This window comes from Nocardia sp. bgisy118 (genome assembly GCF_057708605.1).
Genome location: NZ_JBYISM010000006.1, coordinates 1 through 230,686, shown reverse-complemented (window position 1 = coordinate 230,686; position 230,686 = coordinate 1). Strand labels below are relative to the sequence as shown.

General features: G+C 69.6%; 197 protein-coding genes and 3 pseudogenes (1 of these 200 cut by a window edge). 98 read left to right on the top strand and 102 right to left on the bottom strand.

Features of this window, described 5'->3' with window-relative positions; genetic code table 11:
• Window positions 1-801, bottom strand: the 5' portion of a protein-coding gene (locus tag AC3EO7_RS10280) for an SDR family NAD(P)-dependent oxidoreductase (RefSeq protein WP_431967623.1). Its footprint begins 30 nt before the window's first position; 801 of the gene's 831 nt are visible here — the first part of the coding sequence; the start codon lies at window positions 799-801; its stop codon lies beyond the left edge, outside the window.
• A 5-nt stretch (window positions 802-806) separates the two neighbouring features.
• Window positions 807-2,330 (bottom strand): flavin-containing monooxygenase, encoded by a 1,524-nt coding sequence (locus AC3EO7_RS10275; RefSeq protein WP_431967625.1) that lies wholly within the window; start codon window positions 2,328-2,330, stop codon window positions 807-809.
• Between the two features lie 61 nt (window positions 2,331-2,391).
• Between AC3EO7_RS10275 and AC3EO7_RS10270 the strand changes: the two genes are divergently transcribed.
• Window positions 2,392-3,036 carry a TetR/AcrR family transcriptional regulator gene (locus AC3EO7_RS10270; RefSeq protein WP_431967627.1) on the top strand — a complete coding sequence of 215 codons (645 nt, stop codon included), beginning with the start codon at window positions 2,392-2,394 and terminating at the stop codon, window positions 3,034-3,036.
• Here AC3EO7_RS10270 and AC3EO7_RS10265 read toward each other — a convergent pair.
• The 4 genes from AC3EO7_RS10265 to AC3EO7_RS10250 all read right to left on the bottom strand — a co-directional run bounded on the left by AC3EO7_RS10265 (window position 2,984) and on the right by AC3EO7_RS10250 (window position 12,436).
• A complete protein-coding gene (locus AC3EO7_RS10265; RefSeq protein WP_431967629.1) occupies window positions 2,984-3,943 on the bottom strand; it encodes an NAD-dependent epimerase/dehydratase family protein in 960 nt (319 codons plus the stop codon). The genes AC3EO7_RS10270 and AC3EO7_RS10265 overlap by 53 nt on opposite strands.
• A 9-nt stretch (window positions 3,944-3,952) precedes the next feature.
• Window positions 3,953-4,495 carry a TerD family protein gene (locus tag AC3EO7_RS10260; RefSeq protein ID WP_435591063.1) on the bottom strand — a complete coding sequence of 181 codons (543 nt, stop codon included), beginning with the start codon at window positions 4,493-4,495 and terminating at the stop codon, window positions 3,953-3,955.
• Between the two features lie 290 nt (window positions 4,496-4,785).
• Window positions 4,786-8,595 carry a multifunctional oxoglutarate decarboxylase/oxoglutarate dehydrogenase thiamine pyrophosphate-binding subunit/dihydrolipoyllysine-residue succinyltransferase subunit gene (locus AC3EO7_RS10255; RefSeq protein ID WP_431967633.1) on the bottom strand — a complete coding sequence of 1,270 codons (3,810 nt, stop codon included), beginning with the start codon at window positions 8,593-8,595 and terminating at the stop codon, window positions 4,786-4,788.
• 106 nt (window positions 8,596-8,701) lie between these two features.
• Window positions 8,702-12,436, bottom strand: coding sequence for an ABC transporter ATP-binding protein (locus AC3EO7_RS10250; RefSeq protein ID WP_435591062.1), 3,735 nt, complete (start codon window positions 12,434-12,436; stop codon window positions 8,702-8,704).
• A gap of 159 nt (window positions 12,437-12,595) precedes the next feature.
• Here AC3EO7_RS10250 and AC3EO7_RS10245 point away from each other — a divergent pair, with 159 nt between their 5' ends.
• Window positions 12,596-13,063, top strand: a complete 468-nt coding sequence (locus tag AC3EO7_RS10245; protein WP_435591061.1) for a hypothetical protein — start codon at window positions 12,596-12,598, stop codon at window positions 13,061-13,063.
• On the opposite strand, the gene AC3EO7_RS10240 is transcribed toward AC3EO7_RS10245, so the two are convergent.
• From AC3EO7_RS10240 to AC3EO7_RS10225, 4 genes are all read right to left on the bottom strand, one after another.
• Window positions 12,998-13,777, bottom strand: coding sequence for an ABC transporter permease (locus AC3EO7_RS10240; protein WP_431967639.1), 780 nt, complete (start codon window positions 13,775-13,777; stop codon window positions 12,998-13,000). The genes AC3EO7_RS10245 and AC3EO7_RS10240 overlap by 66 nt on opposite strands.
• On the bottom strand, window positions 13,774-14,724 hold the full coding sequence (locus tag AC3EO7_RS10235; protein WP_431967641.1) for an ABC transporter ATP-binding protein: 951 nt from the start codon (window positions 14,722-14,724) through the stop codon (window positions 13,774-13,776). The genes AC3EO7_RS10240 and AC3EO7_RS10235 overlap by 4 nt, the downstream gene beginning before the upstream one ends.
• Window positions 14,721-15,452: a hypothetical protein gene (locus AC3EO7_RS10230; RefSeq protein WP_431967643.1), complete on the bottom strand. Its 732-nt coding sequence runs from the start codon at window positions 15,450-15,452 to the stop codon at window positions 14,721-14,723. Before AC3EO7_RS10230 ends, AC3EO7_RS10235 begins: the two co-directional genes overlap by 4 nt.
• 129 nt (window positions 15,453-15,581) lie before the next feature.
• Window positions 15,582-16,607 carry a glutathione S-transferase family protein gene (locus AC3EO7_RS10225; protein ID WP_435591060.1) on the bottom strand — a complete coding sequence of 342 codons (1,026 nt, stop codon included), beginning with the start codon at window positions 16,605-16,607 and terminating at the stop codon, window positions 15,582-15,584.
• A 38-nt stretch (window positions 16,608-16,645) separates the two neighbouring features.
• On the opposite strand from AC3EO7_RS10225, the gene AC3EO7_RS10220 reads away from it, so the two are divergent.
• Both AC3EO7_RS10220 and AC3EO7_RS10215 read left to right on the top strand, forming a co-directional pair.
• Window positions 16,646-17,449 (top strand): enoyl-CoA hydratase/isomerase family protein, encoded by an 804-nt coding sequence (locus AC3EO7_RS10220; protein ID WP_435591059.1) that lies wholly within the window; start codon window positions 16,646-16,648, stop codon window positions 17,447-17,449.
• A 98-nt stretch (window positions 17,450-17,547) separates the two neighbouring features.
• Window positions 17,548-18,768: a class I adenylate-forming enzyme family protein gene (locus tag AC3EO7_RS10215; RefSeq protein ID WP_431967649.1), complete on the top strand. Its 1,221-nt coding sequence runs from the start codon at window positions 17,548-17,550 to the stop codon at window positions 18,766-18,768.
• A gap of 9 nt (window positions 18,769-18,777) precedes the next feature.
• On the opposite strand, the gene AC3EO7_RS10210 is transcribed toward AC3EO7_RS10215, so the two are convergent.
• Window positions 18,778-19,524, bottom strand: a complete 747-nt coding sequence (locus AC3EO7_RS10210; RefSeq protein WP_431967651.1) for a tyrosine-protein phosphatase — start codon at window positions 19,522-19,524, stop codon at window positions 18,778-18,780.
• Between the two features lie 408 nt (window positions 19,525-19,932).
• On the opposite strand from AC3EO7_RS10210, the gene AC3EO7_RS10205 reads away from it, so the two are divergent.
• On the top strand, window positions 19,933-20,415 hold the full coding sequence (locus AC3EO7_RS10205; RefSeq protein WP_488186264.1) for a TetR family transcriptional regulator: 483 nt from the start codon (window positions 19,933-19,935) through the stop codon (window positions 20,413-20,415).
• A gap of 48 nt (window positions 20,416-20,463) precedes the next feature.
• A complete protein-coding gene (locus AC3EO7_RS10200) occupies window positions 20,464-21,642 on the top strand; it encodes an amino acid deaminase/aldolase (RefSeq protein WP_431967655.1) in 1,179 nt (392 codons plus the stop codon).
• Between the two features lie 8 nt (window positions 21,643-21,650).
• On the opposite strand, the gene AC3EO7_RS10195 is transcribed toward AC3EO7_RS10200, so the two are convergent.
• Complete coding sequence (locus AC3EO7_RS10195; protein ID WP_435591058.1) at window positions 21,651-24,980, bottom strand: AAA domain-containing protein; 3,330 nt, start codon at window positions 24,978-24,980, stop codon at window positions 21,651-21,653.
• A 116-nt stretch (window positions 24,981-25,096) separates the two neighbouring features.
• Window positions 25,097-26,905, bottom strand: coding sequence for a DEAD/DEAH box helicase (locus tag AC3EO7_RS10190; RefSeq protein WP_435591057.1), 1,809 nt, complete (start codon window positions 26,903-26,905; stop codon window positions 25,097-25,099).
• 62 nt (window positions 26,906-26,967) lie between these two features.
• Here AC3EO7_RS10190 and AC3EO7_RS10185 point away from each other — a divergent pair, with 62 nt between their 5' ends.
• Window positions 26,968-27,822 carry a carbon-nitrogen hydrolase family protein gene (locus AC3EO7_RS10185; RefSeq protein WP_435591056.1) on the top strand — a complete coding sequence of 285 codons (855 nt, stop codon included), beginning with the start codon at window positions 26,968-26,970 and terminating at the stop codon, window positions 27,820-27,822.
• A gap of 11 nt (window positions 27,823-27,833) precedes the next feature.
• Complete coding sequence (locus AC3EO7_RS10180; protein WP_431967663.1) at window positions 27,834-28,457, top strand: phosphoribosyltransferase; 624 nt, start codon at window positions 27,834-27,836, stop codon at window positions 28,455-28,457.
• On the opposite strand, the gene AC3EO7_RS10175 is transcribed toward AC3EO7_RS10180, so the two are convergent.
• The 5 genes from AC3EO7_RS10175 to AC3EO7_RS10155 are packed head-to-tail and all read right to left on the bottom strand — an operon-like array spanning window position 28,458 to window position 32,487.
• Window positions 28,458-28,985, bottom strand: coding sequence for a gamma carbonic anhydrase family protein (locus tag AC3EO7_RS10175; protein WP_435591055.1), 528 nt, complete (start codon window positions 28,983-28,985; stop codon window positions 28,458-28,460).
• Between the two features lie 27 nt (window positions 28,986-29,012).
• Entirely contained in the window at window positions 29,013-29,954 is a 942-nt protein-coding gene (locus tag AC3EO7_RS10170; RefSeq protein WP_431967667.1) for an ESX secretion-associated protein EspG, read from the bottom strand.
• Complete coding sequence (locus AC3EO7_RS10165; protein ID WP_431967669.1) at window positions 29,951-31,234, bottom strand: WXG100 family type VII secretion target; 1,284 nt, start codon at window positions 31,232-31,234, stop codon at window positions 29,951-29,953. The genes AC3EO7_RS10170 and AC3EO7_RS10165 overlap by 4 nt, the downstream gene beginning before the upstream one ends.
• Entirely contained in the window at window positions 31,227-31,736 is a 510-nt protein-coding gene (locus AC3EO7_RS10160; protein WP_435591054.1) for a hypothetical protein, read from the bottom strand. The genes AC3EO7_RS10165 and AC3EO7_RS10160 overlap by 8 nt, the downstream gene beginning before the upstream one ends.
• A gap of 28 nt (window positions 31,737-31,764) precedes the next feature.
• Window positions 31,765-32,487 (bottom strand): alpha/beta hydrolase, encoded by a 723-nt coding sequence (locus AC3EO7_RS10155; RefSeq protein WP_431967673.1) that lies wholly within the window; start codon window positions 32,485-32,487, stop codon window positions 31,765-31,767.
• A gap of 102 nt (window positions 32,488-32,589) precedes the next feature.
• Here AC3EO7_RS10155 and AC3EO7_RS10150 point away from each other — a divergent pair, with 102 nt between their 5' ends.
• Window positions 32,590-33,504, top strand: a complete 915-nt coding sequence (locus AC3EO7_RS10150) for an SMP-30/gluconolactonase/LRE family protein (RefSeq protein WP_431967675.1) — start codon at window positions 32,590-32,592, stop codon at window positions 33,502-33,504.
• Between the two features lie 268 nt (window positions 33,505-33,772).
• Here the strand turns inward: AC3EO7_RS10150 and AC3EO7_RS10145 are convergent, their stop codons facing one another.
• Window positions 33,773-34,753: a helix-turn-helix transcriptional regulator gene (locus AC3EO7_RS10145; RefSeq protein WP_431967977.1), complete on the bottom strand. Its 981-nt coding sequence runs from the start codon at window positions 34,751-34,753 to the stop codon at window positions 33,773-33,775.
• Between the two features lie 63 nt (window positions 34,754-34,816).
• Here AC3EO7_RS10145 and AC3EO7_RS10140 point away from each other — a divergent pair, with 63 nt between their 5' ends.
• The 3 genes from AC3EO7_RS10140 to AC3EO7_RS10130 all read left to right on the top strand — a co-directional run bounded on the left by AC3EO7_RS10140 (window position 34,817) and on the right by AC3EO7_RS10130 (window position 37,012).
• Window positions 34,817-35,959: an epoxide hydrolase family protein gene (locus tag AC3EO7_RS10140; protein WP_435591053.1), complete on the top strand. Its 1,143-nt coding sequence runs from the start codon at window positions 34,817-34,819 to the stop codon at window positions 35,957-35,959.
• 124 nt (window positions 35,960-36,083) lie between these two features.
• Entirely contained in the window at window positions 36,084-36,446 is a 363-nt protein-coding gene (locus AC3EO7_RS10135) for a DUF1304 domain-containing protein (RefSeq protein WP_431967678.1), read from the top strand.
• A 5-nt stretch (window positions 36,447-36,451) separates the two neighbouring features.
• Window positions 36,452-37,012: a TetR/AcrR family transcriptional regulator gene (locus tag AC3EO7_RS10130; protein ID WP_431967680.1), complete on the top strand. Its 561-nt coding sequence runs from the start codon at window positions 36,452-36,454 to the stop codon at window positions 37,010-37,012.
• Between the two features lie 500 nt (window positions 37,013-37,512).
• Here AC3EO7_RS10130 and AC3EO7_RS10125 read toward each other — a convergent pair whose 3' ends face one another.
• On the bottom strand, window positions 37,513-38,226 hold the full coding sequence (locus AC3EO7_RS10125; protein ID WP_435591052.1) for a hypothetical protein: 714 nt from the start codon (window positions 38,224-38,226) through the stop codon (window positions 37,513-37,515).
• Window positions 38,227-38,473: 247 nt separating this feature from the next.
• Between AC3EO7_RS10125 and AC3EO7_RS10120 the strand changes: the two genes are divergently transcribed.
• Window positions 38,474-39,646 (top strand): acyl-CoA dehydrogenase family protein, encoded by a 1,173-nt coding sequence (locus AC3EO7_RS10120; RefSeq protein ID WP_431967684.1) that lies wholly within the window; start codon window positions 38,474-38,476, stop codon window positions 39,644-39,646.
• A 9-nt stretch (window positions 39,647-39,655) separates the two neighbouring features.
• On the top strand, window positions 39,656-40,783 hold the full coding sequence (locus tag AC3EO7_RS10115) for an acyl-CoA dehydrogenase family protein (RefSeq protein WP_431967686.1): 1,128 nt from the start codon (window positions 39,656-39,658) through the stop codon (window positions 40,781-40,783).
• A gap of 50 nt (window positions 40,784-40,833) precedes the next feature.
• On the opposite strand, the gene AC3EO7_RS10110 is transcribed toward AC3EO7_RS10115, so the two are convergent.
• Complete coding sequence (locus AC3EO7_RS10110) at window positions 40,834-41,325, bottom strand: hypothetical protein (RefSeq protein ID WP_431967688.1); 492 nt, start codon at window positions 41,323-41,325, stop codon at window positions 40,834-40,836.
• 293 nt (window positions 41,326-41,618) lie between these two features.
• On the opposite strand from AC3EO7_RS10110, the gene AC3EO7_RS10105 reads away from it, so the two are divergent.
• Window positions 41,619-41,918 (top strand): hypothetical protein, encoded by a 300-nt coding sequence (locus tag AC3EO7_RS10105; protein WP_431967690.1) that lies wholly within the window; start codon window positions 41,619-41,621, stop codon window positions 41,916-41,918.
• 207 nt (window positions 41,919-42,125) lie between these two features.
• Window positions 42,126-42,983: a GNAT family N-acetyltransferase gene (locus AC3EO7_RS10100; protein ID WP_435591051.1), complete on the top strand. Its 858-nt coding sequence runs from the start codon at window positions 42,126-42,128 to the stop codon at window positions 42,981-42,983.
• On the opposite strand, the gene AC3EO7_RS10095 is transcribed toward AC3EO7_RS10100, so the two are convergent.
• The 5 genes from AC3EO7_RS10095 to AC3EO7_RS10075 all read right to left on the bottom strand — a co-directional run bounded on the left by AC3EO7_RS10095 (window position 42,973) and on the right by AC3EO7_RS10075 (window position 48,222).
• Window positions 42,973-43,899, bottom strand: coding sequence for a hydroxymethylglutaryl-CoA lyase (locus AC3EO7_RS10095; protein ID WP_435591050.1), 927 nt, complete (start codon window positions 43,897-43,899; stop codon window positions 42,973-42,975). The genes AC3EO7_RS10100 and AC3EO7_RS10095 overlap by 11 nt on opposite strands.
• Window positions 43,893-44,063, bottom strand: a complete 171-nt coding sequence (locus AC3EO7_RS10090; RefSeq protein WP_435591049.1) for a hypothetical protein — start codon at window positions 44,061-44,063, stop codon at window positions 43,893-43,895. The genes AC3EO7_RS10095 and AC3EO7_RS10090 overlap by 7 nt, the downstream gene beginning before the upstream one ends.
• A 73-nt stretch (window positions 44,064-44,136) precedes the next feature.
• Complete coding sequence (locus AC3EO7_RS10085) at window positions 44,137-45,363, bottom strand: CaiB/BaiF CoA transferase family protein (RefSeq protein ID WP_431967696.1); 1,227 nt, start codon at window positions 45,361-45,363, stop codon at window positions 44,137-44,139.
• A 286-nt stretch (window positions 45,364-45,649) separates the two neighbouring features.
• On the bottom strand, window positions 45,650-46,573 hold the full coding sequence (locus AC3EO7_RS10080) for a TauD/TfdA dioxygenase family protein (protein WP_431967698.1): 924 nt from the start codon (window positions 46,571-46,573) through the stop codon (window positions 45,650-45,652).
• Window positions 46,574-47,451: 878 nt separating this feature from the next.
• Window positions 47,452-48,222, bottom strand: a complete 771-nt coding sequence (locus AC3EO7_RS10075; protein ID WP_431967700.1) for a deoxyribonuclease IV — start codon at window positions 48,220-48,222, stop codon at window positions 47,452-47,454.
• 156 nt (window positions 48,223-48,378) lie between these two features.
• Here AC3EO7_RS10075 and AC3EO7_RS10070 point away from each other — a divergent pair, with 156 nt between their 5' ends.
• From AC3EO7_RS10070 to AC3EO7_RS10055, 4 genes are all read left to right on the top strand, one after another.
• On the top strand, window positions 48,379-51,294 hold the full coding sequence (locus AC3EO7_RS10070; protein WP_435591048.1) for a serine/threonine-protein kinase: 2,916 nt from the start codon (window positions 48,379-48,381) through the stop codon (window positions 51,292-51,294).
• A gap of 172 nt (window positions 51,295-51,466) precedes the next feature.
• Window positions 51,467-53,248: a serine/threonine-protein kinase gene (locus AC3EO7_RS10065; RefSeq protein WP_435591047.1), complete on the top strand. Its 1,782-nt coding sequence runs from the start codon at window positions 51,467-51,469 to the stop codon at window positions 53,246-53,248.
• Between the two features lie 3 nt (window positions 53,249-53,251).
• Entirely contained in the window at window positions 53,252-55,186 is a 1,935-nt protein-coding gene (locus AC3EO7_RS10060) for a serine/threonine protein kinase (protein WP_431967705.1), read from the top strand.
• A 56-nt stretch (window positions 55,187-55,242) separates the two neighbouring features.
• Window positions 55,243-56,187 (top strand): MerR family transcriptional regulator, encoded by a 945-nt coding sequence (locus tag AC3EO7_RS10055; protein ID WP_435591046.1) that lies wholly within the window; start codon window positions 55,243-55,245, stop codon window positions 56,185-56,187.
• Window positions 56,188-56,332: 145 nt separating this feature from the next.
• Here AC3EO7_RS10055 and AC3EO7_RS10050 read toward each other — a convergent pair whose 3' ends face one another.
• From AC3EO7_RS10050 to AC3EO7_RS10035, 4 genes are all read right to left on the bottom strand, one after another.
• The gene (locus AC3EO7_RS10050) at window positions 56,333-56,818 is read right to left on the bottom strand and encodes a glutathione peroxidase (RefSeq protein ID WP_435591045.1); all 486 of its coding nucleotides are present in this window, start codon (window positions 56,816-56,818) and stop codon (window positions 56,333-56,335) included.
• Between the two features lie 116 nt (window positions 56,819-56,934).
• Window positions 56,935-58,539, bottom strand: coding sequence for a succinic semialdehyde dehydrogenase (locus AC3EO7_RS10045; protein WP_435591044.1), 1,605 nt, complete (start codon window positions 58,537-58,539; stop codon window positions 56,935-56,937).
• A 266-nt stretch (window positions 58,540-58,805) separates the two neighbouring features.
• Entirely contained in the window at window positions 58,806-59,609 is an 804-nt protein-coding gene (locus tag AC3EO7_RS10040; protein WP_435591043.1) for an SDR family oxidoreductase, read from the bottom strand.
• Window positions 59,610-60,812 carry a cytochrome P450 gene (locus AC3EO7_RS10035; RefSeq protein ID WP_435591042.1) on the bottom strand — a complete coding sequence of 401 codons (1,203 nt, stop codon included), beginning with the start codon at window positions 60,810-60,812 and terminating at the stop codon, window positions 59,610-59,612. It lies immediately after the preceding gene.
• Window positions 60,813-61,055: 243 nt separating this feature from the next.
• Here AC3EO7_RS10035 and AC3EO7_RS10030 point away from each other — a divergent pair, with 243 nt between their 5' ends.
• The 9 genes from AC3EO7_RS10030 to AC3EO7_RS09990 all read left to right on the top strand — a co-directional run bounded on the left by AC3EO7_RS10030 (window position 61,056) and on the right by AC3EO7_RS09990 (window position 71,160).
• Entirely contained in the window at window positions 61,056-62,525 is a 1,470-nt protein-coding gene (locus tag AC3EO7_RS10030; RefSeq protein ID WP_435591041.1) for an aldehyde dehydrogenase, read from the top strand.
• A gap of 50 nt (window positions 62,526-62,575) precedes the next feature.
• The gene (locus tag AC3EO7_RS10025) at window positions 62,576-63,328 is read left to right on the top strand and encodes an SDR family oxidoreductase (RefSeq protein WP_431967719.1); all 753 of its coding nucleotides are present in this window, start codon (window positions 62,576-62,578) and stop codon (window positions 63,326-63,328) included.
• The gene (locus tag AC3EO7_RS10020) at window positions 63,325-64,194 is read left to right on the top strand and encodes an NAD(P)-dependent oxidoreductase (RefSeq protein ID WP_431967721.1); all 870 of its coding nucleotides are present in this window, start codon (window positions 63,325-63,327) and stop codon (window positions 64,192-64,194) included. Before AC3EO7_RS10025 ends, AC3EO7_RS10020 begins: the two co-directional genes overlap by 4 nt.
• A gap of 227 nt (window positions 64,195-64,421) precedes the next feature.
• Window positions 64,422-64,835 carry a carboxymuconolactone decarboxylase family protein gene (locus AC3EO7_RS10015; protein WP_431967723.1) on the top strand — a complete coding sequence of 138 codons (414 nt, stop codon included), beginning with the start codon at window positions 64,422-64,424 and terminating at the stop codon, window positions 64,833-64,835.
• 20 nt (window positions 64,836-64,855) lie between these two features.
• Window positions 64,856-66,325 (top strand): FAD-dependent oxidoreductase, encoded by a 1,470-nt coding sequence (locus AC3EO7_RS10010; RefSeq protein ID WP_435591040.1) that lies wholly within the window; start codon window positions 64,856-64,858, stop codon window positions 66,323-66,325.
• A 25-nt stretch (window positions 66,326-66,350) separates the two neighbouring features.
• Complete coding sequence (locus AC3EO7_RS10005; protein ID WP_431967727.1) at window positions 66,351-66,929, top strand: TetR/AcrR family transcriptional regulator; 579 nt, start codon at window positions 66,351-66,353, stop codon at window positions 66,927-66,929.
• Between the two features lie 153 nt (window positions 66,930-67,082).
• Window positions 67,083-67,745, top strand: coding sequence for a hypothetical protein (locus AC3EO7_RS10000; RefSeq protein WP_435591039.1), 663 nt, complete (start codon window positions 67,083-67,085; stop codon window positions 67,743-67,745).
• 86 nt (window positions 67,746-67,831) lie between these two features.
• Window positions 67,832-68,608: an ABC transporter ATP-binding protein gene (locus tag AC3EO7_RS09995; protein ID WP_431967731.1), complete on the top strand. Its 777-nt coding sequence runs from the start codon at window positions 67,832-67,834 to the stop codon at window positions 68,606-68,608.
• 20 nt (window positions 68,609-68,628) lie between these two features.
• Window positions 68,629-71,160 carry an ABC transporter permease gene (locus tag AC3EO7_RS09990; protein ID WP_435591097.1) on the top strand — a complete coding sequence of 844 codons (2,532 nt, stop codon included), beginning with the start codon at window positions 68,629-68,631 and terminating at the stop codon, window positions 71,158-71,160.
• A gap of 12 nt (window positions 71,161-71,172) precedes the next feature.
• Here the strand turns inward: AC3EO7_RS09990 and AC3EO7_RS09985 are convergent, their stop codons facing one another.
• Both AC3EO7_RS09985 and AC3EO7_RS09980 read right to left on the bottom strand, forming a co-directional pair.
• Window positions 71,173-73,338 (bottom strand): ADP-ribosylglycohydrolase family protein, encoded by a 2,166-nt coding sequence (locus AC3EO7_RS09985; protein ID WP_435591038.1) that lies wholly within the window; start codon window positions 73,336-73,338, stop codon window positions 71,173-71,175.
• Between the two features lie 130 nt (window positions 73,339-73,468).
• Window positions 73,469-74,632, bottom strand: coding sequence for a VWA domain-containing protein (locus tag AC3EO7_RS09980; RefSeq protein WP_435591037.1), 1,164 nt, complete (start codon window positions 74,630-74,632; stop codon window positions 73,469-73,471).
• A 36-nt stretch (window positions 74,633-74,668) separates the two neighbouring features.
• Between AC3EO7_RS09980 and AC3EO7_RS09975 the strand changes: the two genes are divergently transcribed.
• Window positions 74,669-74,875: a hypothetical protein gene (locus tag AC3EO7_RS09975; protein WP_435591036.1), complete on the top strand. Its 207-nt coding sequence runs from the start codon at window positions 74,669-74,671 to the stop codon at window positions 74,873-74,875.
• On the opposite strand, the gene AC3EO7_RS09970 is transcribed toward AC3EO7_RS09975, so the two are convergent.
• Genes AC3EO7_RS09970 through AC3EO7_RS09960 form a run of 3 tightly spaced genes read right to left on the bottom strand, consistent with a single transcriptional unit; the run spans window position 74,865 to window position 81,357 of the window.
• Window positions 74,865-77,249: a DUF5682 family protein gene (locus AC3EO7_RS09970; RefSeq protein WP_435591035.1), complete on the bottom strand. Its 2,385-nt coding sequence runs from the start codon at window positions 77,247-77,249 to the stop codon at window positions 74,865-74,867. The genes AC3EO7_RS09975 and AC3EO7_RS09970 overlap by 11 nt on opposite strands.
• Before the next feature lie 8 nt (window positions 77,250-77,257).
• Window positions 77,258-78,355 carry an ATP-binding protein gene (locus AC3EO7_RS09965; protein ID WP_431967739.1) on the bottom strand — a complete coding sequence of 366 codons (1,098 nt, stop codon included), beginning with the start codon at window positions 78,353-78,355 and terminating at the stop codon, window positions 77,258-77,260.
• On the bottom strand, window positions 78,352-81,357 hold the full coding sequence (locus AC3EO7_RS09960; RefSeq protein WP_435591034.1) for a DUF5691 domain-containing protein: 3,006 nt from the start codon (window positions 81,355-81,357) through the stop codon (window positions 78,352-78,354). Before AC3EO7_RS09960 ends, AC3EO7_RS09965 begins: the two co-directional genes overlap by 4 nt.
• Before the next feature lie 453 nt (window positions 81,358-81,810).
• On the opposite strand from AC3EO7_RS09960, the gene AC3EO7_RS09955 reads away from it, so the two are divergent.
• From AC3EO7_RS09955 to AC3EO7_RS09940, 4 genes are read left to right on the top strand one after another with little or no spacing between them, the layout of a single operon-like run.
• Complete coding sequence (locus AC3EO7_RS09955; RefSeq protein WP_488186263.1) at window positions 81,811-84,243, top strand: AAA family ATPase; 2,433 nt, start codon at window positions 81,811-81,813, stop codon at window positions 84,241-84,243.
• Window positions 84,240-84,713 (top strand): hypothetical protein, encoded by a 474-nt coding sequence (locus AC3EO7_RS09950; protein WP_431967745.1) that lies wholly within the window; start codon window positions 84,240-84,242, stop codon window positions 84,711-84,713. The genes AC3EO7_RS09955 and AC3EO7_RS09950 overlap by 4 nt, the downstream gene beginning before the upstream one ends.
• 22 nt (window positions 84,714-84,735) lie before the next feature.
• Window positions 84,736-85,125: a YchJ family protein gene (locus tag AC3EO7_RS09945; protein ID WP_435591033.1), complete on the top strand. Its 390-nt coding sequence runs from the start codon at window positions 84,736-84,738 to the stop codon at window positions 85,123-85,125.
• 44 nt (window positions 85,126-85,169) lie between these two features.
• Window positions 85,170-85,460 carry an Rdx family protein gene (locus AC3EO7_RS09940; RefSeq protein WP_431967749.1) on the top strand — a complete coding sequence of 97 codons (291 nt, stop codon included), beginning with the start codon at window positions 85,170-85,172 and terminating at the stop codon, window positions 85,458-85,460.
• Window positions 85,461-85,472: 12 nt separating this feature from the next.
• On the opposite strand, the gene AC3EO7_RS09935 is transcribed toward AC3EO7_RS09940, so the two are convergent.
• The gene (locus tag AC3EO7_RS09935; protein WP_357453088.1) at window positions 85,473-85,697 is read right to left on the bottom strand and encodes an FmdB family zinc ribbon protein; all 225 of its coding nucleotides are present in this window, start codon (window positions 85,695-85,697) and stop codon (window positions 85,473-85,475) included.
• 153 nt (window positions 85,698-85,850) lie between these two features.
• Between AC3EO7_RS09935 and AC3EO7_RS09930 the strand changes: the two genes are divergently transcribed.
• On the top strand, window positions 85,851-87,422 hold the full coding sequence (locus AC3EO7_RS09930; protein WP_435591032.1) for a carboxylesterase/lipase family protein: 1,572 nt from the start codon (window positions 85,851-85,853) through the stop codon (window positions 87,420-87,422).
• A 7-nt stretch (window positions 87,423-87,429) separates the two neighbouring features.
• Here AC3EO7_RS09930 and AC3EO7_RS09925 read toward each other — a convergent pair whose 3' ends face one another.
• The 3 genes from AC3EO7_RS09925 to AC3EO7_RS09915 form a co-directional block, all read right to left on the bottom strand.
• Window positions 87,430-88,743, bottom strand: a complete 1,314-nt coding sequence (locus AC3EO7_RS09925; RefSeq protein WP_435591031.1) for a cytochrome P450 — start codon at window positions 88,741-88,743, stop codon at window positions 87,430-87,432.
• Window positions 88,744-88,881: 138 nt separating this feature from the next.
• Window positions 88,882-89,604 carry a TIGR03089 family protein gene (locus AC3EO7_RS09920; RefSeq protein WP_431967756.1) on the bottom strand — a complete coding sequence of 241 codons (723 nt, stop codon included), beginning with the start codon at window positions 89,602-89,604 and terminating at the stop codon, window positions 88,882-88,884.
• 15 nt (window positions 89,605-89,619) lie between these two features.
• A complete protein-coding gene (locus tag AC3EO7_RS09915) occupies window positions 89,620-91,098 on the bottom strand; it encodes an LCP family protein (RefSeq protein WP_435591030.1) in 1,479 nt (492 codons plus the stop codon).
• Window positions 91,099-91,262: 164 nt separating this feature from the next.
• Between AC3EO7_RS09915 and rfbD the strand changes: the two genes are divergently transcribed.
• The 3 genes from rfbD (at window position 91,263) to manB (ending at window position 94,459) form a co-directional block, all read left to right on the top strand.
• Window positions 91,263-92,126 (top strand): dTDP-4-dehydrorhamnose reductase, encoded by an 864-nt coding sequence (rfbD, locus tag AC3EO7_RS09910; protein ID WP_431967757.1) that lies wholly within the window; start codon window positions 91,263-91,265, stop codon window positions 92,124-92,126.
• Window positions 92,127-92,348: 222 nt separating this feature from the next.
• Window positions 92,349-93,254 (top strand): glycosyltransferase family 2 protein, encoded by a 906-nt coding sequence (locus tag AC3EO7_RS09905; RefSeq protein ID WP_431967759.1) that lies wholly within the window; start codon window positions 92,349-92,351, stop codon window positions 93,252-93,254.
• Between the two features lie 125 nt (window positions 93,255-93,379).
• Window positions 93,380-94,459 carry a mannose-1-phosphate guanylyltransferase gene (gene manB / locus AC3EO7_RS09900; RefSeq protein WP_431967761.1) on the top strand — a complete coding sequence of 360 codons (1,080 nt, stop codon included), beginning with the start codon at window positions 93,380-93,382 and terminating at the stop codon, window positions 94,457-94,459.
• A gap of 193 nt (window positions 94,460-94,652) precedes the next feature.
• On the opposite strand, the gene AC3EO7_RS09895 is transcribed toward manB, so the two are convergent.
• Both AC3EO7_RS09895 and AC3EO7_RS09890 read right to left on the bottom strand, forming a co-directional pair.
• Window positions 94,653-95,351 (bottom strand): response regulator, encoded by a 699-nt coding sequence (locus tag AC3EO7_RS09895; protein WP_435591029.1) that lies wholly within the window; start codon window positions 95,349-95,351, stop codon window positions 94,653-94,655.
• Window positions 95,348-96,841, bottom strand: a complete 1,494-nt coding sequence (locus AC3EO7_RS09890) for a sensor histidine kinase (RefSeq protein WP_431967983.1) — start codon at window positions 96,839-96,841, stop codon at window positions 95,348-95,350. The genes AC3EO7_RS09895 and AC3EO7_RS09890 overlap by 4 nt, the downstream gene beginning before the upstream one ends.
• 251 nt (window positions 96,842-97,092) lie before the next feature.
• On the opposite strand from AC3EO7_RS09890, the gene AC3EO7_RS09885 reads away from it, so the two are divergent.
• Window positions 97,093-98,448 (top strand): cation:dicarboxylate symporter family transporter, encoded by a 1,356-nt coding sequence (locus AC3EO7_RS09885; protein ID WP_435591028.1) that lies wholly within the window; start codon window positions 97,093-97,095, stop codon window positions 98,446-98,448.
• 152 nt (window positions 98,449-98,600) lie between these two features.
• On the opposite strand, the gene AC3EO7_RS09880 is transcribed toward AC3EO7_RS09885, so the two are convergent.
• Together AC3EO7_RS09880 and AC3EO7_RS09875 are read right to left on the bottom strand one after the other, a co-directional pair.
• On the bottom strand, window positions 98,601-98,816 hold the full coding sequence (locus tag AC3EO7_RS09880) for a DUF4287 domain-containing protein (protein WP_431967767.1): 216 nt from the start codon (window positions 98,814-98,816) through the stop codon (window positions 98,601-98,603).
• A 90-nt stretch (window positions 98,817-98,906) separates the two neighbouring features.
• Window positions 98,907-99,323, bottom strand: coding sequence for a DUF4267 domain-containing protein (locus tag AC3EO7_RS09875; RefSeq protein ID WP_435591027.1), 417 nt, complete (start codon window positions 99,321-99,323; stop codon window positions 98,907-98,909).
• A 100-nt stretch (window positions 99,324-99,423) separates the two neighbouring features.
• Between AC3EO7_RS09875 and AC3EO7_RS09870 the strand changes: the two genes are divergently transcribed.
• Together AC3EO7_RS09870 and AC3EO7_RS09865 are read left to right on the top strand one after the other, a co-directional pair.
• Entirely contained in the window at window positions 99,424-100,017 is a 594-nt protein-coding gene (locus tag AC3EO7_RS09870; RefSeq protein WP_431967771.1) for a TetR/AcrR family transcriptional regulator, read from the top strand.
• 9 nt (window positions 100,018-100,026) lie between these two features.
• Window positions 100,027-101,496 carry a phytoene desaturase family protein gene (locus AC3EO7_RS09865; RefSeq protein WP_431967773.1) on the top strand — a complete coding sequence of 490 codons (1,470 nt, stop codon included), beginning with the start codon at window positions 100,027-100,029 and terminating at the stop codon, window positions 101,494-101,496.
• Window positions 101,497-101,580: 84 nt separating this feature from the next.
• Here AC3EO7_RS09865 and AC3EO7_RS09860 read toward each other — a convergent pair whose 3' ends face one another.
• The 7 genes from AC3EO7_RS09860 to AC3EO7_RS09830 all read right to left on the bottom strand — a co-directional run bounded on the left by AC3EO7_RS09860 (window position 101,581) and on the right by AC3EO7_RS09830 (window position 108,348).
• Window positions 101,581-102,504 carry a cation diffusion facilitator family transporter gene (locus tag AC3EO7_RS09860; protein WP_435591026.1) on the bottom strand — a complete coding sequence of 308 codons (924 nt, stop codon included), beginning with the start codon at window positions 102,502-102,504 and terminating at the stop codon, window positions 101,581-101,583.
• Between the two features lie 83 nt (window positions 102,505-102,587).
• Entirely contained in the window at window positions 102,588-103,808 is a 1,221-nt protein-coding gene (gene manA / locus AC3EO7_RS09855) for a mannose-6-phosphate isomerase, class I (RefSeq protein ID WP_435591025.1), read from the bottom strand.
• A complete protein-coding gene (locus AC3EO7_RS09850) occupies window positions 103,808-105,031 on the bottom strand; it encodes a serine/threonine-protein kinase (protein ID WP_435591024.1) in 1,224 nt (407 codons plus the stop codon). Before AC3EO7_RS09850 ends, manA begins: the two co-directional genes overlap by 1 nt.
• Before the next feature lie 169 nt (window positions 105,032-105,200).
• Window positions 105,201-106,577 carry a phosphomannomutase/phosphoglucomutase gene (locus AC3EO7_RS09845; protein ID WP_431967781.1) on the bottom strand — a complete coding sequence of 459 codons (1,377 nt, stop codon included), beginning with the start codon at window positions 106,575-106,577 and terminating at the stop codon, window positions 105,201-105,203.
• Window positions 106,578-106,936: 359 nt separating this feature from the next.
• Window positions 106,937-107,314 (bottom strand): DUF3499 domain-containing protein, encoded by a 378-nt coding sequence (locus AC3EO7_RS09840; RefSeq protein WP_431967985.1) that lies wholly within the window; start codon window positions 107,312-107,314, stop codon window positions 106,937-106,939.
• Between the two features lie 249 nt (window positions 107,315-107,563).
• On the bottom strand, window positions 107,564-108,052 hold the full coding sequence (locus AC3EO7_RS09835; protein ID WP_431967783.1) for a metallopeptidase family protein: 489 nt from the start codon (window positions 108,050-108,052) through the stop codon (window positions 107,564-107,566).
• A 62-nt stretch (window positions 108,053-108,114) separates the two neighbouring features.
• A complete protein-coding gene (locus AC3EO7_RS09830; RefSeq protein WP_029901515.1) occupies window positions 108,115-108,348 on the bottom strand; it encodes a WhiB family transcriptional regulator in 234 nt (77 codons plus the stop codon).
• Window positions 108,349-108,837: 489 nt separating this feature from the next.
• Between AC3EO7_RS09830 and cofD the strand changes: the two genes are divergently transcribed.
• From cofD to hpf, 15 genes are all read left to right on the top strand, one after another.
• Window positions 108,838-109,836 carry a 2-phospho-L-lactate transferase gene (gene cofD / locus AC3EO7_RS09825; RefSeq protein WP_431967785.1) on the top strand — a complete coding sequence of 333 codons (999 nt, stop codon included), beginning with the start codon at window positions 108,838-108,840 and terminating at the stop codon, window positions 109,834-109,836.
• A complete protein-coding gene (locus AC3EO7_RS09820) occupies window positions 109,833-111,176 on the top strand; it encodes a coenzyme F420-0:L-glutamate ligase (protein WP_431967787.1) in 1,344 nt (447 codons plus the stop codon). The genes cofD and AC3EO7_RS09820 overlap by 4 nt, the downstream gene beginning before the upstream one ends.
• A gap of 73 nt (window positions 111,177-111,249) precedes the next feature.
• Window positions 111,250-111,768: an NUDIX hydrolase gene (locus AC3EO7_RS09815; RefSeq protein WP_431967789.1), complete on the top strand. Its 519-nt coding sequence runs from the start codon at window positions 111,250-111,252 to the stop codon at window positions 111,766-111,768.
• A 215-nt stretch (window positions 111,769-111,983) separates the two neighbouring features.
• Complete coding sequence (locus AC3EO7_RS09810; RefSeq protein ID WP_435591023.1) at window positions 111,984-113,219, top strand: alkane 1-monooxygenase; 1,236 nt, start codon at window positions 111,984-111,986, stop codon at window positions 113,217-113,219.
• Window positions 113,216-113,386: a rubredoxin gene (locus tag AC3EO7_RS09805; protein ID WP_431967793.1), complete on the top strand. Its 171-nt coding sequence runs from the start codon at window positions 113,216-113,218 to the stop codon at window positions 113,384-113,386. Before AC3EO7_RS09810 ends, AC3EO7_RS09805 begins: the two co-directional genes overlap by 4 nt.
• Window positions 113,383-113,565 (top strand): rubredoxin, encoded by a 183-nt coding sequence (locus AC3EO7_RS09800; protein WP_431967795.1) that lies wholly within the window; start codon window positions 113,383-113,385, stop codon window positions 113,563-113,565. The genes AC3EO7_RS09805 and AC3EO7_RS09800 overlap by 4 nt, the downstream gene beginning before the upstream one ends.
• Window positions 113,566-113,605: 40 nt before the next feature.
• The gene (locus tag AC3EO7_RS09795) at window positions 113,606-114,226 is read left to right on the top strand and encodes a TetR/AcrR family transcriptional regulator (RefSeq protein ID WP_431967797.1); all 621 of its coding nucleotides are present in this window, start codon (window positions 113,606-113,608) and stop codon (window positions 114,224-114,226) included.
• 264 nt (window positions 114,227-114,490) lie between these two features.
• Entirely contained in the window at window positions 114,491-115,648 is a 1,158-nt protein-coding gene (locus tag AC3EO7_RS09790) for an alkane 1-monooxygenase (RefSeq protein WP_431967799.1), read from the top strand.
• 105 nt (window positions 115,649-115,753) lie between these two features.
• Window positions 115,754-117,238 (top strand): adenosylhomocysteinase, encoded by a 1,485-nt coding sequence (gene ahcY / locus AC3EO7_RS09785; protein ID WP_431967801.1) that lies wholly within the window; start codon window positions 115,754-115,756, stop codon window positions 117,236-117,238.
• Window positions 117,239-117,458: 220 nt separating this feature from the next.
• Complete coding sequence (locus AC3EO7_RS09780) at window positions 117,459-118,106, top strand: dTMP kinase (protein ID WP_431967803.1); 648 nt, start codon at window positions 117,459-117,461, stop codon at window positions 118,104-118,106.
• Between the two features lie 78 nt (window positions 118,107-118,184).
• Window positions 118,185-118,862, top strand: a complete 678-nt coding sequence (mtrA, locus tag AC3EO7_RS09775; protein WP_040781845.1) for an MtrAB system response regulator MtrA — start codon at window positions 118,185-118,187, stop codon at window positions 118,860-118,862.
• Window positions 118,863-118,960: 98 nt separating this feature from the next.
• On the top strand, window positions 118,961-120,886 hold the full coding sequence (gene mtrB, locus AC3EO7_RS09770) for an MtrAB system histidine kinase MtrB (RefSeq protein WP_435591096.1): 1,926 nt from the start codon (window positions 118,961-118,963) through the stop codon (window positions 120,884-120,886).
• A 2-nt stretch (window positions 120,887-120,888) separates the two neighbouring features.
• On the top strand, window positions 120,889-122,691 hold the full coding sequence (lpqB, locus tag AC3EO7_RS09765) for an MtrAB system accessory lipoprotein LpqB (protein WP_431967805.1): 1,803 nt from the start codon (window positions 120,889-120,891) through the stop codon (window positions 122,689-122,691).
• A gap of 254 nt (window positions 122,692-122,945) precedes the next feature.
• Window positions 122,946-123,590: a ComF family protein gene (locus AC3EO7_RS09760; protein WP_431967807.1), complete on the top strand. Its 645-nt coding sequence runs from the start codon at window positions 122,946-122,948 to the stop codon at window positions 123,588-123,590.
• Between the two features lie 310 nt (window positions 123,591-123,900).
• The gene (gene hpf, locus AC3EO7_RS09755) at window positions 123,901-124,590 is read left to right on the top strand and encodes a ribosome hibernation-promoting factor, HPF/YfiA family (RefSeq protein ID WP_431967989.1); all 690 of its coding nucleotides are present in this window, start codon (window positions 123,901-123,903) and stop codon (window positions 124,588-124,590) included.
• Here hpf and AC3EO7_RS09750 read toward each other — a convergent pair.
• From AC3EO7_RS09750 to AC3EO7_RS09735, 4 genes are all read right to left on the bottom strand, one after another.
• Window positions 124,577-125,740, bottom strand: coding sequence for an MAB_1171c family putative transporter (locus tag AC3EO7_RS09750; RefSeq protein WP_435591022.1), 1,164 nt, complete (start codon window positions 125,738-125,740; stop codon window positions 124,577-124,579). The two genes, hpf and AC3EO7_RS09750, sit on opposite strands and share 14 nt — an antisense overlap.
• A complete protein-coding gene (locus AC3EO7_RS09745) occupies window positions 125,737-126,261 on the bottom strand; it encodes a hypothetical protein (protein ID WP_431967811.1) in 525 nt (174 codons plus the stop codon). Before AC3EO7_RS09745 ends, AC3EO7_RS09750 begins: the two co-directional genes overlap by 4 nt.
• 114 nt (window positions 126,262-126,375) lie before the next feature.
• Window positions 126,376-126,810 (bottom strand): hypothetical protein, encoded by a 435-nt coding sequence (locus AC3EO7_RS09740; protein ID WP_431967813.1) that lies wholly within the window; start codon window positions 126,808-126,810, stop codon window positions 126,376-126,378.
• A 10-nt stretch (window positions 126,811-126,820) separates the two neighbouring features.
• Window positions 126,821-127,522 (bottom strand): helix-turn-helix domain-containing protein, encoded by a 702-nt coding sequence (locus AC3EO7_RS09735; protein WP_431967815.1) that lies wholly within the window; start codon window positions 127,520-127,522, stop codon window positions 126,821-126,823.
• A gap of 391 nt (window positions 127,523-127,913) precedes the next feature.
• Between AC3EO7_RS09735 and AC3EO7_RS09730 the strand changes: the two genes are divergently transcribed.
• Window positions 127,914-129,206 (top strand): acetyl-CoA C-acyltransferase, encoded by a 1,293-nt coding sequence (locus AC3EO7_RS09730; RefSeq protein WP_435591021.1) that lies wholly within the window; start codon window positions 127,914-127,916, stop codon window positions 129,204-129,206.
• Window positions 129,207-129,270: 64 nt separating this feature from the next.
• Here AC3EO7_RS09730 and bluB read toward each other — a convergent pair whose 3' ends face one another.
• From bluB to AC3EO7_RS09700, 6 genes are all read right to left on the bottom strand, one after another.
• Complete coding sequence (gene bluB, locus AC3EO7_RS09725; protein ID WP_435591095.1) at window positions 129,271-129,948, bottom strand: 5,6-dimethylbenzimidazole synthase; 678 nt, start codon at window positions 129,946-129,948, stop codon at window positions 129,271-129,273.
• Between the two features lie 132 nt (window positions 129,949-130,080).
• Entirely contained in the window at window positions 130,081-131,355 is a 1,275-nt protein-coding gene (locus AC3EO7_RS09720; RefSeq protein WP_435591020.1) for a fatty acid desaturase family protein, read from the bottom strand.
• A gap of 88 nt (window positions 131,356-131,443) precedes the next feature.
• Window positions 131,444-132,883 carry a fatty acid desaturase gene (locus AC3EO7_RS09715; RefSeq protein ID WP_431967821.1) on the bottom strand — a complete coding sequence of 480 codons (1,440 nt, stop codon included), beginning with the start codon at window positions 132,881-132,883 and terminating at the stop codon, window positions 131,444-131,446.
• A gap of 162 nt (window positions 132,884-133,045) precedes the next feature.
• Window positions 133,046-134,182 (bottom strand): ferredoxin reductase, encoded by a 1,137-nt coding sequence (locus AC3EO7_RS09710; protein WP_435591019.1) that lies wholly within the window; start codon window positions 134,180-134,182, stop codon window positions 133,046-133,048.
• A 214-nt stretch (window positions 134,183-134,396) separates the two neighbouring features.
• Window positions 134,397-134,948, bottom strand: a complete 552-nt coding sequence (locus AC3EO7_RS09705) for a DUF6912 family protein (RefSeq protein ID WP_431967994.1) — start codon at window positions 134,946-134,948, stop codon at window positions 134,397-134,399.
• Between the two features lie 10 nt (window positions 134,949-134,958).
• On the bottom strand, window positions 134,959-136,380 hold the full coding sequence (locus AC3EO7_RS09700) for a WS/DGAT/MGAT family O-acyltransferase (RefSeq protein ID WP_431967825.1): 1,422 nt from the start codon (window positions 136,378-136,380) through the stop codon (window positions 134,959-134,961).
• Window positions 136,381-137,027: 647 nt separating this feature from the next.
• Between AC3EO7_RS09700 and secA the strand changes: the two genes are divergently transcribed.
• Both secA and AC3EO7_RS09690 read left to right on the top strand, forming a co-directional pair.
• Window positions 137,028-139,871: a preprotein translocase subunit SecA gene (gene secA, locus AC3EO7_RS09695; RefSeq protein ID WP_435591018.1), complete on the top strand. Its 2,844-nt coding sequence runs from the start codon at window positions 137,028-137,030 to the stop codon at window positions 139,869-139,871.
• 201 nt (window positions 139,872-140,072) lie between these two features.
• Window positions 140,073-141,650, top strand: a complete 1,578-nt coding sequence (locus tag AC3EO7_RS09690) for an ATP-binding protein (RefSeq protein ID WP_435591017.1) — start codon at window positions 140,073-140,075, stop codon at window positions 141,648-141,650.
• A gap of 60 nt (window positions 141,651-141,710) precedes the next feature.
• Here AC3EO7_RS09690 and AC3EO7_RS09685 read toward each other — a convergent pair whose 3' ends face one another.
• On the bottom strand, window positions 141,711-141,908 hold the full coding sequence (locus AC3EO7_RS09685) for a DUF4352 domain-containing protein (RefSeq protein WP_435591016.1): 198 nt from the start codon (window positions 141,906-141,908) through the stop codon (window positions 141,711-141,713).
• Window positions 141,850-142,032, bottom strand: a pseudogene (locus AC3EO7_RS09680) (hypothetical protein); the annotation flags it as partial. The gene AC3EO7_RS09685 and the pseudogene AC3EO7_RS09680, both read right to left, overlap by 59 nt.
• Before the next feature lie 443 nt (window positions 142,033-142,475).
• On the opposite strand from AC3EO7_RS09680, the gene AC3EO7_RS09675 reads away from it, so the two are divergent.
• The gene (locus tag AC3EO7_RS09675; RefSeq protein ID WP_435591015.1) at window positions 142,476-142,853 is read left to right on the top strand and encodes a YybH family protein; all 378 of its coding nucleotides are present in this window, start codon (window positions 142,476-142,478) and stop codon (window positions 142,851-142,853) included.
• A gap of 91 nt (window positions 142,854-142,944) precedes the next feature.
• Here the strand turns inward: AC3EO7_RS09675 and AC3EO7_RS09670 are convergent, their stop codons facing one another.
• The 4 genes from AC3EO7_RS09670 to AC3EO7_RS09655 form a co-directional block, all read right to left on the bottom strand.
• Entirely contained in the window at window positions 142,945-143,700 is a 756-nt protein-coding gene (locus tag AC3EO7_RS09670; protein ID WP_435591014.1) for an aminoglycoside adenylyltransferase family protein, read from the bottom strand.
• A 43-nt stretch (window positions 143,701-143,743) separates the two neighbouring features.
• On the bottom strand, window positions 143,744-144,745 hold the full coding sequence (rsgA, locus tag AC3EO7_RS09665; RefSeq protein WP_431967996.1) for a ribosome small subunit-dependent GTPase A: 1,002 nt from the start codon (window positions 144,743-144,745) through the stop codon (window positions 143,744-143,746).
• The gene (gene aroA / locus AC3EO7_RS09660; protein WP_435591013.1) at window positions 144,742-146,037 is read right to left on the bottom strand and encodes a 3-phosphoshikimate 1-carboxyvinyltransferase; all 1,296 of its coding nucleotides are present in this window, start codon (window positions 146,035-146,037) and stop codon (window positions 144,742-144,744) included. Before aroA ends, rsgA begins: the two co-directional genes overlap by 4 nt.
• A 120-nt stretch (window positions 146,038-146,157) precedes the next feature.
• Window positions 146,158-147,666: an aldehyde dehydrogenase family protein gene (locus AC3EO7_RS09655; protein WP_435591012.1), complete on the bottom strand. Its 1,509-nt coding sequence runs from the start codon at window positions 147,664-147,666 to the stop codon at window positions 146,158-146,160.
• Window positions 147,667-147,836: 170 nt separating this feature from the next.
• Between AC3EO7_RS09655 and AC3EO7_RS09650 the strand changes: the two genes are divergently transcribed.
• Window positions 147,837-148,640, top strand: a complete 804-nt coding sequence (locus tag AC3EO7_RS09650; protein ID WP_431967841.1) for an SOS response-associated peptidase — start codon at window positions 147,837-147,839, stop codon at window positions 148,638-148,640.
• A 36-nt stretch (window positions 148,641-148,676) separates the two neighbouring features.
• On the opposite strand, the gene AC3EO7_RS09645 is transcribed toward AC3EO7_RS09650, so the two are convergent.
• Together AC3EO7_RS09645 and ybaK are read right to left on the bottom strand one after the other, a co-directional pair.
• Window positions 148,677-149,063, bottom strand: a complete 387-nt coding sequence (locus AC3EO7_RS09645; RefSeq protein ID WP_435591011.1) for a hypothetical protein — start codon at window positions 149,061-149,063, stop codon at window positions 148,677-148,679.
• A gap of 339 nt (window positions 149,064-149,402) precedes the next feature.
• Entirely contained in the window at window positions 149,403-149,894 is a 492-nt protein-coding gene (gene ybaK, locus AC3EO7_RS09640; RefSeq protein ID WP_431967845.1) for a Cys-tRNA(Pro) deacylase, read from the bottom strand.
• Window positions 149,895-150,077: 183 nt separating this feature from the next.
• Between ybaK and AC3EO7_RS09635 the strand changes: the two genes are divergently transcribed.
• Together AC3EO7_RS09635 and rsrA are read left to right on the top strand one after the other, a co-directional pair.
• Window positions 150,078-150,842, top strand: coding sequence for a sigma-70 family RNA polymerase sigma factor (locus AC3EO7_RS09635; protein WP_488186262.1), 765 nt, complete (start codon window positions 150,078-150,080; stop codon window positions 150,840-150,842).
• Between the two features lie 20 nt (window positions 150,843-150,862).
• A complete protein-coding gene (rsrA, locus tag AC3EO7_RS09630; protein ID WP_431967999.1) occupies window positions 150,863-151,126 on the top strand; it encodes a mycothiol system anti-sigma-R factor in 264 nt (87 codons plus the stop codon).
• Window positions 151,127-151,200: 74 nt separating this feature from the next.
• Here rsrA and AC3EO7_RS09625 read toward each other — a convergent pair whose 3' ends face one another.
• The gene (locus AC3EO7_RS09625) at window positions 151,201-151,275 is read right to left on the bottom strand and encodes a 50S ribosomal protein bL37 (protein WP_022597109.1); all 75 of its coding nucleotides are present in this window, start codon (window positions 151,273-151,275) and stop codon (window positions 151,201-151,203) included.
• A gap of 134 nt (window positions 151,276-151,409) precedes the next feature.
• Between AC3EO7_RS09625 and AC3EO7_RS09620 the strand changes: the two genes are divergently transcribed.
• Window positions 151,410-151,625: a biotin/lipoyl-binding carrier protein gene (locus AC3EO7_RS09620; protein ID WP_431967847.1), complete on the top strand. Its 216-nt coding sequence runs from the start codon at window positions 151,410-151,412 to the stop codon at window positions 151,623-151,625.
• Between the two features lie 20 nt (window positions 151,626-151,645).
• Window positions 151,646-153,160 carry a sensor histidine kinase gene (locus AC3EO7_RS09615; protein ID WP_431967849.1) on the top strand — a complete coding sequence of 505 codons (1,515 nt, stop codon included), beginning with the start codon at window positions 151,646-151,648 and terminating at the stop codon, window positions 153,158-153,160.
• A gap of 432 nt (window positions 153,161-153,592) precedes the next feature.
• On the opposite strand, the gene AC3EO7_RS09610 is transcribed toward AC3EO7_RS09615, so the two are convergent.
• Together AC3EO7_RS09610 and AC3EO7_RS09605 are read right to left on the bottom strand one after the other, a co-directional pair.
• Window positions 153,593-153,847, bottom strand: coding sequence for a WhiB family transcriptional regulator (locus AC3EO7_RS09610; RefSeq protein ID WP_011211115.1), 255 nt, complete (start codon window positions 153,845-153,847; stop codon window positions 153,593-153,595).
• A gap of 248 nt (window positions 153,848-154,095) precedes the next feature.
• Entirely contained in the window at window positions 154,096-155,043 is a 948-nt protein-coding gene (locus AC3EO7_RS09605; RefSeq protein ID WP_431967851.1) for a diacylglycerol/lipid kinase family protein, read from the bottom strand.
• Window positions 155,044-155,171: 128 nt separating this feature from the next.
• Here AC3EO7_RS09605 and AC3EO7_RS09600 point away from each other — a divergent pair, with 128 nt between their 5' ends.
• Window positions 155,172-155,600, top strand: coding sequence for a hypothetical protein (locus AC3EO7_RS09600; RefSeq protein ID WP_435591010.1), 429 nt, complete (start codon window positions 155,172-155,174; stop codon window positions 155,598-155,600).
• Window positions 155,601-155,621: 21 nt separating this feature from the next.
• Here the strand turns inward: AC3EO7_RS09600 and AC3EO7_RS09595 are convergent, their stop codons facing one another.
• The 5 genes and pseudogenes from AC3EO7_RS09595 to AC3EO7_RS09575 all read right to left on the bottom strand — a co-directional run.
• A complete protein-coding gene (locus AC3EO7_RS09595) occupies window positions 155,622-156,311 on the bottom strand; it encodes an endonuclease V (RefSeq protein WP_431967855.1) in 690 nt (229 codons plus the stop codon).
• Window positions 156,312-156,328: 17 nt separating this feature from the next.
• Window positions 156,329-156,805 (bottom strand): GNAT family N-acetyltransferase, encoded by a 477-nt coding sequence (locus AC3EO7_RS09590; RefSeq protein ID WP_431968001.1) that lies wholly within the window; start codon window positions 156,803-156,805, stop codon window positions 156,329-156,331.
• An 8-nt stretch (window positions 156,806-156,813) separates the two neighbouring features.
• Window positions 156,814-157,422 (bottom strand): acid phosphatase, encoded by a 609-nt coding sequence (locus AC3EO7_RS09585; protein WP_435591009.1) that lies wholly within the window; start codon window positions 157,420-157,422, stop codon window positions 156,814-156,816.
• 46 nt (window positions 157,423-157,468) lie between these two features.
• Window positions 157,469-158,704, bottom strand: coding sequence for an Rv3212 family protein (locus AC3EO7_RS09580; protein ID WP_431967859.1), 1,236 nt, complete (start codon window positions 158,702-158,704; stop codon window positions 157,469-157,471).
• 1,061 nt (window positions 158,705-159,765) lie between these two features.
• Window positions 159,766-161,181, bottom strand: a pseudogene (locus tag AC3EO7_RS09575) (DEAD/DEAH box helicase); the annotation flags it as partial.
• Between the two features lie 528 nt (window positions 161,182-161,709).
• Between AC3EO7_RS09575 and AC3EO7_RS09570 the strand changes: the two are divergent.
• Together AC3EO7_RS09570 and AC3EO7_RS09565 are read left to right on the top strand one after the other, a co-directional pair.
• Entirely contained in the window at window positions 161,710-162,756 is a 1,047-nt protein-coding gene (locus tag AC3EO7_RS09570; protein ID WP_431967861.1) for an alpha/beta fold hydrolase, read from the top strand.
• Window positions 162,757-162,811: 55 nt separating this feature from the next.
• On the top strand, window positions 162,812-163,510 hold the full coding sequence (locus AC3EO7_RS09565) for a ferritin-like fold-containing protein (RefSeq protein ID WP_431967863.1): 699 nt from the start codon (window positions 162,812-162,814) through the stop codon (window positions 163,508-163,510).
• Between the two features lie 79 nt (window positions 163,511-163,589).
• Here AC3EO7_RS09565 and AC3EO7_RS09560 read toward each other — a convergent pair whose 3' ends face one another.
• The gene (locus AC3EO7_RS09560) at window positions 163,590-164,429 is read right to left on the bottom strand and encodes a helix-turn-helix transcriptional regulator (protein ID WP_435591008.1); all 840 of its coding nucleotides are present in this window, start codon (window positions 164,427-164,429) and stop codon (window positions 163,590-163,592) included.
• A 101-nt stretch (window positions 164,430-164,530) separates the two neighbouring features.
• Here AC3EO7_RS09560 and AC3EO7_RS09555 point away from each other — a divergent pair, with 101 nt between their 5' ends.
• The gene (locus AC3EO7_RS09555) at window positions 164,531-165,082 is read left to right on the top strand and encodes a YceI family protein (protein ID WP_431967867.1); all 552 of its coding nucleotides are present in this window, start codon (window positions 164,531-164,533) and stop codon (window positions 165,080-165,082) included.
• 153 nt (window positions 165,083-165,235) lie between these two features.
• Entirely contained in the window at window positions 165,236-165,463 is a 228-nt protein-coding gene (locus AC3EO7_RS09550; protein WP_431967869.1) for a DUF3107 domain-containing protein, read from the top strand.
• A gap of 90 nt (window positions 165,464-165,553) precedes the next feature.
• Here the strand turns inward: AC3EO7_RS09550 and fasR are convergent, their stop codons facing one another.
• The gene (gene fasR / locus AC3EO7_RS09545) at window positions 165,554-166,243 is read right to left on the bottom strand and encodes an HTH-type transcriptional activator FasR (RefSeq protein WP_431967871.1); all 690 of its coding nucleotides are present in this window, start codon (window positions 166,241-166,243) and stop codon (window positions 165,554-165,556) included.
• 576 nt (window positions 166,244-166,819) lie between these two features.
• On the opposite strand from fasR, the gene AC3EO7_RS09540 reads away from it, so the two are divergent.
• The 7 genes from AC3EO7_RS09540 to AC3EO7_RS09510 all read left to right on the top strand — a co-directional run bounded on the left by AC3EO7_RS09540 (window position 166,820) and on the right by AC3EO7_RS09510 (window position 174,577).
• Window positions 166,820-167,812 (top strand): DUF3152 domain-containing protein, encoded by a 993-nt coding sequence (locus AC3EO7_RS09540; RefSeq protein ID WP_435591094.1) that lies wholly within the window; start codon window positions 166,820-166,822, stop codon window positions 167,810-167,812.
• Window positions 167,813-167,907: 95 nt separating this feature from the next.
• Window positions 167,908-169,092, top strand: coding sequence for an adenylyltransferase/sulfurtransferase MoeZ (moeZ, locus tag AC3EO7_RS09535; protein WP_431967873.1), 1,185 nt, complete (start codon window positions 167,908-167,910; stop codon window positions 169,090-169,092).
• Window positions 169,093-169,278: 186 nt separating this feature from the next.
• Window positions 169,279-170,130 carry a TIGR02569 family protein gene (locus tag AC3EO7_RS09530; RefSeq protein ID WP_431967875.1) on the top strand — a complete coding sequence of 284 codons (852 nt, stop codon included), beginning with the start codon at window positions 169,279-169,281 and terminating at the stop codon, window positions 170,128-170,130.
• Between the two features lie 190 nt (window positions 170,131-170,320).
• A complete protein-coding gene (locus AC3EO7_RS09525) occupies window positions 170,321-171,238 on the top strand; it encodes an SCO2523 family variant P-loop protein (protein ID WP_435591007.1) in 918 nt (305 codons plus the stop codon).
• Between the two features lie 28 nt (window positions 171,239-171,266).
• On the top strand, window positions 171,267-172,283 hold the full coding sequence (locus AC3EO7_RS09520) for an SCO2522 family protein (protein WP_431967879.1): 1,017 nt from the start codon (window positions 171,267-171,269) through the stop codon (window positions 172,281-172,283).
• A 57-nt stretch (window positions 172,284-172,340) separates the two neighbouring features.
• Window positions 172,341-173,570, top strand: coding sequence for a GNAT family N-acetyltransferase (locus tag AC3EO7_RS09515; protein ID WP_431967881.1), 1,230 nt, complete (start codon window positions 172,341-172,343; stop codon window positions 173,568-173,570).
• A 20-nt stretch (window positions 173,571-173,590) separates the two neighbouring features.
• Complete coding sequence (locus AC3EO7_RS09510; protein WP_435591006.1) at window positions 173,591-174,577, top strand: SCO2521 family protein; 987 nt, start codon at window positions 173,591-173,593, stop codon at window positions 174,575-174,577.
• A 10-nt stretch (window positions 174,578-174,587) separates the two neighbouring features.
• Here AC3EO7_RS09510 and AC3EO7_RS09505 read toward each other — a convergent pair whose 3' ends face one another.
• The 3 genes from AC3EO7_RS09505 to AC3EO7_RS09495 all read right to left on the bottom strand — a co-directional run bounded on the left by AC3EO7_RS09505 (window position 174,588) and on the right by AC3EO7_RS09495 (window position 178,109).
• Window positions 174,588-175,454 (bottom strand): hypothetical protein, encoded by an 867-nt coding sequence (locus AC3EO7_RS09505; protein WP_435591005.1) that lies wholly within the window; start codon window positions 175,452-175,454, stop codon window positions 174,588-174,590.
• Between the two features lie 248 nt (window positions 175,455-175,702).
• Window positions 175,703-177,181 (bottom strand): MFS transporter, encoded by a 1,479-nt coding sequence (locus AC3EO7_RS09500; protein ID WP_431967887.1) that lies wholly within the window; start codon window positions 177,179-177,181, stop codon window positions 175,703-175,705.
• Between the two features lie 256 nt (window positions 177,182-177,437).
• Complete coding sequence (locus AC3EO7_RS09495) at window positions 177,438-178,109, bottom strand: FadR/GntR family transcriptional regulator (RefSeq protein ID WP_431967889.1); 672 nt, start codon at window positions 178,107-178,109, stop codon at window positions 177,438-177,440.
• 65 nt (window positions 178,110-178,174) lie between these two features.
• On the opposite strand from AC3EO7_RS09495, the gene AC3EO7_RS09490 reads away from it, so the two are divergent.
• The 6 genes from AC3EO7_RS09490 (at window position 178,175) to AC3EO7_RS09465 (ending at window position 186,210) form a co-directional block, all read left to right on the top strand.
• A complete protein-coding gene (locus tag AC3EO7_RS09490) occupies window positions 178,175-179,434 on the top strand; it encodes a CynX/NimT family MFS transporter (protein ID WP_435591004.1) in 1,260 nt (419 codons plus the stop codon).
• Window positions 179,435-179,696: 262 nt separating this feature from the next.
• Complete coding sequence (locus tag AC3EO7_RS09485) at window positions 179,697-181,154, top strand: nitrate/nitrite transporter (protein WP_435591003.1); 1,458 nt, start codon at window positions 179,697-179,699, stop codon at window positions 181,152-181,154.
• 28 nt (window positions 181,155-181,182) lie between these two features.
• Window positions 181,183-183,723 carry a nitrite reductase large subunit NirB gene (gene nirB, locus AC3EO7_RS09480; RefSeq protein ID WP_435591002.1) on the top strand — a complete coding sequence of 847 codons (2,541 nt, stop codon included), beginning with the start codon at window positions 181,183-181,185 and terminating at the stop codon, window positions 183,721-183,723.
• Between the two features lie 64 nt (window positions 183,724-183,787).
• Window positions 183,788-184,183, top strand: a complete 396-nt coding sequence (nirD, locus tag AC3EO7_RS09475; RefSeq protein WP_431968005.1) for a nitrite reductase small subunit NirD — start codon at window positions 183,788-183,790, stop codon at window positions 184,181-184,183.
• Between the two features lie 6 nt (window positions 184,184-184,189).
• Window positions 184,190-185,434 carry a uroporphyrinogen-III synthase gene (locus AC3EO7_RS09470; RefSeq protein ID WP_431967897.1) on the top strand — a complete coding sequence of 415 codons (1,245 nt, stop codon included), beginning with the start codon at window positions 184,190-184,192 and terminating at the stop codon, window positions 185,432-185,434.
• Window positions 185,431-186,210: a sirohydrochlorin chelatase gene (locus AC3EO7_RS09465; protein ID WP_431967899.1), complete on the top strand. Its 780-nt coding sequence runs from the start codon at window positions 185,431-185,433 to the stop codon at window positions 186,208-186,210. Before AC3EO7_RS09470 ends, AC3EO7_RS09465 begins: the two co-directional genes overlap by 4 nt.
• A gap of 168 nt (window positions 186,211-186,378) precedes the next feature.
• Here AC3EO7_RS09465 and AC3EO7_RS09460 read toward each other — a convergent pair whose 3' ends face one another.
• Window positions 186,379-186,657: a hypothetical protein gene (locus AC3EO7_RS09460; RefSeq protein ID WP_431967901.1), complete on the bottom strand. Its 279-nt coding sequence runs from the start codon at window positions 186,655-186,657 to the stop codon at window positions 186,379-186,381.
• Between the two features lie 10 nt (window positions 186,658-186,667).
• Here AC3EO7_RS09460 and AC3EO7_RS09455 point away from each other — a divergent pair, with 10 nt between their 5' ends.
• From AC3EO7_RS09455 to AC3EO7_RS09445, 3 genes are all read left to right on the top strand, one after another.
• Window positions 186,668-187,003 (top strand): TfoX/Sxy family protein, encoded by a 336-nt coding sequence (locus tag AC3EO7_RS09455; RefSeq protein ID WP_431967903.1) that lies wholly within the window; start codon window positions 186,668-186,670, stop codon window positions 187,001-187,003.
• Window positions 187,004-187,139: 136 nt separating this feature from the next.
• Window positions 187,140-187,586, top strand: coding sequence for a cupin domain-containing protein (locus tag AC3EO7_RS09450; protein ID WP_435591001.1), 447 nt, complete (start codon window positions 187,140-187,142; stop codon window positions 187,584-187,586).
• A 107-nt stretch (window positions 187,587-187,693) separates the two neighbouring features.
• Window positions 187,694-188,146 (top strand): VOC family protein, encoded by a 453-nt coding sequence (locus tag AC3EO7_RS09445; RefSeq protein WP_431967907.1) that lies wholly within the window; start codon window positions 187,694-187,696, stop codon window positions 188,144-188,146.
• 73 nt (window positions 188,147-188,219) lie between these two features.
• Here AC3EO7_RS09445 and narI read toward each other — a convergent pair whose 3' ends face one another.
• The 4 genes from narI to AC3EO7_RS09425 are packed head-to-tail and all read right to left on the bottom strand — an operon-like array spanning window position 188,220 to window position 195,199.
• Window positions 188,220-188,978, bottom strand: a complete 759-nt coding sequence (gene narI, locus AC3EO7_RS09440; RefSeq protein ID WP_431967909.1) for a respiratory nitrate reductase subunit gamma — start codon at window positions 188,976-188,978, stop codon at window positions 188,220-188,222.
• A complete protein-coding gene (gene narJ / locus AC3EO7_RS09435) occupies window positions 188,975-189,655 on the bottom strand; it encodes a nitrate reductase molybdenum cofactor assembly chaperone (RefSeq protein WP_431967911.1) in 681 nt (226 codons plus the stop codon). The genes narI and narJ overlap by 4 nt, the downstream gene beginning before the upstream one ends.
• The gene (gene narH, locus AC3EO7_RS09430; RefSeq protein ID WP_435591000.1) at window positions 189,652-191,442 is read right to left on the bottom strand and encodes a nitrate reductase subunit beta; all 1,791 of its coding nucleotides are present in this window, start codon (window positions 191,440-191,442) and stop codon (window positions 189,652-189,654) included. Before narH ends, narJ begins: the two co-directional genes overlap by 4 nt.
• Before the next feature lies 1 nt (window position 191,443).
• A complete protein-coding gene (locus tag AC3EO7_RS09425) occupies window positions 191,444-195,199 on the bottom strand; it encodes a nitrate reductase subunit alpha (protein ID WP_435590999.1) in 3,756 nt (1,251 codons plus the stop codon).
• A gap of 444 nt (window positions 195,200-195,643) precedes the next feature.
• On the opposite strand from AC3EO7_RS09425, the gene AC3EO7_RS09420 reads away from it, so the two are divergent.
• The 3 genes from AC3EO7_RS09420 (at window position 195,644) to AC3EO7_RS09410 (ending at window position 198,731) form a co-directional block, all read left to right on the top strand.
• Window positions 195,644-196,072 carry a YdeI/OmpD-associated family protein gene (locus AC3EO7_RS09420; RefSeq protein WP_435591093.1) on the top strand — a complete coding sequence of 143 codons (429 nt, stop codon included), beginning with the start codon at window positions 195,644-195,646 and terminating at the stop codon, window positions 196,070-196,072.
• Window positions 196,073-196,527: 455 nt separating this feature from the next.
• Window positions 196,528-197,388 carry a helix-turn-helix transcriptional regulator gene (locus tag AC3EO7_RS09415; RefSeq protein WP_435590998.1) on the top strand — a complete coding sequence of 287 codons (861 nt, stop codon included), beginning with the start codon at window positions 196,528-196,530 and terminating at the stop codon, window positions 197,386-197,388.
• 401 nt (window positions 197,389-197,789) lie between these two features.
• Window positions 197,790-198,731, top strand: coding sequence for a hypothetical protein (locus tag AC3EO7_RS09410; protein ID WP_435590997.1), 942 nt, complete (start codon window positions 197,790-197,792; stop codon window positions 198,729-198,731).
• 51 nt (window positions 198,732-198,782) lie between these two features.
• Here the strand turns inward: AC3EO7_RS09410 and mtnC are convergent, their stop codons facing one another.
• The 10 genes and pseudogenes from mtnC to AC3EO7_RS09360 form a co-directional block, all read right to left on the bottom strand.
• Window positions 198,783-199,466, bottom strand: coding sequence for an acireductone synthase (gene mtnC / locus AC3EO7_RS09405; protein WP_431967921.1), 684 nt, complete (start codon window positions 199,464-199,466; stop codon window positions 198,783-198,785).
• Complete coding sequence (locus tag AC3EO7_RS09400) at window positions 199,463-200,038, bottom strand: 1,2-dihydroxy-3-keto-5-methylthiopentene dioxygenase (RefSeq protein WP_431967923.1); 576 nt, start codon at window positions 200,036-200,038, stop codon at window positions 199,463-199,465. Before AC3EO7_RS09400 ends, mtnC begins: the two co-directional genes overlap by 4 nt.
• The gene (gene mtnA / locus AC3EO7_RS09395; RefSeq protein WP_435590996.1) at window positions 200,035-201,699 is read right to left on the bottom strand and encodes an S-methyl-5-thioribose-1-phosphate isomerase; all 1,665 of its coding nucleotides are present in this window, start codon (window positions 201,697-201,699) and stop codon (window positions 200,035-200,037) included. The genes AC3EO7_RS09400 and mtnA overlap by 4 nt, the downstream gene beginning before the upstream one ends.
• A gap of 80 nt (window positions 201,700-201,779) precedes the next feature.
• On the bottom strand, window positions 201,780-202,127 hold the full coding sequence (locus AC3EO7_RS09390) for a DUF1330 domain-containing protein (RefSeq protein ID WP_435590995.1): 348 nt from the start codon (window positions 202,125-202,127) through the stop codon (window positions 201,780-201,782).
• Between the two features lie 369 nt (window positions 202,128-202,496).
• Window positions 202,497-203,908, bottom strand: a pseudogene (locus AC3EO7_RS09385) (sulfatase-like hydrolase/transferase); the annotation flags it as partial.
• Between the two features lie 172 nt (window positions 203,909-204,080).
• Window positions 204,081-204,245, bottom strand: coding sequence for a hypothetical protein (locus tag AC3EO7_RS09380; protein WP_431967929.1), 165 nt, complete (start codon window positions 204,243-204,245; stop codon window positions 204,081-204,083).
• Window positions 204,246-204,367: 122 nt separating this feature from the next.
• The gene (locus tag AC3EO7_RS09375; protein WP_435590994.1) at window positions 204,368-206,107 is read right to left on the bottom strand and encodes an NTP transferase domain-containing protein; all 1,740 of its coding nucleotides are present in this window, start codon (window positions 206,105-206,107) and stop codon (window positions 204,368-204,370) included.
• 96 nt (window positions 206,108-206,203) lie between these two features.
• Complete coding sequence (locus AC3EO7_RS09370; protein WP_435590993.1) at window positions 206,204-206,947, bottom strand: VOC family protein; 744 nt, start codon at window positions 206,945-206,947, stop codon at window positions 206,204-206,206.
• A 9-nt stretch (window positions 206,948-206,956) separates the two neighbouring features.
• Window positions 206,957-207,277, bottom strand: coding sequence for an MGMT family protein (locus AC3EO7_RS09365; RefSeq protein WP_435590992.1), 321 nt, complete (start codon window positions 207,275-207,277; stop codon window positions 206,957-206,959).
• Between the two features lie 57 nt (window positions 207,278-207,334).
• On the bottom strand, window positions 207,335-208,111 hold the full coding sequence (locus AC3EO7_RS09360; RefSeq protein ID WP_435590991.1) for an alpha/beta fold hydrolase: 777 nt from the start codon (window positions 208,109-208,111) through the stop codon (window positions 207,335-207,337).
• A gap of 152 nt (window positions 208,112-208,263) precedes the next feature.
• Between AC3EO7_RS09360 and AC3EO7_RS09355 the strand changes: the two genes are divergently transcribed.
• Together AC3EO7_RS09355 and AC3EO7_RS09350 are read left to right on the top strand one after the other, a co-directional pair.
• On the top strand, window positions 208,264-212,157 hold the full coding sequence (locus AC3EO7_RS09355; protein WP_435591092.1) for a PD-(D/E)XK nuclease family protein: 3,894 nt from the start codon (window positions 208,264-208,266) through the stop codon (window positions 212,155-212,157).
• Window positions 212,154-215,741, top strand: a complete 3,588-nt coding sequence (locus AC3EO7_RS09350; protein WP_435590990.1) for an ATP-dependent helicase — start codon at window positions 212,154-212,156, stop codon at window positions 215,739-215,741. The genes AC3EO7_RS09355 and AC3EO7_RS09350 overlap by 4 nt, the downstream gene beginning before the upstream one ends.
• A 13-nt stretch (window positions 215,742-215,754) precedes the next feature.
• Here the strand turns inward: AC3EO7_RS09350 and AC3EO7_RS09345 are convergent, their stop codons facing one another.
• Complete coding sequence (locus AC3EO7_RS09345; RefSeq protein ID WP_431967943.1) at window positions 215,755-216,147, bottom strand: DoxX family protein; 393 nt, start codon at window positions 216,145-216,147, stop codon at window positions 215,755-215,757.
• Window positions 216,148-216,289: 142 nt separating this feature from the next.
• Here AC3EO7_RS09345 and AC3EO7_RS09340 point away from each other — a divergent pair, with 142 nt between their 5' ends.
• Both AC3EO7_RS09340 and nudC read left to right on the top strand, forming a co-directional pair.
• Complete coding sequence (locus AC3EO7_RS09340) at window positions 216,290-217,354, top strand: potassium channel family protein (RefSeq protein WP_431967945.1); 1,065 nt, start codon at window positions 216,290-216,292, stop codon at window positions 217,352-217,354.
• A 25-nt stretch (window positions 217,355-217,379) separates the two neighbouring features.
• A complete protein-coding gene (gene nudC / locus AC3EO7_RS09335) occupies window positions 217,380-218,279 on the top strand; it encodes an NAD(+) diphosphatase (protein WP_435590989.1) in 900 nt (299 codons plus the stop codon).
• Between the two features lie 3 nt (window positions 218,280-218,282).
• On the opposite strand, the gene AC3EO7_RS09330 is transcribed toward nudC, so the two are convergent.
• Window positions 218,283-218,513, bottom strand: coding sequence for a mycoredoxin (locus tag AC3EO7_RS09330; protein ID WP_431968009.1), 231 nt, complete (start codon window positions 218,511-218,513; stop codon window positions 218,283-218,285).
• Between the two features lie 143 nt (window positions 218,514-218,656).
• Here AC3EO7_RS09330 and AC3EO7_RS09325 point away from each other — a divergent pair, with 143 nt between their 5' ends.
• The 3 genes from AC3EO7_RS09325 (at window position 218,657) to AC3EO7_RS09315 (ending at window position 221,735) form a co-directional block, all read left to right on the top strand.
• Window positions 218,657-220,810 carry an ATP-dependent DNA helicase UvrD2 gene (locus tag AC3EO7_RS09325; RefSeq protein WP_435591091.1) on the top strand — a complete coding sequence of 718 codons (2,154 nt, stop codon included), beginning with the start codon at window positions 218,657-218,659 and terminating at the stop codon, window positions 220,808-220,810.
• A 140-nt stretch (window positions 220,811-220,950) separates the two neighbouring features.
• A complete protein-coding gene (locus AC3EO7_RS09320; RefSeq protein WP_157120265.1) occupies window positions 220,951-221,304 on the top strand; it encodes a hypothetical protein in 354 nt (117 codons plus the stop codon).
• A gap of 140 nt (window positions 221,305-221,444) precedes the next feature.
• Window positions 221,445-221,735: a WhiB family transcriptional regulator gene (locus AC3EO7_RS09315; protein WP_431967949.1), complete on the top strand. Its 291-nt coding sequence runs from the start codon at window positions 221,445-221,447 to the stop codon at window positions 221,733-221,735.
• Window positions 221,736-221,882: 147 nt separating this feature from the next.
• Here the strand turns inward: AC3EO7_RS09315 and AC3EO7_RS09310 are convergent, their stop codons facing one another.
• The 3 genes from AC3EO7_RS09310 to AC3EO7_RS09300 all read right to left on the bottom strand — a co-directional run bounded on the left by AC3EO7_RS09310 (window position 221,883) and on the right by AC3EO7_RS09300 (window position 225,653).
• On the bottom strand, window positions 221,883-223,226 hold the full coding sequence (locus tag AC3EO7_RS09310; protein WP_431967951.1) for an ABC1 kinase family protein: 1,344 nt from the start codon (window positions 223,224-223,226) through the stop codon (window positions 221,883-221,885).
• A 58-nt stretch (window positions 223,227-223,284) separates the two neighbouring features.
• A complete protein-coding gene (locus AC3EO7_RS09305; protein WP_431967953.1) occupies window positions 223,285-224,148 on the bottom strand; it encodes a hypothetical protein in 864 nt (287 codons plus the stop codon).
• A gap of 89 nt (window positions 224,149-224,237) precedes the next feature.
• Window positions 224,238-225,653, bottom strand: coding sequence for a zinc-dependent metalloprotease (locus AC3EO7_RS09300; RefSeq protein ID WP_435590988.1), 1,416 nt, complete (start codon window positions 225,651-225,653; stop codon window positions 224,238-224,240).
• Between the two features lie 162 nt (window positions 225,654-225,815).
• On the opposite strand from AC3EO7_RS09300, the gene AC3EO7_RS09295 reads away from it, so the two are divergent.
• Window positions 225,816-226,841, top strand: coding sequence for a YlbL family protein (locus AC3EO7_RS09295; RefSeq protein WP_431967957.1), 1,026 nt, complete (start codon window positions 225,816-225,818; stop codon window positions 226,839-226,841).
• Here the strand turns inward: AC3EO7_RS09295 and AC3EO7_RS09290 are convergent, their stop codons facing one another.
• A complete protein-coding gene (locus tag AC3EO7_RS09290) occupies window positions 226,842-227,432 on the bottom strand; it encodes a PPA1309 family protein (RefSeq protein ID WP_431967959.1) in 591 nt (196 codons plus the stop codon). It abuts the gene before it with no gap.
• Between the two features lie 199 nt (window positions 227,433-227,631).
• Here AC3EO7_RS09290 and AC3EO7_RS09285 point away from each other — a divergent pair, with 199 nt between their 5' ends.
• Entirely contained in the window at window positions 227,632-230,613 is a 2,982-nt protein-coding gene (locus AC3EO7_RS09285; protein WP_435590987.1) for a UPF0182 family protein, read from the top strand.
• Window positions 230,614-230,686: the final 73 nt, after the last annotated feature.

Genomic DNA, 230,686 nt, shown 5'->3' with positions numbered 1-230,686 from the left:
GGCGATGCGCTGGTAGCCGGAGGCCGTGACCCGCACGAACACGTCGAGCAGCTTCGCCTCCCAGCCGATCAGCACCCGGCCGTGGCCCTTGCGCACGCCTTCGGTGATGGTCTGCGCGGCCATCTCCGGGGTGTGGATGGCCAGTTTCTTGTCGAACATGGACGCGGCCGACTTGCCGTCGATGCCCTCGGCGTAGGTGGCGTTGCGGGCCACCGCGGTCTTGATGCCGCCCGGGTGCACGCAGGTCACCTTGACCGGGTGCTTGCCGACCAGCATCTCCTGGCGCAGCGATTCGGTGAAGCCGCGCACCGCGAACTTGGCTGCGTTGTATGCGCTCTGGCCCGGCACGGCGATCAGGCCGAACAGGCTGGACACATTGACCACGTGGCCGTCGCCCGACTCGATGAGCATCGGCAGGAACGCCTTAGTTCCGTTGACGACGCCCCAGAAGTCGACATCCATGATCCGCTCGATGTCCTTGAACTCCGAGCGGATGACCTCGCCGTGGAACGCGATGCCCGCGTTGTTGTAGACCTGGTGCACCACACCGAAGTGCGCCTTCACCGCGTCGGCGTAGAGCAGCACCGCCTCGCGCTCTGCCACGTCGATCCGATCGGACTTGACCTTCGCCCCGAGCTGTTCGCAGCGACGGACGGTCTCGGCGAGGCCGTCGGTGTCGATGTCGGAGAGCGCGAGCTCGGCGCCGCGCGCGGCCAGGTTCTCGGCCAGCGCGCGGCCGATGCCGGAGCCCGCTCCGGTGATGACACAGACCTTGTTCTTGAAGTAAGCGTCGTTGCTCACGGGGATCACACCACTTTCAGTTCGCCGGGCGCGGTTGTCGTCGCGTAGGCGGAGACGTCGAAATTCTTTGTCAGCCTACGGAATTGGAAGGTGAAATCGGGCCACAGCGTCGTATTGTTGCCGTGCTTGTCCAAGTACCAGCTCGCGCAGCCGCCGGTGTTCCACACCGTCTTGCTCAGCTTGGCCTGCAGGTCCTTGTTGTAGGCGTCCTGCACTTCGCGGCGCACCTCGACGCTGCGCAGGCCGAGACGGTCGACGGTGGTGAGCGCGTCGGAGATGTAGTTGATCTGGGATTCGATCATGAACACCATCGACGTGTGGCCGAGACCGACGTTCGGGCCGAGCAGGAAGAACATATTGGGGAAGTTGGCGACCGCCGAACCCTTGTAGCCCTGCTGGCCGATCTCGTCGAAGACCTCGCTCAGCGTGCGGCCGTCGAGGCCGGTGATGGTCTCGTAGGTGGGCGAGTCGGTGACGTGGAAGCCGGTGGCCACGATCAGCGCGTCGATCTCGCGCTCGGTGCCGTCCTTGGTGACGATCGAGCCCGCGCGGATCTCGGCGATGCCGTCGGTGACCACGTCCACATTGTCGCGGCTCAGCGCGGGGTAGTACTCGTTGGAGATGAGCATGCGCTTGCAGCCGATGCGGAAGTCCGGGGTGACCTTCTTGCGTAGCTCCGGGTCACGCACCTCGTACTGCAGCTTGGCCTTGGCCAGCAGCTGGAAGCCCTGCATCAGCGCGGGGAACTTGGCCAGGCCGACGACCTGGGTCTCCCGGGCGGCGTAGATGGCCGCGCGGGACAGCCGCTGCACGCCGGGCAGGTACTTGAACGCGAGCTGCTCGGCCTTCAGGTACGGGCGGTCCATGCGGGGCAGCAGCCACGGCGCGGTCCGCTGGTAGACGTCCAGCTTGGCGACCCGCGGCGCGATGGACGGGATGATCTGGATGGCCGAGGCGCCGGTGCCGATGATGGCGACCCGCTTGCCGTTCAGGTCGGCGTCGTGGTTCCAGCGGGCCGAGTGGAAGATCTCGCCCTCGAAGGTGTTGATGCCTTTGATGTCCGGCTGGTTCGGCTCGCACAGCGCGCCGACCGCGGAGACGACCGTGTCGGCGGTGAAATCGCCCTTGCTGGAGGTGATTTCCCACCGCGCGGTGTCGTCGTTCCAGCGGGCGCCGGTCACGTCGCAGTCGAAGATGTGCTTGTCCAGCACGTTGTACTTCTTCGCCACGCCCTGGATGTAGGACTGGATCTCGCCCTGCCGGGAGAACGAGCGCGACCAATTCGGGTTGAGCGCAAAGGAATACGAGTACAGGTGCGAGGGCACGTCGCACGCGGCGCCGGGGTAGGTGTTGTCCCGCCAGGTTCCGCCGACATCGCCGCCGCGCTCCAGGACCAGGTAGTCGTTGCGACCCTGCTGACTCAGCCGGATGGCGAGACCCAGACCGGCGAAACCGCTGCCGATGATGATCGTCTTGGCATGGCGGACGGACCGGTCGCCGACAGCTTTGTCTGTAACCTTGCGACTCATGTAAGGGAGACTACGGTCTTATTGAGCAGCAGTCAACAGCAATTGAACCGCGTTCAGTAACATGAGTGCCGTGACCAGCAAAAGCTCCGGTGCAAACGGCAAGCGGACCCGGCTGAGCCCGGATGAACGCCGCCAGCAGCTGCTCGCGCTCGGCGCCAAGATGCTCGGTGAACGCACGATCGAGGAACTCTCGGTCAGCGAGATCGCGGCCCAGGCGGGGATCTCACGCGGCCTGCTGTTCCACTACTTCCCGACCAAGCAGGACTTCCAGCGCGAGGTCGTCCGGCACGCCAACGCCGAACTGCTGGAGCGGGTGGCGCCGGACCGGTCGCTGAGCATCTTCGACATGCTGCGCGATTCGATCGAGCGCTACGTCGACTACGTCAGCGAGAACCGCACGTCCTACCTGGCGCTCTTGCGTGGCCCGACCAGCGTCAGCCCCGACCTGGTGCCGCTGGTCGACCAGACCCGCGACGCCATCATCGGCATCATCCTCGCCGAGGCGCCGACTTCCGTCGACCCCGCCGCGAACCCGCGGCTCATGCTCGGCATGCGCGGGTGGGTCGCCTTCGTGGAGGAGACCACCCTCACCTGGCTGCGCACCGAGCCGATCACCCGCGAGGAACTGATCGACTTGCTGGTGGAATCCCTGCTCACGCTGGCCCTTGCCCTGAACCCGGAGCTCGCGGCGGCATTGCAGGGGTGAGTGGGGAGGCGATTCGGCCGGTCCACATCTCGCGCACTATCGCTTCGATGTCCCAGGTCGGCCGCCAGCCGAGTTCTTTTGCGGCGCGGGAACTGTCGCACACCAGTGTCGGCGGCTCCTGGGCGGCGGGGAGATGTTCGACCGGGATGGCGCGGCTGGTGATGCGGGACGTGAGAGCCACCAATTCGGCCACGCTGGTACCGATTTCGCTGCCGATGTTGTACCGGCGGCAGACGCCGAGGCCGGGCAGGTGCGCGATCGCCGCGGCGACGGCTCGGGCCGCGTCCTCGATGTGCAGGTAGTCGCGCGTCGCGCTGCCGTCGCCGTACACGCGCAGCCGATCGCTCGCCCCGGTCGCCACCGCCCGCAGCCGAGAAAGGATGCGTGTGTCGTCGGTGTCGGCGCCGCCGACCAGGTTGGACAGGCGCAGGACGGTCGCGGCCAGGCGGCCCGACGCGGCTTGCGCGGCGATGGCGGATTCCGCCGCCTGCTTGCTCGCGGCGTAGGGGTGCGGCGGCGCGTCGGGGACGTCCTCGGTCATCGGCTGGACATCGGTGGCGTAGATCGCCGCGGTCGACGCGAAGACCAGCTTCTCGATGCCCGCCTGCGCCATAGCGTCCAGCAGTGCCACGGTGCCGCCGACGTTGACCTGGAAATACGGCAGCGGGTCGGCGACGGAGTCCCTGGCGCGGGTGAGCCCGGCCAGATGACAGACGGCGTCGACGCCGCGGACCGCGACCGTAAGCGATTCGGGCTCTAGAAGATCCGCTACCCGGATTGCCGCTTCCGTTGGCGCGCGGACACTTTCGCGACGGACGAGCGCGACGACCTGATGTCCGTCCCGGCGCAGCCGCGCGGTGACGGCGCTGCCCAGGTAGCCGTTGGCGCCCGTGACCAGAATCCGCACGCCGCCCCCTCAGGCCAGGAACGGCGCCAGCTGCGGCACCGCCTCGACGGGGTGTTCGGCCTGGATCTCCTCGTCGATCGAACGGAACTCCCAACCTTGGTGCGCGCGAACGAGTTTGCCCGCGAGAAAACCGGTGTGCGCGTGGATCTTGCTGAGGTCGTAGCGGGCGATCTCGGTCTTCGTCATGCCGTCGACGACGCGGCAGAAGGCGTTCTCGATCTTCTCGAACGTCTGGCCGGTGTAGCAGGTCACCAGGAAGAACACGGTGGTGACCTGCGGGGAGATCCTGGTCAGGTCGAGCGTGATGATCTCGTCGTCGCCGTCACCCTCGCCGGTCGTGTTGTCGCCGAGGAGGCGGACCGACCCGTCCTGCGAGGTCAGCTGCTCGTGGTACACCACGTCGACGATCGCGTCCCCCGCGAAGAGCAGCGCCGACGCGTTCAAGTCGATGTCCTTCGTTTTCCCCGGCAACCACCGCCGCTTGGCCGCCGGATCCCATCCGGCAGCCATCTGTACGACAGCCAGGGAATCCCCACCCGAATTCGGAACCACTTCGCACCGATCCCTTCCACGGCGCGCCCCTCGCGCCACGCCACCACCCTAGGAGCTGACGCGTGTCTGCATCGCCACATCCGCTCCGGCGCCAGAGCGCCATTTCGTCCGACCACGTGTCCCGGTCATCCGCGGTCCTGTTCGTCGGGCCGCGCTACTGGTCCGGCACGGACGAGGCGGAGCGCAGGTGCGGAACTCCGGCCGCCGAGTGGCCGGGAAACGGCGAACGCCGGGGCGAAACCGGCTGGGGGACCAGCGGTTTCGCACCCGGCGTGCGAGGCAGCTAGAGGTTAGCTGGTGGGCGCGAACGCCTCCCCGACGATCTCCGCCTGCTCGACGGCGTGCACCTTGGACGAACCCGAGGACGGGGCCGACATGGCGCGGCGGGAGATGCGGCGGAGTTTGCCGAGACGCTCCGGGAGCAGCTCGGGGAGGTTGAGGCCGAAGAAGGGCCAGGCGCCCTGGTTGGCCGGCTCCTCCTGAACCCACGCGATGTCGGTCGCGTTCGGGTACCCCTCGAGCGCCTCGTTCAGGCGGAACTTGGGCAGCGGGTAGAGCTGCTCGATCCGCACGATGGCGATGTCCTCGCGCTTCTGCTTCGTCTTCTCGGCGACCAGCTCGTAGTAGAGCTTGCCGCTGGTCATCAGCACTCGCTTCACCTTGGCGCGATCGCCGACGCCCTGCTCGTAGGTGGGCTCGTCGAACACGGAGTGGAACTTGGACTCGGTGAAGTCCTTGAGGTCCGACACCACGGCCTTGTTGCGCAGCATCGACTTCGGGGTGAAGACGATCAGCGGACGACGGATGCCGTCGTGCGCGTGGCGGCGCAGCAGGTGGAAGTAGTTCGCCGGGGTGGACGGCACCGCGACGGTCATCGAGCCCTCCGCGCACAGCTGCAGGAAGCGCTCGATGCGGCCCGAGGTGTGGTCGGGGCCCTGGCCCTCGTGGCCGTGCGGCAGCAGCAGCACCACGTCGGAGAGCTGGCCCCACTTGGCCTCACCGGAGGAGATGAACTCGTCGATGATGGACTGCGCGCCGTTGACGAAGTCGCCGAACTGCGCCTCCCAGAGCACCAGCGCGTTCGGGTTGCCCAGCGAGTAGCCGTATTCGAAACCGACGGCGGCGAATTCGCTCAGCGCCGAGTCGTGCACCGCGAACCAGCCGGGCTTCTCGCTGCCGATGTTGTGCAGCGGGGTGTATTCCTCGGCGGTCTTGCGGTCGATGATCACCGAATGCCGCTGGGTGAAGGTGCCGCGGCGCGAGTCCTGACCGGTCAGGCGCACCGCGCGGCCCTCGTCGATCAGCGTGCCGAAGGCCATCAGCTCGGCGAAGGCCCAGTCGACCTTGCCCTCGTAGGCCATCTCGCGGCGCTTCTCCAGCACCGGCTTGACGCGCGGGTGCACGTTGAAGCCGTCGGGGACGTTGAGGAACGCGTCGCCGATGCGCTGCAGCACGGCCTTGTCGACCGCGGTCTGCACGGTCGCGGGCACCTTCTGGTCGTCCTCGACCGACTCGCTCGGCCCGGGCGGGAACTTCTCCAGTTCGCGGACCTCGTTGAACACGCGCTCCAGCTGGCCTTGGTAGTCGCGCAGCGCGTCCTCGGCCTCTTTGATGGAGATGTCGCCACGGCCGATCAGGCTCTCGGTGTAGCTCTTGCGCACCGAGCGCTTGGTGTCGATGACGTCGTACATGTACGGCTGGGTCATCGACGGGTCGTCGCCCTCGTTGTGGCCGCGACGGCGGTAGCAGATCAGGTCGATGACCACGTCCTTGCGGAACTTCTGGCGGAAGTCGACCGCCAGACGCGCCACCCAGTCGCAGGCCTCCGGGTCGTCGCCGTTCACGTGGAAGATCGGCGCGCCGATGAACTTGGCGATGTCGGTGGAGTATTCGGTGGAGCGGCTGTTCTCCGGCGAGGTGGTGAAGCCGATCTGGTTGTTCACCACGATGTGGATGGTGCCGCCGACCCGGTAGCCGCGCAGACCCGAGAGGTTCAGCGTCTCGGCGACCACGCCCTGGCCCGCGAACGCGGCGTCACCGTGCAGCATCAGCGGCATGACGGAGAAGCCCTCGGGGCCGTCGCCCTTGTCGAGCAGGTCCTGCTTGGCGCGGACCAGACCCTCGAGCACCGGGTCGACCGCCTCCAGGTGCGACGGGTTGGCGGTCAGCGAGACCTCGATCTCGTTGTCGCCGAACATCTGCAGGTAGGTGCCGCGCGCGCCGAGGTGGTACTTCACGTCGCCGGAGCCATGCGTGGCCGCCGGGTTCATGTTGCCCTCGAACTCGGTGAAGATCTTCGAGTACGGCTTGCCGACGATGTTGGCGAGCACGTTGAGGCGGCCGCGGTGCGGCATGCCGATGACGACCTCGTCGAGCGAGTGCTCGGCGCTCTGGTCGATGACCGCGTCCATCATCGAAATGACCGCTTCGGCGCCTTCCAGCGAGAAGCGCTTCTGGCCGACGTACTTGGTCTGCAGGAAGGTCTCGAAGGCCTCGGCCGCGTTCAGCCGGTTCAGGATGTACTTCTGCTGGGCGACAGTCGGCTTGACGTGCTTCTGCTCGACACGCTCCTGGATCCACTGCAGCTGGTCGGTTTCCAGGATGTGCATGTACTCCACGCCGATGTGGCGGCAGTAGGCGTCGCGCAGCACCGAGAGCACGTCGCGCAGCTTCATCCGCTCTTCGCTGTGGAAGCCCGCGACGGCGAACTCGCGGTCCAGGTCCCACAGCGTGAGGCCGTGCTGGGTGACGTCGAGGTCCGGGTGGCTGCGGAACTTGTCTTTGATCAGGCGCAGCGGGTCGGTGTCGGCCATCAGGTGGCCGCGGTTGCGGTAGGCCGCGATCAGCTCGAGCACGCGCGAGCTCTTGTCGACGCCGCGCTCCTTGATGTCCTTGCGCCAGCGCACCGGCTCGTACGGCACGCCGAGGCCGTGGAAGATCTCGTCGTAGAACTCGTCGGAGATCAGCAGTTGGTGGATGGTGCGCAGGAAGTCGCCGGACTCCGCGCCCTGGATGATGCGGTGGTCGTAGGTGGAGGTCAGCGTCATCAGCTTGCCGACGCCGAGGTCGGCGACGCGCTCGTCGCTCATGCCCTGGAACTCGGCCGGGTACTCCATGGCGCCCGCGCCGATGATCGCCCCCTGACCGTTCATCAGGCGGGGCACCGAGTGCACGGTGCCGATGGTGCCCGGGTTGGTCAGCGAGATGGTGACGCCGGAGAAGTCCTCGGCGGTCAGCTTGCCCTCGCGGGCGCGCCGCACGATGTCCTCGTAGGCGGTGTGGAACTGCCCGAAGGTCATCTCCTCGGTGCCCTTGATGGCCGCGACGACCAGCGAGCGGTTGCCGTCCTTGCCCGGCAGGTCGATGGCCAGGCCGAGGTTGGTGTGCGCGGGGGTGACCGCGTTCGGCTTGCCGTCGATCTCGGCGAAGTGCCGGTTCAGGTTCGGGAACGCCTTGACCGCCTGCACGATGGCGTAGCCGAGCAGGTGGGTGAAGGAGATCTTGCCGCCGCGGGTGCGGGCCAGGTGGTTGTTGATGACCAGACGGTTGTCGATCATCAGCTTGGCCGGGATGGCGCGCACCGAGGTCGCGGTCGGGATGGCCAGCGAGGCGGCCATGTTCTTGGCGACCGCGGCGGCGGCGCCACGCAGCACCTTCGCCTCGTCGGCCGCCTCGGCGGGCTTGGGGCCGCCGGAGGTCGGCGCCGCGTTCGAGGTCGGCGCCGGAGTGGTCTGAGGGGCGCGCGCGGTGGCCTTGGCCGGAGCCGCGGGCTTGGCGGCCGGAGCCGCGGGCTTGGCGGCCGGAGCGGGAGCCGGTGCGGGCGCGGGCTTGGCGGCGGCCGGGGCGGGCTTCGCGGCCGGGGCAGGCGCGGGAGCCGGGGCGGGCGTCGCGGGAGCCGGGGCGGCGTTCGAGGTCGGCGCGGCGGACTGCGAGTTGGTGGCTTCGCCGCTCGCTTCGGGGGTGTAGTCGGCGAGGAACTCGTGCCAACTCTCATCGACCGACGATGGATCCTCTTTGTACTTCAGATACATCTCGTCGACTAGCCACTGGTTCTGTCCGAACTGGGAAGTTGAGCTGCTCACAGCAGGTGTTCGCCTCATTTCGTTCTTCGCGCTGCGACGTTTGTGACGTGCCCGGCATGGGGATCAGCGGATGCGCGCCGATGGACCCTCTGTCGAGGATATGCCCAGCAGCAAATCGACGAAGCTACCCACCACCGGACAGACCCAAACTCTTCTGTGCAGACTCGTCCGGGTCCGAGAATATTCCTCCGGTCTCGCGGGCCGCCGTCCAGAGTCGGGTATAAGTTCGGCCGGCCGCGAGCAGGTCCGCGTGGGTGCCGAATTCCGTGATCCGGCCGCGCTCGACGACCGCGATCCGATCGGCCCGCGCGGCCGTGCCGAGACGATGCGCGACGACCACCGTGGTGCGTCCTCGGGTCAGCGATCTGCTCGCTACCAGCACGGACGCCTCGGTCTCCGGGTCAAGCGTCGCGGTGGCCTCGTCGAGCAGCAACAAGTCGGGACCGACCAGTTCGGCCCGGGCCAGCGCGATCAACTGACGCTGTCCGGCCGACAGCCCGCGCCCGCGTTCGCCGACCGGTTGCCGCAGTCCGAGGGGCAGCGCGGCGATCATGTCGGTTGCGCCGACGGCCGCGGCCGCGGCGCGGATCTCCGCCTCTGTTGCGGAAGGTTGTCCGAATGCAATGTTGCTGGCGACGTCGCCGGTGAAGAGGTGAGCTTCTTGGGGGACGATGCCGAGCCGGGAACGGTAGTCGGCGAGGCGGTATTCGCGGATGTCCACGCTGTCGACGACGATCGCCCCTCGCGATCTCTCTTCGGTGAGCCTGGCATCGCTCGGCGCGGCGGCGGAGGCGGCGGCGGATTCCGTGCCCGCGTCGAGAGTCGAACGCGGCAGGTCGTAGAGGCGGGCCAGCAGCTTGACGATCGTCGACTTGCCCGCGCCCGTCGGCCCGACCAGCGCCAGCGTGGACCCGGCCGGAATGCGCAGGTCGATATCGTGCAGCGCCGGGTTCTCGGTCCCCGGATAACGGAAGTGCATGTGATCGAGCGCGACCTCGCCGCGCAGACCGTCGGTGATCGCCACGGCGTCCGGCGGATCCGCCGCGATCGACGACGGGGTGCGCAGCAGCTCGCCGATCCGGCGCAGACCGACCCTGGCCTGCTGGTAGCCGTCGAAGACCTGGGACAGCTGCGTGATCGGCCCGAACATCAGTTCCAGGTAGAGCACGAAAGCGACCAGCGTGCCTGCCGTCGTCGCACCCACCGCGACCTCGCGTGCGCCGACGAACACCACCGCGGCCAGCGCCAGATCGGCCCAGGCGATGACGAAGGCGAAGTACAGAGCGATCGCCCGCTGCGCCCGCATCCTGGCATTGCGATAGCGCTCGGAGTATTCGGCGAACCGCCGCGCGGCGCGGGGTTCGTGCCGGTTGGCCTGCACCGCGCGCAGGCCGGTGACGTTCTCCTGGAAATCGGCGTTCACCGTGGAGACGCGTTCCCGCGACACGGTGTACGCGGTGGAGGAGACGCGCCGGAACAACACCGTCGCCACGACCAGCGGCGGCAGCGCCAGCAGCGCGACCACGGCCAGCGAGACGTCGATGACCAGCAGCGCCACCACGATGCCGAGCAGGGTGAGCGCGCCGATGAGGGTGGTGGCCACGCCCGTCTGCAGGAAGCTGGACAGCGCGTCCACGTCGGTGGTCATCCTGGTCATGATCCGGCCGGACAGTTCCCGCTCGTAGTAGTCGAGGCCGAGCCGCTGGAGATGCGCGTAGCTGCGCACGCGCAGGCCGTAGAGGACGCGCTCGCCGGTGCGCGAGGTGAGCACGATAGTCGTGGCGCCGACCGCGAAACCGGCCGCGACCAGCGCGACGCCGAGCGCCCCCGCGATCCGCAGCGCGTCGGGCTGCCCGGCGCTCACGCCGGTGTCGATGGCGTAGCGCACCAGCGCGGGGAAGGCGACGCCGACGAGCGCGTCCAGTGCGAGCAGGCTCACCACGGTCAGCACCAGGAGGCGGACCGGGCGCAGCAGTCGCGCCAAACGGAAACCGGGATCGGGCTCGCGCAACTCGCGGTCGTCCAGGCCCGGTTCTTCGGTGGCGGGCGGCAACAGCTCGATGGTCCGGCGCAACTCGGGGGTTTCGGCCAAGTCGGCCGCCGCGCCGAAGCCGCCGCCCATCCGGCCCGCGACCCGGGGTGCGCGGGCCGATTCGCCGGGTTCGTCCGTCGCGGGTGGCGGCTGGGCCGGCGCGGGCAGGCGGATCACCCGGTCGGCGTGGGCGAGCGTCGATTCGCGGTGCGCCAGGATGATCGTGGTGCGGCCGCCTCGGTCGGGCAGCGTGTCGAAGATGGCGGCTTCGGTGACCGCGTCCACCGCCGAGGTGGCGTCGTCGAGGACCAGGACGCGCGGGCGGGCGAGCAGCACCCTGGCCAGCGCGATGCGCTGGCGCTGGCCGCCGGAAAGGGTGAGGCCGCGCTCTCCGACGACGGTGTCGTATCCATCCGGCAGTTCGCCGATGAACTCGTCGGCGGCGGCCAGCTTGGCGGCCTGCCTGATCTCGGCGTCGGTGGCGTCCGTCCGGCCGAGCGCGATGTTGGCGGCGATCGTGTCGGAGAACAGGAACGGGTCGTCGAACACCACGCCGACGGCGGCGCGCAGGTCGGCGGCGGCGACGTCGGCGATGTCCACCGGTGACTCGGCGGGTCCGGCTCCGAAGAGCCGGATGCGTCCGGCGTCGGGCGCGTAGAAGCGCGGCAGCAGCAGCGACAGGGTCGTCTTGCCCGAACCCGCCGGGCCGATGATCGCGACCGTCTCGCCAGGGCGCACGGTCAGGTCGAGATCGCGCAGGATCGACAAGCCGGGGTCGAATCCGAAAGTGAGCGAGTCGATCTCGACGCCCAGTGGGCCGTCCGGCAGCGCGGCGGGTGCGGGCGGGTCGGCGATCACCGGCGCGGTGTCGATGACCTGGAAGACGCGTTCGGCGGCGGCCCGGGTGAGTTGCGCCAGGATGACCACCGAGGACATGGCGCGGGTGGCCGAGGTCATGGTGGCCACGTAGGCGGCGAAGGCGAGGAAAGTACCGAGCCCGATCGAGCCCTCGAGCGCGAGCCACCCGCCGAAAGCGATCACCCCGACCAGCCCGGCCTGCGGAATCGCGGCCACCACCGGCGCGAAGCGGGCATCCACCCGCGCGGCGCGCATGCGTTCGGCGTAGAGCTTGCGGCCGTGTCCTTCCAGCACGTCGACCATTCGGGCTTCCTGCCCGAAGCCCTTCACCACCCGCACCCCGGTGACCGTCTCCTCGACGTGCTGGGCCAGGTCGGCGGCCCGCTGCTGGGCCGACCAGGTCGCCGCGAACAGCCGCGGCCGCATCCGGTACACCACCGCGGCGATGCCGGGCACCACCAGCAGGGCGACCACCGCCAGCGGCGGCGAGAGCCACAGCATCACGCCTGCGGCGAGCAGGAACTGCAACAGCGCCATCCCGGAGAGCGGCACCATCGCGAGCAGCCCCTGAACCAACTGGAGGTCCGTGATCGACCGGGAGACCACCTGTCCCGTGCGCAGCGCGTCCTGACCCGCGCCGTCCAGTCGTTGCAGCGAACCGAGCAACCGCACCCGCAGGCCGTGCTGGACGTCGAGCGAGAGCCTGCCCGCGAGCAGCCGCCTGCCGAACGCGGCGCCGAACCGTCCGGCGGCGAGCAGCGCGAGCAGGGCCGCGATCACCCCGATCACCCCGGTGTCTCCGACGCCGGCCGCGTCGACCGCGCGCTTGGTGAGCAGCGGTGCGGTCACCTCCACCAGCGCGCCCGCCAACACCGCGGCCAGGACGCCCGCGATGGTGCCGGGATGCGACCTGCTCTCGTCCCACAGCCGCCGTATCCAACCCCGCCCCGTCGTGCTCCGCTCAGTCAATTGCGCTGTTCACCGTCCGCTCCTTGAACTCCCTCGTCAGCCTGCGCACGGCCGGAGGTACGCCTTCGAAGGTAATGACGCGCGGCGACACACCGCTTGTTCCCGGAGTCTGTCCGCGGCGCTTGGCGCGTCCTTCGCCGCGGTTCTAATCTCGCCGCCATGACAACGCAGGGGGATTTCACACGTCGCTTTCACCAACTCCGACACGACGTCGACGACGTCTACGAACAGGTCGGCGAACTGCAACGCCAGGTACGCCACGGATTCCGCAAGGTCGACAAGCGATTCTGCAAGATCGAGGCGCGGCTCGACATGGTGGATTCGCGGCTGGACGGTATGGATTCGCGGTTCGACGCGATGGACTCGCGGTTCGACGCGATGGACTCGCGGCTGGACGCGATGGATTCGCGGTTCGACGGCATGGATTCGCGGTTCGACGGCATGGATTCGCGGCTGGACGGTATGGATTCGCGGCTGAACCAGATCGAGCACGGCGTCGCGGAGGTTCTCCGGATGCTGCGGGGCGGGCGCGGGATCACGCCCGCCGGTGACGGCCGCGGATCACATGTCGCGGCTGCGCAGTTGCCACCAGCCCGCGCCGGCGATTCCGATCGTCCACAGCAGTAGCACGACGAAGGCGGCCGGGGCCGGGGCGAGGATGTCGCTGTCCGGGAAGGAGTCGGCCGCCACCGTGGCGACGGTCGCCGACCCGGGCAGCAAGGTGACCACGCCGCCGAGCCCGATGCCGTTGGCCACCAACCAGATCAGCGGCTCGATGACGAGCAGCCAGCCGAGGATCAGCGCGACAGCGCCGGTCGATTGGCGTAGCAGCAGCCCGAGTCCGGCGCCGAGCAGCGACCAGCAGACCGCCGCGAGCAGGCCGGTGCCGAACACCGTCAGCAGTCGCGTGCCGAACTCGAACTTGCCGCGGCCGAAGGCCAGCAGGCAGCCGAACGCGACGAGCTCGACCAGTACCGCGACAGCGAGCGTGTACCCACCGGTGACCAGCAGTTTGGCCGCTGCCAGCCGATCACGGTCGGCGGTGAACTGCGAGGTCACCGGCATCGTCCGATAACGGAACTCGCCGCCCGCGCCCGCCGCGCCGAAGACCGCGGCGGCCAGGATCGTCGCGGTGAGCGCCAGATACAGCCCGATCGTCGCGGCACCGGTGGCCAGCGCGGAATCCGGGTCCGCGGGCCCGGCCATCACCGAGGTCACCGTGGAGGCGACCAGCGCGATCGCGGGCAGCAGCACGCCGAGCGCCAGGCACCAGCGCAGCGTGTAGACCTTGCGCACCTCGGAGTTCACCGGCGGGACGAGGTCCGGGGGCAGAGTGATCATCGCGGAATCCCGTAGGGCGTCGGCTGCGGATGGGGTGCGTGCGTGCCCGGCGCCGGGAACATCGGCGCCGCGGTTCTGCTCGGTTTCGTCAGCGAGGCGAGCACGCGGTCGGGGTGGATCGGATCCGGCGTGACGCTGTCCAGCCGGACCCCGGCGGCCTTGGCCGCGTCGACGATCTCCGCTTCGCTCGCCTCGGCCACCGCGAGCCGCCCGTCGGGGCGGATCACCGCGTCGGTGTAGCCGCGTGCGGCGAGCATCGTGGCCAGCGCCACCGGAGTGGATGCGGCGACGACGAGCCGGTCGGGGTGATGGCGGCGCAGTTTCGCCGGAGTGCCCTGGTAGACGACCGCGCCCTCGCTCAGCACGATCAGCTGATCGGCCATCGCCACCACCGCGGCCAGGCTCGCGCTGGACAGCACCACCGTGCCGCCGCGGCGCGTGTGCCTGCGCAGGAAATCGTGCAGCCAGCCGCGTTCGGCGGCGTCGAGTCCCTCGGTGGGCTCGTCGAGGATCAGCACCCTCGGATCGGTGAGCAGCGCGGTGGCCAGCGCCAGCCGGGTCTGCTGGCCGACGGTGAGCGCACCCGTCTTGACGCGCGCGGCCGCGTCCAGCCCGACCGACTCGAGCACCGGGTCGACCCGCGCGTCCGGCACCCCGGCCGCTGCCGCGTACACCAGCAGGTGATCGCGGGCGGCGCGCGCCGGATGCAGTCCGCGCGGCGTGAGCATCCCGCCCACCGGGGACAGGCCGATCTCCGCGCTCCCCGAAGAAGGTTCGAGCAGCCCGAGCAGAATCCGCAGAATCGTGGTCTTGCCCGCGCCCGCCGGACCGACCAGCGCGGCGGTGCCGCCCACCGGGACGCTGAAGTTCACGTTCTCCACGGCCGGACCCAGCTCGTACCGCTTGCTCAGGCCGCGCACGACCAGAGCGGGCTTGGCTGCGGTCATTTCGGTCCGGCGGGGAAGTGCGGCGGGGTGGCGTCGAGCGCGGGCAGCGGATCGGCGTCGACGACCAGCTGCCGGTTGAGCGGCCAGAAGGCGGGCGCGGGCCCGAATGCCTTCTGCGCGTTGAGGACCGTGGTCTTGCCGAGGGTACGGTTACCGACGCCGCCGATCACCGCGCCGATGCCCATCGGGATCACCTTGCCCGCCATCAGCGCCAAGCGTTTGGTGAGGAACCGCACGAGGAACCGCTTCATCAGCGAGTCGTTCATGCTGGACAGGCCGGGAATTCGGTTGGCGAGCAGCGTGCCCCAGTTCTTGGCCGACTGCCCGACCGAGCGCTCCACGATCTCCATGCCGGTGTCGCCGAGCACCACCGCGAGCACCAGCGCCCTGCGCTGTTCCTTGGCCTCCGGCGCGATGCCGTGCACGGCGGCGATCGCCAGCGTGTACAGCGCCGAGGCCTCCAGGAAGAACGCCGTCTCCGCGGTGATGGTCGCCAGCGAGGCGACCGTGCCCACGCCGGGCATGGCCGCGGTCGCGCCCGCCGCTGTGCCGCTGCCGGTCACCGCGAGCAGGTACTGCCGCTCGATCCGGTCGATGATCTGGGCCGGGGTCTCATCGGGATGGGCGCGCCGGACTCGATCGATGTACTTCTCGACCGCGGGCGCCTGCAGCTTCGATCCGTTCTCGAGCAAGGCGATCACGGTCTTCTCGAACGCGCCGTGCCTCATCGGCAACACCCCTTAAGTCCTCTGCCTTCGCTGGCAGAACTCTATGGCACCGAGCCGTCGTCGGACCAACACGACAACGAACCGGATCATCTCCCGGGTTCCCGGGGCCTGCCGACTGAAACGACCGGGTTACGCCGGTCCGCGCAGCGCGGGCACCCGCTCCGAGAGCGGCGGCGGTGGCGGCGGAGTGCCGTCGCCGAACGGGCGGCCGCCCAGCTCCTCGCGTCCGTGCGCGGTCAGCCAGTTGCTCAGGTCGGGACCTTTGGGCACCACCTTCGTCGGATTGATGTCGGTGTGCACCACGTAGTAGTGGGTCTTGATCTGCTCGAAATCGATGGTGTCGCCGAAGCCTGGGGTCTGGTAGAGGTCGCGGGCGTAGGCCCACAGCACCGGCATCTCGCTCAGCTTCTGCCGGTTGCACTTGAAATGACCGTGGTAGACGGCGTCGAAGCGGACCAGCGTGGTGAACAGCCGCACATCGGCCTCGGTGATCGTGTCGCCGACCAGGAAGCGTTGTCCGGCAAGCCGATCCGAGAGCCAGTCCAGGCGGGCGAAGAGCCGGTCATAGGCGGCGTCGTAGGCGTCCTGGGCGCCCGCGAAGCCGCAGCGGTAGACGCCGTTGTTCACATCGCGGAAGACGACGTTGTTGATCTCGTCGATCTCGGCGCGCAGCGGCTCCGGGTACAACGCGGGCGCGCCCGGCCGGTGGAATTCGGTCCATTCGGTGGAGAAGTCCAGCGTCATCCTGGCGTAGTCGTTGGTCACCACCTCGCCGGTCGGAATGTCGACCACGGCGGGGACCGTGATGCCGCGCGGATAGTCGGGGAAGCGAGCCAGATAGGCGTCGCGCAGCCGCGGGATGCCGAGCACCGGGTCCACGCCGCCGGGATCGAGATCGAAAGTCCAGCTCAGCTTGTCGTGGGTGGGGCCGCACAGGCCGAGCGAGAGCACGTCCTCCAGACCGAGCAGCCTGCGCACGATGAGGGTGCGGTTGGCCCATGGGCACGCGCGGGCCGCGACCAGCCGGTATCGGCCGGGCGCCACCGGGTAGCCGTCGCGCCCGTCGGCCGTGATGCGGGTGGTGATGTAACGGGTGTCCCGCTTGAACTCGCCCGGTTCGACGTAGGAACCGCTTTCCGATGCCGCCTTGGTCACCTCGCCAGTCTGGCAGATTCAGGTCTTAGGCTGACGCAATGACCGAACGTAGTGAAACGAAGGCGACTCGGCTGGAACGCGAAACCACCGACGGCGGCGCCGAGGTAGCCGTCCTGACGCTGGCCAACCCGCCGCTGAACCTTTTCGATCAGGCCATGTTCGACGCGCTGGTCGACGACATCGCCGCACTGACCGCGAACCCGCCGCGCGCGCTGCTGCTGCGCGCCGAGGGCAAGGTGGTCTCTGGTGGCGTCGACGTGCACGTATTCGACGGATTGACCACCGAGGAGGGCGCCGAGCTGTGGCGCTCGCTGTTCGCGCAGATCATCCACCCGCTGGAGGCGCTGCCGTGTCCGGTGCTGTTCGCCGCGCACGGCCTCACCCTGACCGCCGCCTTCGAAATCGCGTTGGCCTGCGACATCATCCTGGCCGCGCCGAAGGCGAAGTTCGGTCTGGTGGAGACCGTTGTCGGACTGACCCCGTCGATGGGCGGCCCGCAGCGCCTGGCCGAGCGCGCCGGATCGGGCCGCGCCCGCGAGTTCGTCATGACGGGTGATCTCTACGACGCGAAGACCATGGCCGACTGGGGCGTGGTGAACGCCGTGCACGAGGACGTCGACAGCGCCGCAAGGGAACTCGCGCACCGGCTGGCGCAGGGGCCGACCAAAGCGCACGCGGCGACCAAGCAGATCGTCGCGGCCTGGCGTTCCGGCGGTGTGGCGCACGCCGATTCGGTGACTCCCGAGGTGTCCGGCGAGCTGTTCGCCACCGACGATCTGCGCGGCGCCGTGCGGAGCTTCCTCGAGGTCGGTCCGGGCAAGGCGACGTACACCGGCCGGTGACGGCGGGGACACGGTAAATCGACTATTCCGGCGAAATTGTGATCGGCGTCATATAGTCGCAGGTGCCTGGCAGCTAGAGGCACCCGCGCGGAGGACACATGTCGCAGCTCTTGGTCGAATACCCCCTCACTCATTCGCCTGCGTGCAGCAACCCGCTGGCCCGCGGCGCCGACGGCGTGCTGCGCTACGGCAACCTCACCCCGGCGCTCACCGAGCTACTCGATCTACAGGTGCACGCCTTCGCGTCGCGCGAGGCGGTCGTCGAGCTCGGTGGGCCCCGGCTCACCTACCGGGAGCTGTGGCACTCGGCCTCCCGTATCGCGGGCGGCCTGCAGGAACACGGTGTCGGGTACGGCGACCGGGTCGCCATCCACATGCCGGCGGGCGTCCGCTGGGTGCAGGCGTTCCTCGGCGCTCTGCTCAGCGGCGCGGTGCCGGTGCTGGTGCCCGACGGGCTGCCCGCGCGGGTGGCCGCGCAGGTGATCACCGACAGCAGTGCGGATTTCGTGCTCGGCGGCGCTCGCGGCGGCGAGGCCGAGCTGCCGGACGGCGCCGCGTTCATCGATGACGGTGCGGCGCTGAACGATCTCGCGCTGCTCTGTTACACCAGCGCCACTCGCAAGGGCGTCGAGCTGACCAACGAGAACCTGCTCTCGGCGGTCCGGTCGGTCGTCGCCGCGCTGGATCTGCCCACCGACGGCGTGCGCAATCTGGTGCTGCCGCCGCTGGCGCACGCCAGCGGGTGCGTCGACCAGTTGCTGCCCACCTTCGCGGTGGGCGGCACCGTGGTGCTCGCACCGGACGGCCGCGGACTCGCGGAAGCCCTTGTGGCCGAACGGGTCGACATGGTGTCGGGCACGCCGCGCATCTTCGCCGGACTGCTCCCCGAGCTGGCCGCGCTGCGCGCCGACGGCGTGCCCACCGAGGGCATCAGCCGGGTCAGCAGTGCGGGCCACCATGCCGAGCGGACCCCTGGTGATCTCGCCGCCGCGCTGCGCGAGGCGTTCCCCTCGGCCAGGCACTGGTCGGTGTGGGGCTCCACCGAGACCAGCGGCATCGGCCTCGCGGTGGACGACACCGAAGCGCCCGCCGACGCGGGCCGCGTACTCGGATTCGCTTTCGGCGGTACCGAATTGGCGCTGTGGGGTCCGCGGGCCGCGGCGGGTCACGGTGAATTGCTCTGTCGTGGACCGAATGTCACGCGTCGGTACTGGAACGATCCGGAGACCACCGCGCATCGGTTCACGGGCAGTTGGTTCCACACCGGTGACCAGGTCTCGATCGACGACCACGGCCTGGTCCGGAGCGAAATCGCCTGAGGCGATGGGTTATTCCAGCATCCGGTCGCGCAGACGCGCGCGCAGCCCGGATGTCAGCCCGACGACCTCGAGGTAGCGGTCGAAGTCGCCGTGCAACTGCCGGACCGATTCCAGTGCCATCGCCAGGTACTCCTCGCGCACGCCGAGCAGGTCCTCGGAGAAGCGCGCGCCCGGCGGCAGGGTGGGCTCGATCAGTGCGCGCAGCGGCTCGACGGCCTCGTTGCTGATCATGAAGTCGGCGAGCACATCCTCCTCGACCACGTCCACCGCCCGCAGCAGCGTCGCCACGGCCCAGCCGGTGCGGTCCTTGCCCGCCGCGCAGTGCACCAGCACCGCGCCGTCGCCGTCCACGATGGATTGCGCGATGGCGGTGATCGCCGTGTTCGCCTCCGGCAGCGCCGGGAACTCGCGGTAGACCTCGAGCATGTGCTCGAACGCCGACTCGGTGCGCGTTTCGTGCGGGGGCGCCTCGCCCATCCGCGAGTCGAAGGGCGTGACGCTGCGCCGCACGCCGTCGGGCAGGTTGTCGTGCCCCATGTGGTCGATCTCCCGGATACCGCGCAGATCGAAGACCTCGGCCACGCCCAGTTCGCGCAGACTGTGGTGGCCGCGCTCGTCGAGTCCGCTGAGCTGGGCCGAGCGCAGCAGCACGCCGGGGCGCACCTTGGCGCCCTCGGCGGTGCGCAGACCACCGGTGTCGCGGAAGTTGAACGTGCCGGAGAGGAAGAACTGATCGGCGGGAGGCGGGAGAGTCACCGATCCAGGCTATCGGCCGCCCATATCGCGGTGGTGTCGTTCCCGGATCGAACGCCGAACACGGGGTGAACCAGTTACATCGCGAGTTTGTGCGGTTAGTCACAGGATCTGCGAGTGCGGCATGGCGATCCGTAAAGTGGATCAACGTGTGTCTTTCGGCCGCGAGGGGCCGGTAGTCACCCCAGAACGTCGATCGGCGGGACACTGCAGCGTTGCAGAGTGATTCCGTTTGGGTAACAAAACATTCTTCCAGTCTGGAATACCCGCTGAACCCGTTCTCAAACCCCGAAAACCCTCTACCATTGATGAACGTTGGACCGGGCAGCCTGGGGATTTCTGGTCGCTCGCCAAAGTTCAGCGAGTCGCGCCATCGGAGGTGCGCGAGTTCTTTCGCCGAGGGAGTCGTCGTTGAGCGCACGTGGAGAAACAGTGGAGAGTCGGTTGCGGCCGACGATCTGCGAGGCCGTGGAGAAGGCGGCCGCCTCGCTCGATATCACCGGAGTACGGGCACTGCGGGTGCTGCTGCATGCCGGGGTCACCGCGTACTGGCCGCTGGTCAAGGCCGCGCCGACCAAGCACATCCGCGCCTATGAGGCGACTTTGCGCACGCTGCGCGAGCGCTGGGAGCTGCGGTCCGGGTCATCGTCGCCCGACCCCGCCGCCACCGAGATGTTCCGGGAAATGGACACCGAGGTCGCCAACTTCCTTCAGCTCTGTGCCGATCGCTCCGGTGCGCAGTGGCTGGAGCCGGTGGACGACATCGCCGCCTACACGGTCTCGGTCCTGCAGGGGACCGTGCTGCGCTGGCTGGCCGATAGTAACGACGAGACCACGCTGATAGTTCTGGACGACTTGGTGACCGGTCTGGCGACCCGGGCGGCCGAAGTCTGACTCGGACAATACTGGACGTATGACCAGTTTGGTGGTTGAGTTGTCCGGGTGAGCGAGACCTCGCCGATCGCCGGACTGCACGCCGCCACCGCCGACCTCGACCCGCCACTGGCGGCGCTCGATCTGACGGCGTTGCGTGCCAATGCGGCCGACTTGGTGCGTCGCGCGAGCGGCGTACCGATCCGTGTCGCCAGCAAATCCGTGCGCTGCCGCGCCGTCCTGGAAGCCCTGCTCGGCGGCGAGCTGACCGCGGCCGACGGCTTCGCGGGCATCATGTCCTACTCCTTGCGCGAGGCGCTCTGGCTGGCCGGTCTCGGCGCCCGCGACATCCTGCTCGGCTACCCGACCGTCGATCGCGCGGCGCTGGCCGAACTCGCCTCCGACGACATCCTGCTCGGCGCGATCACCCTGATGATCGATGACGTCGCCCAGCTCGACCTGATCCGCGCCGCCGTGGGCACCGACCTGGTCCGGCCCCGTGTCTGCCTCGACGTGGACGCGTCGCTGCGCATCGGTCCGCTGCACCTCGGCGTGCGACGCTCGCCGATCCGCACCCCCGACCAAGCCGCCGCCCTGGCCCGCGCCGCGCTCGATCGCGGCTTCGACGTGGTCGGCGTGATGACCTACGAGGCGCAGATCGCCGGACTGCCCGACAGCAATGCCGCGGTGCGGCTGGTCAAGCGGGCCTCGGCCGCCGAGATCGCCAAGCGCAGGGCGCGGGTGCTGGACGCGGTGCGCTCGGTGGTGGGCAAGCTGGAGATCGTCAACAGCGGCGGCAGCGGTTCGATCGAGGTCAGCATCGCCGATCCGGATGTCACCGAGGTGACGGCGGGCTCGGGTCTCTACGTGCCGACACTGTTCGATCACTACCGCGCCTTCACCCCGCGGCCCGCGTTGTTCTTCGCCACCCCCGTGCTGCGCAAGCCGACGCCCTCCATCGCGACGGTGTTCGCGGGCGGCTACATCGCCTCCGGCCCGACCGGCGCATCCCGGGTGCCGAAACCCGTGTGGCCCAGCGGCTTACGGCTCATCGGCACCGAGGGCGCCGGCGAGGTGCAGACCCCGCTCTCGGCCGCCGCCGAACTGCGCATCGGCGATCGGGTGTGGTTCCGCCACGCCAAGGCGGGCGAACTGTGCGAGCGATTCGATCAGGTCCATCTCGTCGAATCGGACGGCAGCCGCACCACCGTCCCCAGCTATCGCGGCGAAGGCAAGAACTTCGGCTGAGCGCGTCCTCAGCCGAGGTCGAGGAAACGGGCCAGGTCGGGCAGATCCTCGGGCGCGGCGGGCAGGTATTCGGTGAGCAGGGGCGACCGGATGATCACCGCCCGCCACATCGCCCGCGACACCGCGGCGCGCACCAGGTCGCGCGACAACAGGAACGACATGCCGTGCGGCGCGTCGGCCGGGCTCGACGTGGTCATCGACAGCAGCACCACGGCGGCCTCCCTGCCGCGGAAGCGGTCGACGGTGCCCACCAGCACGTCCTCGATCTTGGCGCGCGCCAGCATGGTTCGGATCCGGCCGACCTGAGCGCCGTACGGCGCGACGACGAAGATGTCGTGCGGATGCAGCCGCCGGGTGGACGCGCCGGTGGTCCAGGACAGGCCGAGCAGGGCGCGGACCTGGCGCACCACCTCGCGCGCCTCGGCGGCGGATTCGGTGGCGTCGCCGTAGTGGTCGACGAGCATGGTGCCGATGCCCGGCTCGACGCCGTCGAGTTGCCTTGCCAGCGTGACGGTTTCGTTCGAGCGCAGCCTGCCGTCGTAGAACAGCCGGGAGATCGGATCGCACACGCGAGGATGCATCCGCCAGGTGCGGTCCAGGAAGTATCCGCGCTCGGATCCGACGGTGTTGCGGCCTGCGAGCAGCCAGCCCAGCGTCGATTCGCCCACGGGTCCAGGATGGGTGCTGCGCGCGGCAGTGGGCTGTGGGTCGCCGAGCAGCAACAGATTTCGCGCGCTGCCCGCCACGGTCGCCGTCTCGGCCAGCGGGAACCGGCCCGCGTCGGCGATCACCAGCAGGTCCAGGCTGTCGGCGGGGACCATCGAATCGTCGGCGAAATCGGCGGGCAGCCCGCCGATCACACACCCGTTCACGGCGTTGTCCAGGAACCGCGGATAGCGAGCACCGTCGATCACCGCCCACTCCGGAGCCACCGCCGCGGCGTCCTTCTTCGCGACCAGCTCCGGCAGCACGCCGACCGCGACGATCGCGTCGAGCAGGCTCTCGACTGTCGAATGTGCCTGCGCCACAACCCCGATACGCCACCTGTCCTTGATGATCAGCCGCTCCAGGACCCGCGCGATGGTGGAGTTCTTCCCGGTCCCCGACGGGCTCTGCACCACCAGGTACGACTCGTCCAGGGCACGGGTGGCGGCGGTGATGGCGGCGGCGTGGTCGCCGTGCACCTCCGGCAGCGGTGCGTCACCGCGCAGCCGCGGCGCGCGCCGGGCCATGATGTCGAACAAGGCGCAGGCGGGAATCTCCGGCAGCGTCACCAGCAGTCGCTGCGCGGCCGATTCCATGGCGGCCTCGGCGTTCTCGTCCCAGTCGGGCAGTCCGGGCGCGATGGCGGCGGGTAGGTCGTCGTAGGGTTCGCAGCCCTCCGGCAGGAGCTCCTCCAGGCGGACGGTGTCGTCGAAGTCGGCGTCCACCGCGCAGCCGAGCACCGTCGCGGTCGCGGTGGCGCGCCGGCCGCCGACGGCCATGCCCGCCGCGACCGGGTGGTCGTAGTAGGTGCAGACGGTGGCGCCCGGCGTCAACGCGGCAGCGCCGCCGCCGTCGCAGCCGGTGCCGATCCGGCCGGTCAACGTCAGATACCTGCGCATGGACGGGCGATTCGGGCTGTGATGCCACTTCGTGTCCACGGTGCCCCAGTCGGCGATCAGCACGCCGGACGCGTCGGGCCATTCGTGCACGGGAAGGCTGAGGCGGTCCGCGTGCGCGTACCACAGCGGCTGCCGCTCGCGCCGGTGATAGCCGAGCGCCGCGGCCATGAGCGCCGCAGGGTGGTCCGGATCGCGCTGTGCCGCCGCGTATTCCGCGAGCGCGGCCTCCACCGAGGACGGACCGGAGACGGGCGCGAGCTGGGGCCGATCCCCTTCGGGCCCGAGGCGCCACGAGTCGTCGCGCGGCAACGCGATCGCCCGGGGATCGGCGGGCTGCTCGGCCGCGAGCTCCAGCAGCCAGTCGCGCAATCGCAGCACGGTGACGCACGCGGGTTCCGGCTCGCCGGGCATCTCCGGCAGCAGGCGCCGCAGCCGATCCAGGCGGTAGGAATCCTCGCCGACCAGCAGCGCGTTGCGCACGATCGGGTACAGGTCGACGAGCACGCCGTCGCGCAACAACTCGTCGGCGATCTCCTCACCGACGCCCGACCCGGTCCAGCGCAGCAGCGCCGAGCGCACCTCGGAGGTGTAGTGGTAGACGCGCATGTCCGGAAACGTCCGCCGCCGGTGCGCGAGCAGATCGAGCACCTTGGTCAGTGTGTCCCGCCACGCTACGTCCTCGTCCTCGTCGTCCGGCGTGCGCAAGGACAGGTGCACGGCGCCCGCCGCGGCAACCTCGATCGCCGCGAGTCGTCCGCGGTCGGTATCGAGGGTCAGCGCCAGATCGCCCGGCGAGACGGGCGGCAGGCCACGCAGCGCGGGCGCGTAGATCAGCGTGTGGGCCGGGCGACCGGAATCCTCGCGCCGCCGTTGGATTTCGGCCTGCCTGCGCAGCGTGGTCACGGCGCGTGGCGGCAGTCCGGGCACCGCGCTGTCGAGTCCGCCGAGCCGGTCGATGGTGCTCACCCCGGCCTCGCGCAGCCTGGCACGCGTGGAGGAGGACATGCCCGCCACCAGGAGCAGATCGCGGGCGGCCGTCAGCTCGGCGGTGCAGGTCGGGCAGCGGCCGCAGGCCAGGTAGCGCGGATCGCCCCACTGCACAGGGAGCAGTTCCCCCAGCTTCTCCTCCAGGATCCGCTCGACGCGCCGCCGCCGGGCTCGATACACCGGAACCAGATCGGCGAGCGGATAGTCGGCGCTCTCCGCACCGAGGTGCAGCCGGACCAGGGGCGCGGCCAGCGCGCCGCCCCTGTCCAAAGCCTCGGCGCAGGCGGCCGATTCGAGCGCCGCGCCCACCCGATCCCACGGCGTCGCCGCGGCGCCGTGCACGGTGTAGCGCACCCGGTGCCCCGCCCGGACCAGATAGTCGCAGCGGCAGGCGAATCCGCCGTCGAAGAAGATGGCATTGTGCAGCACCGGCACGCCCTCGCGCAGCGCGGCCTTCGTCTGCTCGTGCGCGTCCCGCAGCGCGGCTACGCATCCTTCCGGGTCGTCCGGATTCTGTGGCGGCTGGCGGATTTCGACCATGCCGCCGCCGTAGCGGTCGCGGAAATCGGCGAGCCTGCGCTCGCGGGAGTCGTCGACGCGGCGCGGCTCGGCCGCGAACCGCGCGAGGCCGGGCTCGTCGTCCGGGAGCGACCCCAGTTCGGTGTCGAGGGCGCGGAGCAACGCGAATTCACAGCGCGCCGCGCGCACGAGATCAGCGGCGGTGCATACGACACGATCACCGAACACGAACAAACGCGCCCCTCCTGTGTCTTCGCCGGGACACCCGCACCAGGCGCGCTGGCATGCGCGCCGGTCGGCAACACCTTAGCTAGCCCGCGTGACCTCGGGTTACCCCGCCCGGCTCAGGAGCGTGGCTTACGGCGCTCCGGGCGCTTGGCCGCATCGCGATCGCGGCGCGGACCCCGGCTGAAGGAGCGGTGCGAGGGCGGGCCCTGGTCCAGTTGCAGTTGGATGAGCTGGCCGCTGATCCTGGTGCGCCGCAGGGCTTCCAGCGTCTCGGGGGGCAGCTGCGCGGGTAGCTCGACCAGACTGTGGTCCGGCCGAATGCTGATATGCCCGAAGTCGCTGCGTCGCAAACCACCCTCGTTGGCTATGGCGCCCACGATCGCGCCGGGCGCCACGCGGTGCCGCTTGCCGACGCTGATCCGGTAGGTGGCCAGCTCCGTGCCGGTGCCACGGTGGTGCGAGGCCGCGGGGCGGTCCTCGTCGAACCGGCGGGCGGGCCGTTCCCGCGGCATCCGCTCGCGGCGTTCCGGCTCGGGTTCCGGCTCCATGAAGAAGTTGTCGCCGTCGTGGGAGCCGACCACGAGCGCCGCGGCGATGTCGACGAGCGGGATGTCGTGCTCGCGCTCGTAGTCCTCGATCAGCTTGCGGAACAGCGGCAGATTCGCCGAGGACAGGTTCTCGGTGATGGCATCGCCGAACTTGGCGACGCGCTGCGCGTTCACGTCCTCGACGCTGGGCAGCTGCATCTCCTCGAGCGGGTGGCGGGTGGCGCGCTCGATCGCCTTGAGCAGATGCCGCTCCCTCGGCGCGACGAACAGCAGCGCCTGCCCGCTGCGCCCGGCCCGGCCGGTCCGGCCGATGCGGTGCACGTAGGACTCGGTGTCGTGCGGGATGTCGTAGTTGACCACGTGCGAGATGCGGTCCACGTCCAGGCCGCGCGCGGCGACGTCGGTGGCGACCAGGATGTCCAGCGTGCCGGACTTGAGTTGACCGATGGTGCGCTCGCGCTGGTTCTGGGCGATGTCGCCGTTGATCGCCGCGGCGGAGAAGCCGCGGGCGCGCAGCTTCTCGGCGAGCTCTTCGGTGCCCTGCTTGGTGCGCACGAAGATGATCATCGCCTCGAAGGACTCGACCTCGAGGACCCTGGTCAGCGCGTCCAGTTTGCGCTGGTGCGAGACCTGCACCCAGCGCTGGGTGATGTTGGTGTTGGTCTGGGTCTTGGCCTTGACCGTGATCTCGACCGGGTCGTGCAGGTACTGCTTGGAGATCTTGCGGATCGCCGAGGGCATGGTGGCCGAGAACAGCGCGACCTGCTTGTCGGACGGCGTCTCGGCGAGAATCCGCTCGACGTCCTCCTGGAAGCCCATCTTGAGCATCTCGTCGGCCTCGTCCAGCACCAGGTACTGCAGCTGGGACAGGTCGAGCGTGCCCTTCTCCAGGTGGTCGATGACCCGGCCGGGCGTGCCCACCACGACGTGCGCGCCGCGGCGCAGGCCGGACAGCTGGACGCCGTAGCTCTGCCCGCCGTAGATCGGCAGCACGTGCAGGCCGGGCATGTGCGCGGCGTAGCGGCCGAACGCCTCGGCGACCTGAATGGCCAGCTCGCGGGTCGGCGCGAGCACCAGCGCGCGCGGCTCCTTGCCGTCGGCCTGCAGGCCCATCAGGATCGGGATCGCGAATGCGGCGGTTTTGCCGGTGCCGGTCTGCGCCAGACCGACCACGTCGGCGCCTTCGAGCAGCGGCGGAATGGTCGCCGACTGGATCGGCGAGGGAGATTCGTAACCGACATCGGCGATGGCCCGCAGGATGCGGTCATCGATACCCAAGTCGGCGAAGGACGGGCCGGCAGCCGGGGAAGCCGATTCGCTCCCAGCCGGGTCCCTGTCGTTGTCGCCAGGAACGCTGTCGACCTCATTGATGTTCATTGACCAGGAGTTTACTGCCTGGCGGTGGCCCTCCCGGTCACCGGGCCAATACGGTGAGACCTATGCAACTGAATGACGCGCCCGAACATCAGGACCAGCCCGTCTCTCCGGTGGAGGTCGCGGTCGTTCAGTTCGCGCCGGGAAAGGATCCGGCGGGCAATCTCGCGGCGCTGCGCGAGCACGTCGGGACCGCCGCGGGCCGTGGCGCCCGGGTGGTGGTCGCGCCCGAATACTCGATGTTTGCCGTGACCCGGCTCGACGAGCGCGTCGTGGCCGTGGCCGAGCCGCTGACCGGCCCGTTCGCCACCGGACTCGGTGCGATCGCCAGGGAGTTCGGGGTGTACCTCGTGGCGGGCATGGTCGAGCAGGTGGCTCCAGGAGCGGACCGGATTCGCAATACCCTGCTGGTGTTCGGGCCCGACGGCGAACTCGTCACGCGGTACCGGAAGGTGCACCTCTACGACGCGTTCGGACACCTGGAATCCGACGTGGTCGAGCCCGGCGTGATCGAGGCGCCGCCGATCTTCGCCGTCGACGGGGTGCGCTTCGGCGTGCAGACCTGTTTCGATCTGCGCTTCCCCGAGGGTTTCCGGCGCATCGCCGCCGCGGGCGCGCAGGTGCTGGTGCTGCCCGCGCAGTGGATTCCCGGCCCAGCCAAGGTCGACCAGTGGACCACGCTGCTGCGGGCGAGGGCGATCGAGAACACCACGTACGTGCTGGCCGCCGACCAGTGCGCGCCGCGCGGCGCGGGCGCGTCGATGATCGTCGACCCCACCGGCAGCGTGCTCGCCGAACTCGGCGACGAACCCGGCGTGCTCACCGCCAGCGTCGACCTCGCGCACCTGGCCACCGTGCGCACCACCAACCCGAGCCTGGCCTTGCGCCGATTCGCGATCACCGAGCGCGCACCGGAGTAGCGTTCGAATCGATGGTCTACGCCGATCGGATCGCCGCCGGCCGGGCGCTTGGCGCCGAGCTGGAGCACCTGCGCGCGTCGAAGCCGCTGGTGCTCGGGCTGCCCCGCGGCGGGGTCCCGGTCGCCGCGACGGTGCGCGAGATCATCGGGGGTGACCTGGACATTCTGCTGGTGCGCAAGCTCGGCGTTCCGTGGCAACCGGAGCTGGCGATGGGCGCCATCGGCGAGGACGGGGTGCGGGTGCTGAACACGGACGTGCTCGTCCACACCGGCGTCACCCAGCGCAGGCTCGCGGCGATCGAAGAGGCCGAGCGCGCGGAGCTGGAGCGGCGCAGGAAGGTGCTCCGCGGCGGCGCGGAACCCGTGCCGATCGCCGGGCGCACGGTGGTGATCGTCGACGACGGGATGGCCACGGGGGCCACCATGATGGTCGCCTGCCGGGTCGCGCGCCTGCACCAGCCGACGCGCATCGTGGTCGGTGTGCCGGTGTCGTCCGGCGAGGCGATCCGCCGGGTGGAGACCGAAGCCGACGAGGTGGTGTGTCCGCTGGTGCCGCGCAGCCTCGGCGGCGTCGGCGTCGCCTACCGCGACTTCCACCAACTCGCCGACCACGAGGTCACCGACCTGCTGATCTGATCAGCCGACTTCGGTGATGCCCTTGCGGTGCCGCTGCGCGAGTTCCGCGTAGACGCCGGGATTGAGCTGCACCCACAGCTGCGCCTGCGTGCCCTCGATCGGGCGCTTCACTTCGGCGGGGGAACCCGCGGCGAGCACGCCGTCGGGGATCTCGGTGCCGGGCAGCACCAGCGAATGCGCGGCGACCATGCTGCCCGCGCCGATCTTGACGAGGTCGAGCACGGTGGTTCCGTTGCCGACGATCGCCTCCGCGCCGACGGACGCGCCGTGGAACACCACGCTGTGCGCGATGGTCGCGCCGGGACCGATCTCCATCGGCACGTCCGGCGGCACGTGCAGCACGGCGTTGTCCTGGATGTTCGCGCGTTCCCGGATGGTGATCGGCGCGAGATCGGCGCGCAGCACCGCGCCGTACCAGATCGAGGCGCCCGCCTCGACCCGCACGTCACCGATCAAGGTCGCGTTCGGCGCGACGAACGCCGTCGGATCGATCTGCGGTCGCTTGCCTTCGAATTCGTAGAGTGGCACGGCTACAGGTCTACCAGCGCCGGATCGCTACCAGCGTTCGGACCGCGCGGTGGTCTTCTCGGCGGCGGTGAGCATTGGGCGCAGATGCGCGGCAAAGGTTTCCGCGGTCACCGGCGCGACGTGCACGTCCGCGCCGGTGCGGACGGCGTAGCGGCCGTCCTCGGCGACGTCGATCCAGCACAGCACCCCGAACGGCGTCAGCCCCTCGGCCCGGCGCACCGACACCACGATCTGGCCGATGCCGTCGCGCGGACGGGCGAGCAGGCGGCGGATCCGCGCGGGCGCGGACGGACCCGACACCGGAACGGTCACCAGATCGCGGCTGTCCTCCCTGACCCGCGACAGCGGCGAGCTGAGCCGGGCCGTGTTGCCGGGCGGATTCTCGGGAAGCATCGAGATCACCCGAGCGGGCAGGCTTTTCGGGCTACCGACGAACAACCTGATGTCGCCGCCGCGGTCCGGTGCCGGGCCGGGCCGTTGCGCGGCGACGACCGCGATGTTGCCCGAGGCGATGCCGAGGACGCGCACGGGCTTCGCGGCGCCGTTGGCAGGGGCTTCTGAGACGATGTCGAACCTGGCGCGGGACGCGACGCCATCGCGTCCCGCGCCGGAGACGCCGTTCCCCGCCGTCACGGAGTGGGTCGCGGCCGTCGACGGCCCCGCGGACGCGCCGATGGCGAATTCCGCGGCGTCCGTGAGTTGTTCGTCGTCGAGCACGGCGGCGCGGTTGGTCGGGCGGTGCTCGCCGAACACCTCCACTCGCACGGTCGGCCGGGCGAGCAGCCGCAGCGCCGCCTCCAGGTCGGCGTCCAGCGTCCGCTCGCACCACTGGTGCAGGGCGGGCAGCTGCGCCGCCCGCTCCATCGAGTCGCGCGCCGAGAGCCGGACGGCCAGCGGATACGGAATGCGGTCACCGTCGGTGCGCTCCCAGGCCATGGCGAACTGGTCCGGAGTCAGCGTCCAGTTCACTCCAGCTCGGTCCATTCGCCGACGACCGGTGGCGTGGTCGGATCGAGTTCGCCGATCAGTTCGCCCGTCTCGTCCGCGGGTTCGAGGAAGGTCAGGTCGTCATCGATCCAGTGCAGCTCGTCGTCCTCGTCCTCGGCGCGGGCGGCCGCGGCCTTGGACGCGACGCTGGAACCGTGCCGAGTGGTGTCGGCCGCGGCGATCGCGCCGCCCATCAGCCCGCCGACGGCGCCCGCGCCCATGCCGGTGACGGCTTCGCTGTTGGCGTCTTTGCGCCGTTCCTCGCGTTTGCGTTGGTCGTCGGTGGAGCTCGCGCTGCTGCCGGGGAAGGTCGCGCCGGGCAGCGCGGTGGAGGCCGCTCCCACCGGTGCGGAAACACCAGGGCGCGGTGTGCGATCCGGAGCGGACGGCGCGGTGGCGGCGGGGGAGTCGGCCGCGACGGGAACCGTCTTCGCAGCCGCAGGCACGGTGTCGGCGGCAGGTGGCGTCGCGAGCGGTCCGGCGGCGGAGGTCACCGTCGCCGGGGTCGTGTCGGTGGCCGGTGGTCCGTCCGGTTGGGGTTTCGTCTCCTGCGCCGTTTCGACCGTGGTCGCGGGTAGCGCGGTCAGGGCCGAAACAGGTTGGGCGCCAGGGCTTTGCGCGGCGTCTGCCGGGAGGGCGGGCGCGGTCACCAGTCCGGCGGCGCTCGGGGTGATGCCCGCCGGGATGACCGGCGTGTCGTCCGGGAAAGCCGGGACGCCGGAACCGCTCTGTAGGAAAGCGTTGGTGTAGATGCTGTCCATGGCCTGCACGACGTCCTGCCGATCGTGCTCGGTGGCCTTCTGCGCGACGATGTTTCCGGTCGCTTGGTTCGGATCGAGCAGCGCGGCCGCCAGATCCGGCTCGGCGCCGGACGGCGAACCGACCGCGGACCGCAGTGTCTCGGCGGCGTCACCGGCCTGTCCGAGCCGCTGCGCCACCGTCGCCATCACATCGGCGATCTGCTGCCCACGCTGTTCGAAATCGCGCACCGCGTCGGCGGCGGTCTGCGCGGCGCCGCCGCGCCAGCCGTCGGCGATGGTCGAGCGAATCTCGTTGTGCGCCTGCGCGACCGAGTCGGTGAGTCCGGTCGCCGAACTCTGCCAGGCCTGCCTGCCCGCGTCGATCGCCGCCGGGTCGAGCAGCTGCACCTTGCCGTGGATCTCCTGGTGGGTGAGGTTGTCGAAGACCTCGACGCTCGGCGCGTAGGCCGGATCGACGCGGGTGTGCGGTGCGCGTTCGGTCTGATACGGAATCTCACGCATGCGCCGCTCCCGTCGCGTCCACCCGGCCGACCGCGGCCGCGAGTTCGGTGTCGGCCTCGGTGTATGCCGTCGCCGCGGCGCGGAAGGTCTGGGCGAGCGCCCGCGCCGAGTCGGCGTAGTCGCGCAGCCGCGCGATCGCGCCCTCGGCCTTGTTCTCGAAACCGAGCCGCAGCGCGTCACCCGAGGCGAAGCCGCCGAAACCGGGGAGCGAGACGGCCGCGCTCAGCACCTGGATCTGCCCCTCGACCTCGTCGGCGAGCTGTTCGTAGCGCCGGGCGCAGCGCTCGTGCGCACCCTCGGCGACCAGCACGCCGTCGATCCAGAGCCTGCCCTCGTCGACCGCTTGGTTCAGTGCCGTGACCTGTGGTTGCACTGTGCTGTCTTGTGCTTGCGCTGTGCCGTCTTGTGCTTGCGCTGTGCCGTCTGGTGCTTGCGCCGCGCCGTCCTCTGGCTGCGCCGCGCCGTCTTGTGGTTGCACCCCGCCGTCCCCCTGTCTCCTCATCGTGCCGCGTTCCGCAGCCGTATTCGGTTCACGCGTGTCGTGCCAACCCCACGACGACGCCCTGCATCCAGTCCGCGATGTCTGCGCCGACCCGCGCGTGCACCGGCTCGTGCAGCAGATCGTGCCCGGAGTCGGCGTACTCGCGTAAATCTACCCATTCGTGGCGTTCAGTCCAGACCCGCATCGCGTCGACCGGGGCGCGACGGTCCTCCACGCCGTGCACGGCGAGCACGGGAAGGTCGGCAGGGAGCGGGGTGCCTGGAGCGCCGGGCAGGCCGCTGCCGAGGGCGCGGCGCGGCACGGCCGAGAGCACCAGACCGGTCAGTGTTCCGGGGACGAGGCTCGGGACGATCGGGACGTTCGCTTCCACGGCGTTCAGGTCCGTGGCCGTGCTCGCGTCCGGGATCGCGGCGCCCAGCATGCCGAGCGCGGTGACCGCGCCGAGCGAGTGCCCCATCAGCAGCAGCGGCGATGCCGGCAGTTCGGTGCGCGCCAGATCCACCAGCCTGGTCGCGTCCGCGACCAGCTCGCCGAGGGTGCCCGGGTGTTCGGGATCGCCCTCGCTGAGGCCGTGCCCCGCGGTATCCAGCCCCCACAGCTCGATATCGACCGAGCGCAGGATGCGGGCGAACCGGTGGTAGTGGCCGGTGTGCTGTCCGATACCGGGCAGTAGCACCGCCACGGCCGCGTGTTGGTCGACCGGCCAGCGCCGATAGTGCAGTCTGCCGCGTGTGCCGTCGAAGAAGAGCATGCACTGATAGTGCCAAAACTTCTGCCCCTCAGGGGACTTCACCACTCCGGCGAAATGACGGTTAAAATGCGCGCGTTCGGGGTACCGATCAGGAGGTTCCAGGTGTCCATCGTCGAGCTGCCCGCGGCCGTGCGCCGCAGCGTACCCGTGCTCGCCCTCGCCCTCGCCTGCGCTGGATTCGCCGCGCCGAGCGCGACCGCCGAACCGGGCCCCGGCTGTGCGTCCGCGACGGCGACGACCGCGGTGCCCGCCGTCGTTCCGGTGCTGGACTGGTCGGAGAACCTCGGCTACGACCGGCAGGGCAACCTGTGGGTGTCCCGGCTGTATCGCAACGAGGTGCAGCGCTACGACGGGGCCGGACAACTGACCGCGAGGGTGCCGGTGGAATTCCCCGGTGCGGTCCGGCTCGGACCGGACGGGCTCATGTACGCGGTCTACGGCGACGCGCCCACCAGCGTGGTGCGCCCCGGCGGCGTGGTCCGGTTCGACCCGGCCGCCGCCGACCCGCGCCCCGAGATCTTCGCCTCCGGGTTCACCATGCCCAACGGCGCGGCCTTCGACGCCGACGGCGCCCTCTACGTCGCGTCGGCGACCGGGGTGATCCGCATCGGCCGCGACGGCGTCGTCGATACGGGCTGGACCGAGCGCGCGAAGCTGAACGCCAACGGCATCGCGATTCACGACGGCACGGTCTACCTGACCTCCAACGGCGGCCCGTTGGGACGAGTGCTGCGCTTCCCGGTCACCGAGCCGGAACGCCGCACCGTCCTCACCGACCTGTCGTCCGCGCTGCCCGGCATCCCGGACTTCGCCGACGACCTGCTCGTGGACGAGGCGGGCGTGGTCTACGTGACGACGCTGTCCGGCCAGCTCGTCCGAATCGACCCGAACGGCCAGTCCTGTCGCGTCCTGGCGAGCGAGCCGATGACATCCGCCGTCGCCGTGCCCGACCGGCCCGGCGAATTGCTCGCGGGCACCGAACGCGGCGCGATCCTCCGCATCCAGCTCGCCCCCTGACCGTCGGCCGCGGGGCCGGGTGCGCTTCCGTCGATATCGACGCCGCCTCGAACTCGCCGCGCGGGCTGTGGTCGCAAGCGCGCCGATCTATGGCTGCGGTGCGGGCGAGGAAGCCAACAGGCTCGGATTAGAAGCGGCGCATTTGCGTGGCCGCGGCTTTCCACGGACCGCCCACACGGTTCACATAGGTGTCAGCTGTGTGAGGCGTACGGACTGTGTGTGGTGTGGCAGCTAGGGGTGAGCCGATAGGGGGAGCGTCGAGCGGGAGCTAGAGCCGCGGGCCTTCGGCCGGGGTGAGGGCGGAGGTGATCCGAGCGGCGATGGCGTGTAGTTCCTCTGTCAGTTCCGGGGATTCGTGGACGCGGAAGGCGACGCCGAGGTCGAGCAGGCGGTGGGCCAGCCAAGCCGGGGAGTCGTCGCGGGTGGCGGTGAGGCGGCAGGTGTGGTCGTCCAGTGCGGTCAAGTCGCCGGTGTCCTCGCCGAGGCGGCCCGCGACGCGGGTGATCGGGGCGGAGATCGTCACGAAGACGCGGTAAGCCGGTGCGCCCCAATCAGTTCGGCGGCCCGCGACGTAGTCGGCGGGGGAGGCGGCGGGTAGTGGGCGCGGGGTGAATCGGGCGCCGGTGGGCTGCGGACGTTGGATCCGATCGACGCGGAAGACCCGCCAGTCCGCGCGATCGAGGTCGTGCCCGAGCAGATACCAGCGGCGGCGGACCGGGACCAGGCCGACCGGTTCCACATGACGGCGAGTCTGCGCGCCGGATTCGCCGCGGTAGCCGAAACGCGCTCGCTCCCTGTTGGTTACGGCCGCAGCCAGCGTGCTCAGCACTTCCGGGTCGACGGTCGGTCCGTCGTGCGCGGGCGCGGCGGTCGCCGAACCGAGCACCCGCACGCGACGGCGCAGCTTGGCGGGCAGGATCTGCTCGAGCTTGGCGAGCGCGCGCACCGACGCCTCCTCGATGCCCGCGACCGCGGACCCGGCCGCGGCCCGCAGACCGACCGCGATGGCCACCGCCTCCTCGTCGTCGACGAGCAGCGGCGGCATGGCCGCGCCTGCCACCAGCCGATAGCCGCCTGTGGCGCCCATGGTGGCCTCGACCGGGTAGCCGAGTTCGCGCAGCCGGTCGATGTCGCGGCGCACCGTGCGGTCGGTGACGCCGAGGCGTTCGGCCAGTTCACTGCCCGAGAATTCGCGCGGGGTCTGCAACAGCGAGAGCAGGCGGAGCAGGCGGGCGGGGGTGTCGTTCACGAATTCCAGAATCCCAGAAAAGTAGGACATAGATGGTCCTATATGGCTTCTAACGTTGTGGTCGTGACGAACCGAAATGCCCTCCGCCCCTTCCACATCGACATCCCTCAGGTCGATCTCGACGACCTGACCGACCGGCTGGCCCGCACCCGCTGGTCGGCGCAGCTGCCCGGCGCGGGCTGGGAACGCGGTGTCCCGGTCGACTATCTGCGCGAGCTCGCCGAGCACTGGCGCACCCGGTTCGACTGGCGCGCGCAGGAGGCGGCGCTGAACGAGTTCCCGCAGTTCCTGACCGACATCGATGGGCTGGACGTGCATTTCGTGCACGTGCGTTCACCCGAGCCGGACGCGCTGCCGCTGCTGCTGACCCACGGCTGGCCCAATTCGTTCGTCGAGTTCACCAAGACCATCGGTCCGCTGGCCGACCCGAGGGCGCACGGCCTCGACCCCGCTCAGGCGTTCCACGTGGTGGTGCCCTCGGTGCCCGGGTTCGCCTTCTCCGCGGCCCCGACCGAGGACATGACCACCGGCCGGGTGGCGCGGATGTGGGTGGAGCTGATGGACCGCCTCGGGTACCGGCGTTACGGCGTTCAAGGCGGTGATCTCGGCGCGTATGTCGCGCCGGAGATGGCGTTGGCCGCGCCGGACCGTGTGGTCGGCGTGCACCTCGACGGCGGCATCGGCATGCCGACCGCGGCGGACGTGCCGACCATGAGCGCCGAGGAACGCGCGGAGTGGGATCTCATGCAGCAGTGGATGACCGGCGGCGTCGACCATCACACGCTGTTGCGCGCGGCGCCGCAGACCTTCGCGCACGCCTGGACCGATTCGCCGGTCGGACTGCTGGCCTGGCAGACGCAGAAGTTCCGCGAATTCACGCCGCTGGTCGACCATCTCGAGGAAGCGATCGACCGCGACCACTTGCTGACCAATGTCAGCCTGTACTGGTTCACCGCCACCGCGGGCACGTCGTCCTGGCCGATGTACAACGGCCTCGGCAAGGCGGGCTTCGCCTGGCCGACCGGACAGAAGCTGGTCCCGACGGGCGTCTACGGCGGCGGCTCCGCGCTCATGCGCCGCCTTGCCGAACAGGACAACGACATCGCCCACTGGCCGGAGGGCAACACCGGCAACCACTTCGTGGCAATGGAAGTCCCGGACATGCACGTCGCCGACATCCGCACGTTCTTCGCCGAGCTCGCCTGAGCGCCGAGGCCTCCGGGCGGTTTGGGCTGATCCTCGTCCGCCGCAGCGGATGCGGCGCCCTTGATAGACATCTGTCCATGTATTCTAGACATCTGTCTATTAAATCCTAGGGATTGGATACGCGATGGAGACGACTGCGAATGTGTTGGTCGGCCTGCTGGCCGCGCTGCACCTGTACATCCTGGTTCTGGAGATGTTCCTGTGGGAGAGGAAGCCGGGCCGCAAGCTCTCCGGCTTCGATGCGGCGATGGCCCGTGCCACCGCCCCGCTCGCCGCGAACCAGGGGCTCTACAACGGGTTCCTGGCGGCCGGGCTGGTCTGGGGTCTGATCGCCGAGAATCCGATCAGGTTCCAGGTCCAGGTCTTCTTCGTCGTCTGCGTGCTCGTCGCCGGGCTGTACGGCGGCTTCACCGCCAACCGGCGGATCCTGATCGCCCAGGCATTGCCCGGGGCGCTGGCGCTCGCCGCCGTCCTGCTGGCCAGGTGACTGTCATGCAAGCAGATCCCCGCACGGCACGGACCCGGGCCAAGCTGCGCCGGGCACTGCTGGAGGAATGCGACAGCCACCCGTTGGCAGAGGTCAGCGTCGCCGCGTTGGTGCGCCGGGCGGGGGTCGGCCGCGCCACGTTCTATCTTCACTACGCCGACTTGGAGGCGGTCGCCGTCGATGCCTGCGCCGATGTCGTCCGCGATGCCGTGGACTCCCTGCACGCCTGGCGCGGTACACCCGACCCCGCCAGCCCGCCGCCCGCCCTGCTTGCCTTCTTCGACCGTCTCACCCCGCACGCCGGGCTCTACCGGGAACTGTTGCGCCCGGGCGGCGGCGGTCCGCTCGGCCACGTACTCCATCGCGATCTGCGCGCCCGCAGCCACACCGAGCGCACCCTGGCCGGTGCGCCGGAGCCCGATCTGGTCGCCTCGGCCGTGGCAGCGACCTTCGCCGGGGTGCTCGCCGACTGGCTGCACGGCCTCATCGAGGCGACCCCCACCGAGATCGCGCAGCGGGTTTGGCGCCTGCTCGTCACTCTGCACCGCACCCCCTTGCCCCAATGATCGCCGCCTGCCGTGGTGTGCACCCGTCCTCGGTGAGTCGACCAGGACGCCTCCGGCCGGTCGGCCCATGGAGTGGTCTTCTCGCGCGTCTCCACCCTTGTCTTTTGTTCTGCCTCGGCTGATCGGGCGTCCGACAGATGTCCGTCTGTGCCGCCCGCTCGACAGCTCCGCCGAACGCGCGCGGTTCGAGGGTTGATGCCCGGTGCGGGTGCTGCCGTCGCGACCGCCGCAGCTATCGACCAGTGGCTGGGCGGCGGGGTCGGTGCGGCTGTCGCGAGATGCCGGTGCCTGAGCGGTGGGGGCGATACTGGGCAGGCTGCCACCAGGGCGTCGCCCGGCGCGCGCAGCGGACTATGCGGTGGTGGGAACCGCTGGTGGCTCGGCGGTGAGGGCGATGATGGGTACGAACTTCCCTGCGGGCGTGGGCTTGTGGTGTGCCGGGTGCGCTGCGGTGTGCGGGCGGTGCGGGTTCGAGGCGGCCGTCGCGGATCCGCCGACGATCAACTGCCAGGAACGATGGCGGGCGCGGGCTGCGGCGCGGCAGGGGCGGTCTCCGGTGCGGCGGGCGCGGGTGCCGCGGGTGCGGCGGCCGGGGTCTCCGGAACGACGAACGTGCCGACGGTCGGCGTCATCACGCAGTGCGCCCCGGGATATCCGATGACGCCCCACATCGACGCGATGACGGTCCCTGGGCCGGTGCGCACGGTCTTGGACAGGGTCGGCAGGTTGAACTCGGTCATGTCGTCGAGCGCGTCGATGCCACTGTGTCCGTTGTTGACGTTGAGCCACGCCACCACGAGTCCGGAGCTGAGCGGGGCGCCCGAGTGCGACGGGGTGGCGCTGAAACGGAGGGTTCCCGGCTCCGGGCTGGCGCCCTGGTCGCGGTTGTTGCCCTCGGTGGTGCCCGCCGCGATGATCGTGGTGATGGGGCCGTTGCTGCCGCAGCCGAAGGTGGGGGCGGCGTAGGCGAAGGGCGCCCAGGCGCCCGCGATGTCGCGTAGCTGGGCGACGTCGACGAGCTTGGTGTACGAGCTGAGCGCGTCCACGCCCGCGCGCGCGGCCTGGTCCGTTCCTGCGCGTTCGGTGAGGTGGGTGACGGCCTGATCGATCGTCGCGTCCGGCGCGGCGGAGGCGGGTCCGGTGAGGGTCAGGACCGCACCGATGCCGAGGGAAGTCACAGTCGCGGCCACGCGTGCGATGGTTCTGCCGTTCACCAAGTTCTCCTCGAATACGAACCCAGGGTTTCCCCGGCCCTGGGCTGCAACGTACCAGTTCGACGCGCCCGCCGCCGAGTCGGCCGAGCGGATTTCTCCCGGTCGCCGCAGGGTTGCGCGGCCGTGCGAAGCCCGCAGGTCGGCGCGGTGTCGTGCCTGCCAGACGCCGAATGTGATCCACTCGACAGCGTCGGATTACCCCGGGGTAGGTTGGTGCCGGAAGTACGAGACACAACGGGAGTTGCGTATGAAAATATCCCTGTCCCCCGACGAGGCGGCTTTCCGCGACGAGCTGCGGCAGTTCTACCGCACCCAGATCCCCGCGGAGATCCGTGAGCGCGTGAAGTACGGCCACGAGCTCTCTCGTGAAGACGTCGTCACGGTGCACAAGATCCTCAACGACAACGGACTCGCGGTGCCGAACTGGCCGGTGGAGTGGGGCGGCAAAGACTGGACCCCGATGCAGCGCCACATCTGGCAGGACGAGATGCAGCTGGCCTCGGTGCCCGAGCCGCTGACCTTCAACGCTCAGATGGTCGGTCCGGTCATCGCGCACTTCGGCTCACAGGAGCTCAAGGAGCGCTTCCTGCCTGCGACCGCGGCCCTCGACATCTGGTGGTGCCAAGGCTTCTCGGAGCCGGACGCCGGTTCGGACCTGGCCTCGCTGCGCACCACCGCGGTGCGCGACGGCGACTCCTACATCGTCAACGGCCAGAAGATCTGGACCACGCTGGCCCAGTACGCCGACTGGATCTTCTGCCTGGTGCGCACCGATCCGAACGCGCAGAAGAAGCAGTCCGGCATCTCCTTCCTGCTGTTCGACGTGAAGAGCCCCGGCGTCACCATCCGCCCGATCAAGCTGATCGACGGCGGGTACGAGGTGAACGAGGTCTTCTTCGAGAACGTGCGGGTGCCCGCCGATCAGCTGGTCGGCGAGGAGAACATGGGCTGGACCTACGCCAAGTTCCTGCTCGGCAACGAGCGCACCGGCATCACCGGTGTCGGCCGCACCAAGGTGAAGCTGGGCGTCGCGAAGGACTACGCGCGCCAGATCAAGTCCGGTTCGGGCACGCTGCTGGAGGACCCGGTGTTCGCCGCCCGGGTGGCCGAGCTGGAGAACGAGCTGCTCGCGCTCGAGCTCACCCAGTTGCGCGTGGTCTCGAATTCCACCGAGGGCAAGCCGAACCCCGTCTCCTCGGTGCTCAAGCTGCGCGGCTCGGAGTTGCAGCAGGCCGCCACCGAGCTGCTGCTCGACATCGCAGGACCGGACGCGCTTCCGGTCGACGCGGACGAGATCGCCTCCCCCGGCTGGGCGCAGCGCAGCGGCCCCAGCTACCTCAACTACCGCAAGACAACCATCTACGGAGGTTCGAGCGAGGTGCAGCGCACCATCATCGCCTCCACGATCCTCGGATTGTGAGGCTTCGCCATGGAATTCGAACTCACCGATGAACAGGTCATGCTGCGCGACACCGTGCGCGACGTGCTGGCCCGCAACTACGACCCGGAGTCCCGGGTGAAGGTGATCGACACCGAGCTGGGCTGGAGCCGCGACGTGTGGCGCCAGCTCGCCGAGCTCGGCGTGCTCGGCCTCGCTTTCACCGAGGAGGACGGCGGCGTCGGCGCCGGTCCGGTGGAGACCATGGTCGTGCTCGAGGAGATCGGCCGCAGGCTCGCGCCGGAGCCGCTGCTCGACGCGGTGCTGGTGCCGGGCGCATTGATCGCACAGGTCGGCAGCGCCGAACAGCGTCAGCGGATCCTGCCCGACGTGGCGGCGGGCGAGAAGCTGCTCGCCTTCGCGCACGCAGAGCCCGGCGTGCGCTGGCCGTCCGTCGACCTCGCGACCACCGCGACGGCCGAGGGCGACGGCTACCTGCTGACCGGCGTGAAGAACCCGGTGGCGCACGGCGATTGCGCCGACGATCTGGTGGTCAGCGCGGTGCTGCCGGGCGGTGGCGTCGGCCTGTTCGTGGTCGCCGCCGAGGGCGCCGGGGTGTCACGCAAGGGCTTCCGCACCGTCGACGGGCTGCGCGGCGCGCAGATCACCTTCGACAAGGCGCCCGCCGAGCTGCTCGGTGACACGCTGGACGCGGCCGAGTCGGTGCAGGTCGCGCTCGGCCACGCGCACGCCGGTCTGTGCGCCGAATCCATCGGCGCGATGGAGGAAGCGCTGCGGCTGACCACCGAGTACCTGAAGACGCGCAAGCAGTTCGGCGTCACGCTGTCGAAGTTCCAGACCCTGACCCAGCGGGCGGCGAACATGTACGTCTCGCTGGAGCTGGCCCGCAGCATGAGCCTGTACGTCACCGCGTCGCTGGCCGACGGGGCCGACGACCCGGTGGTCGCCTCGCGCGCCCGTCTCCAGGTCGGACGTTCGGCGAGGCACGTCGGGCAGGAAGCCATCCAGATGCACGGTGGCATCGGCGTCACCGCGGAGTACCCGGTCGGCCATTACGTCGCGCGGCTCACCGCGATCGGCCGGACGCTCGGCGGCGATCTCGACCATCTGAAGGTGCTCAGCGCCCAGGTCGGCAGCTACGACCTGCCGGAACTGTAGGACCACGGAGGTCGGGTGGCGGTGCGGGCGAAAACGTCCGCGCCGCCGCCCTACTCGTTTTCGCCCTGGTAGTCCGCCCGGGGTGTGGCGGCCGGTCGGCGGGATGTCGTCGATTCCTCGTCGACGGCCGACGGCGGTGTCGTAGCCGACAGCGTCCGCCGGGTCGTCGTCGGTTCCTCGGTCTCCCTTGTCGTTTCGGCCGCGGTGGTGCGCGGCTCCGTGGTGCGCTCGGGCCGGGGGGTGTTCGTCTCCGATTCCTCTTCCGGCGGAATGGTCATCGTGACGTATCCGGCGGGCCTGCGCGGGGGTCCGCCCGGCGCCATCTGCCAGGTCGGCGACGGCGGAATCACGATGCGCGACACCGTGCCCGTCGAACCGTCGTCGCGGACCACGGCCGCGGCAGCGGGACCGTCCTTGAGCGGTGGGGGCGGAACATAGGTTTCGTCGCCGCCGATCCCGCAGGAGCCGATGAGAACCAGACCGACCGAGACCGCTCCCGCTGCGATCGCTGGACCCGCGATCTTGGCCCTGCTGCTCTCCATTCGGGGACACTCCTCGTGTGTTTCGAGTGGGCTCACCATAAACCAGGTCGGTCACCCGGGCCAGGCGTACCTCCGCCGTCACTGCCGCCGGACCGGAACTTTTAAACACATATGATTCAGATATCGAATTGATCTCGTCCGCGTGTCGCGGGCACGTGTCGCGGCGGAGCCCCCTGTGCGGGCCGTAGCGTACGTGATCAAAGTTACGCATGAGACGCCTGTATCAGGATGAGAGACGCGCTGGTGGAGCTGCGCGATCGAACACTCTGATCGGCGTCACCGAGGAGAAGATGATGGGAGCATACTCGACCTCTCCGCTGCCGCCAGTAGACGCGACCTCCGACACGGCGGAGGACGCGAATCAGGAAGCGGCGAAGCAGAAAGCGTCGAATCCGCCCGCGCGTTCCGTGCCCACGATCGTGGCGCGAGCGTTGGCCTGGCTGTTCTTCCTCGGCGGTGTCGTCGGGGCCGTGCTTGGCATCGCGGGCTTGCACGTCGAGATCACCGTTGCGGGTCTGATCCTGGCGTGCACCGCGGGACTCGTCCTGCTCAAGATCCGCGCGGACAGCGGAGCGAGGAGCGGCACCGGCTGAGCAACCGTTTTCTCCCGTGATGTCGCTGCGAAAGTCATTGGTGCCCGGCGTCTTCGACGCTTATCGTGACGCCTGACAAGGGCAGCGGACGAAGTCCGTCGAAGGTCCGCGGAATCGCGGAGCGCGGCGGGATCGCGCCGGAGGGGCGCCGCGGACGGGGTACGTCCACACTTCGCACACTGCGGGAGCGAAGTGGAGGTACGCGGCATGCGGATCGAGATCACCGGCGATGCTGTCGCGTATCGCGCCGCGACAGAGGCCTTCGTGAGCCGTGATTTCCTGCGGCACACGGTGATCGCCACGGTCGTCGCCAACCACGTGGACGGGCAGCAGGCGGCGGACGGAACGTCGCGCTTCCTGTCGCTGCACGCGGCGGACGGCGCCGTCGTCGGCGTCGCCATGTGGGCCGGAGGTCGCGAGGTCTACCTGGGGCAGCTGCCCGCCGAGAGCCTGCGACCGGTCGCCGAGGCGTTCGCCGCCGCGGCGCCCGGCAACACCGGGGTCGAAGGGCTCGTCGCCGCCGCGGAGTCGTTCGCCGAGCATTGGTGCGCGCTGCGCGGCGTCGGTCTGCGGGAAGACGTCCGTACCAGGCTGTTCCGGCTCGGCGAGCTGCGTGTGCCGCGCGGGGTCGCCGGTGCGCCGCGCCGAGCCGCCGACCGCGATGTCGCGCTGTGTGTTGCCTGGTTCGAGGCCATGCGCCACGAAATCGGTCTGGCGCCGCCGCATCCGAACCCGGACGTGATCCGCAAGCGGGTGGCGGCGGGGCGCTGGTGGTTGTGGGAGGTCGGCGGCCGTCCGGTGAGCCTTGCCGCGCACCAGATTCCGGTGGGCGGCTGGACGCGCATCGGCCCGGTCTACACGCCGCCCGCCGAGCGCGGGCACGGCTACGCGTCGGCCCTTACCGCGCAGGTGTCGCGGGCCTTGCGCCGCAACGGTCTCGACGTCTGCCTGTTCACCGATCTGGCGAACCCCACATCGAACCGGATCTACCGGGCGATCGGTTACCAGCCGGTCGACGACTTCGTGAACTACGTGTTCGAGGACCGCCCCGCGGTCAGCCGATGACCCATTCGAAGGCCGCGGCCTTCGACCGCGCTCCCTCGGCGGCGCGCGAGCGGTTGGGTTCGCCGAGATCGGCGAGCAGGCCCTCGGTCAGTTCGACGAGCGTGGCCAGCGTGGGCGGCGCGAACCAGTCGGGGCGGGTGGCGAAGAGGATGTCCTCGCTGGAGGTGTTGCCGCTCGCGCCCGGCGCGAACGGGCAGCCGCCCAAGCCGCCGAGCGATCCGTCGACCATGCCCGCGCCCGCCGCGATCGCGGCCAAGGTGTTGGCCACGCCCATGCCCCAGGTGTCGTGGCCGTGGAACACGATGCGGCGCTGCGGCGTCCGGTCACGAACCGCGGAGATCAGGGCGGCGACCTGGGCAGGATGGGCCTGGCCGAGCGTATCGGCGAGCACGATGTCGCTCGCGCCCTCGGTGCGCGGATCGTTCGCGATCTCGAGCACCCGCTCCGGATCCACCGGGCCCTCGAACGGGCAGGTGAAACTGGTGGCCAAGCACAGCTGAATGGCGCCGCCCACCTCGTGGGCCAATCGCACCGCCTCCGGCATCACGGCCAAGCTGTCCTCGGTGGTGCGGCCGATATTGGCCTGGTTGTGCGAGTCGGAGACCGAGAAGCAGTACTGGAAATTGCGGACGCCCGCCTCCGCGGCCTTGGCCACGTGACGCGGGGTGGCCACCCACACCCAGCAGCGCTCGAGCTCCTCGGGGGTCAGGGCCGCGACCAGGTCCATGGTGTTGGCCATGGGCGGCACCAGGTCGGGGCGCGCCATCGAACCGATCTCCAGCGCGGGCACGCCGAGCGCGAGCAGGCGGCGCACGATCTCGACCTTGCGTTCCACCGGCAAGGTCTTGCCGGTCAGTTGCAGTCCGTCGCGCAGAGTCACATCACGCAGTAGCGCGCCGCTCGTCTCGGTCAGCACTGCCGGTCCTCCCGCGCCTGCGGCGGCACGCACATCACGCCCGCCCACGGTTTCTGGTTCGCGCCCGCCGGATTCGGGTGGATCGTCGGCCGCGCGTGTCCTGGCGCGCGCTGCTCCCACGTATTACGGCCGGCCGGCCTGCGCCGTACGCGCCTGCGGCTCATGCCTGCACCTCGCTGGCGCTCGCTTCCGGCATGCGCCGTGCGCGCTGGCACATGATTCGCTCGCTCCGCTCACTCATGCCTGCACCTCGCTGGATCCCGACGCGGCGGCGATCTCGGCCTCGCTCAGGCCGAGCAGTCCCGAGAGCACCTCGCGGGTGTGTTCGCCCAGGTCGGGGCCTACGTTGCGGATGGGAAGCGACTGTTCGCCGATCACCGGCACGATGCCGGGGAAGCCGACGGTCTTCGGTTCCGGTTCGCCGACGTCCACCGGGAACGGCTGAATCATGTTGCGCGCCTTGTACTGTTCGTCGTCGACGATGTCGGCGGCGGTGTAGATCGGCCCGCACGGGATGGCCGCGTCCTCCAGGATCTTCAGCGCTTCGTCCCTGGTGTGCCGCATCGTCCATTCGCCGATCGACGCGTCCAGTCGTTCGCGGTGGCGCCAGCGGCCCGCGTTGTCCTGGAGTTCGGGATCGGCCGCCAGATCGGGCCTGCCGATGACTCCCATGTAGCGCTGGAAGATCGCGTCGCCGTTGCCGCCGATGATGATGCTGAATCCGTCCCGGCAGGGGTAGGCGTTGCTCGGCGCGATGCCCTCCATCCGGCCGCCGACGCGCTCGCGGTTGATGCCGTAGGCCAGGTAGTCGGGGACCAGCGACTCCATCACCGAGAGAATGGCCTCGTTCAGTGCGACATCGATCACACGTTCCCGCAGGGGCACCGCGTCGTCCGTGCGCTCTCGCTGGAAGAGCGCCATCACGGTGCCGAAGGCGGCGTAGATGCCCGCGATGGAGTCACCGATCGAGACACCGACCCGCACCGGGGGACGGTCCGGATCGCCAACCAGTTCGCGCAGACCGCCCACGGCCTCGGCGACCGCGGCGAAACCGGGCCGCGCGGACATCGGCCCGGTCTGCCCGTAGGCGGAGATCCTGGTGATCACCAGATCGGGGTTGGCCTCGTTCAGCGCGTCGGGCCCGAGGCCCCACTTCTCGAGCATGCCGGGCCGGAAGTTCTCCAGCAGCACATCGCAGTGCCTGACCAGGTCGAGCACCACCGCGCGCCCCTCGTCGGTGCGCAGATCCAGGGTGATCGACTTCTTGTTCCGGTTGACGGTGCGGTACAGCATCGAGGTGTCGCCGCCGTAGAGCCGCCAGTTGCGCAACTCGTCGCCGGCCTTCGGCCGTTCCACCTTGATGACCTCGGCGCCGAAGTCGCCGAGGATGCGCCCGGCGGTGGGCGCGGCGATGTAATTACCGAGCTCGAGGACGCGAACTCCGTCCAACGGCCGAATACTCATGGCCACCAGTGTGGACTAATGGGGCTCTCGTCCTCGGCCCGCCCTCGGTCTCGGGCCGCCCCGCGTGTCTCTGAGCTTCCGGTCCGCGTGTCCAGGCGCCTTTGCTCGGCGTGTCTCGGTGCCTTCGAGGCGCCTTCAATCGGCGTGTCTCGGTGCCTACGCCCCGCGTGTCTTGGGCCTCCCGCCCGCGGTCTCTGAGCCTTCCTCCCGCGTGTTGCGGCGCCCTTGGGCGGGGTGTTTCCGGGCCTTCGGTCCTCGCGGGGCAGCCGTCGTCCGGCAGCGCCGGTCAGGCGGCGCGGGAGACCTCCTCGATGATCGAGTAGTGCTCGGCATTGCCCGCGATGACGGTGCTCGCGACGCCGTCCACGCCGACCGGGACATCGCCCGCCAGGGTGATGCGGGTCAGCTTGCGCGGCTGGTCGTCGTAGTCGTCGATGGCGTAGTGCTGGGTGGCGCGGTTGTCCCAGATCGCCACGTCACCGAGCTGCCAGTTCCACCGGACGGTGTTCTCCAGGCGCGTCACCCGGTCCTGGAACAGGCGGAACAGTGCCTGGGATTCGGCGCCGGACAGGCCGACGAAGTGCTTCACGAAGTGACCGACCAGCAGCGCCTTCTCGCCGGTCTCCGGGTGCACGCGCACCACCGGGTGCTCGGTCTCGAAGTAGGTCGACTCGAACTCGGCACGGTACTCGGCGGCGTTGGGGCGGGCCTTGGCGCCGTGCGCCGCGGCGTAGTCGTACACGTTGGTGTGCACCGCGCGCAGGTTCTCGGCGAGCAGCTTCAGTGGCTCGGGTAGCGATTCGTAGGCGGCCACTGTGGAGGCCCATGTGGTGGAGCCGCCGTAGGTCGGCAGGGTGACCGCGCGAAGGATCGACGCCTTCGGGATGCGGTCGACGAAGGTGACGTCGGTGTGCCAGCTGTTGGCGCGGCCGTACTCGGAGTCGATGGCCAGGCTCTTCAGCCCGTGCGAGGTGACGGTCGGGTGCGGGGTGGTCGGGCTACCGAGCAACTCGGCGAACTCGTACTGCCCATCCTCGGTGAGGTGGTCCTGGCCGCGGAAGAAGACGACCTTGTGTTCGAGCAGAGCGCGGCGGATCACGTCGACCGGCGCCGCGTCCAGGTCGCCGCCGAGCCGGACATTGTCGACCTGAGCGCCGATGCGGGCGCCGAGCTTGGTCACCGAAACAGTGGGGGCGGTTGCGATCGTCATGGTGATCACCTTCGCTGTCGAGAACGGTTAGTGCGCGCTAGAGCACACCACCCGTAAACCCTCCGCGACCAGGGTTTTCGTCGGCATGATCGCAACACGTGCCACTCGCGCCCCACAATTGGCGAACCGGTCCCGGCCCGTCAACCCCCGAACCACCATTTGACTCCCGTCGATTTTCAGCACCCCAGCACGCACACCGGGGACAGGTAGACCCGCCCCCATCAGCACCGCACCTACCACGCAACAGCACCCACCCTGTTACTCCCCAAGAACGCAACCACAGCCGGTCGACCACGCTGGAACCTGCGCCAGCGTCCACCAACGGCGGGAGGTAGGTCGGGTACGGCACTCGGCGTGCCCAGCACCGTTCGGGGAAGCCTGGGTGGGTGAGCGTGATTTGCAGGCAAGCCCCCGAAACCACGTCTGCGAACGCGCCCACCCGCTGAACTGACGAGAGAACGCCCTCCACCCACTCAAAGGAACGCAACCACAGCCGGATGACCACGCTGGAAGTTGCACCCATGCTTACCAACGGCGGGAGGTAAGCCGGGCACGGCACCCGACGTGCCCGGCACTGCTCGGGGAAACCTGGGTGGGCGAGCGTGATTTGCAGGTATGCGGCCGGAACCACGTCCGCGCCCACCCGCTGACCTGACGAGAGAGCGTCGAAGGAGGTGCTGGGCACATGCCGACCCTGGCTCTGCTGGTTCGCGGCATCCGCGAGCGGCAGGAGGAGATGACGGCCCCTGGCCTACTAAGTGCTGGGCCGACCACGCCTCGGCGTCGGGCAGCGGCTAGGAGCGGCCGACCCCTGATCGCGGGAGCCCTGCGATGAGGCACCCCCGACCGTTCAGCCCCACCGCTCGATGAGTCGCAGCTCAGCCCACGTGCTCGCGCAGATAGGCGAGATCCTCGGCGACGCCCTCGGCCGGGGTCTCCAGCACCACCGGCGCGCCCGCATTACGGCACACCTCGGCCAGCAGCTGCGGGTCGATGGTGCCGTCGGCGAAGTTGGCGTGCCGGTCGGCGCCGGAGTTGAACTCGTCGCGCGAGGAGTTCAGGTGCACCAGGTCGATGCGGCCGGTGATGGCCTTGATCCGGTCGACGACGCCGAGCAGTTCCTCGCCGCCCGCCCACGCGTGGCAGGTGTCGAGGCAGAAGCCGGCGCCGTAATCGCCGACCGCGTCCCACAGGCGGGCAATGGAGTCGAAATGCCTGGCCATGGCGTGGTTGCCGCCCGCGGTGTTCTCGATGAGGATCGGCACCGCGAAGCCGCCTTTTTCCTGCTGGCGTTCGAACAGCTTGCGCCAGTTGTCGATTCCGGTCTCCACTTCGGCGTCGGAGCGGACGTGCCCGCCGTGCACGACCAGGCCGAACGCGCCGAGCTCTGCGGCGGCTTTCGCCTGCTGGGCGACCGCGTTGCGGGACGGCATCCGTAGCCGGTTGTTCAGGCTCGCCACGTTGATCTGATAGGAGGAGTGCACCACCACATCGATCGGACTGGCGAGGATCTCCTCGGTCCGCGGATGCGGGACCGGCTTGTCCCAGCTCTGCGGGTCGACGACGAACATCTGGATGACATCGGCGCCGAGTTTCTCACCGAAGCCGATCGGATCGCTGTCGAGCCGGACGTGTGCTCCAATGCGCATGGGGCTCAGCGTAGTGGGCGGCACCGACATCGCGGAGAACCGGCGATCCACCGGCGAATAACCGAGAATCGAAGGACTTGTTGCGCCCACGTGGGTCCGCGAGATACATCGGTAGGATCCACGTGCTCGACCCGATGAGGGGGGTGAATCACCTTGTTGCGTACTGGCGAAATCTTTGCCGGTTACGTCGTCAAGCGCGTGCTGGGTCAAGGCGGCATGGGCACGGTGTATCTGGCCCAGCACCCGCGGTTGCCGCGGATGACCGCCCTGAAGCTGCTCGATCGCGAGCTGTACGGCGATCTCGAGATCAGGGGACGCTTCGAGCGGGAGGCCGATCTGGTCGCCCAGCTCGACCATCCCAATATCGTCACCGTCTACGACCGCGGGGCCGAAGACGAGCAGCTGTGGATCTCCATGCAGTTCGTGCCCGGCTCCGACGCCGCGAGCGCCGACGTGGACGTGCTCGCCGCGGGACGCGCGGTGCAGATCATCGCCGAGACCGCCGCGGCGCTGGACTTCGCGCACGCCAACGGGGTACTGCACCGCGACGTCAAACCGGCCAACATCCTGCTGGCCAAGGCGCCCATCGGACAGCCGGAACGGGTGCTGCTCACCGACTTCGGCATCGCGGGCATGCGCAACGCGGACACCACGCTCACCTCGGCGGGCACCATCACCGCCACGCTGGCGTACGCCGCGCCCGAACAACTCAGCGGGCAGCCGCTCGATCACCGCGCCGACCAGTACTCGCTGGCCTGCACGCTGTTCTGGATGCTCACGGGCAACGTCCCCTTCCCTGGCGCCACGCCCGCCGCGGTGATGAACGGCCATATCGCCGCGCCGGTGCCGTCGCTGTCCCGCAGCCGCCGTGGTCTGCCTGCCGCATTGGACGCGGTGATGGCGCGGGCCCTCGCCAAACGCCCCGCCGACCGCTTCCCGAGCTGCACCGATTTCGCCGTCGCCGCCCGCCGCACCCTCGCGTCCGCCACACCCGCCCCGCATTCGACAACCGGCCCCGTGCCACCCCACACCGGTTTCGCCACCCGCGCCGACGCCACTCCACTGCCGCCCCGCACCGCTTTCGTCCCCGGCGGACGTCCACCGCACGCGCCCGCCCCGCACACCAGCAGCCCTACGCACGTCGCCCCACCGGCACACACCAGCGCGGCTCCGAGCGCCGGGGCCCCGTATCCCGGTGGCCCAACACACACCAGCTCACCGGCGCACACCAACGCGGCGACGCACGGCAGGGCTTCACAGACCAGCGGTCCGCCGCACACCGGCACGCCCACGCACGTCGGCTCGTCGGCACACCCCGGCCTGGCTGCACATGGCGGCGCCCCACAGGCCGGCGGCCCGCCGCACGCCGGTGCGGGCCCGAGCGTCGGGGCCCCGCGGTCCGGTGGCCCTACGCACCCCGGCTCGCCGGTGCATACCGGCGCGGCTGTACACGGCGGGCCCGCACAGACCGGTGGCCCGCCGCACACCGACGTACCGCCGCGTGGCACGGCTGTGCACACCGAAGCGCCAGGGCACACCACGCATGGCGAGGCCTCGCAAGCAGGTGGCTCTTCACGCAACGGCGTGCCGCCGCACCCCGGCGCCGCTGTACACGGCGGGGCCTCGCAGACCAGCGGGCCGTCGCACACGGGCGCGGCTGCGCACGGCGGGGCCACGCAGAACGGAGCACCGCCGCACCCCGGTGTGCCGCCGCGCGGAACGGCTACGCACGCCGAAGCCCCGGGGCAGACCAGCGGCTCACCGCACCCCGGCACACCGACGCACGGCGCGGCTGCGCACGGAGGTGCTGCTCGGCAGACCAGCGGTCCATCGACCAGCACCACACCGCACGTAGGCGCGGACTCGTGGACCGGAATGCCGCCACACACCGGTTTCGTGCCGCCCGCGCACGGCTCGGCACACGAGTCCCGCACATCCACCGCACCCGATCCGTCGCATCCCGGTGTGCCAACTGGTTTTGATCCCGGCCCGCACACCCAGTTCGCGCAGAGCTCCGATGACGTGCGGCGTCCGAGTGCGACCGCGTCTCCATATGCGCCCGCTCCCGAGGGCCGGTCGGCCACAAGCTCCCCGCACGCACCCCAGCAGTCGTATCCCGGTGTGCCGACTCGGTCGAGTGGCGTGCGGCCACCCACCGGATTCGCGCCACGCGCCGAAGGGATGCCGCCGATGAGCGTTCCGCCGCATCCGCATTCGGTTCCGCACACCGGCGCGCACACCCACACTGGCGTGCCGGGGCGCCCCGCTGTTCCGCCTCGGCCAGTGACGAATCAGACCGGGAGCGCACCGCACACGGGCGGGGCTCACGGTGGGACGCTGCCCATGCCTCCCTCGCACCATGCCGGGAATCAGACCGGGAGCGCACCACATACCGGCGCAGCCCACGGTGCGACGCCGCCCTGCCCGCCGTCGCACCACGCCGTGGATCTGACTCGTGGTGGCACGCGGCACGGAACTACCGGGCAACCGGCACCGCCCGGGACCGATCCCTCGCGTCCGGCGGGTGTGCCGCCGACGAGTCCTGAATCCGAGCGTCCGACCGGCCTGCCACCGACGGCGCCCCTGCCGGACGTTTCCTTGCCGACCAGCGGGACCGCGCATACCAACCCTCCGCGCGCTGCCGGAGTGCAGCAGCCGCAGCGGGGTCGGACGGACGCAGATCATTCGGCGTCCGGACGGAACCAGCCTGTGCCGCAGCGGCCGCAGCGGGATTCGACGGGCACCGGCCGTTCGGCGCCCGGATGGAACGAGCCCGTGTCACAGCGGGATTCGACGGGCACCGGTCGTCCGGCATCCGGGCGGAACGAGCCGGTGCCGCCAAGGGATTCGACGGGCACCGGCCGTCCGATCGAGTCCGTGCCACAGCAGGCTTCGACGGGCACCGGTCGCCCGGCGTCCGGGCGGAACGAGCCGATCCCACAACGGCCGACGCGCCGCACGCCACGGCCGATCACGATCGCGCTCCCGGATCGGGTGCGGGGGCGAATTGCGCCCGCCGGGCAGGGGCCGGGAAACGGCCCGCAACCGCCCGAACCACGCCCTCCGCCATAGCTTTTCGCTATGGATGTCGCCTGGCGTACCCCGCCTCCTCGGGCGCCCTGGGGCCGTGCGACTGCTGCTATGGTTTCGATGTTTTCCGTGGTCGGGTAAGCGCTGACCGCGCGTTCTTATGCTTAACGCCTGTTCCCGGTGGGTCCCGGTGCAGGCGGGAATTGGAGCAGACATGCTGGCCAGCGGTGAGGCTTTCGCCGGCTATGTCATCGAACGGCAATTGGGTCGCGGTGGCATGGGTTCGGTGTACCTGGCGAAACATCCGCGGCTGCCGCGGATGACGGCGCTGAAGCTGTTGAACCGGGAATTGTTCTTCGACAAGGAGGTGCGGGCGCGGTTCGAACGGGAGGCGGACCTGGTCGCCCGGCTCGACCACCCCGGCATCGTCACGGTCTACGACCGCGGTCTGGAAGACGAGCAGCTGTGGATCTCGATGCAGTACATCGACGGCATCGACGCCGCCTCGGTGGATCCGAAGACGCTGCCGCCCGAGCGCGCCGTGCAGATCGTCAAGGAGACCGCCGACGCGCTGGACTACGCGCACGGCATGGGCGTGCTGCACCGCGACGTGAAGCCGGCGAACATCCTGCTGGCTCGCTCCACCGGCGGCCGCGGCGAACGCGTCTACCTCACCGATTTCGGCATCGCCCGGCTCCGTGACGACACCGGCCACCTCACTCAGACCGGCACTTTCACCGCCACCCTGGCCTACGCCTCGCCCGAGCAGCTCACCGGCGCCGCGCTCGACCACCGTTCCGATCAGTACTCGCTGGCCTGCGCGCTGTTCTGGCTGTTCACCGGCAGCGGTCCGTTCGCGGCCACCAACCCGGCCCAGGTCATTCAGGGTCACCTGCAGTCGGCGCCGCCCGCGCTGAGCAGCGTGCGCCCCGGGCTGCCGTTCGCGCTGGACGGCGTGCTGGCCAAGGCGATGGCCAAGCGTCCCGACGATCGCTTCGCGAGCTGTTCGGAGTTCGCCGCGGCGGCGCAGGCGGCGCTGTCGGGGCAGAGCGTGCCGTCCATGCCGCTGGTCGGCGGCCCGCGGCCGGTCACCGGTCCGCCGCAACCGATCTCGGGTCCGCATCCGGTCACCGGCGGGCCGATTCCGGTGACCGGCGGGCAGTACCCGGTCGGTCCGACGACCAGCGGTTCGCAGCCGCTGACCGGCCAGCCGATGACCACGCCGCAGGGCGTGATGCCCAACGCGGCCGCTCCGCACCAGCAGACCGGCCCCGCCGCGCAGTACCCGCAGCAGTCCGGGGCGTACGGGTTCGCGCCGCCGCCCGGACCGCCGATGGGCGGGGGACACGCGATGGGCGGCGGCCACCAGCCGCCGCGCAAGTCCAACACCGGACTGATCGCCGCGCTCGCCGTCGGCGTGGTGGTGCTGATCGCCGTGGTCGTCGGCATCGTCGTCGCGGTGAGCAGTAGCTCCTCCTCCGGTGGTGGCGGCACCACGACCACGGCGCCGACGAGCACCTCGAACAGCAAGCGCCCGGTGGCCGCCGACGCCGCCGCGATCAGCAACGAGTTCCCGGGCATGGTTCCGGCGGACAAGGACGGCGACATCGGATACAACGGCGCCACCTGCGGCGCCTACTCGCCGGACCGGCCTTCGGTACCCACCGACGGCACACCGGATTTCGGCAACTGGGCCTATCAGTGGGACTGCTTCGGCGGCGGCAACAACGACGATCCGTTCTTCACCATCTACGTCTACAAGTCGGCCGCCGACGCGCAGGCAGCGCTGAACAACCTGCCGTCGAACGCCGCCAAGTCGACCGACAGCAACGGCGGAAAGTCCTACACCAACTACAAATTCGACAACAGCGGCCCGAAGATGGTCACCGTCTTCACCGGCGACCCGGACCGTGCGCAGTTCCTGATGTACACCGACGGCATCGTCGGCACCATCGACGAGGTGCTGCGCTGGTGGCGGTCGGCGCCGCTGAACTGACGCATGCTGGACAACGGAGCGGTTTTCGCCGGGTACACCGTCGAACGCCTCCTCGGGCGCGGGGGCATGGGATCGGTGTATCTGGCGCGGCATCCGCGATTGCCGCGATGGACGGCCTTGAAGCTGCTCAATCGAGAGCTGTTCTTCGACACCGAGATTCGGGCCCGGTTCGAGCGGGAGGCCGATCTGGTCGCCCAGCTCGACCACCCGAATATCGTCACCGTGTTCGACCGCGGTGTCGAAGGCGAGCAGCTGTGGATCTCCATGCAGTACGTCGAGGGTGTCGATGCGGCGTCGCTGGACGCCCACGTGCTGCCGCCGCAGCGCGCGGTGCAGATCGTCGCCGAGACCGCCAAGGCGCTCGACTTCGCGCACGGCAAGGGCGTGCTGCACCGGGATGTGAAGCCCGCCAACATCCTGCTGGAGCGGGCCGAGGGCGGGCTGGAGCGGGTGTTCCTCACCGACTTCGGCATCGCCCGTTTCCGTGACGACACCGGCAAACTGACCCAGACCGGAACCTTCACCGCCACCCTGGCTTTCGCCTCGCCCGAGCAGCTCTCCGGCGCGGTGCTCGATCACCGCTCGGACCAGTATTCGTTGGCGTGCAGCCTGTTTCGTATGCTGACCGGAACCGTGCCGTTCGAGGCGAGTAATCCGGTCGCGGTCATCCAGGGGCACATGCAACAGCCGCCGCCGCGGTTGAGCACCGTCCGGCCCGGTCTGCCGCCCGCCCTGGACGCGGTGCTGTTGCGCGCGCTCGCCAAGCGTCCGGACGACCGCTTCGGCTCGTGCGCGGAGTTCGCCGAGGCGGCGCGGCGGGCGTTCACCGAACCGGCGTCCGGTCCTTTCCCGCTGGCGGACAACGGTTTCGGCAACGGCTCCGGCGCGTGGCCGCAGGCGGCGCCGCCGCAGTGGTCGCCGCCGCGTCCGGCCCCGCCGACGACGCCCGGCTACCCGACTCCGCCCGTGGCCTCGGGACCCGCGCCCGCCACCGGTCCCGGGTATCGCACGGCCCCCGGCACCCACGGCCAAGGGGCCTCGCCCGGCGTGCCGGGCGAGCAGGGGTCCTGGCAGGAGTATCCGCCGCGGTCCTCCGCGTTCGTTTCCGGTGCGGACGCGCTCGGCGCTCAGCAGCCGTCGCGCGCGCACAGCGGCGCGATCCACGCACCGGGTTCTGCTGGGGCGCAGGCGCATTCGAACCGCTCGGGCGGCCACGCCGCGCAACAGCACGGCCGCGGACCCACGCCGTCCCGCCGATCGCGCCGCACAGCGGTGATCGGCACTGCCGTGGGCGCCGCGCTCGCGATTCTCGCCGTCACCGCGCTGGTCGTCGACCGTGGGTCCGAGCCGGGCAGCTCGGCCGCACCGTCGAGCACCGTCGAGCCGTCGCCGTCCACACAACGCCCCGCGAAGACCACCGCGGCGCCGACCACCTCGAAGAAACACGACGAGTCCGGCTCTCTCGTGGACGACATCGACTTGATCAGCAAGGCATTTCCCGGCATGACCCCCGAGGTGGACAAGGACAACGTCGTGCACACCGGCCCCGGTCACAACGGGTCCACCTGCTTCGCCAAACCGGAGGGTTCGGCGAACGCGATGGACGCGGGCGCACCGGATTTCGGCAACTTCACCGCGTACTGGTACTGCTTCGGCGGCCCGAACAAGGCCAGCTACGAGCTGTTCGTCTACCGCTCGCCCGAGGACGTGCAGGCCGCCGTCGGCTCGCTGCCCGGCCACACCCGCTCCACCGCTCAGCACGGCCGCGAGACCTACACGAACTATCTGCTCGACGGCCACCCCGCCGCCAAGCGGCCCCGCATGATCACCGTGTTCACCAGCGCCAAGAAGCGGGAGAACTTCCTGATGTACAGCGTCGGATTCATCGCCACCCAGGAGGAATTCATGGACTGGTGGCACACCGCGCCGCTGAGTTGACCGCGTCGAATCCTGGGCTTGCCTCTCCACCGAGGGGAGACGCCAGGCTGTCGGACATGGACGACGACACGCTCCTCTCGATCGGCGCGGTGGCGCGACGCACCGGCTTGACGGTCAAGACCATCCGCTTCTACGCCGACCGGGGGATCGTCGCGCCGTCCGCCATCGGCCCGAACGGCTTCCGCCGCTACGACTCCGACGCGATCGCCCGCCTGGAACTGGTCCGCACCCTGCGCGCCCTCGGCCTCGACCTGGACACCGTGCGCCAGGTACTGGCGCGGGAACGCACCGTGTCCGAGGTGGCGGCGGCCCATGCCGACGCCGTCGACCTCCAGATCCGGATCCTGCGGCAGCGGCGGGCGGTGTTGCGCGCGGTCGCGCAGCGGGCCACCGACACCGAGGAGATGAACACCATGCACCGACTGGCCACGCTCACCGACGCCGAGCGCCGCAGGATCATCCATGACTTTGTCGACGACGCCTTCGGCGGTGTCGACGCGAATCCAGAGCTCGTCGAACTGCTCCGCGCGACGGTGCCCGATCTGCCGGAAGACCCCGCGCCCGAACAGGTTCGGGCCTGGATGGAACTGGCGGAACTTGCCCAGGACGAGGATTTCCGTGCTGCTGTGCGTCGGATGGCCGAGTACCAGGCTCGCGAGCGCGCGAACGGCGACACCACCGGACTGCACCACGAGCTGACCGAGGCCGTCCGCGACCTTGTCGGCGCGGCGCTTGCCGCGGGCACGGCTCCGGACGGGCCCGGGGCGGCCGAGGTGGTCGACGAGCTGACCGCGCGCTACGCCCGCACCTTCGGCCGCGCCGACGACGCCGCCCTGCGCCGCTGGCTCCTGGAGCGGCTGACGATCGCCAATGACGCACGGGTGGAGCGGTATTGGCGGCTTGTCGCCGCCGTCAACGGGTGGCCCGCACCGCAGGAACTCGCCGAGATCTTCGACTGGTTCACGGCGGCGTTGAGAACTGTATCAGCGACTCGCCCCTAGAGAGCTTGTCAGCGACTCGTCGCCAGAGAAGCTGTGTGTCAGCGACTCGTCGCGAGCGCAGCGGCATCGGCGACTCGTCGCCTGCGTCCCTGACCAGATCCGATGAGGTGCGCAGCCCGCGAAAGCGGGCCGCGCGCAACAGGTTCTAGAGCGCCGCTTCGATGGCCGAAACGACGGTCGGGTCTTCGGGTTTCATGGTAGGGCGGAACCGTGCCGCCACCTTGCCGTCCCGGTCGATGAGGAACTTCTCGAAGTTCCACTGGATGTCGCCCGCCGCGCCCTCGGCGTCGGCGGTCTCGACCAGCTCCTGGTAGAGCGGGTGTCGGTTCTCGCCGTTCACCTCGGCCTTCTCCAGCAGCGGGAAGTCGACGCCGTAGGTGGTGGAGCAGAACTCCTGGATCTCCTCGGCCGAACCGGGTTCCTGGCCCATGAACTGGTTGCACGGCACGCCGATCACGGTGAACCCGCGCCCGCCGTACGTCCGCTGCAGGTCGACCAGCGCCGAGTACTGCGGTGTCAGACCGCATTTGGACGCCACGTTGACCAGCAGCACCGCCTTGTCACCGGCCAGCTCGGCCAGCGTCGTCGGCGCACCGGTCAGGGTCTGTAGCGGAATATCCCGAATGCTCACTCGTCTCGCACCTGCCAATTCTGTGATTCGGTGGGTCCACCCCGAGCGCCACGCTACCGGATCGGCGCGGCGGACGACCCCGGCGTACAGGGTCGTCCGGCGCGGCCGGGTCCGGGTCAGCGCAGCCGCGTTCGCCGCATCAACCGCAGTGTGGTGAGGGTGGTCTTGACCTGGTTCTCGTAGGGCATTCCGGCGCGGGCGGCCAGGACCTGGCGTTTCACCACGCCGATGTTCACCGTGTCGGTGTACTTCAGCAAGCCCTGGTCGCCGTGCCTGGTGCCGACCCCGGACTGCTTCACCCCGCCCGACGGCGTGGCCTTGGCGGCGTAGGTGGTGACGAAGCCGTCGTTGACATTGATATTGCCCGACTCGAGCCGGCCCGCGATCCGCCTGCCCCTGGCCAGATCGCCCGTCCACACGCTGGCGTTGAGCCCGTAGTCGGTGTCGTTGGCGAGGCGGACGGCCTCGGCTTCGTCGCGGAACAGATATACGCTCACCACCGGTCCGAAGGTCTCCGCCTTCGCGTGGGCCATCTCGGGTGTGACGCCGGTCAACACGGTCGGCTCGTAGAAGGCCGGTCCGATGTCGGGGCGGGCCCGGCCGCCGGTGTGCACGGTCGCGCCCTTGGCGCGCGCGTCCGCCACGTGCTCGGCCACCCTGGCCAGCTGGTCGGCCGAGACGAGGGAGCCGAATTCCGGCGCGTAGTCGTAGGCGGCGCCGATCTTGGATCCGAGATCCTCGGCCGCGGCGACCAGGCGGCGCAGGAATTCGTCGTGGATCCGCTCGTGCACGTAAATCCGCTCGATGTGCATACAAGCCTGGCCGGAGTTGGCGAATACCGCGAAGACCGCGCCCGCGACCGCCTCGTCGAGATTCGCGTCGTCCAGCACGATCATCGGATTCTTGCCGCCCAGCTCGAGGCTGCATCCGATGAGGTGGCGGCCCGCCTGCTCGCCGACCACCCGCCCGGTGGCGGTGGAACCGGTGAACATGACGAAATCGGAGCCGCCGATCAGCGTGGGCCCGACGTCGGGGCCGGTGCCGCAGACGACCTGGAACAGCCCGCGCGGCAAGCCCGCCCGATACAGCAGTTCGACGCCGAACAGCGCGCACAGCGCGGTCTTGTTGTCCGGCTTGAGCACCACGGCGTTGCCCGCGATGAGGGCGGGCACCGAATCGGAGAGCGCGATGGCGAAGGGGAAGTTCCACGGCGCGATCACCGCGACCGCGCCCTTGGGCCGGTGCTCCTCGAACGAGGTGGTCACCAGCGGGATCGGGCCGCCGCGCCGCCGTGGCCGCAGCACCCGGCGCGCGGTCTTCAGGTAGTGGCTGATGACCATCGGCACGTCGCAGGATTCCTCGAGTGCCATGCGCCGGGTCTTGCCGCAGCCGATCTGGATGAGGTCGGCGATCGTCTCGCCCTCCCGCAGGATCAGCTCGTGCGCCCGCTCGAACACCGCGAGCCTGCGGCGCAACGGCCAGCTCGCCCACTCCCGCTGCGCCGCACGGGCGACGGCGAAGGCCTCGGTGATGTCCTCGGGCCGGGATTGCGGCAGGTCGCCGACGTGGGCTCCGGTGTAGACCTCGGTCATCGGGAACGGCGCGCGGCCGTGCGCGCCGGACTCGGCGGCGACCATGCCGGTCAGTCGCGCGATCAGCTCCGCGGTGATCCGGGGCGGCAGAGTCGCCGTCGTCCGGTCCGTGGCGTGGGTAGTGCTCATGCCTGCACCTCGCTGACGCTCGGTTCCGGCATGCGCGATGCGCGCTGGCACATGAATCGCTCACTTCGTTCGCTCATCGGGTGTCTCCAAGGCGTGCGATTGCGACGCGCGCCCGCGGTGCGTCGGGCGCGTCCCTCGGTATGGAATTAGAACACGTTACTATTGTCTCACGCAGGGTTCTTCGTGATCGGGCAGCGGCGCTGCAATGTTGGCGCGGCGGCGCTGGGAATTCGGCGCGGCGGCGCTCGGAATTCGGCGCGGCGGCGCTAGGGGTTGGGCTCTGTAGCGCTCGGCATCGGACGCAGCGGCGCCTCGGGCTGCACCTCGACGAGCACCAGGTGCGCCCCGCGTGGCGCCGACACCACGGCCAGCACCGCCGCCGCGAGATCGCTCGCTCGCAGCATGTGCGGGTGTCTTGCGAACCCCCACACCTTCCAGTCCTCGAGCAGTGGTCCGACGACCTCCGGTGTGGAGTTCATGCCCATGTTGGTCAGCGTCGGGCCGGGTCGCACCACCGAGGCTCGAATGCCGGTGCCCTCCAACTCCATTCGCAACTGCACCGCCATCGCCTCCAGCCCGGCCTTGGCCGCGCTGTACGCGCCGGTGCGCGGCCTGGGCTCGGGCGCGCAGTCGGACCCGATGAGCACCACGTCACCGCGCCGCCTGGCGAGCATGCCGGGCAGCACGCGGTGCACCAGCCGCTGCGCACCGACCAGGTGCACCTCGACCTGGCGCAGGAATCGTTCCGGATCCATCTCCTGCACCAGCGAGAATTCGATGTCGCCCGCGCCGGACACCAGGATCTCGAGTGGGCCGAGTTCGCGCTCGGCCGCGGTGACGAACTCGTCGACCGAATCCGCGTCGGTGACGTCGAGCCGGTGGGCGAAGGCGGTGCCGCCGTCGGCGCGAATCTTGGCCGCGAGTTCTTCGCAGAGATCGACGCGCCGCGCGCCGAGCGCGACCGGATGACCGAGCTCGGCGAGCGCGAGCGCGGTCGCGGCGCCGATGCCGGAGGACGCGCCCGCGATCAGCGAGGGCCTGCGGGCAGGGTGGGGTTCGTAACGGGGCATCTAGCTCTCCACTACTAGGGGAAGGGCGGCGAAGCCGCGGACGTTGGTCGAGTGCACGCGCACGATGCCGCTGTCGAGGACGCGGTAGGCGGGTACCCGGGCGGCGAATTCGCGAAGCGCCACAACGGCTTCCAGACGCGCCAGGTGCGCGCCGAGGCAGAAGTGCACGCCCGCACCGAAACTGGCGAGCTTGCCCTTGTCCGGCCGGTCGATGCGGTAGGTGTCGGCGTCGTCGAAGGCCGCGGAATCGCGGTTGGCCGAACCGATCAGCAGCAGCACCTTCGCGCCCGCCGGGATCGTCGCGCCGTGGTAGTCGAGATCGACGACGGCGGTGCGGGCCACGATCTGGCTGGAGGTGTCATAGCGCAGCGTCTCCTCCACCCAGTCCGGCACCAAGTCGGGCTCGGCCGCCACCTTCGCGTATTCGCCGGGATGGCGTGCCGCCCAGTACAGCGCGTTGCCGAGCAGTTTGGTGGTGGTCTCGTTGCCCGCCACCACCATCAGGAACATGAAGCCGATGATTTCCTGATCGCTGAGCCGATCGCCGTCCATGTCGGCGTCGAGCAACGCGGAGACCAGATCGTCGCCTGGTGCGCTGCGGCGCTCGGCGACCAGGTCGGTGTAGTACCCGAACAGCTCGAGCGAGGCGTCCACCGCGGCCATCGGCACGTCGAGCACGCCGTCTTCGCGGTGCACGACGAGATCGGCGAGGCGGCGGATCTCGGCGCGGTCCTGTTCGGGGACGCCCATCAGCTCCGAGATCACGTCCATCGGCAGCTTGCCCGCGAAATCCTCGATCCAGTCGAAGGTTTCGCGCGCCAGCGCGGGCTCCAGATAGCCGAGGGTGATCTCGCGGATGCGGTCTTCCATCTCCGCGACCCGGCGCGGGGTGAAACCCTTGTAGACCAGCTTGCGCATCCGCATGTGCCGGGGGTCGTCCATGGCGAGGAAGGACATCACCCGGTGTGCGTGCGGGCCCCATGCGGCCGGGTCCAGCGAGACGCCGTTGGCGCTGGAGAGCCGGGCCGCATCGCGGAATCCGGCGGTCACGTCGGCGTGCCGGGAGAGCGCCCAGAAGTCCAGGTCGGGATTGTGATAGAGCGGCGCCTCGGTCCGCAGCCGCCGGTAGGTGGGGTACGGATCTTCGTGGAAGCGGTAGTCGTACGGGTCGAAGGTCAGCGGTTCCAGCGAGGCCGGCGTCATGGTGATCTCCGATTGATCCGTAACGAGTTCTCGCGCTGGACAGAGCTGAGCGCCGTCCGCGAAGACACATAGCTGGACATGTGTCTGGACAGTACCAGCGCTCGCATATCGAGACAACGGATCGGTGACATTCAAGGTCCGATCCCGCACCTGTCCGGTCGTTGATAGTGAAACATGTTCTTGCGTGCCAGAGTGCGACTGGACTATATTCCGTACACCTGTCCAGACAGTATCGGAGCCACCATGAGCAGTCTCCTGCCCGCCGACGGTGCGCGTCTGTTGATCGACGGCAAGCTCCGCCAGGGCGGCGACGGCGTGTTCGAGACGGTGAATCCCGCGACCGAGGAGGTCGTCGGAGTCGCCGCGAACGCGGACGCCGCCGATATGGACGCCGCGATCGCCGCCGCGCGCACCGCGTTCGACGACACCGCGTGGTCCCGTGACCACGCCTTCCGCGCTCGCTGCCTGGAACAGCTGCGGGTCGCGTTGCAGGGCGAGGTCGAGGCGCTGCGCGAAATCACCGTCGCCGAGGCGGGCGCCCCCGTCATGCTCACCAGGGGTCCGCAGTTGGAAGGGCCGATCGCGGATCTGGCGTTCGCGGCAGGGCTGGCCGAGAACTACGAGTGGGAAACGGATCTCGGCGTCGCGGCGCCGATGGGCATCAAGACGCGCCGGACACTGCGCCGCGAACCGGTCGGCGTGGTGGGCGCGATCATTCCGTGGAACTTCCCGCACCAGATCGGTTTCGCCAAGCTGGGTCCCGCGCTCGCGGCGGGAAACACGGTGGTGCTCAAGCCCGCTCCCGATACGCCGTGGTGCGCGGCGGCGGTCGGCGCGATCATCGCCGAACAGACCGACATCCCGCCCGGCGTGGTGAACATCGTGACCTCGTCCGATCATGGTCTGGGCGCGCGCCTTTCGGTGGACCCGCGGGTGGATCTGATCAGCTTTACCGGTTCGACGCAGACCGGCAGGCTGGTGATGGCCGCCGCCGCGCCCACACTGAAGAAGACCTTCCTCGAGCTGGGCGGCAAGTCCGCGTTCATCGTGCTCGACGACGCCGATCTCGCCGGAGCCGTTGGCGTCGCGGCGTTTTCGGTGTGCGTCCATGCCGGACAGGGGTGCGCGCTCACCACCCGGCTGCTGGTGCCGCGCGCGGCCTACGACGAGGCGGTGCAGGTGGCCGCCGCCGCCATGGGCCGGATGAAGCCGGGCGATCCCACCGATCCCGGCACCGTCTGCGGGCCGCTCATCTCGCGTCGCCAACGTGATCGGGTGCTCGGCTACCTGGACACGGCGCGGGCCGAGGGCGGGCGGATCGTGGTCGGCGGCGGCAGGCCCGCGGGCCGGGAGCGCGGCTGGTTCGTCGAGCCGACGCTGATCGCCGACCTGCCCAACAGCGCGACCGTCGCGCGCGAGGAGATCTTCGGACCGGTGCTGGTGATCATCCCGCACGACGGCGACGAGGACGCCATCCGCATCGCCAACGATTCCCCCTACGGGTTGTCCGGCTCGGTGTGGGGCGTCGATCCCGAGCGGATCCGGCGCGTCACCGAGGGCGTGCGCACCGGCACGCTCAGCGTCAACGGCGGCGTCTGGTACTCCGCCGACGCGCCGTTCGGCGGCTACAAGCAGTCCGGCATCGGCCGCGAGATGGGCGTGGCCGGCTTCGAGGAATACCTGGAAACCAAGCTGATCGCCGCCGCGGGCTGAAACCCGCCGGACCGCAATCCGATCGGCAGAGATGTGGAGGAGCCGACCCCATGGGGCGATTCACAGGAAGATCCGTCATCGTCACCGGCGCCGCGCAGGGCATCGGCGCGGCCTACGCCAAGGCGCTCGCGGAGGAGGGCGCGAAAGTCGTTGTGGCCGACCGTAATGTCGAGCGCGGCAAGACCGTCGCCGCCGAGATCGCGGCGGCGGGCGGCACCGCGGTGTTCGGCGAGGTCGACGTCGCCGAACCCGAATCCGCCACGGCGCTGGCCGAATTCACCGTCGGCGAGTTCGGCGCGATCAACCACCTGGTCAACAACGCCGCCATCTACGGCGAGATGAAACTCGACCTCCTGCTCACCGTGCCGTGGGACTACTACAAGAAGTTCATGTCGGTGAACATGGACGGCGCACTCAACATGACCAGGGCCGTGTTCCAGCACCTGGTGCGCGCGGGCGGCGGGTCGATCGTCAACCAGTCGTCCACCGCCGCCTGGGTGTACTCCGGCTTCTACGGCCTGGCCAAGGTCGGCGTCAACGGACTCACCCAGCAACTGGCCTTCGAACTGGGCGCTTCGAAGATCCGGATCAATGCCATCGCGCCGGGGCCCATCGACACCGAGGCGACCAAGACGGTGACGCCGGGCGTCATCGTGGACGACATGATCAAGCGGCTGCCGCTCAAACGCATGGGCACGCCGCAGGATCTCGTCGGCGCCTGCCTGTACCTGCTCTCCGACGACGCGGCGTGGGTCACCGGGCAGATCTTCAATGTCGACGGCGGACAGATCTTCCGCTCATGAACGCACCGCTACGCGTGGGATTCATCGGTCTCGGCAATATGGGCGCGCCGATGGCCCACCGGCTGCTGACCTGGCCGGGCGGGCTCACGGTGTGCGACACCAGGCCCGAGGCGGTGCAGCCGTTCGCCGAAGCGGGTGCGGCGGTGGCGGATTCGATCGCGCGGGTCGCCGCGGCGGCCGACGTCGTCTCCGTCGCGGTGCTGGACGACGCGCAGGTGCGCGCCGTGGTCACCGAGTTGTCGGGCGTCGCCGCGCCGGGAACCGTGATCGCGGTGCACTCCACGATCGCCGACCGGACGGCCGAGGAGCTGTCGGTCACCTGCGCCGAGCGCGGGCTCGACCTGGTCGACGCGCCCATCAGCGGCGGCGCGCCCGGCGCGAAACTGGGTCGGCTCGCGGTCATGGTCGGCGGTAGCGCGGCGGCCTTCGAGCGGGTGCGCGAGCCCTTCGGCTGCTTCGCCGACCTCGTCGTGCACGCGGGAGAGGTCGGCGCGGGGACGCGAATGAAGCTGGCGCGCAACCTCTTGCATTTCGTCGCCTTCAGCGCGGCGACCGAGGCGCAACGGCTCGCCGAGGCCGCGGGACTCGACATCACGACGCTGGGCAAGATCGTCCGGCACTCCGACGCGGTCACCGGCGGCCCCGGCGCCATCATGCTGCGCGATCGCACCGCGCCGATCGAACCGGACGATTTCTGGCTGCCCATCCTGGCCCACGTACGTGACCTCGGCGAGAAGGATCTCGGCCTGGCGCTCGAACTCGGCGACCGGCTGGATCTCGACTTGCCGCTGGCCCGCCTGGCGCTCGAGCGCCTCGGACCCGGTCTCGGCGTCGGCGGCAACACCTTCGAAAGGCGGAATTCATGAGCGAACGAAGTGAGCGATTCATGTGCCAGTGCGCTTCGCGCATGCCGGAACCGAGCGCCAGCGAGGTGCAGGCATGAGCGAACGTAGTGAGCGAATCGTGTGCCAGTGCGCTTCGCGCATGCCGGAGCCGAGCGTCAGCGAGGTGCAGGCATGAGCGAACGTAGTGAGCGAATCGTGTGCCAGTGCGCTTCGCGCATGCCGGAGCCGAGCGCCAGCGAGGTGCAGGCATGAGCGACAACGACAATGGCTCGCCGGACACCGTCCGTCAGCGCGGGCTGGCCAAGATGGCCGAGGTCTACGGCACCGAATTCCAGGATTACCCCGGCGACCACTTCGCGATGACCGCCGATCACCTCTTCGCGAACGTGTGGTCGCGCCCCGGCCTGACCGTGCGCGACCGCCGCCTGCTGCTGCTCGGCGCGCTGACCGCGCAGGGGTTGATGGACACCGCGGGCATCCAGATCGGCGCCGCGTTGCGCAACGGCGAACTCACCGACGAGCAACTGCACGAGATCGCGCTGTTCCTGTGCCATTACGTGGGTTGGCCGAACGGCACCAAATTGGACCTGCTGGTGGGAACAATCGTGGCGCAGCAGAAGAAGGCCGCCCGCGCCGCCGCCGACCAGCCCGAGAACGCCTGACAGCCCGAGGAAGCGAATAAATGACTGACGCCAAGTCCATCCGTCCACTGCGTGTCAGCGAGGTCTCCGAATGGGGCCACGCCGCCGATGTCGTCGTCGCGGGGTACGGCATCGCAGGCGTGTGCGCCGCCATCGAGGCCGCGCGAGCAGGCGCCGAGGTGCTGATCCTGGAACGCTCCGGCGGGTGGGGCGGCGCGGCGGCGATGGCGGGCGGGTTCATCTACCTCGGCGGCGGCACGCCGCTGCAACGGGCCCTCGGCTTCGAGGACAGCCCGGAGAACATGGAGAAGTTCCTGCTCGCCGCGCTCGGGCCGGGCGTCGACGCGGCCAAGATCGGCGATTACTGCCGCAACAGCGTCGAGCACTACAACTGGCTGGTCGCGTGCGGCGTGCCGTTCCGCGAGGCGTTCTGGGGCGAACCCGGCTGGGAGCCGCCGCACGACGAGGGTCTGATGTACTCCGGCGGCGAGAACGCCGCGCCCTTCAACGCACTGGCGACGCCCGCGCCGCGCGGACATGTTCCGCAGTACGCCGACAAACGGATCGGTCAGCGCAGCGGCGGCTACATGCTCATGAAGCCACTGGCCGAGACCGCCGAAAGCCTCGGCGTACGAGTCGAATACGACACTCGCATCCGGCGGCTGATCGTGGACGACGACGATCGGGTGGTCGGCGTGGTCGCCGCGCACTTCGGCAAGGAGATCGCGGTGCGCGCCGAACGCGGCGTCGTGCTCGCCACCGGCAGCTTCGCCTACGCCGCACAGATGGTGGAGGGGTACGCGCCGCGCCTGATCGGCAGGCCCGCCGCCGCCATCGAGGAGCACGACGGCATCGGCATCCGGGTGGCGCAGGCGCTCGGCGCGGATCTGGCCCACATGGACGCCACCGAGGTCGCGTTCTTCGGCGACCCGCAGCTGCTGGTGCGCGGCATCCTGGTGAACGGGCGTGGCCAGCGCTACATCCCGGAGGACACCTATCCCGGCCGGATCGGGCAGGCCACGCTGATCCAGCAGGAGAACCAGGCGTATCTGGTGATCGACGAGGCCTCCTACGAGGAGGCGCTGAAGACGGTGACCGCGACGCCGTTCTTCCGGCAGCCGCCGACCTGGGCGGCGGAATCGGTCGCCGAGCTCGAGGCGGAGATGGGTCTGCCGGAGAAGGCGCTGCAATCCACCGTCGAGACCTACAACCGGCACGCGGCCGACGGCAAGGATCCGCTGCTCGGCAAGAAACCGGAATGGGTGCGCCTGATCGGCACGCCGTTGGCGGCTTTCGACATGCGCAACTTCACGGCGGGTTTCACCCTCGGCGGGCTGCGCACCGATCTGGACTCGCGGGTGTTGCACGTCTCCGGTGAGCCGATCGCCGGACTGTACGCCGCGGGGCGCTGCACCTCGGGGCTGTGCGCGGGCGGATACGTCAGCGGGGCTTCGCTCGGCGACGGCAGCTTCTACGGCCGCCGGGCCGGGGTGGCAGCCGCCAAGAATTAACGGAGGGCTGATAGTGTCTGGACACATGTCCGAAGGTGATTCCATCATGCTGGAGGCGACCCGGCGTCGCCTCAGCGGGAAACAGGCCGACACTGTCGACAAGCTCACCAAGGCGGCGGTGGAGGTGCTGGCCCGCGAGGGCTTCGCCGGTATGACCATCCGGTTGGTCGCCGCGGCCGCCGGGGTCGGCACCGCCACCGCCTACACCTATTTCTCCTCCAAGGAACACCTGGTCGCGGAGATCTTCTGGCGTCGCCTGGTCGCCTCGCCGTCCCCGGCGAGCGAGTCCGACGACCCCCATGCCCGTGTCGTCGCCGAACTGCGCAATATCGCCATGCTCGTCGCCGACGAACAGGAGCTCTCCGGCGCCGTCACCAGCGCCCTGCTCGGCCGCGACCCCGACGTAGCGCACCTGCGCGACCGCATCGGCGCCGAGATCCGCAAACGCATCCTGCGCGCGCTCGGTCCCGACGCCGACGCCGACGTCGTCGAATCACTCGAACTCCTCTACGCGGGCGCGCTCGTCCGCGCGGGCATGGGCTACGCCTCGTACTCCGAAATCGCCGACCGCATAGAGAAATCCGCGCTCCTGATCCTGAAATAGGCGGACCGCGAACGTCGGCGCTAAGGTCCCGGTTGATCGTTCGATGGAGGGGGAGCATTGCAGCCACACGGACCACAGCCGCACGGGTATTCGCCGAGCGCTGCGCCACCGGGTTATCCGCAGCCGGGCGTGGCGCCCGGGCAACCGAATTCGGTGCCCAGTTATCCGCAGTCGGGACCGCTGCCGGCCGACTATCCGCAGTCCGGTTTACCGCCGGGCTATCCCCAGCAGGTCGGCCCTGCGGGATACCCGCCGCCGCGGCGTTCCAACACCGCGCTGCTGCTCGCCGCGGGCGGTGCGGCGCTGGTTCTGGTGATCGCCGCAGTCGTCGGCGTCGTGCTGATCAACCGAAGCGAGGATGTCGCGCCGCCGTACGAGGCCATGAGCCGTGCCTTCCCGAATCTGCTCCCGGCCGAGGACGGCGGCACGATCTACAACGGCGACAAGTGCGTCCGCGTCGACCCGCGCGGCGAGAAGCGTTCGGACTTCCCGGACCTCGACCTCGGCAAGTGGACAGGCGCGTGGCTGTGCGGCGGCTTCACCTTCCGCGAGTCGGGGTTCGTCGTCTTCGGCTACCGCAACGCGAAGGACGTCCGCTCGGCCGTCGACGGGCTGGGGTCGAAGAAAGAATTCACCGACGTCAACGACGGTGTCCGGTACACGAGCTACGAGCTGTACGCGTGCTGTTACGCCGGGCCGAAGATGGCGACGACCTTCCTCGATGACCCGGATCGGTCGTCCTACCTCCTCTACAGCGCGGGCACCAGCAGTTTCGACGAGCTGAAGAAGTGGTGGCGGTCCGCGCCCCTGGGCTGACCGGTCGCGCGGACTCGGAGTACGACCAGGGGATTCGGGGGAATCCCTGATGGCGCGGGGCGGGGTTGGCAGACAAACTGGAGGACATGACTTCGCAAGCTGTGGGGACCGATGCCGCCGAGACGGTGGCCACGCCCGAGGTGGCTGCTCGTGCCGTCGACCTGTCCAAGCTGTACGGCTCCGGAGATACCCAGGTCAGGGCGCTGGACGGGGTGACTGTCGAGTTTGCGAGGCGAGAGTTCACCGCGATCATGGGGCCGTCGGGCTCCGGCAAGTCGACCCTGATGCACTGCCTCGCGGGACTCGACAGCGCCAGCGCGGGCACGGTGCGGATCGGTGACACCGATCTGACCGACCTCGGCGACAAGCAGATGACCCGCCTGCGCCGCGACCGCATCGGCTTCGTCTTCCAGGCGTTCAACCTGGTGCCGACGCTCACCGCGCTGGAGAACATCACGCTGCCGCTGGATATCGCGGGCCGCAAGGCCGACCAGGACTGGCTGGACACGGTGATCAAGCGGCTCGGCCTCGGCGACCGGCTCGACCACCGGCCCAGCGAGCTGTCCGGCGGCCAGCAGCAGCGGGTGGCCTGCGCGCGGGCGCTTGCGGGCAAACCCGAGATCATCTTCGGCGACGAGCCGACCGGCAACCTGGATTCGCGCGCCTCGGAGGAGGTGCTGTCGATCCTGCGCGCCGCGGTGGACGAGTTCGGCCAGACGGTCGTGATCGTCACCCACGAGCCGCACGCGGCGTCCTTCGCCGACCGAGTGATCTTCCTCGCCGACGGCCGCATCGTGTCCGAACTGCGCGATCCCACCCCGCAATCGGTGCTGGACCGGATGAAGTCGCTGGAGCAGGCGTGAGTACGACGTCGGGCAGTCCGATGCGGAAGGTCGCGCTGCGCAACCTCGCCGCGCACAAGGTCCGGCTGGCGTTGACGCTGCTCTCGGTGGTGCTCGGCACCGCCTTCATCGCCGGATCGTTCGTCTTCACCGACACTTTGCAGCGCACGTTCGACGGCCTGTTCGCCAGCCAGGCCAAGGGCGTCGACGTGCGGGTGAGCCCGAAGGAGCAGCAGTCCTTCGGCGTTCCGCTCGGCGTGGTGGACATGGTCTCGCAGATGGAGGGCGTGCGCGCGGTCGCGCCCAGCGTGCAGGGTCCGCTCGTGGTGCTCGACCCCGAGGGCAAGAAGCCCGTGCAGACCGGTGGCGCGCCGAGCTGGGGCCAGTCCTACATCCCGCCGGAGCGCGCGGTCGCCGAGCCGGAGACCTTCCTCGAGGGCGTGCCGCCCGCGGCCGCAGGAGAGATCGCTCTCAACAGCGGCGGCGCGGAGCGCGCCGGGTTGAAGATCGGGGACAAGACCAAGATCCTGATCCCGTCCCAGAGCACCCAGCAGCGTCCGGTGCTCGACGTGACCGTCACCGGTATCTACGAGGTGCCCTCCGATACGGGCGGTTTCATCGGCGTGCTGTTCTCCGACGCGCAGGCCCGCCAGTTGTTCACCGACGGCTCGCACGTGGCCTTCATCGATATCGCGGCGGAAGGTTCGGGCGACGAGCTGCGCGACCGCATCGCCGCGACGCTGCCCGGCTTCAAGGTGCAGAACGGCGAGCAGGTGCGCGCGGACCTGAAAGCCCAAGTCTCCCAGGCGCTGAACTTCATCAACTACTTCCTGCTCGCGTTCGGCGCGATCGCGCTGATCGTCGGCACGTTCATCATCTACAACACCTTCTCGATGATCGTCGCGCAGCGGCTGCGCGAGCTGGCGTTGCTGCGCGCGGTCGGCGCGAGCAGCGCGCAGGTCGGCGGCTCGGTGGTGGCCGAGGCGCTGGTCATCGGCCTGCTCGGCAGCGCGCTCGGTCTGGCGGCGGGCATCGGCCTCGCGTTCGGGCTCTCCGCGGTGCTCAACGCCTTCGACCTCGGCCTGCCCACCGGTTCCATGGCGGTGCTGCCGCGCACGGCGGTGGTCGCGCTGCTCGTCGGTCTCGTCGTCACCGTGATCAGCGCCTACGCGCCCGCTCGCCGGGCGGCGAAGATCCCGCCGGTGGAGGCGATGCGCGAGGAATTCGCGTCCGCGGGAGAGTCGTTGCGGATTCGCACCGCGGTCGGCGCGGCGCTCGCGGTCCTCGGCGTGGTGCTCGTGGCGCTCGGCGCCCGCTCGACCGGAGGCAGCGCGGCGGCGACCGTCGGTGTCGGCGCGCTGGCGCTCATCCTGGCCGTGCTGCTCGCCGCGCCCGCGATCTCCCGCCCGGTGGTCGGCGGCCTCGGGATGCTGATTCGTCCGTTCGGGCCGATCGGACGGATGGCGCGCAACAACGCCGTGCGCAACCCGCGCCGCACGGCCGCGACGGCTTTCGCGCTCACCCTCGGCCTGATGCTGGTGTCGGCCATCGGCATGCTCGGCTCGTCGGCCAAGGCCAGTATCGGGGTGCTCGTCGACAAGGGTGTCGAGTCCGAGTACGTGCTCTCGGGCCCGCAGCAGCAGCTGCTCGGCTTGCCGCTCGGAGTGCCCGACGCGGTACGCGCCGCGGTGCCGGAGGCGGACGAGGTGATCGGCTTCCGCGGCGTGGCCGTGCAGGCCGGTGACGATCGGATGCAGGGCGTCGCGCCCGACGGCCCGATCGACCGGGCCCTGAACTACGAGATTCTGGAGGGCACCGACGCGCTCGGCGAGCGCGACATCATGGTCTCGAAAGAGGAGGCGTCCGAGCACGGTTGGCGGGCGGGTCAGCAGATCGAGCTGACCACACTGGACCGGAATCAGAAGGTCCCCGTCACCATCGTGGGCGTCTACAAGAACACGCCGTTGCTCGCCGGTCTGGTGGTGCCGCCCAAGATCTTCGAAGAGGTGACCCCGCCCGCGTTCCGGAACAACTTCTACGTGCTCGTCACCGCGAAGCCGGGCGCCGACCTGGCGAAGATGCGCACCGACCTGGAGAACGCGACCGATCAGTTCGCGGTGGTCCAGGTGCAGGACCGCGAGCAGTTCAAGGGCGCGCAGGGCCGTCAGATCAACACCCTGCTCGCCATCCTCTACGGCCTGCTCGCGCTGGCCGTGGTGATCGCGATCCTCGGCATCATCAATACGCTGGCGCTCTCGGTGGTGGAGCGGCGCAGGGAGATCGGCATGCTGCGCGCGGTCGGCGCCATGCGCTCGCAGGTGCGTCGCACGATCTACCTCGAGTCGATGCTGATCGCGGTGTTCGGCGCCCTCGTCGGGGTGATCCTCGGCATCGGTCTCGGCGTCGGATTCCTGCGTACGCTACGGGATTTGGGCATCGACCAGATCGACATCCCGTGGGGCCAGCTGACCCTGGTGCTGATCTCCTCGGCCGTCGTCGGCGTCCTCGCCGCCTTGTGGCCGGGTATCCGGGCCGCGCGCACCCCGCCGCTGGCCGCCATCGCGGACATCTGACCGGTACACCCGCTATCCCGGATAGCGGGTGTACCAATCGAACGGGGGCTCGCCGTGCGTGTCGCGCGGCGGGTTCGGTCCGAACTCGGTGCAGTAGTCGGCCGCCAACCGCTCGATGACGGGCGCGGCGTCCAGCGCGGTACGCCAGTGGTCGGGGATGGCGGCGCGGCCGTGGCGGGCGCCGAGGATGCTGCCGCACAGTGCGCCCGTGGAGTCGCTGTCGCCGGAATGGTTGACGGCCAACAGGACTCCGTCGCGGAAGATGTTCTCCGGCGTCCCGCCGACGGCCTGCGCGCACAGCGCGGCGTACACCGCGATGCCGAGCGCTTCCGGCGCGATCCAGCCGCGGCCGAGGGCGTCGAAGTCCTCCGGCTGCGGCATGGTCTGCGTCCGGCGCGCCGTGGCGGCGGCCAGGTCGACGGCCGCGGTGAGCGCCGTCGAGGTCTCCTCGTGGTGGTCGTGGCGGGCCAGTTCGGCGCGGACCCGGTCGAGGGCGTCGTCGAGTTCCGCGCCGCGGCCGAGCAGGTAGATCAGCGCGGCCACCGCACCGGCGGGCAGCCAGCCGCTGGGATGTCCGTGCGTGAGCGCTGCGGCGTCGCAACCCAATTCGAAGACGTGCTCGAGGGCGTCGCCCGCACGGTCCACGGCGTAGCCGAAGCCGCAGGGCACCGCGCGCACGGCCGCGGCGCAGCCCTTGGAATTGTTGATCGGCTCGGTCCTCGTGCCCAGCGGACGCGCGGGTTCGCGTCGCGCCGCCGCTTTCTGGAGCGCGGTGATGGCGGCGTGCGTGGTGCCGCGATGCCCCATCAACTCCGGATGCGCGGCCAGCGCGCTGTGCGGGGGGACCTTCTGCTCGGGAATGCTGACGCCCTGACCCTGCAACCACACCAGGAAACCCTGCTGCATCATGCCCAGCGTCGCGCCGCCGATGCCGCGCGCCCGTGCCCGCACCGAGCCCTTCACGAGGGCCTCCACCGTGAACAGCGTCAGCTGGGTCTCCTCGGAGATCCTGCCCTCGTAGGTGTCCGGCGAGCCGGTGACGCCGCGCAGACCGTAGCGCTGCCGAATATGGTGCAGCAGCATGTTTTCCACCGGTGCGCCGAGAGCGTCGCCGATGGCCGAGCCGAGCAGGCAGCCGTGCACCACGTCGTCCTGGGTGTGCAGCTGTCTGCGATACGCGGTCGCGTGCATGGTCACGGCCGGTGGCGTTGTGGACCGCGCGGGCGGCTCGGTCGGCGCGAGGGTGGCCGGGCCCGGCGCCGGTCGCGCGGGCGCCGGACGGGCAGACGGGCCCGATACAGGCTGGGCGGCAGATTCCGGTGCGGCGGTGGAACTTCGGTCACGCAGGGCGCGAACGACGGCCTCGGCGAATTCGCCGCACGAGTCGAACCGGTCGTTCGGGCCCTTGGCCATCGCCCTGGCGAGCACCGCGTCCAGTCCCGCGGGCAGTTCCGGCCGGGTCGCACGCGGCGACGGGATCGGACCGTGCATGTGCCCGTAGAGCACCGCGGGCAGGTTCGGGCCGTCGTAAGGTCCTGCGCCGGTGAGCAATCGGAACAGCGTGCAGGCCAGCGCGTACTGATCGCAGCGATGGTCGAGCGGTCCGTTGGTCAGTTGTTCGGGTGCGGCGTAGGCGAGGGTCGCGGTCAGATTCCCGGTGCGGGTGAGCCCGGCGGTGTCGTCGAGCAGTTTGGCGATGCCGAAGTCGGTCAGCAGCACGCGCTCGTCGAAGCCCGCGCCGACGCCCGCCGAGCGGGACAGCAGGATGTTGGCGGGCTTGACGTCCCGGTGCAGCACGCTGCGCGCGTGCGCGTAATCCAGTGCGCCCGCGGTCTGTACGACGATCTGCGCGGCACGCTCCGGTGACATCGCGCTCGGCGGCACCGCGGCGCTGTCGTGGCCGTCCACGTATTGCATCGAGATCCACAGCCGCTCGTCCTCGATGCCGCGGTCGTAGACGGTGATGATGTTCGGATGGTCCAGCTGCGCGACCAGATCCGCCTCCCGCTCGAACCGCCGCCGGATCTCCTCGTCGTCGAACATCTCCCGGTGCAGCAGCTTCAGCGCGGTCGTCTTCGGCAGCCGGGGATGGCGCGCCGCGTACACCGCTCCCATGCCGCCGCGCCCGAGTTCGCGCTCGATCACGTAGCCGGCGAACACCTCACCACGGCGCAACATGCGTGCTCCCCTCCAGCGTGCCGAGACTCGGTCGCGAGTCTAGGCCCTGTCTCGACGTCCCATCCGGCGCCTCCGCGGCCCAGATCACGGATGCATCCGGCCGGACTTCGAGACAGGGCCTGGAACGGTCTCACGGCCTTCCGGCGTTCACATCCGCCCAGGACTGGACGTCACCGCGATCCAACGCCACCGCGAGCAGGTCGGGAAAGCGGTCGGGCGTGCAGGCGAAGGCCGGAACGCCCAGCGCCGCGAGGGCGGCGGCGTTGTCGTGGTCGAAAGCCGGTGCGCCGTCGTCGGAGAGCGCGAGCAGCACCAGCACCTGCGTGCCCGCGTCCTTCATGGCGTGCACCCGGCGCAGCATCTCCGCGCGGATGCCGCCCTCGTAGAGATCGGAGATGAGGACGAAGAGTGTGTCGGCGGGACGGGCGATCAGCGTCTGGCAGTAGGCGAGCGCCCGGTTGATGTCGGTGCCGCCGCCGAGTTGGGTGCCGAACAGTACGTCGACCGGGTCGGAGAGCAGGTCGGTGAGGTCGACTACCTCGGTGTCGAACACCACCAGCGACGTGCGCAACGCCCGCATCGACGCGAGCACCGCGCCGAACACCGAGGCGTACACGACGCTCGCCGCCATCGACCCCGACTGGTCGATGGCGAGCACGACGTCGCGGCGCACCGTCTGGGTGTTGCGGCCGTAGCCGACCAACCGCTCCGGGACGACCGTGCGGTGCTCGGGCAGATAGTTCGCCAGGTTCTTGCGAATCGTGCGGTCCCAGTCGATGTCTCGCGCCCGCGGCCTGCTGATCCGCGCGGCCCGGTTCAACGCGCCGGAGACGGCCGTGCGGGTGTGGGTGGCGATGCGCTGCTCGATCTCGCGCACCACCCGTTCGACCACGGTGCGCGCGGTGGCCTTGGTCGTCTCGGGCATCACCCGGTTGAGGCTCAGCAGCGTGCCGACCAGGTGCACGTCGGGCTCGACGGCGGCGAGCAGTTCGGGCTCGAGCAGCAATTCGGTGAGTTGCAGGCGGTCGATGGCGTCGCGCTGCATCACCTCGACCACGCTGGACGGGAAGTAGGTGCGGATGTCGCCGAGCCAGCGCGCCACCCGGGGCGCCGAGCCGCCGAGGCTGCCGGACCGCTTCCCCGAGGTGGGCTCGTCGCCGGTGTTGTAGAGAGCGCCGAGCGCGCGGTCGACGGCGACGTCGTCCCCGCCGCCGAGCCCGCCGAGCTCGGGTTCGGCCGCCGCGCCGAGGACCAGACGCCAACGGCGGGAGGGGTTTTCGTCGGGCAGGCTCATAGTGCGGCTCCTCGCCGACGGACGGAGTGGATCGCGGTGCGGATCGGCTTGTGCCGGAGGGAGTTCGGTGACGGCGCGCAGCCTCCGGCCGCGTTTGTCGTGCACGGTCGCCCAGTGCGGGCGGTGTCGTGGCGCGACAACGGGTATCTCGGCGACGGCGCGCACGGTCCGGCTGTGTTCGTCGCGCACGGTGGCGCGGTGGCGGTGGTGTCATGGCGCGGCGGGTGCGGGATCATCCTGTGACTCCCAGAATCTCGGCGACGGTCCGCATGGCGCGGCGGCCGCGTTCGACGTCCACGCCCGCTTGCTCCGCCGTAAGGGTTCGCGCGGCGTCGCCGACCGCGCGGCCGATGGCACGGCGTTCGCCGGACTCGAAGGCGCCGAAGGTGCGGCGTAAGACCGGCAGCGTCTCCAGGAACTGGTCGTCGTCCAGTCCGCGCAGCCAGTCGTCGATGCGCCGCAACAACTCTCGGTCGTGTACGAGCAGCAGACCGCGGCCGCCGAGGAAGCCGTCGATCCACGCGGCCTTCGAGGCCGGGGTCGCCCCGACCGACAGCGCGGCCGACAGGCGGCGGCCGGAATCGGTGTCGTCGATGATGCCCGCGTCGCTGAGCAGCCGCACCGCCCGGCCGACGAGCGCGCCGTGCACGTCCTCGCGGTCGGCCAGCTTGCCCAGCGCGGCCAGCCAGGTCTCGGTGGCCCACGTGTCGTCGCGGGTGTGGATCGCCAGGTGCGCGGCGTCCAGCTGGGTGCGCAGCTCGGCGGCGGCGTCGGCGTCCAGTCCGGTCACCGCGCCGGGGAGACCCGCGGCGATGCGGACGAGCAGCCCGTCGGCCACGTGCGCGAGCGCCTTGGTATCGGTGCCGCGCACGTCGCCGTAGCGCAGCGTTCTGATCAGGCCGGGCAGCGCCGCGAGCAGGTGGGTGACGTCGTGGTCGAGCGCCGCGACGCTCTCCAGCCGGGCGATCAGTCCTGCGGTCGCGCCGCCGAGATCGGCGAGCAGGGCCAGCTCCAGCGCGCCCGCGAGATCGCCGAGGGTGCGGTCCGGCCGCTGCGCGGTGTCGAGGATCTTGGCCTCGGCGGCGGTGCGCAGCGTGGTGCCCCAGCGCGAGGCCTCGATGACGGCGACCGCGAACTCCGGGCGCCAGCGCAGCGTCCAGGTCTCACGGAAGGTGCCGGTGCTGCGCACCTCCCCGGTGGTCGGCGCGCCCCATTCGACGCCGAGCAGGCGCAGCCGGTGCAACAGCCGCGACCGCTCCAGCTCGCGTTCCTTGCGCAGATCGAGATCGACGGTGCGCGCCGTGGGCTCCAGCTTCATCCGCAGCCTGCGCACCCTGGCGCGCAGGTCGGCGTCGAGCGGCACCGTCGGCGCGTTCTCCGGCACCGCGCCGAGCGCTTCGCCGACGACCAGCTCGGTGGTCACCACGTGCACCATGGTCTCGTCGCCGCCGCACATCACCGAGCGCACCGCCTCGGTGACCTCGGAGAGCCCGGCCAGCGGTCGCCGCCGCAGCGCCGCAAGGGTTTCGGCGAGCCGGATGGCCTCGATGACGTGCGCGCTGGATACCGGGAGATCGTGCGCCCGCAGCACTCCGGCGACCTTGGTGAGCCAGCGCGCGATCGGCTGATCGGCGGCGGTGAACAGGTGGTGGTACCAGCCGGGCGAGTCGACGCCCGCGCCGTAGCCGGAGGACGCGGCGAGGCGGGAATGGGTGTAGGGCACCCAGGTGACGGTGGCCTTCACCTTCGGCATGCCCTTGAGCAGCCGGGCATCCGGCGCGGCGGGACCGAGCTTGCCCGCGAGTGCGGGTGCGTGCCAAGCGCCGCACACCACGGCTAGGCGACGCGATCCGCCCTTGAGCGCCTTGCGCATGGTCTGGCGCATGTAGGCCTCGCGGCGCAGGGTGTGCGCGTCGATGATGGCCGGGGTGGGGCGACGGCGGCGCGCGATCGACGGCGAATCGGTTCGGCCGAATTCGAAGTCGGGTCCGAGGGTTTCGAGATCCGGCAGCAGGTCGTCCGTCGGCGATGGGTCCAGGCGTGGTTGTTCGTCCGGGTCCGTGGCGGGCGTCTCGCGCAACGCGGCCATCGCTTCGGTGAGCGCGTCGAAAACGTCGATGTCGGTGCTGGATTCGACGACCGCGTCCCACCAGCGTTCGGCGTCGTCGTAGCCGGCGGCGGCCGCGAGATGGGCCAGCGGGTCGACGCTGTCGCCTGGCTCCGCCTCGGCGGCCAGCACCGCGCTGCCCGGCAGGTCGCAGAAGCGCACGGGGACTTCGTATTCGGCGGCGTAGCGGAGCGCCTGCCATTCCGGCGAGAACACCGCGTAGGGCCAGAACGCCGCCCGCGCGGGCTGATCGGGTACATAGGCGAGCAGCGCCACCGGCGGGGCCATGCCCTCGGCGGTGACGAACCCGACCAGGGGATCGGCGTCGGCGGGGCCCTCGATGAGGATGGTGTCGGGCTGGAAGTCTTCCAGCGCCAAGCGGAGCGAGCGGGCCGAGCCGGGGCCGTGGTGCCGGATGCCGAACACGCGCGTCACCGTGTCGGGCGGACGGATTCCGGCACCAGGTGTGCCGCTCTCGCCCGCTGTGCGATCGTTCTCCGGTACGTGCATCGCAATCCCTAGCCGGTGACCTCGCGGCACGCCCGGTAGAAGTCGGCCCAGTCGGGACGTTCGCGGACAACGGCTTCCAGGTACTCCGTCCACACCGCGGCATCGGCCACCGGGTCCTTGACCACCGCGCCGAGCAGCGCGCCCGCGATGTCGCCGGCGCGCAGCACCCCGTCGCCGAAGTGCGCGGACAGCGCGATCCCGTTGGTCAGCACCGAGATCGCCTCCGCGGTGGACAGCGTTCCGGACGGCGACTTGAGCTTGGTGCGGTTGTCGGCCGTCATGCCGGAACGCAATTCGCGGAAGACCCGCACCACGCGGCGCACCTCCGCCGCGGCCGCGGGCACCTCGGGCAGTTCCAGCGCCGCGCCGAGCTGAGCGACCCGGCGGGTCACGATGGCCACCTCGTCCTCCTCGTCGGCGGGCAGCGGCAGCACCACCGTGTTGAAGCGGCGGCGCAGCGCGGAGGACAGCTCGTGCACGCCGCGGTCGCGGTCGTTGGCGGTGGCGATCACGTTGAAGCCCTTGGCCGCCTGCACCTCGCGGCCGAGTTCCGGTATCGGCAGGGTCTTCTCGGACAGCACGGTGATCAGCGCGTCCTGCACATCGGACGGGATGCGGGTGAGTTCCTCGATCCTGGCCAGCGCGCCGGTGCGCATCGCGGTCAGCACCGGCGAGGGCACAAGGGCGGCCTCGCTCGGGCCCTCCGCGAGCAGCCTGGCGTAGTTCCAGCCGTAGCGGATGGCCTCTTCCGCGGTGCCCGAGGTGCCCTGCACCAGCAGCGTGGACGAACCGGAGATGGCGGCCGAGAGATGTTCGGAAACCCAGGTTTTGGCGGTGCCGGGCACGCCGAGCAACAGCAGCGCGCGATCGGTGGCCAGGGTGGCGACCGCGACCTCGATGAGGCGGCGCGGGCCGACGTACTTCGGGGTGATCACGGTGCCGTCATCGAGCGTGCCGCCGAGCAGATAGGTGACCACCGCCCAGGGCGAGAGCCGCCAGGAGGGCGGGCGCGGGCGGTCGTCGGCGGCGGCCAGCGCGCGCAATTCCTCGGCGTAGGCCTGTTCGGCGTGCGGGCGCAGCAGGGCGCTGGCGTCGGTGCTGGTCACGGCAACTCCTCGAGCATGTCCGAGCGGTGGGTGAGGTCGGTGGCGAGCTGGTCGAAGGCGCGGGCCCAGGCCACATCGTCGCAGCGCTGGGCGATCGTGGCGACGGCGGCCGCCGCGTCGACGGGCAGGTGCACCGATGCCGCGGTGAGCAGGGATCGGTGCGCGGCGGGGCCCGTTCCGTGCCCGCCCGCGCGCTGGGCGGCGATCCTGGCGCGTTCGAACAGCAGCAGGATCACGTGTTGCGCCATGGGCTGCGGCCACGGGTGCGGCACGGCGGGCAGCAGCGCCTCCAGCTCGGAGAGCCAGGCGCCGTCGAGGCGAAGCAGGTGCCGGACGCGCTCGTCCACCGGCAGTAAGGCGAACAGCTCGCGGCGGCGCAGCAGCGCGGTGTCGGAGGGCACGCCGTTGGCGAACAGCGCCGCGGCCCAGGACGGATCCCGTTGCGCCAGTGCGGCATCCACCCAGCCGTCGAACAGCGGCTGGCGGAACCGCTCGTCCACCGTGACGCGCACCGCTCGCTCGGGTGCGCCGAGCACGGCCGTCCAGTGCCGCAGCGGCGTCGCGGCGACCAGCTGGCGCAGGCGGCCCGCGGTGACGTCGGGGACTCCGTTCCAGCGGTAGCTGAATTCGACGGCGCGATCGGTGATGCCGTCGCGGCGCACGTCGGCGTCGAGCGGGTCGGGCAACGCGATCCGCAGCGCCGCCCCGTCGGCCTCGACGACGATCCAGTCGGCCGCGCGGCGCAGCATGCGGTGTGCGAAGGACGAATCGGGAAGCAGCGCGAGCAGTCCGGCGGCGGTCCGGCGCACCTCGGCGCGGCGGTCGTCCAACGCCGTCTCCAGCAGCGGCTCGTCGGCCGCCGCGATGCCGTCGCCGAGGACCGCGAGCAGCTCGGCCCTGGCCTGGCCGGTTTCCGTGCCCCAGGTGGCGGCCAGGGCGGCCCGCGCGGCGTCGGCGTCGCGGGCGCGCAGCCGGGCGAGCCAGGCGCGTCGTTGCGGTGCGGCGCCGTAGCGCCAGATCTCGTCGGCTTCGGTGTCGAAGACGAACTCCGACAGCAGTTCCCGCCATTCCGGATGCCACTGCGCGAGCCATCGGCCGCGTGCGCCCGCCAGCCGAAGCAGCGGTTCGCGCAGTGCGGACTGCGCGCTCGCCGCGTCCAACAGCTCTGCGGCCAGCGCATCGGGCGCGCGGAAATCGTGCGGTTCGGCGGCCGCGAACCATTCGGGCAGGAAACGGGACCGGTCGCGCAGCAGGTCGGCCAGTCGCCGCGCGGCGGCGCGGGGCAGCAGCGCGCGATCGTCGTCGGGCGCGGGCGGTGGCGCGGCGGCATCCCGCGGTGCGACCCCGCCGCGCGCGAAAGTGTCTCGTAGCGCGGCGGATTCGAGAAGTAGAAAGGCCGGGTCGGTGCGCAGGCGAGCGGCGACGGCTGCGGCGGGCGCGGGCAGCAGGGCGGGGTCGAAGGCTCGGCGGGCGGTGCCGAGCAGCGCCGTCGAGATCAGGTCGTCGGTCTCGGCGCTCGGCGCGGGGGAGTCCCGGTGCGGCGCGGGCTCGCTCTCCACGTCGATCATCTCGCCCACCGCGAACGCCGAGAGCGGGACGAGTCCATCCGCCGTCCACTCGCCCAGCACCGTGACGGGATGCCCGCCGGAGACCGCAGAGAGCGTCCACGGTTGTTCCGCAGGGGCCAGCGGCAGCGCCGCGCCCTGCGCGTCGACCACCCGCCAGCCCGCGTCCGTGATCACCGGAACCACGTCGCGCAGCAGCACCGGCCACGACCGCACCCACGGGTCGGCACCGAGCGCCGCCGCATGCGCGTCGAGCGCCTCGCGGACGGCGCCGCCTGCCGCTCCGGAACGGCTGCCTTTCGTCCCGATCGCTGCGGCACGCGCACGGGAGTCTCGTTCGCCGATGCGAGCGGCGTCGAGGGATGCGGTCGCCTCTTTCGCCGCGACAGTCGGGGCCAGGGATGTGGCCACCTCTTTCGCTGTGGGGGCGGCGGCCGTCGGGGCCGCGGGCAGGGTGGTGAAGGGTTCGTCGATTCCGTGGCGCTCGCCCCAGAGCGCACGCAGGGGCGCCGCGCCTGGGTAGTAGTGCAGGTCCGCTTCGGCCATGCTCCCGAGGACGGGCGCGGTGGCCGGAAAGGCGGGTGCGCCGAAGGCGTGGTCGACGAGCAGCGCCCAACGGTGCGTCCGGCGGCCGTAGAGCCAGGTGCGGCGGGTGTAGAGCCGCTCGTCCTCGGTGCTGCGCACGCCGAGGGTCATCCACTGATCGCGGACGGCCGGTTCGGCGCGCACCGATTCGGCTGGGCTGGGATAGCCGACGTGGGTGCGGACGCTGGCGCGCAGCGCGGGCGGCAGGTCGTCGATGCGGCGGTGCGCCGCCACCAACAGGTGCAGCCTGGCGTATTCGCGCAGCACCGGTTCTGGCCAGTCGGCGCGGGTCGCCATGATCAGCGGCAGCCTGCGTAGTGCGCCCGCGACGCCGGGGGCCTGCGCGTCCACCATGCGCGCGGCGATCGCCTCGAACGCGTGGTAGGAGCGATCGGCCTGGGCGAGGCCGGTGCGCACCTGGTCGCCGAGCCAGATGTCGAGTTCCTCCAGTCCGGCGGTGACGCGCACTCGCCGCTGCTCCGCGGTGGCGGGGTTGGCCGTGCGCGCCGTCGCTGGCGTCGCGGGGCGGGCCGCGGGGGCGGCCAGCCATTCCGCCGCGAACTCCGCGACCTCGGCCGACGGCGCGACAGCGCCCTGGGACCAGAGCAGCAGCAGCGAGAGCGCGTGTTTGCACGGCGACTTGCGGCTCGGGCAGGTGCACGTATACGCGGGGCCGGAGAGATCGACGATCGTCGCGTACGGCTCGGGACCGCTGCCCCGGCACCGGCCCCACACGGCCTCGTCGCGGTACCCGGTCTCGCGCCAGCGGTCCGCGAGGCCGCGCGCCGCCGCGAGCGAGCTCGCGTCCGGCGCGAGCGCGCCGACCCGTTCCTCGGGCCACGGTGCGTTCATCGGGTGGCGTCCGAACGTCCGTGCGTCATTCTCGTCTCCCCTGATCCTCTTGTTCGGATTTCTACCCCAGCCCACCGACAGCTCCGCAGGTACCCACGGCTTTCAGCCCGAAAACGCTGTGCGGGCGACGGATTCGCGCACCGATTCGTCTTGCGCCGAATTCTGTTGTCTGGCATCCTGTTCTGTTCGGCTCCGACCGGGCCACCCACACCGGGTGAGACACCATCGAGCTGCCCGCCGGGGTTGGGCCGAGGGGTGGACATCGAGTCGCGGCCCAGCCGGCTCGATGGCCATATCCATCCCCGCGGGCAGGTTCGCATCTCCTTCCTCTCGTCCACCGCCGGTGGGCGGATGCGGCTCGATCGGGTAGCGTTTCGCTCAGCTTTCGACGGTGACACCGCGCGCGAATGTCGGGAGGGGCGCGCCGCGGTGCGGTGTGTAGGGGGTTTCAACGTGTGCCCGGAGCCCGCGGTCGACATGACGGCGGAGACCGTACCGCGCCTGACCGACGTGGTCGCGCGACGGTTGAACGAGGACCCGGCGGTCACTCCCGACGTGGCGCATGCCGTGCTGCGCGCGCTGGGCGCCATCGATTCCCGCCTCCGGGCAACCGAATTCGACGACTCCGGCATCTTCCTGCGCGCGATCCGAGTGCGCGGCTTCCGCGGCATCGGCCCCGAGGTGACGTTGCGCGTGCCGCCCGGCCCCGGCCTGACCCTGGTGGTCGGGCGCAACGGCAGCGGCAAGTCCAGCTTCGCCGAGGCCGCCGAACTGGCGCTGACCGGCGGCAACCGCCGCTGGGAGGGCCGCTCGGCCGCGTGGCGCGAGGGCTGGCGCAACCTGCACGACGGCGATATCGCCCGCATCGAACTGGAGTTGCTCACCGGCGGAGCCGATCCCGAGCTGACCATCGCCAAGGAGTGGTCGCCGAAGGACGAACTCACCGAGGCGCGCTGGACCGAGCGGCGCAAGGACGGCGCACCGGCGGATTTCGACGCGGGACGGTGGGCATCGGTGCTCGAGCTGTACCGCCCGTTCCTGTCCTACAGCGAGCTGGGCACCCTGGTCGACGGCAAGCCGAGCGACCTGTTCGACGCGCTGCACCAGCTGCTCGGCCTCGACGAACTCACCCTGGCGCAGGAACGGATTCGCGCGCGCAGGCTCGAATTGGAGCGCGCCGCACGGGATTCCCGGCAGGAGCGGCTCGACCTGCTCGCGGCCATGGAGACGCTGGCCGACGACCGCGCGGTACGAATGGCCACCCTGCTGCGCCCCGCGCAACCCGACCTCACCGCGGTCGGCCGCGACATGCTGGGCGGCGCCGACGGCGGCGACGGCCCGGCGGGGCTGCGCGCCATCGTGCGGCTCGCGCTGCCCACCGAGGCCCAAGTGGACGCGGTCGCCACCCGGCTGGAGTCCTGCGCGGCCGCACTGGCGCGGGATTCCACCGCCGACGCCGAGGCCGACCTGCGGGTACTGGAACTGCTGCGCCGCGCCCGCGAACACGCTGCGGCGAACGGGGATTGCGCCTGTCCGGTCTGTGGGCGGGGCAGGCTGGACGCGGAGTGGGCCCGCGGCGCGGACGCCTCGATCGCGCGGCTGAGCGCCCGGGTCGACGCGCTCACCACCGCCCGTGACGAGCTACGCAACGCGGTGCGCGCCGCGCGGGCGCTGCCCGACCACGTACCGCCCGAACTGGACTTCGATCCGCGCAATCCGCCCACCGTCGACACCACCGCGGTGCGCGCGGCCTGGATGGAGTGGGCCGCGCTGAGCCACGCGGAGTACTCCCAGGAACTGCCGGATCGGTTGCGCTGGGCGCACACTCGGCTCGTCGACGAGCTCGAGCTGGTCCAGCAGGGCACCCGCAAGGAGCTCGACCGGCTCGACGAGGTGTGGGCCCCGCTGGTGCCGCGGATCGCCGCCTGGCTGGAGGGTGCGCGCGAAGCGGCCCTGCGGGCGGGCGAGCTGCGCACACTGAAACGCGCCGAGGATTGGCTGAAATCGGCGACGGCGGGTCTGCGCGACGAGCGCATGGCCCCGTTGGAGACCACCGCGCGCTGGGTCTGGCGCACCCTGCGCCAGCAGAGCAATGTGGAACTCGGCGCGATTCGCTTGCAGGGCAACGCGGGCACCGCGCGCCGGGTGCTGCTCGACGTCACCGTCGACGAGGTGGACGGCGCGGCGCTCGGCGTGATGAGCCAGGGCGAGCTGCACGCGCTCGGCCTCTCGCTGTTCCTGCCGCGGGCGACGGTGGAGGAGAGCCCGTTTCGCTTCGTGATGATCGACGACCCGGTGCAGGCCATGGACCCGGCGAAGGTGGACGGGCTGGCCAGGGTGCTCGCGTTCGTCGCGTGGACGCGGCAGGTCGTGGTGTTCACCCACGACGAGCGGTTGGCCGAGGCGGTGCGCCGGATGCAGCTGGATGCCTGCGTGCTGGAGGTGCAGCGGCGCGAACGGTCCGTGATCGAGGTGCGCACGTCGAGCGATCCGGTGCGGCGCTACCTGGACGACGCGCGGTCGCTGGTGCGTACCCCGCAGCTACCGGAGGCGATCGCGGACGAGCTCGTCGCGACCTGCTGCCGGTCGGCGGTGGAGGCGGCCAGCCTGGCCAGGGCGCGGCGCGAGCTGTTGGCGCGCGGCATGAACCATCGCGAGGTGGAGCGGCACATCGAGGGCGCGCAGACCACGAGGGCGATGGTGGCGCTTGCGGTGATGGGCGTGCAGTACAACGTCGACAACCTCAACAAACACCTTGCGCGAGAAGGCAGATGGCTGGTCGGCGCGTTGCGCGACGTGACGGCGGGCGCGCACGTGCCCATCGATCGCGGCATGCGGGAGCTGATCGCGAACACCGAGCGGTTCATCGCCTGGATGGGCCGGTGACCGGGTCGCGCGGACCGCGGCGTCGTCCGCCCGGCCGGCCGCGCGGAGCCAAGCAGAATGCGCCGCGCCCGACGGTCGCCGAGCGGCTCGACGCGGTGGACCGGCTGCTGGACGGCGAGGTGACCGCGGCGGGCGGGGTGTGGTCGCGGGCGACGGCCTGGATTCTGCGGCTGGCCCTCGAACAGGCGGTGGACGAATTGTGGGTGCGCCTCGCGCCGGAGCTGGTGCGTTGCCCGATGCGCGCCCAACTGCTCGCGCTGCGCGTCTACGCCGGACCGGAGACCGGCGCGCAGGTGGCCGCGGTGTGGGCGGCGCTCTCCCGGGCCGCTCACCATCACGATTACGAACTCGCGCCGAGCGTCACCGAACTGCGGCGCTGGCGCGAGCAGACCGCCGCCGTCGCGGGCGTGCTGGCCAGGGTCGGCCGCGGGGATTCGGTGTGGGTGCGCACCGAGATCGTCCCGGAGTGACCGGGCGGGGGAGAATCCGGGCATGGATGAGTCGCAGCCGTGTCCGTGTCGTCGCGGGGAGTCGTTCGGGGAGTGTTGCGGTCCGGCGCTGTCGGGCGTGCGGCCCGCGGCGACGGCGGAGGCGTTGATGCGGTCGCGCTACACCGCGTTCGCCGTCGGCGACGTCGATTATCTGCGGCGGTCCTGGCATTCGCGGACCAGACCGCGGCGGCTCGAGCTGGAATCCGACCAGCGGTGGCTGTTCCTCGAGATCGTGCGCACCGAGCGCGGCGGGCCGTTCGACGACACGGGGACCGTGGAGTTCGTCGCGCACTACCGCGCCGAGGGCGGACGCGGCTCGATGCACGAGGTCAGCCGGTTCGTTCGGGAGAACGGCGCGTGGGTCTACCTCGACGGTGTCGTCGAGCCGTGAGCACGGAGCGCGCTCGTGGCCGTGCTTCGGTAGCGTCGACTGCTATGCCACGTGTCGCGATCGAGTACTGCACCCAATGCCGCTGGCTGCTGCGGGCGAGCTGGATGGCGCAGGAACTGCTGAGCACCTTCGCCACCGAACTGGGCGAGGTCGCGCTGATCCCGGGCACGGGCGGGGTGTTCCGGATCACCGTCGACGGCGATCAGGTGTGGGAGCGCAAGGCCGACGGCGGGTTTCCCGACATCGCCGTGCTCAAGCAGCGGGTGCGCGACCGGGTCGCGCCGGACCGTGACCTCGGCCACGCCGACCGGCGCGAGGGCGAGCGCACCGACTGAGCCGCGGGCGGGTCAGCCGCAGCAACCGCCGCCGCAGCAGCCGCCACCGCTCGGCGGGGGCGTCGGAGCCTGCGGTGCGCCGCCGCCACCACGGCCGACGGTGGCGAACGTGGTCAGCAATTTCACCGTGTCGTCGTGGCCCTGCGGGCAGGCGGCCGGGTCCGACGACTGGGCCATGGGGCGGTTCACCTCGAAGGTGTCACCGCAGCTGCGGCAGCGGAAGCTGTAGTTCGGCACCGGCCAAGGGTAGCGCCCTGATCACGGTTGATGCGTCCTACCGGTGGCGCCCGCGAAATCGCACGTACTCTCGAAAAGAGATCACGACGTGCGGACCCGGGGTGTGGCAAACCCTGAGCGCACCGACGGGTCGCGGGCAGGAGGTGCGGGACGATGAGCACTCGGTTCGAGATCGAACGGGACTGGGATGCGGACGGCGCCGGGCCCATAGTCCAGACCACTTCCGGCCGGGTGCGCGGATTCCTGGACGGACCGATCGCCGCATGGCGCGGCATTCCCTATGGCGCGCCGGTCACCGGGACGCGGCGTTTCCGGCCGCCGACCCCGCCGGAGCCGTGGGACGGCGTGCGTGACTGCCTGACGTTCGGCGCGATCGCCCCGCAGACGATGGGCGCCATGGTGCCGGTCGATTCGGAACTGCGGATGGGCGAGGACTGTCTCTGGCTGAACGTCTGGGCGCCCAGCAGTCACGAGCAGGAGCCGCGTCCGGTCATGGTCTGGCTGCACGGCGGCGCCTACTGCCTCGGCACCGCGGCCCAGCGCATCTACGACGGTCGCAAGCTCGCCGAGACCGGCGACGTCGTCGTGGTCGGCGTCAACTACCGGCTCGGCGCGCTGGGATTCCTCGACCTGTCCTCGCTGTTCCGCGGGTTCACGCCGAATCTCGGACTGCACGATCAACTCGCGGCGCTCGAGTGGGTGCGCGACAACATCGCGCGGTTCGGCGGCGATCCGGACAACGTCACCTTGTTCGGCGAGTCCTCCGGCGCCGGATGCGTGACGGCCCTGCTCACCGCGCCGCGGGCGGCGGGGCTGTTCCACCGCGCCATCGCCCAGAGCCCGACCGCCACAACTGTCTTCGGCCAGGAGCGCGCCGCGATCGTGGCGCGGCGCTACCTGGAGCTGCTGGAGATGTCCCCGACGCAGGCCCTCGACCTGATCGACTTGCCCATCGAACGGGTGGTGCAGGTGGCCGGGGTGCTGTTCGACGAGATTCCGCTCAAGGAGCCGGGGCGTCTGGCCGCGGCGCCGGTGGTGGACGGTGACCTGCTACCGGGTTATCCGATCGACCTGTTCCAACGGGGCCGTTCCCATCAGGTGCCGCTCATCGTCGGCACGAACAAGGACGAGGCCTCGCTGTTCCGGCTGTTCCGCTCGCCGATCATGCCGGTCACGCCGGACGCAGTGAACATCATGCTGCGCGACGCGGCGGCCAACCATCCGGGTCTGTCGGCCGAGCGGATCGCCGAGATCACCTCGGCCTACCCCGATCTGGCCAAGACCCGCGGCGCGCTGGCCATGTCCACCGACGCGGCGTTCCGGATGCCCGCGCACTGGGTGGCCGACGCGCACGCGGCCCATTCGATGACCTGGGCCTACCGCTTCGACCACGCCACCCCGATGCTGCGCGCGGCCCGCGTCGGCGCCGGGCACGCCACCGAATTGCCGTATGTTTTCGGCAATTTCGGCACCTTCAACCACGACCCCACGTTCTGGCTCGGCGGTCGCAAGCAGGCGACGGAGGTGTCCGGGCGGATGATGCGCCGCTGGCTGGCCTTCGCCAGGCACGGCGTGCCCGCCGCGCTGGACGGTTCCAAGCACTGGCCGCCCTACCGGTCGTCGACGCGCACCACGTTGCTCATCGACGCCGCCGACCGCGTCGTCGACAATCCCGACCGCGACCAGCACACCGCGTGGGGCGACCAAGCCGTCGGCTTCAGCTGAGCCGGGTTCAGACCGAGCTGGGTTCGGGCGCCTCGGCCTCCGCGCGACGGCCGAGGCGCACGGGCATGCGCTCGTAGCCGTGCAGCGTGAACAGCTCCCTGCGCTGCGGCGGGCCGTCCAGGCGCAGATCGGGGAACCGCTCGAACAGCGCGCGCAGCGCGTAGACGCCTTCCATGCGGGCCAGGCTCGCGCCGAGGCACGCGTGGATGCCGTTGCTGAAGGAGAGGTGATCCTTGGCGTTCGGGCGGGCCACGTCGAAGCGGTCCGGTTCGGAGAAAGTCTTCGGGTCGCGGTTGGCGCCCGCCAGCGACAACACCACGGTGTGGCCCTTGCGCAGCTGCTGGCCGTCGAGCTCGATGTCGGTCAGCGCCGTGCGCGCGGTGGTCTGCACCGGGGAGTCGATGCGCAGCACTTCCTCGATCGCGTTCGGCCACAGCTCCGGTTCGGCGCGCAGCCGGTCCAGCTGGTCGGGGTGGGTGAGCAGCTGCACGACGCCGTTGCCGATGAGGTTGACCGTGGTCTCGAAACCCGCGCCCATCAGCAGGCTCGCGGTGGCCTTCAGCGCGTAGTCGTCCAGGTCGCCCGCGGTGACCAGGGTGCTCATGATGTCGTCGCCGGGTTCGCGGCGCAGCCGGGCGATGTGACCGTCGAAGTAGTCGTTCATCACCTCCATCGCCTTCATGGCGCGGAGGTGCGCGCGCCATGGGATGCCGACATCGAGCAGCGGGGTCAGCTGGTCGCCCCAGGCGAGGAAGCGGGCGCGATCCGCATCGGGGAAGCCGAGCATTTCGGAGATGATCGCGATCGGCACCTGGGAGGCGAACGAGGCGACCAGGTCCGCGGATCCGCCGGACGGCAGCGCGTCGAGCAGCTCCTCGGTGACCGTCTCGACCCGCTCACGCAGTTTGGCGATGGCGCGCGGGGTGAACGCCGAGGCCACGGGCTTGCGCATGGCCGTGTGGTCGGGCGGATCGATCACCAGCATGGAGGGCGGCTCGACCGGGTTGGGCGGCATCGGCGAGCGGTCCGCGAGCAGTTGCATGGGTTTGGGGATGTCGAAGCTCTCGGTGTTGCGCACACCGAAGCGGGTGTCCCGCAGAATGGTTCGGCACAGCTCATGGTCGAAGGTGGCCCAGGACAGCGAGGTGCGCATGATCCTGCCGCGCCCGCGCATCTCCTCGATCAGCGGATACGGATCGGCGATCCCGTCCGGCCCGCCCATCAGCCGCGCGAACGGATCACCACGGCGCGCCTGGGTACGCAAGACCAGCCTCGGCAAGCCTTGCTGCGACAACCAACGAACCCAATACTGCGGCTTCATATCCCACCAACCCCATCGTTGTGCGATACCTCCACCGTACGGACTTCGCCCCAGTTCTGGAACGTCCTCCGGTCGGATGCGTTCTCCTACCGGAGTAGGAGAACGCTCCCGCGCCGCCCGACGGCGACGACCGCGACGTCAGCCGACCTGTGCGGTGACGCGTTCGGATTCGATGCGGCGCTGGCGCTGGTCGGGGTCGGGGTTGACGACCTGGACGAGGGAGGCGCCCGCGGCGAGGACGGCGACGAAACCGTTGATCAGTTCGTCGGGGGTCTCCCACGGTGCGCTCGACAGCACCCGGTCGCCCTCCGCGAAACCTTGGCGCATGGCCGACTTCCGCGCGGCGGCGAGCACCTCGGCGACCGGCATGCCGTCCAGCGCGACGCCCGCGCCGCGCGGGAAGAACTGGTCGCCGTGCACGCGCACCGCGGTGGCGAAATCGGTGATGCCGACCGGCAGGTCCCTGATCGGAGCGCCGAGCGGATCCAGCGACAGCGCGGCGACCTCGGCGACGCCGTCGGCGTCATCGATGCGGTCGGCCGTCACCAGCGCCAGGTCGGCGTCGGGATCGGGACTCAGCACCACCTCGGTGCCCGCCCACCAGCAGCCCAGCAGCACGGCGGCGGTCTGCCAGTGCGCGGGGAGCAGCACCGCGACTCGCGCGCCGGGGCTCAGGCCGAATTCGTCCCGGAGCAGGTTGGCCGTCTTGGCGGCCCAGTTCGCCACCGTCAGCCCGGACAGCTCGATCCGGGCGCCGGTGGCGTCGTCGTAGTAGGTGACACGCGGGCCCGCGGGTTCGCGGGCGAGGATCGGGTCGAGCACCGCCTCGGTGAGAGTCAGTGCCTGGTTCTTGTCACGCATCAGTGGCTTCACGATTCAGTTCACGCATTTCGGTCCATTCTGGCCTGCGTCGATCGGTGGGGCGGGCGGAACCGGCGTCGCGGATGTCGACGTTCCGGAGAGGTCGAACATGGTGCTCGCGGCCGAGCCCGGCCCAGAATAGTCGCTCGCCAGCACGACGCTCACCGAGTCCGGCGACATCGACGGGTCCGCGACCACCGTGAGCTTGCCGAGGGCTTCGGCGACAGCCTTGGCCTTCGGATCCGCGGTGTCCGCCGCGAGCACCCGGCTGCCGGTGACACTCCCACCGGAATAGTTGCCCACCCGGCCCGCCTGGAAACCCTTGGCCGCCAAGGCTTGCGACACTTGAGCCGCCAGCCCGCCGACGCCGCCCGCGTTGAGCACGTTCACGGTGACCGTCGCCGGGTCCGCCGCGGGCGCCGAGACCTCCTCGGCCTCGGCCTGCTCGCCGACCAGCGAGGCCACATAGGACTTGACCGCCTTGGGATCCACCCGCACCACCGACTCGCCGTCGCTGGTCGTGCCGTTGAGATCGGTCACCGGGATGGTCTCGAACTGCACCTGACCGCCGGAGAGATCCTGGAGCTGCTGGAGGAAGGCCACCACGTCCCAGTCCTCGTCGAGCACCACGGTGCGTCCCACCGCCTCGCTGAGGTGGCTCAGGCGCGCCGGATTGGCGAGCATCTTCGCGCTGAGCATCTGACCGACCAGCTGGGCCATGAACACCTGCTGGCGCACGATCCGGTCCAGGTCGCCGCGCTGCAGGTCGTGGCGCTGACGCACGAAGCTCAGCGCCCGGGGCCCGTCCAGCCGCTGGCGGCCCGCCGGGAATTCCGCGCCCGACATCCACTCGTCGACCGGGTTGTTCAGGCACACCTCGACGCCGCCGACCGCGTCGGTGAGCAGCACGAAACCGAGCAGGCTGACCTCGGCGTAGTGGTCGACGGTGATGCCGGTGAGAGTGGCGACGGTCTTGATCAGCGCCTGCCGCCCCGCCTTGGTGGACTGCCGTTCGGCCTCGGCCTCCGGGACGCCCTGCTCGATCAGCTTCTCTCGCTCTGCCTCCTTGGTTACGCCGTACGCCGAATTGATCTTGCCCGTGCCGATGCCGGGAATGTCGACGTAGGAGTCGCGGGGCAGCGAGATGGCGGTCGCGGACCGGCCGTCGTTGGGCACCCGGACCAGCACGATGGTGTCGGTGTTGGTGCCCACCTCGTCGCCCGCGTGCAGCATGGCCCGTTCGGCGTTGGTGAGCGGATTGCCGTGCGCGTCGGTGCGACTGTCCACCCCGACCAGCAGGATGTCGACCGCGCCGTCGCGGCCGCCGCCGAGACCGAGGTCGCCGATGCGCTCGATGTTGGCGATCAGCGAATCGACGCTGTGCCAGGCGAAGCCGGTGATGACCAGCACCACGGCCGCCACGGCGGCGACGAAGGCGTGCAGCAGGCCCCACGAATCGGCGCCGGTGTCCGCGCCGGCGAGTCGCGACCGCACCGGTGTCCTCCTCCGCTGCAACTGCGCATCCTCTCGACAAGCCCCTGTATGCACCCCGACCGCCCCCGCGTCCGCCCGCCCCCGGAAGACGCCGCTCAAGGCTAACCAACGGTTACCCCGCGCGGCCGTACCCGCAGGTGTCACGGCGTGCCAGACTTGCGCCCGTGACCGCCGCCGTACCGCCCGCCGCCACCGCACGTCTCGTCGTCATCGGGGCCGCGGGCCAAGTCGGCAGGGAGTTGTTGCGCCTGGCCCCGAACGCCCGCGGTTACCGCCGCGCCGACCTCGACATCACCGACGCCGACGCCGTGCGCGCCGTGATCGCCCCCGGTGACGTGGTGCTCAACTGCGCCGCCTACACCGCGGTGGACAAGGCCGAGTCGGAACCCGATGCCGCGTTCGCGGGCAACGAGACCGGCCCGGCCGTGCTCGCCGCCGCCTGCGCGCGCGCCGATGCCCGGCTCATCCATCTCTCCACCGACTATGTCTTCCCGGGTACCCAGCGCGCGCCGTACGACACGGACGACCCCACCGGTCCGGCCACCGTGTACGGGCGATCCAAGCTCGCGGGGGAACGGGCCGTGCTGGATTCGGCTCCGCACGCGCACGTCGTGCGAACGGCCTGGGTGTATACCGGGCGCGACAACGATTTCGTGGCGACCATGCTGCGCCTGGAACGCGAGCGCGAGACCGTCGACGTGGTGGACGACCAGATCGGGTCGCCGACCTACGCCGCCGATCTCGCCGCGGGCCTGCTCGAGCTCGTCGCGCGGCCCGGCGCACCGCGGCTGCTGCACGCGACCAACGCCGGCGTGGCGAGCTGGTTCGACCTGGCGAGGGCGGTGTTCGAGGAGATCGGCGCCGATCCGGAGCGCGTGCGCCGATGCGATTCCACGGCGTTCCCGAGACCGGCTCGGCGCCCGTCCTATTCGGTGCTGTCGGACCGGTCCTGGGTGACGGCCGGTCTTGCGCCGCTGCGGGACTGGCGCAGCGCGCTGCACGACGCGCTGCGCGCGGTACGGGCCTGAATCCGGTGAGAAACGGTTGGCCCGTGGCCTTTTCGATCACCGCGTCGCGGCGTCCCCGCGAGCGGTGGAAGACCGATCGGTCTGGGGCCGGGTTCGCACCGGAGGACGCGCGGTCACGTCGTTCCGACTAGGCTTTCGGGTCGTGAGTGAGCGTAAGCGAGTGAACCATCGACACAGCGCGCCTGCGCGCACGACGCAGCCGAGCGTCAGCGAGGCGGAGTCGTGAGCGCTTCCGATTCCACGGCCCCGGGTGGCCTTGCCGTCGTCACGGTGACTTATTCACCCGGCGAGCACCTCGAGCACTTCATCACAACCCTCGCCCACGCCACCAGCGAGAAACCGCAGGTGATCCTGGCCGACAACGGGTCGGTCGACGGCGTGCCCGAGCTGGTGGCCGAGGCCAACTCGCACGTGCGGCTGCTGCGCACCGGCGGCAACATCGGATACGGCGGCGCGATCAATCGCGCCGTGGCCGAGATCGACCCGAGCATCGAATTCGTCGTCATCGCGAATCCCGACGTCCGCTGGGGCTCCGACTCCATCGACAAGCTGCTCGAGGCCGCCGAGCGCTGGCCGAGGGCGGGCGCGCTCGGGCCCATGGTGCTCGAGCCGGACGGCAGCGTGTACCCGTCGGCGCGGTCGGTGCCCGGCCTGCTGGACGGGGCGGGCCACGCCATCCTCGGCACCGTCTGGCCGGGCAACCCGTGGACCCGCCGCTACCGGCAGGAGAACGAGGAGATCTCCGAGCGCAACGTCGGCTGGCTGTCCGGCTCGTGCCTGCTGGTGCGCCGCGCCGCCTTCGACTCGATCGAGGGCTTCGACTCCCGCTACTTCATGTACATGGAGGACGTCGACTTCGGCGACCGCATGGGCAAGGCAGGCTGGCACAATGTGTTCGTGCCCACGGCCGAGGTCACCCACGCCAAGGGCCACGCCGCGGGGCGCCACCCCGAGGTGATGCTGCCCGCGCATCACGCCAGCGCGTACCGCTTCCAAGCCGACCGGCATCCGCACTGGTGGCAGGCCCCGCTGCGGCTCGCGTTGCGCGCCGGACTTGCGATTCGCTCCCGGATTGCGGTTCGATCTGCGCTGCGTGAGTTGGCCCGGGAGCGCGGCCGACAGGCGTAGGAGCACGGCCGACGAGCGCGGACCGCGGCCACCGGGCGTAGCTGCCACGGTGACGGCCGCGGGAAAGCGGTCGCCTCGGACCGGTGCCCGGCTCGGAACGATCCACTGTGAACAGGGGAACTTTGATGGCAGGACATCCAGGCACCGACGCCGTGATTCTGGTCGGCGGCCAGGGCACGCGGTTGCGCCCGCTGACCCTCTCGGCACCCAAGCCGATGCTGCCGACAGCGGGCCTGCCGTTTCTCACCCACCTGCTCGCGCGCATCGCCGAGGCCGGGATCTCCCACGTCGTGCTCGGCACCTCCTTCAAGGCGGAGGTGTTCGAGGAGCACTTCGGCGACGGCGCCGAGCTCGGCCTGGAGCTCGAGTACGTCACCGAGACCGAGCCGCTCGGCACCGGCGGCGGCATCCGCAACGTGCTGCCCAAGCTGCGCGCCGACAACGTCATGGTGTTCAACGGTGACGTGCTCGGCGGCACCGATCTCGGCGCGATCCTGGACACCCACGAGGCGACCAACGCCGACGTGACGCTGCACCTGGTACGCGTCTCCGATCCGCGCGCGTTCGGCTGCGTACCCACCGACGAGAACGGCCGGGTCACCGCGTTCCTGGAGAAGACCCAGGATCCGCCGACCGATCAGATCAACGCGGGCTGTTACGTCTTCCGCCGCGAATACATCGAGAAGATCCCCTCCGGGCGTCCGGTGTCGGTGGAGCGCGAGGTTTTCCCCGCGCTGCTCGCCGAGGGCGCGCGGGTGCAGGGCCACGTCGACTCGTCGTACTGGCGTGACATGGGCACCCCCGAGGACTTCGTGCGCGGCTCGGCCGATCTGGTCCGCGGCATCGCCCCCTCGCCCGCGCTGCCGGGCCAGCGCGGCGAATCGCTGGTCCACCCCGGCGCGGGCGTCGCACCCGGCGCGCTCCTCATCGGCGGCACCGTCGTCGGCCGCGGCGCGGAGATCGGCGCGGGCGCTCGCCTCGACGGCGCGGTGATCTTCGACGGCGCCATCGTCGAAGCGGGCGCGACCGTCGAACGCTCCATCATCGGCTTCGGCGCCCGTATCGGTCCCCGTGCCCTGGTCCGCGACGGCGTCATCGGCGACGGCGCGAACGTCGGCGCCCGCTGCGAACTCCTGCGCGGCGCCCGCGTCTGGCCCGGCGTCGAGATTCCGGACGGCGGCATCCGCTTCTCCACCGACGTCTGACGGCAATCCGTTCGCACAGACCAGCCAAGCGCCTCACAGCGGCACCTCCGTTGTGAGGCGTATGCACGCTGTGTGAGGCCGCCGAGGGTACTGGCCACATCGCCTGGACCTTGTGCACGCAGCGCAGCGCAGACCAGTCTGTGCGCGGACTGCGGGGCCACCGAGGCTGCGGTGTGTCTGGACGGCGCAGCGTTCAGTCGGAGCGTTTCCAGACGTAGCGGGTTTTGGGGCGGCCCGCGCGGCCGTAGTCGGAGCGGCGGACGACGAGGCCGTCGTCGGCGAGCTTCTCCAGGTAGCGCCATGCGGTGATGCGGGAGACGCCGATGCTGGTCGCGGTGTCGGCGGCGGTGATGCCGTCCTCGGCGTCGCGCACGATCCGGGAGATCTCCTCGAGTGTCTGCGGGGCAACGCCTTTCGGGGTGTTGGCGCGCTGGTCGGGGGTGCGCAGGGCGCTGAGGGCACGGTCGATGTCGAGCTGGGTCAGCGCGGACTCGCCCGCGGGCAGCGCGGTGCGGAACTCCCGGTAGCGCTCCAGCTTGTCGGCGAACGCGGCGAACGTGAACGGCTTCAACAGGTAGAGGACCACGCCGCTGGCGACGGCGGTACGCACCATGGCCAAGTCGCGAGCCGAGGTGATGGCGATGACGTCCGGACTCGGCGCCAGGCCGCTGAGCGCGGCGGCGACGTCCAGGCCGCTGGTGTCGGGCAGGCCGATGTCCATCAGCACCAGGTCGACGGGTGCGCCCTCGGCCGCGGCCGCGGCGGTCGCCCGCATGGCCTCGCGTCCGGTGTGCGCGACACCGATCGGGGTGAAGCCCGGGATGCGTTCGACGTAGGCGCGATGCGCCTCGGCGATCAGCGGCTCGTCCTCCACGATCAACACTCGGATCACGATGCGTCCTTTCCTGACCCGCGCGGAATGGTCACCGTCACCGCGCTTTCCGGCTCGCGGGCGTCGATCGTCCCGCCGTGCCTGGTGACGACCCGGTGCACCAGCGCGAGGCCGAGCCCGTGATGGTCGTCCTTGGTGGTGTACCCCCGCTCGGCCGCCCGCGCGAACGTCTGCGCCGACATTCCGGGCCCGCTGTCGGAGACGCGCAGGAAAAGATCCGAATCTGCTTGGCGCACTGTGACTTCCACCCACGCGCCCGCGCTGTCCGCGGCGGCGTCGATGGCGTTGTCGATCAGGTTGCCGACCAGTGTGACCGCCTCGCGGGCGGAGAGCGGCGCGGTGGCGTCGAGGGCGGTGTCCGCCGAGATCGTCAGCTCCACACCGCGTTCGGCGGCCTGATTCACCTTGCCGAGCAGCAGCGCGGCCAGCGCCGGATCGCCGACTGCGCCCATCATCCGGTCGATCAGCGATTGGGAGAGCCGCAGTTCGGCGGTCGCGAATTCGACCGCCTCGCGACACCGGCCGAGCTCCACCATGGTGATCACCGTATGCAATCGGTTGGCGGACTCGTGCGCTTGGGCGCGCAGCGATTCGGCGAAACTGCGCACCGAGTCGAGTTCGCCGAGCACATGGCGCAATTCGGTGTGATCGCGGATGGTCATGACGGTGCCGAGCGAGTGGCCCTGCGAGGTGACGACGTCCTGGTTGACCAGCAGGATCCGGTCGTTGGTCACGTGCATCTCGTCGCGCACCGCGCCCCAGCTCATGTGGTGCATCGAGACCGGCAGGTCGCCGCGCAGCACGATGCCGTCAGGCAGGTCGAGCAGCCGCCGCGCCTCGTCGTTGACGACCTCGGCCTGCTCGCCCGCGCCGAAGACGACGAGGCCCTCGTGGATCGAATGCAGCACCGCGTCGTGGTGTTCGTACATGACGCGCAGTTCGTCGGGCGCGAGGCCGTGGGTCTGGCGGCGCAACCGGCGGCTGAACAGGAACGAACCGAGCGCGGCGACCGCAAGGCCCGCGCCCGCGACGCCGAGGATCTTCGGTAGCTGCGTGGCGACCTGATCGCCGATGCGCGCTCGCGTGACGCCCGCGGATACCAGCGCCACGATCCGATCGTCGTTGTCATACACCGGAGTCACGGCGCGGATGGACGGTCCGAGCGTGCCCGTGAACGTCTCGGTGAACGTCTCCCCGGCCAGCGCCTTGTCGATGGTGCCGCTGAACGGCTGGCCGATGCGTTCGGGGTTGGTGTGGGTGAACCGCGTCCGGTCCGGCGCCATCACCACGATGAAGTCCATTCCGGTCTGCACCCGAATTCGCTCGGTCACCGGTTGCAGCTGCTCGGTGGGGTTGGCGGAGAGCACCGCCGCGCGGGTGGACGGAGCGTGCGCCACGCTCACCGCCACGTCGGTGACCTCCTGTTCGGTGGTCACGTCGCTGGTGTGCCGTGCGTCGATCACCGCGAGCACCACCGCGATGGCGATCATCAGCGCGAGCACCACGAGTTGCAGGACGAAAGCCTGGCCGGCGAGGGAGAGCCGCGGGCCGCGCGGCCGTCTCTCGCCGCGAGCGCGCGGGCCGGACCCGGCGGCGTCTGTGAAGCGACGACGTCGCACGAGCTGACCTCCACTGAACGTTATGCACCAAACAGTGACCCGCGTCACGCGCGTCGTCATCATTTTGCACACGCGGCCGGTAAGGCCCGCATTCCGGTACCACTCGGAGGACATGATTCGCCATGAGCGACACACCCCGCGCGTCGCGGCGCGACCGCACCCACTGGCTGTATCTGGCGGTCATCGCCGCTGTCGGCGCAGGCATCCTGGTCGGCTGGCTCGCGCCTGACGTCGGCGTCTCGCTGGCCCCGCTCGGCACCATGTTCGTCGATCTGATCAAGATGATGATCGCGCCGGTCATCTTCTGCACCATCGTGCTCGGTATCGGTTCGGTGCGCGCCGCGGCCACCGTCGGCAAGGTCGGCGGGATGGCGCTCGGCTACTTCCTGATCATGTCGACGGTCGCGCTCGGCATCGGCCTTGTCGTCGGCAACCTGCTCGAGCCGGGCAGTGGGATGAACATCGCCAAGACCGCGGGCGCGGGCGCGAAGTACGCCGACCAGGCGCACAGCGCGGGCGGCACCTGGGATTTCATCAACAACATCATCCCGACCACGCTGGTTTCCTCGCTCACCGAGGGCAGCGTGCTGCAGGCGCTGTTCGTCGCGCTGCTCGTCGGCTTCGCGGTGCAGGCCATGGGCCGCGCGGGCGAGCCGATCCTGCGCGCGGTGACGCTGGCCCAGAAGCTGGTGTTCCGTGTCCTGTCGATGATCCTGTGGCTGGCCCCGATCGGCGCGTTCGGCGCGATCGCGAACGTGGTCGGCAAGACCGGCCTCGACGCGGTGGTGCAGCTCGCCACCCTGATGATCGCCTTCTACCTGACCTGCCTGGTGTTCGTCTTCGGCGTGCTCGGCGTGCTGGTGCGCGTGGTGTCCGGCGTGTCGATCCTGAAGCTGGTCCGGTACCTGGCGCGGGAGTACCTGCTCATCGTCGGCACGTCGTCCTCGGAATCGGCGCTGCCGCGGTTGATCGCGAAGATGGAGCACCTCGGCATCGAGCGCACCACGGTCGGCGTCGTCGTGCCGACCGGATACTCGTTCAACCTGGACGGCACCGCCATCTACCTGACCATGGCCTCGATCTTCATCGCCGACGCGATGGGCAAGCCGCTCAGCCTGCCCGAACAGCTGGGCCTGCTGCTGTTCATGATCGTCGCCTCCAAGGGCGCGGCGGGCGTCACCGGCGCGGGCCTCGCGACCCTCGCAGGCGGTCTGCAGAGCCACCGGCCGGAGCTGCTCGACGGCGTCGGCCTGATCGTCGGCATCGACCGCTTCATGTCCGAGGCCCGCGCGCTGACGAACTTCTCCGGCAACGCGGTCGCGACCGTGCTGATCGGCACCTGGACCAAGACCATCGACGTGGACCAGGTCCGGCTGGTGCTCGACCGCAAGCTGCCCTTCGACGAACGCACCATGATCGACGAGCACGCCGCGCCGGAGGCCGCGGAACCGGCTGAGCAGAACCTGGTCTCGGCCTGACACCCGACGTCCCCGGCCAACGTCGGGGCCGCGGGCGGCATCGCACCACCCACTGCCTCCGCGGGCCGGTGCCGCCTTGGCGATCGACGAAGGGCCCGCATATCCCGCGGGCCCTTCGTTCGTTTCCGCGCCGGCGCTCGTTCCGGTGTGGTTCAGACCGCCCACTTGCCGGGGTTGAGGTGGTACTGGACGAGCGCGGTGGCGTGGCCGTGGCCCATCCCGTGCTCGGTCTTCAGCCACTCGACCTGCGGCTTGTGCCCCTCCAGACCGCAGTCGCGCAGCAGGGTGAACCATTCGTCGATGCCGCGGCCGTACTTGGTCTCGATGGTGGGGAAGTAGGACGCGGGGCCGTGCGGCTTGGTCGCCATGGTTCGTTCTCCTGTGCTCGCGGTGTCTTCAGAGAAATGGACGGCGCTGGGTCGCGCAACTCATCGCGGGAACCGGGTCTATGTCGCGGATCACACCGCGGCGGCGACGCGATCGTCCTTCGTGACCGCACGTTCCCGGATCAGCAGCGCGCCGGTGAGCGCCACGAGCGCGGCGGTGAGTCCGTGGATACCGAAGGCCGCGCCGGCCGAGCCGTCCCAGCGCAGCACGGTGAGCATGTCGCCGAACGGAATCAGCGCGATCACCAAGGTGGCGATGCCGAGCGCGTACCGCTGCTTCGCGGCGAGCAGGGCCAGGATGACCAGACCGGACGCGATGTCGCGCACGCCCTTGAGGTTCATGAAGGCCGCGGCCTCGCCGTCCGGCCAGGCGGGCAGGCCGAAGCCGGGGGCGACGCTGTCGGGCGCGATCACGTAGCTGAGGCCGACGTAGAGGATGAACGCCGCGCCGATCAGGGACAGGACGGTGGCGATGCGGGAGATGGTCACGGGGTGCTCCTCGGTGGTGCTCTGAATTCTAGCGGCGCTAGATCTAGGAGCAACGGTAGACGAGCCTCGATAGATTGTCTAGCGGTGCTAGAATTTTGGCATGAGCACCCAGACTCGCAAGGAACGTGAACGGGCCGAACGCCATCGGCGCATCATCGACACCGCACGCGAACTCGCCGAGTCCCAAGGCTGGGAATCGGTGACGGTGCGCAGGCTGGCCGACCGCATCGAGTACAGCCAGCCCGTGCTCTACAGCCACTTCGCGGGCAAGACCGCGATTGTCACGGCGGTCGCCGAACAGGGCTTCGCCGAACTCGCCGACGCCTTGCGCGCGGCGCACGCCGGCGCCGAGACCCCGGCCGCGGCGCTGGAATCCGTGGCCAGGGCGTACCTCGACTTCGCGGACGCCAATCCCGCCCTCTACGACGCGATGTTCCTGATGAAGACCGACCTGGCCTTCGGACCGGAGGCGCCACAGGCGCTGCGCGACGGCTGGGGCGAGCTGGAACGCCTGTTCCGCCCGTTCGTCGGCGAACCCGATCTCGGGGCGCGCACCGAAGTGGCCTGGAGTTCGATCCACGGCATGGCCACCCTCGGCCGCGGCGGCAGGCTGCTGCCGCAGTTGCGGGAGGCGCGACTGCGGATCCTGGTCGACGAATGGCTGGCCGGCGTGGGGGCCGTCGAGCGCAGGTAGCGTGGGGCCATGGCTGATGTGGTGGTGGTCGGCTCGGGACCCAACGGCTTGGCCGCGGCGGTGGTCCTCGCCTCTGCGGGACTGTCCGTCGAGGTGTACGAGGCCGAGACCACAGCGGGCGGAGGCGCGCGTACCGCGGAGCTGACGCTTCCCGGGTTCCACCACGACGTGTGCTCCGGCGCGCACCCGATGGCCTTGGCTTCGCCGTTCTTTCGCGCCTTCGACCTCGGCGCCCACGGGGTCGACCTACTCGCCCCCGAGGTGTCCTACGCGCATCCGCTCGACGGCGGCCGGGCCGGTCTGGCTTGGCGGGATCTCGATCGCACCGTCGCGGACCTGGGCCGCGACGGCGACGCCTGGCGGCGGCTGTTCGAACCGCTGGTCGGGAACTGGCGGAGCGTGGTCGACCTGACCATGGCCGACCTGCGTCGCCTGCCCCACGATCTGCCCACCGCGGTGCGCTTCGGTCTGCGGCTCGTCGAACAGGGCTCGCCGCTGTGGAACGCGCGGTTCCACGAGGACATCGCGCCCGCACTGCTGACGGGCGTGGCGACCCACGCGATCACCTCGCCGCGCGCCCTGCCCGCGGCAGGCGCAGGGCTGTTGCTTGCCACGCTCGGTCACGCGGGCGGCTGGGTCGTTCCGCGCGGCGGCAGCCAGGCCATCCCGGACGCGCTCGTCGACCGACTCGAAGAGCTCGGCGGCCGGGTGCACGTCGGCCACCGGGTGGACTCGCTGGACGAGTTCGCCGGTGCGCGCGCCGTCCTGCTCGATCTCGCGCCGGAGGGTCTGCTTCGCCTGGCCGCCGACCGGCTGCCCACCCGATATGCCAAGCGGCTGCGGCGATTCCGCTACGGCGGCGCGGCGTGCAAGGTCGATTTCGCGCTCTCCGGTCCGGTGCCGTGGCGGGCCGAGGGATGCGAGCGCGCGGGCACCCTGCATCTGATCGGCAGCCGCGCCGAGGCGATGGCCGCCGAAGGCGCGGTCGCCGCGGGCCGGCACGCCGAGCGTCCGTATGTGCTCGCCATTCAGCCGGGCGTGGTCGATCCCAGCCGCGCGCCCGGTGACGCGCAGACCTTCTACACCTACGCCCATGTGCCGAACGGCTCCGATCGCGACATCAGCGACGCGGTCATCGCCCAGGTGGAGCGCTTCGCGCCCGGCTTCCGCGATCTGATCCTCGCCACGAACGTGTGCACCGCCGCGGAAATGCCCGCGCACAACGCCAACTACGTGGGCGGCGACATCTCGGCGGGCGCGATGACCTTGCGCCAGACCGCGTTTCGCCCCGCCCCGCGCTGGAACCCGTACGCCACCCCGCTGCCCGGCGTCTACCTGTGTTCCTCGGCCACCCCGCCCGGCCCCGGCGTGCACGGTATGAACGGCGTGCACGCCGCCCGCCACGTGCTGCGCCACGAATTCGACATCCGCACCGACCCGCTCGATCTGCTGCGCGAGCGTCAGCCGCAACACCGCTGACCGCCGCCCCGTGCCCAATGGTGCTCACGCACTGTGCCCAATGGTGCTCACGCACTGTGGGCAACGGTGCTCACGGAAGAACGATTACGACACCGGTTGTGTGCGGTACAGGTCGGGCTCCACGTAGATGATGCGTGCGGCGGGCACGGCCCTGCGCACCCGCGCCTCGGCGGCGTCGATGGCCGCGGCGATGGTCGCGATGTCCAGCCCCAGCGTGATCGCCACCTTGGCCGCCACCAGAATCTCCTCCGGACCGAGGTACTGGGTCTTGAGGTGGATGACGCGGTCGATGCGCTCGCCGTCGACCAGGCTCTCTCGAATCGCCCTGTCCTCCTCGGGCGTCGCGCCCTCGCCGATCAGCAGACTCTGCATCTCGATGATCAGGATGATCGCGATGACACCGAGCAGCGCGCCGATGCACAGCGTGCCGATGCCGTCCCAGATCGCGTTGTCGGTGAGCATGGTGAGGCCGACGCCCAGGAAGGCGAGGACCAGACCGACCAGCGCGCCGGTGTCCTCCAGCAGCACCACGGGCAGTTCGGGGCTGCGCGAGTTGCGGATGAACCGCCACCAGCTGGCGCCGCCCTTGAGCGGGCGGGACTCGCGCATGGCGGTGACGAAGCTGAAGGTCTCCAGGCCGATGGCGATCAGCAGGATGACGATCGCGACGATCGGCGAGCTCAGCTCCTCGGGATGCTGGATCTTGTGGATGCCCTCGTAGATGGCGTAGACCGAGCCGAGCGTGAAGAGCACGAGCGCCACGATGAACGAGTAGAAATAGCGGTTGCGCCCGTATCCGAACGGATGCAGTTCGTCGGCCTCCTGTTCGGCGCGACGCTGGCCGAACAGCAGCAGGCCCTGGTTGGAGGTGTCGGCCACCGAGTGCACCGCCTCGGCCAGCATCGAGGCCGAACCGGTGATCGCCGCGCCGACGAACTTCGCCACCGCGATCCCGGCGTTCGCCGTCAACGCGGCCAGAATCGCCTTCTTGCCACCGCCAGCAGACATGTCGTGAAGGTCCTCTCTCGTTTCGCCGATCCCGGCTAACTTAGCGTGTTCGCCGATCTTCGGCCGAGCGCCTGCCGCGTCGCTCAGTTGCCCGCGCCGAGGCAGGCACAGAACACCTGGGCGGGTCCGTCCACCGCCTGGGCGCGAATATCGCTGTCGGCGGCCGAGATCCAGGCCGCCGCGCCGCGCCCGACGAGCAGCTCGGTGCCGTCCTGGAGCAGCCGCACCGTGCCCGCTGTGCACAGCACGATGCCGGGCCCCGCCGAGGTGAGCGGCACCTGTCCGGAGCCTTCGGTGAGATCGAAGCGGCGCAGCGCGAATTCGGGCGCGGGCGTGCGATACCGCACCGAGCCGTCGCCCGCCGGTTCCGGCAGCACGACGGGCAGGTCGATCGGCTCGAAATCCAGCACCCGCAACAGTTCCGGCACGTCGACGTGCTTGGGCGTGAGCCCGCCGCGCAGCACGTTGTCGGAGTTGGCCATGATCTCCACGCCGAGCCCGCGCAGGTAGGCGTGCAGGTTCCCGGCGTCGAGGAACAGTCCCTGGCCCGGCTCCAGCGTCACCCGGTTCAGCAGCAGCGCGGCGAGCACACCCGCGTCGCCGGGGTAGGCCTCCGCGAGTTCGAGCGCCGTGCGCGCCTCGAGGGTGAAGGCGCGCTTGCCCTTTCCGGACAGATAGCGCACGCAGCCGTCCAGCACCGCGGGCAGCAGCGTGGCGAGCACCGGCTGAGGCAGCGTGATCCAGGTGGTGAACAGCGTGCGCAGACCCGCCGAATCGGGTTGGGAGGCAAGCATCTCCGTGTAGGACACGAGTTGGGGCACCTCGAGCGCGCGGAACAGCTCGACGGTGCGGTGCGGCTCGCGGAACCCGGCCAGCGCCTCGAAGCGATCCAGCGCCACCACCAGTTCCGGCTTGTGGTTCTCGTCGCGGTAGTTGCGCATCGGCGAGTCCAGCGGCACCCGCGCGCGATTCTCCCGCTCGAACCCGGCGCGCGCCTGCGTCGCCGACGGGTGCGCCTGTAGCGACAGCGGCTCCTCGGCCGCCAGGATCTTCAGCAGGAACGGCAGTTTGCCGCCGAATTCCGGCGCGGCGGAGCCCAGTTCGCGATGCGGATTCGCCGCGACGAACTCCAGCAGCGACGTCGTGCCGATCGCCGTCTTGACGTGCGCGGGATCGGCGGGATGCGCGCCGAACCAGAGTTCGGCCTCCGGGTGTGCCGAGGGGACCGGTCGGCCGCACAGCCTAGCGAGCGCGGTGCGCGAACCCCATGCGTAGGAACGCAGTGCACCAACGAGTTCGTGCACTAGTAGCGTCCCCCGTCGTACTGTTCGCCGCCGAAGCCGCCGGGGGTCTCGGCGGCCGCGCCGCGCGAGCCGATCAGCCGTAGGTAGGCCGCGGCCATCTCCAGGCGCAGTGCGAGCACCGCGAGCTGTTCGAGTTCGGTGCCGCGCCCGGACGCGCCGGACGCCTCGGTCCGCGCGGATGCCGGAGCGGCCGGATCGGTCATGCTGTTCTGCAGCAGGTCGACGTCGGCGCTCACCAGATCCGCGTCGACGAGACCGGAACCGCCGCCGCCGAACACCGCGACCCGGCGCCGCGCGGCGGCTTGGTCGGAATCGGCGCTCAGCACGAACACCCGGATCCGCTCGACCGGCGCGGGACCGTCGAGCTCCTCGTCGTGGAAGAGCGGATCGAAGCCGGGCGCGGATTCGCCCGCCGCCTCGACCATGCGCGGATTGGCGGCCACCGCCTCGGCGAGATCGGCCGCGGTGGCCACCCGGCCCGCGGCCTGGAGCAGCACCTCGGCGCCGTGCTCGGCGAGTTCCGCCGCGGCGGGGGAGTCGCCCGCCAGCACGATGCCGCGCTGCTGCATGCGCGCGGCCAGCGTCTTGGCCGGATTGTGGAAGACCTCGTTGTGCGGGCCGTCGCGCAGCGCCTCGGCGTCGAGCACGTCGGCCAGCTCGGTCAGGTCGGGCACGGCCGTACCGGCGCGCGTGGGGTCGACGATGCGCAGCACGGCGATCCCGGCCGCGAGGAAGCGCAGCAGGCGGTTGTGGTCGAGCACCGGAACACGCGGCTCGAGCAGCGCGGCCCGGCCCGCGGCCGCGGCGCGCAGCGGTCCCTCGTGCGGTGCGGCGACGACCACCTCGGCGCCGCGGCGCAGTGCGCGGTCCACCGCTTCGATCAGGCGAGGATCGCCGGCGTCGTCGCCCGCGACGAGCACCACGTCCAGCGGACCGACCCAGGGCGGCAGTGCGGACGCGAGCACCACGGGCAGGCCTGCGCGGTCGCCGAGCGCGGCGACGAGCAGACCCGCGGCGCGGGCGGCGCGACCGGAACCGGAGACCAGCACCACGCTGCGCGGGCGTAGGTCGGCGAGACGGGCCAGCGCGTGTTCGGCGATGGCCGACGCGGTGGCGCGCACCTGGGCGCCACCCGAGGCGGCGGAGCGCAGGGCGCCGCCGCTATCTGCCGCCTCGAGCGAAGCGGCATCGTCGAGGTCGAGCACCGGTGTTCCAGCGATCATCGGGCGTCCCACCTCCCCTCATCGCGCTGCGTCCGGATCGTCCACTGTGCTTCCACTATTCCAGTCGGGAGTGGACGATGCTCGGGATCTCGCGTCGAGCAGAATCGTCTGCTTCCCCGGTCGAATCCTGAGCGTGTGATTCCATTCCGTCGTATCTCCACTATCCCAGTCAGGACCGGACGATGCTCAGAATCTCGGTTACGAGTGCGTCTACTTCCTCCGGCGATCGGGCCTCGACGTTCAGCCGCAGCAACGGCTCGGTGTTCGAGGCGCGCAGGTTGAACCAGGCGTTGTCGGCCAGCTGAACCGTCACCCCGTCGAGCCGGTCCACCGACTTGGCGCGATCCTCGAACGCCTCGACCACCGCCAGCGTCCGTTCCTTGGCGTCGGCCACCGTCGAATTGATCTCGCCCGAGGCGGCATACGTCTCGTACGACGACATCAGCTCGGAGATCGGCCGGTCCTTCTCGCCGAGCGCGGCCAGCACGTGCAGCGCCGCGAGCATGCCGGAGTCGGCGCCCCAGAAATCGCGGAAGTAGTAGTGCGCCGAGTGCTCACCGCCGAACACCGCGCCGGTCGCGGCCATCTGCTGCTTGATGAACGAGTGGCCGACCCTGGTGCGCACCGGGGTGCCGCCGAGCTCGTGCACCAGCTCGGGCACCGCCCGCGAGGTGATCAGGTTGTGAATGATCGTCGCGCCCGGCTCCTTGGCGAGTTCGCGCTCGGCGACCAGTGCGGTGATGGCCGAGGGGGAGACCGGCTCGCCGTTCTCGTCCACCACGAAGCAGCGGTCGGCGTCGCCGTCGAAGGCCAGTCCGATGTCGGCGCCGCAACTGCGGACCAGCTGCTGCAGATCGACCAGGTTCTTCGGGTCCAGCGGGTTGGCCTCGTGGTTGGGGAACGAGCCGTCCAGCTCGAAGTAGAGCGGGACGATGGTCACCGAGGACAGCGTGCCGAGCACCTCGGGCACCGTGTGGCCGCCCATGCCGTTGCCCGCGTCCACGGCGATCGTGAGCGGGCGGATGCTCTCCAGGTCGACCAGCCCGCGCAGGAACTTCGCGTAGTCGGCGAGCAGGTCCACCTCGGTGGCGCTGCCGCGCGGCCCGTCGAATTCCGGCACGCCGGTGACGAGTTCGTCCTTGATGGCGGTGAGTCCGGTGTCCTGGCCGACCGGCAGCGCGTTGGCGCGGCACAGCTTGATGCCGTTGTAGCGGGCGGGGTTGTGGCTCGCGGTGAACATGGCGCCGGGACAGCCGAGGTGGCCGGAGGCGAAGTACAGCTGATCGGTGGAGGCCAAGCCGATGTGCGTCACGTCGAGGCCCTGCGCCTGCACGCCGTCGGCGAAGGCCGCGGCGAGCTCGGGGGAGGACTCGCGCATGTCGTGACCGATGACCACGCGGCTCGCGCCCTCGCCGCGCATCAGCCGCGCGAAGGAAGCGCCCACGTCCCTGACGAATTGCGCGTCGATCTGTTCACCGACCACACCGCGAACGTCGTAGGCCTTGATCACCGCGTTCACGAATTCGGCAGAGCGGGCGACTGTCATGGCCCCTACCCTAGTGTGCCCCGGCGCGGCCGCGGGACCGCTCCCTACCCTCGGGCCCGATTTCCGCGCATGCGGCAGGTACGGCGCGGTGTGCGAGGTGGACGATCGCGGTCGGATCCGCGCCGTGGGCAATCGGTTTCGCCGCCCGCGTGCGGCGGCGCGGCCGAGGTGCGCGCGGTCGCGGGTGAGCGTCCGGTCCCGCGGTGAGCAGGTGGGGCGAGCGTGAAGGGAGAAGGAAACGTGGCCTGGCGTCCGTCACCGATGCCTGCTGCGGGTGCGACGTCTCCGGACGGTCGTCGGGTGAGGCTCGGCGTTGCGATCGACTCGGCAGCGCCGGGTCGTGTTTCGCGTCGACCGGTTCAGTTCGGCGGATCGGGTAGCACGCGCAGGTGCCCGCGCCTGCCGGTGCGGGTGGTGCGCTGCGGCGCGGGCGCGTACTCGCGGTAGCCGCGCTGATCGGGCTCGGGGGGACGCCGCCGCAGACCGGCCTCGCGGACGGCTTCGGCCAGTGCGGTGAGGTCGTCGTCGTCCGGCGTGGTGGAGAAGCCGCCTTCGTGGCGGACCAGCTCCCACCCCTTCGGCGCGGTGATCCGGGATCCATGCGTTTCACAGAGGTCCCACGAGTGGGGCTCGGCCACCGTCGCGAGCGGACCCACCACCGCGGTGGAGTCGGAGTAGACATACGTGAGCGTCGCGACGGCCGGATTCTTGCAGCCGGGTCGGCAGCAACGACGCATGGGGATCACGTCGATGAGAGTAACCCCCCTGGCCTCCGGATGTGGATAGACACGCGCTAAGAGTCACGGCTCACATGTGCGTACCTTCGCCTTCGCTCCGGCCGTGCGCTCTTCGCGTACCTCCTCCGCCTTCGGTCCGGCCGTGCGTGGACTTGGGGCGGACTGCGTCCGACCCGTCCGCTGTGCGTACCCCGGCCGTGCGTGGACTTCGGGCGGACGTCGCCCGGCTGCGTCTGCCGGGCGGATCGCCTACTCTTCTTCCTCTTCCTCGGGGTCGATCACGTCGGGATCGACCCCGAGGTAGGTGGCGATCTGCTGCACGAGCACCTCGCGGAGCAGATCGACGAGATCGTCCGGATCGCTCGCGCGGAGTTCGAGCGGTTTGCGGAACAGGACGACCCGCGCGCGGGTCGCCTGCCCGTGCCGGTCGACGCCCGCGGGGATCAGCCGGGAGAGCGGGACCGGTCCGTCGGCCACCACCTCGTCCGGCCAGGTGACCGAATCGGGGTGCAGCGGACGGATTTTCGGTACGTCGTCGACCGCGATGTCGAGTTTGGTGAGCCGGTCGTGCCAGCGGCTGTCGAGCGGGGCGAACGCCTCCAGCACGAGCCGGTCGAACTGCTGGCCTCTGGTGCGCCACGCGGGCACCGTCGGCGGCAGCATCGGCCCGCGCACCCCGCGGCCGCGGCGGATCACCGACCTGGCAGTGGGCGGGCGTCGATGGCGTGAACGGGACATACTCAAAATCTAGGTGAACTCGCACCGACCTCGCGCATCGAGGTCGGTGCGCCGCCTACATGTCAGCCGATACCGCGCTTGAGGCGCCGGCGCTCCCGCTCGGAGAGACCGCCCCAGATGCCGAAGCGCTCATCGTGTGCGAGTGCGTACTCCAGGCACTCGTCGCGCACCTCGCAGCCCATGCAGATCCGTTTCGCCTCGCGGGTCGAGCCGCCCTTCTCGGGGAAGAACGCCTCCGGATCGGTCTGCGCGCACAGGGCACGCTCTTGCCACTGCTCTTCGATGGATTCGAACATCTCGTCGAAGCCCGTCACGACCAGGCTGAGCCGGGGTGTCGACACCGCGTCACCGCCGTCTTGCTCGCTCCGGCCGATGTCTGCGCAGACGCCACGTGCTGCGCCTGCTGTGGAATCGGGTTGCGAGACCATATCGTTGGCCATCGCTCCGCCTCCTCACTGTGTGTTAGCGCAGAATGATTCTTTCCGTCGGACCAACACGCACACCGACGGCCGTACCCCGCGACGTAGTCCCGCGGACATCCCCGAGCTCGCCACCCCGGCTCGAACGCCTGTTCGAAAAGTTGTCCGCGCCTTGCACTCTCGCGCGAACCCGGAATGACACGACTGTGATTAGACACGCCGAACGCGTCGATGGTCAAGCCGTCGTCGCTATTCCGTTACTATCCGCGACGGGTTTCCGTGCTGATCTTGGTGTACGGCATAGCAAATGAATAGCAAATAACGCCCCGGCACCGCTCTCTTCGGCAGCGCATAGGCTGTGCGGATGTGACTGGACAACAAGCGGACATCGCGCCCGCGAAGGGACCCAAGATCGCCGTCCTTGTCGGCGGAGTCGGCGGCGCGCGCTTCCTGCAGGGCGTGCGGGAACTGCTGCCGGAAGCCGATGTTTCCGCGATCGTGAACGTCGGCGACGACGTCTGGATGCACGGCCTCCGGATCTGCCCCGACCTCGATACCTGCATGTACACCCTCGGCGGGGGGATCGACACCGAACGCGGCTGGGGCCGGGTCGGCGAGACCTGGCACGCCAAGGAAGAGCTCGCGAAATATCACGCGCAGCCGGACTGGTTCGGCTTGGGGGATCGCGATATCGCCACGCACTTGATTCGAACCGAAATGTTGCGTGCCGGGTATCCGCTCTCCGCTGTCACCGAAGCGCTCTGCAACAGGTGGCAACCGGGCGTGAAACTCATCCCGGCAACCGACGATCGGTGTGAAACACATGTGGTTGTCAGTGACCCCGAGAACCCTGGCGAACGCCGCGCGATCCATTTCCAAGAGTGGTGGGTTCGATACCGCGCAGACATCGACACCCATGGATTCGCCACAATCGGTGCGGATGAAGCCAAACCGGCCCCAAATGTGACCGATATCATAGCGTCCGCCGACGCGGTGCTGCTGGCCCCCTCCAACCCGGTGGTGAGCATCGGCGCCATCCTCGCGGTGCCCGGCATCCGCGGCGCGCTGCGCACGACCGAGGCGAAGGTGATCGGCGTGTCCGGTGTCATCGACGGAAAGCCGTTGCGCGGCATGGCCGACGAGTGCCTCTCGGTGATCGGCGTGGAGACCACGGCCGAGGCGGTCGGCCGCTACTACGGGGCGCGCTCGGCCACCGGCATCCTCGACGGCTGGCTGATCCACACCACCGACACCGCCGACGTCCCCGGCGTCGAGGTGCGCAGTGTGCCGCTGCTCATGACCGACCCGCCGACGACCGCCGAAATCGTGCGCGAGGCACTGGATCTCGCGGGAGTGAAGCCGTGACCTCGATCGACCACGCCGCGGGCGAGTTGAGCATCCTGCCCATCACCGGCCTGCCGGAATTCCGTCCCGGCGACGACGTCGCCGAGAGCATCGCCGCCCGCGCGCCCTGGCTGGCGGACGGCGACATTCTCGTGGTGACGAGCAAGATCATCGCCAAGGCCGAGGGGCGCATCGTCGCCGCGCCACTGGATCCCGAGGAGCGCGACACCGCGCGCCGGGCGCTGGTCGACCAGGAGGCCGTGCGGGTGCTGGCCCGCAAAGGCCGCACATTGATCACCGAGAACAAGCTGGGCATCGTCCAGGCCGCCTCCGGCGTGGACGGCTCCAATGTCGAGCAGGGTGAACTGGTGCTGCTGCCCGCCGATCCCGACGGCAGCGCCAAGGCGCTGCGGTCCGCGCTGGCCGAACGGCTCGGTGTGACCGTCGCCGTCGTCATCACCGACACCATGGGCCGGGCCTGGCGCAACGGCCAGACCGACGCCGCGATCGGCGCGGCGGGGCTCCGGGTGCTGCACGACTACGCGGGTTCGGTGGACGGGCAGGGCAACGAGCTGCACGTCACCCAGGTGGCCGTCGCCGACGAACTGGCCGCAGCGGCGGATCTGGTGAAGGGCAAGCTCGGCGGCGTCCCTGTCGCGGTGGTGCGCGGGCTGCCGGTCGTCGACGACGGTTCCGGCGCAACGGATCTGCTGCGCCGCGGCACCGACGACCTGTTCTGGCTCGGCACCGCGGAAGCCATCGAGCTCGGTCGGCGTGAGGCCGTGCCGCTGCGTCGTTCGGTGCGCCGATTCGCCGACACCCCGGTCGATCCGGAGCGAATCCGCGCGGCCGTCGCCGTCGCGCTGACCGCGCCCGCGCCGCACCACACCCGGCCGGTCCGGTTCGTCTGGGTGCGCAAGCGGGGCCTGCGGGACCAGCTGCTCGCGGCGATGGCCGACAAGTGGCGGGCCGACCTCACGGCCGACGGTCTCGACCCCGAGCGGGTGGAGCGGCGGGTGGCGCGTGGCCGGATCCTGTTCGACGCGCCCGAGGTGATCATCCCGTTCTGTGTGCCCGACGGCGCGCACGACTATCCGGACGAGCGCCGACGCGCCGCCGAACGGACCATGTTCACCGTGGCGGTGGGTGCGGCGGTACAGGGCCTGCTCGTCGCGCTGGCCACCGAGGGGATCGGCAGCTGCTGGATCGGCTCGACCATCTTCGCTCCGGAGATCACCAGGGATGTGCTCGGCCTGGAGGCGGACTGGAACCCGTTGGGCGCCATCGCCATCGGTCATCCGCTGGAAGAGCCGACCCCGCGCCAAGTGGCCGGTCCCGGGGCGGGCCTGGTCGAACTATGAGCGAACGGAGTGAGCGAATCGTGTGTCAGCGCGCTTCGCGCATGCCGGAGCCGAGCGTCAGCGAGGCGCAGGCATGAGCGCTGATTCGCTGCACGCGTCGGCCACCGAGCTGCTCCAGGCCTGGTCTCCCGCCGCTGATCACGATCGGTCGCTGCGCGAGGCCATGCTCGCGTTTCTGGGTTCGGCGCCACGTGGCTGTCTGCGCGAGCACGCCGCGGGGCACATCACCGCCTCGGCGGTGGTGTTCTCGCACGACGCGGCCGAGGTGCTGCTGACCCTGCATCCGAAGGTGGGGCGCTGGATTCAGCTCGGCGGGCACTGCGAGGAGGGCGACGAGACGGTCGCCGATGCCGCGCTCCGCGAGGCGACCGAGGAATCGGGCATCCCGGGGCTCCGGATCGAGCCCGGCCTCTACGGTGCGCAGGCGCATCCGATCACCTGTTCGCTCGGCGTCCCGACCCGGCATCTGGATCTGCTGTTCCGTATCACCGCGCCCGCGGGCGCGGTCCCGGTGCGCAGCGCGGAGTCGACGGACCTGCGGTGGTGGCCGGTGGACGCGCTGCCGGAGGATGCCGAGGTCCTGCTGTACTGAGGCCTTTTCACGCCTGAGGCATCGCACGAAAAGTGGTTTCTGACCGATAGGCGTCCGGTTGGTGCTCAGCTCCGGCCGGACGCCCTTTCGTTATGGCATAACATCTTTACAAATCGCCAATTTTGTATAGACACAAGACAGTTGTCGTTCTAGTGTCCACATCAGAAGTATTGTGCGTCACACCTCGGTGTGCGCCGCGCTGATGGGAGACATCGATGTCTACTGATGCCGACGCGCCGCAGCGTCCGGTCGAGGCTCCGGCCTGGCGGGATCGCAAGCGTTATCTCTGGCTCTGGGGGCTGTTCGCGCCGACCGGCTTGTTCACGATCGCGCTTCCGCTGATCTGGGCATTCAACGAGCTCGGCTGGCATCGCCTCGCGCAGGTGCCGTTCTGGCTCGGCCCGATCCTGATCTACCTGGTGATCCCGCTGGCCGACGTCTTCTTCGGGCCCGACGGTGAGAACCCGCCCGACGAGGTGATGGAGTACCTGGAGAACGACAGGTACTACCGGTACCTGACCTACCTGTACCTGCCGTTCCAGTACGCCACGCTGATCATGGCCTGCTACCTGATCGGCGCCGACGACCTGAGCTGGCTCGGCATCGACGGCGGATTGCACGTCGTCGACGAGATCGGCTTGGCCATCACGGTCGGCATCATCGGCGGCATCGGTATCAACACCGCGCACGAACTCGGTCACAAGAAGGTCGATCTGGAGCGCTGGCTCTCCCGCATCGCGCTGGCCCAGTCGTTCTACGGTCACTTCTACATCGAGCACAACCGCGGCCATCACGTCCGCGTCGCCACCCCGGAGGACCCGGCGAGTTCCCGTGTGGGCGAGACGTTCTGGGGCTTCTGGCCGCGCACCGTGTGGGGCAGCCTGAAGTCCTCGTGGCGGCTGGAGAAGGTGCGGCTGGAGCGGCTCGGCAAGAAGCCGTGGTCGCTGCGCAACGAGGTGCTCTCGGCCTGGCTGATGTCGGTGGCGCTGTACGCGGCGCTGGTCGCGATGTTCGGTCCTGGCGTGCTGCCGTACCTGGCGCTGCAGGCCGTGATCGGCTTCAGCCTGCTGGAGGCGGTCAACTACCTCGAGCACTACGGACTGGTCAGGCAGCGCACCGCCACCGGTCGCTACGAACGGCCCGCGCCGGTGCACAGCTGGAACAGCGACCACATCGTCACCAACATCTTCCTGTACCACTTGCAGCGGCACAGCGATCATCACGCGTATCCGACCCGCCGCTACCAGACACTGCGCAGCTGGGACGGCGCGCCGAACCTGCCGAGCGGTTACGCGAGCATGGTCCTGCTCGCCTACTTCCCGCCGCTGTGGCGCAAGGTGATGGACAAGCGGGTGCTCGCGCACTACGGCGGCGACATCACGCGCGCCAACATCCACCCGGGCAAGCGGGACCGGGTGCTCGCGCGGTACGGGGCGGAGGTCGAGTCGTGAGATATCGCTGCCCGGTCTGTGATTACATCTTCGATGAGGCCAAAGGCGCTCCGCACGAAGGCTTTCCGGCTGGCACCCCGTGGACCGATGTGCCCGACGACTGGTGTTGCCCGGACTGCGGCGTGCGCGAAAAGATCGACTTCGAACCTGCAGAGGTGACCAAGTGACCGAATACAAGCTGTACCAGTGCATCCAGTGTGGCTTCGAGTACGACGAGGCCAAAGGGTGGCCGGAGGACGGCATCGCGCCTGGCACCCGGTGGGACGACATCCCCGACTACTGGACTTGTCCGGACTGCGGCGCGGCCAAGGCCGACTTCTTCATGGTCGAGATCGAGCGGTCGTGAGATTTTGACTGCGGCGGACGCCCGTGACAACCTCGCGGGTATGCCGCGCACTGGACCGAGGGTTCCGTATCAGGAGGCGGCGCGGGAACTCCTGCGCACCTCCGTCCTCGACGCCATGCGCGAACTGCTGACCGAGCGGGACTGGTCCAAGATCACGCTCGGCGACGTCGCTGGCAGGGCCGGGGTGAGCAGGCAGACGCTCTACAACGAGTTCGGATCGCGCGCGGGGTTGGCGCAGGCCTACGCGCTGCGCCTGGCCGACGACCTGGTCGACCACGTCCGCAGCGCCATCGCGGGCAACGAGGGCGACGTCCGCGCCGCGTTCCGGGAGGCGCTGTCCGGCTTCTTCCTGGACGCGGCCGCCGATCCGCTGGTGCAGTCGCTGCTCGCGGGCGAGGTGAAGCTGGATCTGCTGCGCCTGATCACCCTGGACGCCGCGCCGCTCGTCGAACACGCCACCGAGCGGCTCGCCTCGGTGTTCCAGCACAGCTGGGTGGACGCCACGGAGGAGGAGTCGGTGGTGCTGGCGGGCGCGCTGGTCCGCATCGCGCTCAGCTACATCCCGACACCGCCCGCGCCGGGCCGCAATGCGCCCGCCGATCTCGCCCAACTCCTCGGTCCCTACGTCGAGGCGATCCTGGCCACCCGCGAAGTGGGCTGAACGGCTGCCTCGAATTCGCTCCGATAGGGGATCGCACCCCGGGAAATGGGGGCTCCGGCCGTCCTGGTTAGGGGATCCTTAGGGGCTCATCCCCGATTTGCGGGAGGTGTGCGGTGACTGCTATCACATGTGAAGTCGCTGAAAAACCGACCGCCACGCTTGTAACGGTCGACACGTTTGGATCGAGAACTCCGGTGTAACGGAGGTCATGCCTGTAAGTATTCTCATGCATCGGAGTTGAGAATTTTGATTAGCGGGGCAAACGTGCAATCGGTTGGCAAACCGTCGGGATCGACCGATCCCAAACGCCATCTGTGGGTTCTGGGCCTGATCGCGCCAGCCTCCGCGTTGCTGCCCTCACAACTCGTGTTGCACACGGGCGCCGCGGTGTTCTGGTGGATCGGACCGATCATCGTGCTGGTGATCATCCCGGTCCTCGACTGGGTGGTCGGCGAGGACGGCAGCAATCCGCGCGACGAGGACTACGAGCGGCTGTCCAACGATCGCTACTACCGGTGGTGCACCTATCTGTTCCTGCCGATCCAGCTGATCGGCTTGATCATCGCCGCCTACATGTGGGCGGGCGACGAACTCAGCGTGCTCGACAAGCTCGGCCTGGCCGCCACTCTCGGCTTGGTCAGCGGCATCGGCATCAACGCCGCGCACGAACTCGGCCACCGCGTCGAGCACATGGAGCGCTGGCTGGCCAAGATCGCGCTCGCACAGTCCGGATACGGGCACTTCTTCGTCGAACACAACCGCGGCCACCACGTGCGCGTCGCGACACCGGACGACCCGGCGAGCGCGCGGCTCGGTGAGTCGCTGTGGGAGTTCCTGCCGCGCAGCGTCGCGGGCGGCTTCCGTTCCGCCCTGGTGCTGGAGAAGGAACGGCTGGCGCGCAAGGGCCTGCCGTGGTGGACCGTGCGCAACAACGTGCTGCAGGCATGGGCGATGACGCTGGTGCTGTTCGGCGCGCTGATCGCCGCCTTCGGCTTCGCGGTGCTGCCCTGGCTGCTGTTGCAGGCCGCGATCGGCGCGGGCCTGCTGGAGACGGTCAACTATGTCGAGCACTACGGCCTGCTGCGCGAGCGCAGGCCGAACGGCAGCTGGGCCCGCTGCTCGCCGCGCGACAGCTGGAACAGCGACCGGCTCGTCACCAACATCTTCCTTTTCCACCTGCAGCGGCACAGCGATCACCACGCGAATCCGGGACGCCGGTACCAGACCCTGCGCAGCTCGGAGGACGCCCCGCAGCTGCCCGCCGGCTACGCCAGCATGATCGTCTTCGCGGCCATCCCGCCGCTGTGGCGCTCGATCATGGACCACCGGGTGCTCGCCCACTACGACGGCGACATCACCCGCGCGAACATCCAGCCGCGCAAGCGCACGCGGATCCTCGCGATCTACCGGGCGACCGCCTGAGACGGGCGGGATCACTGGCGGGGCGAGGCCGGGACAGGCGCGTGGTGTGTTCCCATGCGCTCAGCGACTAGCCTTGCATCGGTACAGCCGACCATGGAGAGGCACATGACGACCTCAGAACTTCCCGCACGCACGTCCCTGACTCCCGATGTCCGCAACGGCATCGACTACAAGGTGGCGGACCTGTCGCTGGCCGAGTTCGGCCGCAAGGAGATCCGTCTGGCCGAGCACGAGATGCCGGGTCTGATGGCGCTGCGCCGCGAGTACGCCGACGTGCTGCCGCTGAAGGGCGCGCGCATCTCCGGCTCGCTGCACATGACGGTGCAGACCGCGGTGCTGATCGAGACCCTGGTCGCGCTCGGCGCGCAGGTGCGCTGGGCCTCCTGCAACATCTTCTCCACCCAGGACCACGCCGCGGCCGCGGTCGTCGTCGGCCCGCACGGCACGATCGACGAGCCCAAGGGCACCCCGGTCTTCGCCTGGAAGGGCGAGACCCTGGAGGAGTACTGGTGGGCGGCCGAGCAGATGCTGACCTGGCCGGGCGAGCCCGCCAACATGATCCTCGACGACGGCGGCGACGCCACCATGCTGGTGCTGCGCGGCGCGCAGTTCGAGAAGGCAGGCGTGGTGCCGCCCGCCGACGAGGACCACTCCGCGGAGTACACGGTCTTCCTGAACCTGCTGCGCGAGCGCTTCGAGACCGACAAGGGCAAGTGGAGCGCGATCGCCGAGAGCGTGCAGGGTGTCACCGAGGAGACCACCACCGGCGTGCTGCGCCTGTACCAGTTCGCCGCCGCCGGTGAGCTGGTCTTCCCGGCGATCAACGTCAACGACTCGGTGACCAAGTCGAAGTTCGACAACAAGTACGGCACCAGGCACTCGCTCATCGACGGCATCAACCGCGGCACCGATGTGCTCATCGGCGGCAAGAAGGTGTTGATCTGCGGCTACGGCGATGTCGGCAAGGGCTGCGCGGAATCGCTTGCCGGACAGGGCGCTCGGGTGCAGGTCACCGAGATCGACCCGATCAACGCGCTGCAGGCGCTGATGGACGGCTACGACGTGGTGACCGTCGAGCAGGCGATCGGCAACGCGGACATCGTGATCACCTCGACCGGCAACAAGGACATCATCACCCTCGAGCACATGAAGGCGATGAAGGACCAGGCCATCCTCGGCAACATCGGCCACTTCGACAACGAGATCGACATGGCGGCGCTGGAGCGTTCCGGCGCAACGAAGTTGAACATCAAGCCGCAGGTCGATCAGTGGACCTTCGGTGCGACCGGCAAGTCGATCCTGGTGCTCTCGGAGGGTCGTCTGCTGAATCTGGGTAACGCGACCGGACATCCGTCGTTCGTGATGTCGAACAGCTTCTCCAACCAGGTGATCGCGCAGATCGAGCTGTGGACCAAGCCGGACGAGTACGACAACGAGGTCTACCGCCTGCCCAAGCACCTGGACGAGAAGGTCGCCCGCATCCACGTCGAGGCGCTCGGCGGCACGCTGACCAAGCTCACCAAGGACCAGGCCGAGTACATCGGCGTCGACGTCGAAGGCCCCTACAAACCGGACCACTACCGGTACTGAGTCTTCGCTCGTCCCGAGCGGCCCGGCAACCCGTGCGGTTGCCGGGCCGCTCGCCGTGTAAGCCCTTGCCGCGCAACTACGCCGACGCGCACCTCGGGCTCGGGCGATCGGCGGCGGAACCGGCGATCGAGTCCGTCGTCCTCGGCGCGCGTGAGCCGCGCGTGCGCGCTACCGGTGTCGGTGGGTGGGGCCCTGCCCGCGATCGGTACTGTGACCTGCCATGGGTGCCCTGATCGCGGTGGAAGGTCTGGACGGCGCCGGGAAGCGCACGCTGACCGACGCCGTGATCGCCGCGCTCGCCGAGCGCGGGCTGCGCGCGGTCACACTGGCGTTCCCGCGCTACGGGCGATCGGTGCACGCCGATCTCGCCGCCGAGGCGCTGCGCGGCGCGCACGGGGACCTCGCCGACTCCGTGTACGCGATGGCCTTGCTGTTCGCGCTGGATCGCGCCGACGCGCGCGCGGAGCTGGCGAAGCTCTTGGCGGACAACGACATCCTCATTCTCGACCGCTACGTTGCCTCCAACGCCGCCTACAACGCCGCCCGCCTGCACCAGTCGGCGGAGGGCGAGATCGCGCGTTGGACAGCCGATTTGGAGTTCGGCCGGTTCGGTCTGCCGAAGCCGGACGTGCAGGTGTTGCTGGACGTCTCCACGGAGGTCGCCGCCGAACGTGCGCGCCTGCGCGGCGAACTCGACGAGTCCCGCGCGCTCGACGCATACGAACGCGACGGCGAGCTCCAGCGCCGCACCCTCGAGGTGTACCGTGAGCTGGCCGAACGGAACTGGCACGGCCGGTGGTGGACGTACCGATCCGGTGACGATCCGGCATCGCTGGCCGCGCGCATCGCAGAAATTGTTGCCGGATAGGGTTGGATGTGCGGCGGGTTCGCACCAGTGTTGGCGTGGCGGCCCGATCCTGGCCTGGGAGATGACAACATAGTAATTATGAAGCCGAAGATTCTGGTCGTCGACGACGATATGGCACTCGCTGAGATGCTCACGATCGTCCTGCGCGGGGAAGGGTTCGACCCGCATGTGGTCGGCGACGGTACGCAGGCACTGGCGGCGGTTCGCGAGATCCGTCCCGATTTGGTGTTGCTGGACCTGATGCTGCCCGGCATGAACGGCATCGATGTGTGCCGTGTGCTGCGGGCCGATTCCGGAGTCCCGATCGTCATGCTCACGGCGAAGACCGACACGGTCGACGTCGTGCTCGGTCTGGAGTCCGGTGCCGACGATTACATCGTCAAGCCGTTCAAGCCGAAGGAGTTGGTCGCTCGGGTGCGCGCCCGCCTGCGTCGCACCGAAGAAGAACCCGCGGAGCTGCTGTCGATCGCGGACATCGTCATCGACGTGCCCGCGCACAAGGTGAGCAGGGGCGGTCAGCAGATCTCGCTGACCCCGCTCGAGTTCGACCTGCTGGTGGCGCTGGCCCGCAAGCCGCGCCAGGTGTTCACCCGAGAGGTGCTGCTCGAGCAGGTATGGGGCTACCGCCACGCGGCCGACACCCGCCTGGTGAACGTGCACGTGCAGCGGCTGCGCGCCAAGGTCGAGAAGGATCCGGAGAATCCCGAGATCGTGCTCACCGTCCGAGGCGTGGGCTACAAGGCCGGACCGCCGTGACCGAAGGCGATGCCCAGTCCGCGGGTGCCCAGCGCCCGCGCGACGATGCGCCTGCCGCGGGTGACCGCGCGGGCGCGCCGGGCGGAGTGTTGCCACGTCTGGAACACACGCTCGCCCCGGTGGTCGCCTGGTTCAAGGAGGCGGGCACCGCGCTCGGTCATGTCTGGCGGCGGTCGCTGCAGCTGCGCGTCATCGTCTCCACGCTGACGCTCTCGCTCATCGTGATCACGATCCTCGGTGTGGTGCTGACCAGTCAGATCACCGACCGGCTGCTGGACGCGAAGATCAACGCCGCGGTCGAGGAGATGGATCGCGCCCGCAACACGGTGGAGAGCCAGTTGGTGGGCGTGCAGGACGTGGGCACCCAGGAGCAGCGTCTCACCGACGCGCGCAACGCCCTCTCCAACCGCGGCGGCACCGGCCAATCCACCGGCGCCGCAGGCAGTTTCGACTCCGCGCTGAGCATCGTCGGCGGCATACCGCAGCGGCAGATCGCGACCGGGCCGATCACCGAGGTGCCGGAGGAACTGCGCCGGTTCGTGCAACGCAACCAGGTCAGCTACCAGTTCGCCACGGTCGAGGACCCGGACGGCTACCAGGGGCGGGCGCTGATCATCGGCAGCCCGAGCGCCGAGGTGCCGACCCTGGAGATCTACCTGATCTTCCCGTTGGCCAACGAGGAGCGCAGCCTGGCGCTGATGCGCGGCACCATGATGATCGGCGGTCTGGTGCTGCTGGTCCTGCTCGCGGCGATCACCGCGCTGGTCACCAGGCAGGTGGTGCTGCCGATCAGGTCCGCGGCGCGGATCGCGAGCCGCTTCGCCGACGGTCGCCTCAAGGAGCGCATGCTGGTGCGCGGCGAGGACGACATGGCGCGGCTGGCGCAGGCGTTCAACGAGATGGCCGAGAGCCTGTCCAACCAGATCACCCAGCTCGAGGAGTTCGGCAATCTGCAGCGGCGCTTCACCTCGGATGTGAGCCACGAGCTGCGCACGCCGCTCACCACCGTGCGCATGGCCGCCGACCTGATCCACGGCAGCAGCGAGGACCTGGATCCCGCGCTGGCGCGTAGCGCCGAGCTGCTGGTCACCGAGCTGGACCGGTTCGAGGGTCTGCTCAACGACCTGCTGGAGATCAGCCGCCACGACGCGGGTGTCGCCGAACTCCAGGTGGAATCCCTCGACGTGCGGATGTGCGCGCGGGCCGCCATCTCGACCGTGCGCCATCTGGCCAAGGACGCCGGCGTCGAGGTCGTCATCGACCTGCCGGAGGACCCGCTGGTCGCCGAGGTCGATCCGCGTCGCGTGGAGCGGGTGCTGCGCAACCTGCTCGCGAACGCCATCGACCACAGCGAGGGCAAGCCGGTGCTGATCCGCATGCGCGGCGACGCCGAGGCCAACGCCGTCGCCGTCGTGGTGCGCGACCAGGGCGTCGGCCTGCGGCCCGGCGAGGAGAAGCTGGTCTTCAATCGCTTCTGGCGGTCGGACCCGTCGCGCATGCGCCGTTCCGGCGGCACCGGCCTCGGCCTGTCGATCAGTGTCGAGGACGCCAATCTGCACGAGGGCAGGCTGGACGCGTGGGGCGAGGTCGGCGTCGGCGCCAGCTTCCGCTTGACCCTGCCGCTGGTGCGCGGTCGCAAGATGGGCCCGAGCCCGCTGCCGCTGGAACCCGCGTTGCGCAGGACACCGCCGCGTTCGCCCGAGGCCGACGATTCGCCGACGATTCCCTTCTCGCACGCCGATCCGAGCGCGTTCGGCGAGCCGATCGGCGCGGCGGCGAGCGGAACGGTGTCATCGAGCACGACGGCCAACGGCGCAGTGGCGAACGATCCGGTGGCGAACGTGACCGAGGGCGCGGAAGCTGCGGACGGCCCCGCTGAACGCGCCGGGTCGACGGACGGTACGGGAGAGTCGACCGTGGCGCGCAACGGCGTCAGCGAGGCAGAGAAGGGGTCGAACGCGGCCGATGCGGACGGCTCCGGTTCCGGCAAGGTACTCACCGAACGCGGAGACGTACAGTCATGAGAATGCCGGCTGTGAGATCCTCTCGACTCGCCGCGGTGGTCGCGACGCTGGTCGCGGCACTGCTGGCGATCAGCGGATGCGCGAGCCTGCCGGAGTCGTCGGCCCCGCAGGCGCTCGGCACGCTCAACAGGGAGCCCACCTCCGAAGGTCCGCCGCCGCCCATCCAAGGCCGTGATCCGGATCTGCTGCTGCAGGATTTTCTGCAGGCCACCGCGGATCCGACCGACCGCCACCTTGCGGCGCGGCAGTACTTGACCCCGGCTGCTTCGGCACAGTGGGACGACGCTGCTGCCGCCGCGATCGTCGAGAAGCCGGACACGCTGCGGGAATCTCGATCCATCGATCAAGCCACGTACGTCATCCGGGCGCGCAAGATCGCTGAGGTCAGCGCGGACGGGGCCTATCGAGCCGTGGACGACAGCCTCGAGAACAAGATCGAGATGACCAAGATCGACGGCGAGTGGCGCATCGACGAGCTGCCCGACGGCCTCGTCATCGACAAGTCCGCCTTCGGCAAGTCGTATCGGCGCAACGTGCTGTACTTCGTGAACCAGGCAGGCACGTCGGTGGTACCCGATCTGCGGTGGGTTTCGATCCCCAAGGATCAGCTTCCCCAGCGGCTGCTGACTCTGCTCGTCGAGGGGAGCCAACCCGCGCTGGCCCCGGTGGTGCGCAACCTGCTCGCGGCGCCGGTGACGTTGCGCGGCCCGATCACCAAGGCCAACGGCGATCCCGACGAAGTCGGCTTGGGTCTCGGCGGTGTGCGCGTCGACTTCTCCGGCGCCTCGGTGTTGAGCCCGCGCGATCGGGAACTGCTCGCCGCTCAGGTGGTGCTCACCCTCTCCGCCGCGGACATCCTCGGACCGTACGTGCTGCTCGCGGATGGCAAACCGCTGGACGACCGGTTCGCCGCGAACGGCTGGTCGGTGGCCGACGTCCAGCAGTTCACCCCGTCGGCGCAGGCGCGCTACAAGGCGGGGCTGCACGCCCTGCGCGAGGGCGCGCTCGTCGAGGTGGCCGCGGGAGGAATCGCCCCGGCGCCCGGGTACTTCGGCGCGGTGAACAATCTGCAGTCGGCGGCTCTCACCCCCGACGGCCAGTTCGTCGCCGCGGTCGCCGACGCCGGGCGGCCTGCGCCGCAGCTGCCGCGCACGCTGATGGTCGGCACCTACGGCGGTACGCAATTCCCGGTGGCCGAAGGAACGACCATCAGCAGGCCGTCGTGGACGACCGATGGCGCCGCCGCCTGGGCGGTGGTCGACGGCGAGCGGGTGATCCGTGTGGCCAACGACCTCGCCACGGGCACCGTCTCGGTTCAGGAGGTCGACACCTCCGCATTGCTGGACGGTGCGAACGGCGTTTCGCTGCGGCTGCCGATCACCGAGATCAGGATTTCGCACACCGCGACGCGGGCAGCGCTGATCGCCGACGGCCGGGTCTACATGGCGGTGATCGAGCGGCGGCCCGACGGTCGCTTCGCGCTGTCCTCGCCGCTGCCGATTGCCGTGGGCCTCAGCACCCGGGTGATCTCGCTGAGCTGGCTCACCGACGACAAGATCATCCTCGCCCGTGAGGGGAACGTCGACCCGGTCAGCACGGTGTCGATCGACGGATCGGATCTGTTGCCGGAGACCAGCCGCAACCTGACCCCGACGCTGCGCATGGTCACCGCATCGCCGGAGACGCAATATGTCGCCGACTCGCGCGCGGTGCTCGAGCTCGCGGCCAATCCGGACGGCGGGGAGCCGTACTGGCGCGAGGTGCCCGGCCTGGGCGCCAGCGCGGTCCCGGTGCTGCCCGGATGAGCTGATCGGTCCTTGCGAACCCAGCCCCCGCGGCCGCCGTCGGGGTTCCGAATGAATTCGCACTCCACGAGGTAGCCCTCGCGAATCCGCTGGCGCTCGCATTCGCACTCGTTGCGGTAGCTGGACGGCTACGCAGTGGCCGATGGCGGAAGCCCTTGTGCCACAGGTCATGTCTGCTAGCAGACCGCTGTAGGGTTCCGGCCGTCGCGTTCCGGCCGCTCGGATCTGTCGGTGGACGCGGGCACACTCTGGCGATGCGAACACTGCTGGACTTGGTGCTGCCCGCCGCGTGCGCGGGCTGCGGCGCGGCGGGCGTCGGATGGTGCCCCGACTGCGCGGCGGCGCTGACCAACGGTCCGACGCGGGTGCGTCCGCGTGCCGATCCGGGTGTGCCGTGCTGGGCGCTCGCCCCGTACGCCGGGCCCGCGCGCCGAGCGGTGCTCGCCGTCAAGGAACGCGGCAGGCGCGATCTGACCGGGCCGCTCGGGCTGGCGATGGCGCGCGGGCTGGCCCAGTTGCGGGCGCCCGATCGACCCCTGATGCTGGTTCCGGCGCCCAGTCGCGGCGGCTCCGCGCGGCGGCGCGGCGGGGACCCGGTGCTGCGGACCGCGCGCGCCGCCGCGGGATGGCTACCCGATTGCCGGATGGTGCCGATGTTGCGGGTGTGGTGGGGTGTGCGCGATTCGGTGGGCTTGACACCCGGTGAGCGCCAACACAATCTGCGAGGCCGGATATCGATGCGGCACGGGCCACTCGCAAGGCTCGGCGATACCGGGAACGCCGAGGTCGTCGTGGTCGACGACGTGCTGACGACCGGTGCGACGGCCCGCGAATCGGTGTGTGCGCTAGGGCGGGCGGGAGTCGAAACAAGTGCCGTCCTGGTGACGTGTTCGGCTTGACTCCGGGAAATTTGCGTGAACACTGGCGGACCGCCCGTTGGCGTACTACCGTCGCGATCACACACCCGAACCGAGAGTTTGGAGGTGGCGCCTCGGACAACTTCGTGTCGCGCGATTCCCCGGTGTGAGCCAAGCCCGAAGGCGTCAGCCTGTCTGACAACGAACGGGCTCTCGCGCACCTATGAAACCCGGATTTCGCACGGCACGGCTCAATCCCGCCGCACGGGAAATCGGTCCGTGCGGCCAGATCCGGGAGGTACGCGTGACGACTTCTTCACGTCCTTCAGTGAAAGACGCAGATCCTTCGGTGCTGGATACCGGCGCCTTGGATGCGACAGAGCAACCCGCAGCGGACCAACCACGGGCCAATCGCGCCGACATCGTGGTGAAAGGCCGCAACGTCGAGGTTCCCGATCATTACCGAATCTATGTCGCGGACAAACTCTCCCGTCTCGAACGCTTCGATCCGTCGATCTTCCTCTTCGACGTCGAGCTGTTCCACGAACGCAACCGTCGTCAGCGCAAGGCCTGCCAGCGCGTCGAGATCACCGCACGCGGCAAGGGCCCGGTCGTCCGGGCGGAGGCCTGCGCGGACAGCTTCTACGCCGCCTTCGAGTCGGTGACCGCCAAGCTGGAGAGCCGACTGCGTCGCACCAAGGATCGGCGCCGGGTCCACTACGGGGAGAAGACCCCTGTCTCGGTCGCCGAGGCCACCGCCGACTTGGTCGACGATTCGCTGTTCACGTTGGCGAACAGCGTTTCCGCGGTGCACGAGCACCCCGGTGAGCGCGCCGAACAGGAACCCGAGTACGAGGCCGGTCCAGGCCACATCGTGCGGACCAAAGTGCATACCGCGACTCCGATGACCGTCGACGACGCCCTGTACCAGATGGAGCTCGTCGGTCACGACTTCTTCCTGTTCCAAGACAAAGAGACCGATCGACCGTCGGTCGTCTATCGTCGTCACGCTTTCGACTACGGCCTGATCAGGCTCGCATAGCCAAGCGCCGAAACCGTCCGGCCGACGCCCAGGAGGGCGTCGGCCGTTTCGTCTCCGCGTCGACCGCGGCGCGCGCGGCAGGCCACGCGCGGGCCAGCTCCAGCAGCTGTCGCAGCTCGGAATCGAGGTCGCGGGACTCGGGCACGCCGGTACGGGGCGCGGCGTGCACGGGACCACGGCCCTCGGCCTTGGCTTGGATCCCGTACGCGATCCGCACCGCGTAGCGGTGCACCGGTCCGGCCGCCGCGGGTATCGGAAGGTCGTGTGGCGCATACCTGTTCAGGTGCAGCAGCGCGTCACGGATCTCGACGGTCATCCGGATCAGCCGGACCTCGGGCTCGTCGTGTCCGGTGGACGCGGGATCGAGCACGATCTCCGGCACCGCGCCGGTCACGTCCGTCCAGAGCGGGCCGAGCCGACGGCAACAGCGCCGGGCCCGATCCCAGCCCGCGCGTGTTGCCAGCACATCGAACAGCGGCACGGCGAGCAACGCGGCGGTGAGCACGATGACGGTGCTGTTCGGCCACGCCCAGCGGATCAGATCCGGATCCTCGATCGGCACCCAGTCGCCGAACAACAGCGCCGCGAACGGCAGTCCGCACGCGCCGACGGCCAACGCCGTGAGCAGCGCGCCGAAGACGAGCCGCTCCCGGCGGGTGGTGTCCGCTCTGACCAGTTCGCGGTACAGAACCTGGCCCATCCGGCGGCCGCACGCGATCGCGGGCAGGCAGAACGCCAGCGCGGAGGCCGCCGACCACATGTCAGGCGTCCCGCCGAGCAGCGTGCCCTGCTCCCTGGCCGGCGTGCCGACGATCAGGATGACGGCGGCGCAGGCGGCGGCGAACAGGTTGTAGCGGCGCTGGCGCCGCCACGCGCCGTTGGGGTCGGCGCCTGCCCACAGCGTCGCCGCGCCGTAGGCGCTCATGACCGCGAAGAGCATGCAGCCCATGGAGAGTTGGTGCATCAAGCTGCCGAACCGCGGCGCGATCCCGCGCTCCAGCAGCAGCATCCCGGCGCCCGCCCACGCCAGCGCCCGGTTGAGCAGCCGATCGGTGACGGTCTGGTGCAGCAGCGCCCATCGGCCGAGCGCCACCACGGCGACGAACCCGATCAGCGGAGCCGCGATGACGCCGGGAATGGGCGAGTTCACCTGCGTCGGTCGCGGAAGAACGTGCGGTGCAACAGGGAATCGCGGCGCGGCGGGCGCATCGCCTGCAGCATCACCATGTCGGCGAAGGTCTCGGCGTCGCGTTCCCTGCTGGTGCCGTAGTCGGTGCGACCGAGCACGTGCGCAATGGATTCCGGCGAGATCGATGGCAGCAGTTCGGCCACGGCGGCGAGGGTGTGCGCGGTCCGGTCGCTCGGCGGCGGCTCCGATTCCGGGCCGTGCCCGAGCAGCATGTGCCCGAGTTCGTGGGCGATGATGTGCTCGGCGTGCCACTCGGTGGTGTCGGCGCCGTACACGATGACATCGCTGTCCCGCTTGGCGATCCACAATCCGCTGCCCGTGCCGCAGCCCGCGCCCGCGAGCACCGCGGTGTCCACCGGCTGCAACGTGATCGGGCGGTCACGGAACTCGGCGACGGCATCGAGATAGGTATTCAAATTCCATGGATGCGGTATCGGTACGTTGCGGGAAAGCTCCCGGAACCGGGTGTCCATACCGGCCATGCGATGCGATCTCCTACAGCAGTTCCGCGGTCCCGCCCCGTGTAGCTGAAGATGGTACCCAGGATGGTGCGCCGTGGGCGACCCCGCGGTAGGCGCCTGCCTTCCGATGACGGGTCAGCGCGGCAGATCGCTCGATTCGGCGGCGTCCTCGGTGTCGCGGATCAGCCGGGCGAGCATGGCCCGGTCCACATCGGAGCCGCGCAGCGCGATGCTGGCGACATTGGCGTCGCGCATGGTGGCCAGCAGTTCGAGTTCCCTGTCGATGCTCGCGGCGGCCTGCCCCGTGGTGGTCAGATACCGGGGCGCGACGCCGAAGCAGGAGGCGATCGCCGCGAGGATCTCGAATTCGACTGCCGCGCCGTCGTGTTCGTCGTCGAAGCGGCCGTCGCGCAGCTGTTCGAGATAACCGGCGGCCACCGCTCGCTGCAGCTGGCCGCTGACCTGTTCGGCGACGGATTCGGTGCTGCGTTCCGGCGCGGAGCGCGGGTGCATCACCGCGAAGAGTCTGTTGATCTTGTGGCTCAGCGGTAGCCGCGTGGCCTCGGTCATCTCGATCACCTCAGTGCTTGCCGTTGCGATTCGGCGCGGTTGTGCTGTTGGCCGCCAGCCATCTGGCCCGGAACTGAGCTTCGGTACCGGCGCTCACATTCTCGCTGCGGCCTGCCAGCCAGCGTCGATAGCGGCGTTCTTCGAGTTCGGTCGCGTCGTCGGCGTCGGCGGGGACCTCGAGCAGGTGCGCGAACGCCATCTCCACCAGCGGGTGCAGCTGGCGGCCTGGTCCGCCGTTGCGCTCCAGCATGACGGTGGCGTACCGGGCCGAGAGCCGGGACACCACGCGGTTCAGGTCCGAGATCGCCTCCACCACGGCGGGTTCGGTGGTCTGGCCGCGTTCCACGGCGTCGGTGAGGCGGCCGGTGGCGGCGAGCAGGCCGGTGAGGTCGGAGATGTCGAACCGGATCGAGGTCGGGCCCGCGACGATCGACTCGTCGCCGGAGCGCTCGCCCCCTACTTCCTTCGGCGCGGGCGCGCCGCCCGCGTAGGCGCGCGCCGCACTGCCGGGCAGCCAGCGCAGCGGCGCGTCCAGCTTGTTCAGCGTGTGGGTGCTGATCGCCGCGTCGCCGTCCTCGATCTTTCGGATCGTCGGCGCGGAGGGCCCACCCAGATCGCCGATCTGCAGCTGCGTGAGGCCGAGCTCGTCTCGGCGTTCCTTGATGATTCGGCCGAAGCGCTTCTGCCGCGACAGCTCCGAAGGGCTTCTCATAGTGGGCGCCATAGTATGCCGAACTAGTACCGGATGACAACTTCATAGAAAAGATTTGAAAAATCAGTGGAAAGAACGCTACTGTTCTTTCTGCGCCGGATGCGCGGTGCCGGCACCGACGCGGTTCCGGGACGAGCAGGGGCGTTCGACGGGACGGCGCCCCAGCCTGCGGCGCAACGGCGCGCCGCAGGCCGGCTCAGCGGCATCTGGAGGGGATCGCTGAGCCGCCTGGGGCTTCGCCCGCCGTCGTGCGGGACCGAATCGGGGGTCGAGGGGGGCGGAAAGCCTGCCCGCCCGGAGGGGTGCGGGGAGGCGTCTTCCCGTCTGTGACGTGGACCGAGAACTTACTTCAGAGTAAGTTTGTGGTGTACGTCTCTGGAAAGGAATTCGCATGGCTTCCGACGCCGCTCGCCGTGCCGTAGTCGTGTCCGGTGTGCGCACCCCGTTCGTGCGGGCGTTCACCGACTTCACCCGAATGGACTCCATCGCGCTGGCCGACGCCGCCGTCCACGGTCTGCTCGAGCGCACCGGGCTGCCCGGCGCGCAGGTGCAGGCCATCGTCTGGGGCGGGGTGATCCTGCCGAGCGCCGCGCCCAACATCGCCAGGGAGATCGCCCTCGACCTGCGCCTCGACCCGGGCTGTGAGGGCTACACCGTCACCAGGGCGTGCGCGTCGGGTCTGCAGGCGGTGACCGCCGCCGCGGCCGCGATCGAGCGCGGCGAATACGACATCATGATCGCGGGCGGCAGCGATTCCACCAGCAACGCCGAGGTGAAGCTGCCGCAGAAACTGGTGCACGCCGGCGCCCCGCTCGCGCTCGGCAAGCCGAAGCTGAAGGACTACCTTTCGGCGGCAGCGCAATTGGCGCCGTTCACCGACATCCTGCCCAGCAGGCCGAAGATCGCCGAGCGCACCACCGGCGAGGTGATGGGCGAGTCGGCGGAGAAGATGGCCCGCATCCACGGCATCGGCCGGGCCGAGCAGGACGAGTTCGCGGCCCGCTCGCACCAGCGCGCCGCGGCGGCCATCGCGTCCCGGCGCTTCGACGACGAGGTGCTACGGGTGCGCACGCCCGACGGCGCCGACATCGAGCGCGACGGGCTGGTCCGCGCCGACACCAGCGTGGCGAAACTGGCCAAGCTGAAGCCGGTGTTCGCCGAGGACGGCACCGTCACCGCGGGCAACGCCAGCCCGCTCACCGACGGCGCCGCCGCGGTCCTGCTGATGAGCGAGCAGAAGGCGCGCGAGCTCGGCTACCGGCCGCTCGCCGCGTTCCGCTCCTGGAGCTACGTCAGCGTCGATCCCACCGACCAGGTGCTCATCGGCCCCGCGATCTCGATGCCGCGCGCGCTCGACAAGGCCGGAATGGCGCTGTCGGACATCGACTTCGTCGACATCCACGAGGCCTTCGCCGCCCAGACCCTCTCGGTGCTCAGCGCACTCGCCAGCGACGAATGGGCCAAGAAGAAACTGGACAGGGACACCGCGGTCGGCGAGGTCGACATCGACCAACTCAACGTGCACGGCGGGTCGGTCTCCCTCGGCCACCCCTTCGGCGCGACCGGCGCCCGCATGGTCACCACCATGGCCAACGAACTGGCCCGCACCGGAAAGAACGCCGCCCTGCTCGGCATCTGCGCGGCGGGCGGCATCGGCGCGTCGGCGGTGCTCGAACGGGTCTGAGATTGGCGCGGTTGCCCTGGGAGTGGCTGGGGTGCCCGCACACATCGTGTCGCGTGCGGGTTCGTCAGGTTGTGGCGGAATCCATCGCCGGGCCCGCTGCCGGGGGTTCAGCGGAGAGTCGCTGCCCGCCGAAGGTCTCTCGGTGCACGGCTTCCGACAACGGGCGTCCGGTGCGCCAGCCGAAGCGTTCCAGGTCTGGGACCGTTTGGAATTCGCGCACCGGGCCGACGCAAAGCCACGCGACGGGACGGATGTTCGGCGGCAGGCCGACCAGTTCGGCGAGGAACGCCGCATCGTAGAAGGACACCCAGCCCACGCCGATGCTCTCGGCGGTGGCGGCGAGCCACAGGTTCTGGATCGCGAGAACCGCCGAGTAGATACCGGTTTCGGGGACGGTGGCGCGGCCGAGCACCTGCGGCCCGCCGCGGTCGTGGTCGTAGCTGACGACGACGCCGGTGCCGCTCTCGACAATGCCCTCGATCTTGATCGGCTCGAAGGTCGCGGCCCGCTCGGGCGGCAGCGCGTCGCGGAACTCGACGCGCTTGTCCGCCACGTGTTCGGCGAAGCGGCGCAGCGTCGCCGGATCGCGCACCACGACGAAATCCCATGGCTGCGAATTGCCCACGCTGGGCGCCCGGTGCGCGGCATCGAGAATCCGCCACAGCGTGGCCTCGTCGACGGGCGCCCCGGTGAATTCGGCGCGCACGTCGCGGCGTAACCGGATGGCCTCGTAGACGCTCAGGCGATCAGCACTCACCGGGCCAGTCAACCAAAGCGGACCGGCGGGTCCACACCCGCCGGTCCGCTTTGTCGAAGGTTCGCTGATTCGCCGCGTCGATCGTTCGCGCGCTCACCGCGTTGCCGGTTCGTGCACTCACTGCGCCAGCGGGAGCGCGGGCTCCCGCCGTGCGGCGCGGCGCGTGATGCGCCGCTTGCCCTCGGCCAGTGCGGTGCGCAGGCCGCGCCGCTTGCCGGTGGCTGGGTCGATGGTGGCGAGGGTGTTGCCGCCGAACCTGCGCTCGGAGGAGGTCTCCGGGGCGTCGTCGGCCGTGTGGCGCAGGTACTTGTTCGGCAGCGCGAGTTTGAGAATCGTGCGCCACGACTTGAAGTACTGCACCGGCAGCGAGCCCGTGGTGTAGGGCAGGTCGTACTTGTCGCACAGCGCGCGCACCCGCACCGCGATGTCGGCGTAGCGGTTGCTCGGCAGATCCGGGAACAGGTGGTGTTCGATCTGGTGGCTCAGGTTGCCGGTCATGAAGTGCATGATCGGACCGCCGGAAATGTTGGCGCTGCCCAGCATCTGGCGCAAGTACCACTCGGAGTGGGTCTCGCTGTCGATGTCGGCCTTGGTGAACTTCTCCGCACCGTCGGGGAAGTGGCCGCAGAAGATCACGGCGTTCGTCCACACGTTGCGGATCATGTTGGCGGCCAGGTTCGCGGTGAGCGTGGAGAAGAACAGCGGACCGGTGAGCGCCGGGAAGATCACGTAGTCCTTGAGCACCTGCTTGCCGACCTTGGTCAGCACCTCGCCCCGCTTGCGCTCGAACTCCGCGCGCTCGGGGGTGCCCTCCTTGTACCGGCCCGCGGCCAGCTTGCCGAGCTCGAGGTGCTGGATCGCGACGCCGTACTCGAAGAACAGCTGCAGGAGCAGGTTGTAGACCGGGTTGCCCAGATTGAACGGCTTCCAGCGCTGGTCGCGGGTGACCCGCAGCAGGCCGTAGCCGATGTCGTCGTCCATGCCGAGGACGTTGGTGTACTTGTGGTGCAGGTAGTTGTGGGTGTGCTTCCAGTGCTTGGACGGGCCGGTGTTGTCCCACTCCCATGAGCTGGAGTGGACCTCTGGATCGTTCATCCAGTCCCACTGCCCGTGCATGACGTTGTGCCCGATCTCCATGTTCTCGATGATCTTGGCGGTGCTGAGCAGGGCGACGCCCGCGAGCCAGGCGGGCGGTAGGAAACCGGCGTAGAGCACTGCGCGTCCGCTGATCTCCAGCGCGCGCTGCAGCCTGATGACATTGCGGATGTACCGCGCATCCGATTCACCGCGCGAGGATTCGATTTCCCGCCGGATCGCGTCGAATTCCGCGCCCAGCGCCTCCACATCCGCGGCGGTGAGGTGCGCGTACTCCTTGACATCCGAGATCGCCATGGCGGTTACAGTACCGTAAGTTACGACACCGTAAGTTTCTGGAACTGTGGCAAATCCCGCATTGCGTTCGTGACCGCCGAATGTTATATCAGGCGCGTCGCCAGCGCGCGCGGAAGCGCTTCTCTCGCACGGCCTTCCTCCGCAGCGCCGACCGCTCGGTGCGCGCCTTCTCCTGCAGGGCGATTTTGGCCTCGCGCAGCAGCTCCTTCTCGTGCTCGGCCTTCTCCTTCAGCGCCCGCTTGGCCTCGCGCAACACTTCTTTCTCGTGCCGCGCCTTCTCCTCGAGCACCACCTTCGCCTCGTGCAGCGCCGAGCGCAGCCCGCGCCGCTGCCCGGTCTCGGGATCGGTCAGCAGCCAGTTGTTGTCGGCCCAGCGCTCGGTGCTCGGCAGCGTGATGCCCGCGAACTTGCGTTCCGAGGAGGTCTCGGGGGCGTCATCGGCGGTGCGCTTGAGGAACCGGTCCGGCAGCGCCAGCTTGTGAATGGTGCGGAAGGCGAGCAGGTACTGCTTGGCCAGCGAGCCCGTGGTGTAGGGCAGGTCGTACTTGTCGCAGAGCTCGCGCACCCGTGCGGCGATCTCCGGGTACCGGTTGCTCGGCAGGTCCGGGAACAGGTGGTGCTCGATCTGGTAGCAGAGGTTGCCGCTCATGAAGGCCATCGCGGGCCCGGCCTTGAAGTTGGCGCTGCCCAGCATCTGGCGCAGGTACCACTCGGCGCCGGTCTCGTCCTCGAGCTGCTCGATGGTGAACTTCTCCGCGCCGTCGGGGAAGTGGCCGCAGAAGATCACCGCGTAGGCCCACAGGTTGCGCACCAGGTTGGCGGTGGCGTTGGCCTTCAGCGTCGACTTCCACGCGGGCCCGGTCAAGGCGGGGTACAGCACGAAATCCTTGGCCGCCTGGCGCGCGATCTTGCGGGCGAACTCCCGATTCGGCGCCGACAGCAGTTCCTGGCGCGGGACGCCGGACAGCTGCTTCTCGATGCTCCAGTCGTGCAGCGCGATGCCCCACTCGAAGGTGGCGGCCAGCAGCAGGTTGGCCAGCGGCTGCACCAAGTGGATCGGGCGCCACTCTTCGTCGCGGGTCATCCGCAGGATGCCGAAGCCGAGGTCCTCGTCCTTGCCGAGAACATTGGTGTAGGTGTGGTGGGAGTAGTTGTGCGCCCGCCGCCACTGCGACGACGGCCCGACCTGGTCCCACTCCCAGGTGCCCGAGTGGATTTCCGGATCGTTCATCCAGTCCCACTGCCCGTGGCTGACGTTGTGCCCGAGCTCCATGTTCTCGATGATCTTGGCGACCGAGAGCAACGCGGTGCCCGCGAGCCAGGCCCAGCGGTTGCGGCTGCCGAACAGCACCGCGCGTCCGGCGACCTCGAGGCCGCGCTGGGCCGCGATGGTGCGGCGGATGTATTTCGCGTCGCGTTCGCCACGGGAGAGTTCCACGGACCGGCGAATGCTGTCGAGTTCCTGCCCCAGGGTCTCGATATCGGCGGCCGTGAGGTGGGAGAACGTCTGGATATCGGTGATGGCCACCGGAGTCCCTTCTCTGCTCGACTTATGCGGTCGAGGGTACCTGCGTCTCAGGAGGTATGGATTCTGTCTGCAACGGGCCTGATCGCCTCAGTGGTGTCGGAGGTGTCCGAGGCGGGGCCCCGCGTGGTCACGCTGCGCTGCCTCCTCCGGGCCCTGACCGCCTCAGACGTCGAGCGTGCAATCGCCCGCGGCGGCCGAGATACAGGTCTGCACCTTGTCGCCCTCGCGGCGCTCCTCGCCGTTGCGCAGATCCCGGGCGTGTCCGGAACTCAATGTCACCACACAGGTCTGGCAGATGCCCATCCGGCAGCCGAACGGCATCTGAACCCCGGCCGACTCACCCGCCTCCAGCAGGCTGGTCGCGCCGTCGACCTCGACGCTGCGGCCGGACTTGCCGAAGTTGACAATGCCGCCTTCGCCGATCGCCGAGCGCTCGATCTCGAACCGCTCCACGTGCAGCCGGTCGGCGATGCCCGCCCCGCGCCAGTGCTGTTCGATCTCGTCGAGCATGGCGGCGGGCCCGCAGGCCCAGGTGTCGCGTTCGCGCCAGTCCGGGAACTTCACGTCCAGGTCGGCGAGCGCGAACTTGCCCTGCTCCCCGGTCAGGTGCAGATGCGACTCGAAGCTCGGGTGCCGGTCGTGCAGCGCGCGCAGTTCCTCGCCGAACATCACGTCCTCGGCGGTGCGCGCCGAATGCAGGTGCACCACGTCGGACACCAGGCCGCGCCGGTCCATCGCCCGCAGCATCGACATCACCGGGGTGATGCCGCTGCCGGCGGTGAGGAACAGCACCTTGGCAGGCGGCGGGTAGGGGAGCACGAAACCGCCCTGCGGCGCCTGCAACCGGACGACCGTGCCCGGCTTGACGCCGCCGACGATGTGGCTGGACAGGAATCCCTCGGGCATCGCCTTCACGGCGATCGAGATGACGCGCTTGCCGCCGTGCTCGGGGGCGCTCCAATCCGGAGGGCAGGTCAGTGAGTACGAACGCCAGTGCCAGCGGCCGTCCACCAGCAGGCCGATGCCGATGTACTGGCCCGGCTGGAACTTGAAGTCGAAGCCCCAGCCCGGCTTGATCACCAGGGTCGCCGAATCCGCGGTCTCCTTGCGCACGTCGACGATCCGCCCGCGCAGTTCGCGCGCCGACCACAGCGGGTTGGCCAGGTGCAGGTAATCGTCCGGCAGCAGCGGCGTGGTCACCCGGGCGACGGCCCCGCGCAACACGTTGAGCCGACCCCCCCGATCGGCGACGCTCGCCGCAGGCGCTTCGAGCCAATCGCGGACATTCTTGAAGACCATCGGTGCCGTTCGTCTTTCTGTCGAGGTGGCGGCCGCCGTCGGGGCCGCTCTCGGCCAGGTTACGGCATCGTAGGTTAGCGGGCAGCGGCGACCGCGCGCCCACTTTCCCGCCGCGGCCCCAACGCGAATGAACCCCGGCACCATCGAGCCTCGGCGCAATTCGGCCTCAGCGCAAGTGCGCCTCGCCACAAGCGGAGCTCAGCGCAAGTCGGCCTCAGAGCAATTCGAGCAGGAACGGCAGTTCCTGCGCGGCGTACCAGGCGAGCTGGTGGTCCTCGGCGTCGCCGAGCACGAATTCGGCGTCGGCGTCACCGAGATCGGCCGCGTCGATGACGTCCACCGCCTTGGCCACCTCGGGCTCGGCCTCGGCCAGGTCGACGTGGATCGAGGCGATCCGCGCGTAGCCGATCGGTCCCGCGAGCTTGACCACCGCGTCGTCGAGGTCGGGCCGCAGCTTGGCGCCGGTGACGTCCGCGGCGATCACGGCCCGCCGGTACACCGGACCGCCGGACGGCCGCGCGGCCACGGGTTCGCCGTCTTCGATGTCCTCGACGATCGCCTCGCGTTCGGCGGCGAGCAGGCGCAGCGAGGCGCGGGCCGCCTCGAGCATCGCGACCTCGGCCAGTTCCTCGTCGTCGCCGGAGGCGTAGGCCTCGCGCAGCGCGGGCGTGACCGCGAAAGCCGTGGCGCCGATCGGGAAGATCTCCCGCTCCTCGACCAGCGCGCGCAGCATCGGCACCGTCGCGGGCACGTACACCCGCAGGATGTTCTTCTGATCAGGCGCAGGCACCGAGCATCTCCTCCATGGACTCGTGCACCGCGGCGGCCAGCACCTCGATGTCGGCCATCGCGTCGCGGTCGGCGTTGAGTCCGTAGAAGACCCGTCCGTCGTAGGACGTGATCCCGATGCTCGAAGCCTGATTGCGCAGCAGCGGCGACACCGGATACATCTCCAGCATCCGCGCGCCGCCGATGTACATCGGCGTCTGCGGACCCGGCGCGTTGGTGATCACCAAGTTGAACGTGTGCTCTGCGAACGTACTCGCCGCCCGCACGCTCATCGCATGCAGGCTGGCCGGAGCGAACCCGGCCATGTGCACCAGCGTGCGCGCCCGCACCCCGCGCCTGGCCTTGCTGTTGGCCTCGGTGGCGTGCGCGATGTGCGAGAGCCGCATCACCGGATTGGGCTCGCCGACCGGCAGATCCAGCAGAAACGAGGACACCTCGCTGGCGGGCTCGAGCCGATCCCGGTCCGGGCCTTCGATGTACACCGACATCGGCACCACCGCGCGCAGCGTGGTCGACTCGATCAGCGCCTCGCCGCGGGACAGCAGCCAGCTGCGCAGCGCCCCGGTGACCACGGCGAGGATCGCGTCGTTGGTCGAGCAGTCGAAGCGGTGGCGGATCTTGCGGTAGTCCTCCAGATCGGTGCGCACCACGTCGAAGCGGCGGCTGCGCGAGGTGCGCGCGTTGAGCGGGCTGTCCGGCGCGCCGATGGCGGCGGTGCGGACTGCCGAGACGACCGAGTCGACCGCGCGGCCCGCCGCGCCGATCATCGCGAAGGCGTCCGCGCTCGCGTCGCGGGCCACCTCCAGCGCCTCGCGGGGCTGGGCCGCCAGATGGGTGAGCGCGCCGACCAGCAGTTCCACGTCGGTGGGTTCGCGCGGAGCGACCCAGGCGTCGTCGGCCAGACCGCGCGGCGACGGGCTGGCGTCCAGGATGACGTGCCCGATCTCCAGCGCGCCGACGCCGTCCACCAGCGCCGAGTGGGTCTTGGTGAAGATCGCGCTGCGGCCCTCGGTGAGCCCCTCGATCAGGTACATCTCCCACAGCGGTTTGCTCTGGTCGAGCGGCCGCGATGCCAGCCGTGCGACCAGGTCGTGCAGCTGTTCGTCGGTGCCCGGACTCGGCAGTGCGGAGCGGCGGATGTGATAGGTGATGTCGAAGCGGCTGTCCTCCACCCACACCGGTCTGCCGAGCGCGAACGGGATCTCGCGCACCTTGCGGCGGTAGCGCGGGACCAGCGAGAGCCTGCTCTCCACCAGGTCGACGAGCCGGTCGTAGTCGAGGGGCGATTCGCCGTCGAGGAGGCCGTCGCCGGTGTTGCGGACGATCGCGAGCGAGCCGATGTGGATCGGATTGCTGCTCGACTCGAGCCGATAGAACGCCGCGTCCTGTGGCGTCAAACGCGTGATCACGCTGCCCGGTGCTCCTTCCGATGCCGTGTCCCCGCCTCATTGTCGTTCGCGACAAGGAAAAGGTGGTGGATCCTGTGGCATATCCAGCGAAATCGGTACATATCTTTACCCCTGGCAACCCGCGTGGCAGGGTTGTCCGAGCTCGTTCGGGCGGGGTGGGGTTTCGATAGAGGTGGGGACTGCACAGTCGGCGACCGTCGCTTTCGCTCGCTCCGCATCAGGGGATCACGAGCCGCACTGCCCTTGCCGTCCCGCGCATATGCCGCTGCCACCGGCGCGTCGGACCCCTGTCATCGTATGGCACCGACCTTCGAAGCGGCTCGGCTCGAGCGTGATTCGCCCCCGGTTTGCGGCGCGACCGCCCGACGCCACGGCGCTGACCCGCGGATTCGCGCCCGCCGCGGGCGTCGCGCGGACCGCGAGGCGAGTACGGTGAGAAGCGACGCCCCGCGGCCGCCGCGGCGATGGCGCCGAGTACCTGCAGCCGGACGCGGTGCGTTCCGGGCCCCCGCACGTGGCCAGGGCGAACGCGGACGTCGCTAGCATGGTTGCAGCATTACCATGAGGCGTGCTGCGGATTCCGCCGTGCCCGGCGGAAGATGTGGGGGCCGACATTTGACACACCGACCAGAGGACTGACGAGACCCGTGCCTGCGCTGACACTGACGAGGTTGCTACGGATTGGTGAGGGTCGCACCGTCAAGCGGCTCGCTCATCTGGCCGACGAGGTCCTCGCGCTCGAAGCGGAGCACGAGCAGCTCACCGACGGCGAACTGCGCGCGAAGACCGACGAGTTCAAGCAGCGCTACGCCGACGGCGAGAGCCTCGACGACCTGCTGCTCGAGGCGTTCGCGGTGGCTCGCGAGGCGTCCTGGCGGGTGCTCAACCAGAAGCACTACAAGGTCCAGGTGATGGGCGGCGCCGCGCTGCACCTCGGCAACATCTCCGAGATGAAGACCGGTGAGGGCAAGACCCTGACCTGTGTGCTCCCCGCTTACCTCAACGCGCTGTCCGGCGACGGCGTGCACGTCGTCACCGTCAACGACTACCTGGCCAAGCGCGACGCCGAGTGGATGGGCCGCGTGCACCGCTTCCTCGGCCTCGAGGTCGGCGTCATCCTCGGCGGTATGAGCCCGGCCCAGCGCCGCGCCGCGTACAACGCCGACATCACCTACGGCACCAACAACGAGTTCGGCTTCGACTACCTGCGCGACAACATGACGCACTCGCTGGACGACCTGGTCCAGCGCGGGCACAACTTCGCCGTGGTCGACGAGGTCGACTCCATCCTCATCGACGAGGCCCGCACGCCGCTGATCATCTCCGGCCCGGCCGACGCCTCCTCGAAGTGGTACGCCGAGTTCGCGCGCATCGCGCCGCTGCTGAAGAAGGACCTGCACTACGAGGTCGACATCAAGAAGCGCACCATCGGCGTGCACGAGGCGGGCGTGGAGTTCGTCGAGGATCAGCTCGGCATCGACAACCTGTACGAGGCCGCCAACTCGCCGCTGGTCAGCTACCTGAACAACGCGGTCAAGGCCAAGGAGCTCTACCAGCGTGACAAGGACTACATCGTCCGCGACGGCGAGGTCATCATCGTCGACGAGTTCACCGGACGCATCCTGGTCGGCCGCCGCTACAACGAGGGCATGCACCAGGCGATCGAGGCCAAGGAAGGCGTCGAGATCCAGCCGGAGAACCAGACGCTGGCCACCATCACGCTGCAGAACTACTTCCGGCTCTACGACAAGCTCTCCGGCATGACCGGTACCGCCGAGACCGAGGCGGCCGAGCTGCACCAGATCTACGGTCTGGGTGTCGTCCCGATTCCGACGAACAGGCCGATGGTGCGCGCCGATCAGTCGGACCTGATCTACAAGACCGAAGAGTCCAAGTTCGCCGCCGTGGTCGACGACGTCACCGAGCGGCACGAGAAGGGCCAGCCGGTGCTGATCGGCACCACCAGCGTCGAGCGCTCGGAGTACCTGTCCAAGCAGTTCACCAAGCGCGGCATCCCGCACAACGTGCTGAACGCGAAGTTCCACGAGAAGGAAGCCGAGATCATCGCCGAGGCCGGTCGGCCCGGCGCGGTCACCGTCGCCACCAACATGGCGGGCCGCGGTACCGACATCGTGCTCGGCGGCAACCCGGACATCATCGCCGACATCCTGCTGCGCAAGCAGGGCTTGGACCCGGTCGACACGCAGGAGGAGTACGAGTCCGCCTGGCATCCGACCCTGGAGCAGGTCAAGCAGCAGACCGAGGAGGACGCCGAGGCGGTCCGCGACGCGGGTGGTCTGTACGTGCTCGGCACCGAGCGCCACGAGTCCCGGCGTATCGACAACCAGCTGCGCGGTCGCTCCGGCCGTCAGGGCGACCCGGGCGAGTCCCGCTTCTACCTGTCGCTGGGTGACGAGCTGATGCGGCGCTTCAACGGCGCGGCGCTCGAGGCGATCATGACGCGGCTCAACCTGCCCGACGACGTGCCGATCGAGGCCAAGATGGTCTCCAAGGCGATCAAGAGCGCGCAGACCCAGGTCGAGCAGCAGAACTTCGAGATCCGCAAGAACGTCCTCAAGTACGACGAGGTGATGAACCAGCAGCGCACCGTTATCTACGGCGAGCGCAACCAGATCCTGCGCGGGGAGGACATGGAGGGCCAGGTCCAGAACATGATCACCGACGTGATCTCCGCCTACGTGGACGGCGCCACCGCCGAGGGCTACGTGGAGGACTGGGATCTGGACAAGCTGTGGACCGCGCTGAGGACCCTCTACCCGGTCGGCGTCGACTACAAGGAGCTGACCGGTGAGACCGGCGTCGGCGAGGCGGGCGACCTGACTCGCGACGAGCTGCTCGACGCCCTCCTCGACGACGCGCACGACGCGTACGACAAGCGCGAGCAGGAGATCGACGGCCTGGCCGGCGAGGGTTCCATGCGCAATCTCGAACGGCAGGTGCTGCTTTCGGTGCTGGACCGCAAGTGGCGCGAGCACCTCTACGAGATGGACTACCTCAAGGAGGGCATCGGCCTGCGCGCCATGGCGCAGCGGGATCCGCTGGTCGAGTACCAGCGCGAGGGCTTCGACATGTTCTCGGCGATGCTCGACGGCCTGAAGGAGGAGTCGGTCGGCTTCCTGTTCAACCTTCAGGTCGAGGTGCAGCAGCCGCAGCCCGCGGGCGTCGCCGTCGACCCCGGCCTGCGCTCCCCGGTCGGCGCCATGTCCGGCGCCCCCGCCCCGCTCCCGACCGAGGAAGCCCCCGCCGCCAACGGCGCCCCGGCCGCCTTGCGCGCCAAGGGCATCGACGAGCGCACCACCCGCGGCTTCAGCTACTCGGGCCCGGACGAGCGCGGCGGCGCGGAAGTCCACAGCGACGCCGAGGAGTACGGCTCCGAAGCCGGCGCCCACTCCACTCGTCGCGAACGCCGCGAAGCGGCCCGCGCCGAAAGCAAGGGCAAGCGCGCTCCGAAGTCGCGTCGTCGGCACTGAGCGACCCGAACACCGAAGGCGCCCCGGGGTTTCCCGGGGCGCCTTCGCCCGTTTTCCGGCTCGACCTTGCTCATTCGATTCGGATTCTCGTAATCGGAGAGGCACTGCCTTCGGTGCCGTTCGTCAGGGCTCGCAAGTAGTGTGTGCTGGTCGAACCCGCGAGTGAGGTGACTCCAGCGGCCAGGAGGGGAAGGACTTGCATTGCGGTACTTCAACACCACGGGGCCCTGCGACCCGAAACGGCATTACATGCTCCCCGCCGCCGAGCGGCTGCCCGATGCTCGCCGGTTCATCGACCGTGGGCAGTACTTCGTCCTGCACGCGCCGCGACAGTCCGGGAAGACGACCAGTCTGGCGGAACTGGCGCGGGAGTTGACCGAAGAGGGGGAGTACCTTGCGTTGCGCTTTTCTTGCGAGTCTGCCGAACCCTTCGGTGATGACGTCGACGTCGTAGAGCAAGTCCTGCTGGATGTGATAAGCAAACGGGCCATGGCGCGTGGGTTCGCTCCCGAGTTGTTACCCCCCGACCCGTGGCCAGAGGCCAAGCTGGGCAACCGCCTCACCGTCGCACTCACCGCGTGGACCGTCCGTTGTCCTCGGCCGCTGGTTTTGTTCTTCGACGAGATCGACGCAATCCGGGGCGAGAGCCTGCGCAGCGTGCTAAGGCAGCTGCGGGACGGCTACACCGATGAACGGGACGAATTCGTGCATGCGGTCGTGCTGTGCGGGCTGCGCGACGTCCGAGACTACAAGGTGGCTTCCGGAGGCGACCCGTCGCGACTCGGATCCGCCAGCCCATTCAACATCAAGGTCGAATCGGTGCGCATCGGCGACTTCACCCATGCCGAGGTGGCCGAGCTGTATGAGCAGCACACCGAGGAAACCGGGCAGAAGTTCACCGCCCGCGCAGTCGATCTCGCCTACTACTACACCCAAGGTCAGCCCTGGCTCGTCAACGCCATTGCGGCCGAGGTCATCGACAAGATGCGGGTGCGAACCACGATCACCGACGACCACATCGACGAAGCCAAGGAGCGGTTGATCGTCGCGCGTGCCACCCACCTGGATTCGCTGGTCTCGAAACTGGGTGAGGACCGTGTGCGGATGGTCATCGAACCGCTGATCGCGGGCACGTTGCTGGATGCGGATCTCACCTTCAACGATGCCGTCTCCTACGTCCGGGATCTCGGCCTCATCGCAGACGATCGACCGGTCCGCGTCGCCAACCCGATCTACAAGGAAGTCATCCTCCGGGTGCTGGGATCGGCGATCGAGAACAACGTGCTCCTCGAGCCGAGCAGCTTCCGGATGCCGGACGGCCGCCTCGACTTCCCCCGCCTGCTCACCGAATTCGCCGCGTTCTGGAAACTGAACGGTGAGGTCCTCGCTGCCCAACAGGGCTACCACGAAGCGGCCGCGCAGCTGGTGATGATGGCGTTTCTGCACCGAATCGTCAACGGCGGCGGCTACATCGACCGGGAATACGGAGTCGGCCGCGGACGTATCGATCTGCTCGTCCGCCAGCCCTATACAGACGCGGACGGCCGCCGGGCGTGGCAGCGCGAGGCGTTGGAGCTGAAAGTCTGGCGGGACAGGGAAACCGATCCACTCGCCGTCGGCCTCGGCCAGCTCGACGGGTACCTGGACCGTTTCGAATTGAGCACCGGAGTACTGGTGATCTTCGACCGCCGCTCCGCAGCCGAGCCGATCGATCGTCGCACCGTGTTCTCCGAGGCGACAACACCCGCCGGCCGAACGGTCACCGTCTTGCGCGCCTGAACTTGCCAGAACCGAAGGCGCCCAGAGGTTTCCCGGGGCGCCTTCGTCGTCTTCAGTCGATCACCCCAGTGCGACTCGGGCGCCGCCGGAGAAAGCCGAGTCGTGGAATTCGATGGCGGCCGGGACGGTGCCTTTCGGGACGTCGAAGGCGAGGATCACCGAGATCTTGTTGCCGGGGTTGATCTCCGCCGCCAGATCTTTATCGAGGTTCAGCTCGGCCGCGGTGTCGTTGGTGTACAGGCGTCCTTGGTCGTCCACCAGTTTTCTGGTTGTCGCCGAAGTAGGTCTGCGGTTTGTCGGCCGTGTTGGTGACGTCGACGTACACCAGGATGTATTCGCCCTGAGCCTCCTTCTTCAGGAACTCGTTGTCACCGACCGAGGCGACGGGCGGATCGACGCGGGTGACGACGAAACCGAACTTCCCGTCGCGAACCTCCGAACCCGCAGGCGCGGCAGAGGTCCGCTTCTCCGTGCTCTCGGCCATCTCGTCGGCCGCGCTGCTCAACAGCGCGACGTAACCGCCGAAGGTGATACTCCGGCGGGCATCCTCACCACGGCCCGGACACGCCGTTGGAGGGTGGCGTCGGCCCCGCTGCCAGCGGGGGAAACCGGGCGGTACGCCAGTGCACGGCCCGTCCGATTCGGAGTACGCGCCGTATCGAGATCGCACGACGAGAGGCGTCCGGGTCTTTCCGGGCACCTGAGTGTTTCGTTGTCGAGCGACCGACGCGAAAATGTGGGTCAGATTGGGCGGTCCAGTTGATCGGGGATAGGCCGAAGCGAATATTCGGCGCTTTCGCCCGCTGCGGGAGTACCGTCTGCGGCATGGATCGCGATACGGTTCGCGCATGGGTGGCGGGCTATGAACGGGCTTGGCGCACATCGGGCACCGACGCGCTCGCTGAGCTGTTCGCCGCCGACACCCACTATGTGGTGTCTCCCTGGGCGGAGCCGATTGTCGGCCGCGCGGCGCTGGCCGAGTTCTGGGAAGCAGGCCGGGACGGAGCGGACGAGCTGTTCGCGATGACCTTCGACCTCGTCGCGGTGGACGGCGACACGGCCGTGGTCCGTGTGCAGGTCGAATACGAGCGGGACGATCCCGCGCGCTGGCGTGACCTGTGGGTCATCCGCTTGGACGATTCCGGCCGCTGCGTCCACTTCGAGGAGTGGCCGTTCGCGCCGGGGCAGCCGGACGGTCAGTGACCACGGCGTCGTGCGGCGTTCGATCCGAACGCTCCGACAAGCGCGCGAACTGCCCGCCCCGACGGCGACGTGCTCGGCGCTTATACGCGATTCACGCGCTGTACTGAAGTATTTCGCTGACGAGCGCGGACGCGGTGTCGTGCGCCTGCGGTAGTCGGTCGACCCACACGTCCTCGGCGTCCCCAACGTAGACCGCGCGGGCGTGCGCGAGCGCCGGCCGGTGTTCGGTGGGGAGCCGGTCGAGGGCCCAGCTCGCGGCCTCGGATTTGGCGCGAATCTCGCCCGTTTCCAATGTCATCCAGACACGGGCCAGGCGGAGCAGCACGTTGCGGGTGTCGCTGTCGAGTTCGGCGAGCAGGTCGGTGACGCCGTCGAGCAGCACGCCGCGCAGATGCTCCGGCGGGACGGGGTCGAGGAGCTCCGCGGGCGGCGGGCCGAGCAGCGGCGAGTCGGCCTGGAGGGTCATCGTGATCAGGACGGCGAGGTCGGGATCCGGTGCGGCGGTGGGCAGCATGCCCCGTTCGTAGTCGTCGCGCAGCCATTCGCCGTACTGGAAATCGAGGGTCGGCGGGTACTGCCACGGCCGCACATCGGCCTGGGCGACCGTGCTGAGCTCGATCGGTCGCCCCGCGCCGGGGACGCGCGGATCGCCGGAAACGGTCAGTAGTCCGTCCATCAGCGCGCGGCGTCGCGCACTGTCCAGACGCCCGTCGGTGACGACGAGAACGTCGATGTCGCTGTGCGGCCGCAACCCGCCGAGCGCGGCCGAACCGTGGCGGTAGGCGCCGAGCAGCAAGGGCCCGAGCGTGGTGCGGAGCAGGTCGGCGACGGCGGCTTCCTGGGTCACCCGGTCCACCCTACTGCCGTAGGGCGCGTCAGCGGGGGAAGCGCTACCAGGGCTCGTTGGAGTTCAACGCCACCAGCAACCGCCGGATGGCGGCCACCCGCCGCTCCTTGTCGGGCAGCGTGTCCAGCGCGCACTCGGGATCCGCGGGCGGCCCGAGGTGGGTGCAGCCGCGCGGGCAGTCCTCGATCGCCTCGGCGAGATCGCTGAACGCCAGGATGACGTCGTCCGGGGTGATGTGGGCGAGGCCGAAGGAGCGCACGCCGGGTGTGTCGATCACCCAGCCGCCGCCGGGCAGCGGCAGCGCGATGGACTGAGTGGAGGTGTGCTTGCCTTTGCCGACGCCGGAGACCTCGCCGACCGCCCGATCGGCGTCCGGCACAAGGCGATTCACCAGGGTCGACTTGCCGACGCCGGAGTGCCCGATGAACGCGGTGAGGTGGTCGGTCAGCAGGCCGAGGACCGGATCGAGTGGATCGTCGATGCCGCCGTAGACGATCGTGAGATCGAGATCGTCGAAGGCCGAGGCGAATTCGGAGTCGGCGGCCAGATCGTGCTTGGTGAGGCACAGCACCGGACGCAGCCCGCCGACGTAGGCGGCGACCATGCACCGCTCCACGAAACCGGTGCGCGGCGGCGGGTCGGCCAGCGCCACCACGATGAACAGCTTTTCGGCGTTGCCGACCACGATCCGCTCGAACGGGTCGGTGTCGTCGGCGGTGCGGCGCAACACCGTCCCGCGTTCGCCGACGCGCACGATGCGGGCCAGGGTGTCGGGTTTGCCGGACAGATCGCCCACGACGTCCACCTGGTCGCCGACCACGATCGGGGTGCGGCCGAGCTCACGCGCCCGCATGGCCACGATCCTGCGTTCGGGGTCGCCGCCCAGCACGCAGCCCCAGCGCCCGCGGTCGACGGAAACCACCATCGCGGCCTCGGCGTCGTTGTGCTGCGGGCGAGTCTTGGTGCGGGGACGCGAACTTCGGCCGGGACGAACCCGCACATCGGATTCGTCGTAGCCCGCGGCGGAGCGTCGTGGCCGGCTCAGTGCGCAGCTCCGTCGTTCAGCATCCGCTCCCACAGCGCGACGAAATTCGGCAGTGTCTTGGCGGTGGTGCCGATGTCCTCGATCTCCACGCCGGGCACCTTCAGGCCGAGGATCGCGCCCGCGGTGGCCATCCGGTGGTCGGCGTAGGAGTGCCAGGCGCCGCCGTGCAGTGGTGCGGGCACGATCTCGAGCCCGTCCTCGGTCTCGGTGACCTTGCCACCGAGACGGTTGATCTCGGTGGCCAGCGCCGCCAGCCGGTCGGTCTCGTGCCCGCGCAGGTGCGCGATGCCGCGCAGCCAGGACGGGGAGTCGGCCAGCACGGCCAATGCGGCGACGGTCGGGGTCAGCTCGCCGACGTCGTGCAGGTCGATGTCGATGCCCGCCAGGCGTTCCGGCCCGCGCACGGTGAGCACACCGTCGAAGACCCTGGCCTCCGCGCCCATGCGCACCAGGATCTCGCGGATCACGTCGCCGGGCTGGGTGGTGAGGCGTGGCCAGTGCGGAATCCGCACCTCGCCGCCGGTGACCGCCGCCGCGGCCAGGAACGGCGTGGCGTTGGACAGGTCGGGTTCCACGTCCCAGTCGACGGCGCGGACAGGACCGGGCTCGACGACCCAGGTCTGCGCCTTGCGGCTGTCGGCGGGCGCCTGCACCCGAACATCGGCGCGCCGCAGCATTTCCACCGTCATCTCGATGTGCGGCATGGACGGCAGCGCTTTGCCGTCGTGATGCACGGTCAGGCCCTCGTCGAAGCGGGCGGCGGAGAGCAGCAGTCCGGAGACGAACTGCGAGGATCCGGAGGCGTCGATGGTGACCGGCCCGCCGCGCAGTGCGCCCTTGCCGTGCACGGTGAACGGCAGCGCGTCGCCGTCGATGTCGGCGCCGAGCCCGCGCAGCGCGTCCAGAATGGTGCGCAGCGGCCGCACCCGAGCCTGGGCGTCGCCGTCGAAGGCCACATCGCCGACCGCAAGCGCCGCCACCGGCGGCAGGAACCGCATCACGGTGCCCGCGAGGCCGCAATCGACCGCGCCGCCGCCGAGCGTCGCTGGGGTGACGCGCAGCGTCTCGGCGTCACCCGCGATGTCCGTGCCCAGCGCGCGCAGCGCGGCGATCATGAGATCGGTGTCGCGGCTGCGCAGCGCCCCCGTGATCGTGGAGGGTCCGTCGGCGAGTGCCGCGAGGATCAGTGCGCGATTGGTGATCGATTTGGATCCGGGCAGGGTGACGGTCGCGTGTACCGGGACATCGACGTGGGGCGCTGGCCAGAAAGTCACCAGTCCATCTTGGCCCATCGGGTGATCGGACACACCGGCGGTCGTGAACTGCGGCCGAATCGGTGCCGGGAGGACAGGCACGCGGGTATGCGCGAACCAGCCGTCCGCTGCGGCCGGTTCGCGCATACCCGGCGTTGTCTACTTTTGCCTGCCGTGCAGGAACGGAACCAGCTTGCGCAGCAGCTTCATGGTCGAATCGGTGCGGGTGTAGCTGAGCAGCGCCATACCGGGAACCGTGAAGCGCTGCACCGCGATCGAATGCGGCCGGACGAACTCGCGCAGGCCCGGTTCGCCGTGGATGCGGCCGATGCCGGAGTCGGCGACCCCGCCGAACGGCAGACCGGGGATGGCGGCGAAGGCGAGCACCGAATTCACCGAGGTGGCGCCGACGCGCAACCGGCGCGCGATGTCCAGGCCGTTCTTCTTCGAGTACACCGCCGAGGACAGGCCGTACTTGGACTTGTTGGCCAGTTCCACGGCCTCGTCGACGCCGTCGACGGTGCGGATGGTGACGGTCGGCCCGAAGGTCTCCTCGGCCACCGCCTCGGAGTCCTCGTCGACGTCGACGAGGACGACCGGCTCGATGAACGGACCCTTGATCGACTCGGGCCCGCCGAGCACCGCGGTGCCGCCCTTCTTCAGCGCGTCCTCGATGTGACGGCGCACGATATCGATCTGGCTCGGCATGGTCATCGGGCCGTAGGCCGCCTTGTCGTCCGAGCCGGGCTTGATATCGGAGAGGATCCGCTTGACCTCGGCGACGAATTCCTCGCGCACCGAGCGGTCCACGTACACCCGCTCCACGCCCGCGCAGGTCTGGCCGCTGTTGGCGGTGGCGCCCCAGGCCACCGCGTCGGCCGCGGCCTTGACGTCCGCGTCGCCCGCCACGATCACCGCGTCCTTGCCGCCACACTCCAGCAGGACCGGGGTGAGGTTCTCGGCGGCCGCGGCCATGATGCGCTTACCGGTCGCGGTGGAACCGGTGAAGGCGATCTTGTCGACGCCGGACTTCACCAGCGCCGCGCCGGTAGCGCCGTAACCGTTGATGGTCTCGAAGACGCCCTCGGGCAGTTCGGGGTTGGCCTTCTTGAACGCCTCGGCGAGGAAATTGCCGATGCCCGTGGAGAATTCGCTCGGCTTGAACACCACGGTGTTGCCAGCGGCCAGGGCGTAGGCGATGGAGCCGTTCGGGGTGTAGACGGGGTAGTTCCACGGTCCGATCACGCCGATGACGCCGAGCGGGCGCTGCTCGAGACGGGCGGCGAAGTTCGACATCAGCACACCGGGGGAGACCTTCTTCGGCGACAGCAGCTTCTTGGCGTTCTTGGCCGCCCAGGCGATGTGCTCGAGCGCGAGCATCAGCTCCAGGAACGCGTCGTCGAGCGGCTTGCCGTTCTCCTTGTGAATCAGCGCGGTGAATTCCTCGGAGTCGGCGACCAAGCGGCTCGACCAGCGCAGCAGATGCTTGCGGCGTTCGTCGAAGCTCAGCGCGCCCCAGGTGGTGGCGGCGGCACGGGCCTTGGCGACGGCCGCGCGCACCGCGTCCTCGTCGGCGATGGGATAGGTGGCGATGACCTCGCCCGTGGCCGGGTCGACAGACTTCAGCAGTGTGTCGGGTGTGGCGGGGGTGGTCTCGGTGGTTGTCACGTGGGCTCTCCTCTTGCCTCTACGGTGGCCGGTCGGTGCGCGTGCCGGAGCGGATGGGTGTGATGGCCGTCCCATCCGTTGAGAGAATGCTAGGTCAAAACTCTCACCAGGTCACCACTCGGTATCGATTGTCCCCGAGCTTGTCGGTGTGGGGTGGGAGTATCGGAGATATGTGCGGACGATACGCGACGACGACGAACCCGGGCAGGCTCGCGGTCGAGCTGGACGCGATCGACGAGACCGGCAGCGAAAACGATTCGCGCGGAGGCGGTTTCGAGAACTACAACGTGGCGCCGACGAACCGGGTGCTGACCGTGGTGGAGCGGCACGACCACGACCACCCGGACGACGATCCGACGCTGCGCATCCGGCGCATGCGCTGGGGACTGATCCCGACCTGGACGAAGGCATCCGAGCCCGGTGTCCCGGCCAAGGGCAAACCGCTGTTCAACGCCCGCGCGGACAAGGCGACCACCACCGCCTCGTTCCGCGACGCCGTGAAATACCGGCGCTGCCTGGTGCCGATGGACGGCTGGTACGAGTGGCTGACCGAACCGGACCCGATCGGCGGCGCGAAAGGCAAGGCCGTCAAGCACCCGTACTTCATGGCCAACGCGGACGGCTCCCTGCTGTACATGGCCGGGCTGTGGTCGGTGTGGCGGGACCGCTCGGTGCGCGACAGCGAGCCGCTGCTGTCCTGCACCATCCTGACCACCGACGCGGTCGGCGACCTGACCCGCATCCACGACCGGATGCCGCTGCCGATGCCGCGCGAGCACTGGGATGCCTGGCTGGACCCGGACCACCCGGCCCCGGCGGAGCTGCTCGAGACGCCGAGCGTGGACGCGGTGGCGGGCATCGTCGCGCGACCGGTGTCGCCGCTGGTGAACAGCGTGAAGAACAACGGCCCCGAACTACTCGCCGAGGTGTCGGGAGGCGGCGGAGAGAAAGCCGGGCAGATCAGCCTCTTGTGATCGCCCGGCCGTCGCGCTATCGGCGGTTCGCGTAGCTCACAGCTTGCATTTCACCGCGTCGGTGGCGATGTTGAGCCCGCACTTGATGATGTTCGCCATCAGATCGATGATCGCGGAGGTGACGCCCCCGCCGTTCTTCTCGGCCTTGTCCGACTGCTCGTTCTGCTCCTCGTCCAGGCCGGACTTCTTGTCGGACTTGCCGTCGGACTTGTTGTCGGACTTCCCACCGGACAGCCCGGCGAAGGGATCGTCGTCGGACTCGTCATCGGCCAGCCCGTCGAACGGGCCCTCGACCTGAGTCGCGGACGGGCCGCCCGGCGCGGCGGCGGCCTCGGGCGCCTGCAACGCGGCGGAGCCGACGGTCAGCAGGGCGGCTCCGGAGAGGGCGACGATCGCGGTGCGCAGACGGTAGTGCTGGGACATTTCGCATCACATCCTCGGGTCGGACGAATCGGACCTTGTTCGGTAACGCAGCTATCGGCGACGTGGAACGGGTGACGCACAGATCAGTAACGCACAGAAGAGGCGGCGCGCCCGCCGGTTTCACGGCGTTGCCGCCCGAGGCGTTACACAAGCAATTCGACGCCGCCAGCGCGCCGGTTGGGCCGTCCTTCTCGCCGATACGGTCCGTTCTCGCCCGCTCGTCGCAATCCCGGAGGCGGAGCCCACCGGCCCGATCGTTCAGGCCGTGATGGATGCGCTCTGTTCGTGCGCTCGACGCGTCCCGGGGCCCTGCCAACAGGAGCCGACCGGGCGCTCCGCTCAGGCCGTGATGGGCGCGGTGACCGCTGACGCGGCGCGGACGAGGTCGGCGGGTGCGAGCTCGATCTCCAGCCCACGCTTGCCCGCGCTGCACAGCACGCGGTCCCAGCTCAGCGCCGAGTCATCGATCACGGTCGGCAACTGCTTGCGCTGCCCGAGCGGGGAGATGCCGCCGAGCACGTAGCCCGTGGTGCGTTCGGCCTTGGTCTTGTCGGCCATGGCTGCCTTCGGTGCACCAAGCGCCGCGGCGGCGGCCTTGAGCGAGAGGGTGTTCGGCACCGGAAGCACCGCGACGGCGAGCACACCCGTCGACAATTCGATGATCAGGGTCTTGAAGACCTGCGCCGCGGTCACGCCGAGCTCGGCGGCCAACGCGTCGACGGCCTCGGCGCCGTAGGAGTCGGCGCGCGGATCGTGGGCGTAGGAGTGCACGCGGTGCGCGATGCTCGCCTTGGCCAGGGTGCGGATCGCGGGGGTCGAGGCGCCTGCCATGGGCGACAGATTAACGGCGCTCGGCGCCCTCGCCGCAACTCGTTTTCCCGGGCGGTGGCCGCGCGGGAAACCACGGCGCGCCGGATGCGGGAACACAGCGTGAGTCGGGCATGTTGCATGCGATACAGGCGCGGCGGACCGCCGTCGCGCCGGACGAACAGTACGAGGGACGACGTGAAGGAGATGTCGGTGTCCGTTCTGCTCGACGAACGTCCGGTGTGGACCGTCGCGTCGCCGACGAAAGCCGGGTTCCCCTCCGATCTGGACTTGCCGGTAGATTTGGCAGGTACAGCTATCGAAGGGACAGGTGTGACGAGCGACGAAGGCGTGGTGCACGACGACGGCGAGGTCGGCACCGCGGTCGATGATGCCGAGCTGGCGCAGCGTTTCGAGCGGGACGCGCTCCCGCTGCTCGACCAGCTCTACGGCGCGGCGCTGCGTATGACCAGGAACCCGGCCGACGCCGAGGACCTCGTGCAGGAGACCTACGTCAAGGCGTTCCAGGGGTTCAAGTCCTTCAAGGAAGGCACCAACCTCCGCGCCTGGCTGTACCGGATCCTGACGAACACCTACATCAACTCCTACCGCAAGAAGCAGCGCCAGCCCGCGCAGTACCCGACCGACGAGATCACCGACTGGCAGCTGGCCGCCACCGCGGAGCACAGCTCGACCGGCCTGCGCTCGGCCGAGGTCGAGGCGCTCGACGCCCTGCCGGACGACGACATCAAGGCCGCGCTGCAGGAACTGCCGGAAGAGTTTCGTATGGCGGTGTACTACGCGGACGTCGAAGGCTTCCCGTACAAGGAAATCGCCGACATCATGGGCACTCCCATCGGTACGGTGATGTCCCGGCTGCACCGCGGCCGCAAGCAACTGAAGGGTTTGCTCGCCGACGTGGCGCGCGAACGGGGGTTCAACCGCAGCGAGCGCCAGGAGGTCAAGCAGTGAGTGTGGAGCGGGACCCCGACATGGAGCTCGACTGCACGGCGGTACTAGCCGACGTCTGGCTCATACTGGACGGTGAATGCGACGACGCGACCCGCGCTCGTCTGCAGCATCACATGGATCACTGCTCGCCGTGCATCGAGGCGTACGGCATCGAGGAGAAGATCAAGAGTCTGCTCAGCCGCAAGTGCGGCGGCGACAAGGCGCCGGACTCGTTGCGCGACCGGCTGACTCTGGAGATCCACAAGTCGATCACGGTGATCAGGTCCGACACCACCGAGGCCTGACCACCCGAAAACGACCGAGCGGCACGCTCTTCCCCATGGGGAGCGTGCCGCTCGGTCGTTTCGTGCGCTACAGCTCAGGCGTTGGGCCGCTTGCCGTGGTTGGCCGCGTTTCCCTTGCGGCTGCGCTTCTTACGTCCGCGCTTACCCATAGGTAGTCTCCCTTCTGATTGAAGGTCATTCTTTCACGTGTGGTTGGCTGTACCTTCAGCGGATACAGGCGCGGTGCGGCGTCGCCGTCGGAGGTCCGGCGGAGCCGCCCGATCAACCGAGTGAATGAGGTGTCATGGCTGAGGAAGTGCGCGCGGAGATGGTGTCCACGGTCCTTACCGTCGAGGTGGCTGTGGGCGATCACGTCGAGGTCGACCAGACGCTGATCCTGCTGGAGTCGATGAAGATGGAGATCCCGGTCATCACCGAGAACGGCGGCGAGGTCACCTCCATCGCGGTGAAGCCGGGCCAGGTCCTACAGCAGGGCGATCTCATCGCCGTCGTCTCCTAGCGCGAAGCGGTAGACCGAACGTGGCGACACTGAGCGAGCTTCTTGCCGAACACACCGACCTCCCCGGCGTCGCCGTGGATCACCTGCAACGGGTGGTGGGAGATTGGCAGCTGCTCGCCGACCTGTCCTTCGCTGATCTGCTGCTGTGGGTCGGCGCCGGACCGGTGGTCGAAGGCGCGGACATCGTCTGTGTCGCCCAGTGCCGCCCCACCACGGCAGCCACCGTGCACGTGGAGGATCTGGTCGGCACCACCGCCGTCCAGGCCGATCACCCGCAGGTCTTCGACGCGTTGACGACCGGCAAGATCGTGCGCGCCGACAGCGATGTGGAGGCGCAGGGCGTCTATCACCCGCACCCCGTGCACGCGATCCGCGAGGCCATCCCGGTGCGCTGCGGGGACGACGTGATCGCGGTGCTCTCCCGCGACACCGACATGCAGCGCTCCCGGGTTCGCAGCACCCTCGAGATCGCCTATGTCGCGTGCGCCGACGACCTGTGCCAGATGATCGCCGACGGCAGCTTTCCGACCACCGAGGACCGGGCCGCCACGCACTCCAGCCCGCGCGCGGGCGACGGCTTCATCCGGCTCGACACCGACGGCACGGTCGTCTACGCCAGCCCGAACGCGCTCTCGGCCTATCACAGGATGGGCTTGCAGAGCGATCTGGCCGGACAGGATCTGGCCGTCACCACCCGCTCGCTGATCACCGACCCGTTCGACGCCCAAGAGGTCGTCGGCGACATCCAGGCCGCGCTGGCCGGGCGCACCGGGCGGCGCATGGAGGTCGAAGCGCGCGGCGCCACCGTGCTGCTGCGGACCCTCGTGCTGCGCCCGCACGGCGAGCTCGCGGGCGCCGCCGTGCTGGTCCGCGACGTCACCGAGGTGAAGCGGCGCGACCGCGCGCTGTTGTCCAAGGACGCGACGATCCGCGAGATCCACCACCGGGTGAAGAACAACTTGCAGACCGTCGCCGCGCTGCTCCGTTTGCAGGCCAGGCGCACCGAGAACGAGGAGGCGCAGGTCGCGCTGACCGAGTCGGTGCGCAGGGTGACCTCGATCGCCTCGGTGCACGAGATGCTGTCGATGTCGGTGGACGAAGAGGTCGATCTGGACGAGGTCGTCGACCGGCTGCTGCCGATCATGGCCGATGTCGCGACCGTGCACACCACCCGGATCAAGGTGCGCCGCGCGGGTTCGCTCGGCGTGTTCTCCGCCGAACGCGCCACCCCGCTGGTGATGGTGCTGACCGAGCTGGTGCAGAACGCCATCGAGCACGCCTTCGACTCCGGCCAGACCGGCACCGTGACGATCCGTTCCGAGCGTTCCGCACGCTGGCTCGACGTGATCATCAGCGACGACGGCCGCGGCCTCCCACCCGGCTTCAGCCTGGAGGCCTCCGACCGCCTCGGCCTGCAGATCGTGCGCACCCTGGTGACCGCGGAACTCGGCGGCTCCATCGGCCTGCACCCCGGCGCGGACGTGGGAACGGACGCCGTCCTCCGAGTCCCATTGGGCCGTCGTTCCGGCCGCTGACCTGCGATTTTGGTCGGCTGACCCGCGGTTTCCGTTGGCGTTCACGGGCCTTGCAGGAGGCGCAACGAGGCCACCCAATCCCTCGACCGCCTACCGTCATGTGACGAAGATCTCCCGATATGTCGGCGTGTCCCGGCACACTTCTGGCGTGTCACCGTCCATCGCCCCGCAACCACCACAATAAGCCTGTCCAACAACAGGTTTCGAGCGAAGCGAGATCGAGCATCAGCGTTCGCGGCCGTCTCGCGCCCGAGCGACTGAAGCGCACGCGACGCAGTCGCAAGTCTCGGTCGCTCGGGCGCGAGACACTAAGGGCCGCGAACCGCCGCGACGAAGTCGCGGCAAAACAATAGAGCCCGGCACCTCTAGGGTGCCGGGCTGAATGCTTTACCGGGCCGGGCTGGACAAGGCCCGGTAAGGCCGGTCGTCTTGTCAGACGACAGTGCGGGTGCGGGTGCGCGCGTTGCGACGCTTGAGCGCCCTGCGCTCGTCCTCGCTCATACCACCCCACACGCCGGCGTCTTGTCCGGACTTCAGGGCCCAGGACAGGCAGTCGGCAGTAACGGGGCAGCGAGCGCAGACCAGCTTGGCATCGGCAATCTGCGCGAGCGCAGGACCACTGTTACCCACCGGGAAGAACAGTTCGGGGTCCTCATCGCGACAGATGGCCTTGTGGCGCCAGTCCATTCCTCTGCTCCTTTGCTGGGCGCCGCAAAGGGCGCCTGTCGTTAGTGGATCGTTCACTTGTGCGACTCGAATGTTTCCGCACGGTTGCTTGTGAATGCTTTCACGAACACCGTAGATGTCAATAGGTATCCGGTGCACCGTGGGGAAGCTCACGCCATCGAGGTGTCCCCAAGGGGGACCTGCCCGGTCCTTTGTACTCGCTCCATGTGGTTTTCGCAGCACAACCGCGAGTTTTTCGCGGCGTTTCGTCAGCGGCGAGGCTGCGGCGCGACCACTTCGAGCACGTCGGGGACCGCCGTGAAATCCACCACGTTGCGCTTCCCGATAAAGTCGCCATCGATTTGCAGGCCGATGGGCTGCTTGGTCTCGATACGCACCGAAGGCACGTCGTCTTCACGAAACAAATTGCGGGACTTGGGATTTCCGTTTTCGGACAGGAGTTGCCGGGCGAGCATCAGTGTGGGCAGCACCGCCATGGATCGGACGGCGAACAGCCCGAGACCCGTTTCGAAGCTCGTGCCGGGGTTGGTGCGCACCGGAGTGGCGTTCAGGTACGTCCACGGACTGGCGTTCGTGACGAACGCGTAGTGCACCTCGTCAACTACTTCGTGCCCCGGAATTTCGATGCGAATGTCCGGTTCCCGACGCTTCGCGCGAAAGAATTGTCGCACAGTTGTTCGAACATATCGACCGGGAGTGGCGGCGTGGCCTTTGGCGCGACTGGCGTCGATGGCCTCGCACACGTCGGCGTCGAGCCCGACGCCCGCGCTGAACGTGAACCAGCGGTCGTCGGCGAGACCGAGGCCGATGGTGCGATCGTGTTCCAGGGTCAGCAGGTCGATCAACTGGTTGGTCGCGGTCACCGGATCGGGCGAGATGCCGAGCGCTCTGGCGAACACATTCGCCGAGCCGCCGGGGATCACACCGAGCCGGGGAATCCACGCCTGTCCATCGTTCAGTTCGGGCAGCGGGAGGAAACCGTTGATGGTCTCGTTTACTGTCCCATCGCCGCCGTGCACGACGATCAGGTCCATCTCGTTGGTCGATGCCCACTGGGCCAGTTCGGCCGCGTGGCCGCGATGCTGGGTGTGCGCAACGGTCAGCTGAGTGCGGCTCTCCAAAGCATGGGCCAGTAGGTCTCGGGTCGCCGGTGTGGTCGAGGTGGCATTCGGGTTCACGATCAGCAACGTCCGCACGTTCGCAGCCTAGTAGGCGCGGCGGATCGCGTTCGCCGGCAGCGGGCGCACGACCGGGGTACGCCAGGACGCGACGGCGGGCGCGGCCGTGACCGGGCGCACCCTACGACGCGTCGTAGGCTTGGCGCGTGGCGGAAAGCGGCAAGGCAGAGGTTTCGGCGGACACGGTTCCCGCGACGGTCCGCGGCGCGGGCGGACTGGTCGCGCTGGAGGGTGCGGTCGCGGTGACGGTGGCGATCGTGCTCGTGGTGCGCGGGCTGCTCGGTCACGACCAGTCGCAGGCCAGCGGCTACGGCACCGCGGCGTGGTTCGGCATCCTCGGCGGCGCGGTGCTCGCCGCGGGCGTCGGGCTGCTGCTCGGCCACCGCTGGGGCCGGGCCATCGCCGTCATCGCCCAGATCCTGCTGCTTCCCGTGGCGTGGTCGCTGCTCACCGATTCGCACCAGCCGGTGTACGGCGCCCTGCTCGGCGTCGTCGTGGTCGCCGCGCTGATCCTGCTGTTCGTGCCGTCCTCGACGCGCTGGATGGCCAGGGACTACGAGGTGGCGCCGGACTAGCCGGACGCCGCCCTGCCGCGTCTAACGCGCGGCCGCGATCGCCGCGCGCAGCGCCTGCCGGCACAGCGCGTCGGCCCTGCGGGTGGTCTCGGGCTGGCGGTACTGCGGCGTGAGCGCGAGCACCTGCGCGCAGGCGGTGTCGAGATCGATCAGGTGCCCGACCGAGACGAAGACCGGCTTCACGCCCGTCCTGGTGCGCAGCGCCCTGCCGACCACCTCGCCATCGATGACCAGATCCGACGCGTCGCCGCGCTCCGGACCCGGCTCGGCGTAGTCGCCCCACGCGTTCTTGGCGACCCCGATCGTCGGCACCCCGGCCAGCACGCCGACGTGGCAGGCCAGCCCGAAGCGGCGCGGGTGGGCCAGTCCCTGGGCGTCGCAGATCAGCAGATCCGGTGCGGCGCCGAGTCTTTCGAGCACGCCGAGGGTGGTGGGCAGCTCGCGGAAGGCGAGCAGGCCCGGCACGTACGGGAAGCTCACCGCGCCGTGCGCGACGGCGGTGTCGACCGTCGCGAGGGTCGCGGCGTCGAGCACGACGACGGCCGCGGCGACCACGCCGCTCTCGTCGTCGTAGGCCGAGTCGAGCCCGGCGACTGTCCCGAATTGCGGCGGCTGGGGATTCGCGGCGACCACGAGCGGGCGCAGCGAATCCTGGATCGCCATCGCCTCCTCGGCGTCGGCGGGCCAGCGATCGGGTGTGTCGATCAGCACCGATGCTCCGCGCGGGCTCAGGACGCTTCGGCGGCCAGCTTCACCAGCTCGCCGCCCGCCAGCCGGTACCCGACCCACTCGTCCTGTTCGACGGCTCCGATCGAGCGGTAGAAGTCGATGGACGGCGTGTTCCAGGTGAGCACCGACCAGGAGACCCGGCTGTAGCTCTTGTCGACGGCCTCTTTCGCCAAGGCCGCGATCAGCGCCTTGCCGTAGCCTTTGCCGCGCGTTTCGGGCTTGACGTACAGGTCCTCCAGATAGATGCCGTGCACGCCGTCCCAGGTGGAGTAGTTCAGGAACCAGATCGCGCAGCCGACCACGCCGGTCTCGTCCTCCGCCACGTGCGCGAACAGCGCGGGCGCGGGCCCGAACAGCGCGGCGCGCAGCTGCTCCAGCGTGAGCGTGCACTCGTGGCGCGCCTTCTCGTACTCGGCGAGGTCGTAGACGAGGTCCACCAACGCCGGGACGTCGGCGGGGGTGGCGCGGCGGATCAGATCGGTGGTCACTCGGCTCCCTCGATGGTCGAAATGATGTTGTGCGCGTGGATGGTTCGCTCGTCGTGCTCGTAACCCAGCAGGCTCAGAGCGGCGGTCGACATGGCGAAGCGCCTGCCCTCGACGACCTCGAACTCGGCCCACCGCGCGATGAGCACGCGAGAGAAGTGCCCGTGCCCCACCAGCACCACATCCCGCTCCGGCAGGACGGGCTCGACGGTCGCGAGCACCCGGTCGGCCCTGACGCGGACCTGCTCGGCGGTCTCGCCGCCGGGCGTCACGCCGGTCCAGACGGTCCAGCCGGGCGCGGTCTCCCTGATCTCCTTGGTGGTCGTGCCCTCGTAGTCGCCGTAGTCCCATTCGGCGAGGTCGTCGTCGACGGTGGACTCGGGGAGACCCGCCAGCGCCGCGGTGCGCACCGCGCGCTGCCGCGGGCTGGTCAGGACGAGCGGATCACGCAGCTTCAGCTCGGCGAGCACCCGTCCCGCGGCCTCCGCCTGCCGCTCGCCGCGCTCGGTGAGCGGCAGATCGGTGCGACTGGTGTGCCGCAGATCGCGCGACCAGGAAGTCTCGCCGTGCCGGAGCAGAACCAGCCGGGCGTCGTTGTGTGCGGACATGTTCTCCATCATGGTCAGGCGCCGGACTCGCCGCCCGCCCGGTGCGTCAGCCGAGCGCGTGCAGGTCCCCGTCGTGCAGTTCCAGCACCGTGGTGCCGAGGACGGCGAGGGAGATCGGACCGCCCGCGTAGCCGGCCCGCTCGACCGGGATGCGTCCGACCTCGGCGCCCGAGGTCGTGTCGAGGACGGCGAGGCCGTCCGCGACCGGCATCAGCATCCGTCCCGCCATCAGCGCGGGCGAGCCGAGCGCGTTGGGCGCGACCCACAGCGGATCGAAAGTGCTTGCGTTCAAGGCGATCAGGCTGTTGCCGGTGAACACCAAATAGGACGAACCGATCCGGGTGGTGGTCGCGTTCGCCGCGAGTGGCGCGGAAAGCTGATGCACCACAAGGGGATTGCCGGTGCTGTCGTACACGGCCAGGCGCGGCGGCGTGGCTTCACCTGTGCCGGAGGCGGTTCCGCCGGGCAGGTAGAGCACGATCCGGTTGTCCGACACCGCGACCACCCTGGCGTCGGGTGAATCGGCGCCGGAACCGGCGAGCACGTGCGAGCCGTACTCCTCGGGCACCGTGTTGTCCTTGGGCGCCGGATTGAGCACCGTCAGCCGGGCCGCCGGATCCTCGGGGCAGCGTTCCAGCACGGCGAGGCGCGACGAGCTGGAACCGGCCGAGAGCAGCGTGCAGCCTTTGCGCGGTTGGGTTTTCACGTTCACCGGCGCGTCGACGTAGCCGTACTCCAGCGTCCGCACCAGATCCGAGCGCCACATCTCCAGCCGCCGCTCACCCTGCGCGAGCACGTAGGTGCCGTCCACGGAGAGGCGCACGCTCGGATCCATGTAGCTGCTGCGTGCCGTGCGTCGTTCCCCGGTGTCGCCCGCCAGCAAGGTGGCCTGGCTGCAGCCGCGCTGATCCCGGTACACCGCGACCACCATGCCGAACTGCGCCTCCACCCCGCACAGCGGCATATCCCGCCGGTAGCGCCACAATTCGGCGCCGGTGAGCGGGTCACGCCCGGTGACGGCGCCGTCCGAACCGGTGATCACCGCGCCACCGGAGACCAGCGCTCGCGCGGAGGCGTCGTCGGGCGTGTGCCACAGCTCCCGCAGGTTCGCGGGGAGCTTGTCGGCGGTCGGCGGCGTGGTCGCCGGGGTCGGCGCGGTCACCGATTCGGTGCCCGTCGCGTCGCCGCGCGCCCACACCACCAGCGCCGCGACCACCACGAGCACGGCGATCGCGACTGCGGAGATGATGTCGGCGCGCGTCCGCCGCTCAGGTGCGAGCACGATTGCGAGACTAGCGGATCCGCCGAACTACGCCGAAGCAGCCGTTCCCGCCGTGGCCGCCTCGGTCTCGCTCGCCTCGGTCTCGTCGGCCTTGCGCCTGCGCCTGCGCACCGGCTTCTCGGGGGCCTCCGCGTCGGCGGGAGCGTCGCCGTTCCCGTCGACCGCCGCGGCCGTCTTGCGAGTGCGGCGGCGCTTGACCGGTTCGGCCGGGGCCTCGCCGTTGCCGTTCTCGGCGGCGCCGTTGTCCGTCGACTCGGCCGTGGCTGTCTTGCGGGTGCGGCGGCGCTTGACCGGTTCGGCCGGGGCCTCGCCGTCGCCGTTCTCGGCGGCGCCGTTGTCCGCCGACTCGGCCGTGGCCGTCTTGCGGGTGCGGCGGCGCACGGGCTTCGCGGGCGCTTCCTCAGCGGTCGCCTCGGCTGCGGCGGTCCCGGCTGCCTCGGTCGCTGCGGTCTCGGCCGTGACAGGCGCCGAGATTGCGGCCGCCGCGGTTTCGGCCGCACCGGCCGTCGTGCTGTCGGCCGTGACAGGCGCCGCGGTTTCGGCGGCGACAGGGGTCGCAGTTTCAGCCGCGACAGGCGCCGCAGTTTCAGCTGCGGCAGGAGTCGCGGTTTCGGCTGCGGTGGATGTCGCCTTCTCGGGCGCGACGTTCTCGGCCGTGACGGACGCGGAGTTGTCGGCCGTGACAGGTGCGGCGTTGTCGGCCGCGACGGGCGCTGCGTTCTCGGTCGCCTCGGCGGTTTCCGCTGCGCCGTTCTCGTCCGCCGCCTTGCGACGACGACGCCTGCGCCGCGCCGGAGCCTCGGCGGTCTCCGTCTCGGCACCGCTGTCGGCGCTCTCCGCCTCGACGGACTTGTCGGCGTTCTCGGTCGGCTCGCCTTCGGCGCTCGTTTCCGTCACGCCGTTGCCGGCGCCCTCACCCGCGCCGGAGCGGCGGCGACGGCGGCGACGGCGGGGCTTGCCCTCCTCCGCGTTCGGTCCGGCGGCGGTCTGCTCGGCCGCGGTCTGCTCGGCGTCGTTTCCGTCGGCCTCGACGGTCGACTCGGTGCCGACCTCCGCCCCGTCGACCGGCTGGCCGCCGCGGGTGCGCCTGCGGTTGCGCTTGCGCGGGCTGCGCGCCTCACGCTCGACCACCACGTCGTCCTCGTCGCGGACCGGGCGCGCCTTGCGCACCGTGCCGGTGACGCCCTCGGGGATGCCGAGATCGGCGAACAGGTGCGGCGAGCGCGAGTAGGTCTCCACCGGATCGGGGATGCCGAGGCCGAGCGCGTTGTCGATGGCGGACCAGCGGTTGAGCTCGTCCCAGTCGATCAACGTCACCGCGACGCCGGTGCGGCCGGCACGGCCGGTGCGGCCGATCCGGTGCACGTAGGTCTTCTCGTCCTCGGGGCACTGGTAGTTGACGACGTGCGTGACGTCGTCGATGTCGATGCCACGGGCGGCCACGTCGGTGGCGACCAGCACGTCGACGGTGCCCTTGCGGAACTTGGTCAGCGCCTTCTCGCGGGCGATCTGACCGAGGTCGCCGTGCACCGCGCCCACCGCGAAACCACGCTCGGCCAAGTCGTCGGCGACCTTCTGCGCGGTGCGCTTGGTGCGCGTGAAGATCATGGTGGCGCCGCGGCTCTCGGCCTGCAGCACCCGCGCGATCAGCTCGGCCTTGTCCAGTGCGTGCGCCCGGTACACGAACTGCGCCGTGCGGTCGTGCACCGCGGAGTCGTGCGGCTCCTCGGCCCTGATGTGGGTCGGGCGGGTGAGGAAGGTGCGGGCCAGGGTGATGATCGGGCCGGGCATGGTGGCCGAGAACAGCATCGTCTGACGCTTCTCCGGCACCATGTTCAGGATGCGCTCGATGTCCGGGAGGAAGCCGAGGTCCAGCATCTCGTCGGCCTCGTCCAGCACGAGCACGCCGATCTTGCCCAGGATGAGATGGTTCTGCTTGGCCAGGTCCAGTAGTCGGCCCGGGGTGCCGACCACGACGTCCACGCCCGCGCGCAGCGCCGCGATCTGGGACTCGTAGGGGCGGCCGCCGTAGATCGAGGCGACCTGCAACTTGCCCTGGTGGTTGCTCAGGTACTTGCTCGCGTTCTCCAGGTCCTCGGTGACCTGGATGCACAGCTCACGGGTCGGCACGATGACCAGCGCCCGCGGCGTGCCGTCCAGCGGCGTGGTGCCGGAATCGGCGGTGGCGATGCGGTGCAGCAGCGGTACGCCGAAGCCGAAGGTCTTGCCCATACCGGTGCGGGCCTGACCGATGAGATCCTCGCCGGCCAGCGCCAGCGGGAGGGTCAGTTCTTGAATGGCGAAGGTGCGTTCGATGCCGATCTCGGCGAGCGCGCGGACGATTTCCTCGCGCACCCCCAATTCGGCGAATGTCGGGGCGGTATGCGTCGCGTCCAGTTCGGCCGTCAACAGCGTGTCCGCCACACCGGGTTCCTGCTCGACAGTGATCTTGCTCAGGTTCGTGCCTTCCTCGTTATCGCGTCACGCGCGCACGAGGCGTGGGGCGGACCGGCCGGTCCACGACAACCACGTATCCGCCGGTATTGCTCGCCGCAGCCGGATGTCGTCGGGTGCCGTCTTCGAACAGCAACTACCGGGGAACATCGGCGCAGCGCAGTCGCGGTGCGGATCTGGTGCGCGCACATTTTCCTGGACATCGGAACCCCCAGCGCCGCGCCAAGCGGCGGACGCGCGGGTAACGAAAATTTCCGTTGTCCGCAGTGATTGTAGCGTGATATTGTGCACGGCTCGAATTGCCGTCGTCGTTATTGCGCGGCAAAAGCCTCATTTCCGGCGAGCTCGCGCCGACCGCCGTTGCGCGACTTGACAATTCAACGCCGAGCTGGAATCCGCCGCAGGCCGCGGAAAGCTGCCGTCCGATGCTATTCGCGCGTGCCGCGCGCGGCCGCTCGCGGTGGTCGGCGACCGTGGCGCCCGCGGGCGGGAAACATCGCAAAACGGACTTGCCTGTTACCAGCGGTACTCCCTTGTGAGACATTCTTGTGGTGAGCATCGCAGAGACCGTCACCATCGCGGCCCGCAACGCCTGGGCGCTGACCTTCGGCCCGGGCGTCGAGGCGCCGGACCCCGCGCCCTCGACGGTGCTGTGGGACGAGCCGCATCGTCAGCTGCGCCGCTACGACGGCGGCGGGTCGGACGGCGCTTCCGCGGTGCTCCTCGTGCCGCCGCTCGCGGCTCCTGCCAGCTGCTTCGACCTTCGCCCCGACCAGAGCCTGGCACGCTTCCTGTGCGAGACCGGCCGCGCCACCTACATCGTCGACTACGGCGAGATCACCTTCGGCGACCGCAGGATGGGCTTCGAGGACTGGATCGACGACATCCTGCCGGAGTCCATCATGCGAACCTCCGCCGACACCGGCGGCAAGCCGGTGGACCTGGTCTGCTGGTCGATCGGCGGAACGCTGGCGCTGCTCACCGCCGCCGCGCACGCGCACCTGCCGATCCGCTCCATCACCGCCGTCGGCTCCCCGCTGGACTACGACAAGATGACCGGCATTCCCCAGCTGCGCGCGGTCGCGAAGCTGACCGGCGGCATCGCCACCTCGACCGCGGTCAGGGCGGCGGGCGGCATCCCGGCTCGGCTCACCCGCGCCGCCTACCGGATCACCGCGTGGGACCGCGAACTCACCAGGCCGTGGTTCGTGGCGAGCAATATCGCCCGCACCGAGACGCTGGCCAAGATGGAGTCCATCGACCGGTTCATGGCCGCGATGCCCGGCTACCCCGGCCGCTTCTACGGCCAGCTGTGGGGCCGCCTCATCCTGAACAACGACATCGGCCGCGGCGTCGTGCGGCTCGGCGATCGGCGCATCGCGCTCGCCGATGTGACGGCGCCCGTGCTGCTGGTCGGCGGGCCGACCGACGTCATCACCCCCGCCGCGGCCGTCGAGGCGGGCGTCCGCACGCTGACCGGCGCCGCGTCCGTCCGCTACGAGACGGCCCCCGGCAGCCACCTCGGCATCCTCACCGGTGAGACCGCTCGCGACACCACCTGGGTTTACCTCGACAAGTTCCTCTCGGAACAGAACTGACCGCAGGGTGCTGTGTTGGCGGACTTCACCCTGCCGCGCCTATTAAGCTAGCGGCATGGGAGCACAGTCATCTGCAGCGCTTGGCGTTTCGTTCGATCCGGCAACCTCGCCCATCGCCGCAGATCATCCCGGCGTGACCGATCTGTTCGCGGTGCTCGCCTACGGTGAGATCTCCGCGTTCTACCGGCTGGCCGAGGAGGCCAAGCTGTCGCCGACGCTGCGCGGGAAGGTCGCCGTCGCGAAGATGGCCTCCGCGGAGATGGACCACTTCAAGACCCTCGAGGCGGCCCTGGCCGAGCGCGGGATCGAGGTGTTCGACGCGATGGCGCCGTTCGTGCGCGCGCTCGACGCCTATCACGCGTCCACCGATCCCTCGACCTGGCTCGAGTCGATGGTGAAGTTCTACGTCGGTGACGGCATCGCCGCGGACTTCTACAGCGAGATCGCGGGCGCGCTGTCGCCGGACGTGGCCGCCGTCGTGCGCGATGTGCTCGCCGAGACCAGCCACTCCGAATTCGTGGTCGAGGAGGTCCGGCGCGCGGTGTCGGTCAGCCGCTCCCAGCGCGACCGGCTCACGCTCTGGGGCAGGCGACTGCTCGGCGAGGCGATCACCCAAGCCCAGTACGTCATGGCGCAGCGCGACGAACTCACCGATCTGGTGCTCACCGCGACCGGCGATCTGAACGGCATCGCCGCGCTGTTCGAGCGCATGCAGGACAGCCACGCCCAGCGGATGGCTGTTCTCGGGATCTGAGGCTCCGCCCGAAAAGGAACCCGAACAGGCGAAGCCGGACGGAGTCCGTCGACAGCCCTGAGCACGGCCGGGGTACGCCTTACTCGTTCGCGGCCCGGTTGTGCACCAGCCGCAGCCCCTGAGAACGGGTCGCGGCCTGGTCGAGCAGCCAGACGACGACGCTCTGGTCGCGGTCGGTCTCCATGGTCTCGAACGGCACGTCGACGTGACCGTGCACCGGGTGATCGAACTCCAGCACGCTCGACACCGGTCCGCCGCCGATTCGGTGCGGTTTCCACCGCTCCAGGAACTCCGGCTCGCGCCGGAGCGCGTCGATCATCCTGAGCAGTTCGTCGTCGCCGGGCCAGCGCAGCTTCGCCCGCAGGAGCGCGGTCACGAACGTGTCCGCGGCCGCGGGCCAGTTGCGCAGCGTTCGCCGCGCCCGCGGATCGGCGAACGTGTACCAGACCAGATTGGCCTCGCCGTGCTCGCCGATCAGGCCGAGCGGGGTCGCGAAGTCGGCCCACGCGTGGTTCCAGCCGAGCACGTTCAGCCGCCTGCCGATGACGAACGCGGGGGTCGGCTGCAGCGCGTCGAGCACGGCGCGGATCGTCTCGCCGAGCTGCTCTTTGGGGGATTCGCTACCCGGACAACGGGATTCGTTACCGGAAGCGAGCGCGAGCACGCCGAAATGATGCCGCTGCGCGCCCTCGAGCAACAGCGCGTCGGCGAGTGCGTCGACCACCGCCACCGACGGATTGGTGTCGCGGCCTTGCTCCAGCCGGGCCAGGTAGTCGGCGCTCACGCCCGCCCGTACCGCGACCTCCTCGCGGCGCAGCCCCGGCGTGCGGCGCCTGCCGCCCTCGGGCATTCCGACGTCGGCGGGCCGGAGCTCACCGCGGCGGGCGACGAGGAATTCGGCGAAACCGTTACGTGCCATGCCTCCATCGTGCCTGTTCCCCGGATATTCAGCCTCGCCCTGGCAGGTCCAGGATAACGGCGGTCTGGTTAACGGACCGCGGTCCGGACAAGGTCGATGGCATGACGAACACTTCCGCACCCACCACCGACACCCAGCAGCTGAAGCCCGGATCCTGGGCGCTGGACACCGCTCACTCCTCGGTCGCCTTCACCGTCCGTCATCTCGGCATCTCGAAGGTGCGCGGCGGCTTCACCCGCTTCGAGACCGAATTCGTGGTCGACGAGGCGGGCGCCGCGACCCTCGGCGCCACCATCTACCTCGACTCGTTCGACACCGGCAACCCCGACCGCGACGCTCACATCCGCACCGCCGACTTCCTCGACGTGGCCAGCCGTCCGACGCTGACCTTCCGCGCCCCGCAACCGGTGCAGGTCGCCGAGACGTTCACCGTCGAAGGCGAGGCCACCCTCGGTTCGGTCACCAGGCCCGTCACCCTCGAGGTCGAATGGGGCGGCGTGCAGGACTTCGGCCCGACCGGCGACCGGCACGCCGGATTCTCCGCCACCGGCACCATCAAGCGCACCGACTTCGGCGTCGGCGGCCCGATGCCCGGCATGCTCAGCGACGCGGTGAAGATCGAGCTGGAGATCCAGCTCATCGAACCCAAGTGACCAGCCGCCGCACCGACCGGGTTTCGCGGTCAGCGTAGGCAGTGCGGTGCCGCGCAGCCGTTGCCCTGCACTAGCCTTGGACCGGACAGCAAGAGCGCACGGGCGGACGCGACGTCCGACCGCCGCACAGGACTCTAGGTTCGGAGGTTGGCCGTGGAGGTCAAGATCGGTATTTCGGATAGCCCGCGCGAGCTCGTGATCAACAGTGGGCAGACTCCGGAAGAGGTCGAGGCGATGGTGTCCGAGGCGCTGAGCGGCGCGGGCGGCGTTGTGGCGCTCACCGATGACAAGGGCCGCAAGTTCCTGATCCAGGCCTCGAAGGTCGCCTACGTGGAGATCGGCACCGCGACCAGCGGCCGGGTCGGTTTCGCCGCCGTCTGACGACAGAGCAACGAGCCCTCGGATTCCCGGTCATCGACCGGGAATCCGAGGGCTCGTTCGCGTTCGCTGCGTGGTGGACCGCGCCGCCGATCAGAAGCGCTGGGAGTTGCCCGAGTAGTCGATCGGATGCAGCGGGACGTGCGACAGACCGCCCCAGGCCAGCGCGACGGTGGTGTCGACGGCCTCGTCCTTGGGGATCGGGCGGTCCGCCTCCAGCCAGTAGCGCGCGGTGAACTGGCTCGTGCCGACCAAGCCGACGGCCAGGATGCGCGCACGGTAGGGATCCAGGCCGGAGTCGTGCGCGACCAGGTCGAAGACGGCGTCCACGCATGCCTCGGTGGCCTGCTCGACCCGGCGCTGCACCTGCGGTTCGCTGGTCAGGTCGGATTCGAAGACCAGCCGGAAGCCCTGCATCTCGTTGTCGACGAAATCGAAGTAGGCCTGCACGGCGGCGCGCACGCGCTGGCGGTTGTCGGTGGTGGAGCGCAGCGCCTGTCGCACGCTCGACACCAGCATGTCGACATAGTTCTGCAGGACCGCGAGGTACAGCTCCAGCTTGCTGGTGAAGTGCTGGTACAGCACCGGCTTGCTGACACCGGCGACCTGCGAGATCTCGTCCATGCCCGCCGCGTGATAGCCGCGGAGCACGAACACCTCGCTCGCCGCGTGGAGTAGCTGCTGCCGCCGTTCGTCGCGCGGCAACCGCGTACCGCGTTTCGCCGGCACCATGGCCTCGGACGACATTCTGCGGGACGTCATCCGGTCCACGAGCTCTGTCATTTCGGCTCTCCCAGTCGATTCCCCGGCAAAAGGGGTTGTGCACCGGGTATCCAAAGAACGATACCCGGTTGTAGCTCACAAGCCGATCGGGGCCGTCGATCTCGTCAACCGATGAGACGTGGCGCACACCAGGAACGCGGTCATTCCGGCGCACGCGCGGGCGGATCGGCGCGGATCGGCCGCGTATCGCGCCTACCCCCGGTCAGGACGCACTCGACCGGCTGTCGTCGGCTCTGTGAGAACCTGTCTTATGTGACCCTGCGTGCAAACGGGGATCGGGCACGCGATTCCGGCCCGTCCATCGTCTCCGGCGGCGGGCGCGATGCGCTCGGCCCCGCTGGCTCCGGGTCGCCCGATTCCGTAGTCTCTGGACCCGTGGCAAGGTCCGGTCCCGAATCGCGTTCGGGTGCGGCTGCCCGATCGGGCGCTGTACCGCGGTCCGGGATCGCAGGTCGGCCCGGCCGATCCAGACCCGAGCGCGGGAGCCGCATCGACCCGTGGCCGCGGAAACCCGACGGCGACGAGGCGGAAACCGCGCCGACACCCCTGCCGCCACGTGACGCCAACGGCGTCGAGATCTACGACCCTCTCGGTCTCTACCCGGGCGCCGCCAACCGCTCCCACCAGCCCCTGCGGGCACGCTGGGATCCCACGGCGCCCGATCCGAATCGCGCCCGCGGACCACGACCCGAGCGCAACACCAAGAAGCAGAGCGCCCTCGGTCGTTTCGTCTCCACCTACGGCTGGCGCGCGTACGCACTTCCCGTGCTGTTCGTGGTCACCGTGCTGGTGATCGTCGACGCGGTGCGCGGCGGCGCGGGCGGCCCTGGTTCGAGCGTGGCCCCCAGTTTCGGACGGCTCAGTCCGCGCGCCGCGACCGCGGGCATCATCGGCGCACCGCCGGGAGACGGGCAGTTCCCCGCCGACCTGCCCACCGGTGCGCTGCCCGAGGGCGGCCCGTTCACCGAGAACGGCGTGGGCAACTGGCGGGTGGTCCCCGGCACCACCGCCGAGTTCGGCGCGGGCACCGAGTACCACTTCAGCTACACCGTCGAGATCGAGAACGGCGTCGACACCTCCGGCTTCGGCGGCGACGAGTCGGTGGCCAAGATGATCGACAGCACCCTGACCAATCCGAAGAGCTGGGCGAACGACAAGAAGTTCGCCTTCCGCCGCGTCGATCAGGGCAACCCGGATTTCCGGATCTCGCTCACCTCGCGCCAGACCACCAGGAAATCCTGCGGTTTCGACATCCCCATCGATTCCTCGTGCTTCAATGCCGACCTGGACCGGGTGGTGCTCTCCGAGGTGCGCTGGGTGCGCGGCGCGCTCGCCTTCGAAGGCGACATCGGCTCCTACCGGCAGTATCAGATCAACCACGAGGTCGGCCACGCCATCGGCTACCACCAGCATCAGCCGTGCGAGACCGACGGCGGCCTGGCGCCGATCATGATGCAGCAGACCTTCGGCACCAAGAACAACGACATCGCCGCGCTCGATCCCGACGGCCTTGTTCCGATGGACGGCAAACGCTGTCGCTTCAACCCCTGGCCGTACCCGCGCGGCTGATCGCGGACCCGGTGCGCGACGATAATGGGGAAGAACGGCTCGATCGTCGGCGTTGCACATCGCGATCGGCCAATTCGATTCGAGGAGTCCTGGACGTGTCATCACCGAAGTCCCTGCCGCCGCTGGTCGAGCCGGCTGCGGAACTGAGCAAGGACGAGATCGCCCGCTACAGCCGTCACCTGATCATTCCCGATGTGGGTGTGGACGGGCAGAAACGTCTGAAGAACGCCAAGGTGCTGGTGATCGGCGCGGGCGGCCTCGGCTCGCCTGCCCTGCTGTACCTGGCCGCCGCGGGTGTCGGCACGCTCGGGATCGTGGAGTTCGACGAGGTCGACTCCTCGAACCTGCAGCGCCAGATCATCCACGGCGAATCCGACATCGGCCGTCCGAAGGCCGACAGCGCGCGCGACTCCATCCTGGAGATCAACTCCGGCATCGACGTGCGGCTGCACAAGATCCGCCTGGAGCCGGAGAACGCGGTCGAGCTGTTCCGCGACTACGACCTGATCCTCGACGGCACCGACAACTTCGCGACCCGCTACCTGGTGAACGACGCCGCGGTGCTGGCGGGCAAGCCGTACGTGTGGGGTTCCATCTACCGTTTCGAAGGCCAGGTCTCGGTCTTCTGGGAGGACGCCCCCGATGGCCGCGGCCTGAACTACCGCGACCTCTACCCCGAGGCCCCACCGCCCGGCATGGTCCCGTCCTGCGCCGAGGGCGGCGTGCTCGGCGTGCTGTGCGCGTCCATCGGCTCGATCATGGTGACCGAGGCGATCAAGCTGATCACCGGCATCGGCGACCCGCTGCTCGGCAGGCTGATGGTCTACGACGCACTGGACATGAGCTACCGGACCATCAAGCTGCGCCGCGACCCGGAGCGCCAGCCGATCACCGAACTGATCGACTACGACGCGTTCTGCGGTGTGGTGTCCGACGAGGGCCAGGCCGCCGCGGCCGGGTCGACCATCACCGCGCGTGAGCTGAAGGAACTGCTCGACGCGGGCAAGGACATCGAGATCATCGACGTGCGCGAGCCGGTCGAATGGGACATCGTGCACATCGAGGGCGCGCGGCTCATCCCGAAGGACCGCATCCTGTCCGGTGAGGCGCTGTCCGAGCTGCCGCAGAACCGCCCGATCGTGCTGCACTGCAAGACCGGCATCCGGTCCGCCGAGGCGCTCGCGGTGCTGAAGAACGCGGGCTTCTCCGACGCCACCCACGTGCAGGGCGGCATCGTCGCCTGGGCCAACCAGGTCGACACCAGCCTGCCGGTGTACTAGGCGTACCTCCGCTCGCGCGCCGACGTCCGGCTCTTCGGCGCGCGGCGGGGTTCGCTTGGCGGACGCGCACGGGTGCGATACGACGGATAAGGGCCGTACAGGGCCTGGATCCGTGCGGTAGCCAGCTGCGCGCCCGGACCGGCGCGGCGTCCGAATCCGGCCCCTCACCGGCGGTACCGTACGGCCGTGACTTCTGTGGAACCCCCCGAGCACGTGCGCGCCACGTTCGGTCTGCGCGAAGTGACGCCGGTTTCGCTCGGAGACTGGGACGGCGGCTGGCGCTGCGGCAACGTGGTGCTGACCCCGGTCGCCGATCACGCGCGGGCGGCGTGGTCGGCCAAGATCCGCGAGACGCTGAAGGTCGACGGGTTGCGCGTCGCCCGTCCGGTGCGCGCCACCGACGGCCGCTACGTGGTCTCCGGCTGGCGCGCCGACACGTACCTGGAGGGCAGCCCCGAGCCGCGCCACGACGAGGTCGTCTCGATCTCGCTGCGCTTGCACCAGACGACCACGAAACTCGAGCGCCCGCGCTTCCTCGTGCAGCCGCCGATCGCGCCGTGGGTCGACGTGGACGTCTTCGTGGCCGCCGACCGCGCCGCCTGGGAGGCGGTACCGCTGCGCAGCCTGCGCGCGGGCGGCGCGATGCCGGCCACCTCGCCCGACGGCAGGCGCAGCATGGAACTCATCGGCCAGCTGGCCACCCTGCGCAAGCCGGTGCAGACCCCCGCCCAGCTGGTGCACGGCGACCTGTTCGGCACCGTCCTCTTCGCGGGCGCCCACACGCCGGGCCTCACCGACATCACCCCCTACTGGCGCCCGGTCGCCTGGGCCGCGGGCGTCATCGTCATCGACGCCCTCTCCTGGGGCGGCGCCGACGACGGCCTGGTCGACCGCTGGTCCGACCTCCCCGAATGGCCCCAGATGCTACTGCGCGCCGTCATGTTCCGCTTGGCCGTGCACGCCTTGCATCCCCGCTCCACACCCGAGGCATTTCCCGGGCTGGCCCGCACCGCCGATATGGTCCGGCTGATGCTCTGACCGGTACCGGTTTTCGCCGCAATCCGACAGCGACTCAAAAGCCAATCGGCGGAGCGCGATTGGCGGAATGCCGCCCGCGTCGCGTGATATCTTGCGCAGCAAGCGTTGGCGCCGCGCCCGTTCTGCGATGATCGATGCCGCGACCGATCGCCCACGGCGAACCAGGATGCGGCAAGGGGGTGCTGAGCCGATGATCGTGATCGCCACATCGGACAAAGGCGGTACCGGGAGGTCGGTCAGCAGTGGCAATCTCGCGTATCGGCTGAGCACGGCCGGACAGAGTGTCGCCTACCTCGATTTCGATTTCGGTGCGCCCACCGCGGGCGCGATCTTCGAAATCGGTTCGGCACAACGCGGGGTCTCGGGTGGCGCCGGGCTGCATTCATATCTGCTGGGGCGCAACACAACTGCCGCACAGATCGACGTCTACGCGGCCACCGATCGGGTAACGCTGCGCAAACAACGCCACCGGCGCGGTCGATTGGTGTTGCTGCCGGGCGACGAGGGCGGCGGCCAACTGGCGCGCGCCGATCAGCACGACGCGATCACGCGATGCGCCGCATTGCTGCTCGAGCTGCAGCATGCGTTTCAGACCTGCATCATCGACCTGAGCGGCGGCCGGTCGATCGCGATGGAAGTGGTTCTGCGCGCGACCGCCCTGCCGCAAATGCGCGAGTCCCGCATGCGTTGGATCGTGTTCCACAGATGGACGCGCCAGCACATCGTGGCGACGAGCGGCTTGGTCCACGGACCGCACGGGCTGCTGGAAAGCGGTGCGGCCTACGGCCACGATCCGACGAAACTGCTGGAGTCGATCCGCTATGTGCGAACGCTTGTTCCAGCGGCAAACGAGCTCGGCGCTACGACTGCGGCCAGCGCTGTGTGGATACAGGAACAAAACCACGGCTTGAAACGGCTGGCGTCGACCGCGCGGCTCGGCGCGTCCGTGGTGCTCGGCGAAATTCCCTTCGATTCGCTGTTGCAGTGGCGCGAGCAGATCATTCTGGATGCCGACGTCGCCGCCGGTCTCGCGAAGGGCGAGACAGTGGACGCTTTCCAGCAGCTGGGTCGTCGACTGTTCGACGACGCCACCTGGGAAACGCTGTGAGCAGTTCACGGACAGGAGTTCGACACTCGTGAACGACATCGAAGGCTACACGGAGGCCGCCGAGCGGATCCGGGTCGCGGAGGTTCCGCTCTCGCACCTGTCCATCGAGGTCGGGCACTTCTACATGACCGACTTCGACAACGGCGCGGAACACATTCGGGCGGAATTCCGCCGGCTGGCTCCGCTGGTCGGCGCCTTCACCGCTTTCGCGCGGCGAGACTTCGGCCCGCGGGCACGGGTGAGTACCTGTTTCCTGATCGATGACTACTTCCGTCCGGACGCGGACCCCGCGAGGATCCTCGAGCTGCTGCTGGGCGCGGCGGACGAATGCGGAGTCGCGATCGATTATCTGGCACGCGAGTCCGCCTGCTGGGAGGCCCCGGTCGGTACCCCGGAATCGGCGAGCGCCGAGCGAATTCCGTTGGCGGAGATGGTCGCCGCACGCATCGTCGCCGAGCCCCCGCGGAACTCCACGGGCAGCAGGCCGCCGACAGCCGAATCCGGTTGGCTGTGCAACGGAGTGCGCTCCTCGGACGACGAGCCCGGCGAGGCGATGCATCATGCCGGTCCGTACCGCCCGCCGGAGGAGTTCGGCCGACGGGAGCATTCGATCTTCCTCGACGTCCAGATGTGGAGCAGGGACAACAGCCGAGGCAACGGCGGTGATTCGCGGATCCGGTGGTCGTGCCCCTTCCTCGCGTCGATCTGGCAGCTGTTGCGGCTGGGCATGCTGCGCTACGAAGGCGCGGCCGTCGTCGATCCGCAGCCGTGGCGATGGGAGGACGGGTGGCCGAAGGAGTGGCGGGAGCTTCCTGCGGTGATCCAGCTCAATCCGGCGGCGAAGCCGTTCGCGGCCTATCGGACGCTCTCGCTGCTGCCGCAGCGCTATCTCGGAATCGAGCACGCGGTGCAGGTCATTCTCGACCACGTCGATGTGGATCCGGAAGTCACCGAACAGATCACCCGGCGCGGGTTGGCCGACGGAATCACGGTGCCGCGCAGGGTTGCCGAGCGGATTTCGCACACGATGCTCGGCCCATGGTGATCCCATTGTGGTGTCGCGCTTGGTGTTCGTATCGGTGACCGAACGAGGGGAGTAGTCATGAGGACGATTCGGATCGCGGACGAGAACGACATCGCCACCCTGGACGCGCTGGACGCCCTGTGTTTTCCGCCGGGGGATGTCGACAGGGAGCCTGCTTCCGGCGACGAGCTTCGCGACGGGGTTTCGGGGAGAAGGGTTTTCGTCGCCGAGGACGATATCGGCATCATCGGCTTCATCCACTTCGAGCGCCCCTCGCCGAGTCACATCTACATCAGCTCGCTCGCGGTACATCCGGATCGCCGTCACCGGGGCATCGGCGCTCTTCTCCTCGACCATCTGATGCAGCGGCTGCGCGGATCCGAAAACGGGCGCCTGCCGTCGATCTCGACGGTCACCAGTCCACGGAATTATCCGATGCTGCGACTCTTGTTCTCGCGCAAGTTCGTTGCTCGTACCATGATGCGCGGATATTTCGGGCCGGGGCGAGACCGCGTCTATTGCCAGTACAAGCTGCGAATCGACTACGTGGATCCGGACGAGCGTTACCTGGTGCCGATCGAGGCGGAGGGGCATGTCGATCGACTCCTGTCGGACGAGAACTATGTGATCACCGCGATAGTCGAGCTGCCGTCCGGCTCTGCCTTCGAATTCTGCCGATTCGATCGGGACGATCTGGCAGGCCTGGAATCGGACGAGACATCGACGAGTGTCACTTTCGCGGGAACGATTCTCGCCGCGATCACCTTCGTGCTCGGTTTCTCGCTCTCCTCGAACAACTTTCCCAATCTGGCCAAGGCGCTGCTGCTCGGTTCCACGCTCGCCACGACGATGGCGCTGGTCGTCTACACCAACGCCGCGGGCGAGATCGCGCGGCTGCGTTCCCATATGTTCGAATTGCATATGCGGACCGGGAATGTCTTGTCCGAGTACGGGGGCGTGTATCCATTCCTGATATCCCTGCCGATCGCGTTCGAGCACGCGACGGATTCGTTGCCCGCGGGTCTGGCCGCGTCCGCCTTCTTCGTCGTGAGTCTGGCCTTGTACGAACGGTCGAGATTCTCGATATCGTCGAGATTCCAGCAGAGCATCACCACCAGACTGCTGTTGCTGATTACGGTGACCGGCCCGGTGACCGGTGTGCTCGCGATCCGCTCGGAGATCGGCTCCTGGGTATGGACCGTCGGCACCTTCCTGGTGCTCGCGCTGCTCTCGCTGATCTTCCTCACGCGGCGCACCGGCGAACAGCGTCGCGTCAATCCGAACGATCACTGGGATGTGCGTGATTGACCGTGCCGACGCCTGAATTCGTGTCCGATCCGCAGACCCGGCCGCTGGTCGTTCTCGGGGAAGTGCGGACCTGCCTGGTGCCCGACTCGGCAGCATTGAGCCAGGGTGTCGTCCAAGATCTGCTCGCCTTGGTTCCGGGACGGCGCGTGGTGTCTCGTTCGCGCCCGGTGGCTCTGGCGAGCTCGCCGAGCACCGCGGTCGGCGTGGACTGCCGGCTGGCGACCGCCTCTGGCACGACCCTGCGCGCGGTGGGGACGGCGGCCGCCAAGGCGGTAGTGGTCGGCGGCAGGGTGCTGCAGAGCTCGGTCCATACCGGGGTGGTCCGGTCCTTCAGCACCCGCAGGCAGGCATGGTCGCACTATCTGGGGCGAGCCGGTGTGACCGAGGTGCTGACGCGAGTGTCCGATGGCGACCGGGTCGGCGCCGACCTGGTCGAGGCGGTCATGCTCTCGGGCGTACCGCCGCCGGAGACGCTCGATCTGGGATCGATCAGCGAGCACCTGCTGCGGCGGGTTCGGATGAACGCGGCATTGGACCAACGTGTCCCCTTCGTGGCCGAGACGACGAGGCTGCGCTGGGCCGCACGGGTCGTGCCCGATGCGCAGCCGAGCCTGCGGTTCCTGCTCGACGACGAGGCAAGGCGGTGCGCGATCGTCACGGTGGGTGACGAGCGTGAACTGGCCGTGGTACCGCGGTTCTGCGAGGATCTCGCGCTCCACGATTGGCTGCTCACCGTCGTCGGCGCCGAGATCGAGCGAGCGGATCTGCTGACACACAACGGCTCCGAATCGGTGAAGATCGTGGCGACGATGCTCGAGCACGTCGTGCATCTCTGGCTGCCCGGCGCGCACTCGCCCGCGGCATTGCGGGGCGTATGGCGCCAGCTGGAATCGGACCCGGGATTCTCTCGCCAATGGGAATCGCGGATCTACCAGCTCCGCGATCGGCTGTCCGTGGCGACCCTGTCCGCGCTGTACCAGGCGGACCTGAGCAGAACGAACTGGTAGCGCGGCGGGATCACAGCCTGAACCATCGTCGGACCAACAGCGCGAAGAAGACCGAAGTGGCAACGACGCTCAGCCAGGATTCGAACACCAAGAGGGCCCGCCCGGACGAACCGAGCGTTTCCTGATCGTCGGCGCCGAGCGGCGCAAGCGCGCTGACCACGCACAGACGCAGCGCCGTGGTGAGCGAAACGCCCTCGATCGCGACGAGGGCCACGGTGCTGAGGATCAGCACGACACCGATCCAGCCGAGCAGCCGGAACGGGCGAAAACCATAGCCGCACAAGAGATCTGCGGCACGCCCCGCAGTGCGCTGCCACCACGGATAGATTCTTGTCGTCCGTATTCTCGCACTGGCCAGTTCGCAGCGGTCCTGCGCATCGCGATCCTCGTTCACGCCGTACAGCCAGGCGGCGCGGCGGAACGCCATGCGCGCGTGCGCGGGCAGCAAGGCACCGCTCAGCGCGCTTCCGAGGCGCTCATAGGTCTGGGCCAGCCGCTCCCGCTGTACGTGGCTCAAGCTGAGCGGCCCGCGAAATTCGGTCTCCGCCGCCACCAGCGCTTCGATGACCTCACCGAGGAGGCTTCCGGTCGTTTCGTCGTCGGCGTCCGATGGCCGTTCGAAGACAGCGGTATAGAGATGCTGAAAAGTCAGGCTGTCGCCGCGTCGCCGGACGCCGGGTGGCTCGTAGCTCACGAGGATGTTTTCCACATGGGCATACAAGTCTTCGAGAATTCGTTCCTCTGCACCGACGGCCCGTGGCGCCGACTCGCGAAAGCGCTCGACCTCGACCGAGTAGGCGTCAGCGTGGCGCGCGATCCTGGTCGTCATCGACGCGACGAACGGCGAGATCGCCGTTCGGCCCACGTCATCGTCCATGATCGGGCTCCCCAGAATCGAAACGACTCGGATGGTCGTCGCTGTCGACCATAGCAACGGAATTCGCCGACGAAGCCGAAACTTTCACGATTACGCGCGATGGTGCGAGCACGGCAATGCCGAATGCCGCTGGGAGGCCCTTGTTCCCAGCGGCATTCGGGGGCTCGGCAGCCCGGAGGGGGTTTCGGGCTGCCAGACCCGGACCGGTATTCGGGGTTCGGGTTCGAATACCGGACGTCGGTTGCGGTTTACACCTTCGCGTAGGCCAGCGAGGGGACGCGGCCGATGGCGAAGGAGGACCGCAGGTAGAAGAACCAGGTGACGGTCGCCATCACGAGGAAGGCCACCGCGTAGGTCCAGAAGGCGGGCGCCATGCTGCCGAAGTTGATGTTGGACAGGCGAAGCGCCTGCTGCAGCAGGTAGCCTCCGGAGGCGCCGACCGCGCCGATGACGCCGATCGCCGCGCCCGCCTGTCGCTTCGCCGACGCCGCGGCTTCGGCGATGTCCAGGCCGTGCTCGGAGGCGTACTTCTTGGCCTCCGCGCTGAAGATGGACGGGATCATCCGGTAGGTGGAGCCGTTGCCGATGCCGGTGAGGATGAACAGCGCGAGGAAGGCGGTCAGGTAGAGCGGGAAGCTCTTCAGCTCCAGCGCCGCCATGATCCCGGCGACCGCGACGGACATGCCGCAGAAGACGAACAGGGTCATCTTGGCGCCGCCGACCTTGTCGGAGATCCATCCGCCGAACGGACGGCTGAACGAGCCGACCAGGGCGCCGAGGAAGGCCAGGTTGCCCAGCGTGGTGATCCAGCTGATCTTGGCCAGGTCGGGGAAGTTCGCCTTGATGAGGGTGGGGAAGGCGAAGGAGAACCCGATGAAGGAGCCGAAGGTGCCGATGTAGAGGAACGACATCACCCAGGTGTGCCGGTTGGTGAGCGCCAGCTTGTAGGACTTGCCGTCGGACTTGGCGGTGCTGATGCTGTCCATGTAGCGCAGCGCGCCGAAGGTGGCGATCAGGATGAACGGCACCCAGACCAGCACCGAGAGCGTGATGCCGAAGCGGTAGCCCGCCGGATCCTTGGCCGTGAGATGGGTGCCGAGGGTGATCAGCAGCGGCAGCACCAGCTGGGTCTGCGCGACACCGAGATTGCCGCCCGCGGCGTTGATGCCGAGGGCCGCGCCCTTCTTCCCCTCCGGGAAGAAGAACGAGATGTTGGCCATCGACGAGGAGAAGTTGCCGCCGCCGAAGCCGGCCAGCGCCGCGAGCACCATGAACACCCACATCGGCGTGCCCGGCTGGTTCACGAAGTAGGCCAGGCCGAGCGTCGGGATGAGCAGCATGGCCGCGCTGAAGGCGGTGAAGGCGCGCCCGCCGAATTTCGGAATGGCGAAGGTGTACGGAATGCGCAGTGCCGCACCGACGAGCGTCGGGGTGGAGGTGAGCAGCAGGGCGTTGCTGACCGCGGTGGGGTTACCCTTGCCGAGTCCGGCGAGGAAGTCGAAGCCGGCGGCGCCCATGCTGGTGACCACCGTGCCCCAGATGACCCACACGCTGAAGCCGAGATTCTCGGCGAATACCGAGAAGATCAGGTTTTTGCGCGCGGTCAGTTTTCCGCCCGACTCCCAGAATTTCGTGTTGTCCGGTTCCCAGTGCTCCAGCCAGCGGCCACGCTTCTGGTGGCTGAACGATTCCGACTGCTGGCCGGTGGCAGCAACTGTGGCAGTCATCGGCTTCCTCTCGATCTGTCTCGACCGACCCTCATCGCGGCAATCGTCGCGCCGTTGCGACGTTGTTCGTCTCGGGACGCCCCTCCATTCGACAGAGGGGCCGTCGAGTTGCCTTGTACGGTCGAGACAAAGGTAGAAGCCGGTTGTTGCGAGCCAATGGCGTTCCGTGACGTTCCGGGCAAATCCGACTCACATGGGGGAAGAGCCCTCGGTGACCGGTTGGTTACCTGGTCGCCTGCTCTAGAACCGGTTGGAACTATCGGGCGTCCGGGTATTCCGCGATGAGCGAGCCGAGGAAGCAGCGCGCGGCCTGCGCGGCGCGATCGGCGTCGCCGTCGACGACGGCTTGCACCAATTCATTGTGCTCCGCGTCGTAGGAATCGTCGGATTTCGAAGTCCGCGAGCGGATCACCTGTTCGATGGTGGGCAGCAGCGAGTCGTAGAACTCGAGGTACACCGCGTTGTGGCTGGCGACCACGATCGCGCGGTGCAGCGCCACGTCGGCGGCGATGGCGGTGCGGGTGTCCTCGTCCCAGTGGAGGCTGCGTTCCTCTAGCAAACTGCGCAGGTTCGCGATGTCGGCGTCGTCGCGACGGCGCGCCGCCAGCGCGGCGGCGGTGGTGTCGAGGGCCAAGCGCAATTCGAGGACGTCGCGCTCCTCGGCGTCGGCGAAGTACTTGCCGAGCGTGCCACCGACTTCCGAGGCGGCGATCACATAGGTGCCCGAGCCTTGGCGTCGTTCCAGCATGCCGGCGTGCACTAGCGCCTGGACGGCCTCGCGCACCGTATTTCGACCCGTCCCGGTGAGCTCGGTGAGCTCCGGTTCGGTCGGGATGCGGGAGCCGATAGCCCAACGGCCGGAACGAATTTCGGCACGCAGCTGTTCGGTTACCTGGGCGATGAGGCTGGTGCGCCGGACGGGTTGCACCGGAACAGAGTACCGCCCGTCACAAATTGTTGCCGCCAATCATAGGGTCATACTATGATTTTTCGGTGACAGCGACCCTTCCGGACACCGCGACCCGCCACGAATCCGCCGCCCCCGAGCTGCGCGAGCGCGCGCTCGTCGAGGGCAGGCTGCTCGTCCTCACCGCGATCGTGATGTCCGCACTGGTCCTGCGAGTCGCCGTCACCGCGTTCAGCCCCCTGGCCGAACGGATCGGCGCCGACATCGGTTACTCGACCGCCGTCGTCGGCGTGTTCGGCATGATCCCGACCGCGATGTTCGCCCTCTCGGGCCTGCTGACGCCGCTGCTGGTGCGCCGCATCGGCCTGGAGCGCACCGCGCTGACCGCGATGCTGATGGCGGGCCTCGGCATGCTGATCCGGGCCTCGGTGCACGGCACCGCCGAACTGCTGATCTTCTCCGCGCTCGCGCTCGGCGGCATGGGCATCGGCAACGTGGTGATCCCGCCGCTGGTCAAGCGGTACTTCCCGGACCGGCTCGCGATGATCAGCTCGCTCTACATCACCATGGTGCAGCTGGGCACGGTGGTGCCCGCCCTGATCGCCGTGCCGGTGGCCGAGGCGCACGGCTGGCGGATCTCGGTCGGCCTGTGGGCGCTGCTCGGTTTCGCCGCCGCAGTGCCCTGGCTCGGGGTGCTGCGCGCCCGGCGCGGCCGCGACCTGGCCGACAGCACCGGCGTGGGTGCGGACCACAACGAGCCCGCAGGGCAGGTCTGGCGTTCGCCGGTCGCGTGGGGGATGGCGGGCATGTTCGGCATGACCTCGCTGACCACCTACGCGATCTTCGCGTGGCTGCCCACGATCCTGAGCGAAGCGGGCGCGAGCGCCGCGTTCGGCGGCACCATGGTCGGTCTGTTCGCCCTCGTCGGGTTGGTGGCCGCGCTCTCGGCACCGACCCTGGTCGCGCGTTTCCGTAATCCTTTCCCCGTCGTCGTGGTCTGCGCGGCTCTGTTCTTCGTCGCCTTCGCAGGTCTGCTGATCGCGCCGATGAGCGCGCCGGTGCTGTGGGTGCTGATCCTCGGCCTCGGCCCGAGCGCCTTCCCGATGGCGCTCACCCTCATCAATCTGCGCACCAGAACCCCGCGCGGCTCGGCGGCGCTGTCCGGATTCACCCAGGGCGTCGGTTACGCGGTGGCGTGTGCGGGACCGTTGCTGTTCGGCATGCTGCACTCGGCGACGGGTGGCTGGCTCGCGCCTTTCGCGATGCTGAGCGTCGCGGTGCTGATCTTGCTCGCGGGCGCTTGGCAGGCGTGCAAACCACGCATGCTCGAGGACAGCTGGGCTTGACCGCCCGCGACTCGCCTCATTCGAGTTGCGGGTCGGCACGACGCAGCGCATGCTGTGCGCGTCACACCTCACCGGCCGCTGTGCGCGAGATCGGCTGTTTGTCACCCGTGGAAACCCTTATGTCACACGGGTGAAACATTCGGTTGAAACTCACCCCGATATCCGGGTAATCGTGAGCAACCGTTGATTTGACGGTCATTTCCCGCAGCATTTCGGCAATACCTGTTTCCTACCGTTGGGGCCAACCGATTTTGGGAGGCCCTTGTTGAGCACGCTGACGCGTAACCACAACATCGAGCACTGGGATGCCGAAGACGTCGCGGCCTGGGAGGCGGGCGGCAAGGACATCGCCAAGCGCAACCTGATCTGGTCGGTCTTCGCCGAGCATGTCGGTTTCTCGGTCTGGTCGATCTGGTCGGTGATGGTGCTGTTCATGCCCACCGACAAGTACGGCATCGACCCCGCGGGCAAGTTCTTCCTCGTCGCGATGCCGACGCTGGTCGGCGCGTTCCTGCGGATCCCCTACACCGTGGCCACCGCCCGGTTCGGCGGACGCAACTGGACGATCTTCAGCGCCTTGATGCTGCTGGTCCCGACGCTGTTGACGCTGTACTTCATCAACCAGCCGGGCACGTCCTACACCACCTTCATGGTCGTGGCGGCGTTCGCGGGCTTCGGCGGCGGCAACTTCGCCTCCTCGATGACCAACATCAATGCCTTCTACCCGCAGCGGCTCAAGGGCTGGGCCCTCGGCCTGAACGCGGGCGGCGGCAACATCGGCGTTCCGGTCATCCAGCTGCTCGGCCTGCTGGTCATCGCGACGCTCGGCAACGGCTACGCCTCGCTGATCTGCGCGATCTACCTGGTGCTCGTCGCGCTGGCCGGTGTCGGCGCCGCGCTCTACATGGACAACCTGAAGAACCAGAAGGCCGACCTGTCCTACATGATCACGGCGCTGAAGGTGCCGCAGTCCTGGGCGATCGCCTTCCTCTACATCGGCACCTTCGGTTCGTTCATCGGCTACAGCTTCGCCTTCGGCCAGATCCTGCAGATCAGCTTCAAGGCGGGCGGCGACACCGCCGCGCAGGCCGCGCTGCACGCCGCGCAGATCGCCTTCATCGGCCCGCTGCTCGGTTCGCTGGCCCGCCCGTACGGCGGCAAGTGGGCCGACCGGATCGGCGGCAGCAAGGTCAGCATGTACGTCTTCGGCGCCATGATGGCCGCCGCGCTGCTGGTCGGCCTGGCCAGCACGGCCGCCGACGGCAACAAGGGCGTCGCCACCGGCGCCGTGATGACCGTGCTCGTCATCGGCTTCATCGCCCTGTTCGTGCTCTCCGGCATCGGCAACGGCGCGGTCACCAAGATCATCCCGTCGGTGTTCGACGCCAAGTCCAAGAGCCTGGACGCCGGCCCGGCCGAGCAGGCCGCCTGGTCGCAGAACACCTCCGGCGCGCTCATCGGCTTCGTCGGCGCCATCGGCGCGCTCGGCGGCGTCGGCATCAACCTGGTGCTGCGCACCTCCTATGCCTCGACCAACTCGGCCACCGCCGCCTTCTGGGTGTTCATGGTCTTCTACGTGGCCTGCGCCACGGTGACCTATCTGGTCTTCCTCCGCCGTCCCACCATGGCCGCCGACACCGACGTCGTGCACGAGGCCGAGGCGCTGGTCCTCGAAGCCGAGGCCGCCGCAACCAAGTCCAACTCGTCGGCTCGCGCCTGACGCCCGAACCATTCCCAGGGAGGTCACCATGAACCCCACAGTCGATCCCGCCCAGCGCAAGACCGCGGTGGTCGTCGGCCACGGTATGGTCGGGCACCGTTTCGTCGAGGCACTGCGCTCGCGCGACGAGGCCGACCAGTGGCAGATCGTCGTCCTCAGCGAGGAGCAACTGCCCGCCTACGACCGCGTCGGCCTGTCCTCCTACGTCGGCACCTGGGACGCGAGCGCGCTCGCGCTGCCGGGCAACGAGTACGCCGGTGACGCGCTGGTGGAGCTGCGCCTCGGCCAGCGCGCCGAGACCATCGACCGCGAGGCGCGCAAGGTCGTCACCTCGGCGGGCGACACCATCGCCTACGACGCGCTGGTGCTGGCCACCGGTTCCTACGCCTTCGTGCCGCCGGTGCCGGGCCACGATCTGGATGGCTGCTTCGTCTACCGCACCATCGAGGATCTGGACGGCATCCGGGCCGCCGCCGAAGCGGCGGGCCCCGGCGCGATCGGCGTGGTGGTCGGCGGCGGTCTGCTCGGCCTGGAGGCGGCCAACGCGCTGCGCCTGCTCGGTATGACCCCGCACGTCATCGAATACAACGACCGGCTGATGCCCGCGCAGGTCGACGCGGGCGGCGGCGCGATCCTGGAGCGCTTGGTCACCGACCTCGGCCTGAACGTGCACACCGGCGTCGGCACCCAGGCGATCGAGGCCGTGGGCGAGAGCAAGCTGAAGCTGACCCTCTCCGACGAGTCGGTCATCGAGGACGCCTCGCTCGTGGTGTTCTCCGCGGGCATCCGTCCGCGCGACCAGATCGCCCGCGACGCGGGCATCGAAGTCGGTCCGCGCGGCGGCATCATCACCGACCTGGGCCTGCAGACCTCGGACCCGAACATCTGGGCCATCGGCGAGTGCGCCGCGGTCGAGGGCATCTGCTACGGCCTGGTCGCCCCCGGTTACAGCACCGCCGAGGTGGTCGCCGACCGGCTGCTCGGCGGCGCGGGCGAATTCCCCGGCGCCGACATGTCCACCAAGCTGAAGCTGCTCGGCGTCGACGTGGCCAGCTTCGGTGACGCGCACGGCACCACCGAGGGCGCGCTGTCGGTCGTGCTGCACGACGCGGCCAAGGGCACCTACGCCAAGCTCGTCGTCTCCGACGACGCCCAGATCCTGCTCGGCGGCATCCTGGTCGGCGACGCCTCCGCATACTCGGCCCTGCGTCCGCTGGTGGGCCGCCCGCTGCCCGCCGATCCCGCCTCGCTGATCTCCCCGGCGGGCGCGGAACTCGGCGCGGACGCCCTGCCCGACGACGCGCAGATCTGTTCCTGCAACAACGTCAGCAAGGGCGCGATCTGCGGCGCGATCGCCGAAGGCGCCTGCGATGTGCCCGCCATCAAGAGCTGCACCAACGCGGGCACCTCCTGCGGTGGCTGCGTGCCGATGCTCAAGAAGCTGCTCGAGCAGTCCGGCGTCGAGGTCTCCAAGTCGCTGTGCGAGCACTTCACCCAGTCGCGCGCCGAGCTGTTCCAGATCGTCCAGGTCACCGGTATCCGCACCTTCTCGGGCCTGATCGCCAAGTACGGCAAGGGAACCGGCTGCGACATCTGCAAGCCGACCGTCGCCTCCATCCTGGCCTCCACCTCGAGCGATCACATCCTCGACGGCGAGCAGGCCGCGCTGCAGGACACCAACGACCACTTCCTGGCCAACCTGCAGAAGAACGGCACCTACTCGGTGGTGCCGCGGATGCCGGGCGGCGAGGTCACCGCCGAGCAGCTGATCACCATCGGCGAGGTGGCCAAGGAGTTCGGCCTCTACGTCAAGGTCACCGGCGGCCAGCGCATCGACCTGTTCGGCGCGCGCGTCGAGCAGCTGCCGAAGATCTGGCAGCGCCTGGTGGACGCGGGCATGGAATCCGGCCACGCGTACGGCAAGTCGCTGCGCACCGTCAAGAGCTGCGTCGGCTCCACCTGGTGCCGTTACGGTCAGCAGGATTCGGTCGGCATGGCCGTGCTGCTCGAAAAGCGTTACCGTGGACTGCGTTCCCCGCACAAGCTGAAGCTGGCCGTCTCCGGCTGCGCCCGCGAATGCGCCGAGGCGCGCGGCAAGGACGTCGGCGTGATCGCCACCGAGCACGGCTGGAACCTCTACGTCGGCGGCAACGGCGGTCTGACCCCGAAGCACGCGGTGCTGCTCGCCGGTGACCTCGACGACGAGACGCTGATCAAGTACATCGACCGCTACCTGATGTTCTACATCCGCACCGCCGACCGGCTGCAGCGCACCGCGCCGTGGCAGGAGGCGCTCGAGGGTGGCCTGGACTACCTCAAGGCGGTCGTCTGCGAGGACAGCCTCGGCATCGCCGACGAGCTGGAGGCCGCTATGGCCAAGCACGTCGACGGATATAAGGACGAGTGGGCCGCAGTGCTCGACGACGAGGAGAAGCTCTCGCGCTTCGTCTCCTTCGTCAACGCGCCGGAAGAGTCCGACCCGACCATCTCGTTCGACGACAGCGGCGAGCGCAAAGTGCCGGTGCTGTTGGGTGTGCCACAAATGCCGGCCGCCACGCACGGGAAATAACGTCTTAACCGTGTGGAAACAGGACGCCGGTACCAATGAGTATGGCGTTCGGAGGAGGAACCCGATGACCGTGATCGATACACCCAGCATCTCGCCAGCTACGGCCACCGGTTGGACGCAGGCATGCCGACTCGACTATTTGATCCCCGGCCGCGGCGTTGCGGTGTTGCTGAAGGGTGGCCAGCAGGCCGCTCTGTTTCGACTGACCGACGGCAGCGTCTACGCCGTCGGCAATATCGATCCGTTCGGTCGCGCGGCCGTCATGTCGCGCGGGATCGTCGGTGATCGCGGCGGCGTGCCCGTCGTGGCCTCGCCGCTGCTGAAGCAGGCGTTCTCGTTGCTCGACGGGCGATGCCTGGACGACGAATCGGCGGCGCTGCCGGTGTACGCGGTGCGTGTCGACGACAGCATCGTTTCGGTTTCCAACGAGCCGGCGGCGCTCGACTCCTCGGACGGGTGAACATCCATGACGACAACTGAGGCGGGCGCCTGTCTCGCCGGATTCACGGTGGGCATCACGGCGGCGCGGCGGGCCGAGGAGTTCGCCACCCTGCTGGTCAGAAGGGGCGCCACCGTCGTGTCGGCGCCCGCCATCCGGATCATTCCGCTGGCCGACGACAACGAATTGGAGCGGGTCACCCGGACGCTGGTCGCCGAGCCGCCGCAGATCACCGTGGCCACCACCGGCATCGGTTTCCGCGGCTGGATGGAGGCGGCCGAAGGCTGGGGTCTGGCCGAAGACCTGCGCAGCACGCTGGCCGCCACCCGCATGCTGGCCCGCGGCCCGAAGGCCAAGGGCGCCATCCGCGCCGCGGAACTGCGCGAGGAATGGTCGCCCGCCTCCGAATCCTCCGCCGAGGTGCTCGATCACCTGCTGGCCGAGGGCGTGGAGGGCGTGCGGATCGCGGTGCAGCTGCACGGCGCCACCACCGAGTGGGAGCCGGTCCCCGACTTCTGCGAGGTATTGCGTTGCGCCGGAGCGGATGTCGTTCCGGTGCCGGTGTACCGCTGGACTCCGCCCGCCGATCAGGGTCCGATGGACCAGCTGATCGAGGCGATCGTCACCGCGAGCCTGGACTGCGTGACCTTCACCAGCGCTCCCGCCGTGGCGTCGATGTTGATGCGCGCCAAGGAAACCGGACTGTTGGAGGGTGTGCTGCACGCCCTGCGCGGCCGGGTGCTCGCGGCGTGTGTCGGGCCGATCACCGCTGCGCCGCTGGAAGAGCTCGGCGTGCCGACCTCGATGCCGGGGCGTGCGCGGCTCGGCGCCCTGGCCAGGCACGTGGCCGAGGAACTGCCCAGGCGGGCCAACCGGATTCATGCCGCCGGACACAACATCAGCGTGCGCGGCGCCTGCGTCGTCGTCGACGGTCAGGTGCGTCAGCTGGCGCCCGCGCCGATGGCGCTGATGCGGTCGCTGGCTCGCCAGCCCGGTCGGGTGGTCTCCCGCGAGGACCTGCTCTCGGCGCTACCCGGCGGCGGTGACGACACGCACGCCGTGGAGACGGCGATCGCCCGGCTGCGGGCCGGGCTCGGCACGCCGAAGGCGATCCAGACCGTGGTCAAGCGCGGCTACCGGCTCGCCTTGGATCCGGCCGAGTGCACCGACAACAATCCGCGCCAGCTGCCGCCGACGCGGCCGCAGGGACCCGGTATCGGCGCGCCCGTGCGTGCTCCCAAATACGCCCCGCAAGCGATGGGAAGCTGGTGAGCACGCCGGCCCTGGTGCTGGTGGCGCACGGCACCCGAAGCACCAGGGGTGTGGAGATGATCGCCGCGCTTGCCGAGGCGGTCTCCCGTGAACTCGGTGCGGCGCAGGCTGTTCCGGAGCTGGGCGCCGCGATTTCGGGGCGCGGCGCCCACACCGGCGCGCCCGTCGTCCGCACCGCTTTCGTCGACGTGCTCGGCCCGTCGCCGTCGGAGGTGTTGCGCGACCTGAGCGGCGCGGCGGAATCCGTTCCCGCCGTAGTGGTTCCGGCCTTCCTCGCCTCCGGTTACCACGTCTACCAGGACGTGCCGCGCGAGGTCGCCGAGAGCGGCAACGACGCGGTGGCCGTCACCCCGGCCATGGGGCCGGACCCGGCGCTGGCCAGGATCATGGCGATGCGGTTGCGTGCGGCGGGCTGGCGGCCCGGTGACGCGGTCGTGTTCGCCGCGGCGGGCTCCTCGGATGCGCGTGCGCGCCACGATGTTCGGCGCGCGGCCGCGATGCTGGCCGAGCACCTCGACGCGCCGGTGCGCATCGGCTACGTCGCCACCGGCGCCCCCCGCGTCCCCGAGGTGGTCACGGATCTTCGTGCCTCCGGCGCGCGGCGAGTGTTCATCGCGTCCTACCTGCTCGCGCACGGCCTGTTCCAGCAGCGCCTGCACGACGCGGGCGCCGACGGCGTCGCCGAGCCCATCGGCGTGCACCCCGCGGTCGTCCGGCTCATCGCCGACCGCTACCGCGCAGCCGTCCTTGACCTGGCCAAAACCCGCGTACGCTGAGCACCGCCCCGGTCAGGGCCGCTGAGGGAGGCGGCCCTGACCGGGGATGCTTACGGCTCGGCCGACGTGTACTCCCCGCAGCCTCGCACCTGTCGCTGATGGCGTGAGGCGGCGGAAACTTCTGTGTCGTCAGAGGATTGGATACCGCCGAAGTACGGACGTCCGCGTTCAATACTCGAGTTCGGACCAGGGAATGCGAATCGGGAACGGGTGGTCGATATCGATCCCATCCGTGTCGCCAGGGATCCACTCGCCTGCCACGATGTAGTTGGTTCGCCGCAGCGGGCGGACGCCTTCGGGGAGTTGGCCCGGCGCGGTCTCCAGCACGTACGCGCGAATGCTGGCGATGCCGCGAGGGTCGCGCGCCAGCCGGACCTCCCAATACCACGGGATACCACTGCCCGCATATCGGGCTTTCTTGGCTTCGATGTCTGTCCCGAGGTCCACACTGTGACCCATGGCTTACGACGAGGAACTGGCCGAGCGGATCCGCGACCTGATCGAGCCCGGCCCTGACGTGACCGAGAAGAAGATGTTCGGCGGCCTCGCCTTCCTGATCGGCGGCAACATGGCGGTGGCGGCCAGCCGCCAGGGCGGACTGCTGGTCCGCATCGATCCCGCCGAGGGCGGCGCCTTGATCGACGACGACTCCGTGAAGCCCATGATCATGGGCGGCCGCGAAATGGACGGCTGGGTCCGCGTCACCGGCGCAGCGATCCACAACGACACCACCCTGCGCGAGTGGGTCGACCGCGGCGTCGGCTACGCCCGCTCCCTCCCGGCCAAGCGCTAGCCGATCGCCGTCTCGAGGTGCGCTTGTCACTGCGCGACGTTCCACTGATAGGGGCAATCTCGTTTCGAATCGGACAGTTTGGACGGATTCGTTGTCGGCCCTTCCGCGACTGTCGCGGGCTCGATACGCTGCGGCGATGATGCCCATTGTGCGCGGGGTCGTCGTGGTGGCGGCGCTCGGCGGGTCGCTGGTCGGGGTGGGGCGGGCGGAGGGTACGCCCGGGTCGGAGATCACGGCGGTCACCCTTGGGCAGGCGCAGATTCCGGCGGGGCTGTTGCCGTTCGTGGCGGGGACCGATCTGGTGGCTCGGGAGATCACGATCGGGCCGGGTGGGTCTACCGGGTGGCACTTTCACGACGGGCCGGTCTTCGGGTTCGTTCGATCCGGCACGCTCACTCATCCCGGGCCGGATTGTGTGGCGCCGGTGTATCGCGCCGGGGATTTCATCTACGAACCGGCGGGGGAGTGGAACGTGCACATCGGCCAGAATCTCGGGACGGAGCCGTTGGTTCTCGACGTCGTCTACGCTCCGCCGACGGGCGATCCCCTGTTCCGGGACGCGCCGGCTCGGGACTGCGCCTGAACCGCCGGAAAAAAATTCTCGAGATTTCCGCCGAAGTATGTCGAAGCCCTCGAATCGGCTCCGACCAACGGGTGACAGCAAGGTCAAACCATTCAAAGGAGCCCATCATGGCCGTCACCACCTTCTTCTGGTTCGAGTCCGAGGCCGAGCAGGCCGCCACCCGCTACGTCGAACTGGTGCCCCGCTCCCGCGTCACCGACATCACCCGCCACCCCGACGGCTCGGCCTTCGTGGTCTCCCTCGAACTCGACGGCCAGTCGGTCACATTCATGAACGGCGGCCCCGGCCACCCGCAGACCGACGCCGCCTCTATCCAGGTCACGGTCGACACCCAAGACGAGGTCGACCGCCTCTGGGACGCCCTCACCGACGGCGGCGCACCCGGCGAATGCGGCTGGCTCGTCGACCGCTACGGCATGCACTGGCAGGTCGTCCCCGCACCCCTCCTCGACCTGCTGTCCGGCACCGACCCGCCCAAAACCGCCGCCGTCGGCACCGCCCTGCGCACCATGTCCAAACTGGACCTGAAAGTCCTGCGCGACGCCTACGACAACGCCTGAGCTGCGAACGACTGTCCCCACCAAAAGAATTCGCCCCCACCCGATCGCGGTGGGGGCGAATTGGCATCGGAATTCAGCGCCAGCGGTCCGGGGTGACCGGGGCGTCCCAGGCGCGCGCGTAGCGGCGGGTGTCGGTGGCGTTGGGTTGCTTGTGGCGGTAGACGATGTAGGGGCGGGTGAGGTAGCCGACGGGGGCGCTGAACATGTGGACCAGGCGGGTGTAGGGCCACAGGGCGACCAAGGTCAGGACGACCAGCCCGTGGAGCTGGAACGGCCACGGGGTGTCGACCATCAGTTCCGGTTGCGGGTTCAGGGTGAACAGGCTGCGGAACCAGGGAGAGACGGTTTCGCGGTAGTTGTAGGTGCCGAACAGCAGGTTGGCGCCCCAGGTGTTCGTCAGGCCGGTGACCAGCGCGGCGGTGAGCAGGGCGTACATCAGCTTGTCGTTGGCGGTGGTGGCTTTGCGTACCGCGGTCACCGTGAACCGGCGGTAGAGCAGAATGCCGACACCGGCCAGCACGGAGAGCCCCGCCACCGAACCGGCGCCGACGGCGATCAGGTGATAGGTGTGGTCACTGATGCCGACCGCCGCGGTCCAGGACTCCGGGATCAGCACGCCGAGCACGTGCCCGAAGAACACGCCGAGCATGCCGAAGTGGAACAGGGGGCTGCCCAGCCGCAGCAGCTTGCTCTCGTAGATCTGCGAGGACCGGGTGGTCCAGCCGAACTGATCGTTGCGGTAGCGCCAGATGTGCCCGAGCACGAACGAGGTGAACGCGACGTACGGCAGGATCAGCCACAATTCGACGGGCAGGTGCAGGACGGCGTTCATCGACGGCCTTCCGATTGAGCGAACATCGTGGGGTCCATGGCGAAGGGCTCGAGGCCGACCTCTTCCTCCGGCGGTCCCTCGGCCGCGAGCTCGGCGATGCGCCGACGATCGGCCGTGGTGAGCGGCGGCAGCGTGGCCACCACCGCGGCCAGCGCTCCCGCGTACGGAGAACCGCTGTCGGACAACGAGAGTCGTAGCAATTCGATAACCGGAAGGTGCTCGCCGAGCAGGCGCTCACCACCGATCGGGTCCACCGTCGCGGCGAATTCGAGCAGCACGGGCAGGTGGTCGGGCAGTTCCTGATCCCCCAGCTCCACCCCGGCGTGCCGGTAGGCGTGCTTGAAACGCAGCAGCGCCATGCCCCGCTTGCGGGTGTCGCCGTAGGCGTAGAAGGTCAGGTGCAGGCTGGCGCGCCGCCGCAGGTCGAAGGTCGCCACGTAGTCGGCGGCCAGGTCGATCGGCGACGTCGTGCGCAGATGAGTCAGCAGTCCGGCCAGCTGCGGCCGCACCTCGTCGGGCAGTTGCTCTGCCGCACTGGACAATTGGTCCAGCATGGCGAGCGTCTCCCGGCTCGGGTAGTCGAGCAGCAGTGCGACCAGCCGCCACACCAGTCGGCGCTCGCGCTCGGCCATCCGCACGGCCGGCTCGGGCCGCCGCCGCAGCTTCAGCAGACTCATCGGGACGCCCCGCTAGACGTCGCGGACACGTCGGACGAACCGTTCCCGGCAGCGCCGTTACCGCCGTTCACGGCCTCTCCCGCGGCAGCGCCGTTGCTGCCGTTAGCTTTCGCGCCGTTGTGCCCGGCGCCGTTGGCTGCCGAGCCGTTCGATCCAGCGCCGTTGGACTCAGCACCATTTGACCCAGCGCCGTTCCCGGACGGAACCAACCCCGTGGTGCTCTTCCCGTCCCAGTTGAGCAGATTGATCCGGTTCGACTTCTCATCCGGTGCGGCGCCATTGGTGTCGGTCAGGTGGAACTTCTCCACCATCTGATCGAACGCCGTCATGCCCGGCCCGCCGTCGGTGTCCAGGCTGCACCCGGTGGCCAGCGAATCCAGTTCGTGCGCCTGCGAAGTCGCGCCCTGCGGGATCACGTAGCGGTGCTCGTACTTCGCGATGGCCAGCAGCCGGTAGAGCGACTCGATCTCCTCGGGCTCCAACCGCACCGACGGCGCGATCGAGGGGTCCGGCTCCTCGCCGAGATTCACCGACCGCATGAACGACCGCATGGCGGCGAGCCTTTGCAGCGAAGCCCGCACCGGACCGATCTCACCCGCGGTGAACAGTTCGGCCAGGTACTCCACCGGGATGCGCAGCGCGTCGATGGCGCCGAACAAGTTCGCGTGGTTCTCTCCGTCGTGCCCGGTCTCGGTGAGCACGTCCACCACCGGCGACAGCGGCGGCACGTACCAGACCATCGGCATGGTGCGGTATTCCGGATGCAGCGGCAGCGCGATCTGGTAGTCCACGATCAGCTTGTAGACCGGCGAATCCTGCGCCGCCTGAATCCATTCCGGCGAGATCCCGGCGCGCTCGGCCTCGGCGATCACCCGCGGGTCGTGCGGGTTGAGGAAGACGCCGAGCTGCGAGGGGTACAGATCCTTGGTGTCGGTGACCGACGCAGCCTCCTGCACCTTGTCCGCGTCGTAGAGCATGACGCCGATGTAGCGCAGCCGCCCGACGCAGGTCTCCGAGCACACCGTCGGGATGCCGACCTCGACACGCGGGTAGCAGAAGGTGCACTTCTCCGCTTTGCCCGTCTTGTGGTTGAAGTAGATCTTCTTGTACGGGCAGCCGGTGATGCACTGCCGCCAGCCGCGGCACTTGTCCTGGTCCACCAGCACGATGCCGTCCTCGGCGCGCTTGTAGATCGCGCCGGACGGGCAGGACGCCGCGCACGACGGGTTCAGGCAGTGCTCGCAGATGCGCGGCAGGTAGAACATGAAGGTCTCTTCGAACTCCAGTTTCACCTTGTCCGAGAGCCGGTTCAGCAGCGGGTCCTTGCCCACCTGCTCGGGGCCGGAGCCGAGGTCGTCGTCCCAGTTCGCGCCCCAGGTGACCTTCGTGTCCTCGCCGGTGATCAGCGATTTCGGCCGCGCCACCGGCGTGGTGTCGATGGCGGGGGAGGACAGCAGGTTGTCGTAGTCGTAGCTCCACGGGTCGTAGTAGTCCGACACGGTGGGCAGGTCCGGGTTGGCGAAGATATTGAGCAGCCGCTTCATTCGCGAACCGGACTTCAGGGTCAGCTTGCCGCGCTTGGTGAGCGTCCAGCCGCCCTTCCACTTCTCCTGGTCCTGGTACTGGCGCGGATAACCCTGTCCGGGACGGGTTTCCACGTTGTTGAACCAGACGTACTCGGTGCCGCCGCGGTTGGTCCACGCCTGCTTGCAGGTGACGCTGCAGGTGTGACAGCCGATGCACTTGTCCAGGTTCATCACCATGGCGAGCTGAGCCATGACACGCATATCAGTACTCCACCTTCTGCGAGCGCCTGCGGATGGTTGTCACTTCGTCGCGCTGATTTCCGGTGGGGCCGTGGTAGTTCAGTGCGAAGGACTGCTGCGCGTACCCGCCGATGAGGTGCGAGGGCTTGATCATGATCCGGGTCAGCGCGTTGTGGATACCGCCGCGCTTGCCGCGCGCGTCGTTCACCTCGGGGGTGCCCTCGATGCGCGGCACGTCCACCGCGCGGTCCTGCGCGTGGTACATGAACACGGTGCCCTCGGGCATGCGGTGCGAGACGATGGCGCGCGCGACCACGATGCCGTTGCGGTTGATCGCTTCGATCCAATCGTTGTCGGCCACACCGATCTTCGCGGCGTCCTTGTCCGACATCCAGATCGACTGACCGCCGCGCGAGAGCGTGAGCATGTGCAGGTTGTCCTGGTAGGCGGAGTGGATCGACCACTTCGAGTGCGGCGTCAGATACCGCACGGTGACGCCCTTCTCGGTCACCGAACCCACGCCGGGCTCGCTGAACAGCGCGGTCATGTCGAGCGGCGGCCGGAAGATCGGCAACTGCTCGCCGAGCTCGATCATCCAGTCGTGATCGAGGTAGAAGTGCTGGCGTCCGGTGAGGGTGTGCCAGGGCTTGAGCCGTTCGGTGTTGATGGTGAACGGCGAGTACCTGCGCCCGCCGGTCTCGCTGCCCGACCATTCCGGCGAGGTGATCACCGGCACCGGCCGAGCCTGGGTGTCCGCGAAGGTGATTCGCTTGCCCTCGTGCTCGGCGGCCAGGTCGGCCATCTTGGTGCCCGTGCGGCGCTCCAGCGCCTCGAAGCCCTCGACGGCGAGCCGGCCGTTGGTGGTGCCGGAGAGCGCCAGAATGGCCTCGGCGGCGTGGGTGTCCTTGGCCAGCGACGGGCGACCCTGCGCCACACCCGAGACCACGGTGCCGTTCATCCCGGCCAGGTACTCGACCTCTTGGTCGGGATAGGTCGTGACGCCCTTGGTGGTGACGCCGAGGGTGTCGACCAGCGGGCCGAGCGCGGCCATCTTCTCGGCCACCTTCGGGTAGTCGCGTTCGACGACCACCAGCTTCGGCATGGTCTTGCCCGGAATCGGTTCGCAGTCACCGGCTTTCCAGTCCAGCACGCGGCCGCCCGCTTGCGCCAGCGCATCCGGCGAGTCGTGCTGCAACGGCACCGCGACGATGTCCTTGCGCTTGCCGAGGTGCTTCTCGGCCATCCAGGAGAAGCCGCGGGCGATCCGGTGGAACGCCTCGAAATCGGTCTTGGCCTCCCACGGCGGGGAAATCGCGGGGGAGAAGGCGTGCACGAATGGGTGCATGTCCGTGGAGGAGAGATCGTGCTTCTCGTACCAGGTGGCCGCGGGCAGCACGATGTCGGAGAAGAGCGTGGTGCTCGTCATCCGGAAGTCCAGGGAGAGCAGCAGATCCAGCTTGCCGGACGGCGCCTCGTCGCGCCAGACCAGCTCTTGCGGCCGCACGCCGGTCGCCTCGGTGGCCTGCAGGTTGGAGTCCGCGCCGAGCAGGTGCTTGTGGAAGTACTCGTTGCCCTTGCCGGAGGAACCGAGCAGGTTCGCACGCCAGACGGTCAGGCAGCGCGGGAAGTTCTCCGGGTCGTCCGGGTCCTCGCAGGCGAAGCGCAGTTCTTCCGACTTCAGCCCGGCCACCACGTGGTCGGCCGGGGTGGCGCCCGCGGCCTCGGCCTCGTCGACGAGGTCGAGCGGGTTGCGGTTGAAGGTCGGGTAGCTCGGCATCCAGCCCAGCCTGCTGGCCAGCGCGATGTTGTCGGCCGCGGTGCGGCCCGCGAACGCGCCCTTGCCGAGCGGCGAGGCGAACGACTGCGCGGTGAACGGGTCGTAGCGCCACTGATCGTTGGTCAGGTACCAGAACACGGTGCCCTGCATCTGGCGTGGCGGGCGCTGCCAGTCGAGGCCGAAAGCCAGAGTGGACCAACCGGTCACCGGGCGGCACTTCTCCTGCCCGACGTAATGCGCCCAGCCGCCGCCGTTCACGCCCTGGCAGCCGGTGAGCAGCGTGAGGGTGAAGAAGGCGCGGTAGATCTGATCGGAGTGGAACCAGTGATTGGTGCCCGCGCCCATCAGGATCATCGAACGTCCGCCGGAACGGTCGGCGTTGTCGGCGAATTCGCGCGCGATGCGCTCGGCCTGCTTGGCCGGGACGCCGGTGATGGTCTCCTGCCATGCGGGGGTGTACGGGGTGGAGGCGTCGTCGTAGCCCGTCGGCCATTCACCGGGGAGTCCGTCGCGCCCGACGCCGTACTGCGCGAGCAGCAGGTCGAACACGGTCGTCACGCGCTTGCCCGCGACCGTGATCGTCGGGACGCCGCGCAGCAGCACACCCGCCTTGTCGGTGTCGAAGCGCGGCAGGCGCACCGCGACGGGTTGATTGCCTTCCGCGCCATAGAGACTCAGCAGCGGGTCGACGTCGCCCAGGTCCAGGTTCCACTTGCCCGCGTCGCCCTCGGTGAAGCGGTGGCCGAGGGAACCGTTGGGCACCACGGGGTTTCCGGCGTCGTCCAGCAGCACGGGCTTGTGCGCCGCGCCCTCGGCGGTCTCGCCCAGATCGGCGGCGGTGAGGAACTTGCCCGCCAGCGCGCCGTCGTGGTGGTAGACACCCTCGGCGTCCCAGCCCTCCGGATCGTCCAGGCAGACCAGGTACGGCAGATCGGTGTAGCGCTTGACGTAGTCGAGGAACCGCGGGGTGTCGCGCTGGAGGAAGAACTCCTTCAGGATCACGTGACCCATCGACATGGCGAGCGCCGCATCGGTTCCCGGCCGCGCGGCTACCCACTCGTCGGCGAACTTGGTGTTGTCGGCGTAGTCGGGGGAGACCACGACCACCTTCTGACCGCGGTAGCGGGCCTCGGTCATGTAGTGCGCGTCCGGGGTCCTGGTGACGGGGACGTTGGAACCCCACATGATCAGGTAGCCCGCGTCGAACCAGTCGGCCGATTCCGGCACGTCGGTCTGATCGCCGAACACCTGCGGCGAGGCCACCGGCAGGTCGGCGTACCAGTCGTAGAACGACAGCATCGATCCGCCGAGCAGCGAGATGAACCGGGCGCCGACCGCGTGGCTGACCATCGACATGGCCGGAATGGGCGAGAAGCCCGCGACCCGGTCGGGGCCGTAGCGCTTGATGGTGTGCACGTGCGCGGCCGCGGCGATCTCGGCGGCCTCCCACCATTCCGCTCGCACGAAACCGCCCTTGCCGCGGGCGGACTTGTAGCGCTTGGCCTTCTCGGGGTCCTCGACGATGGACTCCCAGGCCAGCACGGGATCCTTCAGCCGTTCCTTGGCCTCGCGGTACAGCTCGAGCAGGGTGCCGCGCACGTACGGGTAGCGCACCCGGGCGGGGGAGTAGGTGTACCAGGAGAAGGACGCGCCGCGCGGGCAGCCGCGGGGTTCGTACTCGGGCTTGTCCGCGCCGACCGAGGGGTAGTCGGTCTGCTGCGATTCCCAGGTGATCACGCCGTCCTTGACGTAGATCTTCCAGGAGCACGAGCCCGTGCAGTTCACGCCGTGGGTGGAACGCACCACCTTGTCGTGCGCCCAGCGGTCGCGGTAGAACTCGTCGGCCTGGCGGCCACCGACCTTGTGCAGGCTGCGCTGGTCCGCGGAGACCTCACCGCGCTGAAAGTATTTGCCCAGCCGGAGCAATGCGTCACCGGCGTCGGAGGAAAGCGCGCCCGCCGGATCGGAGGGTGCCGAAACATGAGTGCGTGAGTTAACCACGACGCCCCCTTCGAGCTGTGAAATCGGGCTGTTGCACCGACTGTAAGGAGGTGAAGACGCGCGGCCAAACGATTCTCTCACAGCGCGCGAGAGCCGCCGGTGAGTTGTGAGGTCGCGGCAACCTGGCGGTCACTGGGCGGTTGCGATCGGCTGTCGATGACATTCACGTGACCTGGGCCGATGAGGGCTGACCGGGTTGAATGCGGCAGCGGGCGGGTGTTTCGGGGCCTTGCCGGTGAAGCTTTGGAAACCGGGGGTTCTCGGGCGGTTTACAATCGTTAACACAACCGACAGGGGTTGTTCGGGCCGAATTGTGGCGCCGCCCACTGCCCTCGTGGCTACCATGTCGAACCCCGATTCGTCCAGAGACTTGTGGTTCGCCATTTGTTTGCCGTCGTCCGGCGACAGCCCTCGGTGAGATGATTAGGTTCCGCGTATGCAGCGATTCGAGGCCGAAATCCAGACCGCGCGGGGTGGCGGCGCGCGTATATCGCGGTACCCGCCGACGTCGTCGCCGCGCTCGGCGGCGGAGGGCGGATTCCGGTACGGGCCGCTTTCGACGGCATCGAGTACACCGGCTCCATCGTGTCGATGGGCGGCGGACCGTGTCTCGGCATGCTGAAGGCGATCCGCGAGCGGCTCGGCAAGGGTCCCGGCGACACCGTCGTGGTCACCCTGAGCCGCGACACCGCCGAGCGGACGGTCGAGGTGCCCGAGGATCTGGCGGCCGCGTTGGCCGCGGCGGGCGTGCGACCGGCCTTCGACGCGCTCTCCCCTTCGCGACGCCGACAACTCGTCGACGCGATCGAGTCCGCCGAGCGCCCGCAGACGCGCGCTCGGCGGATCGGTGAGGCGGTCGCCGCGGCCGGATGACACGCGCACTCGTGCGTCGATCCTTTCCCGGCTCGGCCGCCTTTCCCGGTGCGAGAAATCTGACCGGCCGAATGTGCTTGGGCGCGGCGACTTTTCGCGAATAGAAAACCGACCGGTTGGAAATGGCGTGGAATCTGGTCCTGGGACCGATCGGCCCGGTCGTTCGGACTACTGCCGAATCGGCGGCTCGATGTGAATGGCCGTGGTGGAGGTCGATTTTCACGGCCATGAAGATTGCCGAATTGTAGCCATGACACGAAGCTTGTATGGAATATAAAGAAGGGATATCAGTTAATATCGTCCGCTATGAGTAACAGTCGAGATCGTTGAACGATTGGAGCCATGGACAACCCCCTTGTGGCCGCGGCGCCGACATCTCGGGAGCTTCGACACCGCTGCCACCTGGAAGTAGCCAATTGGTTGATACATCTACGGTTTCATAGGAGCGAATAGCTGTGTCACGCAAGTCGACCGAAGTCAGTCCAGGAGATCTGCTGCGTCCGCCGACCTTCGGCGGGTTGTTGCGTAGATTCCGCGACGACCGGCGGGTATCCAGGGAAAAGCTGGCATTCGCGGCGGGGGTCAGTTCGAGCTATATCACGCACTTGGAAGGCGGCGACCGAGCGCACCCGACCAAGGTGGTGGTGGAGGCGCTCATCGGATACCTGCACCGGGTCGCGCCGCTCTCCGATGCCGAGCGCAGGCACCTGTTCGACCTGGCCGGACTGGCCGAGGCCTCGGCTCCGACGGTCGCCGAGCTGCGTGCCGAGATCACCGAGGACATGCGCAACGGTCTCGTGGTGCACGAGCCGAACGCGGCGGGCTACCTGGACACCCGATGGAACGTCCTGTCGTGCAACGGCCCCTACGCCGCGATTTTCCCCGGCTTGCTCGAGGACGTGAACATCCTGCGCTGGTTCTTCGCAAACGAGTTGTCCAGGCGGGTGATGGTCGAATGGGAGCGCGAGGCCGCGCTCACCGTGGACTGGCTACGCGGACTCATCGGGCAGTCTGCGGGTGGTGACTGGTCCACCGAATTGCTCGACGAACTCGGGCAGTATCCGGAATTCCGCCGGATGTGGGCCGCGGGCGGCACCGCGTACGGCCGGGAAAGCCCGCAAATGCGGCTGCGCGATATCGAAACGGGCGAGCGCTTCAGCCTGGACGTGCAGTTGTTCCGGGTGGATTCCGGGAACCATCCGGGCCGGATGCAATTCTTCCTCGGCATCCGCACGCCGCAGGCGGCGTCGCACGGTGTGGGCCGGTCGGCCGCGGTCAACGGCTCTCGGACTGCTAGGTCCGCCGTGAACCCCTAGCGGCAGAGTGGTTTTCGGGTAGCACGTTCGGCACCGCGCCCGCCCGTCGACTTCTCGGCGCGGCGTCCCGTCGGCGTGCCACGGGCCGCGCCTGCGTGAAATCGGTTGGGGCGAAACCTGATCGGGCGAAGGCGGGTAGTGGCCGGGACCGGTCGGGCTACGCTGTCGAAATGTGTTGCGGGATAAATGCCGTGGTGGTGAACGGGTCACCGGCTCGGCGGTACTTCCACTGGACGGTGTAGGTACCTCACAGGGCGCGCGGCAAGTCCCACTTCGCCTGGACAACGGTCCGGGAAACGTATTTGATCCGTTTATCGGCGAGGTCGGGCAATTAGTTGCGACACTGTGGATCGATCTCGGACGACAACGGATTGCGCGAACATTGCGGGGAGTGAGTGCTCATGGTTGATGACATCGGTTTGGTACCGCATATCTCGCTGGCCGCTGCCGCGAACTGTGCCAACGGCACATTCGCGGTCTGCGGTGACGAGGGCAGGGCACTGTGGTACGGACCGTTTCTGGACGGCGACATCGACCATCCGCACGACGATCGTCTAGCGGGGGCGATGGCCGCCGCGAACCGGGCAGTGTGGCTGGCGGGCCGTGCTCGTGCCGACGCGGGCCACGCGGAGGCCACCCTGCGCCTGGTCGTGACCGAACCGGACATCGACACCGTCGCCTTGGCATGCACCGCGTCCATGTCCGGCTTGGTGCTGGATCTGGTCTGCTCGGAGGACAATCCGGCCCTGGATTGGTGCCAGGTCTTCGGCAGCCTGGACTGGAATCCGGGCGCGCTGGTCAGTTTGGTCGACGCCGGGGCGTTCGACCCGAGGTCCGGCAGGCATCTACGCGCAGTCGACACCCAGAGGAACAACGACATCGAGGAAGGGTTGCCCATGATCCGCAACGCAGGAGATATCGGTCCGGTGGGTGGGAAGCCGACGGTGGACCCCGGCGTCGAGCTGCGGGCCGCGCTCGAGGCGCTGCTGCTGCACGACGCCATCGGCCTCGACGCCAAGATGCGGCACGCGATCGCGGCCGCGGTGCACCTCGCGGTGGACACGCCGCACGGCCCGCCGGAGGACGCGGACGAGTTCCTCGGCCGCCTGGACGCCGCCTGGCTGCTGGCCGCCTGGGCCGGGAACGACACCGAGATGTCGCTGATCGCCACACTGGCCGCGGGCGACGTGCCCGCGTTGTCCTGGTGCGAACTGATGTTCACGACCGCGCTGGCGCCCTGGTCGACCAGCCCCATCGCGGTGCACGCGCGCCGGATCTTCGCGACGGTCCAGCACGGCCGCATCGGCGCCGTGCGTGCGCAGGTGCGTGCCTCCGGGGCCTGATACCCGGCACGCCTGTCCGCGTCCGGGTGGTAGGGGCCCGGAACCGGACGATCAGGCCGGATCGATCTCCGCGAAGGAGTCGATCCACCGGTGCGGTGGGCGCGGGGGATTGGGCTCGCCCGGCCGGTGCACTCCGATGGCCGACCATCCCGCCGCGACGGCCGCGTCGAGTTCCTCCGGATGGTCGGAGAGGAACAGGATCTCGTCGGCGGGCACGCCGATCGCGCTCGCGATCTTGTCGTAGGACGCGGCCTCGCGCTTCGGGCCCGCGGTGGACAGATCGAAATACCCGCTGATCGATGAACCGAGCTCGCCGCCGCGCGCGAAGGCGAACCAATCGCGCTGGTTGCGCACCGAACCCGACGAGTACACGTACAGCGTCAGCCCCGCGGCCTTCCATGCCGCCAGCGCGGGCGCGACGTCGGGGAAGAACTCGCCGTGCAGTGCGCCGCTGCGGAAGCCCTCGTGACAGATCAGGCCCTGCGCGGTCTTGAGCGGCTCGGCCTTCACGTCCGAGCCGAGCCAGCCGCGCAGGATCTCGGCCACCTCGGTGGTGTCCGCGTCCGGGCGTCCGGCCAGTTCCCTGGCGCCCGCGAGGACCGGCGCCGCCGCGTCCGCGCTGTTGTCGGCCAGCCACTGCGGCAGCCGATCCCGGGTGTAGCCGTAGAGGTCCTCGCGCACGGAACTGGTCGGGCTGGTGGTGCCCTCGATATCGAGGACGATCGCCCGGGTCACGACGCGGTGAGCAGTTCGTCGAGGGTGGGGAAGCCTTCGCTGATCCGGTCGCCGGTGAAGTCGCCGACCCAGCCGTCCTCCTCCTCGAAGAAGCGGATGGCGATGAAATCGGGCCGGGTGCCCATGTCGAACCAGTGCAGCGTGCCCGCGGGGACCGACAGCAAATCGCCGCCCTCGCAGACCACCGCGAGCACCTCGTCGCCCAGGTGCAGATAGAAGCAGCCGCGGCCTGCGGCGAAGTAGCGCACCTCGTCCTCGGCGTGCCGGTGCTCGTTCAGGAACTTCTCGCGGGCGCCCTTGGCGATCGCGGGCCACTCGGGGTTCGCGTCGTCGGGGTGGATGCGCGCGATATCGATGTGCTTGTAGCGGCCGGCGTCGTTCAGCTCGGCGACCCGGTCGGCGTAGTGGGCCAGCAGGTCGTCCGAGGGGATCGCGGCGGCGTCGTCGAGCGCGGGCCAGCGGTCGAACGTGATGCCGTGCGCGGCGAGTTCGGCGGCGATCACGGTGTCGTCGGTGGTCCGCACGCGCACGTCGGCGGCGTTGTCGGCGGCCATCACCTGGAGCAGGGTCATGTCGGTCCAATCTCGAGTGGCTCGGCGGGGGTGGCGAAGGCGTGCCTGCGCCCGGTGCGAATCACCAGCTCGCACAGGGCTTCCAGGCATTCGGCGCGATCGCGTGCCTGGGAGAGATTCTCCCCCCAGGTGGTGATGCCGTGCCCGGCGATGCACAACACGGGTGGGGCGGAGGGATTGTCGCGCAGATAGCGTTCGATGTCGGCGCCGATGCGCGGCACGTCGCGCCAGTTCGGGAACACCGGGATATCGATCGCCGTCGGATCGGCGGAACCGAGTCCCTTGATGAGTTCGAAATCGGTGATGCGCAGGATGGTTTCCCGCTCGGCCGCGCCCGCTTCGGTCGCCAGCACGGTCGCGTACGGCGAGTGCACGTGGACGACGGCCGCGGCGTCGGTGGTGCGGTACACGGCGGTGTGAATGGTGGTCTCGGCGGAGGGTTTCCGTCGCAGGCCCGGCAGCGGGGTGGAGTCCGCGACGGACACGGTCACCATGTCCGCGGGTGTCAGCTCGCCTTTCGACAGTCCGCTGCCGGTGATCACGGCGGTCGCGCCCGCGCGCACCGAGAGGTTGCCGGCGGTGCCCGGCATCCAGCCGCGCCCGTAGAGTTCCTTCGCGATCGCGGCGAGTTCGGCGCCCGCCGAATCATCTTCTCCCGCTTCGCCGTTCGTACCGTGCACCACGCCGTTCTCGGTGACGACCGCGGTGACCAGCTCGCTCGGCGTCACGTCGAAGGCCGGATTGAAGACCTCGGTGTTCGCGGGAGCCGTTGCGACACCGCCGAATCCGGTCACCTCGGCCGCGGCCCGCTCCTCGACGACGATGTCGTGGCCGGTGGCCGTGTTCGGGTCCCGCGTCGACTCCGGAGCCACCACGACGAACGGGATGCCGTGCCGGTGGGCGGCGAGTGCGACGGCGTAGGTGCCGATCTTGTTGGCCACGTCGCCGTTCGCGGTGACCCGGTCCGCGCCGACCAGCACGCAGTCGACCTGGCCGGTGGCCATCGCCCACGCGGCGGCCGAGTCGATGGTCAGCCGGTGCGGAATGCCCGCTTCGGCCAGCTCCCACGCCGTCAGCCGTGCGCCCTGTAGCAGCGGGCGGGTCTCGTCGACCAGCACGTTCTCGATCGCGCCGCGCTCGGCGAGCACCCGCAGCGCGCCGATCGCGGTGCCGAAGGCGCTGGTCGCCAGTCGGCCGGTGTTGCAATGGGTCAGCACCCGCAGCGGCCGGTCCGCGCACAGCCGCTGTACCAGGTCGGCGGCGTGCGTGGCGGCGGCCCGGTTGACGCGGCCGTCCTCGTCCAGCATGTCCAGGGTCTCGGCGAGCACCGCGTCGGCGCCCGCCGGAACACGGGTGCGGACCCGCTCGACGGCCCACGCCAGGTTCACCGCGGTCGGCCGTGCCGCGGCGATGCGGTCGGCCTCGGCCTGCACCCGCGCCTCGTCGACGACGCCGTCGGCGGTGTGCGCGGCGGTCGCGATGACCACGCCGAACGCGCCCGCGATCCCGATCGCGGGCGCGCCACGGATGGCCAGCGTCTCGAGCGCCTCGATGATCTCGTCCACCGTGCCGAGGCGCAGCTCCCGCACCTCGTGCGGCAGTCCGCGCTGGTCGATGGTGACCAGGGCACCGTCGTCCCAGACCAGGGAACTGTCGTCCATTCAGGCGCATCCTTTGTCGCGAATAACTGCATACTGCCTGGTAAACGGTATCCGACCGGCCCCGGTGGCCGACACCCGGCTCAGTGCTCGGCGGACTCCGCGCGCAGCTTCGCGGCTCGTTCGCGCGGGTCGTAATCGGGGCCGACGCCCTCGATGAGCAGCAGGTCGCCGTCGATGTGATCGGCCCGCAGGCGCAGGATCGCCTGGTACGCCGGGGAGTGGTACCAGGCCCTGGCTCGCGTCAGGTCCGGGAACTCGATCAGCACCATGCTGCCCGGCCAGTCGCCTTCCACCACCTCGACCGGCGGTCCATGGATCACGAACCGGCCGTCGAACGGGTCCAGGGTGTCCTGGATGCGTTCCAGATACTCCAGGATGTCCGGGTGCGGACGGCGGCTGCGCAGGTGGGCGAAGCCAAACGCGGACATGATCGATCCCTTCGACGCGGTGGGCCGCTGCGAGGCGAGCGGTGCGCCGAACGTATCGCCGCCCGCGCCGCGCGTCGATTACCCGCGAGGTAATGACGGGGCGTGGAAAGGTCGGTGGAGCAGGGGTTTTCATTCGGCGACGAACTCCGCCTCCCGCTCGACGGCCTCGATGATCGGACGCGGCACCCCGACCGGACCCGGCGTGTAGGTGACCGCGCGCAGGTCGCCGGTGTAGCGGAACGGACCCCGGCGTTCGCGCAGGTCCCAGGACACCGGGCCGCGCGCGTCGACGCCGACGGAGACGCCGGTCCACGGTGACATGCCGACCAGCTGCACCCGGTCGGTCAGCTCGGCGTGCGGGCCGCCCTGCACCTCGACGCGGAAATCCCAGCGCAGTCGCGGCCGCACGCGAGCGGTGACGGTGATCCGTCCGACGCCGGGCGCGAGAGGCGCGGTGGCGGTCTCGGCGTAGTCGCCGTAGCTGTTGACGCCGAGCACCACCCGCCCGTCCTCGATGTAGACCAGGTAGCCGCCCAGCGGATCGCCGTGCGCCACCAGCACGCCCTCGTCGCCCGGCCGGTAGCCGCCCAGCTCGACGGCGATCTCGCAGTCGCGGTTGGCGATCAGGCGCTGGGAGCGGTAGCGCTCCAGCGTCGGGGTGCCCGCCAGCAGGCGCACCGGCGCGGTGAAGCGGGCTTCCTCCGGCCGTCGCGCGACCAGATCCTGGCGGGTGAGCAGCGGGAATACCGTGTTGGCCCAGGCTTATTCGTCCCAGGCGGCGGCCAGCTCGGCGACCTTGTCCCGATGTCGTGCGGAGAGATCGTGCAGCTCGGTCGGATCGGCGCGCACGTGTACCTGGCGAATCGGCGGCGCTCCTCGTCGCTGAGCGAATCCCATTCGGCCGCTTCGTAACCCGGCTCGGTGTTGCGCGGCTTCTGCTCGGTGCACGGCGGGAAGATCCCCGCGGCGAGCTGGGCGGCGAACCTGTTCCGGCGCAGTTCGTCCCACCCCGCGGCGTAGCGGCCGCGATACCTGGCCAGGTCCTCGGGCTTGGCCTGCAAGGGACCGTGCATGGCGACGTGCGCGAAATAGAGGAAGAACGGTTTGGTCGCGTCGTGCGCGCGCAGGTCCTTCAGGTAGCCGATCGCCTTGTCGGTCAGGTCGTCGGTGAGGTAATAGCCCTCCGGGTACTCCTCGACATCCACCACCGAGCTGTCGGAGACCAGCTGATTCGGGTAGTAGAAGGAGTTCAGCCCCTCCAGCGAACCGTAGTACCGGTCGAATCCGCGCTGAGTGGGCCACGAGTCGCGGTGCGCCGCGGGGTTCATCGTGGCGTCGCGCACCAGATGCCACTTGCCCACCGCGTAGGTGGCGTAGCCGTTGTGGCGCAGGATCTCCGGAAGGGTCAGCACATCGTCGGCGAGCTCGAGCCGCAGGCCGGGGTAGCCGGGATCGGCGTTGGCGACGAAGCCGAAACCGGCTCGGTGGGCGTTGATTCCGGTCAGCAGCGAGGCGCGCGAGGGCGAGCAGAGCGGCGTGGTGTGGTAGTTGGTGAGGCGGACACCGTCGGCGGCCAGCCGATCCAGCGTCGGCGTCTCGATCTCGGAGCCGAACGGCCCGATGTCGCTGTATCCCATGTCGTCGACCAGCACCACGACGATGTTGGGCGCGCCCTCCGGCGCGGTGGGCGGGTACGTCCAGTCGGGTGTCGAGTCGGCGGTGGTGCGGCCGACGGCGCCGTTGAAGGATTCGTAACCGCGCGCGGAGGATGGAACAGCCATCTTTTCAGTAGACGATCGAAAAGGTGTGGCTTACCAGGGTTTGGCGCAGGGTGCGCGAAACCCGTGTGAGAGGCGTCGTACCCGGGCCGAGCATCCGAATTGAAAAAGATGGGTAAAGAAAGAACCGCGTCTGCCGGTTCCGCAGAAACCGGCAGACGCAGTTCGGAGTCATTCAGTTTTGGCCGTGACGCCGATCCCGCTCGCGCTGCTCTTCGGTCATGCGCTCGTTGGGATTCGACCCTGACCGGCCGATGCCCTGCTCCTGGCGCTGCTGTTGCTGCTGCCTCGGCATCTGCTTGGGCATTTTCTTAGGCGTTTTCTTCGACTTTTCAGCCATCTCCACTCGGTCCTTTCCGAAGTGATTGGATTCGCCTAACGACAATCACCATAGCGAGCGCGAATCAATCGGGGAAGAGAAGAGTGAAAATATGTAGAGACTCCCCGGTCGGCGACCGTTTTTCAGAGCGGCAGAAGTAGGAATTCCACGGAAATCCCGTCGGACGCCTCGGCGGGCACCACGACGAGGCCGTCGCGGTCGACGAGTCCGCCCAGATGGGCGGTGCGCACGGTCGGGTCGCCGATCCAGCCGCCGGTCGGCGCGATGCGCGCCGGAACGATACGCGGAACCGGACCCGACACGTCGGCGGCGTTGTGCAGCGGGCCGGTCAGCGGGCGGGCCGGGCGTGCTCCGGTCCGTCCCTCGACGATGGCGGGGGCGAGCGCCAACAGGGTGGCGACGGCCGCGAACGGATTCCCGGGCAGGCCGAGAATAGTTGTGCCACCTTCTGTTTCGGCGACAACGGTGGACCCGCCCGGACGCAGGCGGAGACGGGGGACGAGCACGCGGGCCTCGGCGCGCGCGATCGCAGCGCGGAGTTGATCGGCCGCGCCGCCACCCGTCGCGCCGACGATGACGAGCAGATCGCAATCGCTTGCGGCGGCGAGGACTTCGTCGAAGCCGTTGGGGGTGTCGCGCAGGTGCACCCGGTCGACGGTGCGGATGCCCGATCCGGCGAGCAGGTCGGGCAGGATCGGACCGATCGAGTCCCTGGTCTGTCCCGCGCGCAGCGGGCCCTCGCTGCGGATCTCGTCGCCGGTCATCACGATGCGCGCGCGGACCGGACCGCGCACCGCCGCCTCGGTGACCTCGACGCTGGCGGCCGCCGAGATCAGCGCGGCGGTCACCGGGGCGCCCTCCGGCGCGACCAGATCGCCGGGACCGCGGTCCTCGCCGCGGCGGCGGATGTCGTCACGGATCGGTGTGTCGGGTAGCCGGTGCAGGGTCTTGCCCGCGTCCACCCGCACGAACTCGTCACGGACCACGGTGGTGGTGCCGTCGGGCACGTGCGCACCGGTGGCGATGCGCACCGCCTCGCCGGGCAGCAGCCCGACCGGGCGCTGTCCGCCCGCGAAGCCGATGTCGCGGCGCAGCCGCCACGGTCCGTCCCCGGCGACGGCGTACCCGTCCATCGCGGACACGTCGAAGCGGGGCAGCGCGTCCGCCGCGGTGAGCGGCGCGGCCAGTGCCGCACCGCGCACGCTCGGCAGGTCCGTCCGGTAGACGGTGAGCCGGGTGAGGCTGTCGCGCAGCGTGTTCCGTGCCTCGTCGAGTGTCATGGGCGTGGTGTCCGCGGCCAGTGCCCGCGCCTTGCGTACTTCTTCCTCGGTGTCGCAGTCGGCGACACCGGCCAGGCCGACGATCACGGTGTCGGCGGGCACCAGCGCCTTCATCGGCTGGTTGATCAGCGAATCCAGTTCGGCGAGTGCGGAACTGAGCGCGGAGCGCCGCCAGACGCCGATCAGGTACTGCGGGCGGCCCGACTCGTCGGCGGCGAACACCGCCTCGGCGCCGGATTCCGCTTCGTGCCTGAGCAGTTCGGCGATGGCCGAGGGTGTCAGGAACGGCATGTCGGCGGCCAGCACCACCACCAGCGGCGCGGTGGAGCCGGCCAGCGCGCGCAGCCCGGCATCGATCGCGGCGACCGGGCCCGAACCCGGCGGCACCTCGCGGACCTGCCGGATCGCCGGATTCAGCTCCGGCCGGTGCGGTCCGACGACCACGGTGTGCCCACGACCCGCGACCGCGGCGAGCGCCGCGTCCAGCATCGAGCGGCCGCCGATCACGATGGCGGGTTTGTCCACCCCGCCCATGCGGCTGGCCCGCCCGCCGGCGAGCACGATCGCGTCGGCGGCTGTCAACGGATTGGCTCCGCAGTGAGGTACACCATGTCCGAAATGCTAATTCGGGCGCGGGGCGGGCGGGGCAGGCAGCCCGTCGGAGGGGCGATCCCGAGCTCAGACCCTGGACAGGTCGGGCGATCGGCGCAGCAGGCAGAACTCGTTGGTCTCCGGGTCGGCGAACACGGTATTCCGTCCGCCGCCGCTGTCGCCGAGCGGGACGGCGCCCGCCGCGAGCAGCCGCGCCGCCTCGCGCGCGGGATCGTCGGTGGGGAACGCCGCGAGATCGAGGTGCAGCCGATTGCGTCCGCTCTTCACGTCCGGGGTGCGGACGAACTCCAGCCAGGACCCGAGCCCTGTGGCGGAACGCAGACCGGCCACGTGCGGGCCGGAATGCGCGATCGGCCAGCCCGAGGCGGCCGACCAGAACCGAGCGAGCCGCGCGGGCTCATGGGTGTCCATCACGATGGCCGCCACCGCGCCGGTGTCCACGTACTGCTCCCGCGGTTCCAGCACGCAGAATTCGTTGCCCTCGGGGTCGGCGAGCACCGCCCACGGCGTCCCGCCCTGTCCGATGTCGACGTGCCGCGCCCCCAGTACCAGCGCCCGGTCCACCTGGACGCGCTGATGGTCGAGCGAGCGACTGGCCAGGTCGAGGTGCAGGCGGTTCTTGCCGCTCTTCGCGGTGTCGGCGGCCAGGAAGGTCAGCGCGATGTCCAGGCCGTCGGGGTCGGGCGCGGCGACGTCGACCCGGTCGGCCCGGTCGACGGTCACCGACCAGCCGAGCAGCTGCGCCCAGAACTCCGCGACGACGCGCGGCCGCTGCGCATCGAAGACGACACACGCCAGGCGGGTGGACATGATTCCACGTTAACGCCTTGGCGGATCCGGAAGTTCGGGAAACCGGAAACGCGCTTCGCGCAGATCCACCCGGCCCTCCCTGATCGGCACGCCCTCGGCCGCGAGCAGCCGCAACTGGCGGTCGGTCAGGTGGGCGGCGGGCTTGCCGCCCGCGCCGAGCACGCGGTGCCACGGCAGGTCGGCGGCGTCGGTGCGCATGATCCAGCCGACCGTGCGCGGGGTGGAGAGCCCGACCGCGGCGGCGATGTCGCCGTAGGTGGCGACCTTGCCGGAGGGAATGCTCGCGACGAGCTCGCGGACCCGCTCGATATCGGCGTCGGAGGTCGGCACCGGACAAATGTGCCCTGTCGAGCGGGGGTCGTCAACAGCTCGCGCGGACCGGAAGGTCTACAGGGCCGCCTGGATCAGTGCGGCGGTCTCGGCCGGACGCGCCTGGGCGACCATGTGGTCGCAGTCGAATTCGTGCACGGTCAGTCGCGGGCCCAGCTGCGCGACGAGGGCGGCGCGGAACTCGGGCGTCACGAACGGCGGCTGCACCTTCATCGCCTGCACCAGCACCGTCGGCACGTCGGCGGGCGGCAGCACGAACCCGCGAGCCAGCTGGCCCCAGTAAGAAATGACGGCGGGCAGACTCAGCCGCCAGCCGACCCGGCCGTCCTCGGTGGGTGTCAAGTGCTCGGCGAGCTCGGCCTCCAGCAGCCGGGGTTCGACGTCGTGCCAGGCGCTGGCGAGTTTGTCCCGGCGCGCGTCGTCGACATCGGCGTAGTCGGGGTGCGCGACCGTCCTGACCGCGATGTCGGCGAGCAGGCTCGCGTCCTCCGCGATCGCGGGATCGAGCAGGACGAGCCCGCGCACCAGCTCCGGATGGCGAGCGGCCAGGTGCACGGCGACCGCGCCGCCGAAGGAATGGCCGACCACCAGCACCGGGCCGTCGGTCTCGGCGGCGAGCAGGTCGACCAGGTCGGCGACGACCGTCTCGAAGTCCCACGGCGGCAGCGCGGTCGACCGGCCGTGTCCGCGCAGGTCCGGCGCCACGACGCGGACATCGGAGAGGTGCTCGGCGGCCAGCGCGGCCCAGCGGTGGCCGTGCCCGGTCAGCCCGTGCAGGGCGAGCACGGTCGATCCTTCGGCGGGACCGAAGCGGTGAACGTGGAGAGTCGACACCGGCCCATTCTGTCGGGTCGGGCGGCTCGCCGCTCGGAAGGGCCGCCGGGGCGGCGGCGTCCCGGTGTCGCGGAGGTGGCCGTGACGTGGACAACGTCCGGCCGGAGTGGGCCGATGGCGTGTCAGCCCTGTCTGTTGCAATAGCCGACGTGGTGCGATCGGATAGCGCGGTGCGACTTGTTCGCCGGAACGCAACGGCACCCCGGGCAGGGCTCTGGGGCGCCGAGGTGTGCCCGCTGCTCGAGGCCATGGCGGTCGTCGGGCCCGCGCGCCCGGGATGGCGACCGTGGCAGGTGCTCGGCGGTCCGGGGACCGGCAAGACCGCGCTGCTCACCGATCTGGCGGCCACCCGCATCGCGGCCGGGGCCGATCCGGAATCGCTGCTGCTCCTGACCCATTCGAAGCAGGCGGCGGCCGCGGTGCGCGACGCCGTCACCGCGCGACTGAGCGGGACCGGCCCCGACGACGAAGGCGGCGTGCCCGGCGCCACCAGGGAGCCGCTGGTGCGCACCCTGCACTCCTACGCCTTCGCCGTGCTGCGCAGGCACGCAGCCGCGCACGGCAACCCGCCGCCGCGTTTGCTGACCGGTGCCGAGCAGGATGCCGTGCTGCGCGAGATGCTGCGCGGCGACCTCACCGACATCGCCGACGGCGCGACCGGTCTCTGGCCGGAGCGGTTGCAGCCCGCGCTCGGCCTCGCCGGGTTCGCCGAGCAGTTGCGCAATCTCATGCTGCGGGCCACCGAACGCGGCATCGGCCCGGAGGATCTGGTGGCGCTCGGCCGCGAACACGACAAGCCGGAATGGGTGGCGGCGGGCCGCTTCGCGGAACGCTATGAGCAGGCCATGCTGCTGCGCTGGTCGGTCGGCGTCGAAGCGCCGGAGGCCACCGCGCCCGCGCTGGACGCCGCGGAACTGATCGGCGCGGCGCTCGACGCGCTGGCCGCCGACCCGGATCTGCTCGCCGACGAACGGTCCAGGATCGACTATCTGCTGGTCGACGACGCGCAGCACCTCGATCCGCAGGCCGCGACCCTGGTCCGCGTCATCGGCGCGGCGGCGCACTGCGCGGTCGTCGCGGGCGATCCGGACCAGGGCGTGTTCGCTTTCCGCGGCGCCGACCCCCGGTTCGCCGCCGATCCCGGCGCGCCGGAGGAGCGGCGCGTCGTGTTGCGGCACAATCATCGGTCCGGCGCCCAGGTGCGGCTGGCGGTCGCGCGGGTCGCGGCCAGGTTGCCGGGCAGTGCGCCGCAACGGTTTCCGGTGCCGGACCCCGAGGCGACGCAGGAGGACGACGGCGTCGCGGTCCGCGTCCGCGTGCTCGCCACGCCCGCCAAGGAGGCCGCGCTGATCGCCGATCATTTGCGGCGCGCGCATCTCACCGGCGGGGTGCCCTGGTCCGAGATGGCGGTGATCGTCCGTTCGGTGCCGCTGTCTCTGGCCCCGTTGCGGCGCGCGCTGCTCGCGGCGGGCGTGCCGGTGCGACAGCCCGCGCTGGACGTGCCGCTGGCCAGGCGGCGCGGCGCGGCCTGGATGCTGCTCGCGTTGCGCGCGCTCCTCGCTGGTGAACGGTCGCGGCGAGCCGGGGAGGCGATGTTCTCCGCCGAGGACGCGCTCGATCTGCTCTCCGGGCCGCTCGGCGGCGCGGACCAGATCACCCTTCGGCGCTTGCGCCGCGGGGTTCGGCGTGCGGTGCTGGAGGTGGAGCGCGGAACGGCGAAAAGGGCCGAGGGGCAAGCGTGGGCCGAGGCGCTGGCCTCGGACGACGTGCCGCCGCCGGATGACGCTCCGCCACTGGACGATGCTCTGCCGCCGGACGTCGCGCCGCTGCCCGAGGATGCCTTTCCCCTCGATGACGACCTGCCGCCCGATGACGTTTCGGAGAGCTTGCCGCTACCCGCCGACGTGCCCCAGCCGGACGGCTCGCTTCAGGAGCGGCCCGATGCCGACCTCGCCCCCTCGCAGAGCCTCGCGCCGCACGACCCGCCCTGGAATGACGCCGAATCGGACTGGAGCCCAACCGAATCCGAGTGGACCGCCGCCGATCCGGAGTCGATCGTCAGCGAATCCGAGTGGCGGGAAGCCGATCTCGAGTGGGGGTTGGAGGTCGCCGAGCACGCCGACGACAGCTATGTGCCGAGCCGTCCCGGTGACGAGCGTCCGGCCCCCGGCGGGGCGGCCGGGAACGGGGCCGTGCCCGACGATGCCGGTGGCAACGAAACCCGCGGCGACACCGTGAGTCCCACCCTGCTCGAGCAGTCGTCGGCCGAGGTCCTGCGCGATCTTCTCGTAGGCATCGGCGATCGGGCGATCCTCGATCGCCTCACCGACGTCGAGGCCGCGCCGCTGCATCGCGTGCTCGCCGCCCTAGACCGCGGCCGCAAGGCGCGCAGACGGGCCACCGGTCTGGAGGACGTGCTCTGGGCGCTGTGGACCGCTTCCCGCCTGGAACGGCGCTGGGTCGCCCAATCCGAACGCGGCGGCGCGGTCGGCATGCAGGCCGACCGCGACCTCGACGCCGCCGTCGGCCTGTTCGACGCCGCGGCGGCCTACGTCGACCGTATTCCCCGCGCCGGCATCGAGGGCTTCGTGGAATACCTTCTCCAGCAGGAGATTCCGCAGGACACCGCCCCGCTCACCGCGCCGGGGGAGGCCGTCGCTCTGCTCAGCGCGCACGCCGCGGCGGGCCGGGAGTGGGACGTGGTCGCGGTCGCGGGCGTGCAGGAGGGTATCTGGCCCAATCCGCGGCCGCGCGGCACCCTGCTGCACACCGAGGATCTGGTCGACCTCAGCGTGGGCATCGGTTTGTCAGGCGAATCGGTCAGCCGCGCCGCGCCGATCCTGGCCGAGGAGCGCAGGCTGTTGCTCGTCGCGTGCAGCAGGGCCAGGCGCTCGCTGCTGGTGACGGCGGTCGAATCCGTTTCGGGCGAACGGGATCTGGTGCCATCCCGCTTCCTGTCCGAGCTGCTGGGTCACGACGACGACACCGAGCCGGGCGCGCTGCCGGTCGCCGACCCCGGTCGCGCCCTCGTCATGCATTCGCTGGTGGCCGAGTTGCGCGGCGTGGTCTGCGACGCGGAGGCCGACCCGGAGCGCCGTCGCAGGGCCGCGCACCAGCTGGCCAGGTTGGCGCACGCCGGGGTGCGCGGCACCCACCCCGAGGAGTGGTACGGCACCGCCGAACTCAGTTCGGCGCGCCCGCTGTGGGACGACGAGGAGACCGCGGTCGCGCTGTCGCCGTCCACCGTGGAACTGCTACGCACCTGCCCGCTGCGCTGGGCGTTGGAGCGGCACGGCGGCACCGACGGCGACAATCCGCACGCCGTCAAGGGCAATCTGGTGCACACCCTGGTGCAGGCGCTGGCGGGCAAGGTGCCCGAGGCACAGGTGCGGGCGGCGCTCGACCGGGCGTGGCAGGCCATCGATCCCGGCACCGGCTGGCATTCCCGCCAGGAGCTGCGGCGCACCGAGGCGATGCTGGAGACGTTCATGGCCTGGGTGCGCAATACCCGCGGCGAGCTCACCCAGGCCGGTGTCGAGGTGCCCGTCGACTGCGTGCTGCCGCCGCGTGACGACGACGAACCGCCGGTGCGCATCAAGGGCCGGGTGGACCGGCTGGAGCGAGATGCCATGGGCCGCTTCGTGATCGTCGACGTGAAGACCGGCAAGACTCCCATCAGCAAACAGGCCGCCGCCGACCACGCGCAGCTGGCGACCTACCAGGTGGCGGCCGCGCTGGGCGCGCTGGACGGATCGGGCCCCGCCGAGAGCGACCGGACACCAACGGAATCCGAGTCTGTCGGCGAGCCGGGCGGTGCCCGCCTGGTGTATGTGGCCAAGCCGAGCAGCAAAGAGGGCGCCACTCAGCGCATGCAGGAGCCGCTCGACCCCGAGGCGCTCGACAAGTGGCGAACGACGATCCACGACGCCGCCGCGTCCACCCGCGGCCCGAGCTACCTCGCCATGCGCAACGACGGCTGCCGTCACTGCGCGGTGGCCGGCAGTTGTCCGGTGCAGGACACCGGAAGGCAGGTGACCGACGAGTGAGTCACCCCGCCGTGACGCCTCAGCGGATCGCCGAGGCGCTCGGCCTGCCACCCCCGACCGACGAACAAGCCGCGGTGATCGCCGCACCGCCCGGACCCACGCTGGTGGTCGCGGGCGCGGGCGCGGGCAAAACCGAGACGATGGCCGCGCGCGTGGTGTGGATGGTGGCCAATCGGCTGGTGCTGCCCGATCAGGTGCTCGGCCTGACCTTCACGCGAAAAGCCGCCCAGCAGTTGACCGCTCGCATTCGGACCAGGCTGGCGCGGCTGGCGGGTTCGCCACTGCTGCGCGAGCTGGACCCGTCCGGGGAGTTGCGCGCGCAGCTGTCCGGGGCCGAACCCGAGATCAGCACCTACCACTCCTACGCGGGGCGGCTGCTCACCGAGCACGGCCTGCTGCTTCCGGTGGAGCCGTCGGCGACCCTGCTCACCCAGACCCAGCTGTGGCAGCTCGCGCACCAGGTGGTGCGGGCGTGGGACGGTGACCTGGACACCGACCGTACCCCGGTCTCGGTCACCGAGGCGGTGCTCGCGCTCTCCGGTCAGCTCGCCGAACACCTGGTGGAAGCCGAACAGCTCGCCGAGGCCCACACCGAACTGGAGAAGCTCGTGCACACCCTGCCCGCCGGTCCGCGGCAGCGCGGCGGGCCGAGCCAGGCGCTGCTGTCCATCGTGCAGGTGCAGCGCGAACGTGTTGCGCTGTTGCCGCTGGTCCAGCAGCTGGCCGCGGCGCTGCGCCGCAGGGGCGCACTGGATTTCGGCGCCCAGATGTCGCTGGCCGCGCGGCTCGCGGCCGAGCATCAGGAGGTGGCCACCGCCGAGCGAGGGCGCTTCCGGTTGGTGCTGCTCGACGAGTACCAGGACACCGGCCACGCTCAGCGCATTCTGCTGGCCGCGCTGTTCGGGGGCGAAGCGCCCCCGCCGCGCGACGAATCGGGCCGCGCCGCACGGCGTCTGGCGGTGACCGCGGTCGGCGACCCGATGCAGTCCATCTACGGCTGGCGCGGCGCGTCCGCGGCCAACCTGCCCCGCTTCGCCACCGACTTCCCGCTGGCGCCCGGCGTGCCCGCGCCGATCCTGCCGCTGCTGACCAGCTGGCGCAATCCGCCCGAGGCCCTCGCCCTCGCCAACCTGGTCGCCGACCCGTTGCGCCGCACCGCGCTCGACGCGGGCGGTGTCACCGTCGACGCGCTGCGCGCCAAACCGAGCGCGGAACCCGGTGTGGTCGCGGTGGCGCTCACCGAAACCGTCGCGGACGAACGGGATTGGGTCGCCGAGCGGATCGCCGCCGAATGGTCGGCGCGGCACGGCGCGGGAGAGCCGCCGCCGACGTCGGCGATCCTGGTGCGCCGCAACGCCGATGCCGCCCCGCTCGCGGAAGCCCTGCGCGCTCGGGGGCTTCCGGTGGAGATCGTCGGCCTCGGCGGCCTGCTCGCCACACCCGAGGTGGCCGATATCGTCGCCACCCTGCGCCTGGTCGCCGAGCCCGCCGCAGGAAGCGCGGCCGTGCGTGTCCTCACCGGAGCACGCTGGCGCATCGGTGTCGCCGACCTCGCCGCGCTGGCCCGGCGCGCCAGGGCGCTGTCCATCAGCAGACTGTCCGGCGGCGAGAGCGACGAGATCACCGACGGCGCCGCGCTGGCCGCCGCGTTGCGCGAGGTGGCCCCGGAACCGGCCGAGCAGGCCGGGCTGGCCGACGCGATCGCCGATCCCGGTCCGCAGGAGAACTATTCGGCCTCGGGCTACACCCGCATCGAGGCGCTCGGCCGGGAACTCGCCGCCTTGCGGGAACGCAGCGGCCAGCCACTGGTCGAGCTCGTGGCCGATGTGGAGCGCACCATCGGCGTCGGCGTCGAGACCCAGGCGCGCCGTGCCATGGCAGGCACCGGAGCGGGCCGCGAACACCTGGACGCGTTCGCCGAGGTGGTGGCAGGCTACGCCGCCGACAACGGAGCCTCGCTGACCGGTCTGCTCACCTTCCTCGCCGCCGCCGAGTCGGTCGAGAACGGGTTGGAGCCTGGCGAGGTGGAGGTGGCCAAAGACCGCGTGCAGGTGCTGACGGTGCACGCGGCAAAAGGGCTGGAATGGGAGATCGTCGTGGTGCCGCACGTGGTGCGCGGGGTGTTTCCCTCGGGCGCTGCCTCGGCGACCTGGCTCGGCGCGCTGGCCGAGCTGCCCACCTCGCTGCGCGGCGACCGCATCCAGGACGACGCCGCCGAGGGCGTCCCGGTCCTGGATCTCGCGGATCTGTACGACCGGGCCGACCTGGAGGCCGCCATCAAGGCGCACAAGTCGGCGCTGGACCGCAGGCGCCTCGACGAGGAGCGGCGGCTGTTCTACGTCGCGCTCACCAGAACCGAACGGGTGCTGCTGGTTTCGGCGCATCACTGGGCCGAGACCGGCTCCGCGCCGAAGGGGCCGTCGGACTTCCTGCTGGAACTGAAGAACGCGAGCGAGTCGGCCGACGGACCGGCGTTCGGCGTGCTCGACATCGCGAGATGGGACGATCCGCCCGAGGTCGACGCGGTCAACCCGTTCACCGACAATCCGGCGAGCGCCGAGTGGCCCCGCGACCCGCTCGGACCCCGCCGCGATCCGATCGAGCAGGGCGCCGCCCTGGTCCGCTCCGCGCTGAGGGACCTGCGCGCCCAGCCCGCCGACGCGCGAGTCGCCGCCGGAAAGTCCGCCACGGGTGCGCCGCCTGCCGGACCCGCGCCGAGCGTGGCACCCCAGGCGGAACCCGACGCCCTGTTCTCGGTCGACGAACTCCTCGCGCCGACTGACGATTTCGCACCGTTCCCCGACGACTTCGAGCCGCCGCCGGACGAGCTCGCCCCCGAGGATCAGGCCGCCGATCCGGACGATCCGGAAGGCTGGGCCGCCGACGTGGACGCCCTGCTCGCCGAGCACGAGGCGGGCCTGGCCGCGGCCCAGGAGGTGGAACTGCCCGGCCAGATCCCGGCCACCGCCCTGGTGGAGATGCGCGCCGATCCGGCGAAACTGGCTCGGCGCCTGCGCCGTCCGCTGCCGTACCCGCCGAATCCGCTGGCCCGGCGCGGCACCGCGTTCCACGCCTGGGTGCAGCGCTGGTTCGCGGGCACCCGGTTGCTCGGGCTCGACGAACTCCCCGGCGCGGGCGAGCCCGATCCGCACGACGCGAGCGTCGACGCCGAACTCGCCAGGATGCAGGACGCGTTCCTGAATTCGCCGTGGGCGCACCGCAGTCCGCTCGATGTGGAGGTGCCCTTCGAGACCTCGATCGCGGGAACCGTGATCCGCGGCCGGATGGACGCGGTGTTCGCCGAGGCGGGCGGCGGCTGGACCGTGGTCGACTGGAAGACCGGCGCCGAACCCGGTCCCGCCGACGAACCGGCCGTGGCCATGCAGCTGGCCATCTACCGGCTGGCCTGGGCCCGCCTGATGGCCGCCAGGCACGGCGGCACCGAACGCGAGATGCTCGAGATGATCGGCGCCGCTTTCCATTACGTGCGCTCGGGACGCACCATCGCGCCCGCCGAGCTGCCCGGACCCGAGGAGCTGGCCGCGCTGATCCGATCGGCCGCGCCCACCAGGCAGGACGAGTGACCCGTGTGGGTCTTCAGCTCTGGCGCGAAACTTTCAGCGCCGTGGTGACCAGCGGGATCTGCAACGGCAGCCGGAGCACGCTGCCGATCTTCAGCACCCGCGAAGCCTTCTCGCTGCGCGTCACGTCGACGGCCATCTGCACGTTCGCCGGGAACACGGCGACGAACAGCAGCGCCGCCAGCCGTCCGCCGAGACGCCGGGTGCGCGGCGCCGCGAGCGCGGCGGCCACGCCGAGCTCGGCGACGCCCGACGCGTAGGTGTAGTCGCGCGCTCGGCCGGGTAGCAGCCTGGGCACGATGGAGTCGAAGAACTTGGGCCGCGCGAAATGCATGACCCCGCTGCCGAACAGCAGGGCCGCCAGAAACAGCGCGGGCCGCCTGCCGGGGGTCGGTCGAATGTCTGCCATGAGTACTCACCCTGACATTCACCGAGTGTTCGCGTCGAGTCAGGGTGGCGCGACAGCGACCCGGTAGGCTCCCGTGCTGTGCCGGAGGGAGAGACAGTGCCGGAGATAGACCGCGCGGCGAACGGGCGGGCAGGTGAGAACGATGCTCGGTGATTTCGGGGATCGCGCGGGACGAGCAGGTCTGTCGACCCGTCCCGACTTCGCACTCGTCGGTCTGCTGCGAATCCCGGAGACACAGATCAGCCCGTGGGTCTCGCTGAGCCGCAGGATCGCGTTCGCCATCGGACTGCTGTTCACCGCGGCGCTGGTGGTGTACGTCGGGCGGGCGGGTTATCGCGACAACACCGGCGACGAACTGTCCTTCCTCGACGCGTTCTATTACGCGACGGTGTCGCTGTCCACCACCGGCTACGGCGACATCACCCCGGCCTCGCCCGAGGCACGGCTGGTGAACATCGTCATCGTCACCCCGCTGCGCATCCTCTTTCTCATCGTGCTCGTCGGTACCACGATCAGTGTGCTGACCGAACGATCCCGTCAGGCATTCAAGATTCAGCGTTGGAGGCGCAGCGTGCGTAATCACACCGTGGTCGTCGGATACGGCACGAAGGGACGCACCGCCATCGACGCCATGCTCGGCGACGGCGTGCAGGCCGCCGAGATCGTGGTGGTCGACACCGACACGATCGCGTTGGAGGCGGCCGCGAACGCGGGCCTGGTGACCGTGCACGGTTCGGCCACCCAGTCCGACGTGCTGCGGCTGGCCAGCGTGCAGAACGCGGCGTCGGTCATCGTCGCCGCCAATCGCGACGACACCGCGGTGCTGGTCACCCTGACCGCCCGCGAGCTCAACAAGAAGGCCAAGATCGTGGTCGCCATCCGCGAGGCCGAGAACACCCACCTGCTGCGCCAGTCCGGCGCCGATTCGGTGGTGGTGTCCTCGGAGACCGCGGGCCGTCTGCTCGGCATCGCCACCACCACCCCGACCGTGGTGGAGATGATGGAAGACCTGCTGACCCCGGAACAGGGTTTCGCGGTGGCCGAGCGCGAGGTCGAGCCGAGCGAGATCGGCGGCTCCCCACGGCATCTCAGCGACATCGTGCTCGGCGTGGTGCGCGGCGGCGATCTGATCCGGGTCGGCGAGCCGGAAGTGGACGCGATCGAGGCGGGCGACAAACTGCTCTACATCCGGCGAGCGGCGAAGTGACCGCGTTCGGAAGTAATCTCGAAGCGTGTCATTTCAGCTGAACGCCATCCCCCTGCTGTCCCGTACCGCGGTCGACCGCGCCGAGGAGATCCGCGCGGACGAGAACGCGCTGAAGGAGGGGTGGGCAAAGGCCGGGCTGCTCCGGGTGAACCGCCGCGGTCAGGTGCGTTTCGAGGGCGGCGCGCTGGTGTTGGACGCGGCCGTCGAGCTGTCCTCGGAGCCGAGCCCGGCGGCGGTTTTCCTCGGCGTCGGCGAGGGCAGGCACCTGTGGGCGGTGCGTGACAACGAACTCACCGGCGCGCTCACCGACCTGCGCGTCGTCGCGGGCGAGCTGGACGATTTCACCGCGGGCCTGCTCTCCACCGCCATGGCCCTGCTGAACTGGCACGACAAGTCCGGCTTCAGCGCGTACGACGGGAGCACCACCGTCGCCACCAAGGGCGGCTGGTCGCGGGTCACCACGGCCGGGCACGAGGAATTCCCGCGCATCGACCCGGCCGTCATCTGCCTGATCCACGACGGCGGCGACCGGGTGCTGCTCGCGCGTCAGCACACCTGGCCGACGACGCTGTTCTCGCTGCTCGCCGGATTCGTCGAGGCGGGTGAGTCGCTGGAGCGCTGCGTGGCGCGCGAGATGCGCGAGGAGGTCGGTCTCGACGTCCGCGACATCCATTACCTGGGCAGTCAGCCGTGGCCGTTCCCCAGGTCGCTGATGCTCGGATTCGCCGCCGTCGCCGACCCGGAGCAGCCGCTGGCCTTCTCCGACGGCGAGATCGCCGAGGCGCACTGGTTCACCAGGGCCGAGGTGCGCGCGGCTCTCGCGGCCGGAGACTGGTCGGGCCAGCGGGAAGGCGTGCGGCTGCTGCTCCCCGGTTCCATCTCGATCGCGCGCACCATCGTCGAATCGTGGGCGGCGCTGGACTGAGCGTCAGGCCAGGGCGGCGAGGGTCTGCTTGACGGCGGCCAGCGACGGGTTGGTCGCCGTCGAACCGTCCGCGAACTTCACCGTCGGCACCACGTGGTTGCCGTTGTTGACGCTACCGACGAACTCGGCCGAGGCCGGGTCCTGCTCGATATCGATCTCTACATAGCTGATACCGGACTCGTCCAGCTGCTTCTTCAGCCTGCGGCAGTAGCCGCACCAGGTGGTCGAGTACATGGTCAGAACGGGGTTCACGTCAGTCACGGAACCATTCAACGCGGTAAGACCTCGTCGTGTTCCACAGTGCCCGGCGCCACACCGCCCGCGCTTCGCCGTCGAGGGCCGACAGGCGCGGCGGCCGGTTGTCGGACCGGGCTGTCATGATGGTGGCCGTGCCCGCCTTCGACCTCGACGCCCTGGATCCCGAACAGGTCGCCGCCGTCCGGGCGCCGCGCGGGCCGGTGTGCGTGCTCGCCGGGGCGGGCACCGGAAAGACCAGGACCATCACGCACCGGATCGCGCACCTGGTGTCGGCGGGGCACGTCAAGCCGGACCAGGTGCTCGCGGTCACCTTCACCGCCCGCGCCGCGGGCGAATTGCGCGCCCGGCTGCGCGGACTGGGCCTCGCCGGTGAGGCGAAACAGGTGCAGGCCCGCACTTTTCACGCCGCGGCGCTGCGCCAGCTGAAGTACTTCTGGCCGCAGGTCGTCGGCGACGTGCCATGGCGATTGCTGGAGAACAAGTTCACGGTGGTCGCGCAGGCGGCGCACCGTGCGGGGCTGAGCACCGCGACCGACAGCGTCCGCGACCTGCTCGGCGAGATCGAATGGGCCAAGTCCACCCTGCTCGCGCCGGAGGATTACCCGGCGGCGGTGGCCAAGCGGCACCGCGAGCCGCCGTACGACGCGGTGCGGGTGGCCGAGGTCTACGCGGGCTACGAGTCGCTGAAGACCTCCGCCGAGGGACTGCTGCTCGATTTCGACGATCTGCTCCTGCACACCGCGGCAGCGCTGGAGGACTATCCGGCCGTCGCCGACGAATTCCGCGGTCGCTACCGGAGTTTCGTGGTCGACGAGTACCAGGACGTGACGCCGTTGCAGCAGCGCGTGCTCGACGCCTGGCTCGGCGAGCGCGACGACCTGACCGTCGTCGGCGACGCGAACCAGACGATCTACTCGTTCACCGGCGCCACCCCGAGCTATCTGCTCGACTTCTCGCGGCGTTTCCCGGACGCGACGGTGGTGCGGCTGGAGCGCGACTACCGGTCGACGCCGCAGGTGGTGTCGCTGGCCAACCGGGTGATCGGCGCCGCCCGCGGACGCATCGCGGGCACCAGGCTCCAGCTGATCGGCCAGCGCGCGGACGGGCTGGAGCCCGAGTTCACCGAATACGACGACGCCCCGGCCGAGGCCGTCGGGGTGGCGGGCGCGATCAAGGGGTTGATCGCGGCGGGCACCCCGGCGGCGGAGATCGCGGTGCTCTATCGCGTCAACGCCCAGTCCGAGGCTTATGAGCAGGCGCTCACCGAGCGCGGCGTCCCGTACCAGGTGCGCGGCGGCGAGGGCTTCTTCCAGCGCGCCGAGGTCAGGCAGGCCGTGCAGGCGTTGCGCCAGGCCGCGGCCCGCGACGACCTGCCCGATCAGTCGCGGCGCGGCGCGGCGCTGGTCACCCTGGTCAAGGCCGTGCTCGCGCCGGTCGGGCTGACGGCGACCGAGCCCGCGGGCGCGCAGGCGAAGGAACGGTGGTCGTCGCTGGTCGCGCTGGTCCGGCTCACCGAGGAATTGGTCGAGCACGACGCGCAGCTCGAGCTGCCCGGCCTGCTGCGCGAGCTGGCCGCGCGCGCCGAGGCCAGGCATCCACCGACCGTGCAGGGCGTCACCCTGGCCTCGCTGCACGCGGCCAAGGGGTTGGAGTGGGACGCGGTCTTCCTGGTCGGGCTGGCCGACGGCACGCTGCCGATCGCCCACGCGCTGGCCGACGACGGCTCGGTCGGCGATCAGGCCGCGCTCGAAGAGGAACGCAGGCTGCTCTACGTGGGCGTGACCAGGGCGCGCGAGCATCTGCGGCTGTCCTGGGCGCTGTCGCGGGGCGAGGGCAGCAGGCGTACCCGCCGCCGTTCCCGTTTCCTCAACGGCTTGGTGCCCGACGATTCGCCCGCGTCGCGGATCGCGGCGTCGACCGGCCGACCCGAGAACAACGGGATACGCCCGTCCTGCCGGGTCTGCGCCAAGCCGTTGATCGGCACCTACGCCACCATGCTCGGCCGCTGCCGTCGCTGCCCCGCGGAACTGGACTCGGCGCTGCTGGAGGCGCTGAAGGAGTGGCGCGCCGAAAAGGCCGAGGCACTGCGGGTCCGGGAGTTCGTGGTGTTCACCGACACCACGCTCACCGCTATCGCGGAGCAACTGCCCGCAGACGACCGTGCGCTGGAGGCGATCCCGGGCATCGGCGCGAAGAAGATCGTCGACTACGGAGCCGACGTGCTCGCCATCGTCGCGTCGCGTGTCCGCTCGACATCACAAAACCGCAGGTAGAAAATAGGTTGTCGGTTTCGCCGACATTGCTTATGGTGGGAATCACGCACCGGGAGGGCATTCCGGCGCGGAGAGTTTCGGACAACTCGGTTCGATACCAGACAGTTTCGGCACAACGAGAACAGGAGGGAGGCAGACCAATGAACGGCATCAACAACTTCGACGCCATCGGCGTTGCGGGCAATACGTCCATGTCGGCCTCCCGGGGGATCCTCGCCTTGCAGGGGATCGGTCTGTCCTCGGCAGGAGTGTGCGGATTTGGTACGCCGGTGAAGATTTCGCCGGCGCTTCGCCAAGTTCACACCCTTCTCCAGGGCAAGCCCAGCGGGGGCTGGCACCCGACCGCCAACGCGGCAGTCGGCGTCATTGCGCGTGAAGCCGGCTATGAGCCGGCGGCAGAGCCCATGGCAGACATCGATCTGCGGGCAGCACGCCTCCGCACCGCACACCCAGCGACCGTGATCAGGAATCGACACAGGTGTCGACCTAGGTAGGGGACTCACCCCACGCCTCCTGGCCACGGATCGCAAGAAGCGAAACCGTGGCCAGTACTTTTAAGCGGCCCTTCAGCCGTTTGCCACCGGTTTCGTGGACAACTAACGAACCGCTGCAGAACGAACTGAAGGAGAACGACGTGTTCCCCGCAGAGAGCTGGCCGCAGGCCGTCGCTGTCACCCGGGAGGTCACCAGGGTCCTGCCCTGTCGAGCTGGAGATCCCGATCTCTGGTTCGCGGAGAGCCCGGTCCAGCTGGAGCAGGCGAAGGCGCTGTGCGCGTCCTGCCCGATCCGCAAGGGCTGCCTGAACGCGGCCATCGATCGGCGCGAGCCTTGGGGCGTATGGGGCGGTGAGATCTTCGACCAGGGTGTCGTGATCGCCCGCAAGCGTCCGCGTGGTCGTCCGCGCAAGGTCGCGGTCCCGGCATGAGTGCCGGGCCGCGGCCCCACCTCCCTCCGGTCGCTGAGGCCCCACCGTCCGACCCGGACCCCGGCAGGGCCCAGGAACGAGAAAGCAAACAAGCCGCTCACCTCGAGATCAGGTGGGCGGCTCGTTTGCGTTGTGGGGGAGGTTCTTTCAGCTTGCGGAGCGTTCGTCGCGCAGGCCGGGCAACCAGGTGGCAGCCAGCTGCATGAACGGTATCTCGGCGTCCAGCTGGGCGAGGATGCCCACCGAACCGCCCAGCACCCGGAAGATCATCACGTGCTCGGCCGGGAGTTGCAGCGCCCGTGCGGTTTTCATCTCCGAGCTGGTGAAGTCGGTCGCCTTGCCCGCGACACGCTGCATCCATCGGCGGGTGAAGTGGAACGAATCGGTCTTGATCGGATCGGCGAACGGGCGCAGGTAGTCGGCGATCTCCCGATGGGTGATCGTGCGACCGGGGATCACCCAGCCGTTGTCGTACATCAACTGGGTGAGCGCGTCGTAGTCCTCCTCGACGGCCAGCGACAGCATCCGCCCGAGAATCTCCGGAAAACCGTTGGGCAGCGGCGCGCACGCGCCGAAATCGATCACCGCAAGCCTGCCGTCGGCAAGCATCATGAAGTTGCCCGGATGCGGATCGGCGTGCAGCAGGCCGACGGTCTCGGGCGAGGAGAAGTGGAAGCGGCCCATCAGCAGCGCGACCCGATTGCGCAGGGTCAGGCTGCCTTCCGGGTCGGCGGCGCCCGACTTGATGATCTGCGAGACCGGGGTCCCCTCGAGCCATTCGGTGACGATCACCTTCGGCGCGGAGGCCACCACCTTGGGCACCACCAGTTCGGGGTGGCCGTCGAAGGCTTTGGCGAAGGCGCGCTGGTTCGCCGCCTCGTTGCGGTAGTCGAGTTCCTCCTCGGTCCGCTCGGTGATCTCGGCCAGGATCGGCTTGACGTCCGCGCCGGGGATCACCGAGGAGATCAGGCCGGTCATCCGCGACAGCGTCTTGAGATCGGCCCGCAGCGCCTCGTCGGCGCCGGGGTATTGCACCTTCACCGCCACGGTGCGACCGTCCGACCACACCGCCTTGTGCACCTGTCCGATGCTGGCGGAGGCCGACGGTGCGTCCTCGAAGGAATGGAAGCGCTCCCGCCACTGGGTGCCCAGCTGTTGATCGAGCACCCGGTGCACCGTCCCGGCGGGCATCGGCGGAGCGGCGGCCTGCAATTTCGTCAGCGCATCGCGGTAGTGCTCGCCGAACTCCTCGGGAACAGCGGCCTCCATCACACTCAGCGCCTGCCCGAACTTCATGGCGCCGCCCTTGAGCTCGCCGAGCACGGTGAACAGCTGTTCGGCGGCCTTCTGGTTCAGCTGAGCGTTGATCTCCCCTTTGTCACCACCCGCGAGCCGCTTTCCGAAGCCCATGGCGGCTCGTCCGGCGATGCCCAGCGGAATCTTGGCTAACTTGGCGTTGCGGGACGAGCTACGGCGCACGATCTCAGACACCACCCCATCATGGCGGACACACCCGTAGCTTTGCCATGGCAATTCGAAGTTTTCGATCTCACGTTGCGCTCGCCACGCCGATCGTGCGACAACCACACGCGGCGTGTGGCGCCCAGTACCTTCGCTGCAGCAAGTGCGAATCGAGGTCCAACTCGAGCGTGGCGTCCAGGGTGGCGGGCGGCCTGCGCGGCGAGCAGTCCAGGATCGCCTCGAGTTCGCCGAGGGCGAGCGCCGCGGTCGCGGCGATGGCGGCGGGGGAGGCGTGACCGACCCGGCCGAGCAGCTGGGCGGCGAGATGGGGCCAGTCGGCGTCGTAGTCGACCCGCGTCAGGTCGGCGCAGCGCAGGCAGCTGGTCTCGCCGGGCAGCACCAGCGGGCCGACGATGCCGCGGCCGTCGCGAATCCGCGCCGAGAGATGCGGGATGCGGTGCAGCACAAGCTCGCTCGCCAACCGTGGATCGGTGACCACGGTGTCGGCGAGCACCACGAGGTCGGCGCACTTGCCCGCGGGCCGGACCTCGGGTGCGTTCCCGCGCGATCGCTCAGGACGGATGCCGACCCGGCGCAGCCCCGCCGAGATCGCGTCCGAGAGCGGTCCGAGGCCGTGCACGCGCACCGCGCGGATCGGGCCGGGCCGCTCCCGCGGCTGCACCAGTAGACCCGCGGCGTCGATCTCGTCCAGCAGCGCACCGGCGCGTTCGGCGGCGATGCCGCTGCGGCCCGCGTGCCACAGGATCTGCGGCCGGGTCCGCAACCCGTCGAGCAGGCGCAGGAAGCCGAGGACGGTCTGGGTGTCCAGGTCCGGCGGCTCGAGGAGCAGGGCGCGTTCCGGATCCCAGCCGAGTTGGACCACCCCCGAGGGGCGAACCAGGATCGTCACCCGGGGATGCAGCATCGGGCCGTGTGGGCGCAATGTGGTCATGGCCAGCAGTATGCGCACCGCCCGCGCCGCGAACGGCCGCGAATCCTGTCGTTATCCACAGGAATTCGCGCTGTTCACAAGGCGAACTCTCAGGACTTGCCGTTGTCCTTGCCCAGGTCGGGCATGTCCGGTCCGTCGCCGCCCTCGCGATCGGCCTCGGCGCGCTCGCGTGCCTCGGTCTCGGCCAGCTGCGCCAGCGGATCGTCGAACGCGGTCGCGCCGCCGCCGATGACCGAGTCGATGAAGCCCGCGGGGGTGTCCAGGTCCTCGGAGTCGGGCAGCAGGTCCGGGTGCGCCCACACGCCGTCGCGGGCGTCCACGCCCGCGTCGGCGGTCAGCCGCCGCCACAGCTCCGCGGCCTCGCGCAGCTTGCGCGGCCGCAGCTCCAGACCGACCAGGGTGGCGAAGGTCTGCTCGGCGGGTCCGCCGGTGGCGCGGCGTCGGCGCAGCGTCTCGGCCAGCGCGCCCGCGCCGGGCAGCCGGTCGCCGACGGCGTCGGCCACCACGACCTGCACCCAGCCCTCGATCAGGGCGAGCAGCGTCTCCAGGCGTTCCAGCGCCTGCTTCTGTTCGGGCGTGGTCTGCGGTTCGAACGCGCCCTGCGCCAGGATCTCCTCGAGCTTCGACGGGTCGGCCAGCGACATCGGGTCGATGCCCTGGGCCGCCTGCTCCAGCGCGGAGAAGTCCATCTTGATGCCGCGCGCGTAGTCCTCCACCGCGCCGAGCACCTGCTGACGCAGCCACGGCACGTGCGCGAACAGCCGCTGGTGGGCCGCCTCGCGCGCCGCGAGGAAGACCAGGATCTCGCTCTCCGGCTGCTCCAAGCCCGCGCTGAACTCGGAGATCGCGGCGGGCAGCAGGGCGCCGGTGCCGCTCGGGCCGAGCGGCAGACCGATATCGGTGGAGGTCAGCACCTCCTTGGCCAGCTGGCCGAGCGCCTGGCCGAGCTGCGAGCCGAACGCGAGGCCGCCCATCTGGCCGAGCATGCCGACCATCGGCGCGGCGAACTCCTTGGCCTCCTCGGGCAGCTGCGCGGTCCACATGCCCGAGATCTGCTCGGCGACCGGGTCGCACAACCGCTTCCAGGTGGACAGCGTCTCCTCGATCCAATCGTTGGCCGTCCACGCCACCGTCTTGGTCGCGCCCGCGGGCAGCGTCGTCGCGCCGTCCAGCCAGAGTTCGGCCAGGTGCGCCGCGTCGGTCACCGCCTTCCTCGCGCCCGCCGAGACGGGCGTCAGATCGGCGCCGAGTTGCTGGCGGGCCAGGCGCTTGGCGACGTCGTAGTTGACCGGACCCGAGGACGCGCCGCCGGGTTGCCCCATGCCGCTGAGCATTTGACCCAGCGAGGTCAGCATCTGGCCGAGCTGCGCGGGATCGAACCCGGCCCCGCCGCCGCCGATCGGGAACCCGAACGGATTGTTCGCCCCGGGACCGTTCGGCTCTTCGCCGCGCTTGCGCGCGTCATCGTCGTCACGGTTCGAGAATCCGAACGGGAAGTCAGTCATGCCTCTTACGTTACGCGCGGACAATCGGCTCGTGACCCTGGGCGGCCCGCCGCCGGCCCGCGGAGCTCGCATTACGCGCACAGCGAACGACCGGGCGGCGCGCGGCGGCGGATTCCGCGCCTGCGCCGTCCGGCGCCAGGAGAGATCACTATGGTGGGCGGGGTGAATCGTCGGATCCTCACCCTCCTTGCCGCGCTCGTTCCGGTGCTCGTGCTCGGTGTCATCGGCACCGTGGTCAAGGTGCCGTTCGTCGCGCTCGGACCCGGGCCAACCTTCAACACGCTCGGCGAGGTCGAGGGCAAGCAGGTCGTCGACGTCGTCGGCACCGAGCTCGACCCCACCTCGGGGCACCTGAACATGACGACGGTGGCGGTGCGCGACGGGCTGAACCTGTTCGAGGCGTTCGGCTTCTGGGTGAGCGGCCAGCACGGTCTCGTCCCGCGCGCCGAGGTGTACCCGCCCGGGGTGCCGCGCGAGGAGATCGACAAGTCCAATCAGCAGGAGTTCAAGGATTCGGAGGGCAATGCCGAGGTCGCGGCGCTGCACTACCTGAATCTGCCGACCGTGGTGCTGATCCGCAAGGTCGGCGACGACGCCCCCGCCAAGGACCTGCTGCGGCCGGGAGACCAGCTCGTCAGCGTCAACGGTGCGCCGATCGCGACTCCCAAAGACCTGGTGTCCGCGGTGTCCTCGCAGCCGCCGGGCAGCCAGCTGGCGGTGGTCTTCCGCCGCGACAACGCCGAACAGACCGCAACGATCACGCTCGGCGCCCGCCCGGACGATCCGGCCAAGGGCTACCTCGGCGTCACTCCGGGCGAGGGCGCGCTCCCGCCCATGCAGGTCACCTTCAATCTGGCCGATATCGGCGGCCCGTCGGCGGGGCTGATGTTCAGCCTCGCCCTGATCGACAAGCTCAGCCCCGGTCCCCTGGACGGCGGCAAGTTCGTGGCGGGCACCGGCACCATCGATCAGGACGGCGCGGTCGGCCCGATCGGCGGCATCCAATACAAGATGATGGCCGCGCGTGAGGCGGGCGCCGAGACGTTCCTGGTCCCCGCGGCCAACTGCAACGAGGCGAGGCAGCGCACACCCGAGGGCCTGCGCCTGGTCAAGGTGGAGACATTGGACAGCGCGGTGCAGTCGCTCAACGCGCTCAACGTCGGCGCCGAGGCGCCGAGCTGCGGCTGATCACTCCAGGGTGTGGTGCAGCGCCTCGATGAGGTTCGGCGCCAGGTTCGGGTAGGTCCGCAGGTCGAGGTCGCCGAAATCGTCCTCGTCGTCCTGCGGGCGGATCTGCAGCAGCGACAGCGACGCGCCCTCGCGCAGCACAGCGGCGAACAGCCGCGCCTCCCGGCGCTCCGGATGCGCGGCCGCGGCGGCGCGGGCCGCGGCGTCGGCGGCCTCGTGGTCGGCGAGCAGCGGGGCGAGCGCGTCGTCGAGGGTGCTCTCGGCATCCGGCGGCAGCACCACGATCTCCTGGACCAGCACACAACCCTGGACGGCGGGCGGCCAGCTCGTGGTGGCGAGGAATTCGTCGAGCGCGATCGAACCGCCGGTGATGTCGTCGGGCAGCGGCTCCTGCGCGATCGGGGTGAGCTCGTCGCCCTGATCGATCTCATCGAGCAGCCCGGGTTCGGCCGCGACCAGATCGGCGGTCGGCACCAGCGCGAACATCTGCGGCGGCCGCCCCCAGCCTTCGGCGTCGGCGAACTCCGCGACCTCCCGGACGGCGCGGGACAGGACAAGTTCGGCGTGCAGATCGGCGTTCACGGTGGACATCCTCGCATCACCGCCACCGGTGTCTCAGCGAAGCCGCCGAAATCGCTTCCGCCGAGCTCACCGAGGCCACACACGACGGCCCGATGTCCGTTTCCGTAGAGTGGGCGCCAGACGGTCCGCGAGGACCGAACCGCAACGTCGGAATGCGGCGCATCGACCGATTGGGCGTGGGCGCCGCCGGACCCTGGAGAGTGGCACCGTGGGCATGCGGCCCCCAACCGGCTTACCTTCGTTGTCTCGACGCAGCCGCGTGCTGCTGGTGGCGGCCATCGTCGTGGCGGCGTTGCTGCTGTTGGGCCCGAGACTGACCGACACCTATACCAACTGGCTTTGGTTCGGCGAAGTCGGTTTCCGCAACGTGTATCTCACGGTGCTGCGGACCCGCGTCCTGCTGTTCGCCGCGGTGGCAGTGTTCGTCGGTCTGGTGGTGTGGCTCGCGCTGCTGCTCGCCTACCGGACCAGGCCGGTGTTCGTGCCGGTCGCCGGGCCGAACGATCCGATCGCCCGGTACCGCACCACCGTGATGAGCAGGCTCAAGCTCTTCGGCATCGGCATCCCGGTGCTGCTCGGCCTGCTCTCGGGCCTGGTGGCGCAGTCGAATTGGGTGACGGTGCAGCTGTTCTTGAACGGCGGTTCGTTCGGTGAGACCGATCCGCAGTTCGGCCTCGACGTCGGCTTCTACGCCTTCGATCTGCCGTTCTACCGGATGGTGCTGAACTGGCTGTTCGTCGCCGTGGTGATCGCGTTCTTCGCGAATCTGGTGACGCACTACGTCTTCGGCGGTCTGCGGCTGAGCGGCCGCGAGGGCACGCTCACCAGGCCTGCGCGCGTCCAGCTCGCCGTGCTCGCCGGAATCTTCGTGCTGCTCAAGGCGATCGCGTACTGGTTCGACCGCTACGAGCTGCTCTCCAGCGCGCGCAAGGAGCCCACCTTCACCGGCGGTTCCTTCACCGACATCAACGCGGTGCTGCCCGCCAAGCTGATCCTGATGTCCATCGCGGTGATCTGCGCGCTGGCCTTCTTCGCCGGCATCGTGCTGCGCGATCTGCGCGTGCCCGCCATGGCCGCCGCGCTGCTCGTGCTCTCCTCGATCCTGGTCGGCGCGGTGTGGCCGCTGGTGGTCGAGCAGTTCTCGGTGCGCCCGAACGCCGCCGACAAGGAGTCGGAGTACATCGAGCGCAACATCGCCGCGACCAGGCAGGCGTTCGGTATCACCGACGACAAGGTCGACTACCAGAACTACAAGGGCGACGGCACCAAGAACCCGCGTGACGTTCCCGCCGACCGCACCACCATCTCCAACATCCGGCTGCTCGACCCGAATATCTTGTCGCCGACCTTCACTCAGCTGCGCCAGCTGAAGAACTTCTACGGCTTCCCCAACCCGCTCGACATCGACCGCTACACCATCGAGGGCGAGGTCCAGGACTACATCGTCGCGGCGCGCGAGCTGGAACCGCAGAGCCTCAAGGACAATCAGACCGACTGGATCAACCGGCACACCGTCTACACCCACGGCAACGGCTTCGTCGCCGCCCCGGCCAATCGCATCAACAAGGCCGCGGCCAAGGACGCGACCGTCGCGGGCAGCAGTGACAGCGGGTCTCCGGTCTTCGACGACGGCCCGTCGAGCTTCGTCAGCGACATCTCCACGCCGCAGGACCGCCAGGCCATCAAGGTCGACCAGCCGCGGATCTACTATGGCGAGCTGATCTCCCAGTCCGACGCCGACTACGCCATCGTCGGCGCGGCCGGGCAGCCCGCGCGCGAATACGACCTGGACAATGTGCAGTACACCTACACCGGTTCCGGCGGCGTGCCGATCGGCTCCTGGTTCAACCGGCTGGCGTTCGCGGCCAAGTACGCCGAGCGCAACATCCTGTTCTCCGGAGCGATCGGTGAGGATTCGAAGATCATCTTCAACCGCGATCCGAAGGAGCGGGTCGAGAAGGTCGCGCCCTGGCTGACCGCCGACGGCAACGCCTACCCCGCGGTGGTGGACAAGCGCATCGTCTGGATCGTGGACGCCTACACCACGCTCGACAGCTACCCCTACGCCCAGAGCACCTCGCTCGAGGGTGCGGTCGAGGACAGCGTCGACAAGAAGACCGGACGGTTGCTGCCCCGCAAGGAGGTCAGCTACATCCGCAACTCGGTGAAGGCCGTCGTCGATGCCTACGACGGCAGCGTCACCCTGTACGAGGTGGACACCACCGATCCGGTGCTGAAGGCGTGGCGCGGAGTGTTCCCGAACGCGGTGAAGTCGCAGAGCGACATCTCGCCGGAGCTGCGCTCGCACTTCCGTTACCCGGAGGATCTGTTCAAGGTGCAGCGCGAGATGCTCAGCAAGTACCACGTGAACGATCCGCGAGAGTTCTTCACCAACAACGCGTTCTGGTCGGTGCCGAGCGATCCGACGATCGAGGGCGGCACCTTCAAGCAGCCGCCGTACTACGTGCTGGTCGGCGATCCGAAGACCGGACGACCGGAGTTCAATTTGACCAGCGCCATGGTCGGCTTCAACCGGCAGTATCTGTCGGCCTACATCTCGGTGCGCTCGGATCCGGAGAACTACGGCAAGTTCACGATCTTGCAATTGCCGACGGATTCGCAGACCCAGGGTCCGCAACAAACACAGAACACGATGACCATCAACGACGAGGTCTCGCGTGACAAGACTTTGTTGCAAGGGTCGAACAAGATCAAATACGGCAATCTGCTGACCTTGCCGATCGCCGACGGCGGCATTCTCTATGTCGAGCCGCTGTACACCGAACGCAACAGCGGACCGAACACCTCGACCTTCCCGCAGCTGGCTCGCGTGCTCGTGAGCTATCGCGATCCGGCGACGGGATCGGTGCTGGTCGGCTACGAGCCGACGCTCGCGGCGGCCCTCGACAAGATCTTCCCCGGCAGCGGCAGCGCCGCGACGGCGCCGGGCGCCGAGACGCCGAACCAGCAGGGGACGACGCCGCCGCCGAACCAGGGCGTCACCGCGCCGCCGCCCGCCCAGGGGGTCGCACCGCCGTCGCCCAACGCGAAGGACGCGGCGGTCCTGGAACTGGACGCGGCCCTGCGCAACGTGCGTGACGCCCAGCGCAGCGGTGATCTCGCCAGCCTCGGCGCGGCGTTCACCAGGCTCGAGCAGGCGATCAAGGCGTACGAAGCCACCGGTCGCTGAGTTGGAAAAACAGAAGCGGGGGGGGGGGGGGGGGGGGGGGGGGGGAGGGGGGGGGGGGGGGGGGGGGGGGGGG

Bases quoted from the DNA above. Each gene is read 5' to 3' on its own strand.
- AC3EO7_RS10015 (WP_431967723.1), top strand. From the start codon at position 64,422: ATGAGCGACAACGACAATGGCTCGCCGGACACCGTCCGTCAGCGCGGG.
- AC3EO7_RS09330 (WP_431968009.1), bottom strand. From the start codon at position 218,513: ATGTACTCGACCACCTGGTGCGGCTACTGCCGCAGGCTGAAGAAGCAG.
- AC3EO7_RS09450 (WP_435591001.1), top strand. From the start codon at position 187,140: ATGATGCCCATTGTGCGCGGGGTCGTCGTGGTGGCGGCGCTCGGCGGG.
- AC3EO7_RS10075 (WP_431967700.1), bottom strand. From the start codon at position 48,222: ATGCGCATTGGAGCACACGTCCGGCTCGACAGCGATCCGATCGGCTTC.
- rsrA (WP_431967999.1), top strand. From the start codon at position 150,863: ATGGAGCTCGACTGCACGGCGGTACTAGCCGACGTCTGGCTCATACTG.
- AC3EO7_RS09745 (WP_431967811.1), bottom strand. From the start codon at position 126,261: ATGGCCGGTATGGACACCCGGTTCCGGGAGCTTTCCCGCAACGTACCG.
- AC3EO7_RS09860 (WP_435591026.1), bottom strand. From the start codon at position 102,504: ATGTCTGCTGGCGGTGGCAAGAAGGCGATTCTGGCCGCGTTGACGGCG.
- AC3EO7_RS09320 (WP_157120265.1), top strand. From the start codon at position 220,951: ATGAACGGCATCAACAACTTCGACGCCATCGGCGTTGCGGGCAATACG.
- lpqB (WP_431967805.1), top strand. From the start codon at position 120,889: ATGCCGGCTGTGAGATCCTCTCGACTCGCCGCGGTGGTCGCGACGCTG.
- AC3EO7_RS10155 (WP_431967673.1), bottom strand. From the start codon at position 32,487: ATGCTCTTCTTCGACGGCACACGCGGCAGACTGCACTATCGGCGCTGG.
- AC3EO7_RS09710 (WP_435591019.1), bottom strand. From the start codon at position 134,182: ATGGTCTTCAAGAATGTCCGCGATTGGCTCGAAGCGCCTGCGGCGAGC.
- AC3EO7_RS09995 (WP_431967731.1), top strand. From the start codon at position 67,832: ATGACTTCGCAAGCTGTGGGGACCGATGCCGCCGAGACGGTGGCCACG.
- AC3EO7_RS10235 (WP_431967641.1), bottom strand. From the start codon at position 14,724: ATGACCGCAGCCAAGCCCGCTCTGGTCGTGCGCGGCCTGAGCAAGCGG.
- AC3EO7_RS09560 (WP_435591008.1), bottom strand. From the start codon at position 164,429: ATGGCACGTAACGGTTTCGCCGAATTCCTCGTCGCCCGCCGCGGTGAG.
- AC3EO7_RS09795 (WP_431967797.1), top strand. From the start codon at position 113,606: ATGCCGCGCACTGGACCGAGGGTTCCGTATCAGGAGGCGGCGCGGGAA.
- AC3EO7_RS09645 (WP_435591011.1), bottom strand. From the start codon at position 149,063: ATGTCCCAGCACTACCGTCTGCGCACCGCGATCGTCGCCCTCTCCGGA.
- ybaK (WP_431967845.1), bottom strand. From the start codon at position 149,894: ATGGCAGGCGCCTCGACCCCCGCGATCCGCACCCTGGCCAAGGCGAGC.
- AC3EO7_RS09635 (WP_488186262.1), top strand. From the start codon at position 150,078: ATGTCGGTGTCCGTTCTGCTCGACGAACGTCCGGTGTGGACCGTCGCG.
- nirB (WP_435591002.1), top strand. From the start codon at position 181,183: ATGAACCCCACAGTCGATCCCGCCCAGCGCAAGACCGCGGTGGTCGTC.
- AC3EO7_RS10135 (WP_431967678.1), top strand. From the start codon at position 36,084: ATGGAGACGACTGCGAATGTGTTGGTCGGCCTGCTGGCCGCGCTGCAC.
- AC3EO7_RS10255 (WP_431967633.1), bottom strand. From the start codon at position 8,595: ATGAGGCGAACACCTGCTGTGAGCAGCTCAACTTCCCAGTTCGGACAG.
- AC3EO7_RS10045 (WP_435591044.1), bottom strand. From the start codon at position 58,539: ATGAGCACTACCCACGCCACGGACCGGACGACGGCGACTCTGCCGCCC.
- AC3EO7_RS09290 (WP_431967959.1), bottom strand. From the start codon at position 227,432: ATGTCCACCGTGAACGCCGATCTGCACGCCGAACTTGTCCTGTCCCGC.
- AC3EO7_RS09455 (WP_431967903.1), top strand. From the start codon at position 186,668: ATGGCTTACGACGAGGAACTGGCCGAGCGGATCCGCGACCTGATCGAG.
- narI (WP_431967909.1), bottom strand. From the start codon at position 188,978: ATGAACGCCGTCCTGCACCTGCCCGTCGAATTGTGGCTGATCCTGCCG.
- AC3EO7_RS10180 (WP_431967663.1), top strand. From the start codon at position 27,834: ATGGTCTACGCCGATCGGATCGCCGCCGGCCGGGCGCTTGGCGCCGAG.
- AC3EO7_RS09845 (WP_431967781.1), bottom strand. From the start codon at position 106,577: ATGACAGTCGCCCGCTCTGCCGAATTCGTGAACGCGGTGATCAAGGCC.
- AC3EO7_RS09525 (WP_435591007.1), top strand. From the start codon at position 170,321: ATGATCGTGATCGCCACATCGGACAAAGGCGGTACCGGGAGGTCGGTC.
- AC3EO7_RS10090 (WP_435591049.1), bottom strand. From the start codon at position 44,063: ATGAGCCGCAGGCGCGTACGGCGCAGGCCGGCCGGCCGTAATACGTGG.
- AC3EO7_RS09340 (WP_431967945.1), top strand. From the start codon at position 216,290: ATGCTCGGTGATTTCGGGGATCGCGCGGGACGAGCAGGTCTGTCGACC.
- AC3EO7_RS09760 (WP_431967807.1), top strand. From the start codon at position 122,946: ATGCGAACACTGCTGGACTTGGTGCTGCCCGCCGCGTGCGCGGGCTGC.
- AC3EO7_RS10185 (WP_435591056.1), top strand. From the start codon at position 26,968: ATGCAACTGAATGACGCGCCCGAACATCAGGACCAGCCCGTCTCTCCG.
- AC3EO7_RS09470 (WP_431967897.1), top strand. From the start codon at position 184,190: ATGACGACAACTGAGGCGGGCGCCTGTCTCGCCGGATTCACGGTGGGC.
- AC3EO7_RS09865 (WP_431967773.1), top strand. From the start codon at position 100,027: ATGGCTGATGTGGTGGTGGTCGGCTCGGGACCCAACGGCTTGGCCGCG.
- AC3EO7_RS10275 (WP_431967625.1), bottom strand. From the start codon at position 2,330: ATGAGTCGCAAGGTTACAGACAAAGCTGTCGGCGACCGGTCCGTCCGC.
- AC3EO7_RS09720 (WP_435591020.1), bottom strand. From the start codon at position 131,355: ATGGCGATCTCGGATGTCAAGGAGTACGCGCACCTCACCGCCGCGGAT.
- AC3EO7_RS10115 (WP_431967686.1), top strand. From the start codon at position 39,656: ATGGAATTCGAACTCACCGATGAACAGGTCATGCTGCGCGACACCGTG.
- AC3EO7_RS10270 (WP_431967627.1), top strand. From the start codon at position 2,392: ATGAGTGCCGTGACCAGCAAAAGCTCCGGTGCAAACGGCAAGCGGACC.
- AC3EO7_RS10025 (WP_431967719.1), top strand. From the start codon at position 62,576: ATGGGGCGATTCACAGGAAGATCCGTCATCGTCACCGGCGCCGCGCAG.
- manB (WP_431967761.1), top strand. From the start codon at position 93,380: ATGGCAGGACATCCAGGCACCGACGCCGTGATTCTGGTCGGCGGCCAG.
- AC3EO7_RS09505 (WP_435591005.1), bottom strand. From the start codon at position 175,454: ATGGACGATGACGTGGGCCGAACGGCGATCTCGCCGTTCGTCGCGTCG.
- AC3EO7_RS10055 (WP_435591046.1), top strand. From the start codon at position 55,243: ATGGACGACGACACGCTCCTCTCGATCGGCGCGGTGGCGCGACGCACC.
- AC3EO7_RS09370 (WP_435590993.1), bottom strand. From the start codon at position 206,947: ATGTCCACCCGCCTGGCGTGTGTCGTCTTCGATGCGCAGCGGCCGCGC.
- AC3EO7_RS10245 (WP_435591061.1), top strand. From the start codon at position 12,596: ATGACAACGCAGGGGGATTTCACACGTCGCTTTCACCAACTCCGACAC.
- AC3EO7_RS10020 (WP_431967721.1), top strand. From the start codon at position 63,325: ATGAACGCACCGCTACGCGTGGGATTCATCGGTCTCGGCAATATGGGC.
- mtnA (WP_435590996.1), bottom strand. From the start codon at position 201,699: ATGGACGACAGTTCCCTGGTCTGGGACGACGGTGCCCTGGTCACCATC.
- AC3EO7_RS09325 (WP_435591091.1), top strand. From the start codon at position 218,657: ATGATGGTGGCCGTGCCCGCCTTCGACCTCGACGCCCTGGATCCCGAA.
- AC3EO7_RS09810 (WP_435591023.1), top strand. From the start codon at position 111,984: ATGTCTACTGATGCCGACGCGCCGCAGCGTCCGGTCGAGGCTCCGGCC.
- AC3EO7_RS09390 (WP_435590995.1), bottom strand. From the start codon at position 202,127: ATGTCCGCGTTTGGCTTCGCCCACCTGCGCAGCCGCCGTCCGCACCCG.
- AC3EO7_RS10215 (WP_431967649.1), top strand. From the start codon at position 17,548: ATGTCGCAGCTCTTGGTCGAATACCCCCTCACTCATTCGCCTGCGTGC.
- AC3EO7_RS09815 (WP_431967789.1), top strand. From the start codon at position 111,250: ATGAGCGCTGATTCGCTGCACGCGTCGGCCACCGAGCTGCTCCAGGCC.
- AC3EO7_RS10160 (WP_435591054.1), bottom strand. From the start codon at position 31,736: ATGAGGAGACAGGGGGACGGCGGGGTGCAACCACAAGACGGCGCGGCG.
- AC3EO7_RS10120 (WP_431967684.1), top strand. From the start codon at position 38,474: ATGAAAATATCCCTGTCCCCCGACGAGGCGGCTTTCCGCGACGAGCTG.
- AC3EO7_RS09840 (WP_431967985.1), bottom strand. From the start codon at position 107,314: ATGCGTCGTTGCTGCCGACCCGGCTGCAAGAATCCGGCCGTCGCGACG.
- AC3EO7_RS09870 (WP_431967771.1), top strand. From the start codon at position 99,424: ATGAGCACCCAGACTCGCAAGGAACGTGAACGGGCCGAACGCCATCGG.
- AC3EO7_RS09585 (WP_435591009.1), bottom strand. From the start codon at position 157,422: ATGTCCGCACACAACGACGCCCGGCTGGTTCTGCTCCGGCACGGCGAG.
- AC3EO7_RS10005 (WP_431967727.1), top strand. From the start codon at position 66,351: ATGTCCGAAGGTGATTCCATCATGCTGGAGGCGACCCGGCGTCGCCTC.
- AC3EO7_RS09565 (WP_431967863.1), top strand. From the start codon at position 162,812: ATGGGAGCACAGTCATCTGCAGCGCTTGGCGTTTCGTTCGATCCGGCA.
- AC3EO7_RS09940 (WP_431967749.1), top strand. From the start codon at position 85,170: ATGCCACGTGTCGCGATCGAGTACTGCACCCAATGCCGCTGGCTGCTG.
- AC3EO7_RS09400 (WP_431967923.1), bottom strand. From the start codon at position 200,038: ATGACCCTGCTCCAGGTGATGGCCGCCGACAACGCCGCCGACGTGCGC.
- AC3EO7_RS09885 (WP_435591028.1), top strand. From the start codon at position 97,093: ATGAGCGACACACCCCGCGCGTCGCGGCGCGACCGCACCCACTGGCTG.
- AC3EO7_RS10130 (WP_431967680.1), top strand. From the start codon at position 36,452: ATGCAAGCAGATCCCCGCACGGCACGGACCCGGGCCAAGCTGCGCCGG.
- AC3EO7_RS09345 (WP_431967943.1), bottom strand. From the start codon at position 216,147: ATGGCAGACATTCGACCGACCCCCGGCAGGCGGCCCGCGCTGTTTCTG.
- AC3EO7_RS09675 (WP_435591015.1), top strand. From the start codon at position 142,476: ATGGATCGCGATACGGTTCGCGCATGGGTGGCGGGCTATGAACGGGCT.
- AC3EO7_RS09835 (WP_431967783.1), bottom strand. From the start codon at position 108,052: ATGTCCCGTTCACGCCATCGACGCCCGCCCACTGCCAGGTCGGTGATC.
- AC3EO7_RS09740 (WP_431967813.1), bottom strand. From the start codon at position 126,810: ATGACCGAGGCCACGCGGCTACCGCTGAGCCACAAGATCAACAGACTC.
- AC3EO7_RS10065 (WP_435591047.1), top strand. From the start codon at position 51,467: ATGCTGGCCAGCGGTGAGGCTTTCGCCGGCTATGTCATCGAACGGCAA.
- AC3EO7_RS09930 (WP_435591032.1), top strand. From the start codon at position 85,851: ATGAGCACTCGGTTCGAGATCGAACGGGACTGGGATGCGGACGGCGCC.
- AC3EO7_RS09960 (WP_435591034.1), bottom strand. From the start codon at position 81,357: ATGAACGCACCGTGGCCCGAGGAACGGGTCGGCGCGCTCGCGCCGGAC.
- nirD (WP_431968005.1), top strand. From the start codon at position 183,788: ATGACCGTGATCGATACACCCAGCATCTCGCCAGCTACGGCCACCGGT.
- AC3EO7_RS10240 (WP_431967639.1), bottom strand. From the start codon at position 13,777: ATGATCACTCTGCCCCCGGACCTCGTCCCGCCGGTGAACTCCGAGGTG.
- AC3EO7_RS10100 (WP_435591051.1), top strand. From the start codon at position 42,126: ATGCGGATCGAGATCACCGGCGATGCTGTCGCGTATCGCGCCGCGACA.
- AC3EO7_RS09610 (WP_011211115.1), bottom strand. From the start codon at position 153,847: ATGGACTGGCGCCACAAGGCCATCTGTCGCGATGAGGACCCCGAACTG.
- AC3EO7_RS09990 (WP_435591097.1), top strand. From the start codon at position 68,629: ATGCGGAAGGTCGCGCTGCGCAACCTCGCCGCGCACAAGGTCCGGCTG.
- AC3EO7_RS09850 (WP_435591024.1), bottom strand. From the start codon at position 105,031: ATGATCGCTGGAACACCGGTGCTCGACCTCGACGATGCCGCTTCGCTC.
- AC3EO7_RS09985 (WP_435591038.1), bottom strand. From the start codon at position 73,338: ATGTTGCGCCGTGGTGAGGTGTTCGCCGGCTACGTGATCGAGCGCGAA.
- AC3EO7_RS09830 (WP_029901515.1), bottom strand. From the start codon at position 108,348: ATGTTCGAATCCATCGAAGAGCAGTGGCAAGAGCGTGCCCTGTGCGCG.
- AC3EO7_RS10085 (WP_431967696.1), bottom strand. From the start codon at position 45,363: ATGAGTATTCGGCCGTTGGACGGAGTTCGCGTCCTCGAGCTCGGTAAT.
- AC3EO7_RS09500 (WP_431967887.1), bottom strand. From the start codon at position 177,181: ATGACTGCCACAGTTGCTGCCACCGGCCAGCAGTCGGAATCGTTCAGC.
- AC3EO7_RS10190 (WP_435591057.1), bottom strand. From the start codon at position 26,905: ATGAACATCAATGAGGTCGACAGCGTTCCTGGCGACAACGACAGGGAC.
- AC3EO7_RS10040 (WP_435591043.1), bottom strand. From the start codon at position 59,609: ATGCCCCGTTACGAACCCCACCCTGCCCGCAGGCCCTCGCTGATCGCG.
- AC3EO7_RS10230 (WP_431967643.1), bottom strand. From the start codon at position 15,452: ATGAGGCACGGCGCGTTCGAGAAGACCGTGATCGCCTTGCTCGAGAAC.
- AC3EO7_RS09620 (WP_431967847.1), top strand. From the start codon at position 151,410: ATGGCTGAGGAAGTGCGCGCGGAGATGGTGTCCACGGTCCTTACCGTC.
- AC3EO7_RS09445 (WP_431967907.1), top strand. From the start codon at position 187,694: ATGGCCGTCACCACCTTCTTCTGGTTCGAGTCCGAGGCCGAGCAGGCC.
- AC3EO7_RS10165 (WP_431967669.1), bottom strand. From the start codon at position 31,234: ATGCGTGAGATTCCGTATCAGACCGAACGCGCACCGCACACCCGCGTC.
- AC3EO7_RS09945 (WP_435591033.1), top strand. From the start codon at position 84,736: ATGGATGAGTCGCAGCCGTGTCCGTGTCGTCGCGGGGAGTCGTTCGGG.
- AC3EO7_RS09300 (WP_435590988.1), bottom strand. From the start codon at position 225,653: ATGACTGACTTCCCGTTCGGATTCTCGAACCGTGACGACGATGACGCG.
- AC3EO7_RS09890 (WP_431967983.1), bottom strand. From the start codon at position 96,841: ATGATCGCCATCGCGGTGGTGCTCGCGGTGATCGACGCACGGCACACC.
- ahcY (WP_431967801.1), top strand. From the start codon at position 115,754: ATGACGACCTCAGAACTTCCCGCACGCACGTCCCTGACTCCCGATGTC.
- AC3EO7_RS10105 (WP_431967690.1), top strand. From the start codon at position 41,619: ATGGGAGCATACTCGACCTCTCCGCTGCCGCCAGTAGACGCGACCTCC.
- AC3EO7_RS10030 (WP_435591041.1), top strand. From the start codon at position 61,056: ATGAGCAGTCTCCTGCCCGCCGACGGTGCGCGTCTGTTGATCGACGGC.
- AC3EO7_RS10010 (WP_435591040.1), top strand. From the start codon at position 64,856: ATGACTGACGCCAAGTCCATCCGTCCACTGCGTGTCAGCGAGGTCTCC.
- AC3EO7_RS09305 (WP_431967953.1), bottom strand. From the start codon at position 224,148: ATGACCACATTGCGCCCACACGGCCCGATGCTGCATCCCCGGGTGACG.
- AC3EO7_RS09730 (WP_435591021.1), top strand. From the start codon at position 127,914: ATGGCTTCCGACGCCGCTCGCCGTGCCGTAGTCGTGTCCGGTGTGCGC.
- AC3EO7_RS09555 (WP_431967867.1), top strand. From the start codon at position 164,531: ATGACGAACACTTCCGCACCCACCACCGACACCCAGCAGCTGAAGCCC.
- mtrA (WP_040781845.1), top strand. From the start codon at position 118,185: ATGAAGCCGAAGATTCTGGTCGTCGACGACGATATGGCACTCGCTGAG.
- AC3EO7_RS09980 (WP_435591037.1), bottom strand. From the start codon at position 74,632: ATGAGCCTGCCCGACGAAAACCCCTCCCGCCGTTGGCGTCTGGTCCTC.
- AC3EO7_RS10060 (WP_431967705.1), top strand. From the start codon at position 53,252: ATGCTGGACAACGGAGCGGTTTTCGCCGGGTACACCGTCGAACGCCTC.
- AC3EO7_RS09925 (WP_435591031.1), bottom strand. From the start codon at position 88,743: ATGAAGCCGCAGTATTGGGTTCGTTGGTTGTCGCAGCAAGGCTTGCCG.
- AC3EO7_RS09515 (WP_431967881.1), top strand. From the start codon at position 172,341: ATGAGGACGATTCGGATCGCGGACGAGAACGACATCGCCACCCTGGAC.
- AC3EO7_RS10080 (WP_431967698.1), bottom strand. From the start codon at position 46,573: ATGACGATCGCAACCGCCCCCACTGTTTCGGTGACCAAGCTCGGCGCC.
- AC3EO7_RS09970 (WP_435591035.1), bottom strand. From the start codon at position 77,249: ATGCACGTACCGGAGAACGATCGCACAGCGGGCGAGAGCGGCACACCT.
- AC3EO7_RS10035 (WP_435591042.1), bottom strand. From the start codon at position 60,812: ATGACGCCGGCCTCGCTGGAACCGCTGACCTTCGACCCGTACGACTAC.
- aroA (WP_435591013.1), bottom strand. From the start codon at position 146,037: ATGGGCCAAGATGGACTGGTGACTTTCTGGCCAGCGCCCCACGTCGAT.
- AC3EO7_RS09410 (WP_435590997.1), top strand. From the start codon at position 197,790: ATGGTTGATGACATCGGTTTGGTACCGCATATCTCGCTGGCCGCTGCC.
- AC3EO7_RS09735 (WP_431967815.1), bottom strand. From the start codon at position 127,522: ATGAGAAGCCCTTCGGAGCTGTCGCGGCAGAAGCGCTTCGGCCGAATC.
- AC3EO7_RS09380 (WP_431967929.1), bottom strand. From the start codon at position 204,245: ATGGCTGAAAAGTCGAAGAAAACGCCTAAGAAAATGCCCAAGCAGATG.
- AC3EO7_RS09880 (WP_431967767.1), bottom strand. From the start codon at position 98,816: ATGGCGACCAAGCCGCACGGCCCCGCGTCCTACTTCCCCACCATCGAG.
- narH (WP_435591000.1), bottom strand. From the start codon at position 191,442: ATGCGTGTCATGGCTCAGCTCGCCATGGTGATGAACCTGGACAAGTGC.
- AC3EO7_RS09780 (WP_431967803.1), top strand. From the start codon at position 117,459: ATGGGTGCCCTGATCGCGGTGGAAGGTCTGGACGGCGCCGGGAAGCGC.
- fasR (WP_431967871.1), bottom strand. From the start codon at position 166,243: ATGACAGAGCTCGTGGACCGGATGACGTCCCGCAGAATGTCGTCCGAG.
- AC3EO7_RS10110 (WP_431967688.1), bottom strand. From the start codon at position 41,325: ATGGAGAGCAGCAGGGCCAAGATCGCGGGTCCAGCGATCGCAGCGGGA.
- AC3EO7_RS09920 (WP_431967756.1), bottom strand. From the start codon at position 89,604: ATGCGTGACAAGAACCAGGCACTGACTCTCACCGAGGCGGTGCTCGAC.
- narJ (WP_431967911.1), bottom strand. From the start codon at position 189,655: ATGAGTCTGCTGAAGCTGCGGCGGCGGCCCGAGCCGGCCGTGCGGATG.
- AC3EO7_RS10220 (WP_435591059.1), top strand. From the start codon at position 16,646: ATGACCGAACGTAGTGAAACGAAGGCGACTCGGCTGGAACGCGAAACC.
- AC3EO7_RS09650 (WP_431967841.1), top strand. From the start codon at position 147,837: ATGTGCGGACGATACGCGACGACGACGAACCCGGGCAGGCTCGCGGTC.